This is a genomic window from Enterococcus sp. DIV1682a (genome assembly GCF_051711005.1).
Classification (GTDB): Bacteria; Bacillota; Bacilli; order Lactobacillales; family Enterococcaceae; genus Enterococcus_B; species Enterococcus_B hirae.
The window spans coordinates 693,529-924,214 of the sequence record NZ_JBIOLT010000001.1 but is presented as its reverse complement, the minus strand read 5'-3'; the positions used below and the strand labels follow the sequence as shown (position 1 = coordinate 924,214).

Sequence of the window (230,686 nt, the reverse complement as noted above, 5' to 3'; positions counted from 1 at the left end):
TTCTGTTTTAAACCAACTAAACAATTACTTCACACCTGAATTCTTGAACCGTTTCGATGGAATCATCGAATTTAGCGCGCTATCAAAAGAAAACTTAATGACCATCGTTACCTTGATGCTAGATGAAGTCAATGAAATGTTAGCAGCACAACAACTGCATATCGAAGTGCCGACAAATGTCAAAGAAAAACTTGTTGACTTAGGCTATGACCCAGCAATGGGCGCACGCCCTCTTCGTCGAACGATCCAAGAACAAATCGAAGATGGAATTGCTGAATTTTATTTAGACCATCCTTCAATCCATGAACTAAAAGCAAAATTGGATAAAGAAGAAAAAATTGTGATCACTTCTAAACCAGAACGTTTAGTCAAAGAAACGACAAATGAGCCAACAAACTAAACATCTGACAAAAACTTCGCTTTGCGACTGATAAAAAATGAAGCACCCATGAAAAAGCGACAGCTTTTCTCACGGGTGCTTCATTGCTCAAAGCGGATTTTTGATTGTTTTTTGACAAAAAGCAAAATACTGTTCTTTTCATTAGAAAAAAATTATAATGAAATTAAGTTGTATCTAAAATCTACATAAAAGAGGTGAGCGCCATGAAATTTGTCAATGTAACGAATAGTCATTCACGTTTGGTTTTAAACCAATTGGAAAATACAGATGCTCATATGGTGAAGGTTTACACTGCAGGCAATACAATGATTGTTTACACTGAAGCACCGGAACATAACGAGATTTTACTGATTAATGAAAAACGAAAAATACAACCCAAAGAAATTGAAGAAGTCAAAACGTATTTCCTCAATAAAATCCATGACGCCCTATATCAAGAAAACGAAATCCAAGTAATTGAATTAGATGACTTAGTTGAAATCTCGATTCCGAAACATCATCCCCACACTGAGGTTGCAATGTGATGATTACAAATAAACAAAAAAAGAAACCTTTTTTAGAAGGATCGAAGGATAATGTTTGATTTTATCCTTGATCCAGCTCATTTATAGAGCTGGATCTTCTAAGAATGATTGGTTTCTTTTTTTGGTGTTTTTCCTAGTCGAACGATTGCTCTTACTTCGTTAACGATCGATTCATTATGCTCCCAACCTTCAACATCTAACAGCCTGCATAAACGCTGCATTTCTAACTTTTTTCTTGCTTTACGTTGTTTTCGTTGCTCCAGTGTTTCCATCCAACTCCCCCTTTTTTCTTTTTATATGTACACATCTTTATTTTAATTCATTTTATTTCAAAGAATTTACCAATTTTTTCTTTAAAATAAAAAAAACTTTCCACCAAAATTGTTGGAAAGTTTTTTTTTGCTTTTTTGGTAACCTGTAATCAATGAAATGAGGCTGCGATAGCCTCTAAGATTCGTTGACTTGCGTAACCATCTCCATAAGGATTTTTTGCTTGTGCCATCTTTTCATAAGCCTTTACATCAGTTAACAATTGTTTTGTCTCGTCATAAACTGTCTCTTCGTCTGTACCAACGAGTTTTAAAGTTCCGGCTTTTACACCTTCCGGTCGTTCAGTGGTATCACGTAAGACAAGAACCGGAACACCTAAAGAAGGTGCCTCTTCTTGAACTCCGCCTGAATCAGTTAATATAAGATAACTTTTGGCTGCACAATTGTGAAAATCAATGACATCTAATGGTTCGATCAGCTGAACATTCTCATATTGTCCTAAAATAGTATCAGCTAATTCTCGTACTTTAGGATTTTTATGCATCGGAAAAATAATGGATACATCAGAAAATTCTTCAGCAATCCTTCCTAATGCTTGAAAAACGTTCGCCATTGGCTCGCCTAGGTTCTCACGTCGATGCATTGTTACTAATAATTGTTTAGTGGAGCTGCTCGAAAGATGATCGCTTTTTTGATCCGCCACGATCGTGTACCTCATCGCATCGATCGCCGTATTGCCAGTAACGAAGATGTTTGCTTCATCGTGGTGCTCTCTTCTAAGATTATCAGCACTTTCATTGGTTGGCGCAAAGTAGAGATCCGCTAAAACATCTGTGGCTTGCCGATTGATTTCTTCAGGAAACGGTGACCATTTGTTCCAAGTTCGTAATCCTGCTTCGACATGTCCGACTTTAATTTGTTGATAAAATGCTGCGGTCGCTGCAGCAAATGTTGTGGTCGTATCTCCATGAACTAAGACGATATCAGGCTGTTCTGCTTGTAAGATTGGTTCTAATGATAAAAGAACTTTCGTTGTAATAGCGGTGAGTGTTTGATTGACACTCATCACATCTAGATCGTGATCAGGAGTAATTTCAAACACTTCTAACACTTGGTCTAACATTTCACGGTGCTGGCCTGTAACCGTCACGATTGATTCAAAGCGCTCATCTTTTTCCAGCGCTTTGATCAAAGGTGCCATTTTTATTGCTTCTGGACGTGTTCCAAAGATCGACATTACTTTAATCATCATTATATTCCTCCGGATTATTTAGTTATTCTCTCCCGGCTATTTTCATAGTACTCCCAAAGCACCACCATGTGATGAGCGCTTTACATTAAACTTTTTAATTTGACATTTGGGTACTTGTCAGCAAACCAACGTTCAGCAAATTGGTTTTCGAACAAGAATAATGGCTGATCAAAACGGTCACGTGCCAAGATATTACGACTAGAACTCATCTTCTCATCTAAATCTTCGGGCTCGATCCAACGGGCAATTTTATGACCCATAGGTGACATAATCACTTCTGCATTGTATTCATTTAGCATCCGGTATTGGAATACTTCAAATTGAAGTTGTCCAACTGCGCCAATGATGTATTCTTCCGTCAAATAAGTTTTATAGAGTTGGATCGCACCTTCTTGGACTAACTGATAGATACCTTTATGGAATGATTTTTGTTTCATCACATTTTTAGCAGTGACTTTCATAAATAATTCCGGAGTAAAGGATGGTAACTCTTCATACGCCACCTTCAATTTTCCTTCATAAAGAGTATCGCCAATTTGATAATTTCCTGTATCATAGACCCCGATAATATCCCCTGCTACAGCATTCTCGACATTCTCTCTTGAGTCAGCCATAAACTGCGTCACATTACTTAACTTCAATTTTTTACCTGTTCGTTCTAATTGAACATCCATCCCACGTTCAAAAGTTCCAGAACAGATTCGCACAAAAGCAATCCGATCTCGGTGAGCTGGATTCATATTGGCTTGGATCTTAAAGACAAAACCTGAAAATTCTTCTTCATAAGGACTAACTTCTTGTCCTGATTGTGTTTGATGTCCGTAAGGTGAAGGGGCTAATTCCACGAAGGTTTCTAAAAATGTTTGCACACCAAAATTTGTTAACGCTGAACCAAAGAAGACCGGTGTCTGATCTCCCCGAGCAATTTTTTCTTCATTAAAAGAATCTCCTGCTTCTTTCAACAATTCTACTTCTTCAAGAACTTGTTCATACAATGAATTTTCCGTCAAAGGATGGCCTTCTGGCAACAATCCTTCTTCATCCAAAGCAACAAGGCGCTCATCATTATAATTTTCTGGACGATAAAACTCAATACGATTATGGTGGATATCATAGAGTCCTTCTAAGCCTTTCCCCATACCAATCGGCCAATTCATTGGATAAGACTCGATATCGAGCAACTCTTCCAATTCTTCTAAAAGTTCTAATGGTTCGCGACCATCTCGATCTAATTTATTGATAAAGGTAAAAATAGGGATTCCTCTTTTTTTAACGACTTGGAATAATTTTTTTGTTTGAGCTTCAATCCCTTTGGCACTATCGATGACCATAACCGCACTATCGACAGCCATCAATGTCCGATACGTATCTTCAGAAAAATCTTCATGCCCTGGGGTATCTAAGATATTGACTCTTTTACCATGATAATCAAACTGCATCACAGAACTGGTAACTGAGATTCCACGTTGCTTCTCAATTTCCATCCAGTCAGATTTTGCAAAGTTACCAGTCTTTTTCCCTTTGACAGTTCCTGCCTGACGTATTGCGCCACCAAATAAAAGTAATTGTTCAGTAATCGTTGTTTTACCAGCATCCGGATGGGAAATAATCGCAAACGTGCGTCGGTTATCTACTTGTTGTTTTAAGTTAGGGTTATTCATGTTTTACTCCATTTCTGTTACATCATTATCATCTTATTCGTCATCCTGTTCGAGGAATGATCGAACTAGCTATCTCAACTTACCAAGTATATCATGGAAACTATCAAAAAATAAACACTTGTTATGAGTCTTCTCTCTTTCTCTGTTGAATAACATATAAACGACTTTTTCAATAGGAGAAAATAAAGCTTTTCCTGCTACTATAACAACTGAAAACAGATTAAACGAAAAAAGTTGAACTTAGAACAAGCTTTTGTTCCAAGTTCAACTGTCTATTTCAATTATTTACAGACAAACGATTATTTATTTTACATCGTGTTTTTTCATCAGATTACTTGCCTACTTTATTTTGACTCCTCTTAGGCTCCTTTCGACCTTTCAATAGGAACAAGCTAATGAATACCCCTAATAAAATTGTATATCCTAATTTTTGAAGAACTTGGTTATTCTTTTCACCTGTTTTTGGTAATAGACCTTCCTTACCAGTCCCTTCACTAATAGAAGATTTACCTATTTCATTGTTGTCCACTTGTGTATTTTTACCTTGCTCCTTTTTATTATTGACGTTTTTATCTTCCTCAGAGGATGATGCAGTTTCTTTATTCTCTAATTGTTCAATTGCCTGCACCAAATCGTTCATCACTTGTTCGACTTCGACTTGCGTCGTATTTGGATCAGCTAACACTGCTTGCGCTGCTTCCAGCGCTTTGCGGAACACTTGCCAACTTTCTGCTGTATAACCACTTGCGATTCGGTTTTGGTTTTCTTCGACCAATTTTTTTAATGCTGTTTTGTCTACTTTAATTACTTCTTGTAATTGCTCGATGGCTTTTCTCACTGCTTGAATTGCTTCATCCACTTCGGCTTGCGTTGCTTTTGGATCAGCTAACACTGCTTGCGCTGCTTCTAGCGCTTTACGGAACACTTGCCAACTTTCTGCTGTATAACCACTTGCGATTCGGTTTTGGTTTTCTTCGACCAATTTTTTTAATGCTGTTTTGTCTACTTTAGTTACTTCTTGCAGTTGCTCGATGGCTTTTCTCACTGCTTGAACTGCATCGTCTACTTCGGCTTGCGTTGCTTTTGGATCTGTTAACACCGCTTGGGCTAATTCCATTGCCTTAGTGAAGACTTTCCAACTTTCTTTTGTATAATCGCTTTCGTTTCGGTTTTGATTTTCTTCGACCAATTTTTTTAATGCTGTTTTGTCTACTTTAGTTACTTCTTGCAGTTGCTCGATGGCTTTTCTCACTGCTTGGATTGCTTCATCTACTTCGGCTTGCGTTGCTTTTGGATCTGTTAACACCGCTTGGGCTAATTCCATTGCCTTAGTGAAGACTTTCCAACTTTCTTTTGTATAGTCGCTTTCGTTTCGGTTTTGATTTTCTTCGACTATTTTTTCTAATGCCGTTTTATCTACTTCTGAAGGAACTTTGATAGTAATTGATCTCGAACTTCCTTTTAACCCTTTGCTATCAAATAGAAATGCTCCTGAATCCATGGTAATTTCGGACTCTTTTTCGATAACCTCAATGATCTCTTTCTCAATCGAAAATTCAATCACCTTATTATTTTGAACAGGATTCGAAATTGACAGTCGATAAGTATCATTACTCAATTTTTCTGCAATAATGGATGCAGGTTCAGATACGTGAACAAAAGCTGCCTGTTGATTTCCACTCCAAGCATTCAACATGAGATAGTCTTTTGTCTCAATCGCTTGGATTTCTGGTGTGTTTGCTAACACATTATAGCTTTTATGTTGCGCCATTTCTGCCATTTCTTCTGCTGTCTTTCCAGCAACAGTCAAATACTCATAAGTATCATTTTGAGCGTTACTTCCATGATTTTTGATGATTTTTACAAATTCTTTTGTATATGATTGATCATTGACAAAATATTCGTTGATATCCAAATATTTGCCAGATCGAATTTCTTTTTGAACGTCAACGTTCGACATGGTATTTGGAAAAATGTAACCTAAATTATTGAGTGGATTTGTCGAAGTAAGATTGATCCAAGTAGAATCAGCTGTTTTCTTTTGGATAATTTGCATGTTACTTGAATCCATCATTCGATTATCAAGGATCGTCTCAATTGTCGCATTCGTTGTTCCGCTGATTCCACTGCCTAAATTAATCAATTTATCTTCTAACAAAAACCATGATTTCTTTGCTACCAAATCCATATTTTCATTTTTCTTATCTAAAAACATTCCGACTGCAGCTACTTTTCCATTATTCGATCCTCCCACCCAAGACTGAGGACTCTTTTTACCAGTAGAAGCACCTTCTGCTAACACTTTTGTGTCTATAGTGGTACCTGGTAAGCGATAAGAATCAATAGTGACCCAATAACCTTCATCAAATTGAGCGAGGTCACCGTTATAAAGATAAACCATCCCATCAGCCGTATGCCATCCTTTTTTATTTTCAGTATTTCCATATTCATAATTTCCAATACGACTAGAGTACATACTTATTCCGAGACTATAACTCTCGTTTTTTTGAAACACTCGATCCATTGAACCATAAATATTCACGAGATTTTGCTCTTCTTTACTAGTTATCGAAGGCTCATTCATGATTTTCTTAAGATCAATCAACGCTTCAAAGTCTCTTGGGTTTTCAAAAAAATCATAAAAATAACTACTATGCTCAAGCCATGCTTTAATAGACGAATCAATTTTCTTGCGTAAAATTTCTGGCGAAAATTTCGCTACTAATGTAAGATTGGCGATCGTTTCCTTTCCAGATTCAAATTCAGAGGTAAAGGGATTCGTCCCAGGAGCTCTAGAAATACTTCGTCCTGATACCATTGAGGGCATTTTTCCATTTACCATCAATTGTAAATAACCTTTATCGGTTACTTGAAACAAGTTATTTATATTGTCATCTTTGATTTCCCAATGTGTCCCTTGCAAAATCGTTTGAACCCGTCCAAAGCCTTTCAGCAATTCATTTCCATAACTTCCGTTATATGGGAAATGACTATGTTGGATTAATGAGCCGTCTGAATATAAGCCATCTCCTCCTGTCACCATTTTTAAAACGGATGGAACAGCGCTTTGAACTGCCTCTACTCGGGAATCATTTTCTAATAAAATGGCTGTTCCTAAGACGGTAATAGATATATCTGTTAAGTTCGCTCCTGTAGCCGTATAGCTAGGCCATTGAACTTTAGGATCTTGCGCATAGTGGTTTAAAGGTTCAACAAATTTAGTTAAGATTGCATCATCTTTTTCGATTAAATCATCATGTAATAAAATCAGTGTATCTGTTAATGGCTGTGCTGATCCAATTTGCCAATCCCACCAATTTCCACTCCAGTAAGTTCCATTGTAGTTTTTGGTTTCAATCATAAAATCAATTGCTTTCAAAATTTGCGTAAAAACCTCTTGATTCTTATATAATGAACTCGAAGGATCATAATAACCTAATGTCAATTTTTTGATGTTGGTAAATTGAGTGGTATAGTCTGCTGATAGTGTGTCTGAACTTTTTTTCTCCCACAAATAAGTTCTATTTTCTGACTTATTAAGTGTTTGCCATAATTCTAAACTATCTTTGGCTATTCTCGCTCGATATTTTTTTACGTCCGAATCCTGATCAAATTCTTCATGATCTTCTTTAGATCCTAGCAAGCGTGCTTTCCATCTCTCACGCATTTCACGATACTCTGCTTTTTCTTGAATAACCGTAACTGGAATCGTATCACTTAAATCCGTATTTTTGATTCTCACAGTCACCTTTGCTTCTCCGGTTTTGAGTGCTTTCATTCTTCCTTGACTGTCTACATTGACAATACTAGGATCACTACTGCTCCACTCAATTTGTTTTTCAGGAACTTGGACGCCTGTTGGTGTTAATATGTAAGTTAATTGTTTGGATCTTTTCTCGCTGATTTCGGCTGAATCAATCGAAAACTTTATCCCATCAGGTAAACGTGCTTGACGATAAGCTTCCATTGAAATAATGCTCGAACCATAATATTGACCATTCGTGTGCTTCCACATTTTTAGTTGTTGGTATTTAATATATCGAGCTGTTACATTCGCTACTTCAATATATTTTTTTGCTTCTTTCCCGCCACTTCCACGCTCCTCCTTATAGATGGATTGATAATTTTGATTGTCGTTAGAAACTAATACCTCATATTCTGGACTCTCCGCATGAAAGTGTAAAACCACCTGACCAATTGTTTTTTCTTCTCCAATATCAACAGTCAGCCACTGATTATCTGTTTTATCCGCTGACCATCTCGTCGATATATCCCCATCAACCGCTTTTTCACCTACAAATTGCGGATATTTCCAATTATCTCCTTGTTTCCCACCTTCTACTCCTGAGTAGGTAACATTCTTTTGAAACAAAAAATCTTCAGTATCTTCAGCACAAACGATTGGACTGTAAAAAGATGTAACAACAAGCGCCAATCCTGTTAAAGCAAAAATGATTGCCTTCTTCATTAAAAAATTCCTCCTTTAGTTAAATAGAATAGTCGATAAAAAATTTTAAGTCGTGAGGCAAAATGAATGATCATCAATTTTTTATCCATTCTTTGCAACTTTTGTACATACTACTTTTACTTGAGAGAACTACCTAATATTTGTTCTTAGTTTTTTAGTTTCAATTGAGATAAATCATTGGAAGAATCGCTCATATCTGCTTATTCGTAAAATATTTAAAATCTGTCTTTCTACTAAAAACACTACTTTACATTTTCCCCACCTCCTCACTGATTCACTTAAACATATAAAAAAATAGGCATGAAAAAACGACGGAAGACTCCGTACGTGTTTTCCATGCCTAGTATAACCTAGTCACATGAAACTTGTGTTTGCGTTTTCATAATACTCTAGCAAAAATTTATTGTCAACCAACAAAACATTTAAATATACTGGTTATATTATGTATAAGTTAACTGGGAGCATAGGATCTTATTGTATGTTTTAGTAATCTTTACAAAAGGGTAAAGTTCTGCCTCTCTTGTTTCTGACTACCCCTCAACTTAGGGAACCACACTGATTTACGTATCAACTTTGGAAAAAAGAAAAAAACATCCTTGCACAAAATCTCTTCTGTGCAAGGATGAAACATATCTTATCTTCTCGGCTCATTTTCATCAAAATCTTTATAAAATAAACGACGGTCCTCATCTGGTTCCACAATTTCTTCTTTAGGATCATGGAACACCACGCGAATTTTTAAAATTCTAGAACCTTCCATTTCTTCAGAAGTCAAGGTAATGTTGTCTACATCAAACGATAATTTTTCTCCCTCATCAGGGATCATGCCCAAAGCAGTGATTAAATAGCCTGCCATCGTGTCAACATCGCTCATGTGTAAGTTACTGTCAAATACTTCGTTGAACTCATCGATCAACATTCGTCCTTGGATCACGTATTCATGTTCAGCAACCTTTTCATATAATTTTTCGACTTCATCTGATTCATCATCAATTTCACCGACGATTTCTTCTAGTAAATCTTCTAAAGTCGCTAAACCAACGACTCCACCATATTCATCCAGTAAAATAGCCATCTGGTTTTGAGTTTTTTTCATTTCGTACAAGAGATCATCAATGAATATTGTCTCTGGTACAAATAAAGGTTCTTGCATGATTTTTTGAATATTTAAATTTTCAAAGCCAAATTTATGAGCAGCTTTCAATAAGTTTTTCGTATGAAGAATCCCAACAACTTTGTCTTTGTCTTCATTATAGACCGGAATCCTTGAATAATTTTCTGATAAAACTTCATTGACATTCTCTTCAACGGAGTCATTGATATCGATCATAAAAGCATCTGTTCGAGGAACCATTACTTCCCTAGCTACTTTGGTATCTAAAGAAAAAACACCTTGCAGCATTTCTAACTCTTCATTATCAAGTACACCTTCAGTTTCCAACATATACCGCATTTCATCTCTCGTCATTTTTGAATCTTCATCATCAAAAGTCATTGGTGTGACACGAGCTAGTAAACTAGTCGATGCAGATAATAACCAGACGAAAGGTTTGGCAACCACACCGATCAGACGGATGATCCCTGAAGTAAAGTTGGCTACTTCTTCTGATTTGTTCAAGGCGATTCGTTTAGGATACAATTCACCAAAAACAATCGATACGTAGGTCAAAATAGCTAAAACAATAATATTGGCAATATTTCTTGCTGCTACACTACCACCTAATAATGGTGCTAATTTTTCTGATAATGTATTGGCTAACGAAGCACCGGATAGGATATTGACTAACGTGATTCCTACCTGGATCGTTGACAGAAAGTTATTTGGGTTCTGCAATATTTTTAAAAGCTTTTGAGATTTAACATCTCCTTCTTCCGCTTTTTGCTCGACTCGATTTTTGTTGATCGAAACAACAGCAATCTCGGAAGCAGCTAAAAAAGCATTGATCAAAGTTAAAATGATCAGTAATAAAATTTGCGCTAACAGCGACTGACTCTCAGGGTCAGCATTCATAATCGCATTCTCTCCTTATATTTTTTAATTTTTTTGTTTACGATAGAAAAAAAGCGTGACTATAAAGATAGCCACGCTAAAATGTTATCACAAAGAATTTTTCTTTGCAATAAAAACAACTATGAAGCAATTAGTCGGAATTGCTGATACGTTATTCCAATGTCGTTGCAATTTTTTTCTTTTTTTCATTTTGCTGGTCTTCTTTAACAATTTTGATGACATAAGAAATAATCGTCTTACAAATGGCATAAAACGGTACACCTAAGAAAATACCGATCAAACCAGCAATGTTTCCAGCTACTAATAACACAATAATGATCGTTAGCGGATGGATTTTTAATGATTTTCCGATGACATTTGGATAAATCACATTTCCATCCAATTGTTGAACGATCAAGACAACGACACAACAAAGCAATGCTTTAACAGGATCATTGAATACTGTCACTAAAAATGCTGGAGCTAAGCCTAGGTAAGGACCTAGATAAGGAATCAAATTAGTCAAACCAGCGATGACGCCAAATAAAAAGGCATAATTGACCCCTAGAATCAGATACCCCAAAAAAGTAAATGTTCCGACAAAAAGACATTCAATCGCTTGACCACTAATGTAGTTAGCTAATGTTTTGTTCAATTGACCAAGTAATTCAACAATTTGATCTCTTCTCTTTTCAGGAAAGAATTTCTTGACTGTCGGAACCATTTTTTCTCCATCTTTCAACATATAAAACAAAATAAATGGAGCTGTGATGATCACGATTGTAGCAGAAGCGATCGTACCGACAAGCGATCCTAAGCTGTTTGAAATCCCGCTGAGGAACTGTTGGATAATCTTAGCATAAGAAATATCTAATTGATTCAAATAATGATTGATATCTACTTCTTTGAAGATCGGTAGTTGGGCCATATTATTTAACCAAGTCTCTACACGACTAATAAAGTCAGGAATATTCGATGCGATGGATGAAATTTGTTGGATCAAGCTAGGAATCACGCTGAGCAAAATCCAGATGATCGCTGCGACAAGCAAAAGTAATACGATTGCTACCGCCCAAATGCGTTTGATTTTGATCTTCATCAATAGTTTGACAATAGGATTCAACAAATAATACAAAAATCCAGCAATCAAGACTGGTGCGAATAATGTTGAGAAAAACGTTCCAATTGGTTGAAAGATAAAATTGATTTTTGAAGAAACCAAGATCAACGTGGCGATAATGAGTAATTCGCAAGACCAAAACATCAATTTTGATTGTTTCAATTTTTCAAACAATATACTTCCTCCTTTCGTCTTTTTTACTAGTATATATTATTTGTGTGAAAATTTCTTTTATTCTTACTGCTATTTGTTTTTTTATCCACTTTTCATTTTATTTTCTTTACAGTATACTAAACGAATGAAAGGTGGGTTTCGGATGAAAGTCGTTCAAACAAAAGATACATTAAGTGATATTTACCTTGATGCCGTTCGTATTAGAAACCAAGTTTTTGTCAAAGAACAAGGCGTTCCTATAACTAGAGAAATTGATCAAAATGAAGCACATTGCATCCACTTTGTTCTTTATTCAGACCAAAATCTACCTTGTGGGACCGTTCGGCTATTACCATTAGAAAATGGAAAAATGAAGTTACAACGAATGGCGATTCTTGCAGATTATCGTCATCAAGGATTAGGTCAAATTTTAGTAGCTGAAGCTGAAGCTTTCGCCAAAAGTCAAGGATATAATACGATTTTGCTAGGCGCCCAAGCAACAGCTGAGAATTTCTATAAAAAATTAGGATTCACTGCTTATGGAGAACCATTTGAAGATGCTGGTATTGCTCATATCGCAATGAAAAAAGTCTTTTAATTATTGACAGGCTATCAAAGCAAGGATCATCCCTTGTCCTTTTTCTTCCATCATCAGTGTTTATGTTGAAGAACCCATAGCAAAAAAGCAGTAAGCGCAAAACTTTTGCGCTTACTGCTTTTTTTTGTTTACTTGCGCGACAATTGCTTGTAACGGTTATACCAAATATCAATATAGCCTTCGGAGAAAGGGCCCTCACCATTATTGATCCAGTCAACCAAGATCTTCACGTTTTCTTTTAGGATGAAGTCGATATCATTCGGATAATTCATCATTTGGCTATGCATCTCATATTCATCGACATCTAGTAATCGTTTCTCTCCATCAGGAAAAACTTTGATATCTAAATCATAATCAATATACTTCAATGCCTCATCGTCCAGCAAAAAAGGTGAAGCTAGATTACAATAATAGGAAACCCCCTTTTCTCGAATCATTGCTATTACATTGAACCAGTACTTTTTGTGAAAATACACAATTGCTGGTTCTCGAGTCACCCAACGACGTCCATCAGACTCTGTAACTAGAGTATGATCATTGACACCGATCATCGAATGCTCACTTGTTTTTAATACCATGGTATCACGCCACGTTCGATGCAATTTGCCGTCATGTTTGTAACTTTGGATCGTTACAAACTCACCTTCTTTTGGGACTCCCATAGCAACCCTTCCTTACGCAGCATCTCATGCTTTGTGTTTGGGTGTTCATTACACCGACATCGTAATTATTATATCAATAAAAAAGAGCTTTGCCTAGAAAGGATTACTATTGTTTCGATTTTTCTCTAATTGTTCGTTTAATTTTACCTGTACTTTTGGAAAAGCCACGTTATCGAAGTCTTCTGGTAATAACCATTGTGTTATTTCAGTTTTAGGAAATTTGTCATTTGATTGAGAAGGTATTCGACCGTAAAATAGTAATACGTGCCATTTCAAATGGCTAAAGATATGCGTTACCTCTCCCAAATGCCGCTTTTGCCAAATCAATTGTTCTTTAAAATGAAAGGGTAGCTCCGTTTCTTCTTCTGCAACTTTGTCTTGATCGAATAAGCTTGGTTCATGAGATTGAGCCCATTCAGCCTGCAACCATTCGTATTTCTCTTTTGTGACTTCGACCATCGGGAACGTCCACATGTTTGCTAATAACCTTTGCGTATGTCGTTCCTCAAAATAATAGGCTCCCGCCTCATTTTGAATCGCTGCACACACATAATAGACATCTTTTGGTTTGGCTTTCTTTGTTTTTACTGGAAACGAGGTTTGCTCATTTTTTTTGTAAGCTAAGCAAAATGATTGGATCGGACATGATTCACAATTAGGTGAAGTAGGTGTACAAATGGCCGATCCTAGGTCCATCATTGCTTGGTTAAACTCACCAGGATGCTTCTCATCAATGATCCTACGCATCGCCTCATCAAAAATTTTCCGACTAGAAGCTTTGGCGATGTCAGCTTCAATACAAAATAAGCGACTCACGACTCTCATGACATTCCCATCGACTGCTGGTTCTGGCAAGCCAAAAGCAATACTTGAAATAGCGCCTGTAGTATAAGGACCAATCCCTTTCAATGAACTGATTTCTTCTGGTGTTTGCGGCATACGTCCATCAAATTCTGTCATGATCTGTTGGGCAGCAGCTTGGATATTTCGAACGCGAGAATAATACCCCAATCCTTCCCAAGCCTTTAAAAGTTTTTCTTCTGGTGCCGCAGCTAACGCTTCAATCGTCGGAAACCATTCCATAAAGCGATAAAAATAAGCAATTACCGTATCTACACGGGTTTGTTGAAGCATGATTTCAGAAATCCAGATACGATAAGGATCACGATCATAGCGCCAAGGTAGATTGCGTTTTTCTTTCTCGTACCAGCCAACAAATTGCGTTTGAAACTGTGCGATTTCCTCTTCCGTCCATTTTTCCCATTCTTTATTCACTTGCTTCTTCCTTTTCTACGATAAATCGTTGGATCATTTCTAAATCAAATCCTTTTTGATATAAGCTTTGTTTGATTTTTAAATTACGTTTTTTCGGTTCAAATCTCTCATTTTTACGCCATAACTTGTCCCCTTGTGAAACTAATGCTTCATATTCAGCGTCTTCATCCGTTTCTTGTGGTAAATGGGCGATGGCTTGTTGGATCGCCTCTTGGGTGAATCCCTTTGTCATCAAGTTTTGTTGAATTTTTCTAAAAAGTTCTTTATGACTTTTCCCATGATTTTTATTGAATAATTTTTCTGCCGTTTGCGATGCTATCGCTATTTGTTCTTCTTCTGGATATTGCAACAGTGCTTGCTCGATGATTTCCGGTTTCAAACCTTTTTGTTGTAATTGCTGAGCTATTTTTTTTGGTCCTTTGTCACTTAGTCGTACATTTGTCCGTACGTAGCTTTCACCATAGACGAGGTCATTGATCAAATCTAATTCCTTTAAACGGTCCACGATCTTATTACGGTCAGCTAGTTCAATCTCTTTTTCTTTCAAATAAGTTCTAATTTCTTTTTCTGAACGCAATTGATAACTTAGATAATTGAGCGCTTGTTGGAGACCAAAGTCAAACCCACTACTTTTCTTGATTTCCTCAATTGTTTCTTCTGTTAATTCTTGTCCCTTTAACAAGCGGTAACGCACCAAGATATCTTCTGAAACCTTCAAAGAATCTCCTTCAGATAATTCGACTTGATAAAATGGACCTTTGCCTTTACTGATCCTAGTAACTGTTATCATTGAGTTACCTCCTCGAACGTATATTCTTATCATAACATAGAAAATCCCCATCGCTATTAATAATATGTTAGAATAAAACCACACTATTAGAAAAAAGGAAGATACTTATGACAGAAACCATTGTCAAAAACGGCCAAACCATCCCTTTAAAAATCAAACGACTGGGTATCAACGGTGAAGGGATCGGTTATTTCAAACGTTTGATCATCTTTGTCCCTTATGCACTGCCCAAAGAAGAAGTTCTTGTCAAGATCACGAAAGCAACACCTCGCTATGCGGAAGCTCAGTTAATCAAAGTCAAAAAGCAAAGCAAGGATCGAGTGGTGGCGCCTTGTCCAGTGTATTATGAATGTGGTGGCTGTCAGCTTCAACATTTAGCATATCAGGCGCAACTTGATTTCAAAAAAGATTTGCTTATGCAAGCGCTAGAAAAATTCAAACCGGCTGGCTTTCGTTCTTACGAATTACGTCCAACGATTGGCATGGAAGAACCATGGCATTACCGAAACAAAGCACAATTCCAATTAAGAAAAAATAAGAAAACACAACAAATCGAAGCTGGGCTATATCAAGCAAATTCCCATGAACTTGTGCCATTAATCGATTGCTTAGTTCAAGAACCACAGACACAGAAAGTGATGAATACGGTCGTCGAGTTATTGAATAAGTATGACCTTCCTATCTATGATGAACGGAGCAACAGCGGCATTTTTCGGACGATCATGGTACGTGTTGGAATAAAAACGGGTGAATTACAAGTTGTCTTTATTACTCGCAGTCAAAAATTTCCACAAAAAAATGCAATCATCCGTGACATTAACCAACAATTGCCAGAGGTTGTTTCAATCATGCAAAATGTTCAACCTGCTAAAACTTCTCTCGTAATGGGCGATGAAACAATCCACCTTTGGGGAAAAGATGCTATTGAAGAACATCTCAATGAAGTTACTTTTGATCTCTCACCACGAGCTTTTTTCCAGTTGAATCCGCAACAAACAGAAGTCCTTTATAATGAAGGAATCAAAGCACTCGCGATCCAACCAAATGAAACGATCGTAGATGCTTACTGTGGTGTGGGAACGATTGGTTTAAGTGTAGCAAAACAAGCGAAAGAAATCCGTGGAATGGATGTGATTCCTCAGGCTATTGATGATGCACGTAAAAACGCTCAACGTTTAGGGTATACTAATACCCATTATGAAGTTGGAACTGCTGAAGAATTATTGCCAAAATGGCTCGAAGAAGGATTTGAACCAGATGGGATCATTGTCGATCCCCCTCGTACAGGGCTTGATTCTCAGTTGATTCAATCGATCCTCAACTATCCGCCAACGAAATTAGTGTATATTTCCTGCAACGTCTCAACCTTAGCACGAGATCTGGGACAATTAAGTAAGAAATTCAAAGTAGAGTATTTGCAGTCAGTGGATATGTTTCCCCAAACGGCTCGATGTGAAGTCGTTGTAAAATTGACTAGAAGATCAAGTGTTACCAGCAAAAATTAGTTGAACTTTTTTCGGTACTTTTTCTGCTCGTCTGACTTAACCCAACCTAAGTAAAATAAAAAACATCCAAAACACAGCTCTGTGTTTTGGATGTTTTTGTTATGCAATAGTTCATGATTGTCCACTTTTTTAATTCTTACTAATTCAATTTATCCACTAAATATTTACTTTTTGATACTTTTTAATGCACGAAACAATGTCTGGGATTGTCCTTTGAATGACATGACTTGTTCAAATATATCTTCCCCATCATTCAGCATCTTTACGGTGGTCCACCCTAGTGATTCGGTGATGGCACTTGCAACGGTGGCATTGATCGCTGCCCCTGTAACAGTTCCAACTGCTGGTACAAATTTGACAATATTTCCGACAGTACTTCTTCCTAAACTGACTACTACAAGTTCTTTAGAAACACTTTTCCCTAAACTTTCTGACCAAGGTTGTCCAAAAAGTTTATGTAGCCGAGCCATCATAGTCAATTGAACTGGAACTAATAAAAACGCATCTGAAAAAGGGATCGGAGAGCAACCGATGATTGCAGCTGTTAACGAAGCCGCGTGAATGATCCTATGACTTTTTTTGCGTGTCGTTTCATCGACTCCTTTTAAAAAATCTTTAAATACATGATCAAATTTTGCTTGATTTTTTGCAAGGATTTTTTCTGCTACGATTTTCGATTGGTCATAAGCATTAAGGATCACTCTAGCTGATTTTTGTGGCATTTTTTTTAACACTTCAGCAAAGAAAGTGTCGAACTCTTGCTGGTCAAGTGTTTCTTTAGCAAGTGGTGCAACATGATTAGTTTCATCGCTTGTATCTTGCGTATTCTTCTTAAAAAATCTCATCATACTTTTCCCCCTACTAAAAACTACCAATACTCCATTTAATGAAGCATTGTTGTAGCTCTATCATACATTAAACCTTTCCTTAACCAAAATCATTCACTCATGAACAAAAGAAGGTTGAAACAACAATGTTTAGCATCAATAATTTAGAACGAATTTCCGAAAACTGCTTCTCAAATTTAAAGATGAAAATCTCGAAACAACCCCCCATGTTTTGAGATTTTTTGACTTATCGCCGAAGGTCAGCTCTTTGAACACCGTGAATCAGAGGTCGTGAAAACATCGGGTAGCTCTGATGACAATAAGAAAGAATTTTTTGAAACAGCTTCTCACGTTTTGAAAAATTCAGGCTTATTTCGAGGAGCTGATGGTTGGACACCATTTACACATTTTTAGAAATAAAGAGACTGAAGCAAGTTTTGCTTCAGTCTCCTACACTTGTCTTTGAATAATTGGTATTTCTAGCACAGATTCGCTGAAATTGAACCCAAAAGATTCTTATGCTTTATTATTGAATATTCGCATCAATTACTTGATAAAAAGCATTGGTTGTATCACTAATATTCCATACAGCCAAGATCACGTGATAGCCTTTACGATCTTTTGGAATATTGATTGTTTGTTTGACAGTTTGTGGCGGTCTTGCACCTTTGTCATCAATTTTTGATATCAATTCAAAATCACTGATTTTCAATGGTGCATTAGGATTCCAACCAGTTTTAGTGATATAGTAATCCCAAGTACTTGTACTATGCTGCGCAGTTAAAAACCAAGTAATATTCAAGTTACCAGTATTGATGATATTTTTATGCCATCTAGTTGCTGTTTGCTCATCTAGTGGCTCAAATCCAGTAACCCCAGCACTTGCTATTTTCCCATCGATAAAGGTATTTTTTGGTGCTTCAATACTTTGTGGCTCCCACTCAGCTCGTCCAACATTTTGGTTCAAATTACCAGCTGCTGCAGTTCCGAAATAAGCACGACTTCCAGGTGAGGTAATATAGCCATGAGCATAGCCAGATGCACCAAATCCAAACAAACCTAACATAACAACGCCAACAAACATTAAGATATTAACCTTTTTCATGATGAACCTCCCATTCATTGATAGGTTCATTGTAAGCGCTTTTAATAAAAGAATCAAACATTATGCTTTTATAACTTTTAATAGATTCTTACCCATAAAGCTTCTGTAATATCTGGTTCCCATCCCTCAGTAGCTGGATGTGGTTGAATACAACGATAACGATGTCCCTTATAGGTAACGATATCGCCTATTTTATATGATTTTCCGATAACCCAAGTATCACCTTGCGTACTTTCACTTGTGGTTTTCACTGAGATTGCTTGGCTAAAGTCAGAGGTCCCTACAGCGTTAACTGCTTTAACTTTATAGCTGTAGGTTGTATTTGCTTGTAAATTTTGATCTTTAAATGTATTCGTTGCACTTGTAGCGATGCGGATATTGTTTCGATAAACTTCATAATGAGTGACTTTTTCTTTTGAAGCATTATTAGTCCAGTTTAAAGTCACTGAATTTTGCGTAACATTACTACTAGTTAAATTTACCGGAATGGATGGTTTAGTTAGCGTTTCTACTGGGTCATTTTCTCCACCAGTCGTTCCATCAGTGAATTGTTGGGCAACAGTTAAGAACTCATATTGATTTTTGACTTGACCTTGACCACCATCGACCATGGCATCACGGTTCATTGACCAATAAGAAACCATCCCGAGTTTTCTTGATTTTGCATGTTGGACGATTTTATTGAACATATCAGTTGTAAAGTATGGATGTGTGTCTCCTTCAAATCCAACGGAAGGGGTTGTTCCTAATTTAGCATAAGCTTGAGCATCAGTTAACGTTTTGTTCGCATAACGTTTGTAGTAATCTTGTAATTGTTTTTTCGTATTGTCCACTGCATCTAGTGAACCTTGCGCATAATCGGGAACAACGCTACCGTAACACATCGTCATGATATTAACGGTAGTTAGATCAACACCTGCCTCAAGATAAGCTTGCAAGACAGATAAACCTGTAGATACCAATCCAAAGTCCATCACTGGTAATGTAAGGGTCACACTAACACCTGTTTCATCTTGGACTTTTTTAATCGCTTTAGCATTAGCTAAATTATGCGCATAATTCATTGCCCCAGCTTCTACGTCGAAATCAACACGAGTTAATCCATAACCATCAATAATTTCTTTATAAGCATTTGCTAAAATGGTTGAATCTTGTGTTGTTTCCCAAAATGCGCCAGAATTTAGACCACCAAATGATACAGCAACATCGCCACCAACTTCTCTTAATTCGCGAATGGATTTTTTGATTCCTTCATATTGCCATTGATCGCTATCACTTTCGCTTAAGCCTCCAAATCCACCCCAGGCCCAGTCAATCTTACCATTTTTAATACCTCTTGATTGCATGAATCCTAAATTGAAGAATTTTTGTCCAGTGCTTTTTGCCACTGCAGCTAAATTAAGCGCTCCGTTATTTGATAGATTGCTGCCTGAAACATATGCCGTCATATCGACAAATGGTGCTACTACTTGATCCGCCCATTTGATCCCTTGACCAACGCCAAAACCAGCTTGCTTGTTCGTACTTTGTTCTGTCGCAAACGCCTCTTCCATATTCAATAATAATGGCGCAATCATCAGACTACAAAGAGCTGCTCCCGCTAACATTTTTTTGATTCTTTTATTTCCCATATCTTCTTCTCCTCTCGTGATCAGTGCTATTATCATCTGTTTTGTAATCGATTACATATATTATCTTATCAGATAAATAACATCAAAAATAACAATAAATTTAACAATTAACGTTATTTAATCTAATTGACTATTTTCTTTAATAATGTTCGGAGTTACAACATTACAACGACAATGCTTTTCTTTATTCAATAAGAGATAGGGGTTAATATTTTAATATAATAACTGATTTAAAATAACTAAACCAAAAGCATAACCTTCCAAATCAAATTCAAGTATGTTTAAAACGTTCATGGTAAACTAGAATTATAGAAAGGAGTTAAAACAATATGGCTATACTGAAAGATTATCGTTTTTGGGTTTGTACTGTTGGCATAGTGATTTTAGGTTTCTTATCGGGGATACTAAGTGGTAATCCAGGTAGTTATTATTATTCACTTGAGCTACCTCCTTTTGCACCACCTAGTTGGATCTTTGGTCCTATGTGGACAGTGCTATATATTTTAATGGGAATTTCGTTATATTTACTATTGGTAATGAAAAACAAAAGGGTCAAACAAAAATTAATTACATTATTTGTTATTCAATTTGTATGTAATTTTATCTGGTCTGCTTTGTTTTTCAACTTGCAAAACACCTTAATTGCTGCACTAGATATTACTTTATTAGTGATCCTTCTCTCCATACTGCTTTATCAACTATGGAACCACTATCGCTTAGTGATGTGGTTACTGGTACCATATTATCTCTGGGTATTATTTGCTACGCTTCTCAACTATTCTATTTTATTTTTAAACTAGTAAAAAAAAGCATCCGCACAGTCGGTTATGACTGTTGCGAATGCTTTTTTTACTTAATACCCATTTCCATAATTATATCCTTGTTCATTATTTTCTTGTTGGTAAGTTTGTTCATTGTTTTGGTTGTAGTTCTGATTGCCGTACTGATCATAATTTTGATTGGCGCTTTGATTGTATTCTTGATTATACTCGTTGTACTGATTTGTTGTTTGCGAATTTCCTGAATAAGTTGAATTATTCTCACTTGTCGCAGTCTCGTTCGAATCTTCAGCGGATTGCGAGTCATTGTAGAACATGATAGAAGCATTGTCATTTTTTAAATTAGGTAATGTCTTACTTGGTTTGATGTTTAATTGTTTTTTCAATTCGTTTTGGATACTTAATAAATCATTTTCACCTAAAATTTGATAGTAAATACTATCAATGGTTGCATCTTTACCTTGCAATTGATCTTGTTTGATCGTTTCAAATGCTGGTGTGTAATTGGTTGCTACATCTAGCATATCATCCCAATCTAGGTCAGTTGTGACATTTTTTTCGACCGCTTTTAAAATTTTCCGATAATTGCTGACACCATCTAAACTCAATACTTTATTAACAATTTTGGTAACGACTTCACGCTGTCGTGCTTGACGTCCGATATCCCCCTTAGGATCTTCGTGACGCATCCGTGAATAAGCAAGGCCTTTCTTACCATCTAATACTTGTTTACCTACAGGAACATGAACACCATCTAATGTAAAATCAATTTTATTATTGACTTCCACACCTCCGACAGCATTGATCAAATCTTCCATTCCATCTAAATTAATGGTTACATAATGGTCAATGGGGATATCGAGTAACTGTTCGATTGAGTCCATGGCCATTTCAACGCCTCCAAAAGCATAGGCGTGATTCAACTTATCAACAGTACCATGACCAACGATATTGGTATAGATATCACGGTCTAAGCTGACGATCGTTGATTTTTTTTGTTGCGGATTCACCGTTACCACCATCATTGTATCCGATCTTCCTTGTTCGGTTCTACCTAATCCGCCAGTATCCAGTCCTAACAAAAGGACAGAAAAAGGTTCTTTGTCGTCAATACTCACTTTATCTTTACGCTTTGTTGACTGACGATTCGATCCCTTGGATATTTGATTGACTGTTTGGTTTGCTTCACCCATGAGTTTAATTCCATAAGCTGAGACTCCGCCAATAAAAACAACGAGAATTCCCAGTAAAGCTATTACGACTTTTTGCCACCGCTTCATAACGCACCTCTATCTCACATTTTCTTAAAATATTTTCTCATACAACTAATAAATCAGCAAACTACCTATTTAATCATAATAAAACTTTAAAAAAATAGTCGTGAATAAAAAACTAATTAATATGTAATTTTTTGAATTCTTAATTATCATACCATAGCATCATTACAGAGAAAAGCTTGAATCTCAGTATTTCAAAACGCTTTTATTTTGAAGCACTGAAATGCCTCTTACTCGTTCTCTTTCTTAATTACAATGGTCGTCTTGGATCTGTCGTTTTATTTGCAAAAAAAGAAACGATGCCATTCAGCAGACATTGTCTCTTTTTTACAAATTGATACCACCTATTTTATACAGCTTTTAACTGTTTTTTATTAGCGATTTTGCGGATGTAACGATCTATGTCATGAAAATCACTCCCTGTTACAGACCCCTTCGCTAAAATTAGACTGTCTTCGATTAGTAATTCCTCTAGATAATCACTTAACTCTTGTAAAGTAGCGAACCATTTGAATCGTTGATCTTGTATTTGTTCTTCCTCAAAAATCTTTTTAAAATGCTCACCATAACCTAAGATATGATCTGCTCCACAATGTTCCATCGAATCTTTCAGTGATTCATGGATTACTTGTGCAGTACTTCCTAAGTCAGCAATCTGTCCAAGTACCAAAATACTTTTTCCTTGATAAAAGGTTCGAACTTCATCAAAATAATCGATAGCATTTTTCATCGCAGGCAAAGAAGCATTATGGGTGTCGTCAATAAATGTGAAATTCGTTCCATTCAAGGAAGCATAATTCGTTTTATCGAGAATCTTAGACAATGGCTTAAATGTAGTAAATGCTGGCAGATACGATCGAATGTCGCCTTTTATTTTCCAGACTGTCAATAAAGCAGCAAAAGCATTAGAAATCATACCTGCAGAAGCAACTGACAAGTTCATCGAAAATTCTTGTCCTAAAAAAGAAAATAAAATTTCACAATACTCTCTTTCTTGTCTCGTTTCAATTAAGAATACATCCTTTGTTTGATCATACAAAGAGTACGTGAGAATCTCTGCTGTTCTTTTTTTGGCTGCTGTCATTAGAATCGCTAGTTCTTCCTCACCAATATCTGTATTGATGATTGCAGTGCCATCTTGCTTCAGTCCTTCAAAAATTTTTGCCTTATGTCGTGCCACTCCGATAGTATCTTTTAATGAACTAAGGTGTGCTTCTCCAATTGAGGTTACAATCGCAATCTCTGGTTGCACTAAATTAGACATTGATCCAGTGTCATAAGAGTTCAACGCATTGACAGAGACTTCTAAGTTCAACATATCTGGCTCACTTATTAGCTTGCTTAGATATAGAGGAATCGCAAAACGAACATTGTGGTTCCCACGATTTTCTAACACTTTTTCATTTTGGAATAAATGTGAGATCATCATTCGTGTGGATGTTTTTCCTGCCGAACCAGTGATTGCTACAATTGGTTGTACATAATTGCTTCGGATTTTCTCTGAAATTTGTAGTAAAAATTCCCAACTATTTTTAACAATAAATTGAGGTGTTCTAACAGCTGGGTCGTCAATAGGAATTTCAGTAATGATTAAACCAAACTCATTTTCCCTTCCTTTGATTTGCTCGTTCCCATCTCGCCAAGCCACTGTCTTTCGATTGATGTAACTTCTTCTTTCTGGTGTCAAACAAACAAATGCTGTGGTATTATAATTGGTTCTTTTGTTTAAATGTCCAGAAAAGTACTCAAAGTTGTCAATTATTTGATCAAGATGGTCGTACTTTTGTAAATACGCACCATCGATATCAGCCAATAATTCTTGGATCTTCCACATTCTTTTACACCTACTTTGTTCTAGATTCGCTCTACCATTTTCCTCGTCTTGGTCTTGCTTGATTCACATACCTTGTTGCTGTTTTTTCAATTCTCTGTGGCGAGTCATCTTGGTCTTCTTCCCAAGGATACAACCCCTCTTCATTTTTTTGATACTGACTCCAATCATTTTCTAAAGTTTCTGATTGATGGTCTTTTTTCTTTTTCAGCCGAAACCCTAAATAGGAAAGACCAATCAATGCTAAAGCAGCAAATCGAATATAACCAACCATTATCTTCACTCCTCTTCTCTTTTTAAAGGCATAAGTAATTGATCAAACCAGATAGAAAATGCTCTGCATCATCTATTCTCATACGGAAACGATCATGACGCGCAAAAAAACCATATTTGATCACTTGCGGTTGTTTGAAAAACTGTGCAAACTCTGGAAACATGACTCCTGTTGTGATTTCATGTAACACTCTTTTTTTCATTACCGTATTGATTCGTGCTTTCGTTTCAAAAAATTCTTTTTCTATCGGAAAAAGCTTATCTTTTAAAGGACTTCTTTCTAATTTGCTGATCATTTTTGAGGCTGCTACTAGTAACTCAAGCATGGTTGGATAAGCTGTATCTCGTTGATCGATAAAGTTGATGTTGACCATTGCATTCTTAATACCAAATTCATAGTAAGTATCTTTTTCTTGATATTTAAGCATCTCATTCGTTGCATAACTTAACCAGTGGTCATGGTATTTTTGATAATTATTTGCGACAAATTGTTCCATCAATCCTTCACAAATCTCAAAAATCTCAATTTGTTTTAAAATCGCATGTGCTCTTAAGAGGGAAAACAGAATTTCACCATCATAATAAATAATTCTAAAACGCTCTTTTGTCATTAATTCGGCATTCAACACATGGATCGTCTGATCATCTGGAGTGATAAATTTTTCTGAAACAGTCGTGATTAAACGACTAAGGGAACTATGAAAGATGGTCTCTTTAGTCACTTCTGAATATTTTGCTAAAGCCAAGATTGCTGTCGCCTGGGCTCCTAACTTATACTCTACTTCTTTATTCAAGTAATCTTTAATCAACAGCTGACCATTGACTTCAGAAGTAAGATTTTCCAATCCCCATAGTAATCCTTCTTTGACTCGTTGCATCAATTCCTGGTCGGATAAATATTCTGCCGATTCAGCTAATGCGTACAAAGATGAAAAATGGCGAACCGAATTATAACCTTTTAGTAACTGATCATAGCAAGGATAATAGCCATAAATGAATTTACCAGTAGGAGTCAACTGTTTGGTTAAATAATTCGTTCCTTGTTCAATCACTAGTTCCGTAATATCATCAAGATTTTCTGTAGTCACTTCTCTGACTTGATTGCCATTGCCATAATCTTTCAAAGGGAATACTTCACCATTTTCAAAATAGAAGGAGGCTGTTTCAAAAAAATAACACTTTGAACGCTCTAAGTAGCTCAAATCACTTTCTTCACGTCCATATTTACGCTTAACATAGCCACGGTAATTTTGGGAATCAATGTGTAACTCAGGATGATTTTTTCCAACTATATGTGCTTTACTTGGTTTAATGATTGCATTTGCTACTAATTCTTCTTTTAAAAAACTTCTTTTTCTGATTCCATCTATTCGCAAATTAAAATCGATGTAATTATTCCTTTTTATTTTGTTTAACCGTTCTTTGACTTGTTGAAAATCAACTTGCTCTTCTTTCGTCACTACATCCAACCTCAGATACGTTTCTGTCTCAAAATGATAGGTTCGATAAGCTGTTAGAAAATTATTCCAAATTGTTTTTAGATTGTTTCCGTAAAATTCATAAGTCTTACCACGCTTACTAAAATCTCCTACGGATACGATTAATAATTTTTTCTCCGTATGAATGACTACTTTTTCAAGTACTTCTTGGATGGTTGCTAAATCATTTTTATCTGTTTGAACTGGCATAGACTCACCCCTATCAAGAATAAAGAGGTTATAACTACATCCATTATGATTTTTAAATCTATTTCTATAGTTATAACCTCTCCGTTAATTATTAGTTATTCTTTTTATTTCTTTTCATTTTCCAAATACCCATTCCCGAAATCAACGATACTAAGCCACCTAGCCAAGAAACAGATGAACTTACCGTATCAGAGGTTTTAGGATACATTTTTAGTGTTGAGCCGTCATGGTAATTCAATGGTTTTGTATGACTTGTCCCACCATAGTGCAAAGGTAATTGTGGTGGATTTGAACCTGATCCACCAGAAGTGTTGATCGGCACCATTCCTGGGTCGCCGTTCTGATCCGTATCTGTACCATTTCCTGCACTTCCCACGCCGGCATCCGCATCGGCGTCAGCATCTGCATCAGCGTCGGCATCTGCATCGGCGTCAGCATCCGCATCGGCATCGGCGTCGGCGTCAGCATCCGCATCCGCATCGGCATCGGCATCGGCATCGGCATCGGCATCGGCGTCGGCATCTGCATCCGCATCCGCGTCAGCATCAGCATCCGCATCGGCGTCAGCATCGGCATCCGCATCGGCATCAGCATCGGCATCGGCGTCAGCATCTGCATCGGCATCGGCATCGGCATCCGCATCCGCGTCAGCATCTGCATCAGCATCCGCGTCAGCATCCGCATCGGCGTCAGCATCGGCATCGGCATCAGCATCAGCGTCAGCATCAGCGTCAGCATCCGCATCCGCATCCGCATCTGCGTCGGCATCGGCATCAGCATCGGCATCGGCATCGGCATCGGCGTCGGCATCGGCATCAGCATCCGCGTCAGCATCAGCATCCGCATCGGCGTCAGCATCGGCATCAGCATCAGCATCGGCGTCGGCATCGGCATCGGCGTCAGCATCAGCGTCAGCATCCGCATCCGCATCCGCATCAGCGTCGGCATCGGCATCGGCATCAGCATCCGCATCCGCGTCGGCATCGGCATCGGCATCGGCGTCAGCATCCGCATCAGCGTCGGCATCAGCGTCGGCATCAGCATCGGCATCAGCATCGGCATCAGCATCCGCATCCGCATCCGCATCAGCGTCGGCATCCGCATCGGCGTCAGCATCCGCATCGGCATCCGCATCCGCATCAGCGTCGGCATCGGCATCAGCATCCGCATCAGCATCCGCATCAGCGTCGGCATCGGCATCAGCATCGGCGTCAGCATCAGCGTCGGCATCAGCATCCGCATCAGCATCCGCATCGGCGTCGGCGTCGGCATCGGCGTCAGCATCCGCATCGGCGTCAGCGTCGGCATCGGCATCGGCGTCAGCATCGGCATCGGCGTCGGCATCAGCGTCGGCATCAGCATCAGCGTCGGCATCCGCATCGGCGTCGGCATCAGCGTCGGCATCAGCATCGGCGTCGGCGTCAGCATCGGCGTCGGCATCCGCATCGGCGTCAGCATCAGCATCGGCGTCAGCATCGGCGTCAGCATCCGCATCGGCATCGGCATCCGCATCCGCGTCAGCATCAGCATCAGCATCAGCATCAGCGTCGGCATCAGCGTCGGCGTCGGCATCAGCATCCGCGTCAGCATCCGCGTCGGCGTCGGCGTCGGCGTCGGCGTCGGCATCCGCATCGGCATCAGCATCTGCATCCGCATCCGCATCCGCATCGGCGTCAGCATCCGCATCAGCATCAGCATCGGCGTCAGCATCAGCATCCGCATCGGCGTCGGCTTCTTCATCGTCTGGGATCACAGCAGCAGCTGGTAAACTTGGATTGTCATTTTCATCATACGCGATTAATTGGATGTCTTCTAAAGGTGACACATCTGTGGCTGCAATTGGAATCGTAAAGTTTCCATTTTCATCAGCCTGTCCTTCTGCAATCAAATTATTCTCTTGATCATAAATACGAACTGTTGCATTAGGATCTGCCATCCCAGTTACTTCATAACCATCAGTTGAGTTCCCTGTAACTACAACATTATATGGTGGTGTTACTTCAGCAGCTTGATAAAAAACTGGCGAATAGCCATCAGAGCTAGAGGCGATATCGATAGATAAAACATCTGCTTTTACAATATTTCCAACGAAGCCAGCTTCATAAGGAACAGACATATCTACTCCGGCTGCCGCTAAATCACTATAATTAGGATCCTGAATCAATGTCGGAATCGTAACCGTCGTTTCACCTAATACGCTCGCATCAGCTAATGTTCCAATCAATGATGACCCCACACCAACTAAACCTGTTGCAGTAGCAAAAGTAAGATTAAACGCTGGTTTAATCGTTGCGGACAACGCTGTATTGATCGTACCTGCTGCTATCGTACCAAGAGCACCGCTTCCTGCATTCGGTGTCGCTTGGATTGCTTGGACAGCATCATTGATTCCATCTAAAATTTCAGTCAGCCCTTCTCGAATAATTGTTTCTAATGAGCCATCTAATTCACCATAGATATATTCGTCCCCTTGCATTTGAAGATTCAATGCTACTTCAGCTGACGTCAATGTACTAAGGTTCTCTAATAATGCTAGTTGAGCATACACTTCATCTAAATTGACTGATGCCAACGGGTTAAGGTTAACAATGTTTTCAACAGCAGACACTAGGGTAGTTACCGCCCCATCTACAATCGACAATAGTGGTTGTAGTTCTTCTCCTGGTAACAAAATATCTGTTTGGAAAGTACCCGTCCCATTTGGATTAACTAAACCTTGCATTTCAGTTGGGATTGCTAAAACTGCTCGTCTCGAGCCATTTAGAACACTTAGATCAATCCCATTATTAGCTGAAATAACAAAATCAACATTACGAGTCGTTCCAGCCAATGGAAAAGGTGCACTTGCTGTTGTTCCACTGGTATTAGACGTCGTTAGATTATTGAACAACTGGCCACTAATCAAGTCAGCATATACTTGTTGTGAACCCACAGTAAACAACGGTGTAGCAATTGAAATAGGTGCTGTCCCCAACAGCATCCCTGCAGCAATAGACGTTCCTACTAATAAGTATTTTTTGGATCGACGTTTAGCTCTAGCTTTTTGATCCATACTTTTTTTATAATCCTTTTTCATTTTTTTCCCCCTTAGATGCTTCCATTATTTACTTATGCTTTATCCCCCACTTAATCAATCACTAACAACAATTATTTCCGCTAGGAACTGGCCTCCTTTCTTTTTGTCAAAAAGATATCTTTCTGAAAAAACTTCAGTTAACTTAAGTTACAAAGATTTTAGCAATCGTTAAATTAAAAATCTATTATTAAGTTTTAATCTTTTTAAAATAACTTTATTATTTTAAAAATAAAAAGGAACTGTAGCAAATATGTAAAAATATTGCATAACATTTCGTTTTTATGCTTGGATAAATTATAATGTCATTAAGGAATTTCTCTATATGTCCATTCATGAAAAAAACTAACAGCCCAAATTAAAATAACGTATTTTTCACTTATTTTTTTGGCTATTTTTTATAAAAAATGATTATAATAAATTTTTTTCTCATTTTTCGTAAAAAAAATGACAAAATTTAATAATTTGTCATTCGGAAAATTTCGAGTATAAAAATATAGGAGGGAAAAATAAATGAATTTCTCTGTCATGTTAGAAAGGAATATCCAAGTCCAATTAACGATCTTGGACAACTTATATCGCTCACAAGTTACTTGTACGTTAGAGGAATTATCGAAAACAGCTCATTGTGACAAACGTTCTGTGCTTCATCAATGTGACTATCTTAAGGTTTTATCTGACGATCACATCACAAAAAGTACAAAAGGCTTCACTTTTTCTGGAACGATCAGTGAGTATCAACTATTACTACTAAAAATCTTGGAACATTCCGCCATCTTTCAATTGTTAAAAGACCTTTGTCTTCAACCTAGAGTTGATCTGGTTTCCTTTGCCACAGAGCAAAAGATTAGTATTCCCTCCTTAAGAAGACATCTTACTCGAATCAATCAGTTGCTTACTACCTATCAATTACAATTAAAGACTTCAAAAGGCTTCGTGTATCTCAAAGGTAGTGAACCACAAGTCCGTTATCTTATTTATTTTTGTGGCAATACTATCAAGGGGTCGTTTGGCCCTTTCCAACCGTTGATTTTCATGAAACCTTTGCAGGGATTGAGTATGCTTTTCAGCTGACAAAACAAAAACCAAATAAACTGAAAATGATTGAATGGTGCTTTATTATTGCTATCACTATCGTCCGATCAGCACAAGGAAATCAGATGAATCAGAGAGAACTTCCTGATTTTACAGAAGAGATTTGGGATAGCTTTGAAGAGATTACCCATTTCCTTAAACGAATGAGCGTGAAAGCCAAGCTCGATCTTTTGGAAGTCCAATTTTTATTTCTTTGGTTACAAGCACGCCCAGCTTTTTATTTAAAAGACGATCACTTAGAACGAGCCATGAAATTCCATCTAAAAAAAGCCACAGCGATCAAACAATTTCAAAATAGTTTCTATAGCTATATTTATGAAATTGGGTTTAAATCTACACAAATCAACGTAAAGAAAAAATTACTAAATAGTACGATCTTTGCCAACGGGATGAGCGGGCTGTTGTTCCACCGATTTTCCACCATTAAATATGACTTATCAGTCTTTGTAGAAGAAAATTACCCAGCATTCAATCGAGAAATCAATCAATTAGCTTCCCAATTCCAAAAACAGCAACAAGAGCTGTATTGGGTACAATCCTGTCATTTGATCGAAGCATTTATGATCATTACTTCTCCAACATACTTTGATAAAGAAATAAAGATAAAGTACGAAAGTGACTTGCCATTAAGTATTGAACTGAGTTATATGAGTATGTTACAAGAACAATTACGAGTTTACTTAAATGTGGTTTTTACAAATGATCTTTTGTTTGAGCCAGACTTAATCATTCGAACAACCGATATGCCGTTAAAGATCCTGACCTATGAAGAAACAATCCCGTGTTTAGTCGCTCCGACTGATATGTCTAGTGAGCAGATTTATCTATTAAGCCAAAAAATCAAGAAACTAGTCAACGAATAACTAACTTGGGTTTTTATAAAATAAAAAAAAGATGGCAGACGCCATCTTCTTTTTATTATTTGAATAGACCGCTAAGCGGGCTTTTCTTCAACAAGTTATTATAATTTAGTCACTTCAGCAGCTTGAGGGCCACGTGCGCCTTCAACAATTGCAAATTCAACTTCTTGACCTTCTTCTAAGCTCTTGAAGCCGTCTCCTTGAATTGCTGAAAAATGTACGAACACATCGTCTCCGCCGTCTACTGTAATAAACCCAAATCCTTTTTCATTGTTGAACCATTTAACTGTTCCATGTTCCATAAATGTATAGCCTCCAAAAAAGTTCTTGCAAGAAACCTTGCATAAATATTATACCGAATTTAGAAAACGCTCGCAAGACTTGCTCAATTTATTTTTCATTCTTTTTTTTAGGCTTGAAAATGATTATTTGGCAGTTGATAATTGATTGTTTACTTCTTCCCAGTTCACAACGTTCCAGAAAGCTTCAATGTAATCAGGTCGTACATTCTTATATTTCAAATAATACGCATGTTCCCAAACATCTAAACCTAAAATAGGTGTTTTGCCTTCCATTAATGGTGAATCTTGATTGGCTGTTGAAGTGATCGCTAATTTACCATTTTCCATCACTAACCAAGCCCAACCTGAACCAAAACGGCCAGCTGCAGCTTTTTTAAATTCTTCCTTAAATGTTGCAAAATCACCAAAGGCTTCATCAATCGCTTCTTTAATTGCACCAGTTGGTTCGCCACCAGCATTTGGTGCCATGATTTTCCAGAAGAAAGAATGGTTTGCATGTCCGCCACCATTATTACGTACAACAGTCTTGATATCTGTAGGGACAGCATCCATATCAGAAAGTAGTTCTTCGATTGTTTTTTCACCTAGTTCTGGATGTTTTTCAATCGCTGCATTTAAATTTGTTACATAAGTATTATGGTGTTTGTCATGATGCAAGTGCATCGTTTCTTCATCGATATAAGGTTCTAACGCATCGAATGCATATGGTAAATCTGGTAATGTGTAAGTCATAAAAAAATTCCTCCTCAATGTGTTTGTTCATAGTGTCTACACTACAAAGAGTAACAAAGAGCAAGGAATTCTTCAAAAATTATGCCTACTGTGGATTTTACTTCTCTTTTTCAGGAAGTTCTTCCTCAATAATGGTTGTCCCTTTAAAAATAAACAATTTACTAAAGACATAATTGGCGACTACCACGATGACTTGGGTAATAATCTTAGCCACATAATCATTTGTGTGCATCACCTGAATCAGCAGCAACATGGAACCCATATCCATACCATAAGAAAGAATCCGATAGAACAAAAATTTACTAAATTCAATAACTAAATGAAAAAAATTAGGTGACTTGGAATGAAATACCCATAATTTGTTCGTTACAAAAGCAAATAAAACAGAACAAATCCAAGAAATAGTATTTGCTATCGGCATACTTAGATGGAGCATCTGTAATGCAATTGCAAAAGTAACGATATTCACGACTGTTGCTAAACCACCAAAAAATAGGTAAATAAATATTTCCCAGTAACCTTTTTCTTCTAAAAATTGTCTCACTCGATAATAAAAATTCATCGTTCATCCTACCTTACTAATCAATTCTTATTCATCATACCTTATTTGTCTCTGGTTTTCATCTTTATTCCTTAAATTCATCTTTGTAACTAGCAAATTTTAACATTCTCGTTATTTTTTATAAAAGCAGGTTCTCACATGAACCTTAAAGGAAGATTGCCAATTGGTATTTCCCCTTGTATTTCTTCTAAGACTTCGCTAGAATTGCTAATGATGACATTATGTATAGAAGGAGTAACTATGACAACAAAACAATTAATTATCAGCTCATTCACGCAATTTAAAGAGCTCAAAAATGCTAGAAAAACCCCGTTTGCTAAATCGGTTCTTTATCTTTTGGTCCTTAGCATCATCATGGCTTTGCCTATTTCCTATCAAGTGTTTCAAGTGCTAGAAAACATCAAACAAGATGGTCAGAAAATTGCCACCAAGATTCCAGATTTTTCCATAAAAAACGGGAAAATTGATGCAGCAGATCATGAAGGTTTCATCTATCAAACAAATTCTATCATCTTTACTTTTGATCCGGAAGGCAAACGATCTGAAAAAGATATTACTTCTGACTTAGTCGGAAATTTTCTTAGTGTTGGACTACTAAAAAATAAACTCGTCGTAGCTTTGCCTAATACCGGTACTACTTTTCTAAACAATAACTCACTTGAACTTGACTATAAAAATGATGCCTTAAAAAATCTAACAGGAAAACAATTGCGTACAACCTTAAGTGAAGCAACAATTCCATTTTGGATCAAGATAGTGACTTTCTTAATTTCTATTTATCCAAGCTTTTTGAATTTGATCGTTACTTTACTTTTAGCTAATTTTGCAGCTTATATTTATGCGCGTTTACGTTTGACTGGCGCTTCTTTTCTTGATTGTTTAAAAACGATGATCTATTCAATCACCCTACCAACAGTCTTAGCCACGATCTTAATGATTTTCTTACCGGCTTTTGACACAAGTGCTTTTATCGCAATAGCAGGACTTTTTATTTTTGCACAGGCGGTAAAAGGCTGGCCAAAAAGCCAAATGATGTAGTTCACGAATGTCAAACATAAGAAACGACTTTCTTCGATTAGGCGGCAACGCTAGTCAAAGAAAGTCGTTTTTTAATGTCAACTATTTTTCTAAGTAAGGATCAATATCCTTTTTTTAACGCCACTTCATTTATCTTAAGCTCTTGATTTGTGACATAGCTTTTAAGATTGGCTAGAAAGATTGTCATTAACTTATTTTGAAAATCTGAGGTTAAGCCAGCGATATGCGGCGTAATCAATACTTGATCCATTTCCCACAATGGGCTTTTTTCAGGTAATGGTTCTTCTTCAAAAACATCCAATGCTGCAAAGGCGAGTTGTTCTTCATTTAATGCCTGAACTAAATCAGCTGTTTTTAAAGAAGCCCCACGTCCAACGTTGATGAATAACGCATGGGAAGCGAATTTTTTGAATAATTCATAATTAAAGAAGCCCTTAGTCTGCTCTGTCAGAGGCAAAATATTTACAATGATATCCATATCAGCTACTACTTTTTCCACTTCGTTTAAGGAATACGTTTGACTGAATCCTTCTACTGGATGCCCGGTAGTATTTATCCCATAACTGACCATAGAAAAGCTGTCTGCTTTCTCAGCAACCATCTTGCCGATTTGCCCCGTTCCGATGATCAATAATTTTTGTTTTTCTAATGGCTGATAATGGACATGAGTTCCTAACCATTCTTTCTTTGCTTGTGCTTTTTGTGCTTGGAACAGCCCTCGAGAATAGCCTAAAATCACTCCCATGATGTGTTCAGCTATTGATTCACTATGAATACCACTACCATTTGAAAGTAAGATCCCTTTTTCAGAAAATGCCGTTAGTGGTAAAGTGTCTACCCCTGCCGAGATCGAATGTACCCATTTTAACCCTGGAGATGCTAATAGCTCTTTTTCGTATTGGCGATTCCACCCTAAACTAATTTCAACATTCATCAAATCTGTAGGTTCAAGCTCAGTTTTTATGACATAATTAGGCGCTAATTCAGTCATTTTATCAATAAATTCTTGTCTAAATCCTCGATCTAAATAAATAATTTTTTCTGCCATCTTAGTTACGCATCCCTTCTATTACTAATTGTAATCAAGTGTTTCGTGACTCAGTCTTATGAAAAAAGAGGTAAATATAAAAAAGGAGTTTTCCAAGCTAATGGTAGCTAAAGAAACGCTCCTTTGTTTTATTGTTCTTTGAAATGATAAGTTGGCTCATTTAAAGATGCATCATAATCAACAACAAGATCATACCCCTTGAAAAACCAGTCATCTGCTTCTTCAATAAAAAACAGCATCCCGTCAATGGTTTCTTCTTTGATTGGTCGTTCAGGCTGTTCGACAGACATTCCGATAGAAAAACCATCATGTACTTCTGTCTTGCCGTAGACTTTCCCAAAAAAACGAATCCCATAATTTTCAGGGATGGTTACTTCCTCTTCGAACCATTTACGTGCATTATCTGTTACTGATAATTTCATTCCTGCATCTCCTTATTGATTCATTTTATCGTCTAATATATCTACATCTTCGGTTTCCCCAATTACTAATAAATTATCATTTTCTCTGACATATTCATCTGCTGAAGGTGAAACAACGACCGAACGATCAAAGCGTCGAATTGCTACAACTGTTAGATCATAACGTTGCCTAAAATTCAGCTCCGCTAATGTTTTATTAAAAAATTTGGGATTAGAAACTCGAATTTCTGCAAGAGAAAATTGATCCGATAGTTCTAAGTAATCCAATATATTTTTTGAAACAAGATTATGAGCAATACGAATCCCCATATCTCTTTCCGGGTGAACCACACGATCTGCTCCGATTTTTTCTAACACTCTTGCATGATATTCATTTTGAGCTTTAGCTAAGATGTTGGGAACTCCCATCTCTTTGACCATTAATGTAACGAGGATACTTGCTTGGATATCTTCACCGATTGCAATGATCACATGATCAAAATTTCTGATTCCTAGTGAACGCAATGTCATTTCATCTTGTGCATTTGCTACAACTGCATGAGTAGCGATATTCATATATTCATTGACTCGATCTTCATTGCTATCAATAGCTAATACTTCTTGTCCTGCTTCAACTAAGGTTCGGCAAATACTGCCACCAAATCGTCCAAGCCCGACAATTGCAAAATTTTGTTTCACTTGCTTCCTCCCTTACCTATTTTATTTAAGTATAGCAAAGGCTTTCTAAAAACGAAAGTAAGCTTTCTTTTGTAGAATAAACAATTTATTTAACTAATCCATGTTTGAAAGCATAAATAGCTGCTTGCGTTCGATCTTCTACTTCTAATTTTGCTAATATATTTGAGACATGGGTTTTGACTGTTTTTAAAGTAATAAATAATTCATCTGCGATCTCTTGATTGCTTTTTCCTTCTGCTATCAGCATCAGGATTTCATTTTCACGTTTTGTCAATTCTTCATGAAGAATTGGCTCGTTTCTCTTACTTATTTTTTCCATCATTTTTGTTGTTACTTCAGGTTCTAACACTCGTTCCCCTCTTTGAGTTGCTCTGATCGCATCTGCAATTTCATGAGCGGTAGAAGTTTTTAATAGATATCCCGCTGCACCAGCTTCAATGGCTGGATAAACTTTTTCATCATCGATAAAGCTGGTTACAATAATTATTTTTGCTTCAGGCCAGTCTTTTAAAATAGCTTTAGTTGATTCAATCCCATCCATTTCTTCCATAACAAGATCCATCAAAATCACATCAGGTCGTAATTCCATTGCTTTTTCATAGCCTTCTCGACCATTTTCTGCTTCACCGATCACTTGAATGTCTTCTTGAATCGATAAATAAGAGGAAACTCCTAAGCGAACCATTTCATGATCATCTACGAGTAATACTTGTATCATTTTCAATTATGCCTCCTTTATCAAAGGAACTTTGATCTCAATACTGGTGCCTTGTCCTTTAAAACTAATAATTTTAACTGTTCCACCAATACCTGCTACTCGTTCCCTAATATTATTTAATCCATAACTACCTGTTTTCGTTTCGTTCATATTAAACCCGGTACCATCATCAATCACTCGTAACAATAAGTTATTATTGATTTTGTGTAAATAAACTTCTAATTCATTTGCTTTAGCGTGACGTAAGGTATTGGATAATAATTCTTGCACGATACGAAAAAGATGATCTTCAATCGAATTGGACAATTTTACGTCTTCGATCTCCCATTTCAATGAAATTTGAATTTTATTTTGTAGTTCTTTTAATAATTGCTCAATTCCTTGTTTCAAACTCTTCTCCTCCAGATTCACTGGGCGAAGATGAAGTAGGAGCGCGCGCATTTCAGATTGAGAAGCATTGATGATATCAGCAACCATACGTAATTGTTTGCGAAATATTTCTGAACTATCTGTTTTTTCGGCTTGTTCTGTTAAAGCAGACATCATCATCATCGCTGCAAATAATTGTTGTGAGACAGAATCATGGAGTTCCCGGGCTAAACGATGCCTTTCTAGTTCTAAGATTTCCTCTCTTGTCTGTCCATCCACATACTGGGGTCTGCTAGTGATAATTTGTAGTTCACTAGAAACTTCAATCATTTTTTCTTTTATTTTGGTTATTTCTTTATCAATATCTTGTACATAAATATCATCATTTGCACTGGGAATGGGTTCATTCAAATGACTAGACTCATAATTACCAGAAGATAATGCTCTTAATTTTTCTTCAATTTTACCATACTTTGCTTTTTGGATAAGTGATACTATCAAAAAAACCACTAATCCGACACCTAAGGCAATAGCAAACAAATGAAAAATCAGCGGCACATACAATAGTCTTGCACTTAAAATGGCACGCCACCAATTCGTTTGGTTACTTGCATAAAAATAAGTGAACAACGAAAACAAGATGATTAAAAAAGAAGCCGCTGAGGCATAGATTGCCATCATTAATTTTGATAATCTGCTCATCATACACGTATCACCTCAACGTCACCAAGTAATGTATTCGTGATGATTTTTAACCGTCTTGGGTTTTCATCATAATCGTTACTATAAATTTTGATGGATTCATTTTTTAATGAAAATTGTTCCTCTTCAAATAAAACATTTCCAACAAGTGTCGCATGCTCTAAACTGATGGCAATCCCTAAAGGTACCAAAATTCTCGTTCTGCCAATTCCTTTTCGCACAATAACGATATTATCATCCTTTGGTAACAATGTATTGCCAAGATCAATGATCGTATCCCCTGAAATTAAAGCAATATTGATGTCATCCCATTCATAAACATCATTACCAATACGTTGATTTCCAAATAATTGTTGTTTTTTTCGTTCATTATTATGTGTTTTTAATTGATCGGTTTGTACCATGATCATCTGTTTCTTTCGCCAAAAGGTATTTTTTGTTAGATCAATCCCAGAAATTTCAACCCCTTTTAGTCCGATAAACAAGATCGCAAATACTGCCATCAACCATAGTGCAGGGCTATTGACTAAACTAAAGAAAACGATCAAACTCCCTATAATCAATTGAAAATTTCGAAATCCAGATCGTGGATATTTTCTTAATGCTAAATATATGTTCAATGCACCAAACAATACGAGAAGAAGTAATTCTACGTTGTTCACAATTTGCCAAACTGCAAATAGTAATAATAAAGCCTCGACTACGATAAAAAAACGCCAAGAACTATTCATCTTTATTCTCCTTTCATGCACATTCTCATTCTATCATAGCTATTTTTTTAGAAATATACTATAGGACTTGAGATGTAAAGTTTGTCCTAAGTCAAATGGTTCTGGACACTCATTCCTTAGAAAAATAAATAAGCCGAAGAATCCCAAAAATCGGAGAAACGATTTTCTGATTCTTCGGCTTATTGCTCAAAGTTGTAGATGTCACAACTTCATTTTTGTTCAAGTATTTCTTATGCTTGCTCTACTTTAACGATTTTAACTAACATATCGCCACCAGGGGTAGCAATCGTTACTTCATCATTGACTAATTTACCAATCAAAGCTTGAGCAATTGGTGAATCATTAGAAATTTTACCAGAAAATGGATCAGCTTCTGCACTTCCTACGATTGTGTATTCTTCTTCTTCACCATCCGGTAATTCAATAAATGTCACTGTCTTACCAATTGATACTTCATCTGCATCAACACCGTCATTGTCAATGATTTGAGCAAAACGAATCATATTTTCGATTGTTGTGATTCGTCCTTCAACAAACGCTTGTTCATCTTTAGCAGATTCATACTCTGAGTTTTCAGATAGATCACCAAATCCACGAGCGATTTTAATGCGTTCAATGATTTCTCCGCGTTTAACTGTTTTTAATTGTTCTAATTCTTCTTCTAGTTTGGCTTTGCCTTCTAGAGTCATCGGGTAAACTTTCTCAACCATGTATAACGTCTCCTTCTTGATCTATGGAATACCGCAAAAAGTAATCTTTTGAGGAATATAATCCAAAAAAGATTACCACGCTTTTCCTAAAATGTAAATGTTTTTCTATTTTAAATAAATAGTCGATGATACAAATACTATTCTACGAATTATTGACATATTTATCAACTAATTCCAAATGTTCTTCGTAAGTTTTTGCAAAATAAACATCGCCTTTTTTGATATCTGCCACAAAATAGTAGTAATCATTTTGAGTCGGCTCTAATACGGCTTCGATAGCTGCTTCACTAGGGTTATCAAATGGTCCAGGACCATAACCTGTGTTCGTATATAGATTATATGGAGAGTCGACAGCCGTATCTTTATAAGATACCGTTTCTTTGTGTTCTCCCAAGGCATATAAAACAGAGATATCTGATTGTAAAGGCATATCTGCCTTGATACGGTTGAAAAATACTTGGGCGATGTTTTTACGATCGTTTTCTTTTATCCCTTCTTTTTCAACTAATGAGGCCAACGTCAGGACTTCTTGAACCGTCATATTTTTTTGTTTGATGGTTGTAAAATAAGGCTGTAACACGCTATTTGTCTTGTTTACCATCTGAACGACTAAATCTTTCAACGACATTTTTTTGTAGTAATCATAAGTGGCCGGGAACAAATAACCTTCTAAGCGATATTTGACATTTTGAGCTTTGCTCGCACTGTCCAATAAATCTGGGAATTTTTTATAAAGCTCATTGAAAAACGTTTCATCTTTCATCAAATCTAAAAATTCTTGTTTATCTTTTCCAGTGACTTTCGCTACTCTAGCAGCAATTTGTTCAATGTCGTATCCTTCCGGTATCACGATTTTGCCATCTGCTACTTTAGTTGGCTCTGAGGTGCCACCTTCTTGCAATTGTTTTCCGATCTCATCCAAAGTCATATTTGGTGCCATTTGATAATATCCAGCTTGAAAGCCAGTCATATTTTTAAATTTAGTATAGTAATTGAACACGATGCCGCTTTTAATCACTTGATCTTGTTCGAGTATCTCACCTATTTGTTTATTTGATGAACCGCTAGGTATTTCAATTTGAACAAGTTGATCATTTTTAGGATCCAATGGTTTCAACCCGCTATCCACATAGCGGTAAATGGTGAATCCTAGGACGCCTCCTACGATTAGCAACGTCAAAACGATCACTAAAATGATTTTACCAACGATTTTTTCTTCTTTTTTTCGCAAATTTTTTCTCTGATTAATGACTGCATTCTTTTCAGCAGATTGGTCTGATCTGTTTTTTTTCTCTTCTGGACGTTGTTTGTTTTCTGACAAAACAACTCCTCCTTACTATCAACTTCGTAACTTCATCTATTATACATGATATTTTGATTGACGTGAATTAATTTATTTAAATATTCTATCAAAATTGTAAGTAGTAAATCAAATGAAAACAGATTAAAATTAATATCAATAAATACAATAGTTATTTTAACTATTAGCGAAAATGAAAGGACCTTATGACACAATGATAAAAAAAGGCAAACATGCAAAAAAAGGGTCATTTCCTTTTTTCTCTATCATTCTAGTATTGCTCAGTATCAGCGTACTTTCCACCGGTATGATTATAGGATGGAGTATTTATACGAAAGAACAAGCTAGAAATGATTCCGATTCACTATTACCTAAACAAACATTATCGCTTACACCTGAAGAAAAAAAATTATCAGAAAAAATCAACCACCTGTTAATTAAACATGATTACATTGGCTCAATTTATGTAAAGAAAAATAATCATGTGATTTTTGAGCGTGGCTATGGTTATGCGAACAAAGAAAATGATCAGTTAAACAGCCCTTATCTTTACTATCAAATTGGTTCGATTCAAAAAGCGATGACAGCTCTGTTAATTCTCAAACAAGTAGAATTAGGACACCTTTCTTTGAATACGAAATTGGCTAAGTTTTATCCTCAAATTCCGAATAGTCAAAAGATTTCCATTGAAGATCTACTTTATATGAGATCTGGGTTGAAACCTACAGCTAAACCTACTACCCCATTATCAGATACAGAAGTCGTTCAATTTGCGGTTCAACATCTAAAATTAGTTGACTACCATACTTATCGTTATGAACCATTAAACTTTACAATTTTAGCGGGTATTTTAATCAACTTAACTCACCAACCTTATGAAAAATTAGTAGAGAATGAGATTATCAAACCTTTGGATTTGAAACAGACCGCTTTTTATGATCAAGTCAAAAACTCTCCGCATCATGCCCTTTCCTATCAAATGTCTGCTAGTGATGATTACTGGAAGCCATTAACTGAATCGCAAACAGCGATCCATAATGAATTAGGGACTGGAAATATCAGTATGTCGGTGCTTGATTTAAATACGTTTTTCACTAAAGTTTTATCAGGTAAAATGATCCCACAGAAATTACTTTTTACATTATGGAAACCCAGTCCTACTGGCCACCCATATCGTGGTGGTGTCTATTGTGGTAATGATTATGTTTTGGCACAAGGCAACATCAATCGTTTCCATTCAGTCGCTGTTTTCAAACGTGATTTGAAAGATGCGGTTGTCATGGAAAGTAACGACCAATCAGATAAAAAAATAAAATTAACTGCTCTAGACTTGCGAAATCGAATTTATAATTTAATTGAAGGGTCCAAGATATTAGAAGAAAATTAATCCTGAAAACGAAAAAGATTATCGTCCCGAAAATTAAATACGTCATAGTTCAAAAATTTTTTTATTAAAAAAAGTCGCCATGTAAAAGTTAGAATATTATCTGACTTTTGCATGGCGACTGTATTTAGCCGACTATCATAGTTCTATTTCTCAAAGTTTAAGATTTCGTTCCATCCACTTTTCAAGTGTACGAATAAGAACTGTCGACTCTTATTATTCACTATATTTCAGTTTTTAAATAGCTTTTCATACCACTTAATACATCATATTTTGGTAGATAACCAATAGACTGAATCTTAGAAATATCTGCTAATGAATCGTGAATATCTCCTGAACGTTCTGGCTGATATTCTAAAGCTAATTCCGTCTCTAAAATTTGATCAATCGTCTGGATCAATGTTAATAATGTAGTTGCTTTTCCCGTTCCGACATTAAATTGTTGGCCTAAAGCCGATTCTTTGTTAGCTACCAGAAGTAAAGCTTGGATCACATCATCGATATAGACAAAGTCTCTTGATTGGCTACCGTCTCCATATAAAGTAAATGACGTTTTTTCTCCCGCTAATTGTTTTTTATAACGATCAACTAAGATTGAAATCACACCACTGTAAGGTGAATTTGGGTTTTGGTTTGGTCCGTAAACATTGAAGAAACGAACTGCACTTCCTGGAACATCATATAAATGACAGTAATCCAAAACATATTGTTCAGCTGCAAACTTATCGATTGCATAAGGGGTTAATGGACGAATAATGGATTCCTCTTTTTTTGGTAAAGTTGGTTCATCCCCATAAACTGCTGCTGAAGAACTAAATACGATTCGTTTTAAGTTTGGTTGATATTTCCGGACCAATTCTAACAGCATCAGCACACTTTCAAAATTAACTCGATGTGTTTCTACTGGTCGGGCAACCGAATCTGCCACACTAGCAACTGCCGCTAAATGGAAAATGTAGTCAAATTGATTGGCACGGATGATTTCTTCCATCAATACTGAATCCGCTACATCACCTTCGATGAACGTGATGTTTCTATCCATCTCAAGATTTTCTACTTTTCCCATTGATAAATCATCAACAACAATCACTACATTTTCTTTACCTAAGTGATTGGCTAAGGTAGAACCGATAAAACCAGCCCCACCGGTAATCAATATTTTTTCCACTATTTTCACTCCAATTATTGATTTACATAAAAGATAAGTTTAGTGTAACACGTTTATTCTGAGAATACTATCTTATATATATGCCCTAAATAGAGCGATCATAGACTAATTGTTCCCTTTCCAATAGTTATCTCCTGTCTAACAAGAAAACCATACCATGCATAAAATATTCTAATAGTAGATAATATTTTTCTTATTTAAACGCTGCTTCTTTGTTATTGCCTTGGCAGAAGTTGGTCAAGGATGTATTTCTCTATCACCTTTTGCAAGAATAAGGGACTGTGACAAGTCTTTTGTCACAGTCCCTCACTGTCTTCTTTATATTAATGATCTTTGACTAAGTATCGCAAATCTTTTAAGTCGCTCAAAAAACCACGATGGACAATCACTAAATAAATGATATATATCACAATATAGGCAACCATACTCATATAAGTGCCATCAAACCAAAGATTACTAAAAATGAATAATAAAGTTAGACAGGTTTCTAAAAACATTTTAGCACCAATTTTAATATTCATATCTCTACACAAGAAAAATTCAGCTAAATTACAACGGAATGCTAAACTAGCAAGTATTAATCCGACAGTTAAGTTTAAATTCCCTATGATGAAAATGACGAATAGAGAAAGAAGTAAGGATAAGGTCAACGTCAAGACGTTTACCATTAGAATCGTTTTTTCTTTACGCAATGTCTTCAAATAGGTATTGATTAATAAGGACATTCTTCCTTCATAGATAACGATTGGAAATAAGATCCCCATGAATCTTAAACTAACTTCATATTCAGGTAGCCACATGCCTAAAACGATTTTTGCTGGAATATAAAAAATCAAAATAGCATACGTCAAAGGAACAAATACACCTCTTAGTGTTTGAAATAAAGAAGAAAGACGATCTCGATTTGTTCTTCTTAAAAGCGGGAACATGACGATCCCCACCGCATTGATAAAGGTCAAAAACATATTAGAGATACTTAAAGTAAAAGATAATTTACCAAAAGTCTGGATTGACCATTGTTGTTGAACAAAGAAACGGATCGTACCCATAATTAACATACTGGCAATACTACTCAACATTAATTTGCTACCAATATTAATGTTATCTAAGATTTCAGGTACTAGTTCTTTTAGACCAATCATTTTAACTTGTAGCATATCTTTTATTCGGGTCATTCCCCAAATTGTAATCACTAATTTTGAAATGATATCCATAATGATCAACCAGTAAAATTCCCGCCCACCTGTAGCAAAATATATACCGATTAAGACAACATATAAATAGCGATCATTTCTTGATAACTGTGCATACTCTTTAATCCTATTTGTTGATTGGAAAATATAGAGAATAAATGTTTTAACGATAGTCACTACAGAAACAACAGCTGTCAAAATCAAGATCAGTGCTTGGTATTCTCCAGGCATAAAGAAGTAAGCCCATAAAATAACGAAAATCGAAACAAAAAATTCAAATATCGCTAAATACCAAAACTGCGATCCTAAAGAACGTTTATCAATGTCTTTGTACTCTTCTCCACCGATTTTCAAGTAAATACCATCAATCCAACCAAAATGTAAGAATCCTACATAAGAAGAATAAAAGACATAGAGTTGCCAATAACTATATTCAGTCACTCCTAATAATTTTGGAACAAATAAATTTAAAAGGACAGAAATACCTAATGTAGCAAAGTTAGCTGCTACGGTATAATATAGATTTTTTGCGACAGCTTTTGCTTTATGGTTCATGCTGATACCTCACTTTCCTGACTTATATTTTATAAGATGATAGATATCAGTACCAAAATAAAATTTACGCTTATAGCGGAAGAAAGAAGCAAGAATTGTTGATAACTGTTCCTTTTCTAATATAGCAATACGCATTTCTAGTTCATCAATCATTGACAAGAGCATTTTTTGTTTCTTCTCAAAATCATCTATATCAGTTAAATTAGCTAAATAGTTATTGGCTGCATGTACACGTTGCAATCTTCGTCGTAACGTATTTAGTCTTTTTTGGTAGGCTGTTACTTTGTTTGCTTGGTCAATTTCTTTTTTAAAAGAGCTTTGACCATGTTTACGCCATTCAATCAACGGTTTTCTTAAGAGAAATAACCCATTGCTTAAAACAGCACTTCCCCACATGGACATATCATGGACTGCATTCTCCATTCTTGAAGCATAAAGCATCACATTCGCAATAAAGCTTTGGCGAATAGCATAGACACAGCCTGGACGTCTTAGGAATAAGTTGTTTTCATTAAAAACCACTCGTTCTTCTGATTGTCCCTCTATTTTTTCTGTATCAACCCGTTTTAACTCTTCGGCTAAACCACCTGGCTCTACTAATTCATGATAATCTGATACTAAAACTTGAACTTGTTGATTCGCAAAAGTACGACTCATTTCTTCAATCTTTTTTTCATGCCAAATATCATCTTGGTCACAAGTAAACACAACATCTTTACTTGCTAAATCCAGCAGTTTAAAAAAGTTTTTTCGCCATCCAACGTTTTCTTCATTAACAATCAATTGCCAGGTAGCCTGTAACTGATTTTCTTCAATGAATTTTCGTACAATATTGACTGTCTGATCAGTTGAGCAATCATCTTTTATGATAACTTCATCAATTTTTTGAGATTGATTTTTCAAAGAATTGAGCTGTTCTATAATATTTTTTTCGCCATTATATGTAGCCATTACAACAGTTGTTTGCAGTTTTTCACGCATTTACTTCACTCCTTCTAAGATATAGTATTAAAGATGCTACTTTGTTGTTTCGTCTTACTTTTTGTAACCATTTCGAGAGGCTATTTTTCGTAAAAGTTATACGGATGGTGTGTCACGCGTTCATTTTCCGGTGGCATTGTCATGTAATCTCCGTAACGCAATGTAAGAAAATCTCCTCTATTTTTGATAGCCATTACTTTGTGTCCTTCAAATTCGACGTCTTCATATTCAGTAAACCATTGCGTTGGAAAAACACCCCAATCAATATGAATCCATTCTAAATAACCACATGTGTCCGTATCTCCAAATCGGATTTTTTTAGCAGCTTCTTGGTATTTTTTTTGCCAATAGACATTATCTCCGATTTTCAATAATTTTTTATGATGAGGATAACGCACTACTAATTTTACGACTGCTTTCAAAAAATCAAAGCTTCGAGCATAAGCTAATCCCAAAGTGTCCATTAAGTTTAGACGATAATTCTCTGTTGTCTCTCTTAGAGCTTGACGTTCTGTAGCAGAATCTGGAATGCCGTCAATAGGAAAAATATCAACAAAAACGCCTAAATCAGGTTCTTCCCCACTAAAAAACTGCTTTGTTTTAGCTACAGTTTTTGGGTCAATCACTTTTGCAAATGGATATCTAAAATTTTCTCTTGTTTCAAAGGACAACAACTTGTAATTTGTATCATTTTTTAAGATCAAAAGCAATTCTTCATAATCTGGTCGGGGCATCACGATATCAATATCATCATCCCAAGGGATAAAACCTTGATGGCGTTCAACACCAATCAGACTTCCATAAAATATGGTATATTTTAGGTTGTTTTCACGACAGATTTTATCAATATAAACTAAAATATCAACTGCTTTTTTTTGTACCTCTGCCATTGTTAATTCTCTCATAAGAAGTCTCCTATATCCAATTAAATTTTTTACTAACGAACGGGAATATTTATTTGCCTTTGATCATCAAATTGACCAATAATAGAAAATATCCTTGCATCCTTTGTTTCTCTGCAAGGATTTTTCCTATTACCTTAATTATTTTTCCAGTCTGTTCAATTGTTTTTGTTGATCGAAATCATATTGCAGTTTTCCTAAATACAACCAGAAAATAAATGTTGCAGAACGTCTAGTTAGTATAATTTCAGTAATCAATAAACTAGAGACTAAGATGATCAACACAATTTGATTATCTATCAGAAATTCTAGATAATTTTTTTGCTTTGTAGCAAATAGAATCCGCAAAGACTGCCACATTTTTGATAGTAAAAACAGGACAAAAACAATTGTTCCAGAGATACCAGTTGCTGCTAATAGATAGAAAAAGGCACTGTGAGGTGTTTGCCCAGTTTTAGCAATATGAGTCTCTGGGATTTTAGCTTTGGCAATTGCCACAAAACCTTTTGGTGTTGTTCCGAAAATGGGTTCAAGTCGCATCAATTCAGTTGCACTTTTCCATAAAGCAAAACGACTGTTAGAAATATCTTTATTTTCAACAACATCCGGTCTTTCGGTAGTGACCAATTTTTCGTCAGGAATTTTTTTCTCTGAATCTTTTTCAAAAAAGTCAACGACCTTAGGACTTGTGATTTCCACACGGTTTGCTACATTGACGTAACCTGTTTTCATCAATGATACGCCACCAAAAACAACGGCTGAACTAATCGCAGCTAGGACTGTTGCTCCTACTACTTTCAATACTAACGATTGATTTTTTTTCGACTGATAAAATAAGTAAAAGAAGAAAACACCAAAAAAGGCCGCAACTACCAATTGGATCATACCAGATCTTGAACCTGAGAGAGAAATATAGCTAAATTGAACAAACATAACAAAAATAGAAAGAACTTTCACCCATAGCTTTTGATTAAAAATAGCTTTTCTAAGGGCAAAAATAATACAAACCAATGAAATAGTTGTCGCATAGTTTGGATCAACAAAAATCCCATAAAGACGATTTTCAAAAAAACCGATTCGCATGCCATAATACAATGATTTAACTGGCGTAGAAAAACTTACACGAGCAAAAAACAAATAAAGAGAAAATAGGACAAGTGCAGACCAAACAACTAAAAGAATCGTTTCAAACACAGTAAATAGTTTTTTGTTATTTTCTCTTCCCACTTCAAATACACAAAAGAAAAAGATACATTGCCAAATAATCAGTTTGATGTTTTCCGTGAAAGCATATTCTCGATTCAACAATGTACTGATTGCTAAAATCACTATAAAAACAATTAACCAATATTCAATTTTTATTTTCTTTTTTTCGAGAATCATTGGTAAAAAGTGGCTAAGGAAAATGACTCCTGATAATAACATGATAATCATCGAAAAGATGGAATCGATTTTTGGTGGTAGTGTGGAATAAACACTAACCATCCGACAGATTAAGACAAGCTCAAAAAAAACAATATAGGGCAATGCTATTTTTTGTCCTATACTATGGAATTGCTTTGAAAATTTAGTAAACATTTTATCCTCCATTAGTATAAAAGATCAATCACCGTAACGGTTAATCTTTAGTTTTAGTTATATGTTTCCTTCTAAATTCTACTGGAAACTTATATAAATGTAAGCTAATCATTAAGAGTAATGTAGAAAACTTACGACTCTTGGTAAAAATCTCATTCTCCATAATGAATCGAAAGTTATGTCTTAAATAACTTACGATTTCTTTTGTTTCCGGACGATCCGTTACGTTTGCTACTATAATCTTATCGAGAACTAAAAAGTTAGCAAAACAAACACGTTGATGTGCTGCTTTTTTGATTTCTTGACTTCGGTCTTTGAGCTTTATTTCATTGTTTTCCCAAGCTTCAATAAATTCAAATTGTTTTTCTGAAAAACTTTCTGTATTGATACTTCCAAGACGATGATAATAATAGTACTTTTGTTCAGAATCAATGGCTACTTTGTGGCATTGATTCAATAAATCTACAATAATAAAAGAATCTTCATGATATTTCCCCTCTGGATAGCGGATAGTTGAAAACAGTTCTCGCTTATAGAGTTTGTTCACTGCATGAACAGAGATGATATTTCCTTGTAAAATTAATAATAACGCTTCTTCAGCGGTTACTGTTTTTTTGATTGTGGGTTTGATTATCGGATCTTTTCCCTCGTAGACATCATAAATACCACAGATCGATAAGTCTGCCTCTTCTTTGATGATTGCTTTATATAAAAGTTCATACATATCTTCTGCGATATAGTCGTCACTGTCAACAAAGCCCAAATATCTTCCTTTGGCTACCTCGATTCCCGCGTTTCTTGCGCTACTCAATCCACCATTTTGTTTGTGGACGACCCGTACACGAGCATCCTTCTTTGCATAGTCATCACAAATACGTCCACTATTATCAGGTGAACCGTCATCCACTAAAATCAGTTCAAAATCGGAAAAAGTCTGAGCGAGAATGGAATCTACACATTTTTTTAAATATTTTTCAACTTTATAAACAGGTACGATGATACTAATTTCACACATGTATTTCATCCTTAACTAACTGTACTGTATGCTTCAGTGATTCTTCTAGACTAAAGATCGGGAACCAGCCAGTATCTTTAATTTTTTCATTATTTAAAATAGCCGTATTTGCTTTAGAAAAGCCTTGTTGTTCAATTGCATCAGGTAATTCAAAAATGACCTGTTTCCCACTAATTTCAGCAAGTTTTTGAGCAAGATCTTTTAGATGCAAATCAAAACTGTCATTAGAGATGTTATAAGCTTCTCCATTCTGACCGTGAATAAGGAGATGAAGCATCGCTGAAACAGCATCACCTACATAAATATAGGAAAAATACTGGTTTCCTTCACTCTTTAATACAATATCTTCTTCATGCACTGCATTCAAGATAAATTGAGAAGAAGCCTTAGAGTCAGATAACAACATCGTTGGGCCAAATGTACGGCATAATCTTGGAATCACAATATCTAATTGATGCTTCGCAATATATGCCTGACAAAGGGACTCACTGACTCTCTTACCTTCCGGATAGCCGGCACGTAAAGTATTGCAATCAATATAACCACAATAATCTTCCGAAAACTTTTCAACGTCTCCACGATTTTCGCCATAGATCTCTACAGTTGAAAGGAAAAGCACTCTTTTCGGTTCTGTTGCTACAGCATGTTTCAATACTTGTTCTGTACCTGCAAGATTCGTCATAATCGTGCCAATTGGATCGGTTGCATAAGCTTTTGGATGGGTATTGCTTGCACCGTGGATGATATAGTCAGCCTTAATAGAAAAAGGCAACGGATCTGTCACGTCTCCTTCGATGATCTCAAAATTTTGATCAGAGATATACGGAGAGAATCGTTCTTCCAATCTTTGACGATTTCTTCCCATTGCATATACTTTAATATTAACCCCTAAATACTGGTTTGCTAACATTAACGTATCGACTAAAAAAGAACCAATCATACCTGAGGCACCAATCATGAGTAAAGATTGACCATCCAAACTTTTTAAATCAGGAGTATGTTCGACTACCTTCAGCAAATCATCTTTATATAGTGGATTATTTATTAAAGACATCCTCTTCACCTAATCTTTCATTTTTAAATATGCTTTGAAAAGCTCTAAATCATCGGTTGTGGTCAATTTGATATTTTTATCAGAACCAGCCGCAAAATACAAGGTTTCACCTAAGTCCACCATCATCGTATTGGTATAAGATGAGTCTGTCATCCCAATATTTTCTTTGACCGCCCGATTATAAGCAGATAGTAATTTACCATATTGATATGCTTGTGGTGTTGAAACACGTCGTAACGTATTACGATCCACATATTGTTGTGTCGTTTCTTCGGTTTTCTTAATAAAAATCTGTTCATTATACGGTAATGAAGTCACACCATTTCCATATTCCTTACATTTCACAATCACATCTGATAGGACGAGTTCATCCACCAATGGACGGATACCGTCATGAATGATAATTGTGTCATCATCCTCTGAATAATCTTTTAAAAATTGTACACCGTTATTGATTGATTCTTGTCCTTTAGATCCGCCAGTAATCACCCATTGGACTTTACTGATATTGAACTCTTTGATATAAGCCCACATGGTTTCTTCCCAACCTGATTTACATACAACAAGAATTCGATCAATCTGTGGATGGTGTTGGAATGACTCCAATGTATAAATAATGATGGGCTTCCCCTCGATATTAATAAATTGTTTTGGTATATCCTGCCCCATTCGTTTGCCAACGCCACCGGCAATAATTATAGCTGTAATCATATGAGATAAATTCCTTTCTTTTATGTGTATTTATACTAAATAGGTATTGAAAACTTGCCTATTATTTCACTATCCGTTCAATAAAAACCATATTTAACCTTTTACATTTTCTCACAACTGCCAATAACTTTCAATGTTTTCCACTGAGCCTCGGTGAAATATAAGTATTATACAAAAAAACAACACATCAAAAGAATGATAGAACATTCGATTGATGTGTTGATTTATTTATTTTTAGTTTACTTTTTGAACATACTTTTTATTTGCAGTCACATAACCATCAGCTGTTTTTAATCGTGGAAGTCCTGATGGGGTATATTCGATTGATTGGATCTCTACGATCGTTCCTTTGCTAATTGCTGCTCCTTTTTGCGTAAAACTGAGATCTTTATAGTAGTAATCATTCATCAACAGTTGAACTCTTTTAGGATTCGTCACAAAATAATTATCATTTGCATTCGCAGCAGCTGTAACATACCCTTTATTAGCTGTAACATATCCCTTATTGGTTTTTAATCGTGGGATTCCACCAGCTGTATACTCGATACCTAAGACATCGATCACCGTACCTTTCGAAATCGGGGTACTTGGTTGTTTAAAGTCTATGTCAGAATAATAGCGATCATCCCTCAACATAACAATTTTTCTTGGATTTTCGATAAAGTAATTATCACTGTCACTCACTAATTGTGTTACATAACCTCTATTAGCTGTCAAATAGCCTTTTGCCGTTTTTAACCGTGGGATTCCACCACTTGTAAATACCACATTTTGCACTTCAATCAATTCATTTTTAGAGACTGCCTCCCCTTTTTGACTGAAATTGACATCATGATAATACGTATCATTTGTCTTCATGACCACATATCCTGGATTACTATAATAATAGTTTGAGATATTATCTGGCACTTCTTGCACATACTCTTTATTAGCCGTCAAATAGCCATCGGGCGTAAGCAATCGTGGTACTTGACCTTCACGGTATACGACACCTGTAACAGATACAAGCGACCCTTTCGTCACTGCTTTTCCTTTATGGAGAAAGTCTGTGTCTCGATAGTAAGTATCATTGGCTTTCATGACGATTCGAACAGGGTTTTTCGTATAGTAATTATCAATTGATGCTACAGTTGCGATCACGTAGTCTCTATTTGCTGTATAAAAGCCTTTATTTGTTTTTAATCGAGGTATCCCACTCTTTGTTTTTTCAATTCCCGTTACTTTGATGACCGTACCAGCTGAGACTGATTCTCCTGGTTTTGTAAACTCGACATCTTGGTAAAAACGATCATTTGTCTGAGCAATGACTTGTCCTGGATTTGTCATATAGTACATATCAGAGATATCACGATACTGTTCGACCAAATTTTTATTTGCAGTCAAATAGCCATTTTTTGTTTTTAATCGGAAAATACCAGAGTCCGTGTAAGCCAAGCTTTCTACTTCCACCACTGTACCTTTCGTGACTTTATTCAAACGCTGGGTAAAAGCTGTATCTGCATAAAAATAATCATCGGTCTTCAAACGGACTTTTTTAGGATTCGTTGTAAAATAAGAATCAATATTGCTTTGAGCCGCTACAACATATGATTTATTTGCTGTTAAATAGCCGTGATCTGTAAATAAGCGCGGAATCCCACTAGCAGTTGTTTGAATACTCTTCACAGTAACTAAAGTATTTTCCTTAACAGTCATTCCAGGACTGGTAAAATTCACATCATTGTAAAAACAATCATCCTTCTTGACGATGACTCTTCCAGGATTGGTCGTATAGTAATTATTTAGATCAGGTCCGGTTCCTGTATTTGGTCTTCCAAAAAAGGAACTGTAAATCATCGACATGTCAAAAGGACGAGATTGATAATTTGCCAAACCTGGGAAAAACATTTGAGACGACCACTGCCAAGCACCATAATCATTGTTCCACTGCATCGATTGTGTTGGTGTATAAGGATATTGTGCGACCCATATACGTTCTTTATTAAAGGGAGCAGGATTGATGTACCCACTATCTAGCCAACCTCTACTAAGATATAGTGCAGCATTAGAATACCCAAGATTTTTTAGTTGTTGATTGAAAGCCAAAGCATTTTTTTGTGTATCACGTCCTTCGGAAATCAAGTGCGGATCTTCTGCATCATCAAACATGATCGTATTTTTGGGCAAACCTAATTTTGACGCTGCTTGTACAAAATATTTTGCCTCTGCCTGAGCTGTTTGAACAGATGTATACACGCTGTAATGATAAGCAGACACACTGAGCCCCGCAGCTTTAGCATTGTTGATTTGGCTTTGCGCATACGGGTTAGTATATGATGTTCCTTCGGTGAGCTTGACGGTTACTCCCGTTACCCCGTAACTTTTGATTTTTTGATACTCAGCAACAGAGATTGTCCCATTCCAACTAGCGACATCAATGAAGTCTTTTCTTGGTAAATTGGGATTATCTGCATATACATTATCAGGATGCAGCGTTCTCGACATAATCCCATACTGATTTCCAGACGGTTGCATGGCATAAGTACCTTTTTTATGATTTGTCCCTCTTTTCCCGAGTTCAGCATCTTCTCTTGGATCAACTTGATTGGCATCTGTCTGGTCCTGGGTAGAATCACTCGTAGAATTGGCGGTCTCGGAACCCGAAGTGCTGGTACTTTCTTGAGTGGGGATTGTCGAGCTGCTGGTCATACTGGATTCTGTCGAAGAAGTCTCAGCCGTAGATGTTTCCGTAGTTGTCGAACTATCCGATTGTTTTGTATCGTTAGTTGTGGTAAGTGTTGCTGAATCAGACGAGTCGTTCATTTGCTTTTCTTCAGTTCCCACTTCATTCATAGCCTTCTGTTCTTGACTAGATTGAGAAGTTTTAGCTATATTTTCAATTGCATAAGTATTGGAAATAGAGCTATTTAATAATAATGTACATAAAAGTACACCAGAAAAAATCCGTTTCATCTCTTTTCTCCTTCATACTGTATCGTTTACTTTGTAAGCTTTTTTAGTATCAACAAGAACAGCTTCATGATGAGGCTGTTGTTCTTCTTCAGGGGGCAATTGCATGTAGTTACCAAAGACATGTTTCAAATAGCGGTCATACCCAACAGGAATTGGCATTTTTGTCTCTTCAAAGGGAACAACAATCGCTGATTTAAAATCTTCCAAATGGTAAATATTTCCCATATATTTAGGTCCGACACATAATTCTGTGACATAAGGTGTCGATCCGAATGAGTACTTACTCATTTGTTTTTCTGCAAAACGCCAAATCTTATAGCGGATTTTGGGCGAAGAGAACGTACTTAAAAGCACCTTGCTACCTGTTGCCATCATTCCCCCATGTTTTTCGGGCACAACCTGAGAACAAAACAATGCATAAACGAGCGCCCACATTTTTTGGATTTTCCGTTGCGCACTTTTTTCAGGCGCACCGTCCAAAGGAAAAATATCAATCGGTATACCATGAGGAATAGCCATTCCTTCTTGATACGTTTTGACAAATGTGGTATTTGCATCTCGAATGGTCATAAATGAATTATGATCATTGTAATTCTCAGAAGCAACCAATAGCGGATAGCGTTCAACATCAGCATATTTTGGCCATAGTTCTTTTATTTTTTCATAATCTTGTCTAGGCATAAAAAAATCCAAGTCATCATCCCAAGGAATAAAACCTTGATGACGGATAGAGCCAATACAGCCACCGCCACAAAAATAACAAAGTAGGTCGTGTTTATTACAAAAATCGACAAAATATTGAGCGATTTCTAACACTACCTGCTGGACATTTCTTAATTCAGGATCATTACTATACATACTTACAGCTCCCTCTGTTTTTATTTTATCATAACTATTTTTTTATCCGAAATAGAATCTGTCTAAATTTGCAAAAAAAGAGTGTGGGTCAAAAGGAAAACCTAAAGACCCAAACTCGAATAAATAGTGTGTTAGAAGAAACTTTTATCCTAACACTTTTATAAATGTGAGAATAAAGCCATGACAGCTGTCACTGCTTTTTTATTTCGATTGAAAAGCAAATGATATCACCCTGCTATTCCGGTCGCTTATTTAATACACTCGTTTTAGTGTTGCCATCAATCCTGGCATCTTTATTTCAACAAAACTTCCGATGCGTACAGCAGTTAAAAAGAATGAACAAGGCAGGTTATACAATTGTTTCGTTACTTTTTTTACTGTAGAGTCGGTGCAAGCAATTTTTTTCGCCTCAACAATAGTTGGATCCGTTAATATTTGCTTTGCTTCAGCTTTTTTTTCTTTTGCTGTCCGTGTCGAAGTGCCATAGATAGAAAAGATGACCGACGTCGTTCCTTTTAAATGGAGAGCTGCCATTCCTGGCTTATCGACTTCATTCGTCACTTCATTTGCTAATTGGTAGAACTCTTTGAAGGTACTAAATTTATTGGGACGGTACTGATTCGTGATTCCTTTGCCACCTTCAAATTCATAGATATAAGAAATTTTCGGGTTCATCAGGACATTTTGACAATATTTATAATAATGCAAATTAAAAATACGGTCTTCACAGCTATTGTATCCTTTAAAAAGAAGCTGATTCTGTTTTAAAATATCCCTTCGATAACATTTATTCCAAACTACATACATCAACTGATCGTTCATTAATCGATACATGTCTTTTATAAAACAATCATGACTTTGATAATGATGCTCCGTCACTAAATTTTCTTTTTCTGAAATAATCTGTTCTCCGTCCATCGTTCGAAAGATAAACGAACTAACGATCAAATCGGTGTCTGGATGTTTAGCTAAAAGCTTGTCATAATCAGATAAAACTTCTTTTTTCGGCGTATCATCCGCATCAAAAAATAAGATGTAAGTTCCTTGGGCTTGCATAATCCCTTCATTTCTTGCTAAACCAGGCCCTTGATTAGCCGTTGTGATCAGTCGAAATTTAGGGTCGTTCTCAATAAGTCTCGTAATGATTGCTTCCGTTTGATCTGTCGAACCATCATCGATTAACAAAACTTCATAATCAGTAAAATCAAATTCTTTTAAAGATGCGATCGTACGAGCAATCGTGCTTTCAGCATTATAAATGGGTATGACGATACTAAATTTTGGGTTACTCATTTTTCACTACCTCTCAACTAGCGAAAGATTTTCTCTTTTGGAAAAGCAATCTCTGCCAATGAATGAACATTCTCATCTTCTTCCAAGCCTTGAGAAGACATCTTATCAAAAAGAATTTTAATGGTTTGTAATAATATTTTTAAATCGAGCAATAAAGAATATTTCTTGATGTAAAGTAAATCAAACCGTAATTTACTGTTGTAATCTGATACGTATTTCCCATAAACTTGCGCATAACCCGTTATCCCAGCACGTACATTGTGTCTCAAATAGTAATAAGGATTTTCCGCATTGAATTGATCAACAAAGAAAGGACGTTCTGGTCGAGGACCAACGATCGACATGTCTCCCTTTAATACATTAAAGATTTGTGGTAATTCATCAAAACGAACTGCTCGGATAAATTTACCCACTGGAGTGACACGAGCATCGTTGCTCTTAGCCAAAACAGGTCCTGATTTGGCTTCTGCAGTCGCAGTCATCGAGCGAAATTTATAGATTGAAAATTCTTTTTGATTTTTAGTGATCCGAATTTGTTTATAAATAACCGGACCCGGTGAAGTAACTTTTACTAAAATAGCAGTTAATAACATGAAAGGTGAGGCTATGATCAGTAAAATCAACGAAACGATAATATCAAACAACCGCTTGAATAATTCATATTCTGGTGGAATCCTGAAGCCTGAAGCTTCAATAATACTTTCATCTTCAAAGTTCATGATGTTTGGATTGATCATCGTTAAGTTTTCAAATGTCGTATTGAGAAATAATTTCTTCTCATTTTTTGTCACTAGTTGATAGATTTTTACTTTTTCTGCTTCTTCAATATGTGAAGCCAGATAGACGATATCCATTTGATCAATCATTTTTTTCACATTTTCATAGTAGTGATCGATGACAACCGCTTCTACTTTATGCTTATTATTTTTTTTAGAACTGAAATTTTGTATGGCCGGTGCCACATCTTTTTCTGATCCAACGATCACGACTTTCTTATCACGACTGACTTTCAAGTACAACTTATAGATTAATATTCTGTAAAGACTCAATAAAATGGTCGCTAGCACAAATGACAGTAAAATTACGCCTCGTGGGAAAGCAAACCAGCGTCCAGCAAAGGTGACGACCATGATCCCCAATGTCATTAAGACTTGACCAATAACCGTGACAAAAACGATATCGCTGACCGTTCGATTATAAAAAACATATACGCCCAATAAGATATTCAAGGCAATAAATATAACAGAAATAAAGATTGCTGAATGTTGAAAAGTTTCAAAATTCCGCATGGGTATTTCCCCATGAAATTTCAGTAAGAAACTGCTATATATGGCTACATTGTACATCAAAACATCCATTAAAATAATGAATATTCGTCTTGCAGCACTCCATTCCCCATTTTTATTCATATATACACTCCTAATCACAAAATAATGCACCTATTATCTTACCATAGCAGGGTTTAAAAGCCTAGTGAATAAACAAATTGTAACAGAATTACAAAAAACTACTGCTCTACAATTATAACGCTTGCTTTTAATATCTCATTTTACGAAAAAAAAACTACCATGCTTTCTTAACTGATTGCATGATAGTTTCTATTTTCATTTCTTAATTAATCTGGTCTTAATGAAAAATCTCCAATTCCTTCTTTTGTCAGATTATCGTTATAAAAAGGATCATGGTTGATATATCCTGGCCATTTCACTTGCATTTTCTTTATCTCACCTGCAAAACGTTTTTGCTTCTCAGGAGTATCTTCATAGCCTCTTGATTTTGATTCAAAATGATAAAGTTCAACTTGATGGGCATAAACATTATATCGACCTAGCTCATAAATTTTCAGGCATAAATCCACATCATTGAAAGCGACTGCTAATGTTTCATCAAAGCCATGGACCGCATGAAAATCACTGGCTTTGACCATCATACAGGCAGCTGTTACCGCTAAGTAATTGACATCGATGACTAACCGACCAAAGTAACCACAGTGTGTTTGGTCATAGTTGTTCAACGCATGACCAGCAACGCCACCAATACCAACTAACACACCAGCATGTTGTGTCGTATCATCTGGGTAGTAAAGTTTGGCACCGACACAGCCAATTCGATCAAATTGCGCATAGGCAACCATATTGGTCATCCACTCAGGCTCAATAACTTCCGTATCATTGTTTAAGAACAATAAATATTTGCCACTTGCTTTTTCTGCCGCTAGATTGTTGATCCTAGAATAATTGAAAGGTATATCGATCAATTCCACTATAAAACGTTCGTTTAGTCGTTGCTGGTATTCCTTAAATAGTTCCTGCATCTTAGGATCGGTACTACCGTTATCAGCAACAATGATCTCATAGTTGGAATAGGTTGTTTTGTCAATAATTGAGTCGATACATAGTTTTAAGTCATCATATCCGTTTTTAGTGGGAATAATGACACTAACTAAGTCTTCTTGCAGCACTTCATAATTGACCTCGTAGAAACCAGAGATTCGTCCAGGACGAACTTTTCCTTTAATTCCTCTACGATCGAGTGCATCAGTCAATGCCTTGACTCCAGAATCATAAATATAGCTCTTCGCTTCACCATTGCTGGCAGTAGATCCCGGAATCGTGCGCCAGTGATACAGTACTTTATCAATGTGATAAATGTGATCAGCTGGGATCTGCTCAGTTATTCGTAGTACCAAGTCATAATCTTGAGAACCTTCATATCCTTTTCTAAATCCACCGATTTCTTTAACTAAGCTGGTACGATAAACCCCTAAATGTGAAATATAATTATTGCCCATTAAAGTGTCTGGTGACCAATCCGCTTTAAAATGAGGATCAAAACGCTGACCTTCTGCATCGATCTTATCTTCATCGCTATAAATGACATCAAGTTCAGGACGCTGATTCAAGACGCTTGCGACTTCAAACAACGCATAAGGCGGTAGTTCATCATCATTATCTAACAACGCCATGAACTCCCCTGTTGCCATTTCCAAAGCAGAATTGGTCGCTAGACTGATATGCCCATTTTTTTCTCTAAAAACGACTTTGATTCGTTGATCTTTAGCTTGATACTTTTCTAAACATTTTCTGATTTTAGGATCAGTTGATGCATCATCACTGATACATAGTTCCCAGTGATCATACGTTTGTTTTAAAACAGAATCAATACATTTTTCCAGCCATTTGATTTCGACATTGTAGACTGGCATAAGTACTGAGATTAAGGGACGATATTCAAATCCTTTAGCATCTTGACGTTGCTTTTGGAGATCAAACTGTTCATGACGTTTGATCCATTCGGTATAATCAACAGAAGCTGGTTTCATTTCAAATTTGACACGTCGGATCGCTTTTTTCACTCCGTGTGTCCGTGCATAATTGAATCCTTTTTGAAGCAATCTTTTTTTCTTTTCCCAGTTTGTTTCAAGGCCATCGTCATATGGATAACGACCATTCAATTTCACCGCGATCCCATTTTGATGGGATTTTGTTTGGAAATCTAAAATCGCTTTACCTTTCATTCTTCCAGATAATCGGATGTTGAAACCACTTGGTGTTTTCACATCCAGATTGTATAAATGATTGATATCCAAACGAACAACATTGGTGACTTCGGCAGATACTTTGTCCTTATCGACTTTGATGATCGGAATTTCTTTCGTCACCTCATCGACCGCCCAGCCAACAATCAATAAATCCCCAGTTGCTCTTTCACGAGTAATTCGGTCTATAAATACAGCAATCTCTTTTTTTTGCACGAGCTTTTGTTCTCCTTTATTAAAAATAAGTTCGTTCTTATATCTCGATAAACCAGGATTCGCCATTTTCAGCAACAGCTTCAATTAAAAAAGATTTTTCTCGTTCACATCTTATTTGCAATTCAAAACCAGCTTTTGTTCCCACTGGCAATTGTTCCGCCTCATTTACTTCTGGCCGTTCAAACTGCAAGGCTTGAAAAAATGGTGCTTGGTTCACAGATAACTTATAGGATAACGGCTGACGTTGTGCGTTAGAAATTCCCCAACCATTGATTGTCAAAATTTTCGTTTCTGGATCCCAATGCTTGCTATCCACGCATAGAGAAATCGCCTTTGCTTGAATTTTCTTTGCTGTTTCTTTCGATCGAAGCTTGCGGTTTCTTGGTTTAATTGCGAATTCTTCCTCAGTTATCAGTTTACAATAACGGTCAGTCGTCATCTGTAATTCGTTATCTAATTTTTCATTTGTCAATCGCACTTGTTCATTTTCTTTTTTCAGCGAAGTGATTTGTGCCATTAGACGTTGCTCGATCTGCGCTAAAGGTTTGACTGCCTCAAGTAGTTCTTTCATGGTTTGTGTCAATTCCCCGATAAACCGATAATGACAATGGATCGTCAATTCTTGACCTGCGACATCAAATAGAGTAAATTGTGGCGTTACTTCACCATCAAATAAATAGCAATCATTTTGTGTTTTGATTACTGCATTAGATTGGATGAAATCAATTTTGTTCCCCGCCAACTCCCCGCTAAATTCGATAAAACTTGGTTGATCAGCAAATTTAAAAATGACCGATTCGACATCCCCGGCAATTGGAAAAGTCAATGTTTGGTTTTCTCCCGTATAATTGTTGAAAGGATATTTTTGGGAGACTTCTTTGTTTGCAGTCTTTTGGATCACTTCCACCATTCGAACATAATTCGAATTTTGTGGTTGTGAGATGTGACTATTCTCAGTGTGTTTTTTCAAAGAAAAGAAGTATTGATAAACTTCTCCGAAAGGTCGCATTTTGAACTCATAGCGAACTGCTTCGGGTAATTCTTCATAAGTTGAATTTAATTCTGTGTCTCCGACAGCTAAGTAAAGGTAATCCTCAATATTAATAGATAAACCAGCTTTTTCAAACACTTTTTTAAAACCTTCATGTGTGTAAAAAGAATTATGTGTTTCATCTAATAAGCCATAAGAAGCCCATGGCAACTCATTGTTGAATAAATGGATCAGCACAGAATTATGGACTAAATTCGGAAATGTGATTAAAATTTCTCCATCTTCATTGAGAAATTCTCTCACTTTTTTTAATGTTTCAGCTGGGTTCACTAAATGTTCTAAAACATCGGCAAAAAGGATATAATCAAAGGTTTGCCCTGCATAATAGTTTGCCCACTCAAAACTTTCAATATCTCCATAAAAACCATCTTGTGAAAATTCACTGACAAAATCGAATAATTCTTTATCTAATTCGACGATACTTACTTGACAATTTTTGGCTCCGATTAAATGTTTGGTCAATCGGCCGTTTCCCGGTCCAAATTCCAAGACTTTGCTGCCTGGTTTAATTTGGGCAGCAATTTTCCCTACACTACTTTGTTCATCTAAGTCCATTTCAAAATCATACTTCATCGGCTAGATAACCTTCTTCCCATTTATGGTCTAAGACCACGATTCCTTCCCCAATATATGAACCATTAACAAATAAGTTCATATATTTTGTTTTGTAAACTAAAGGTACGGTGGCATTTTCTTCAAAAATTGCCACATCAAAATAATATTCACCAGCTAGCAGGCCTAGTTTTTCATATTCTAAATAGAAAACATTTTTGCCTTTTTTCCAAGGGATTTTGATGCCGTCCAACAGTGTATTTAAACCACATACGTAAAAATTATCGACAGTTCGTAAGGCGATCCCTAAAACAGGATTCTTGATCGAATCATCTTTTACTTCATAGGTTACTTTGACATACAGTGTTTCGCCTTGATCAAGCACGTCAACAGGATTTTTTTCTTTATCCAATAATTCCGCACTCAGTACATCAACGATGTCAGGCGCTGCAAAACGTTCCATTTGATTTTTATTTCGATCAACTGTTTTGACTGATTTTTTCTTTAAAAAGTTTTCATAGTTCGTTGTGACATCCATGGTATCCCCATATTCAACCACTTCACCATTTTTTAGCCAATAGGATCGATCACAAAAACGGCGGATCGAACTGATGTCATGGGAAACGAATAAGATCGTTTTACCTGAGTTCTTGATTTCAGTAAATTTCTCCATACATTTCAACTGGAACTCAAGGTCCCCTACAGCTAAAGCCTCATCGACAATCAAGATATCTGGATTGACATTGATAGCTACCGCAAAGGCTAAACGAACAAACATCCCACTGGAATATGTTTTTACTGGTTGGTAAATATGTTCGCCGATATCAGCAAATTCAATGATGTCTCCGACCATTCCATCGATTTCTTCACGAGAAAAACCTAACACCATGCCATTCAAATAAATATTATCATAGCCAGAATATTCGGGGTTGAACCCAGAACCTAGTTCTAATAGTGCAGATATTTTCCCTTCAATCTCCATTGTTCCAGATGTGGGCGTCAAAACGCCAGTAATGATTTTGAGCATGGTGGATTTTCCTGAACCATTTTCTCCGACAAAGCCGATCATTTCCCCTTTTTTAATTTCCACATTGATATTTTTCAATGCATAAAAAACGTCATGGTAAGATTTTTTGAAGGGATTCAAAGCTTCACGAAAACGGTCAGATGGTTTTGCGTACATATTATAAGATTTTGTAATGTTTTTTAATTTAATCGCATATTCAGTCATATTCATACTCCTTACAGCACATCTGAAAAATGTGGTTTCAATCTACGGAACACAGCAGATCCAATAACGAAGATAGCTAGCGTAAATACCCAGAAATAGAGAGTATACATTCCGTGTTCCCAGAACCAAGCTTGTCCTAAGAAAGACTCACGATATCCTTGTACAACATAATAAAGTGGGTTTAGTTTTAAGATTTGGACGATCACTGGATTGAACTGACTTGGACTCCACAGGATCGGCAATGTCCACATAATCAATTGTAGAGAAATCGTAATCAATTGCACGATATCTGGTAGAAATGGTTGAATCGATGCTGTCAACCATGTTAAGCCGGTTAAAAAAGCACACATACAGAATAAATAATAAATCAGTTGGAGCGTCATCCAAGTTGGATAGATTCCATGTCCAATAACCACCACTAAACCAACGAAAATAAAGAAAAGATGTGCATATAGATTCGATAAAATTTTCGTAGTTGGTAAAATGCGGATATTAAATACAACTTTTTTTACTAAATAAGTGTATTCTCTGAAAACTAACGTCGTTGATGTAAACGCGTCAGAAAAAAAGAACCATGGGATCATTCCCGTAATCAAATAAACAATAAAAGGATATTTTCCATCCGTCATCGCTGCCTTTAATCCAAAACCAAAGACCAGCCAATAAATCAATACGGTAAAGACAGGATTAATGAATGCCCATAAAATTCCCAAAAAAGAGCCCGCATAGCGAGACTTAAAGTCATTCACTGAAAACTGAAGCAAGAGCTTTCTATTCTGGTAGATATCCTTCATAAATAAAAACAGATCTTTAAACATTTGTGTTCCTCCAAGCAAATTCTGTTAATTACAGTCATGTGCCATTTTACCACACTTTTACTCACGGACTGTGATATTCTTAGTTTCTTAATTTTCTATTAAGCAACTTTACGCTAACATTTTTATTTTACATAAGAAATAATTTAATTGCAATGAAGCAAAAAGCTAGCTGACCCAAGAATAACTTGTTTCAACTAGCTCTTATCTAAGTGTTTAATATCGACGTGCTACTCTTGATAAAGAGCCGTCTGTCGTTCCCCTCGTTTGTTGATTTGCTATTTTCCGCTTGTTTGCAACGTTTTTTAAATCATCATAGCGATGACTTGCCATTCCCAATAACAGATAGATGATAGGTACCCACGGAAAAGAAGTTAAAGTGTCTTCCATAAAGGATTGGATCATCACTGCAAAGAATGCCCATAAAAAGGTTACTTGTCCATTCGATAAATCTGCTTTTAAGGTCAATCGACCTACATAGATTAAGACTAGTACCCCTGCGATGATGACACCCAGCAATCCATATAGATTTAAAAATGAATTATAACTATTGTGATTTCCTAAAAATTGATTTCCACGTTGAAAAATGAACGGTTTCATTCCAACCCAGACTTGTTCGCTTTTTTCTGAAATAGTCTCATAGAATTTCAACCAAATTTCTTCACGACCAGTAAAGAGATTTAGATGCTCGGAATGAGCTGCTAAGTAAGAAACTGGCAACGCAAAAATCGTGACAATCATGTAGGCTAAAAATGGCGCTCGTATTATTTTGAACAATTGTTTTGGCCAAATATCCAGTAAAACAAATACGATCATCGCAACTAAAGCACCTTTTGATTGACAGACCCAGATACCAATAATCCCAGCAATCACACTCGGAAATCCAACGAATACCCGAACATACCAGCGCTCAAATGAACTGGCAAACCCACTGATCAGTAAGGAGAGGGTCATTAAAGTACTACCAATCGTATTCGTGTTGATCCAAATATCGGAAACTTTATTATCAGGCAACCAAATACTTTCACCATCAGGAATTTTTATTTCAGTAAAAATGCGGTATAACGTAATGCCAAGAAAGACATAACATACTAAAATAAAAATCGAACGATCTAACTTATCAAACTGAATCCATTTAACCGTCAAACAAAAGACTATGATTAGCGGGATCAAAAGATCTACATTCATAGAACTTGCTCTTACTTCACGGAAATGATCAAACAGAAAATAAATAAGCATTGCCGCTGCTAAAAAAATAAAGTCAGCTCTTCGTCCTTTATATACGTTTAAAATAAATAAAATGACAATGCCAAACGTAACAAATTGCGCACTGTTGTCATATAAAAAAAGCGCTTGAGCATTGCCTAGGCCTGCTGTCCATACAAAATAAATAGCAGAAAGAAATAGAATCAGTAATCCAACACTCATTTTATTTATTAATTTTCCAATAACCGTCTGAATAATCTCCATCCTCCTTTCATACTGTTTTATTATACTGTTTTTTAAAAACAAACGGCAATGCTATTTTTAGATTAATTGATAAAAAACTCACTTTTAGTGCTTCATCCAGTCTTTTTAAAAGAAAAAACATGGAACCTAAAAATAGGTACTGAGCAATTTCAGAAGAAGCAGTAAAGAAATTTACTTCCTTACACTCCCATATCAATTACTCAATACCTAATAATTACTTTCTCAACCGCCTGTATACGACCATTCATCTACTTGGTTATCCGTATTATTCACAGCATTATTGGCTGTAGATGGATCGTTTTCAGGATAGGTTACTTCAAAAATCATATAACCATCTTTATCAGGACCGTATAGTTGAGTGAATTGTGCTTGGTACAATTGATTATAATCAGTTAACGGGCGTTTGCTGACCACGTATTTGATTCCAAGCTTTTCAGCATCTTTAAAGTTGAGGGTCACAGAAAACATATCTGGACGATCTAAAACAAATGAAGTTTTTTCTTTAGCAATAAAGGCACGTGTGTGGGCATATCGATTATAATATTTTTCATATTTTTTATCTGGATCAATTTTAGCCCATGCCTTCATGTCTGGATAAAAGCGTACCGAATTAAAAGCTTTTACGCCTAATGTTGGTGTAAAGTTATACAGCTCATCTTCTGTTAACCATACTTGTTGTGGATCTGCCTGATCAATTGCTTTTATCTCTTTTGCCAGAGTCTTTTCAAAGATCGCACCAGTTCCTTCTACAACTGGGTTCACAAAGAAACCTGAAGCTACAATCAAAGCGATAAACGAAAGATAGAACAATCGACAACGTCGGAACAGAATAAATGCCAGGATTAACGTACCAACAATCACAATCATGGTGATCTCTAATTCGGTAAAGTATTTTGTCATTTTGGAATTGACCAAAGCATACGCAAAGATTCCCGCGTTCGCCAACAATAGGAAAAATTTATACCATGTTGGGATCACATCTTCTTGCCAAATATAGGCAATAAACCATATGGTTAAGAGGCAAGCTGCAAAGCTAAAGGTTAATATTGCTCTAAAAGGTGGCACGTAAGATAATAAAGTGAGTTCAGCGAGCCATTTTGGTAATCCTAAAGTAATCCAATAAATTGAAAACAGACAAAAGAGCATTAAAATCCGTCCAAACAGTTTTTGTTCACTATTTTTTTTACCAAATAAAACAAATGGGCTTGCTAAAAAGACGGTCGGGAAGAAATGATAAAACAGAGCAACTTCAGAATTATTAGAAAAATTGATATCTTTAAACGAAATTTTCCAGTTTGTCAGAAAATAAAAGAACTCTCCTAAATGCCATTTTCCTCCTGTACTTACTCGTTTTCCTGGATATAAGGTATTTAAAGAAGCCAGTAACGCATCTTTAGAGGTTAACCAAAAGTGGATCAGTACGCCACCTATAAATAATATTGCCCCAATGATCAGTACTGCATCAAACCAATCCCAAGTGATTCGCTTCCCATAATAGAGCAATAACCCAACAAAATAAAAGACAAGAAAATAAGCAAGCATAACTTGATGGGCTGGATAAATCACCAGGATAAAACCTAGACCAAATATGACGATCAAACTCATCATCATTGCTCGTACCCATTTTTTTTGATGTTGGTAAAAATAATGATAAAAAACAACCATTAGTCCTAATGTGAAGAAAATCAAATCTCCCACGTGTTGCATGAACCACCACTGGACTGCTGGTGAGAAAGTTAAGGCAAAGGCGCCTACGAGTGATAAAGTTTTTTTTCTTTTTGTCAAAATCATTAAAACTTCATATCCCAATAAAACCATGACCACTAATTTCATTGCCCAATAAAACGAAAGCCCACGATCTCTTCCCAAGAAAAAGAATCCCCAATTGAATGGTTTACCAATAACTGTGATATCTTTAACAGGAGAATTATAAGCAATGATCATATTTTGTCCATTTAAGGAATAATCGGGATTTACTAAAGGATAGTCATTTTCAGCTTGTGAAAGATAAAAAGGTGTTTGCACGAGCCATTCATCTGAACGAACTTCCCTATTTTGCCCGAAGATGACATCAGTTTTCTTTCCGTCATCTCGTTGCGATACATATTTATCCCATACACCCAATGAACTACCATTCAAATTAAACGTCACAATAACTACAATGACTAGCAATCCGATGAGGTAACGAAGTTTTAGAAAGACATCAAGAACAGAATGATCTGTGCGCTCAGGCTTAACGGCTGTTCGTTGCGCGCGTCTTGTTTGTTTTTCCATGCGATTCTCCAATTTCTAGTTTGTTCTTTTTTTTACGGAAAAACAAGTTTGCTATTTCAAACTTTCAGCTGCTTCCAACATTTTTGCTAATGCTTCTTGCCATGTCGGAATGACAAAGCCTAGATCTTCTGCTTTCTTTAGACTCATCACAGAATATTGTGGGCGAACTGCTTTTTGTGGATACTCTGCTGAAGTGACTGGTGCTACTTCGACATCCGTATCTTTTAAGATTTCTTTGGCAAATTCATACCATGAACAGCTATTATCATTGGATAACTGATATACGCCATAAGGTGCTTGTTTTTCAATCACATATACCATAAATTCAGCAAGTGTTCGAGTCCAAGTTGGGCGACCATATTGATCATTGACAATAGTTAAACGATCATGCGTTTCGGCTAAACGTTGCATTGTAAAGACAAAATTATGTCCATAAACACCAAATACCCATGAAGTACGGATAATATAATAGTCTTCTAAGATTTCTTGAACTGCTTGTTCCCCTAATAATTTTGTGCGACCATACTCATTCAATGGGTTAGTTGGATCGTCTTCGCGGTATTCTTGGTCTTTCTTTTTGCCATCAAAGACATAATCCGTACTGATATATACTAATTTAGCATTCACTGCTTTTGCAGCCAATGCCACATTTTTAGTTCCATCAACGTTAATCTTCTCATCTAATTCTTTGCCTTCTTCTTCTGCTTTATCAACGGCTGTATACGCTGCACAATGAAAAATAATTTCTGGCTTTAAGTTTGTAATATACTCCATTGTTTTTTCTGCATCAGTAATATCCAGCTCAGCAGCATCAGTTGACACATAAGCCATTCCTTTTTCATCTAATAAATGGCGTAATTCCGTTCCAAGTTGACCATTTCCTCCAGTTAATAAGAACATTCTGATCTCTCCTCTTTTTTGTTTTAAAAAGGGGTCTGCAACATCTGTCACAGCTCCCCTTACAATTGCCAATAAACAATTCCTATTTTTATACTAATTTTTTTCTGCACGTTTTACAACTTCATGCGTGTCTTTTTTACCCGAATTTTTTGAGAGTTCATTAAATCCGGCTTATCATCATTTATTGACCATTTTTGGCATAGGCTGCTTCCACAGCTTCTTTTTCTTTCTTCCACCAATCTTGGTGTTCTTCATACCATTTGATTGTATCAGCTAAACCATCACGGAAGTTGGTAAATTCAGGTTGCCAACCTAGCTCCTCACGTAACCTTGTCGAATCAATTGCATAACGTAAATCATGTCCTGCACGATCGTTGACATGGTCGTAAGCATCTTTGGGTTGTCCCATAAGTTCCAAAATCAATTCCATGACTGTTTTGTTATCTTCTTCCCCATCGGCACCGATCAAATAAGTTTCACCGATTTTTCCTTTAGTCAAAATCAACCAAACCGCAGATGAATGGTCATTCGTATGGATCCAATCACGAACGTTTTTTCCTTCACCATATAGTTTTGGACGTATACCACTTAAAATATTAGTAACTTGACGAGGAATAAATTTCTCAATATGTTGATACGGTCCATAGTTGTTTGAACAATTTGAGATCGTTGCTTGCAACCCAAATGAACGAACCCAAGCTTTCACTAATAGATCAGAGCCCGCTTTAGTTGAAGAATATGGACTTGATGGATTATAAGGTGTTTCAGCTGTAAATTTTTCCCCTTCGCCTTCTCCATGACCTGGTAAATCTTCACGTAAAGGTAAATCCCCATACACTTCATCGGTGGATACATGATGGTAACGAACATTGTATTTACGACAAGCTTCTAACAGGGTGTACGTACCAATAATATTGGTTTGGACAAAAGGAAATGGATCTTTTAGCGAATTATCGTTATGCGATTCTGCTGCATAGTGGACTACGGCGTCTGCTTCTTTGACTAAACGATCCACTAATTCTGCATCCGCAACATCACCAACGACCAATTCTACACGGTCACTAGGTAGCCCTGCTAAGTTCTCTTTATTCCCAGCATAAGTCAATTTATCTAACACCGTAACATGAACCTCTGGATGATGATTGACCACATAGTGGACGAAATTTGAGCCGATAAATCCGGCACCACCAGTAACAATGATATTTTTCATATAAAAATTCTCCTTGCAATCCTAAATTTCACCATAAACAAATGGATTTTCTGCTTCAAACTCTTTTAAAGTTGGATGATGCTGATCCTTTTCAGACATAATCGCTTTGGAAAGATCGATAGGCCAATCAATCGCTAAGTCTGGATCATCAAAGGCAATCCCACCATCAGCTTGTGCATTGTAGTAATTATCACATTTGTAAAGAAAATTGACATTTGGTGTCAATGTCACAAATCCATGAGCATAACCTTTAGGCACCAAAAGTTGTCGATGGTTGTGTTCAGATAAGATAAAGCCTTCCCATTTACCATAGGTTGGACTTCCTTTACGAATATCGACAATCACATCTAAAACAGCACCAGAAGTTACCCGAATCAATTTCGTTTGTGCTGCTTCTCCTTTTTGGAAATGCAGTCCGCGGATAACACCAGCTTCTGCCGATAATGAATGATTATCTTGAACAAAATCAAAATCTAAACCATGTTCAACAAATTTTGCTTTGGAATAACTTTCGGTAAAAAAGCCACGATGATCACCAAAAACATCCATTTCAATGATCTTCACATCTGTTAAATTAGTATCAGTTACTTTCATTACTTCAGACTCCCTTAATTGTTGGCCAACTGTAAAAGATATTGACCATATTGATTTTTTTTCAACGGTTGAGCTAATGCAAGTAATTGCTCTTTAGTGATATATCCCATTCGGTAGGCGATTTCTTCTAAGCAAGCTACCTTGAGATTTTGACGTTTTTCAATCGTTTCAATAAATGTGGATGCCTCTAGAAGAGATTCATGCGTGCCAGTGTCTAACCAAGCAAAACCTCTACCCATCAATTCAACAGATAGTTTTCCTTTTTCTAGATAGACTTTGTTTACATCAGTGATCTCTAATTCACCACGTTCAGAAGGTTTGATGTTTTTCGCAATCGAAATAACATCATTATCATAAAAATATAACCCTGTTACTGCATAATTTGATTTTGGTAGCGCAGGTTTTTCTTCGATTGACAGAGCCCGCATCTTTTCATCAAATTCTACAACACCAAAACGTTCTGGATCATTAACGTGGTAACCAAACACTGTTGCTCCAGTATCTTTAGAAGCAGCGCGTTGAAGCATTTTAGATAAGCCACCACCGTAATAGATGTTATCTCCTAAAACTAAGCACACACTATCATCACCGATAAATTCTTCACCGATAATAAAAGCCTGTGCTAGCCCATCTGGACTTTCTTGCACTGCATACTCAATTTGTAATCCTAACTCTGCCCCATTACCAAACAGTTCTTTAAATCTTGGTGTATCTTGAGGAGTAGAGATAATCAGGATTTCTTTGATACCCGCTAGCATTAGTGTAGACATTGGATAGTAGATCATTGGTTTATCGTAGACTGGCATCAACTGTTTTGAAGTTGCCTTAGTTAGAGGGTATAAGCGTGTACCACTTCCCCCAGCAAGAATGATTCCCTTCATGAGTATAAATTCTCCTTTTCAATTTAAAATTCACCTTGTTATTATCTCATCAAACTTGTTATTTGTCATGGAATTATTAACGATTTAACTATCTTTTATTAATTCCAAACCATTTTCTCTTCACAAGCGCCTTGATCAGATTCAACCGCCAGGTAATTTTTTGGGTTAGTTTAGTGTTTGTTTTGATTTCACTCACATTAAAATCATGTCTACGATAAAGTGTCAATGTTTCTCTAATAAACCCAACACGAGTTCCACCTAACATTCCAATCCACATATCATGCATTGGTACTTCAGAAGGAATCGGTACTATTTTTTTCTTTAATGAAGATCGAAAAGCCATGCCGGCACCGATATAATTACTCCGAATCAAATTATTGAGCCAGCCTGTTCGGGAATGCCGATAGGAAAAATACGACGCGTGTATCTCATTGAGTTGACCATCCACAATCACTAGATCACTCACTACTACTAATTGTTGCGGATTTTCTTCAAAATATGCGGTGATCTTAGCCACCTTATTAGGTAGCCAAACATCATCTTGGTCTGCTAAAAAAATGATGTCACCTTTAGATTGTTGAATGGCATGGTTGAAGTTGGCAATGACACCTTTCCTTGGTCCTTCAACAAATTTGATTCGATTGTCTAGTTGCGTGTATTCCTTTATAATTTGACAAGTTTCATCTGTCGATCCATCATCTGAAATAATCAATTCATCCTCAAGTGTCAGTTGGTTTAAAATACTATCCAATTGTTCTCTTAAATATCTGCCACCATTAAAGGTAGCCATACAAACTGATCGCACAAATTCACACCCTTCAGTTTTCAGTAAATGATTGTAATGTCAAACGCCATATTTTACGATTTCTGACTGTTAAAAATTGTTTTACTGTACGTAACAATAATTGTTTTCGATGACGCGGTAACATTTCTTTATCATAATTTTGATAAAAAGTTTTTTCAGCTTTCAGTATCGACTGATACCTTGTAACAGAAACTTTCTGATAATCAAGAACTGAAAGATCATGTTCCATTTTTTCAGGTAAGATAAAAACCGTCTTTTTGAACTGATAGATCGTCCAAAAAAGCCAATGATCCAAGAAATCAAGGGGAAAATCTAAATTAAAACCGCCAATTTCCTTTAAAAATTTGATAGAAAAAACAGCGCCCGAATTAATCGCCATGATTCGTCTTTGACTGAGCTGTGATCGATCAACCTTTTCAACTTGACGATTGATATAGCGATCCGCAAAAACAGGCGATATTTGGTTGCTTCCAGCATAAACCAACGGAACTGCTGCAACCAATTCATCTGTCCAATCAATCGTTAATAGCGTATCAAAATACGTTGCAGTCAATTGACTATCATGATCGAGTGTAACGAAATAGCGAATATTCTGCTGTGCATGATTCAACGCATAATTATAAGCCGTAGCCAGACCAGGATTTGATGGATCATGATAGTAGCTTATATCTTCGTTTTGTTCTAATAATGGCTCCAATTGCATAACGGGACTATTATCATAAACAACCAGTTGGATCTTCTTCTCTTTGACAGCTTTCATGAGCAGATCAAAAGAAGGCGATTGACTAAAACGCTGCTGGTATAATACGATAACGACTACTATTTTGGGTATGGTCAAAAGAAAGTCCACCCCCACTTATTGAAAAATTTCACCATTGACTGTAAAAAGATACGAAAAAGTTTAAAATTGCGATGAGCGCCTTTTCCATATAAATGAACAATCGTATATAACGGCGTATAAAGGAGTTTTTCTCCTGCTTTTTCAAAAGTTAAGCAAAGATCATTATCTTCAAAATACATAAAATAGCGATTGTCAAACCCGTTGACTTTTTTAAATTTATTGACATCAACGACCATAAAACTACCAGAAATCATACGCACGTAGCTATTGGTTGTTTCTGACAAATCATGGCATTCGAATTTTGCTAAACGTTGAGCAAACAACTGCTTGACAAAACGAGCCGGAATAAACCGCAATACATAATCGAATACATCTAATTTTTGGCGAATCAAATGTTGTGTCGTACCATCTTCATTCAATATTTTAGGTGCTAACATGGCACATTCTGGATGTTCCTGCAAAAGTTTGACCAAATCAACGACTGTCTGCTGATCCACCAGAATATCTGGGTTAAAGATCACAGCATAAGAAAAGTCACTCGTTAATAAATTATGGTTATGTCCATAACCAAATCCTTTATTTTCCTGATTAAAATAGATTTTGACAAACGGATACTTTAGATATTCTTTCAATCGTTCTTGGTAGTCAATCGACGAAGCATTATCGAAAATCAAGATCTCAACCATGGCTTGGTCATTTATGCTGGCTAGAAGCGTATCTAACGTTTGAAAAATCTTTTGACTATTAGCCGTTACGATGCTAATTAAAATCGGTTGTTTTTGATTTATTTTCATTAGTGTCTAGTCCATTTCCTTTTATATTTCTGTATGACTTGTGTTCGATATTCTTTATTGCCTAAAAAACGTAAAGTTTTAAGAATGTACTGATGCTTCTCGTTGATCAATCCAATCAACTCAAACAATAAAATAGCCGCAAATAGCATCGAAACGATCAAAACAATCGAACCGAGACGCCCAGTATAGTTCATGATCATGGCAGTAAATGAAAACATCAATGCCATAGCATAAATGGTCAAAACTGCTCCTTTATGCGTAAAACCTAGACTCAATAATCGATGATGTAGGTGTTTTTTATCTGCTGTAGAAAAAGAGACACGGTTCGCTTTTCTGCGAATAATCGCAAAAAATGTATCTGTTACTGGAACGCCCATCACAATCAATAATGAGATAGAAGAAACAAATGTTACATTCTTCAGACCTTGTAGAGAAAGAACAGCCATCATAAATCCTAAGAACAATGCCCCAGTGTCTCCTAAGTAAATTTTGGCAGGATAAAAATTATAAGGAAAAAAGCCAATAATGCTTGCCACTAAACAGAATATGACGATTGGTATGTATACTGTAGAAGCATGTAGGAAAAAATATCCGATAATACCAATTGTAATCAACCCGATCAACGAGATTCCGGTTGCCAAGCCGTCTAATCCATCAATCAAATTAATTGCATTAGTGATACCGAAAATCCAAAAAATGGTCACAGGAAAACTCAGCCAACCCAATTCGATATAACCAAAAAAGGGCAAAGTTACTGAATCAATGTGAATATCTGCCACAAAATAGACGATCAACGCTGCTAATAAGATCCCGACGGACTTTTGTTTAGGCGTCAACTCGTATTTATCATCCAGTACTCCCGTTAGAATGATCACTAAGGAAGCTAGTAAAATAGGAATGATATAAAATTTGGGAATGATGTCACGAAAAAACAATAAGGTGGATACGACAAATGAAATAAAAATGGGTAGTCCCCCAGCTGAAGGCATAGGTATTTCATTAATACGTCGCGCATTCGGTTTATCCACCATTCCGGTTTGGACAGAAATAATTTTAAATATGGGCGTTAGTACTAAAGATAACAAGATTGTTAAAAAAAATTTGACAACCATACTAAATGAAACAAGCATATTGGCACCTACTTTAATTAAGAGTCTAGAATTATTATAAAACACTCAAGCAATAAAAACTCGCAGTTCTATTTTTTTTTATGAGAAAATTTATTTTTGAAACGAATCCACCATTTATTTGTAGAAACTCGTCTTTTCTTGATTTCGTTACCTGTTATGTATTCTTGCACAACAGCATTGATGATTCCGCCAAATATAATGATTGTAGCAGCAAAATTGAGCCATAGCATCAAGACGATGAAACTCCCGATGATTTGGTATCCACTGACTCTTGTTGCAAAGTATTTTGCGTAGATTCCAAACACCTGAGATAGCAACATCCAGCCGACAGTAGCAAAAATCGTTCCCGGAATCACTGCTTTTAGTTTTAATTGCGCATTCGGTACTATCACATAAATCAAAAACATAATGATAAATAAGACAACTAAGGTAATCGGCCATTTCAAAGTTTGGAACTGGATAATCACATTGCCAGAAAAATTAAAAATCGGTTGGAGCGCTTCAAGTATCATTTGACCCAGTCCTAAAAAAATCGTTACTCCACTAATCGCAATCATGAAAAGTAAAATCACTACTAATGAAAAGAAACGGACGATCAAAAAATTCTTTCTATTTTCTACACCATAAGCCTTATTCATGGCAATTTGTAAAGCGTTGATACTTTGACTGGCAGACCACAAAGCAGCTAAAGCAGATAACGACAACAAGCCACCGGAACTTTGCGTTAACAAATTTCGAATTGCAGGACCGATAAACTGATAGACCGTCTCAGGGATGATTTGCCGCACATAAGTCAATACTGTCTCTTGATCGATTTTTAGAAATGGCAAAATATTACCAAACGCAATAATTAGGGGAAATAAAGACAATAATAAATAATACGCCACAACAACTGACGTGGTACCCATTTCTGAATCAGTGATCCGTTTTTTTGTTGTTGCAATAAAACGCATTAAATTTTCGTTTTGCTTTATTTTCCCTAATAATTTCATCAAATTCTCCTTATTGATCTAGCTTCTCAATACGTACCTTCTTCACCTTGAGAAGTTAAGATTCTTGGTCCATCTTTCGTAATTGCCAGTGTATGTTCATATTGGCAAGACAAGCCACCATCTCTTGTATAAGCAGTCCAGCCATTTGGATCCATTTTCATTTTCCAAGTTCCAGTATTAACCATTGGCTCAATGGTAATAACCATCCCTTCTTTTAACCGTAGACCTTTTCCTGCTTCACCATAATGAGGGACAGCAGGTTCTTCATGGATCGTTGGACCCACACCATGCCCAATAAAGTCACGGACAACCGCTAAGTTTTCACTTTCAACATAAGTTTGGATAGCATGACCAATGTCGCCAATTCGGTTCCCAACTTGCGCTTGTTCGATTCCCAGATACAAAGCTTTTTTTGTCACTTCCATCAAGCGGGCAATTTCCGGTGTTGACTCTCCCACTACATAAGCCCAACAAGAATCAGATATGCCGCCTTTTAAATCGATACACATATCCACTTTCACTAAATCGCCATTTTTCAGCGGTTTTTTACGTGGAAATCCATGACAAATTTCGTCATTGATGCTAATACAAGTCGCATACTCATAGCCTTCAAATCCAATTTGAGCCGCAATCCCACCATGGCTTTCAATATAGTTACGAACAAAAACTTCAATATCCCAACTCGTCACGCCTGGTTTGATAAAATCTCGCAGATTTTTATGTACATCCGCTAACAACGCGCCAGACTCAGCCATTGTTTCAATTTCTCGTGCTGATTTCAATGTAATCATATTTTCGTCTCCTTTTTACAAATCTTCCTCATTTTACCATAGTGTCCGGTCGTTCGCCAAATCAGATTCTCTTCACATGACTTGTTTTCTTTTAGTAAAGGTTTTGGTATAATCTGTAAATGTTAGAGGATCATATATCAATAAGTAGGAGGCAACCCATGGCTTTAGCAAAAATCGTTTACGCAAGTATGACTGGCAATACAGAAGAAATTGCTGATATCGTAGCAGAAGCTTTTGAAAATTTAGATATTGATGTTGAAATCAATGAGTGTACTCAAGTGGATGCAGATGAATTTGAGGATGCAGATATTTGTGTCGTCGCAACTTATACATACGATGATGGTGACTTACCAGATGAGATCGTAGACTTATATGAAGATTTACAAGAACTTGACTTGTCTGGAAAAATCTATGGCGTTTGTGGTTCTGGAGACACTTTTTATGATGAATTTTGTAAGTCCGTAGATGACTTCGATGCTGCCTTTGCGAAAACAGGAGCAGTCAAAGGAACAGAAAATGTTAAAGTTGATTTAAACGCTGAAGAAGAAGACATCGAAAAACTCGAAGCATTTGCTAAGGCGCTTGTTTCAAAATTATAGGCCAAAGCAGTCAGCTCACAGCTGAGAACTTTTGGCAAAACTTCAATTATTTGATAAAAAGAACGTGTGATGCTGGAGAGAGTTAGCATCACACGTTCTTTTTATCATGTTTTTAGAAGCTTTTTTAATTTCAAAAAATCAATGTGTATGTTTGAGAAAGACTTTCGAGAAATACTTCAAGTAGTTTTTTTAATTCACTTGGATCGTTTCTTTCGTATTTAGCGTCGCATTGATGCTATCTTGGATCATTTTTTCAATTTGTTCCTTGGTCGGATGAATGATACTTGAAGACATCAGTGCCGCTAATCCTGTAGCGATGATCCAAATTGTGTTATGCAAAGACTCAATTTGTTCCGCAGATAGATCAGCATACTCTGGATCTTTCTTGACCGTCTCGACAAAATAATTATAAGAGAAGTTTTGCATCTCCCTTCCCCCACCATATTCTTCTAAGTACAGAGAACTGTATAATTTTTTCTCTCGATTGGCAAAATCAATATAGTTTACAGCTAAATCGATAATGGTATTTCCTGTATGTACAACTGGGAACACTTCATGCTTCAAGTACTCGTAAATCTGAGCAAATAAGGCTTGCTTCAGATCATCCATGTTTTTGAACTCAAGATAAATCGGTTGAGTCGAACAATTCATTTTATTTGCAATATTCCTTGCCGTAAATTTTGAAAATCCTTCTGTGGTAGCCACTTCAAAAGCGGCTGCCAAAATCTGATCTTTTGTGATCGTCTTTTTTCTTGCCATAATTTTTTAATCTCCTTGAAATTATTTATAACGCTTCCACCATTGATTAATTTAATTGTAACATGATTATTTTGTTATGCACAACTTGTTTTTTTATTTTTAAAAAATTACTTTAAAAACAATCAATTTTATAAATTTTAGACATCATTTAGAAGAACACCCATTTTTTTATTTTACGATTCTGGCAGATTGTCTCTAAAAGAATTAAATGTTATCATACAAATAGCTATTGGATGAAACATTAGGAGGAAATGGATTATGTTAGAAAATTTTAATGAGAACCTCGAAAAATATGCACGATTAATTGTTGAAACCGGCGTAAACGTCGAAAAAGACCATACAGTTGTTTTACAAATCAACGTCGATCAAGCCCCATTAGCTCGCTTGATCACCAAAGAAGCCTATCGTTTAGGTGCAGCTGAAGTGATCGTACAATGGACGGACGACGTGATCCAAAAAGAATTTCTTTCTTACGCTGCACAAGACCGTCTTGAAACTGTTCCACAATATAAAATTGATCAGACTGATGATTGGATCGCTAAAGGTGCTAGCCGAATCAGTGTTGTATCTGCCGATCCAGATGCTTTTGGTGGCGTAGATGGAAAACGAATCGCTACGTATCAAACTGCCGCTGGCAAAGCAATGATGAATCTAAGAAAAGCGACCCAAGCAAATAAAGTAAGCTGGACTGTAGTCGCTGCGGCTGGTAAACAATGGGCAGCTAAAGTTTTCCCAGATTTACCAGAAGAAGAACAACTGGATGCGTTATGGGATCAAATTTTTAAAACAACTCGTATTTACGAAGAAGATCCTGTACAGGCTTGGAAAGAACATGATGAAAAATTAGCAAAAAAAGCCGATGAATTAAATCAAGAACAGTTTACTGCCCTGCACTATACTGCCCCTGGCACAGATATCGTCATTGGCCTACCAAAAAATCATCTTTGGGAAGGCGCAGGAAGTTACAACTCCCGTGGAGAAAAATTCATGGCAAATATGCCTACTGAAGAAGTGTTTACTGCACCTGATTACCGACGGATTGATGGTTATATCTCTAGTACAAAACCATTGAGCTATGCAGGTACGATCATCTCAGGGATGAAGTTTACTTTTGAAGCTGGAAAAGTCATTGATTTTTCTGCTGAACAAGGTCAAGAAGTATTGGAAACCTTGCTCAACACTGATGAAGGCGCACGCTCATTAGGAGAAGTAGCACTCGTTCCCGATCCTTCGCCAATTTCTCAATCGGGTATTATCTTTTACAATACTCTATTTGACGAAAACGCGTCGAATCACTTAGCTCTAGGATCTGCGTATGCCTTTAGTGTCGAAGGTGGTACTGAAATGACCGATGAAGAACTTGCGCAAGCTGGTCTTAACCGCAGCCAAACCCATGTTGATTTTATGGTTGGTTCTGACCAAATGAATATTGACGGTATCCGTGAAGACGGATCTACTGTTCCAGTATTTAGAAATGGTGACTGGGCTTAGTCTGATAAAACGATATAAAAAAAGAGGAGAAATCTTAAACGACCTCCAAAAGTTAGATTTTTGGTCTAACTTTTTGGGGTACTACAGACTTCTTCTCTTTTTTGTGATGATTATTTCTATTACAGACAACACTTTTCCCTGCTACTCACTGAAAGATGGTCGAATAAGCGATTTTTTGATCCTGTTGTTCAAGTTTTTTATAAAAATTATTTATACTATTTATCACGAAATTCTATTAATACATTTTCTATTTTTTGATAAGATTGACAAAAACAACATTTATTATTAAAAATTAGAAAAAATGATGGAGAGATAGTATGCCTTTTATTGTTTATTTTTTTGTCTTACTATTAACGCTTTATATCCCTCTGCCAACTGCGTTATTGTTTTTTCATCGTTTAGCTAATCAACATGACCTGCTCACAACAATCCACAAATTCATTTTGCTATTTTTGGTTTGTTTAGATTATCGGTTCAGTTTCTACTGTATTTATCAATGTAAAATAAAGAAACAATACTACTTGTACCTTATCTTGATTAATATTATCGAATTAGGCATCCATTTTTATTTACTGGTCAAATACCAAACAGTTTGCTTAACTATCATCACTTTGAGCCAGTTATTATTGCTTATTTGTATGTTTACCTTTCCTTTATCAAAAAAATTTAGAAAAGCTGTCTTTCACTCACCAGAAAAATCGAATGTAGCGTAGAAAACTATCTTGGTCCCACATAAACAAAAAAAACCTGAACCACAACGGTTACAGGTTTTTAACGTTCCTGACTGGAATTGAACCAGCGACCTATCGCTTAGGAGGCGATTGCTCTATCCTACTGAGCTACAGGAACAAGTTCTCAATAATATTATTTTAGCTTGTTTAAGAAGCACATGCAAGCTTCTCTTAGAAAAATCATTTTTCTTCCTAAGCAAAACGTTTCCACTAGCTTTTGACGAGTGATAAAATAGAATTATCCAACAAGTGATGAGGGAGGTTTTATTTATGAAAGACAAACCAAAAGAAGAAGTATATGCTGAACGCTTTGATGCTTCTAAACAAGAACGAGAACAACTATCAAAAGAAGCCATTAAACAGCATGAAGATGAAAAACCTCAGAAAAAAGAAAGTCGCAAATTCAAGTTTACTAAAAAAGAAGATTTGCTGTAGAGAAATGAGATAAATCAGTGGCAAAAAAGCAATCTGATTTTCAGAATGATATCGAAAAAATTTCAAAATAGCTTTTTATACGATAACGCCCTCCAAGAATTCGTCGAAAACCTTGGAGGGCGTTATATGCGTTGAGCAACAAACATTTTACGTTCATTTTAAAAATAATCATTTAGAATAGGTTGCTGACTTGGAAAGCATGGCGCCATTTCTAATAGAGCTTCAGTTGACAATTGGATGTGATTGTAAAAAACAAGTTCTTCCATCTGACGATACCCCATTAATAATTGAGTCATGCGTTGAATAGTTCCACTGATGGTTGGTAATTTTGTTTCTGTTACTTTTTCAATTTTCACCTCTGCATTTGATACAGTGATCTCAAAGATCCCTTCATTCCACTGTGCGTAAGGATCATCTGTTACTTCTAAAGCAAAAGTGAGCGCTTGTTTTTTGAAAGGATAGTCTTTCAAAAACAACTCAAGATCAACAATTCTGCCCATCATATATGGCGTGATCGTCATTTGTGCAAAAGGATTTTTAAGCAAATAATTTTGATCACTACCTGAATAACCACAAGCATAGTCAAAAGAAGCAAACGCCCCACTATGGGAACTAACAAACCTCACTAATCCTTGAAAGGCTTCATGACTCAAATAGCCCCATTCCACTACTACAAATGTTGGTGCCGTTAACTGGTAAACCACATATCCCGCTGCTTGACCAGATTCATCGTAATACAGCGCATAATGATTATCTGTCTTTTGCTTAAACTTATAAGTATACCACCAGTCTTCTCTACTTAATCCACCACGTTGATTTGCTGGCATTTGTTTATAAATCATTTCTATGACTTCTTTTGCTTGTTCAAAAGTCACTCGTTTCATTTTGCCAGCCGTCTTTTTCACGTTCGGTACATCTCGACTATCCAATTGATAATTGATTTTATCAAACAATTGCTCATAACCGTAGCGACGATAAAATGGGTAAGAAAATGGAGCAAGATAAGAAAGACTTACTTTTCTTTCACGGCAATCTTTTAAGATTTTTTCCATGATTTGATTGATCCCGCCTTGTCCCCTAGCTTCAGGATAAGATGCTACATAACCGATTCCTGCCATTAAATACTGTTGTCCATAAAATTCAACAGAAAAAGGCGTCGCCATTACTTGGCTAGTGAGTTGCTCTTCCTCGTCAAAAAAACCATAATTCCATGAATTTTCAACGATCAGTTTGAATCGTTCACGTCTTGCAGGTGTATCCTGCGCATTAAATGCATAGGTTGCTAGTTCAAACATCGCTTCTTGATAAGCAACACCAAGTTCTTTTACTTCATTTGCCATTTTTGTTACCCCTTCCATCAAAAACAATAAAAAATTGTGTCAAGTTCAGTGATCCAACCATAGTCACTTTATCAAAATAAAAATGTTATTTCAATAAATCACTATTTAGCTGAATCAACTGCTTCTTGTCACAATTAGTTTTTTACTAGTAAGTTTCTTCGATCATTACTAACATTTTTTTGAAGCGACGTTTTTTAAAATACATCAACATCGTTCCTAAAATCATATCATTCAATTTTTGTAGCATCCCATATGATTGCATTTGTTCCGTATAACGTACTTCGCAGGTTTTATCATCTAACGCTTTGATTTGATAATGGACGACATAATCATTTTTTGTGGTAGATGTTCGAAATTTATACGACTGATTTTCAATAACTTCCTCGATCTTGATGCGAGCGCGGCTATTTTGTGAGAATTGTTTGACGTATTCAAGGTTTTTAAGTTGTTTACGAGTAACCGATTTTCCAGTCGCTTTACGTACATCAAAAAGGACAGAGTCCATCACTTTATCATAGAAAAAGGATGCTGGAATATTTAAAGTTTTAACGATTTCCATTAGCTATTTTTCCCCTTTGCTTCTTCTCTTTTTTTCCCTTTTAAAAAGAAATGTATACCTAAACCTGCCAGAAATAGTCCTGTAGCCATACTATACAAATCATAGTTTTGCGAACTAGGATTTAAACAATACAATACGATCAGTGAACCAATACTACATAAAAATAAGCCGTTTTTCATCATTTTGAACCCTTCCTATCTTACAACCAGTTAAACTGCTGTTGCTTGAAAATATAAAACAGTGCCCCATGGTTGTGCTTTGATTAATGCTTTTGCTTTTTGTGCTGCTGCTTCTTTATCTTGTGCGCTCGTCTCAAAAAACAATTTGATCCCTTGTTTTTCTTTAAATGTATATGAAAAGCCATCTTCATTGTAACCTTCTAATAACTCTTTGATAGCATCTTGTTGCATGGCACTTGCGATTGAAATCATTTTAGTTCCTCCTAGATTATTGTTTAGAGAGCAGAAGCAAAAAATGCTTCTGCTCATTGATTTTTATTGTTCGCCTGCTGCTGGATCCATCTTATTCGCTGAGATAACGAACGGTGCCCAGATCAAGAAAGTCACGATCATACATACTAATGTCACGATTGGCGCACGCCAGTCTGCTCCGGTAGCTAGGAACGAGAGTAAGAATGGTGGAACAACCCACACGACTGACTGCGATACTGGGGCGACCAAACCAAAGTAAGTTGCTCCCCAACCTATAGCTGTTGCAACAACAGGTGCTAATAAGAATGGGATGAACATGATAGCGTTCAATACAATCGGTAAACCAAACATAACTGGTTCATTGATGTTGAAAATACCAGGTCCGATCGACAATTTAGCAACTGTTAAATAATCAGCACGTTTAGAAAGGAGTAAAATAGCAATCAATAGAACGATCGTACCACCAGAACCCCCGAACCAAGCGAAGGCATCAAAGGATCCACGAACCCACATATAAGCCTTACCATCTTCAATTGCATCTAAGACTGCAGGTGTTCCTGTTTTTCCATTGTAACCTTTTTGGAAAATATCGATATTGATCAATTGTGCTTGACCCCAAATTCCTTCTAAAACTGGAGCTAATACGTTTGGTCCATGAATACCAAAGAACCAGAAGATCTGAACAAAGACCGTAACGATCAATACAGCACCGATCCCTTGAGATAATCCCAAGAAAGGTTCAGCGATATATTTTTGAACTAAATCAATGATCAATTGTCCGTCAGCGATACGACCAACGATATAATTAATAATAGCAATGACATATAAAGCGATCGTTGCTGGCAGAATTGCGGCAAAAGCCTTCGATACTGCTGGTGGTACAGAATCTGGCATTTTGATCGTAATGTTGGCTAACATTAATTTACAGAAAATAATGACAGAAATAGCACCCATGATCATGACTGTGAAATAAGAGTTTCCATTTAAATGATCAAGTTTTAGCCAACCCCAAAGACCAACAGATAAATTTCCATCCGCAATCGTTGCCCCTAATTCCGTTCCATTGATGGCATCAACGATATTTTGAGGAACATTCACGTTCAAAGCGGCTGACAATGAAGGTCCAAAAGAAATTCCTTGGATCAAAGTTGCCAGACCAACGATCCCTCCGGCTAGGTCATTGACCCCATAAGCTCTCGCAAGATTGTATCCCCAAGAAAAGGCAAAAATCAAGCCGGCAATTGCTAAAGTTCCATTCCATACAAATCCATTAATTCCAATAATAACATTTAATACTGCAAAAATTCCTTTGTCCGCTGCTAAACTATCTGCATACGTACTATTAAATTGCTGTGGTAAATCTCGAATAATTGCATTGATCATTACAGCGACTGATCCCGCCATTGTTGCAGGTAAAGTACCGATAAAAGCGTCACGCAAAGCAACTAAATGTTTCTGCGCGCCAATTTTTGCGGCAACCGGAAGGATGTATTTCTCCATCCAACTTGTTAATCCGTTCATTTTTATATCCTCCTATAAGTTGTTTATATAAAGAATTGCTTCCTCATACCAAATTAAAAAATCCGTTCAAAATTTTTTCTTCTTCCGTTCAAAAAAGAAGGTTCTATTTTCGTTCATCTGTCTTTATTCGACATTGATTCTTCGGTAAAGTTCAATAAGTTCTTCTGCTAAATCAGTAAAAGCAATCGACGTCATTAAATGGTCTTGACTGTGTACGGTCAATAACGTGACCTGAACATGGTTTCCTTGTGCTTCTTGTGTCAACATTTGCGTCTGTGAATGATGGGCTTGGACTAATGATTCCTTTGCATCCATTATTTTTTGATCCGCTAACTCGAAATTACCTTTTTTAGCCGCAGAAATCGCTTCCATTGCATCGCTCTTGGCATTACCACCAAACATGATGAGTCCCATGATGGCTTCGAGATTTTGTTGATCTTCCACATTTTTTCCTCCATTTCCTATAGATTTATTGCATCAAATTTTCGGCTTGTTCTAGTACTTTTGCACCATTCATCATGCCGTAATCTTGCATATTGATTACATCTAGCGGAATCCCTTTCGGTGCTAATTTTTGCTCAAATTGAGCTTTCATAAACCGGACTTGAGGTCCTAAAAGTAAGACATCGACATTTTTTGCTTCAAGATTATTATCAGCGTCTGAAGCTGAAACAGCAAAAATATCTGCCTCCATTCCTTTTTCTTCTGCAGCTTTTTGCATTTTCGTAACTAGCAAACTTGTACTCATCCCCGCAGAGCATACTAACATAATCGTTTTTTTCGCCATTTTCTCCACTCCTTTTAATTTGTTTTACACATTTTTATAATGCAAGAAGCATGCCAAACAAAAAAAGAACCAAAATAGCGTTTTCATAGCCTTTGGTCCTTCTTTTCTGTGCGCACACTGGTGTTATCTGTGTAAAAAAATAGATTAGTGTGTTTTATTTTTTAATTTTATTTTCAATAAACATTTGCGTTAAGAAGGCAATCTCATTTTCTGGGATATTCACCTGATATTTCCGTTCCAATCCAATAAGATTCGTTCGAACGATGTCCATTTCTAAACGATAAATTTTTGAGAAAGTAGACAGATTCTCAAATTCTCGGGTCTTCTCATGCTTGATCAGTCCATCCAGTAAAAAGGCTAAATGAATCACGATCCCAATGTCTACTCCTGGCTCTACTATAATTGAGAGATCCGTTTGGATTTGCTGGATGTTTTTTTGTAAAGAATGGATCAAAAGCTCTACCGAAGAAATCGAATTTAAAGAATCTTTTAATGAATCAACGATTTTGGCAGTTGGAACTTCATCATCAGCGATCCGCTTGAGCATATTCAATTTCTCATCGTTGAAGACATCATACGCTGAGAAAAACGGAATATTTTGGTAATCCACATCTACCGTGCCCGCAATGGCTTTGATCTCATATTCTTCTAATAATGCATCAATGTGTCGCTTAAATGATTCTCGTTCTAAAAACTGCATTTGGATCACTTCGACCTTTTTTTGGTCGATTACAGGAACAATCCGCTGGTATAATTTAGCTGCTACACCTTCCCCAGTAAAACAAGTAACGATCACCGCTTTTTTACGTTCATAGGTTTCAGTTTGTTCTTCTTTGAATTGGTCCTTGACGATCGTTTCAAAGGAAATCTGGATACTTTGATAGATATCTTCCAAGCTCCGCCCAACATTCGCCATCCGTAATGCCTCAATCACGATCATCGTACTACTCATTGTAATTGCTTTCGTTTTGATTCCAGTCTCTTCAAAAATCAAGTCACCAAAGGTATTTAAAGAACCCATATCCGTCAGTAAGATCAATCCATTCGTCAGACTTGCCTGACGATTTTGAACATAAGCCAGCACTTCTTCATACATCGTTTGGACTTCCATGGCTAACGGCATATTAAATGCTGTACCTAATTTCGTTCCTAATAATTCTTGCGCCATTTCCAACATACTTGAGGCGGTTTGTCTGCCGTGCATCAAAACTAAGACCTCAACTTTATTTTCTTTTACTGGTTCACTTTCGCCAAGATTAATGGAAAGAAACATACTGATAAAACCAATTTCGTCAAACGGAATTTCAATTTGTTGTTCTTCTTCAATGATCGTAGATAAATCAATGGCTACTTGAAATTCCTTTTTAAAATTTTTGCGTACGTTGTTGAGATCAGGATGAACAATCATGTGTCCTTCTTTGACCCGATCCAATGTACTTTGCAAATGAAGGGCAAAGGCAAATCGAGCTTTTTCATTGTAGATTCGATCCAACCTAGCTTCTGCAACATCGTATAACTCGTTGGTTAACCGCCAAATGTCATCTGGCAACAGATCTTTTGGAATCGTACTCTTTGTCAACTCTTTGACATAAGTTTGGAAATAAGCATCCACATCTTTCGAGATCAAAGTTTCTAAATCAATACTTTCGACACCCGTTTCTGATAAAGAAAGCATTTTTTCTTCGATATCATTATAGACCTGCATGTTTCGTTCTGGATCTTGTGACCAAACAACATCAGCAAAACCAGGCTCAAAAGTCAGGTATTGACTCTTACTATCCATAAAGCGATCCAAACGTTCAGGTACTTCTTTGATTTTCAACAACCCTTTTTGTACTTGGAGAGACAGTTCTTCTTTACGAATAATCAGTTTTTCTTCATTATGTGTCCGATAATGTAAAAATGACTTCGCACACACTAATTTCAAATCACGCTTGACTTGTCCGATATTTCCTTCTGCATCATAAAGCATAAATGCCAAAATGGCTTCTTTTTCGATATCAATACGTTGATTCAAACGATTGGCTTCTTGTTTGATAAATAAAGAAATGATTTCATAACGTTCATCTAATGAACGAGAAGCCAGATTTGGTAATGTGATTGCCATAGGAATTCGGCGATTAAAGGTTGTCAAAAAACTTTCGGATGACTCGGTGGTTGCTCCAATGATCTGAACAGATGCTTCATGGACGTGGGCGCTTTCTCCCAACGGACGATAGACCCCTTTATCAATAAAAGTAAACAACATTTCTTGTCCTTCTGGTGGTAAACGATGAATTTCATCAAGAAACAAGATCCCACCATTCGCTTTCGCAATCAACCCTTGACTATCTTGCGATGCCCCAGTATAAGCTCCTTTTTTGATTCCAAAAATATGTCCAAACAGTAACTGTGGATTCTGCGCATAATCCGCACAGTTAAATGAAACAAAAGGTGCATCTTCTGAGAGCATTTCAGAATCAATCGCAAAATGATACATACATTCTGCAAACATCGATTTACCCGTTCCTGTCTCACCAAAAATGATTGTATGCAATCCTCGAGGAGGATATAATATGGCTGCCTTAGCTTGTTGGATGCTTACTTTCAAAGAATCATTTTCACCAACTAGTGTATCAAACGTCACTTGGGTCGATGCATCAACGTGAACTTTGTCAGAGGCTGTTTTTTGCGGAGGCAATGAATAGACGACTGGTCTGCCGGAACTTTTGATAATATAGCGGTCTTTATAGAGATCGCTGAGATATCGACTTGCATTACTTCGATCGATTTTTAGATGTTTTGCCACATCACTTGCCGTCAATCCTTGCTGTTTCTCATGCAATAGATCCAATATTTCTTCTTGTCTTTCGTTCATACAATCCCCCACTATCCTCAAATAACGCTGATTGCGTTTTCAATATAATAACACAAAAAGGCGCTTATTTGCGCCTTGCTCCTTTATTTTTCTGCTTTTTTTGTTTGTTTTTAAGCTTTTTCTTTGGCGTACTATTTTTTTCAACTTGTTCTTTTTTCGAAGGACCAAATGGAGCAGTTTTTTTTGTGTTTTTGTCATTGACTTCTTCTTTTTGTGAGAGTTCTTTTTGTGGCAATTCTTTGACTAATTGTCCACCATGAAGAAAAATCTCTTCCATATCAATCGCCATATGACGTGTTAATTTTTTCAACTCTTTAACTGTATGATCTTGCACAAACGTGATCACGGTTCCGTCTTTCCCCATCCGTCCGGTTCGCCCTGAACGATGCAGATAAGCTTCTTCCGTTAAGGGAATTTCGGCATTCACAACATAAGGTAATTGTTCGATATCTAATCCTCTGGCTGCTACGTCAGTCGTGAACAACATCGTGATTTTTTTATTCTTGAATTGATCAAGTGCTGCTTTACGTAACAATTTATTTTGATCGGAAGCTAAGCTGCCAACTGAAACACCACGAAATTGTAATTTTTCTTCCATTGTCCCTAATTCATTGAGTTGGTTGAAAAAGACTAGTCCATGAAAATCTGTGACATAAGCAAGCCGTCTCAAATACTCTTCTTTTTTACGAGGTGGTATCCTTAAATAGTAATGTTGCTGACCTTTTCTAGAGTCATCGTCTTTTGTGACATCAACAACTGGGATGGAAGACTTTGTGATTTCTTCAATTTTACTGATTGAGCGATCAGCTGTTGCTGAGAAGAATACTAATTGATAGTCCACAGGGGCTTGTCGCAAAATTTGTTCCACTAATGAACGATTCCCCTCATCAAACAATTGATCTGCTTCATCAAAAACAATCGTTTGCAACTGATGAGCTTTTAATTTTTTGGTCTTCATCAATTCCAGCACCCGTCCAGGAGTCCCTACTAAGACTTCAGGTCGTTTTTTCAAACCTTCGATCTGCCTTTTGACGTTAGCTCCGCCCACAAGTGATTGGACTTTTAATGCCAATCCTTTTGACCACTCACGAGCCACTTCTGCGACTTGAATTGCTAATTCTTGCGAAGAAACAAGGATTAGTAAAGTACTTCCCCCCTCTTTAGGGACATTCAGCAGCAAAGGTAAAAGATAAGCTAATGTTTTGCCTGAGCCGGTTGGTGAAATACCAATAATTGATTCTTTTTCTTTAAGCGGTTGAAAAACAGCCTGCTGGATCAGAGAGGGTGTTTGAAATCCCTTTTCCTGCCATTTTTCTTGCCAAGCTTGTGGAAAGTTTTTTACAAATTCATTCATTTTAAAAATCGCCCTCATTATCGGCATCAAATTTGATGCCACCATTTATTCTAAGATCGTAAACTACTTGGTTCACATTGCGAGCAAGTTCGATCCATTCTTCATATCGTAATCCCCAAGCTGGATCGTTTGGATGATTGATCACATTGGCAAAATCAGCTGCCTCTTCTGCCATGGGATTTTCAGCTGCGGTAATTGCTAATGCATCAATTTCCTGATGTTCTCGATCATGGAACTCTGCTTTTTCAATCGCATTGACCCCGTTCATGACTAATGTTCCTGAATTAAAGTAGATTTCTGAAGGTAAGTAAGAATCACCGATTTTACCAGGTTGAATCGTGACATCAAATGTCTCATAACGCAAGATCCCCCAACCCAGTCCATCAACACCAGTTGAGATTTTCCGTGGAAAATAATGAACTTCTGAAGGCATCCCAAACCATCCTATCGTAGCATAAACGAGATAAACGCCCAGATCCATCAGCGCACCACCAGAAAAACGGGTAGAGAAAATATTTGGTACTTCTCCTGCTAGTACTTGATCGTAACGAGAAGAATATTTCATATAACTAAAGTTGGCACCGAGGATCTCATCTTTCAATGGAAGATAGTCAGCAATTTTTTTGAATCCTGCTTCATGGATGTTTCGTGCAGCTTCAAAAAAATAAACATTTTTCTCATTCGCTAGATGAATGATCTCATCCATTTCTTTAGGCGTACTAAATGCCGGTTTTTCAACAATGACATTTTTTCCTGCTAAAATGCCTTGTTTTGCTTGTTGAAAATGTAGGCTGTTAGGCGAAGCAATGTATACCGTATCAAGATGTTCCAGACCAAAAAAAGTTTCTAAATCTGTCGCATAGGCAATATCTCCCTCATACTTGGCGCCAAATTCTTGTGCTTTTTCTAAATGTCTCGAATAAACTGCTGTTAATTCATATTGTTTCGTGCTTAATGCTGCTTGCACAAATTGATGGGTGATCCAGTTGGTACCAATAATTCCTAAATTGATCATTTCATTTACCTTCTTTCTATTTATTCGGGTCTTCAAACGATGCCTCTACATCAAATGGTATGGCTTGTTTCAAATTGACACAATCCGCTGTTACCTGACAATTATAGGCTAAAACATTCACGCCGTTTAACTGTCCGTAGCGTATGATATTGGCTAACTCCGGTTGCATTGCTTCGTTGATTGTTGCCAGATGAAGGTGTTCAAACTGTGCGATAAACAACACGTAAGTTTCATAGCCTTCCTGTCGCGCTTCCACTAATTCTTTCACATGTTTTAAACCTCGTAACGTTGGCGCATCAGGAAACGCCCCAATTCCTTTATTTTCTAAAGTCATTCCCTTTACTTCGACGAACACTTTTTGTCCTGAATCTGTTTCTAAATAAATATCAAATATGGACTGTCGATAGCGGACTTCACGCTTGTACTTAACGATTTTTCCGATCAACGATGGCAACTGGATTGTTCCAGATAAAATTCCTTCTAATGCCAAACGGTTGGGAAGTTGACTATCGATATTGAACCAGTTATCCCCTTTTTTCACAGCAATTAAATCATAATCTGTTTTCCGTTTTAAACTAGGTGTATATGCAACCGCTACTTTCGCTCCTGGTAGAAGGACTTCTTTACCTCTTCCAGTGTTTTTCACATGGGCTACGATCACTTCTCCTTGTTGGTTCAAGCAATGAGCGATGAAACGATTCGGTCGTTCAATAAAAAAAGCGATTTCTACTTGCTGGTACTTCAAAAACGGTCACCTTTCTTCCTACTATGTATCCTACCATAATTTCACAAAAAACTCTTGAAAAACCAGTCGAAAGTCCTAGAGAAATCTTTATTTTTTTTAGGTACAATGAAACTGACAGAAAATGATCGTTGGAATTAAAAGAGGTTAGGAGTGACAATCGTATGATACGTAAAAAAACACTTTATGGAATCCTTGCATTTTTTGCTATTTTATTTGGAAAATTCTTTCTGAAAAAGAAACAGCCAACCACCAAAGACTTTGATCCAACGCAATATCATGGAACCTGGACCTTTATAGATAAAAATCAACAAAAACAACAACTACTGGTCACAGAAACGTTTGATTTATCTATCAACGGTCACTCCTTAGTAACGGAATTGGTCGAACTAACTCCACAGCAACTCGTCTTGCGAGATCAATATGGTTTTTATTTGATCCTATCATACAGTGATACGACCTTTTATGATGAATCATCCGATACTTCTTATACGTTGACAAAACAAAATAGTTCCTCAAAAGAGGGTGTGACAAGAGCGGCTAACTCTGAGAAATAAGTCGAAGAATTTCCAAAAATCTCCTCCTGTTTTTGGAATTCTTCGACTTATTTTTGATAGAGCCACTTCTTGAACGACTTTTAGAGCAAGTCCTATATCCCAAACTCTTTTCATTCCCTTCATCATTGATTTACCTTTCTGTATTTCTTCGTTTATTTTACGTTTTTTGTCTAGAAAAATAGTCATTTGATGTTTTTTTTGATAAACTTACTAATGATGGTTTCATACCATGAAAGGATGATTAAACATGACACCAAATCGAGAAGATTACTTGAAAATCATTTTGGAATTAGGCGGAGACACGACAAAAGTAAATAATAAACAAATCGTTTCCAGTCTTGCTGTGTCCCCAGCTTCTGTTAGCGAAATGATTTCCAAACTTGTGAAAGAACAACTCGTTGAGCATTCTCCTTATCAAGGAGTTCAACTTACGGAGACTGGCTTACAAAAGGCAAGTAGTTTGATTCGCAAACATCGTTTATGGGAAGTTTTTTTAGTCGAACATTTAGATTATAGCTGGAACGAAGTCCATGATGATGCTGAGGTGTTGGAACATGTGACTTCAGAACAACTTGCTGACCATTTAGAAGACTATTTGAATCATCCTATGCACTGTCCACATGGTGGAATTATTCCTAAAAAAGAACAAGTGGTTCATGAAGAACGTAGACAAACATTAGAGTCTTATCCAGTTGGTTCTAAAGTTCGCATCGCTCGAGTGTTGGATGAAAAAGAACTATTGGACTATCTTGTGACGATTGACTTAAACATTGATGAAGAATATGAGATTGTAGATGTTGCCGCTTATGAAGGACCGATCACAATCCAAAATCAACAAAAGAAAATCCCTGTCAGCTTTAAAGCAGCCAGTACGATTTTTGTCGACAAATTATAAAGGAGTACACCCATATGGCTAATGAAAAAAATGTCTTATTTACAATCTTTGGTGGTACAGGTGATTTAGCACAACGCAAATTGTATCCTTCCTTGTTCCGCCTTTATAAAAAAGGAAATCTAGGAAAACATTTTGCAGTAATCGGTACTGCTCGTAGACCTTGGAGCGATGAACATTATCGTGAAGTGGTCGCTTCGACGATCCAGTCCTTGAATCCGACTGAAGAAGAAGCAAAAGAATTTGCTAGTCATTTCTACTATCAATCACATGATGTAAATGATTCTACCCACTACAATACTTTAAAAGACCTAGCTGACCGCTTAGATGAAACCTACCAATTAGCTGGTAACCGCATCTATTATTTAGCCATGTCTCCAGAATTTTTCGGTACGATCGTTTCTCATCTTAAATCGCAACATATCGTTACTGAAAATGGTTATAATCGCTTGATCATCGAAAAACCATTTGGTTCAGATTATCAATCTGCATTCGAGCTGAATGAAAAGATCCGTCAAGTCTTCCCTGAACAAGATATTTTTAGGATTGATCATTATTTAGGTAAAGAAATGATCCAAAATATCTCAGCAATTCGTTTTGCTAATAACATTTTTGAATCACAATGGAACAATCGCTATATCGATAATATTCAGATTACATTCGGTGAAGCTTTAGGTGTTGAAGATCGTGGTGGCTACTATGATCACAGTGGTGCTTTAAAAGATATGGTCCAAAACCACATTCTACAAGTACTAGCACTTTTAGCGATGGAACCTCCTGTCGCCTTTTCTGAAAAAGAAATTCGTGCAGAAAAAATCAAGGCACTGAAAGCTGTGCGAATCTATGAAAAATCTGAAGCATTAAAAAACTTTATCCGTGGGCAATATGCACCTGGTGAGTTAGATGGTAATACATTTAAAGGCTATCGTGAAGAAGATAAAGTAGATCCTGAATCTACTACCGAAACTTTTGTAGCTGGGAAGTTTGTCATTGACAATTTCCGCTGGTCAGGTGTTCCCTTTTATGTGCGCACTGGGAAACGTTTGACAGAAAAAGGAACTCGGATCAATATCGTCTTTAAACAAGTCCCAGTCAATGTTTTTAAAACTTCGGTCGAAGATGAACCTTGTGAAGATAGGACATTACCACCAAATGTTTTAACGATTTATATCCAACCAACGGAAGGTTTCTCTTTAACATTAAATGGAAAAGAGGTTGGACAAGGGTTTAACACTGAATTTAGAAGATTAGAGTACCGCAATAGCGCTGAAATGGTTGAAAACAGTCCTGAAGCTTATGAGAAGCTGCTTTTAGATGCTTTAAAAGGTGATGGTACAAACTTTTCACATTGGGAAGAAGTTGCTCAATCTTGGCATATCGTCGATGTCATTCGTAAAGCTTGGGATCAAGTGGAACCTGACTTCCCTAATTATAAAGCTGGAACAATGGGACCAGAAGCTGCATTTGAATTGCTGGAAAAAGATGGGTTTGAATGGATCTGGCAACCAGATGGCTGGTACCGTGATCGTGGGAAGCTAGAAGACTAGCTGTGTGTAACGTTTAAAAGTAAAAATTTACTAATATTAGAGGGGGAAATCAATAATCATTGATTTCCCCCTCTTTCCTATATGTATTCGTTTAAATTTTTATTTTTACGTAGGAATAACTTACGGTGCAGCAAACGCTAAACACTTCCGATGTATTTCTTGAAAACTGTTATATCTTTTAAAAGAACGTTTGAACCTGAGCACTTCCAACTTTTTTATAGGAACATTCACAATAAAATTTCAAGGAAGCTCTCTATGTTTGAAACAATTATTACTTATTACCTTGGATTTCGTGCTTTGAATATAGAGTTTGATTAAGTCAAACTATAGCTAATATGAAAAATTAAATAAGGAAAGATTCTGAGTCAAAATAGATTATCTATATTTTAAGGATAATAAATAAACAATTAATCAGGCGTTTAGAATCGTTTTTTCATTTAAATAGTATGCATTTTTCTAGTCTTCTAGCACATACTTGGGCAATAAAAATTATTAAAAAATTTCGAACAGAACATGTTCCGTTCGAATTATGTATACGGTCAATGAAGTTACTGATTATACCAATATTGATATCGATAATTTTGGTAAACAAACACTCTGCCATGTTTAAAGTTACTATCAGCAGAAATAATAGTGAATAATCCCGATAATAACCAACCTGCTCCTCCAGGTATTATTTTTCCTAATGCACCAATACCAAATGTTTTGATAGCATTTAATGTATTTTTAGTAAGATATACTTTAAAATTTCCTGAACTTATTTTACCTTCTATCTTATTTACGCCATTAGATCTAGGTACTTTCAATACTGGAATAGCTTGAGATTCTTTTACAGAGTTGTAAACATCAGCATCAGTAAATGTAATTGAGAAATCGTCACCAATCACTTCTACATCAACATTAGGATTTTGTTGGGCTTGTTTTAATAGTTCTGCTATTTTGTTTGAGTTTTTTCCATCTTTTATCTCCAATACATTCTCTGAAGCATCTACATTGAGTAGAGTTATAAAACAAGGAATTAATAATACTATCGAACAAAAATATACCCAGATTTTTCTTACTGCCTTTTTCATAAAAATTCCTCCTAAGTTAAATAAAGATAAGTAATGATAATAAACAAAAGCAAAAAGAAAATTACAATAAGTGGTTCCATCCAAACTTTATCTGATTTTATAAATATATTTTTTTTACTTTTCTTTATTCCCCAACCATATTCATTTGGAATAAATAGTTCTAAAGAAAAGCCAATTGCTAATAACACTATTGATAAATAAGTATGATTTTTAATTAATGAGTAAATAAATGTAAAATAAAGTAATAGCTGTATTACCTTAACAACCCTAACAGAATTAATTGTTCTCAACCTCAATATATTGGCACCTTTCTCAAGCTTAATAGCTATATTTATTTAATTATACTTATTTTTGTTGCTACTATGCTCTAAACAATAAACCAGTATATTGATAGTATGCACCAATGTGAGTACCATTTTTATACCGACCTGTCCAGTTTACATATCCTTGATATTTTTTCCCATTTTTGTATTTCACTTGCCAAATCTTTGTCATACTTGGAATCCAGCGACTTGTACCATGTGGCTTATTTTGCATATAGACATAATCGTTAAAATTCATCGTATCAACACCACGTTGTAGACTAATCTCTGTAATATTACTATGTAAATCAGTACTAGAATTATCGAAATAATTATTGCCAGTAAAGTAATTATTGTTTTCACTAGCAAAAATAGTTTCACCTAAAATACCCATTGAACAAGAAGCAAATACTAACAATGACACGAGTAAGTATTTTACTAAATTTTTTGACATAATTTTCACCTCCTTCTATAAATTTGTGAAATAGTCTACTAATCTAGTTTAACATTTAATTTTTTGTTAATTGCTTTTTTTCATAAAATGTTGTTTTGAACTCAAAACTGTTTAAAATTTAATTAGCTCCTTTTTCAATAGAATAAATGTTATTAGAGAATAAAAAAACATCAAAGCTAGTAACTCTTACTAACTTTGATGTTTTTTAGATAACTTTCCTTTAGTCACCAAACATGACCAAATTTTTATTCAAATCCTTCTGCCACTGCTTCTGGATAGTTTTCTTCAACGATGTGCGCACAGCGTCCACATAAGTGTGGTAATTTTTCATCAACGCCCACGTCTTTGCGGATTTGACGACAACGATCGCATGTTTGTCCGTCAGCTTTTTCTACTAAAATGGCTACGTCATCAAATTTCACCGCAGCTTCTGGTACTTCTGCGTTAGCTGACATCACTTCATAGTAATCTGGTGACACGATCAACAATTGTGGAATATCCGCATCCACAGCTGTCAGCAATCCACGAACTTGTTCATTTGGATAGATCGTCAACTTCGCTTCCAAAGATTTACCGATCAATTTATTGTTTCGTGCTTCTTCTAAAGCTTTTAACACTTTATCACGGAAGTCCATAAATGCTGCCCAAGTATCCATCAATTCTTCTTGATTTGGATACTCTTGGTAACCTGGAAGTTCACTTAATTGAACAAACTCTTCTTCTTCTTTTAAGAAAGACCAAATTTCTTCTGCAGTATGTGGAATAATCGGTGTTAATAATTTTGTTAAAGCTACTGCTGTTTGATAAAACACAGTTTGCATGCAACGGCGTTGGTAATCATTTTCTGATTCGATATAAACAACATCTTTAGCAAAATCCAGATAGAACGCAGATAGATCTACTGTTAAAAAGTTCATTACGGTACGATAGATGTGCATGAAGTTATATTTCTCATATCCTTCTTCACGAATTTCTTTAATCACTTCGTTCAATCGGATAGTCATATATTTATCTACAGAACGTAATTCTTCAAATGAAATCGTATCTTTTTGTGGATCGAAGTCTTCAGTATTTGCAATCAAGAAGCGCATCGTATTTCTGATTTTGCGGTAAACTTCTGCTACTTGACTTAAAATGTCCATGGATACACGTACATCTGCTTCATAATCCACACTAGCTACCCACAAACGTAAGATATCCGCACCAAATTGTTTGATCACTTTATCTGGCAAGATCGTGTTACCTAACGACTTACTCATCTTACGCCCTTCGCCATCCAGAGTGAACCCTTGAGAAAGGACAGATTTATACGGTGCAACCCCATTGATTGCCACACTTGTAGTAATACTTGAATTGAACCAGCCACGGTATTGATCAGAACCTTCTAGATACATATCAGCTGGAAATGATAGTTCTGGACGTTGACGCAAGACTGCTTCGTGAGAAGAACCTGAATCAAACCAAACATCCATGATATCTGTCTCTTTCGTAAACTGTCCATTCGGTGATCCTGGATGCGTAAAGCCTTCTGGAAGAAGATCTTTCGCTTCTTTCTCAAACCAAATGATTGAACCATGTTCAGCAAATAGTTGTGCTACGTGTTCAATCGTTTCAGGCGTAATGATTGCTTCTCCATTTTCAGCATAAAAGATTGGTAATGGCACACCCCATGCTCGTTGACGTGAAATAACCCAGTCGCCACGATCACGGATCATATTGTAAAGACGTGTTTTACCCCAAGGAATGATCCAATCTACTTTCTCTACTTCCTCTAAAATATTTTGTCGGAAATCGTCGATTGAGGCAAACCATTGTGGTGTAGCACGATAAATCACAGGTTTTTTCGTACGCCAGTCATGAGGATAACTATGTGTAAAGAAGTCAAGTTTTAATAAAGCACCTTTTTCTTCTAACAAATCAGTAATCATTGGATTTGCTTTATCGTAAAAGACACCTTCGAACCCTGGTGCTTCTTCTGTATAAACCCCTTTTGAATCTACTGGAGAAACTACTGGCAATTTATATCTGTTTCCTGCAATATAGTCATCCTCCCCGTGACCTGGTGCTGTATGGACTAATCCAGTACCAGCGTCTAAAGTTACATGGTCGCCTAAGATGACTAATGATTCCCGCTCATAAAACGGATGCCAAGCAGTCATGTATTCCATTTCCTGACCAGCAATCTCTTTCAACACCTGAACATCAGACCAACCGATTTCAGTTTGAACTTTTTCTAATAAATCTTTTGCAACGACAAATTTACGTCCATCTGCTTCGATTAAAACGTACGTATAAGTTGGATTTACTGCAATCCCTTGGTTTGCTGGTAATGTCCATGGCGTAGTTGTCCAAATAACGAAAGCTGTATCTTCATCTAACAACCCTTTGCCATCTTTCACATTGAAAGCCACAAAGATAGAAGGAGACTTCACATCTTTATATTCGATTTCTGCTTCAGCAAGTGAAGATTCACTTGACGGAGACCAATAGATTGGTTTCAATCCTTTATAGATATAGCCTTTTTCAGCCATTTTACCGAAAACACGGATTTGTGCCGCTTCGTAAGAAGGATCCAATGTGACATATGGATGCTCCCAATCGCCTGCCACTCCTAGTCGTTTGAAATCTTCTCGTTGTTTGTCGACTTGTGAAAGGGCATATTCACGACATTTTTCTAAGTACTCTGACATTGTCATTTCTTTTCGTTTGATCCCTTTATTGGCTAATACTTGTTCAATCGGTAAACCGTGAGTATCCCAACCTGGAACATAAGGTGCACGAAATCCTGACATTGATTTTGAACGGATAATGATATCTTTACTGATTTTATTTAATGAATGTCCTAAATGGATATTTCCATTTGCATAAGGAGGTCCATCATGTAAGATGAAACTTGGCTTTCCTTCATTTAATTCTTGTCTTTTTTGATAAATTTTATTTTCTTCCCATTCTTTTTGCCAATCCGCTTCACGATTAGGCAAATTACCACGCATTGGGAATTTTGTTTTACCTAGTTGTAAGGTTTCTTTCATTTTCATAAACCAGTTACGCTCCTTCTTTCATCATTTTAAAGAACACAAAAAAGCATGTTCATCCAAAGGGACGAACATGCCGTGGTACCACCCAAATTCAGTTACATGATCATGTAACTCTTAAAAACCAATAACGAGGTCAACCGTTGTTTCTTACTCCTATTTCAGAAACAATTTTCGTAGAGGATCTTTCACTTTGCAGGGTCTTGCCGAACTTCCACTATCATCGGCTCGCTGAAAAGAATGACAAAATGCTTTTCTGTTCTACTCTTCGTCATCACCAGGAATGATCGAAATATCGATCGCCTGTGTATCAAATGCAGTCATTGGTGCTTCCATGATGCCTGTGTCTGAGTTTACATCAGTTTGATTTTCATTGTCAAGTTGTTTTGCTAAAACTTCTTTGATCACTTCATGACTATCTGACACATAGCTTGAGAAAGGTTGTAAAATTTCATCCCATTCTGGACTTTTTACTTGTTCTAATTGAGATTCTAACATCAAGCTGATTCGTTGGTGGAAAACTCGTGTTTTTTTCTTTAAGTCTTCTGTTTCAACTGCTAGCTGTTTTGCTTTTTCAGTTGCATCTGTTAGGATTTGTCTTGCTTTTTCTTCCGCATCTGTCGTTAATTGGTGCGCACGTTTTTCAGCCGTAGCCACTAATTCATCCGCTTTGTTTTGAGCAGATGTCACGATTACTTCGGACTCTTTACTTGCACTTGTTTTAACTTTATCCGCTGTGTCTTGAGCAACGATGATTGACTGATTCAATGCATCTTTTAGTTCATTGAAATATTCTAATTTTTCTTCTGAATGTTTCACTGCTTTTTCAAGTTCACGGTTTCGTTGCGTGATTTCTTCATAGTCACGAACAACTAAATCTAAGAAATCATCTACTTCGTCTTGATTGTATCCCCGCATTTTTGTGGGGAATGTTTTGTTTTGGATATCTAATGGAGTTAAAGCCATGTGTAAACCACCTTTTTGTTTTATTTACGTAATACACCAAATAATACCCTGTATTTTTCTTTTTTGGTTTTTCCTTCAAGTTCTTGAATTTGGATTCGACCAAATCCTCTGATCGAAACGATATCTAATAACTCAAGTAAAAAATCAGGGCGTGTATTTTCTGTCCAATTTACTTTTACTTTTCCAGACTCAATCAGCTGCTTCGAACGCTGTCTGGAAATATTATAAATCTCCGAGATCACGCTGTCTAGTCTCAATGAAGTCACTGTACCTCTTTCTTGTGTCCAACCATCTTTTGGCACAAGTAATTCCGTATACTTGATTGGCTCCATCCGAACAGAGACTTTGCCGATTTTTGTTACTTGCGTTGCTACAAACTGTTCAACTTCTCTTGCAATGAACACTTGCCAGCGATCACCATCAGAAATGATATCACCAAAGTAAGCTCGTTTGATACCTGTACCAACCAATGTACCTAATACTTTTCCATGAGTCAAACTAGCAAACTTACTCGGATAATGGATTTCATAAAGTGACACCTCAAAATCTTCGTCAGTAGGCTCATAATAGTCAGGAAAAATCAAACATCGCTTCCGTTCTGCTTGCTCATAACCGCCATAAAATGAAAAGTGTAATTCACTATCTTGACGGATCAGCGTCTCTAGTATATAGGATTGTCTTGGATCAAGAAAGTCAGTAAGATAAGGTGCATATTGCCCTTGTACCTGTTCGATCCAATCACCTACTGAATCGATGAAAGAACGTTCATCTGCACGGAAATGCTGATAAACATTAGCGTCCATATTTTCCCCTCCTATCAGCTACTCCTTTGATCGTTTTAATAAATTGCCATGACTATCCATAAAACGATATGTTGAAGACCTTGTACTGCTAAATTTAAAATCAAGATCGCAGCTAGAATCGTAAAATCAATTCCACCAAATCGAAGTGGAAGCCGATCAAATAACTGGATATACGGTTCACAGATTTTTGCTAAAAAGCGACCAATCCCTGATTGATATCCTCCTGGAAACCAGGATAAAAGTGCATAAACCATTAACAAAAGACTGTAAAAGTAGGCTGCTCGTCCCAGCAGATTAAGTAATATAAAAATAATATAAATTGTCGTTCCTCCTCTTATAGGTCAAATAGGTTCACGTCTGCAAAAGATTGTGCTGTTGAACTATCGATTTCCATTCCAGTTGGCGTGCATAGAAAAATCTCGTCACCTACTCGCTTAATGTCACCATCTAATGCATAGACAGTGCCAGTTAAAAAATCAACGATTCTTCTCGCTTGTTTTTCTTCTACTAAATGGAAATTTACTAATGTTGCTTCACCAGCAATGATTCGTTTAGCAATAGCCATTGCTTCAGAATAAGCTCGTGGTTCCATGACCGTAATTTTTCCAGCTAAATTTGTTTTAGGTGCAAAAGAAGTTTTTGCTGTTTCTTCTTTACGTGTTTTTTTAGCTGGTGTTTGATGTAATTCAATCACTTTTTTTGTTTCATTTGCCGCTACACTTTCACGAGCAACTGGACGTGTTGTTTGTTGCGCACGTGGCTTTGAGACAGCTCTTGGCTGGCTCATTTGAGATTGTGTTGGCTGTATTGGTTTCTTTTTTGTTGTAGGCTGTGCTACAGCCGGCTTAGATGTTTCAGGATACTCCTCGTACTCTTCCTCATCAGCTAATCCGAAAAAATTAGCAATCGCACCTCTATTTAAAAGTGGCATTATTGTTCCTCCTCGTCTTTGAATAGCGCTGTTCCTACACGGATGAATGTGGCACCTTCTTCGATTGCTAGTTGAAAGTCCTGACTCATTCCCATGCTTAATTCCGTACATGGTGCATGCGAAAAACCTTTCGAATGAACAAGATCACGCAATTCTTTCAGCGTTCCAAATACTTTGCGAATTTGTTTAGCAGAAGCCTCTTTAGGTGCCATCGTCATTAAACCAACAACTTTTATTTTAGACAAAGCAACTAAAGATTCGATAAAAGGAACCAGCTCTTCTGGCGAAAAACCATGTTTGGATGCTTCACCAGATACATTCACTTCCACAAAACAATCGAGGGGTTTTGTTGCCCTTTTTTGTATTTCTTCTGCTAATTTCAAACTGTCTAATGCGTGAAAGCAATCAATTTCATTTATAATCAATTTTACCTTTCTACGCTGCAAATTACCAATTAAATGCCACTTTACATCAGGATAATTAACTAAATCTTGTTTTTTTTGTAACAATTTATCTACGCGGTTTTCTGCGCAGTTTTTTACACCCTGTTCAATCAATTTTTCTGCCGTAGCAGAATCCACTGATTTGGTGACAGCGACTAGTGTGACTTCTTTCGGATCACGATGAACAAGAGCACACGAGTCCTGAATCTCTTGCTCGATTTTTAGCAAGTTGTCAGCAATCATGTGCTCTTCCTCCTTTATTTTTTACGACGGAAAAATGGTGGTGTACTTAATTCATCGTCACCTTTTGCTTTTGTTTCTTCACGATTGAATGTATCAAATTCTTTTTTTTCGATAGGTTCAAAATTCGTTTCTTCAACTCTAGGACGGACATTTTGTTCACGTCTGATGTCCCAATCACCAAAACTGCTATTTTCTTCTTCAGCAGAGATTGGTTTTGCTTGATCCATATCTAAAACTGTTTTTTGAGTAGATGATTGCATTTGTGCTTGTCTAGCCGGACGACTAGACTTGCGTTCCTTTTTTGATTCGTCGATACCCGTTGCAATAACCGTTACACGGATTTCATCGCCCATTTCTTCATTGATTGATGTACCTAGAATGATGTTAACATCGCCTGTAGCAGCATTTGCTACGATATCTGAAGCATCTTGAGCTTCAAATAAAGTCATGTCTAATCCACCAGTGATGTTAAGCAAGACTTGCTCAGCTCCATCGATTGATGTTTCAAGAAGTGGAGAAGAAATAGCTTTCTTCGTCGCTTCGATCACACGTTCTTCACCGCTTGCTACACCGATACCCATTAACGCTGTTCCTTGGTTTTCCATAACAGTTTTCACATCAGCAAAGTCAAGGTTAACGTAACCTGGGGCTGTAATCAAATCTGAGATCCCTTGAACCCCTTGACGTAATACATTATCAGCTTCACGGAAAGCTTCTAACATTGGTGTTTTCTTGTCAACTACTTCAAGAAGACGGTTGTTTGAGATAATCAATAATGTATCGACGTTTTCTTTCAAACGTGCGATACCTTCAGCAGCAAATCTGCCACGTTTTGGTCCTTCAAAAGTGAATGGTCGAGTTACGACACCGACAGTTAAAGCACCAAGTTCTTTAGCAATTCCTGCTACGATTGGAGCAGCACCTGTACCAGTTCCGCCTCCCATACCTGCAGTAATGAAAATCATGTCAGCGCCATCTAAGGCTTCGCGTAAAGCTTGTTCACTTTCTTCGGCAGCTTTTTGACCAACTTCTGGTTGAGAGCCTGCACCTAGTCCGCGTGTATATTTAGGTCCTAATTGGATAACTGTTTCAGCTTTTGAATTTTTCAATGCTTGGACATCTGTGTTGGCAGTGATGAACTCAACACCTTTTACATTTTCTTCAATCATACGGTTAACAGCATTTCCACCGCCGCCACCGACACCGATGACTTTGATTACTGCGCCGTCATTGATATTATTATCAATTGAGAATTCCATATTTTATTCCTCCCAGGATGAATTAATCAAAAATTTTTGAAAAGAAACCTTTAATTTTAGTTGTTACATCTTCGTCTGATTTCTTTTGTTCAGGTTCGTCGTAGACCGTTTCTTCTGGAACATCATAGCTATCATTATCATATGATGTCACTTCTTGTTCTACAGTTGTGTGATGCGCGACCACTGTTTCACCTGTCACAGCAATTTTAGCCAATTGATAGACTTCACTCAAGTTAGCTGAGTAATCCACGATGCTGATCACATTAGTAAAGACTGGATTACGAAGTCCCATTTGGTTAGGTACATATAGCTTAACATTCACACCAAAAATCTCTTGTGCCAGATCAACAACACCTGGAAGGCTTGCAGCACCACCAGTTAGTACGATACCACCAGGTAACTCTAGTGCTTCGATTTGGTCTAACGCTTCTTTGGCTTTATTGAAAATCTGTTCCATACGGGCTGAAATCACTTCTGATAAATAGCGTTCATCCACTTTGACAGGTTCAGATTGACCGATCACATCTACTGGAAACTCTTCATTTGCAGAAGTACGTTCTGGATAAGCATCCCCATAATTGATTTTTAACGCTTCAGCATTATTGAATGACGTATTCAACACAATTGAGATATCTTTTGTGACGAACTCGCCACCTTCTTGATCTAGACTAGTGAACTTCAATTGTTTGTCATGCATAACAGCTGTTGTCGTTTGTCCACCGCCCATATCAATCACGATCGTTCCAAAATCTTTTTCTCCATCTGAAAGGATTGTTTCTGTTAAAGCTAATGGTGTAATGACTAATTCACTGACAACCAATCCTGCATTTTCTACACATTTACGGATATTATGAACAATCGTCTTTGGCCCAGTAAATAACAAGCCATACATTTCTAATCTGACACCGATCATTCCACGAGGATCTTTGATTCCTTCGAATCCATCAACGGTAAAGTCTTGTGGCAAAATTGATACGATTTGACGTTCAGGAGGAATTGAACGAACAAGGGCAGCTGAAGCCACGTTTCTGACATCTTCATCGGTGATTTCTTTCGAATCCCCGTTTACTGCAATCATTCCTTGGCAATTTTCCACTTCAAGCAAGTTTGCTGGTAGACCAACGCTAACCCCTTTGATCTGTATCCCTGCTTTTTCTTCTGCTTGTCTTACTGCTCGTTGTATCGCTTGGACCGTTTTATCGATATCAACGATAATGCCGCGGTTAATCCCTTCTGATTTTGCGTTTCCTACTCCAATAATATTCATTTGGCTGTCGATATATTCAGCCACGACAACTTTGACAGATGTCGTTCCAATATCAAGGCCTACATACATTCCTGTTTTTGCCATGAACGGGATTCCCTCCTACTTACTATTCCATATACAAGCGAACAACTAACGTCCGTTTTTAAATATACTTTAATAGATATATTCACTGCCTTCAATTCTACCATAAATTACCGGTTTTTAGAAAGTAGATTATCACTTTTTAAAGCTGTTTTATTAATTTTCGGTTAAATCTGGAGACGATGAACTTGAATTGTCATCGATTTGGCTAGATTCACTTGTATTCTCTGACTGACCTGCTTGATTTGACTCAACTGATTCCGAAGATTGGTCTGACTGATCACTTGATGCTCCCGATTGTCCTGTGAGATTTTCGGTAGAACTTGTCTGCACAGATGGATCTGTTGCTTCGCCATTCTCCTTCTTGCTTTCACTGTAAGGATAAGAGAAAATCCCTACTTCCATATCAATGACGCCCTTTTCCTTCATCTCTTTAGCGACTTGTGGATAATATTTCATTTGACTGGCTAGATTTTGAATATTGACGATCACTTGGTTCCCATCATTCATATTTAGTTGGATCAAATTTTTATTGCTCTCTTTTGGTGTATATTTGATTTCTGAAATTGCTTTTTGTAATTCTGAAGTTAATTGATTATATTCTTTAACCAATTGACTAATTTTGGCGTTATCTGTGAAATTCTCTAGAATTGGTAAATTCTTAGTCGGATTTGCTACTTTTTCCTTTAAGACTTTCCCATTTTCGATTACAGGAAAATATTCGCCGTCCTTCATCACTAAAGCAATCTCTTTGTATTCTTTGATAGCCAACTCAAAAGTATTGATTGACTTAAAATGCAATTGTGCGCTCTCTACTCTTGGTTGTTCTTTTTTCAATGTATCAAGATATTGGTTTTTATGGAAATACTGACTCCAAACATTTCCATCAATTGCCAAATGAGAGTCGGCAATGGCTGTTTGACTCGTAATCATTTGGTTCCCTGAAACTGTTATTCCTTGCAGTCGACTATAAGGGGAAACATAATAAATCAAAAAAATCAGTGGGATCGTTAGGATTGAAATAATAAAAGTCAGTCTTCGATAAAGAACTTTATTTCGTTGATTTTTCAGATTCGGTAGCCGATTTAAAAAAGAGCCATTATAAGGACTACCAATTTTTGGTTGTTCAATTTTTTCAAATGGCTCAGAGTCTCCTTTTTTCATTGGATCAGAAGCGGTTGCTTCTTGCTTCTCACCTTCCGCTGAGTCTGCTTCTTTAGTAGCGGAAGCGGATGCTGCCGGCTCATTTGTATTTTCATTTTTTTCTTCTTTTTGCTCTTCCTTTTGTTCTTCCTTTTTTTCGTGTTCTGCCAAATATTTCCGGTTGGCCTTTTGCCAAGGAGTTAGATTTTGTTCACCCTCAGATTCATTTGGCAGCTTGTCTGGCTTTTTTTTCTTACTCACTAAGACCACACCACCTTTATTTTTGAATTAATGATTTTACTAGCTCGTACATTCTTTCTGATGCGTCTGGGATTCCTTGCTGTTTAGAAGCTAAAGACATTTGTTTTTGTAATTGATCATTGGTCATGATCTCTTCAATCGCTTGTTTTAGGGAACGTCCATCTAATTCGTCATCTTTGATCATCTTCGCTGCATTGTTTTTGACTAAGCTCATTGCATTTTTTGTCTGATGGTCATTCGTCACATAAGGACTTGGAATTAGAATAGCTGGCAAACCTAAAGCTGTTAATTCAGCAATCGAAGTCGCACCTGCTCTACCAACCAATAGATCGCTTGATGCCATTACTTCTGCCATTTTATTGATATAAGGCTGTATGCTGACATTGGCACAAGCAGGAACTTTCGTTTGGATATCTTTATAATAGCGTTCGCCTGTGGCATACAGAACCTGGTATTCCTGATCGAACGACATTAAAAATTCTGTCACTGCCTGATTGATTTTTAAAGCCCCTTGACTACCACCAAAAATCAAGACTGTTTTTTTCTCTGGATCAAGTCCATAAGTGGCTAAAATTTTCGATTTATCCATATCCGCCACTTCTTGCGCCCGAGGATTACCGATCAAAGACGATTTTTCTGCAGGAAAAAATGGAGCAGCATCTTCAAAAGAAAGTGCGATTCGATCCACATAGCGACTTAAAAATTTATTGGTGATGCCAGGCACACTATTTTGTTCATGGATGATCGTAGGAATCGCTAACTTAGATGCCGCATAGACTACTGCACCCGACACGTAGCCTCCAGTCCCAATCACCACATCTGGTTTAAATTCTTTTAAAATTTTTTTTGCTTCTCGAATACTTTTTAAAAAAAGTTGGATAGTCTTCAGATTATATAGCGAAAGTTTTCGCTGAAATCCTTGTATTTCTAGCGTACGAAAAGGCATCCCAGTCTCAGGAACAATCTTATTTTCTAAGCCTCTTTGCGCTCCAACGTACATAAACTCAGTATTCGGCTCTTTTGTTTTTACATAATTGACGAAGGCTAGTGCTGGATAAATATGCCCGCCAGTTCCGCCACCAGTAACCAAAATTTTCATTCATTCTCGCTCGTTTCTACTTTTGTATAGTTAGTTTATTGACAGCTTCCATAAACCGTTCGCCTCTAATTTCAAAATTAGGGTATTGATCCCAACTTGCATTTGCTGGTGACAATAAGATCGAATCACCCTCTTCACTCAATTCAAGGGCGATCGGTACAGCGGCTTCTGCGTTTTCAGCTGTCTTGATCACAGGGATACCTGCTTTCTTGCCCGCATCTGCTAATCTATTTTGAGTTTCCCCAAAAGTGATCAACGCTTTGATGCCTTTTAAAGCTGGTATCAACTCATCAAATGAATTTCCCCGATCCAGACCTCCAGCGATTAATACTAATTGATCTAACTGAAAACCACTTAATGCCATTTTAGTAGCTAAAATATTAGTTGCTTTTGAATCGTTATAAAACTTCCTTCCTTGGAATTCCCCCACATACTGTGTACGATGCGGTACTCCATGGAAATGGTGTAAAGCATTTTTGATCGCTTCATTTGAGATACCATATAATTTAGCAACTGAGATGGCAGCTAGTGCGTTCTCAACATTGTGTGAACCAGGAACACCCAATTCTGTAATATCCATGATTTTTTCTTGGTTATAGTAGATACTACCATCTAAAGAATAGGCACCTTTAGGGAGTTTTTGTTCTGTCGCAAAAGGTAACACCGTTGCTTTAGTCTTTTTACTGAGTTCTCTTAGCTCTTCTTGATTCCAATTCAAGATCAAATAATCTTTCTCTGTCATATTCTGTTGTAAATGCCATTTTGCTTTTACATATTCTTTTCTCGTTTTGTGGTAATCGATATGAGCCTCATAAATATTGGTTACTACTGCTACATGGGGACGAAAATCAGTGATTCCCATCAATTGGAAACTAGATAGTTCCATAACGATTTTATCATCAGCTGTTGCTTCTTGCGCCACACTACTAGCTGGATAACCGATATTCCCGGCTAGGCGAGCTGTTCCTGGCAAATCACCAGCGTTCAATAACAAGCCTGTCATAGTTGTTGTTGTTGTTTTACCATTTGTTCCTGTAATCCCAATAATCGGACATTCCGCTACCTCGTAAGCTAATTCCACTTCCGTAATTACCGGAATACCCAGTTCTTGTGCTTTTTGAACAAATGGATGACTATACGGAATCCCCGGATTTTTCACCATCAAAGAAAATTCTTCATCCAATAATTCAATCGGATGGCTTCCAGCAATCACTTTGACTCCCAGTGATAGCAACTCTTGTGCTTCTGGATTTTCATCAAACGGCTTTCCATCATTAACAGTGACAAGTGCGCCCAACTCATGTAACAGTTTGGCCGCACTAAATCCACTTTTCGCTAATCCAAGAACAAGGACTTTTTTGTTTTCATATGTTGAAATTTTTTTCATTTCCTGTCATCTCCTACCAAATGAACCATAGTGTTATTAAAGAAGTTACAATACTTACTAACCAAAAAATGATGTCGATCTTCCATTCCGACCAACCACACATTTCAAAATGATGATGGATAGGAGACATTTTGAAGATACGTTTTCCTGTTAATTTGAAAGAAGTAACTTGAAGCATCACACTTGCTGTCTCCATAACATAAATCAAACCAACTAATAACAATGTCCACTCTTGGTTTAGCATAATAGAAATTGCTGCCAATAATCCACCTAATGCCAGAGAACCAACATCGCCCATGAATATTTTGGCTGGTTTACGATTATAAGCAAAAAAGCCAAGTAACCCACCAAGCACACTTAAACAAATAACTAAGACATCATATTGTTGTTGATGCCAAGCAATGATCCCGTACGTTGCAAAAGAGATCGTTCCTAGTCCAGCAACTAATCCGTCAATCCCATCTGTCAGATTAACCGCGTTTGAAAAACCAACAAGCCAGAAAATAGCAAATACCCCATAGAATAGTCCAAGTGGCAACTCTATTCCAAAGAAATTTAACGTACCAGGATAGCCTTCTGAACGATAGACAAGATAAAAAATGATCCCGCCAATGATCTGCCCTAGCAGTTTTTGTTTAGAGTTTAGCCCCATGTTTCGTTTTTTAAAGATTTTAATGAAATCATCTAAAAATCCGATCACACCATATAAAGCTAAAACAAATAGTAGGATGAAAAGAGTAGGCGTCAACTGATTTTGCCAAGCGCCAACCCAAATTCCGGTTAATATTGCTGCAACTAAAAACACCAATCCACCCATCGTTGGAGTTCCGGCTTTTACATTATGCCATTTTGGTCCTTCTTCACGAATCGCCTGCCCTTGTTTTTTCATTTGAAAATACCCAATAAATAGTGGCATTGCTGCAATAGTCATTGCACAACTACTAACGATAGGAATCAATGCTTGTGTCCACTCCATACTCTTTTTCTCTCCCAATTCTATTCTTATTCTTCTAATGTAAAACTTAATTTTTTATCAGTGATTTTTTCATAGGGTGCTAAACTTTGCTCCTTACAGTAACCATCGCCATGGAAGGTGACTTCAACCCCTAAGATTTTCCCTAACTTCATAATATCTGCTTTGGACCAATCGGTGACATCAGGCATTAGTTTTTCTCCGCCTGTATACAAGATCAGTTTTTCGCCAGAAATCAATTGATCACCATTTGCAGTAGATTGTTTCTTCACTTTTTTCCCATCGCCAACAACGATAGGTTGCAATCCACTTTTCTGTGCATCTGCTGCGGCAACGTCAGCACTTAGATTACGGTAATCTGCTACAGTGATTTTTTCTGTTTTTGCTTCTGGTGAATTTTCTTCTTCACTTTCTTGGAAGTCCATCGCACGTTTCATCAATGGATTAGCGATTTTAGCTAAAGCCATTCGATCGTAAGTCTTAGGATGTTTCATCGTAATGTATAAAACATACTCTGGATCTTCAGATGGAACCATTTCGACGATGGAATATAAGTATGCTGTATCGCCAGTTTGGTACCCACCTTTATCAGAAGCAATCTGTGCCGTACCAGTTTTAGCTGAAACATTATAACCCGGCACACTATATACCCCATATGCACTACCATAATTTTCGCTTTCAACTACGTCACGCATATATTCTCGTACTTTTTCGGTCGTTTCTTTTGAAAATGGTTGCCCCAATACTTCCGTTTGCGTTGTACGCTCTTCATTCGTTGCAGGATCTACAACTTTACTGATGTAGCGTGGTTGGATCATCGTTCCATTATTTGCGACGGAAGTGAAAGCTTTCATCATTTGGAAATTTGTAACACCAATCGCTTGCCCATAAGAACTCATTGCGCGGTCAACGATATTTTCTGTTGGCAAAGCACCATTTACTTCATCATCTAGACCTGAATGAGTACTTTGACCAAAACCTAATTTTTGTAGGTAATTGTACCAAGTACCGCCCATTCGTTGCTCCAGCATTACCATCCCAACATTACTTGACCAAGATAACGCTTGTCGCATCGTAAGAACTCCTTTTGCTCCAAAATCGTGGTCGTTGATCGTCGCGTCAGCAACTTTTATTTTCCCAGATTGGTACGTTTCATTCTCATTGAATTTTCCTTCTTGGATCGCTGCTGCAGTCGTGAAGACTTTCATAGTTGAACCAGGCTCATAGCTATCTTGCACTAAGAAATTACGCCAAACAGCATCCTTGCCGGTTAAGCCTTCCATCGTTTCAGGATTAAAAGTAGGTCGTTGACCCATTGCTAGAATTTCTCCAGTTTTCGCTTTCATCAACATGGCTGTTAATTCTTCTGGCTGGTATTCTTCATTCACTTGATCCATAAGCGTTTCAAGATAACTTTGTAAACGACTATCCAACGTCGTATAGATATCTTGTCCGTCAACTGCTTTCACTTCTTCTGCCACTGTTCCTGGTAGAGGATTTTGGTAGTTGTCTTTTTGGTAAACGATCTTCCCATTTTTACCACTTAAAATATCATTATAAGCAGCTTCTAGTCCGAGCTTTCCAACTAAGCCATTTTCATTTTTATCTGGAACAGCATAGCCGATAAAGTGGGAAGCAAATTCGCCGTTAGGATACATCCGTGCGGGATGATCTTCAAAATACAGACCGACTACTCCTGCTTTCTTCATATCGTCTTCTATATTCTGTTTGGTCTCTTGACTGATATTTTTTCCATAAGAACCAAATTCAACTTGATATAGATTATTTTTGGCGCCATCTTTTAAGATTTGTAAGGCATCGTTCTTTTCTATAGAGAGATTTTTATTTAGTATCTCGGCGATTTTGTCAAAGTTCTTTTCTTCGGCATACAATTTTTTGTCACCAGAAGTATAAGTTTTTGAAAGGATTGCTTTGATTGAGTAAGAAGTGGCATCTTCTGCCAAAGCGACCCCATTCCGATCATAGATCGTTCCACGTTTTGCTTTTACGACCTCGCTCCCTTTGTAAAGTTGTTCGGTCTTTTCTGCCAAAGAGGTTCCTGCCACGTGACCACCGATCACGATATAAGAAAAACGAACGGCAAATAAAAAGAACAATCCAATACTCGTAGCAAATAAAATGATACCTACTTTTTTGCGATTGTTCGTCGGATTTAGATTTTTCTTTTCCATAAACCGCCGGAATTTATTTTTAAGACTCATTTACTTCACTTTCCTTAAATTGTCGTCATTGATTGACAACCCTTTTTCTTCTGCGATTTTTTTGATTCGTTCAGTACGTGATAATTCATTTTTTTCCTGTACTAAACTAGTTTTTTCTTGGTTTTTTTGAGTGATCTCTGTTTGAATCGTTGTGATTGCTTTTTCGACACCACTGATATTTGTTCGTAACATGACTGTTAAGACACATAGTGCGATTACTGAGAAAATAATACTTACTACTGCTAATTTTTCTAAAACAGAAATATGTTTTAGGCGTTTAGCCGGTGATTGAGGGCGTACGATTTCTTGATTTGAATCTGGCAATTGTTGTTCTGGTTGATCAACCACTTCTGGTAAATCATATGGATATTCTTGGACTTTTTTTAATTCTGCCATTACGCTACTCCTCTTTCACTCGTATTTTTTCAGCAATCCGTAATTTTGCACTACGTGATCGATTATTTTCACTTAGTTCTTCTTCTGATGGAAGAATCGGTTTTCGATTAATCAACTTCAGCTCTGGCTGAAATTCTTCAGGAACAACCGGTAATCCGGGTGGTAAATCTTGAACGGTACTGTATTCTTTGAACATACTTTTGACAATTCGATCTTCTAATGAATGGAAGGTGATCACACTGATTCTTCCATTGATTTTTAATAGCCGAATCGCCTGTTCTAATGAAGCTTCTTCTGCACCTAATTCATCATTTACTGCAATTCTTATTGCTTGGAAAATTCGTTTAGCTGGGTGTCCACCTTTTCTTCTTGCTGGTGCAGGAATCACATCTTTAATGATTTCTACTAATTCACCAGTTGTTTGGATCGGATGGATTTTTCTTACTCGTTCAATTTCTCGAGCAATTTGTTTAGAAAATTTTTCTTCGCCATAACGAAAGAAGATTTTTACTAATTCATTATAGGAATACTCATTAACAACGTCATACGCTGACAGAGGTGCTGATTGATCCATACGCATATCCAAAGGAGCATCCTGATGATAACTAAAACCTCTTTCAGCTTCATCTAATTGTGGAGAAGATACGCCTAAATCATACAAAATACCATCGACTTGAGGAACATGCTCTTTTATCTTTGCTTCTAATTCACGAAAATTCGCTTTGATAAAAGTAACCATACCTTTTTCAATGTATGGGGCTAACCGTACTTTTGCATGATCAATGGCTTTTTGATCCTGATCGAATGCATAAAGGTGCCCGTTTGTATTTAATTGGCTCAAAAGATATTCACTATGTCCGGCACCGCCTAGTGTACAGTCTACATAAATGCCATCTGGTTTGATGTTCAAGCCATCTACCGTTTCTTTCAACATGACTGTATAGTGTTGAAATGTCTCAGTCATTAGTCAGCCTCTTCCTATTCTTATAGTCCAAAATCAATCATATTTTCAGCAATTTCATCAAAGTTTTCTGCTGCCACTTCAGAAAATTCTTGCCATCGTGCCTCATCCCAAATCTCGATTCGATTGGATACACCAATGACAACACATTCTTTCGTTAAAGCAGCGTAGTTTCTTAATGTACTGGGAATGTTGATCCGTCCTTGTTTATCTAATTCACATTCAGTGGCCGCCGAGTAAAAAAAACGCACAAAAGTTCGAGCATCTTTTTTCGCTAAAGGCATGTCGTTCAGTTTTGTTTCTAAATTCGCCCACTCTTTCATTGGATAGCCAAAAAGACAGCCATCTAATCCACGCGTGAGAACGAATTGTTCACCTAACTCTTCACGAAGTTTTGAAGGTACGATCATACGACCTTTTGTATCAATATTATGCCGAAATTCGCCCATGAACATTGAAACTACCCCCATCTCTCCACTAACTAAAATTAGTCTACCACAATCCCCCACTTTCTACCACCTTTTATGGGAAATCAGAGAATAACTTTTTTATTAGTAAAAAAAATTTTAAGAATCAAGCTGTAAAAAGTCTTTTTAAAGACTTTTTACAGCTTGATTGGCTTTTTATCAAAGATACGAGAGAAGATTTAAGACGATTAAAACGACATAAAAACCACTTGTTAACAAGAAAGCTAAACGCCAAGTCATTTTAAGATAACGTGAATAGATAATTTCATCATAGTAATACGCCTGGAATACAGCGATACAAATCGCCATCAACAAAAGTGAAATCATAAAGAAAGGCAAGAAGGAAACTGTCGCAGAATTGCGTGACAATGCATGCATCCCTCCCCATAAAAAAGGAACGGCAAGATCAGGCGCTTTGATTTTAAAACGACGATCTAATGAAAAAATTTTCACTAAAAAATTACAGCCAAACAACACGATGGCTGGAAAGATATACCAAAATAAAACAAGTGGCGTAAAAGTGCCCATCTAACAAAACTCCCTTTCATAGTTGGTTCAAGTATACCTGATGTATTTTACACAACTATTTCATTTATTTTAAATTTATAAAGTTTTCTACTATTTTTACTTCTTAGATAAAAATCTAATCCAAATTGTATGAGTCCACTCCTTTAATACTACCTTTTTCCTGTTCCTAGCCAATCCCATTTTCCAAGCTCTTTCACTGTGTTCTATTCTGATATTCGTTATAATAGATGAAAGAGCGTATTAGGAGGTTCAAAAATGATCAAGTATTTTTCTATCGAGGATCGACAATTGGTCAATACTCAAAAAGAAACAGCAGAGACGATTTGGTATTGCGTCGAACGTCCAAGTGAAGATGAAATCCAGCAAATCACACACCAATTTCAAATTCCGTCTGATTACATTACTTCTATTTTAGACGATGCTGAAAATTCACGAGAAGAAGAATTTAATCAGACCAAATTAACAAAACCAGCGTTATTATTATTGCAATACCCGTTTCCAAAAACAAGCCCAAGCGGCTATTTTCAAGTAGATACTTACCCTTTTTCTATTATTGTGACACCTAAAAAAAAGCTTATCACAATTACGAATCATGAACCACTCTTTTTGAAAAAAGTATTTAGTCAAGCTTTTACTGAAAATGATTTACCAGCCAACTTAAATATCTTCATGCAATTATTGTGGCAAATTACTTTTTCCTACAATACTTATCTCAGCACCTTACAATCACAATGCGATGTCTTGGAAAAACAATTGCGTGTCTCAACAGAAAATAGTCAACTGTATCAAATCATGGATATCCAAAAAAGCTTGGTTTATTTCAAAGAAGCAACCACGGCTAACTTGACCACTTTAAAAACCTTAGTAAAAAACAAAACGATTCAAGAAAACCACGCTTTAAAAAATCATCTCCATGATGTGATTATTGAAACCGAACAATCACGCACTACCGCTCGAATTCAATTAAAACTAGTTGAACAAATGAATCAAACCTTTTCAGCGATTGTTTCTAATAATCTAAACAATATTATGAAAATTTTAACTTCTTTAACGATCATCTTAACGATCCCGACCATCATTGGTAGTCTATATGGAATGAATATCAAGCTTCCTATTGCAGGAAGGGACGATGCGTTTTTATGGATTATTCTACTGATGATTTTTATCAGTATTGCTACTGCTTATTATTTAAAAAAGGGAAAGTTTTTGTAACCGTCCCCTTGTGAAGAAAAGTAAAAGGAGTTAAACTAAAGACAACTAAAAAATTTCGAGGTAAAAATTATGCGCGAGAATAAACAAACAAGTACTTTTTCAAAAATCACTAAATTCGTTGTTTGGACCATGTTGATCTTAACGATTGGTTCAGTTGTCTTGACTGCAGTTATGAGTGTCATGTAAGAATGGCTTAAAAACCAACAAGTCCCGCACTTCCCAAAAAGAAGTGCGGGACTTGTTTTTTACCTTGCTAGGAAAGAATGTTCGCTTGCTAATGGTTCGTTTTTTATAAGAAAGCCAAGTGTCGTTTTAGTTGCTGCCATACAAGTAGCATCTCTGAGTCAAATAACTGTTCATTCTAAGATATCCTCTTCTCTTAGACTGCTCAGGCTTCTACCTATTTTTCTATTTACTTGCTAAGCGTAATAATTCTTTGGCATGCTCGACTGTTAGTGGGGTAATTTCACTTCCAGCTAACATTCGGGCAATTTCGGTTTCTCGTTGTGTGGGTTGTAGTTCGGTAACCGATGTTTGGGTACGCCCATCAATGACTTCTTTTTGAATATAGTATTGAAAATCGGCAACTGCAGCGACTTGCGGTAGATGGGTAATACACAAAACTTGTGAGTGACATGAGATCTGTGAGATCTTATCTGCAATCGCTTGGGCAACTCGACCGCTTACTCCTGTATCCACTTCATCAAAAATGATACTAGTCACACCTTGTTCTGAAGAAAAAATAGTTTTTAACGCCAACAACATACGTGATAGTTCCCCACCCGAGGCGACTTTTACTAATGGCTTCAATGGTTCTCCAGGATTTGTGGTTATGTAAAATTCCACTTGGTCCAATCCATTAGCATCTAATTGTCCATTTTTTTCAGATGAAAAACGGACTTCAAACTCCGTGTTTTCCATATATAAACTTTTTAATTCTGTTAAGATTGATTTTTCTAGTTCTTTAGCGATTTTTTTTCTTGTTTTATGCAGTGCTAATGCTTGTTCTTGCAAGAACGTTTCTTTTTTAGTTAATTCCAGTTGCATCTTTTCTAGTTGACCTTCTGAGAAATCAGAAGAATCCAGTTCTTTAGTGATTTCTTCGTAATAATCAAGGATTGCTTCCACTGACTCCCCATATTTGCGTTTCAACTGACGAATCAATTCAAGCCGTTGATTGACTTCTTCTAATCGGTTTTCATCCAATTCCAGCAGATCGATTTGGCGACTCATGTCACCAATGGCATCTTGAAGTAAATAATAAGCACTTTGAACATTCTCAACGATTGCTTCATATTCATTATCTAGATGAGCAATGCTTTGTAGTTCAGAAACAGCTAAACCAACGTTATCCACACTACTGGGTTCTCCCGCACTCAATGCACTATAACCACTAGCAAAACTATCCACGATCTTTTGATAATTGCTTAATTTTTCTCTTTCCTCGCTTAACTGTTCCTCTTCGCCAACTTGTAAATCAGCTGCTGCGATTTCTTCTTGTTGAAAATGAAGCATGTCAATCCGTTGAACAAATGATTTTTCATTTTGTTGGACTTTCCGCATTTTTCGTTCGAGCTCACGATAGATAGCATACTCTTTTTGATATTTTTTCTTTTGTTGTTGAAAAATACGATCACCAAAACGATCCAATAAATTCAAATGAGCTTCTGGTTGTAATAGCTCTTGGTGTTCATTTTGTCCTTGAATATCAACTAGATAACTTCCGATCCTTCTAAGGTTTGCCAGCGTAACAATATGTCCATTGACTCGGCAGACATTTTTACCCGTTAATGCCATATCACGACGAACAATCAAGTTATCACCATCTGATTCGATGCCAAGTTCTTCCATCAATTCAGTAAATCCTTCTTGACTTGGCCATTCAAACAACCCTTCTAAGATACACTTATCGGCTCCTTGGCGAATATAATCACTGGAGCCTCTACCACCAGCCAGTAATCCAAGGGCATCAATGATAATCGATTTACCTGCCCCGGTCTCGCCAGTTAGAGCTGTCATTCCTTTATGGAAAGACAAATGCAATTCCGGAATAATCGCAAAATTAGTAATACTGATCTCTTGTAACAAGGCAACCACTCCTCAACTCAAAGGTAATGTAAAAAATCCATTTTCAATGCAACTGCATCTTCTTCTGTTCGTGTGATCATCAACACATTATCGTCATCATTAATGATGGAAAACAATTCTTTTTTATATCGTTTATCAATTAAATTAGCCGCAGCAGAAGCGTTGCCTGGTAAAGTTTTTAAAATGACAAATTTTTCCATTTGATCAACAGCCACAAATGCATCTTTCAATAACTTTTCTAATTTCGTACTAACGTCTTCAGTAGTTTCTGCAGGAAGACTATAGCGATAACCTCCATCAGCTGCAGGAACTTTGATGAGTTTGAGTTCTTTGATATCTCTGGAAATCGTTGCCTGCGTCACTGAAATCCCTTTGTTTTTCAGGATCTCCACAAATTCTTCTTGTTTTCTGATATCATTTTCATTTAGTAGCCGGGTAATCAAACGATGCCGATCTTTTTTTCGCATACGTTCTTCGCTCCTTTACGTATTCTTCCTTACTATGATAGCTTATTTCAAACGCTTAATAAAGAAGAATCCGCTGTCTTCTTTATTGCTTGCCCGTCATTATTTGTGGTTAAACTGGTTGTGGGCTTCTTGGACGATCTTTTCGGGTGCCACATCTGGAGATAACGTTCCTTGATCAGAAACTTTTTTCAAATGGGCTAAAAATTCAATGTTCCCCTCTCCACCGGTTATTGGCGAATAACTTAAATCTAATACATCATACCCATGCATCGCAGCAAAGTGTAAAATATCCTCAATCACTTGTACATGTGTTTGAGGGTCACGAACGATCCCATTCTTACCAACTGCTTCTTTCCCCGCTTCAAATTGTGGTTTGATCAAAGCAATCACTTCGCCACCGTCAACTAAAATTTCGTGTAATGGCACTAACATCAAACGTAAAGAAATGAATGATACATCGATGACGGCAATCTCTGGGGTTCCTTCTTGAAAATCTTCTGGTTTGGCATAACGAAAATTCGCTCTTTCCATTACTACAACTCGTTCATCTTGTCTGATTTTCCAAGCTAATTGATTATACCCAACATCCAGAGCATAACTCATTTTTGCACCATTTTGTAAAGCCGCATCGGTAAAACCACCCGTTGATGCTCCAATATCCAATAATATTTTACCTTCTACAGATAAATCAAATACCTTTAGCGCCTTTTCTAATTTCAATCCTCCACGAGAAACATAAGGTAATTTTTTGCCTTTAATCTGTAATTCACTACTTACAGGGATTTTTTCCCCTGGCTTATCGAAACGTTCATTTTTTTCGTTATAGATCAAACCAGCCATAACTGAACGTTTGGCTTGCTCTCTCGTTTCAAACAAGCCTTGTTTGACTGCTAAAACGTCTACGCGTTCTTTTTCCATTTTTTTCTCCATTTCTATACACTGAATTGCTGAACTAATTGACGTAAAAGTTGTCCATCGAATGAACATACCGTTTGTTCTAACTGATCAATCATTCGATTCGCCGCATCAATCTCATTTTCAAGTGCGCTTTTTGTTTCTTCGATACCTAATAAACCTGGATAAGTCGTTTTTTCCATTTTAGCATCTTTACCAGCTGTTTTACCTAATACTTCAGTCGTGCTAACCACATCGAGCAGATCATCACGAATTTGAAAAGCAAGGCCTAGATGACTGGCTAATTTTTGTAGGCTAGCTAAAACTTCCTCCGGTTGGTTTGCTAATACTCCTCCCGCTAATAAAGCGTAGTGCATCAAGCGACCAGTTTTTCTTTCGTGGATAAACATTAATTCCTCTAATGTTAATTGTTTTGTTTCTCCCTCGATATCCGCTGCTTGACCAGCAACCATCCCTTGGGTTCCCGCATTGATTGCTAATTGTTGCAGCAGTAAAAGTTTTGGTGAGTTTGCTAAATGAGCCATACTGATTAGTTGAAAGGCACCTGTCAATAACCCATCTCCTGCTAAAATAGCCAGTGCTTCTCCGTAGACTTTATGGTTTGTTGGTTTCCCGCGGCGTAGATCATCATTGTCCATTGCCGGAAGATCATCGTGAATCAACGAATACGTGTGGATCATTTCCAAAGCAGCTGCTACTTGATAAGTTGTTGTATTGATCGATTCGCCAAACGCAGCTACTGTACTAAGTAAAAGCAAAGGACGAATCCGTTTGCCTCCAGCGCGAACGGAATAAAGCATACTTTCTTTCAACTGTTCATCAGAAGTGTAGTCATTTAGAAAAGAAACAATTTCTTCTTCTACAGAAGATAGATGGATCGTTGAAAAATCAGCCAACTTCATTATGCTTCCTCATTTCCTTCAAAAGTAACTTCTTCATTTGCCTCTGACATCATTTTCGTCAAGGTTTTTTCAGCTTTAGTTAAAGTATCTTGGCAATGCTTACTTAATTCCATTCCTCGTTTAAAAGCATCTAAAGCAGATTCTAAAGGTACATCACCTTGTTCTAATTCCATGACAATTTTTTCTAATTCTTGTAATGATTCCTCAAATGTCGGATTTTCCATATTGATCATTCTCCTTCTTCTACTTCTTGTACCGTAGCATTCACTTGTCCGTCTTGGTAATGGATCGTGATCGTATCCTCAGGCTTCATCTCTGTCACACTTTTCACGACACGCCCTTCGATTGTGGTGTAATTGTATCCTCGCCCCATGATTTTCAACGGACTAAGCAAATCTAATGATTGAATCGCTTGTTGGAAACGTTGCTGCTGGCTCTGCATATATTGTTCCATTTTTTCAGCTAACCGCTTCTCTAAGTAGTCTGTTTCTTGCTTGGCAGATTTCACTCGATAAGTCGGTGCAACTTGTGCCAACTGATGGTTCAAACGAACCGTTTGTTTTTCTTTCAAATGATAAATTTGTTGTGTCGCTTGGAACAAGCGCTGTTTGAACTGATCAAGCTTAATTGTTTGTCCTTCATACAGACGTTCCGGTTGACGGAAAACATATGATTGTTTTGCTCGTTCAAAACGTTCTTGTTTGCGTTGAATTTGACGCAAAAAGGCCTGTTCAAGCCTTGCTTGCCGTTCTTTCAGCTTCAACAATACTTCAGATAAAACAGGAACAGCTAATTCAGCTGCCGCCGTCGGTGTGGCTGCTCGTACATCTGCTGCTAAATCAGCAATAGTAGTATCCGTCTCATGCCCAACTGAAGAAATCACAGGTGTTCGTGCCTCAAAAATGGCACGTGCTACTCTTTCTTCATTAAATGGCCACAAGTCTTCAATCGATCCGCCGCCACGTCCAATGATCATCGTGTCGAAATCTCCCAGTTCTTCAACACGACGGATATTTTCAACGATATTGTCAGCTGCTTGATTTCCTTGCACCACCGTTGGGAATAGGACGAGTTGGGCGATGGGGTAACGTCTTTTGACAGTTGTGATGATATCTCGGATAACTGCACCACTTGGACTGGTCAAAACTGCAATTCTTTTTGGAAAACGTGGAAGAGCTTGCTTATGTTCCGGCTTAAAAAGACCTTCTTTTCGCAATTTTTCTTTTCGTTCTTCTAATTCTTGATATAGCGCTCCTACACCATCAGGTTCCATGTGTTCAACGTAAATCTGATAAGAACCAGAAGCTTCATAAAGAGAGATCCGTCCGACAACTAATACTTTCATCCCTTCTTTAGGTTGAAAACGTAATTTTTGAAATGCACCTTTGAACATGATTGCTGAGATTTTCGCATGGTCATCTTTTAAACTAAAATATTGATGTGCATTTGCTCTCAAACGAAAATTCGAGATTTCACCTGTTAAATAGACCCTTTCAAGATAAGGGTCTACATCAAATTTCCTTTTTAAATACTTGGTTAATGTGGTTACTGTTAAATATTCTTGTGTCATCTACTCACCTGCTTCAGCAGCCAGCACGGTTTGATACATCAGCATCGTAATCGTCATAGGTCCTACTCCTTTAGGGACTGGAGTGATATAGCTTGCTAAAGGTTCTACTTCATCAAATTTTACATCACCGATCAATTTCCCATGCTCATCACGATTCATACCAACATCGATCACCACTGCGCCTGGTTTGATAAATTCCTTAGTAACAAAATGGCCTCGCCCAATCGCTACGACTAAAATATCAGCTTCTTTTGCAAGTTCAGCAAGGTTAGCCGTTTTTGAATGAGCAATCGTTACTGTAGCATCTGCCATCAATAATAATTGTGCCATTGGTTTCCCTACAATATTGCTACGTCCGATCACCAGCGCCCGTTTCCCTGCCAAATCGATATCATAAGCTGCGAACATTTTCATGATGCCATATGGCGTACAAGGAATCTTATCCGGGTTACCAGCTAATAATCGTCCTAAATTCATTGGATGAAAACCATCTACATCTTTTTTAGGATCAATTGCTAATAAGACTTTTTCTTCATCAATGTGTTTCGGCAATGGCAACTGAACAAGAATCCCGTGAAAATTTGGGTCTTGATTATATTTTTCGATTTCAGCTAACAACGTTTCTTCAGAGATCGTGCTTGGGTAACGTTCAACTTTTGAATGGATCCCAATTGATTTTGCGGAACGTTCTTTATTACGTACATAAACCTGACTGGCTGGATTTTCTCCTACTAATAAAACGACCAATCCGGGGGAGATCGATTTTGTTTTTAATTCGCTCACTTTTATCGCAATCTCTGCTTGCATTTTTTCAGCTAGTTCTTTTCCATTAATCAATTCTGCCATACGATCACTCCCAGATTTTTTTGTGCTTTCATTCTACCATAGATAAACAAGCTTTTAGAACCCGTTTCCTTGTTTTCATAGAAAAAAGCTGGGACTATGCCCCAGCTTCAATCTCTTTTAAAACATTAGATAATACACCGTTGACAAACTTACGTGATTGATCATCACTAAAAGTTTTGGCTAGTTCAATGGCTTCATTCAATGCGACTGCGGATGGTACATCTTCAATGTACTTCATTTCAAAGATGGCGATACGCAAGATGATCAAATCCATCTTAGAGATACGATTGATGCGCCAGTTTCCTTTGAGGTGCTTCTCAATGGTTTGGTCTAATTCGCCTTTTTTCGCACACACACCGCCAACCAATGTATCTAAATAAACAGGAACAAACTCTGACTCCTCTTCATTGATCATTTCTTTGTGATCCAATTCAATTGCATGAAAAATTGCGTCTTCTTTGGTCAAATCAGCATTAAAATCTAATGGAAATAATGCTTGTAAAGCCATTTCACGAATTTCGTGTCTTGATAATTCTTTATTCATTTTCTTCCTCTTCGTCTTCAAAAAGTTCTTCAATTGCTGGTTGTTCTAGTTTTTCCGGTACGACTGCTACCACATGAACATTGACTTCTGCTAAAGCAATGTCTGTCATGAAAAGAACTTGCTGATTCACGCGTTCTTGCATTTCCATCGCTACTCTGGGAACAGAAACCCCATATTCTAAATAGCAATAAAGATCTACTTTTAACCCATCTTCATCATTTACTAAATAGACACCTTTACCATGCGCTGCACGCCCTAATAATTCCGTTACGTTGCTGGCAAATGTTCCACGCATCCCATAAACGCCTTCTACTTTTGAAGCAGCGATACCAATAATCACTTCAATGACTTCTGGCGCAATGACAATTTCACCAAGCTCTTGAGTCGCATTCAAAACTAAATTTTTGTCCTCTGCCATTTTATCTATTCCTCCTTTTGCCTCTACACAGATTGTTGCCTACGAATGAACCGTTCTTTCACTTATTCTTCATTCGAAACGTATAAAGGTAAACTGTTCACTTGCCTATTTGAGAGTCTTTTTCTCAAACAAATTACGCTTTGTTTTCAAAGCTTGCTGTCTTCTATAGTGTATCATTAAATCAAGTGATTTTCTATAACAAAGTCTGAGTGAATGATGCTTTAGGCTACGCTCATCATAAAATAATCAACTCTTTTGGTGAATGCGTCAACACGCGATTTCCATCAGAAGTAATCAATAAATCATCTTCGATTCTAACGCCACCGATACCTGGTAAGTAAATGCCTGGTTCGTCGGTAATAATATTTCCTGGAACAAATTGTTTCTCAGCTCGAACTGAAACATTGGGTCCTTCATGGATCTCTAAGCCAATTCCATGTCCTGTTGAGTGTCCAAAAGCTTCGCCATAACCATGTTTCGTAATGTAATCTCTAGCTACAGCATCTAGTTGCTTACCGGTAACTCCTGGTTTAGCTACTTCCAGAACTGCTAGTTGGGCTTCAAGAACGATTTGATAAATTTCTTTTAATTGTTCTCCTGGGTCACCAATCGCAAATGTTCGTGTCATATCAGAAACATAACCTTCATAGTAGCATCCAAAATCTATTGTGATTAAATCGCCTTGTTCAATGATTTTTTTGCTAGCAACTCCATGTGGCATAGCTGAGCGTAAACCACTAGCAACGATTGTTTCAAAAGAAACACCTGACGCTCCTAGTGAACGCATATAAAAATCTAATTGGTTGGCAACTTCGATCTCTGTCATTCCCGGTTGAATCATCTTGAGAATATGGTCATATGCCAAATCTGCAATACTACAAGCTTTTTCAATAATCGCAATTTCTTCTTCGTCTTTGATTTCTCGAAGTTCTTCAATCATGCCCGAAATAGGAATCAGTTGCGCATCAATGATCTCTTCTAATACCGAATATTCTAAGAAGGAAACAGTTGTTTCTTCAAAACCAAGTTCACGTAGTCCTTCTTTTTGAACTAAGTCAGCTACTTCTTCAAAAATCGGTCCTACATTTTTGATGATCTCAAATCCTTGAGCTTGAGCTGCTGCTTGCTCGGTATAACGAAAGTCAGTAATAAAAAAGGCTTTTTCCAATGTGATGACCGCTAAGCCTGTCGTACCAGTAAAATTAGTCAAATAACGAAGATTATATGGACTAGTGATCAAAAATGAATCTAAATTTTCTTCTTGCATCTTTTTACGCAATTTTTCTACTCGTAGCATCATAAATGAAATTCCTTCTTTCTTTGCTCTCTTTTTTCTATTATAGCAAATTTTCTTTCTGACACAGCAGATAAAACAAATTTTCTTAATAAACTTAGTAAAACAAAAATAGTTAAGACAAATCAGTTTCAGATCTGCCTTAACTATTTACTTCTATCTGCAAAACTATTGGCTAAGCGTTAATCTATTTGATTATGATCGTTTCCCAAAAAAGAATGAAACAACTGCCACTAAAATAACTGCGCCTAAAATTGATGGAATAAGTGCCATACCAGCTGCATGTGGTCCCCAGTTACCAAAAATTGCTTGACCGATACTTGAACCAATCAATCCAGCAATGATATTTGTGATACAACCCATAGAATTTCCTTTACTGGTAATTGCTCCAGCAATGGCTCCGATGACTGTACCAACGATTAAAGTCCATATCCAACCCATACTAATAACCTCCTTCTTTACAGTTTCATTCTAGCATAGGAAAATTATTAGGAGCAAATGATTGAACCAGCGTTGAAGCTGACCTAGATAATGACACCGCACACAAAAGAAAAAGCGAAACACAAAACAAAACACGAATGATATGCTGCGAAGAGCATCCATTCGTGTTTTTCTACTTGCGTTTGAAGATACTTTTGACACCACGTTTCACTACATCAAAAAAGCTCAAGGATTGAACCATACGACTAGGATCTACGTATTTTCTGATAGCGCGAAGTACTTTTTTGGGTTCTTTAGAAGAAAATGTATATGTACCATTTTTCTTTGTTTGAATGGCATAGCGCGGAATCCATTTTCCTTTGAACATAACGGATGCGATGACGTAATCAATCTCTTCCCAAGGGATTTGAACAAATTTCCGAGTGTCTCTTGCATGATAAAATTCGAATCCTCGGTCTCCAATCATGATTTTCCCATAATCAGTCAAACCAGTAAACGCAGTGGCATCAATTACCAAATCAACTTTTGTATTGATTGATTGAACCATTTAATCACTCCTATTATTTTATCTATCTAGTATACTATCGTTTCAATGTTGAAATCTCAAGCAGCATCTACTTTTTGATAAAAAAAGCTCGGGGCTACGCCCGAGCTAGATTCTTATTATAAAAGACCAACAACATGGCCAACTACACCGACAACGAATAGACCTAAGATAATGACAATTGGAGAAACTTTTTTCTTCAATAACCACATGCATAGTAATGTCAATGCTAAAGCAGCTAACCCTGGGATCAATTGATCTAAGTTATCTTGTAAAGTTGTTACTTTTTCAGGACTAAGTGCTAGACCACTGTTTACTTGTTCAAAAGCACTCTTGATTCCTTCGCCACCAGCAGGTAATTTATCCCACTCAATGTAAGCACCTTTATCTAACTTAACAGTTGATACAACTGGCAAGAATTTAATCGATACCCACCGCTGTACTAAGGCGGCTAATACGAACATCCCTAAGATAGATGCACCTTTTGTTACGTCTTGCAATAATCCACCAGATAAATCATCTGTGATTTTAGAACCAGCTTTGTAACCAAATTCTTGTGTATACCACATGAATGACCAACGAATAATGTTCCAACCTAAGAAGAAGATGATTGGTCCAAGAATATTACCACCCATTGCTAGAGAAGCACCAAGAGCTCCTAACATCGGACGAACAGTAAACCAGAATACTGGGTCACCAACACCAGCAAGAGGTCCCATCATACCAACTTTAACCCCTTGGATCGCTACATCGTCAACAGGAGCGCCATTTGCGCGTTCTTCTTCTAATGCTAGCGTAACACCCAAGATAGGTGAAGCAATATATGGATGTGTGTTGAAAAATTCTAAGTGACGTTTAAGAGCTGCTGTGCGCTCTTCTTTCGTTTTGTATAATTTTTTGATTGCTGGGATCATTGAGAAAGCCCAACCACCATTTTGCATACGTTCATAGTTCCATGAACCTTGAATGAAGGTAGAACGCCATGCAACAGCTAAACGGTCTCTTTTAGATAAAGTAATTTTTTCTTCTGCCATTTTTATTTTCCTCCTTCAAGATTAATAGTCATTCAAAATGTCGCCTAGAGGGTCACCTGAGTTGCTTCCTCCGCCACCATTTGAAGAGCCTCCCATTTTAGAAAGGTTCAAGTAGATAAGAGCTAAAGCAACACCTAAAGCACCTAGGGCAATCAATGTTAATTGAGTAATTGCAGCTACAACAAAACCGATAACGAAGAATGGCCATACTTCTTTAGTTGCCATCATGTTGATTACTAATGCGTAACCTACAGCAACAACCATTCCCCCACCAATAGCCATACCGTCTGTTAACCATGCAGGCATTGATTCTAAGAAAGATTGAACAGTTTGAGCTGGGATGAATAATAATGCTCCAGCAGGAATTGCAATACGGATACCTTGTAAACATACTGCAATGATGTGCCACATTTCAACTTTGCGGATGTTACCTTCTTCAGCAGCAGCATCCATCAAGTGAACGATAGGAACAGCGATTGTACGTACGATCATTGTTAAGAACAAACCAGCAACAGCAAGTGGTACTGCGATAGCAATAGCTGATGGAACGCCTCGAACACCTTGACCACCTAATACTAAAATAATTGCAGATGCAACTGATGCCAATGCAGCATCTGGTGCTACAGCAGCTCCGATATTTGCCCAGCCAAGAGCGATCATTTGAAGAGTACCACCTAATACGATACCTGCTTCAAGGTTACCTGTTACTAAACCTATTAATGTACATGCCACTAGAGGTTGATGAAATTGGAATTCATCCAGAATCCCTTCCATCCCTGCTAGAAAGGCAACGAATACGACTAAAATCATTGAAATAATAGACATGATAAGCCTCCTATAAATATTAGTTTTTTGAATTATGCTTTAGATAATTCAGACTTAGCTTTTTTAAGAATTTCGTCCATATTGTCGCGAGAGTCATTTGGTACTTTACGTACATCAAATTTAACTCCTTTGCTTTCTAGTTTTTCAAATGCCTCTACGTCTTCAGGGCCCATTGATAAAACTTTACTTACGACAACTTTCCCAACTGAGTGGGCCATTGAACCTACGTTTAATTCTTGGATGTCAACGCCGCCTTCAACAGCTGTCAACACGTCTTCAGGATTTTCAAACAATAGCAAAGCTTTTGTATTCCCAAATCTTGGATCTTTAGCAACTTCGATCATTTTAGAAATTGGGATAACGTTTGCTTTAACCCCTGGAGGAGCAGCTTGTTCGATCAATTTCTTACGTAAATCATCTTTTGATACAGCATCTGAAACAACGATGATCCGATTTGGTTGAACAGCTTTTGTCCATGCAGTAGCAACTTGACCATGTAATAAACGTGAGTCAACACGTGCTAAAACATATTTAATCTTACCGTCGCCAACTACTGTTCCTTCAGGTAATGCACCTTTAGGTTGTCCATCAGAAACTTCTGCTTTTGGTGCTTCTTGTGGTTCAAGCTCTTCTGGCTTCACTTTCACACCATCTTTTGCTGTTTCAATGATATGTGCTGCAATTTCTTGAGCAGATTCCATTGAAAAACGTGACGCATAAGCTTCGATCAACATAGGCAAGTTCAAACCACTAACAATTGCCCATTTGTCTTTGTGTTCTTCAAACAATGTGTTTGATTGATTGAACGGTGTTCCGCCCCATAAATCAACTAAGAACAATACTTCGTCTTGATTATCAAAAGAAGCAACAGCCTCTTCTAATTTGGCTCTCAAGTCATCTGGACCTTCGCTTGGTTTTAAAATGACTGCTTTGACGTTTTCTTGTTCGCCAAAAATCATTGAACCTGATTGCAAGATACCTTCAGCAAATTGTCCATGACTTGCAAGGATAATCCCTACCATATTTATACCTCCTACTTCTTTTTGTTGTAACAAATCAAATATTAAAATAATTGCTAACCATTACAACAGATGAATTTGACCATTTTCCAACAACAATATTATGCCTTTTTGGCTTTTGCTAGTAATTCCATCAAAAGGATCTTTCTATCTGCGGGTACTTTGCGAATTTCTAATTCTACACCTTGCTGATTCAAGAATTGGAACGATGCAATATCTTTATGGTCGACTGACACAAAATTTGTAATCATCGTCTTCCCCTCAGAAAAACTCATCCCACCGATATTCAATGAATCCAGCTGTACACCACTTAAGACAATTTTCTCAACGTCTTGAGGATTAGTGAATAAAAGCATCACTTTCGTCGTTGCTAGTAAACCGCTTTGATAAACTTGAATCATTTTTTTCACCGTGATCACATTTGCGATGATTCCCGGTGGAGCAGCTTCTTTTAAAAGAAACTTTCTCAATTTATCTTGGGCTACTAAATCACTAATAACAATGATGCGTTCCACGCCGGTCAATTTTGACCAGACCGTTGCAACTTGTCCATGGATCAAACGATCATCTATACGCGCTAACCGAATATCCATCAGCAAATCTCCTTTTGTTAAACTACTTCACAGAAACCCCTCTCATTTTCTGTGTGTATAACCATCTATTGGCACATTTATATAAAAGCAAGAACCGTGCCAACTTTTTATCAATACACTAAAGGGTTTTAAGGCGTTTCGAAGCAATACACAAAAAAGATACACTAATAACAGTGTATCTTTTTTGTGTATTTTTCATTTAGTGTATTCATTTTTTGCCAATTCATTACGAATCAGCTTGAATGAATAATAAACTTCAGATGAAGGTGTTTCAAATCTGATGGTCTTTTCCAACGGGGATAACAATTGTTGGATAGACGAAAACAATGGATCTTCCATCGCTTTTTCCAGTTCGTCTGATTCAACATTCAATGGCTCGTTTAATAAAATCCGTTCAATCATCCCCACTGTGTGTAAAACTAAATTGATTTTAAAACTATATCCATGATTCTCAATCGATAGCTTCTCAGACACTTGATCACTAAAATTCCATAAAGGATCAATCAATTTGGTTCCATTGATAAATGTAAAATTTTGTTCAATAAATTTCACACAAGTCTGTTTTGCAGTTTCTTCACTCAATGGCACTTCTTCTGTTTCATCTAATTCTGCCTCAAGTAATAATTGATCTAAAATCAACTCGATATTTTGATCGATAAACCGCTCCAATGGAATAAATGGCGCAGCAATCTGCGGATCTGTAATTCCAGTAGTCGCAATGACTTGGTAATTTTCGATTAATTTAGGCAATTCTTTTTCCAATTCTAAAACAGAGAGTGCCAAAACAGTCAACTCGACATCTTGCCGTTTACTTACAGAACGTTCGATTAATTCTTTGATTCGTTGTGCGGTTCCTTCACCAGATGCACAAATAGCTAAGATGGCTTTTTTTCTGAGTACGGTCGGTTCAGGTGTTTTTTCCATCGAAATTTCTGCATAACCTCGGAAATTTTTCAAGGAATCGTATAACATATCTAAATCCGTACCTAACACAGAAACTTTGCGAACCGTCTCTAATACCAAAGAGGTCGTCACCATGTCAACTGTCCGCACAGGAATTCCTGTATCTCGCTGAATCTGAGAATTAAATGAAGCAAGCGAACCCATATCCACTAATAAGATCGTTCCACTGCCTTCATCCACCTCTTGCACCATTCGTTCGATCCGACTAAGCGCCGTTTTAGGATCCATATCCAATGGCATATCGACCGCTCGTACATTGTCTGCATCTAATAATTGTTGGACCACTTGAACCATGCTGCTTGCTGTACTATTACCATGTGCTGCCACGACTACCCCAATACGACCGCTTGCTTGATTTGCCCTTAGCGACACAAGCAAGACAGTGAGATAGTAATCTTCGCTATCTGGAATCGTTACTTGGAAATACTCCTCAATATACTTTCTAACTTCTTTCGCTACTTCATATTCCACTGGAAAATCAATTGCCATTTCACGTATATTATCATTCGTATGGCGCTCTTCACCGATATTGATTCTTTTTAAAAAAGAACTGATATGCAGACTCATTGCGTAGATAAAATTTTGCTGAAACTCATATGGCAAGGCATTTTTTACCATTATATATATTTGATTGGTGACTTCGATGATTTTAGGATCAACAAACTCAGCTAGTTTATTATCAGCATTGAACGAGAATCCATGATCCTTGTAAAAAGATTTCAAATGGATGTTGATATCCGTTGAAATAAAATGATTGATGGCTTCTTGATCTAATCCGTCAGACTTTAATAGTGCTGCTTTGTCCCCAATAATGTCATAAAGGTTATAGGGTAGTTCATAAGAATCAGATTGAATCTTCATGATTGTGTCGTTAGGATACACCGTAATTTTGGGCTCCAATAGCTTCGATAGTTCGGACATCGCTACTCGATTACTTGCTAATTGGATCAATCCACTTCTAATCCCTTCCGTCAAATCATCGATCGTAATCGAGATTTCTGGAGAATTGATATGATTTAAAAAACCACGAGCGCAAATCAATTGGATATTCGATTTCAACTGACCGATGTTCCCATAGGTTACACTACCGATCAACGCTTTAACAACATCTTCAGTTAGCGAAATTTGCCGCTGGATACGGTTGGCTTCATGGGCGATCATAATTTTAACCAGGTCGATTTTTTCATTTGCAGGGCGTTTTTCAAAAGATGGCAACTTGATATTGATCGGTATTCTTCGAACAAAGGTCTCTAATAGAGAAGAACCAGGATCCTCAGTTGTTGCACCCACGATCCGAACATTTGCTTCATGAGATTTTGTTGTTTCTCCTAATCGACTATAGGTACCATGATCCATGAAGTAAAAGATCATTTCTTGCCCTTCAGGTGGTAACCGGTGAATTTCATCTAGGAACAACATTCCTCCATCTGCTTGGTCAATGATTCCGGTTTTTTCCTCTTCTGCTCCAGTAAAAGCACCTTTGACATATCCAAACAAGTGACTCATCAATAATTCCGGGTTATTAGCGTAGTCGGCACAGTTAAAGACGATCAACTCGTTGTCTTCACTAATGACGTGATTGGCTTTGGCAAAATGAAACATCGCATGTGCAAAGTAGGTTTTCCCCGATCCAGTTGGTCCAGTGATCAAACAATTCAGACCTCTCGGCGGATATAAAATGGCGGCTTTCGCTTGCTCAACCGAGTTTTTCATACTCCCATTTGCGCCAATGATCTTAGCAAAAATATCTTTCGTATCAATCTGAATCCTTGCTTTTTCTACTGGTACTCTTTCTTCTTTATAGCTTATGACATGTTTGGCGGTCGGTTGTTCATAGGCAACATTTTTTTGATATATGTAACGTACAGGTCGTCCATCGGTTTTCAACAATTTTCCTTCACGTACCAACTGATTCAAATCTTTACTACTATTGGTCCGTTGAATTCCTAAAACCTCAGCTATCTCTTTCGTTGTGACCCCTTGATCATATTCAATCGGTTTTAGATGAGCCGTTTTTTCTTTGACATACGTATAAATTCGATCAATGCGCTTCGCCATTTGGTTTCGCCCCTTTTTCATTAACTGGCTTCAAAACATAATACTATAAATTTAATTCCATTTCGTCAACTATTTACAGTAAATATCTCTTATTAAAAGAAGTATTGACTGGATCAGCTACTCTTTGTCTCATTAGAATTATCCAAAAACGTCCCCTTCAACTTAAAGCTTTTCTTTAAAATGATCGGATCGAAGTGCTTGCGCCGATAAACCATTTTATCTATTGTAATGAAACACAGACAAAAAAAGCTCTCCTCTTAATTAACAAGAGAGAACTTTTTTCATTGAGTTTAGTTCATTGTTTATTCAATTTATTCTGTTTATTGAGTGCTCGGATAAACAATCACTTCCAATTCAATATTTTCTAGTGAACTTTTATTAACTCCGATCGTATAACCTAAACACTTGTCTTCTATAATAATACGCTCATCATACCATCTAATTATTCTTCATTTTTACTATCAAGTATGGTCAAAGTACGGTCATAAAAAAAGCTTTTAAAATACCCATTTCCTTTTACCAAATTATCTGTTTTTTCAGGAACATTAAAATAGAGAATTTTGTTTAACGGCTTATGAACCCACTCCATTCTGCACAAAAAGAAAATACATATAGTTACTATTAGAATCGTAATACTCTGCGGTACACCAAAACTTTTAATAAACAAATCCAAATGAAGTTTATCATTAACTATTCTGACGATAGGTATATGCAACATATATATGATCAAGGATAATTCTCCAAAACTCGTAATAAACAGTCGTTTATTACTTATCAAAGCAACCAAACTACTGATTATAAGGAAGACTGCAATATAGTAAATAAATCGGAAAAAACCACCATAAAGACCTACTAATTCGCTTACATTCGCATAAGCATTTCTACCGGTCAAAAATCCCATCGTCAGTGAGGTGCCATATAACTTAAAATAAACGACAAAAAAACTTCCTGACAAAAGGAACAACGCGCACAACTTGATCTTAAAATTGTTTAGATAATTTGACATTTTTTGATAATCAATTAAGTATCCAGCATAAAAAAATGGAAAGAAAGTTAAGATTCTTGAAGAACATAGAAAATCTCCCAAATTTGCATCATATCCTGCCAAACAACCAATTACAACAGCTATGCCTAGCACCCAGTATTTGTCATATCCATCAATAACCATGCTGATTAATTGAAAAGCAAAAATAGCAAAACAGTACCATGGCAGTCCGCTTTCTGTTAAAAAGGAAAAGCTTAAAGAACCTGAAGAGAGAAAAGTGCTAATCAAAAATATAATTTTTAAAATGAAAAACCATTTGAGATATCTAAAACTTTTTCGGAAATCTTTGTTGCGAATTGTATTCTTGCTGAATAGACCAGAAACAAAGATGAATGCTGGCATATGAAACATATATATCCAATAGTTAATTTTCATTAACAAGTCGCTCTTTTGATTCGCCCGATCAATTAAATGACCTACTACAACCAGGAAAATTAATAAAGCCTTTAAATTGTCCCATTTGTACAAACGCTTTGAAACGTTATTTAAATTCATTTTTTCATTCATCACTCCTTTTTAAATCCCAGTATACAATACAACATTCACAAATAGTAGTGATTTTTTCCACTCATATATTGTTATACTTCAAACGAGAAACTTTTTTTATTTTTTTCAAACCGATCATTTAGAATGACGTTTGTTTTTTTAATATGTAATTTCCATTTTAACTAATGATAAGCACAGGATTTTGAATAAAAAAGTAAAGAATGGTATTGATTTTTATGTTTAAGCACCTTTTTTGTCAATCGTTTTCATTAAAAGTCATAAAAAAAGCTCTATCCTTTACGTAATAAGGGATAGAGCAAACTGTTCATTAAGCTTCTTGAGCTACTGGATAAACAGACACTTCTAGTTTTGCATTTCTTGACTAATTCTAGTTAACTCTAATTGCTTTAATATCAACGTTTATATAGTTTTTCAGTTACTAATGTTTTCTATATTTTGTTAAATAGTATGGTCAAAGTATGGTCATTTTTCATCTCATTATATAGCATGACGTGTTAAAAAATACGTCATGCTTTTTTATAAAAAAAGACTACTCTTTCGAGTAGCCTCAGAAGTAAAGAAACGAGATAAAATTAGAGATCTTGTGAAATTGTGAATAATTTTACCTCGAATTTATTTTGTGCTACACAGTTTGAAGATTATAGGATGAACACACCATACAGTTATATATTTTAGTAGCACACTATAATTATAAGCTATGAAATCAACTTTTTTTATTCGTTTTGATTATAGCTGATATAAAAAATACCACCCGAAAGTGGCTAGGAACGGCTTGATTATAGATTATAGCTAAAGAATACTACAAGCGATATTCCTATTTTACAGGAACCCCTATTCTATTAAATAAAATAAGTGTTCTATTTTCTTATAAATGAGGAGTCCTTTGTAGAAATACTATTTATATCTGTTATATATCTTTCGACTTTCATATGCAAATCATATTTTTCTCTAAGTTTAGTAATATGAGCCATCATCGGAGATTCATGATGTTTGTCTAGTGCATCTTGATCTGTCCAACTATCAATTAGAAGAATTGTGTCCTCATCATTCATTGGAAAAAAGTATTCGTATTTAATATTACCTTTTTCTGCACGTATATCTTCTACAATTCCAGTTGAAACCATCTCTTTTGCAAATTTTTTTGCATTTCCATTTATACCACTATAATAAATGTTCACAGTAATAGCCATTTTTTTCCCTCCTTGAATATGTATCTATCTTTATGTAATCCTGTAGGACTCGAACCTACGACCGTTCGGTTATGAGCCATTATATAAAAAACCACCTCGATTGAGGTGGTTAAAGTTCAACATTATTTTACGATATTTACTGCTTGAGGACCACGTTGTCCTTCTTCAATATCATAAGAAACAGCTTGACCTTCATCTAATGTTTTGAATCCATCACCTTGAATAGCTGAGAAGTGTGCAAATACGTCATTTCCATCTTCACCAGTGATAAATCCAAAACCTTTATCTGAGTTAAACCATTTTACTGTACCGTTATTCATATATATTTCCTCCTAATACGTATATAATACGTGTTTTGTTGCAATTAATATTACTTGGTAAAAGGAGTTTTTATAGTGTGAATATATCGCTCAGATTACGTTTCAAATTAGATTACTTATTTAGTATAACATGGACGTATTACTAACACAAGGATAAATAATCGATATATATTTTCATACAAAAAGTAGGATTAAATGTTTAGAATAAATTGAAGAACAAAAAAACTCAATCAAATTTAAGTGGCTGTTTTTTAGATAAGAGCAAAAAATATTTATTTAAATTCAGCTGGATGTTTAGATAAATAATTTGCATAGTCAATGTCATGAATAATATCATAGTATTTATTATTAATTAGCTCAATAATAGACATTTTAGTTAGTTTTTCTAAATCATTAAAGTTAATATCAATAACATACTTATTCTCTTTTAAGGCAATTTTTCTTGCTAACCCTTTACCTGCATCCCACTTTCTCCCAGTAAATCCATATCTGGAGAATAATAGACAAACATCAAATTTATGCAGACACAATAAAGAGTGAACTTTCCCTATCCATGTTACATCTATTTTCTTTTGATAGTTTTTACACTCACCAATAAATTCTAAATTAGCCAAGTTAGGATAAAAAGTCTTAATTATGAGATTTGTTCCAGGTTTTATTTTTAACAATAAATCCACTTCATTTGTCGAGGTATGTAAATTTGTATCAACATGAAAAATATTTTTTAATGATAATATAGATTTAGCTAAAGATTCCAGCGCATGCCCTTTTTCCGTCGGTGTCTCAAAATCATCTGCCTCAATACGATTAATATCTTCCTTGAGTTTTTGAATATCATTTTCATTAAGGCAATAAGCAGCTAATAATCTTTGTTTCTCATCATAATTATTTAATTCTTCAAGATATTTAACAGTACGATCTAACTCATTTAACACTATTAATCACCTCAAAACATGTAAATATATGATCCTCTGTTACTTCTAAATCAATACCAGCTTCTTCATCATATATCTTTAGTGGTATATCTGCTATGCTATAATACTCACCTAACCATTTGCCAGAAAACGAAACAATAAAAATTTCTCTCAATATATTTTTTTTCAAAAATATATTGAGAATTTTAATTGTCTCATTATATGTCAAATCATGCTTATTTTTGAAAGAGGAAATATAAATATATTCTTTTACTTTATAACTAGAAAGATCTTCAAAAATTGTTTCTACCTTATACGGCTTGTCCAACTTCTTCAACTCTTCCCTGAGACTGGCTGCTAACAAACTCTTTGAGTAATTTTTTGGTAGCATCACGCATCCCCTCTCTTCCTAAAGAATGACTGTAGTAACTTAGAATAGTAACTTTTTGATAATAAAACAAATATTTTACTTCTAGTGTTCTCACCTTGGGACCTTTTGTGTCTCCCCAAGTTAGATTAATCCAGGGATAATCTGAATTTATTTTTATTTCTTCAATAAATTCTAACAACGATTTTTTTATTTCTAAAGTATCAGCATTTTTTGTAAACAGATTACTTTTTTCTTCTATAAACACTTCTAAATCACCCAAAATAGGTAAGACTAAATCTGTAGAATTCCCACTATTTAGAGTTGCTTGAGCACGTTTCTTAGTATTCATCGATTTACCCGTACATTTGACAGACGGCAAGTCCGTTTTGTTAGATAAAGCTAAAACCGTTTCACAGAAGTTAACCGGGTTTAATGCTTCACCTAAAATAAAAGATAACTTATTTTTAATTAAATAAATCATATTTTTAAAATAGTCTGGATCGTTTTGTCGATAAAATAACCTAATATCAGAAACAGAAACCTCTAAAAAAATTTGTTCATTAATCTTGTGAAAAGCTATCAGAACATTATTTGCTCTCTCTATAGTAACAAACTTTCCTCTCTCATCGATATGTTTAAAACTAATTAGATAATTCAATTTAAATTCGTTGTTTGATCTTCTAAATTTTAAATTTTGACTATCTAAATTATAAACTTCTATTTTTTTGTTTTCTATGGGTAACTTAGTCATTAATTCTTCAATTGTTACTTCGTCATTAGTAATTTCGAAAATAGCACTATACTTATATCTATTTTCGAACTCAAAAATGTCTATAGCTTCTAATACTTTTTGTAATTCCAATTTGTTATTCAAAGCGTCCTCTAAAGAATCATAATAAGCTCTATCAAGGTTAGTTAAATTTTTATATATAGCTTCAACTTCTTCTTTTTGAGGAATAGTAAGCTCGCTAAGATATCTACGCAACATATCATTAGTAAAATTCATAATAAAAATACCTCTTCTCATATATCTGCTAATATTATTAAAGCAAAAGAAAACCCTAAAGACAATAGCTTTTGGGTTTCTTAACAGATATAATCTTTGAAGATTATGAAATCACTTTAACATACAGGGAACATAAGTTCAAATTAAACGTTTATGATACAAAAACATTATTTTATGAATCTGCTTTGATAATATTGTAATAATTTTATTAATAAATTGTATAATAAGTTATATAATTTTTGATTTAAAAATTAGTTATTAAAAGCACAGATAAATAAGCTCAAAGCTCCCATAAATAAACTCCGGTGAGCTTTGAGCTATAAATATTATTATCTTATGTACCCTGTAGGACTCGAACCTACGACCGGACGGTTATGAGCCATTATATAAAAACCACCTCGATTGAGGTGGTTAAAGTTCAACATTATTTTACAATATTTACTGCTTGAGGGCCACGTTGTCCTTCTTCAATATCATAAGAAACAGCTTGACCTTCATCTAATGTTTTGAATCCATCGCCTTGGATAGCTGAGAAGTGTGCAAATACGTCATTTCCATCTTCACCAGTGATAAATCCAAAACCTTTATCTGAGTTAAACCATTTTACTGTACCGTTATTCATATATATTTCCTCCTAATACGTATATAATACGTGTTTTGTTGCAATTAATATTAATTAGTAAAAGGAGTTTTTATAGTGTGAATATATCGCTCAGATTACGTTTCAAATTAGATTACTTATTTACTATAACACGGAAGTAATGGTAACACAAAGATAATTGTTTGATACGTTTTTTATTACAAAAATTTAGACTAAGCATTTAAAATGATTAATTAAAAGACGAAAAAATTGAAATTGAAAATAAATGACTAACGCTACTAATATAATATTACATCGTTTACTTAAAACTTTAATAAATTTTACTTTTCTACAATATTGTCAATTGCTTTTCCACAAATTAGTTCTTATTCTAAAACTGATTTTATTTGCAATGCACATTCTTTTGAAAATGGTTCAGCCTCTTTCCATGATCCTAATAGTGGATAATTATTGATTACACTTTTGACATATTGCCTGTTTTTTACTCCTCGTGTTTGTACTTCTACATAATACATAGTGATACCTTCTTTATTATTTTTTATGTAAAGACTACTCTTATGAGTAGTCTTATAGATAATAAATCGCAGTAAAACACAGGAGATCTTTGTGAAGTTGATCGTAGTTTACTACGAATTTTATTTTGTGCTACGTAGTTTAAACTGAATAATGCGAATACAACATGGAATATCTTGTAGCACATTATAATTATAATATATGAAATCAAGTTTTTTTATTTGTTTTTGTTATATCTAATATAAAAAATACCGCCTAATAAGAAAAACATTATATTTAATCAAAAACGTCAGAATAGAAATACAATCTATTTTTTATAAAATAGATTAATCTAAAGAAACTAGAAAGAGCTACTCTTTCAAGTAGCTCTGAATAGATGTCACCATAAATGGAAACGGGGTTAAGATTGTGTAATATGATGACGTTATTATTTTACCACGATTGAAATTATTATTTTCTTTTTTTAACGTACGTGGAAAAATAAATAAAGATATTACAACTTTGCTTGAAGATATGAGTACTTTATCAGACAACCTTCTATCAATTGACGTGTATATAGTTAGGAAACCCTTTTTTATATCTTTCTCCTATTAATAAAATCAAGCAAAAAATTTTTATATCTTTTTGAAAAAAATTCTTATTATTTTTCTAATTTCTACCAAATTTTCTTCATTATGTTGTTGGTTTTTAAAAATTAATTAGTGACTTTAACACTTAAAACTGTTCGTGTATTTCCTGAACTATCGTAACCTATAACTTCCACTTTATCTTTTTTCTTTAGAACTTTATCTTTTGCAAAAAGAGAATATGATTCTTCTCCATTTTCTCCAAGTACAGTTGTTACTTTTCTTACTACTTTATTATTGATTCTTAATGCAACAGTGTCAATTCCGGCTTCATTCGTTCCATAAATTCTATCTTCTCCTAATTTATAAGAAGAGACTGTCATTTTGTAATCTTTGTTAAGTTTAGGATAAACTTTATAATTTACTCTTTCACCAAACTGCCCATCTTCATCAATTCCAACAATTTCGAAATTCTTCTCAGAAGAGCTTAAGCCTAATCCTCTAGTTGAAAATTTGAATATTCCATCTTTATTTACTGCCACTTTACTTTGTAACATATCGTTTATAAGCAATCCGACAGTGCTATATTTAGCATTAAAGACTTTTCCTTCGATTGATGAGTCCGTCCAAAAATATTTCTTTGCTTTTATAGATCCGACTGCAATAGATAACTCATTTTCATTTTCCAATGTTGTTTGAGCATTTACAAATGTTGAACCTCCAATAGTAATGCTCAGTAATGCTGCACTTAATATAATCTTGCTTTTTTTTATCATCTACTTTTCTCCTTTCATAAAGAACTATTTTTAGTATATATATTAACTTTTTAGATATTTTTTTTATTATTGAAAAAATATCTAAAAAAAAAATAATACAATACTACTTCTCTTTATTATGAATATGTACTGCTCCTCAACGAGGAGCTTTTTTAATATGAAAGTGTCTGACCCGGATAAATCAAATTAGGATTGGATAATCCATTGCGCTGTGCCAGCACTTGATACGTTATACCTAACCTAGATGCGATTGATGATAAATTATCGCCTGATCGAACAGTGTATGTTCTAGTAGTACTTACTTTTTCGTTTACTTTTAGAACTTGTCCAGCATAAATCATGTTAGGATTGCTCAATCCATTTAGTGATGCTAAAGCTTGATATGTGGTTCTATATTTTGTAGCGATTGAAGATAAATTTTCGCCATATTGAACGACATGAGTTTGAACAACTGATGGTTGTTCTACAACTGTCGTAGAATCTGGTAAAAGTTCTACATTAGATTTGTCGATCCAAGATAAAATATTCGCAAGTAAAATTTTATTGCCATCAATTTGTTGAACCTTGTAGCTTTCACCTTTCACCCATTGTGGAATAGCCTCACCAGTCGCCCATTGATTAGCTGAGAAATTCACCTTAACTGTATCACCAACTTTGATCTCTGATTTTGGCGTTTCACTTGTTTCTTCTCCTGCATTGATTGCTGGCGTTTCTGTTTGTGGCTTATCTGAGTTAGTATAGCCATTATCAGTGATCCCTGTTAAATCGACATTTCCATCCAATCCCCCTGCAATATAAGTAGATGTAAACTGCCAAATAGCAACCCCATCCATACTTGGAAAATAGTTATACAACGGTTCTGGAGTTACATTATAGCTAGGATACCCGGCAATCCATAAAGAGTTAGGAAATTCTTTAATAATTCTCTTATAATCAACATATTTTAATGTGAAAGGTTTATAGCTATAATACATTGGTGTATACCCAGCTTGTCTAATACGTCGCATACCGTACAAAATTGTTTCTGTATTTGCATTTCTATCAGAACTAGCGCCGTGTTCAAAATCTAAAGCTACAATCGAACCTTTCGGTGTTTGAATCTTAGGCAAGAAATAATCCATTGTCTGTTTAGCAATATCCATGTTTCCATAGGTGTCATACCAGATATAGGTATGCGCTCGTTTTCCTTGTGCAATAGCACTTGCTACTTGTGTTTTGTATGTGCGCTGCTCGTAAATGCCATTAGCGTTATACCCGCCAATTTGAGCAATAGCAAATTTATCATGAGCATAACCAAAACGCCCTTGATCTCCTTGATAAATCGCCCAATCGACGCCTCGATCGCCTTTAGCGGCAAAAACATTTATAGGCAATAAAAAAAGAGCTACGAGAGCTCCTACTAAAATTTTCTTTTTCATTCGTTTACTCCTTATCTTTTAAATTGTAAGCTGATACCCCTGTAATTACTCCTAAAAATGTCGCTATGGCATTGATAGTTAATACTGTCATATCAGTTTCATTCCATCCATATGCTTTGCCTAATGTGGCTACTAATGCAGATAAAGCTGGCAGTACTATAAGTACTGTCCATTTAATAATTTGATAATATTTATCGGGTAAAATCATCACTTCTCACCTCCTTTTATTTCCTGAATATCATGTTCTGCTTCATTCATCCGTCCTTCTAATAGAAAAGTCCGTTCAACAATATGGTTATGCTTTTCAACTTTTTTCTCCAATTGTTCAATTCGATAAATGGTTAGTTTGTTTGAAAAAACAATACCTGCAAACGTACCAATTAACGTTCCTGCAATACTTAAAGTAGAAATAATCGCATCAATACTCATAGTTCACCAACTTTCCAACAAAAAAGCATACTCCAGAGAGCATGCCTTAACTTTCTTTATTAATAATTTTGTCTGCTTCTTCCTCTGTAATGCACAACGGAACAAATTGCCGAACTTGATCTGCAGTAAAGCAATTCCAGTCATACATCATTTTGATATCTTCATAGGAATACATATTATTCTCACCCTTCATTTTTCGATGATTGAAGTTGATCTTTCAATAAATCAATTTCTTTACTGTTTTGAATAGTCGTAAGCATCGTTTTTGAATTGATTTGCGTTAATGAATCAGCTCTTTTAGTTAGTTCTTCATTCGCCTGTTTCAATATTTTATTATCATCTTGTAACCCTTCAGATAATTTCTCTAACAGAACTAATTTTTTAGAAACATCTTGAGTCACAACTTCTTCCCATTTTCGCTCCCTTGGATTCCAAAATTGGCGATCTAATGGAATATTCGGTAATGGTGGTACAGAAGTATACGGCACTCCTTCTGGGAAATCATCTGGCATATTTTCCCATACCTTGCAACCTACTGGATACATATATTCATACATTGTTTTCATTAGTTATTCCCCCTATTAATTTGGCCACGCATCATTTGTAAAATAGCTGATGGTTCCAGAACACTCTTGATTTTCTGGTAAATTTGTAGTAGAAACCATCACAACAATTCCCGAAGCATTTGCGTAAACAGATAATGCAGGATTTCGATTGGTTTTATTTGCCAAAGTTCCACCCCAATCCTTTAGCGAAATCGGATTATATCCTCTTGGAAAAGGCATTAAAACTTTCCATCCAGCAAAATTTGCTGATTTATTTGTAATCGCAAAATTAGCCACTACACTTCGTCCACATCGTTCAAATCTGACTGAACTTTCATTGGTAAAATCTGTTGTATTCGTTGTTTTTACTGTTTTTGAAACAAAACGATCTAAAGCTACTGGTGTATCATTCACTGTTGGTGTTTGTAAAAAGTTTTTAAAACCATCAACTGACTGATTACCAGATGTTTGTACTAATGCTTCAGCTCCATCAATTGCTCTAAAATGAGTTTTTAAATATTTAGGAACACCATTTTCTTTTAATTGCACAATATCAGACATTAAACTTCGCCTACTTTCTCAAATGTAATTTTTGCTACTCCATCTAATTTTGCTTTATCTTCTTTGGACATCAACCCATTAGCGTTCGTCGTAGCTACAGATGTCGTTGTTGCATTAACTCCAGGATCTCCCTTTTCTCCTTTTGGTAATACAAAATTGAATCTAGCCACAGATGAGGTTCCTACATTTGTAACAGAAGCAGTAGATCCACTAGTAACTGTACCTACAGCAATAGTTGCGGACTGTCCGGGATCCCCTTTATCGCCTTTAATTGTTGTGGGTTTGCCTTCTACAGCATTCCAATGAGTTTGAGGGTAAACCTGAACATTATTCTGTTTTACTTTTACAATATCTGTCATTAGTTTATACCTCCCCTATTTTGTCAAAAGTAAAGTTTAAGCTTTTTTCATTTAATTCTTGGAGCTGTTTATTTATATATTCAATAGTCATGTTCCAAATATATTTATTTGGATCTTGAAAGTCTTCCAGTCCTATCCCTACATATTTATATTCTGTCGTTAAGCCAGCTCCCTCATCTTTTGTTAGATAATAAGGTGATTCAAATAAATTAGGCTGATATGGCGTAGCTATTGAAGCTTCTTCTAACTTGATATATTCTATGTTGATTGATCCATCTACTATTTGGGAATTACTATCTAAACGTAGATAAGTACGCTCTACTTGTTTCATTTCTACCACGCTACCAGTAACAGAAATAATTTTTGTTTCTCCCGCTAACATAGCAGATAAGTTCGTTCCCAGTAGAATATTGCCCCCGGGAAATTTTCTATAAGTTAGTCGAATTTTTGATAAGTCTCCTACAAAATCCTCATTCACTGTTACCTTAGCAGAAAGCGTATAGGTTGTTTTGGGTTTAATTTGCACAACATTACCTGTTTCAGCACCAAAACCAGAATTTCTGAATGTCAATTTTACACCTCTATTTTCGTTGACAATTGTTACATTATCTTTTGTTGTAAAATAATCACTAGTTATAGTACTTAATAGATTTGGGTTTCCACTATAATCATAGTCTCCAAAGTCGATGCTGTTTGAATAAACTTTCTTAATTTGAGAACAAGAAGTTATTTCATTATCGTTTGTTGTACTAATAGTGCCATCTTCTGTAATCGAAATATTGGCTCCTGCTTTCAAAATTTTCAAAGACTCTAGCTTCTGTTTCAACTCTTTAGTAAAATTAAAATCTGTTTGCTTAGTTGCAGACAGAATACCTTCTTCAGTGACTTCTAAAAGTTCACCAACTTTTATACCTCCTAATTTTTCAGCAGTAGCAATTGGTAAAAGATATGTTCCACTTTCACCATTTACAATCTTTTGAAACATTTCGGCAGTTAAAATACCATCAGTATCTTCGCTTGCGTAAGGTAGTTTGGTAATCGCATTTTCTAATCCTAAATCAGCCTTCGTTAGAATGACTGCTCCAGATTTACCGTTAACCGAAAGAACTTTTGACTGTCCCGAGGTAATGTTTTCTAATCCTAAGACTGCAGAAACATGAGTAATTGGCATAAATTGACGTTGAACTCCTGTGTCGTCTGTTTCCATCATACGTTTAACCTTCACCAATTGATTCACCTTCTTCCTGAACAACAACTGATTTTCTTGTTAATTCTATAGTCATATTGTCATACAGTACGACTTGTACTTGATCACCTAATTGAATTGTTTTTCCAGTGTAGTATTTAAATGTGCCATTTTTTAATTCATTGGAAGGGACGATATCTTTTTTCTTACCATTTATTTCAATACCAATTTTTGTTGCATCAAATACTTTGCATGTACCAGTAATCCAATCTGTTTTTCCAGCAATATATGGATTAATAGTCAAAATCTTATCTATTACTACTTCCTCCAGAGTAAATACACGCTGTTCTTTATCATCAATTGTGGCTACAATTAACGCTCCTTCGGATATATTATTTTCAATACTTTCTACTTTTTCTATCTCATGATTCCTAGAAAATAAATCATCTTGTAGAATATCCACTACTTCAATTTCAGCATACTCGATAGTAAATAAGCTTGTTCGTAGTTTTTGATACAAATAATTCATATCGGCAAGCAAACGTTCTGAAATTGAATTGTGTCGTTTTCCTTGAATATCTACTCTCGCATCCACTAATTCCGCAAGCATTGTTCCACCAGGATCAATCGTCTTTAAAATATCCTTGATTGATTCAAACCATGCCAAATAGTCTGATTCTTGTCCTTCTCTCCAATCTTGGAAACTGTGTTCCTGTTCTTGTCTCCAACGTTCAAATTCTTCTTTCCTTTCATTCATCCAGTCCGTAAAATCGCCTTTATTTTCATTAATAAAGTCCGTCATATCCGCAATTAAATCTTCGATTGATTGCCAATAAGAACCCATTTCTCCTTCTGTTTTTGAAACAGCATTAATGACAAAATAAGAGAAGTCTTGAGTTGTTCCAATCAAGTCTTCTCCTTTAAATATAATGAAATTGGCTGTTTGTCGATGTAAACACTGCATGGAATATTTATCAAAAATATAGTTAATTTTCCCTTTTTTAGCATCCACAATTTTTGTTTCTAATTGGACTGGATATTTCCCACCTACAACTGATTCAAAATATACCTTACATTCTGATAAATCGTAGGGAAGACCATTTTCAACTATAGTCGCTTCCATAACCTCTGTATTCTTATTGCCTTGTCGAACTTGAATCATCCCCACATAATTATATGGTTCTGTTGTACTTAAAACGACATTCCATTTACTCATAGAATCACCACCTTAAAATTGGATATAATTTCTTGGATTCTCAAAATCAACAACTGGCTGTGGCCAATAATTTTTCATAATTTGAAAATGTAGATGTTCTCCTGTAGATGGACCAGTTGTTCCCATCAAGCCAATTTGAGCGCCTTTCTGGACTTTTTGTCCAACAGAAACATCAATACGAGACAAATGAGCATAACCTGTCCACTTCCCATTATTATGTTTAATAACCACGTAATTACCATACCAGTCATAATAATTAGCACCAGCCTGAACAACTTCCCCATCTAATGCTGCAAAAATAGGTGTATTAGGATTTCCATTTACAAGATCAATTCCATTATGAAATTCTTGACCGCCATTTATTGGACTTGTTCTCCATCCACATTCTGAAGTAACTGTCACTGGTTTTTGAATTGGACAAATGAAATTCCCTCCAGGTTCTGAACTAGTTAATCCATGTAATTTGTTATACCAAGATTGGGCATAATTTTGGCGTTCTGGATGTGCAGAAGCTGGGCGTTCGAAGTTCATTTCAAAAGCATACGCTGCACTTTTGGCATCATTGATCGATTTAAATCCTGATACTGTGGTTGGATTTACTTTTCCGAGCCATTGACCGTTGAACATACACCAATCTAATAATTTTACTTGGGCTTCAATACTTCGATAATCTTCTTGAATCCCTGCGGTGTTCATCAAACGCTGAACATACTCTCGTCCGTTCCAAGTTGGTGATCCGACTAACGGATAAGCAGAACCATCCCATTGAACAATCCCATAAGCTGGACCACCAAGTTGTTCTGTATCAGGGTTCATACTTGCTCCAACCTCCCCCTGAATATTTCCTAGAATACCTGCAGCTGCATATTCAGAATAACCACGAGCTTTCAACATTGTCCAAATTTTCCATGCTCTTTTTTCAGCTTCCGTCGTCAATTGAGGAGGGATGGTTCCAGGATCACTTCCTCCACTGTTGTTCCCTGTGATTTCTTTTCCGTTAACGGTGAGTTTGCCTTGTACATCTAAGTCTCCAAAATAAATTGCTTTACCATTTCCTAATAAAACTAATCCTTTACCAACTTTAGGAGAAATCAAAATATATTTGCCGTCTCCATTTGTACGAATAACTAAAGAATTATCTTCAATAGGTGTGGGAGTAGAAGCTCCAGGAAAAGGATTACCAGCAGAATCAGTTGTTCCAATCGTTCCAATTGAACTATTAGAATTCCAAAATTCCATTCCTTTTTTAGTTAACTCCATTATTTTCTTTTTGTTATTCCAAATTTGAAGTAGTCCATTAACTAATTTCAATACATCTCCAGTTTTGTTAAAAGAATTTTGAAAGATATCTGCTTTGATTAATCCAGTTTGTATAAAATTGGCATTAAACTTACCATCTAAAGTCCATGCGGTATCAAATGGTCCTTGCCACCCTTTTGATGAGAAGCCTATTCCGCTTTTATTTATTCGTAAAACAAGTTTTGCTTCTTCTAATTTAGGATGATCACAAAAGAATAAATCAGTCGGTCGATTCTTAGGCCACCATATAACATGACCACCATCATTACCAGAAATAATATTGGTGACTATATCAATAAAATCACTTGCATATTTTTTACCTGTATACCCTTTTAACGTATTTGATATTTCTTGTTTCTGTTTCTCAAAGAAGGTATATTGTGTATCGCCGGCTTCTAAAGATTCAACTCGCTCGTTTAAAGAATCATAAATTACTTTAGTTATTTGAGCAGTAATATTAATCTTAAAACGTTCATGAAAAATATCAAATGTATCAAATAATCCAACTTCACGAAATTTTTTAAATCGTTTTGCTAAAGCTGTATCTTCCATTTTTCGAATGTTCAATTCAATAGATATATTTGGTTGATCACAATTAGGATTCATGGAACTAAAATATTTCTTTGATACTTCATTTAAACTTTTTTGATCTGTAACACCTTGATCTTCTGTAAATTGAACATATTCTGAATAAATCTCGCCATCATACTTATTGATATTAAGTGAATCTACTGGATTTCCAAATATCCGTTCTGTTTCCCCTTCATTATTTTGTACATCTGCATAAGGAAAAATTCGAGTTAGTAACCCATCAAAATTAGTTTCAACTTTCAAACCAGTTAAATTTTTTCTGTATCTAAAAGTTGTCACATGATCTCTACCTCTTCGGTTTAATAAAGATAATTTGAATGGCTCATGTTTCATCTCGCCACCAAATATTTGGTTTAAAGAACCCTCTATTCCCTTAATACATTTTAAAGGATTGGATACTTCGATACTTGTTGATCCTACACGAGTAATATCACTAAACAAACGAATATCACTAGATTGATCCATTGATTTTTCTAAACACTTCATTGCTTCTTGACAAGTAGCTCGCTCAAATTCTAATTTCTTCACCGCACGATTTCCAAGTTTCATAGTTCTAGATTTTCCGTAAACATATAATAATCCTGTAGCCATATCTTTATAATGATTGTAAATATAAAAAATATGAAAATCATCCGTTGCGTTAGGTTTACATTTGATCTGATAATTATGATCTTCTAATTGACTTGAAAATTTAGCATTGATTGGAAAACTTAATTCGACAGTATAACTGCCATTTGCTTCCTCTGTCACTAGACATTTTTTACAATCAGATAATATGCCAATACCTCCAGCGGTAAAATCTGTGTCTGTAGGACTATATAATACTGGTTTCATATCTTAGTTTGCCACCTCGGTTCAATAACAATCTTTTTTACATTACTATTCCAAATAATCCGATTCTCACCAGAATCTAAATAAGGATAAACTTGGTTACTTAACAACTTCTTATGTTCATTTACTAAAACACCATCTACCTCACGATAAGTTTCCATCACATCTGGATCAGAATCGATTGTAATATCTGAAGTTACATTGGAACATTTTGTCTCTCTTCCATTAATAGAAATTGTCACATTGCCTGATCCATATATTGTAATTTTGGGATAAGATGGATATCTTTCTGGATTATAAATTGAACCCTGTTTTTCTAAGATAACAGGGTTCATTCCTAGAACATTTTTTTTGAAAGGAGCAATACTTAAATCAAACGAAAAAGGAACTCCTCTTAATGTATGAAAAGTTCCTTCGAAATTTGGTTCATTTATTACAATCGCTTGATAAATATATATCGGATCCCAATAAGGTACAAAATCTACATATTCTCCTTTTGTATCCAGTGCTTCTGTAATCAAATCTTCATAATATTGAATGTGTTCCAGTGTAGGTGATAAATAAAAACAATTTAAAGTTTGTTCAACATTTGTATAGTAACCACCATCGTTAACTGTTAACTTATTTAATCCAGAAACTTCTTCTAAATTAAATACCCTTTTAGCTTTTTTCTTTTCTGGTCTCTCACAAATAAATGCATTAAATTCTTTACTCCAATGATTTCCGAGTTTAAACCAACCATCAATCATGATTATCACCCACTAAATTCATTTTTATTTTTTAAATCAACAAACTTATACATCAAATATTCAGCAATTTGATCTAATATTTCTTTTGGTAAATTACCATAAGCTGTTAGATGTAAATGGATTTCATCTTTTGCTTGTTGTTTAGACAAACCTACATCTACAGCTTTTTGAATATAAGCCATTAGCTTATCTAGAGGCGCAATAGCTTCTTTACCAGCTTCACCGCCACCTAACAATTTATTTCCAGAAGCGCCAAAAATTGTCGGTTTAGTTAAAATCCCACCATCAGCAAACCATTTTACGTCAATCCCTGATGGATAAGAAAATTTTTTACCAAATATTTTATTAGAACTCCATTTCAAACTAAAATGGGGCATTGGTGGAAGTTCAATTTTAGGAATTTTTAATTTTAAAAATTTAAACAATTTTTTTATTGCGTTTAATTTATCATCAAAAGATCCGAACATAAAACTAGTAAGTGTTTTTACAGAGTTAGATAGTATCTTAAATGTTGCATCTGCAGGATCAGAAAATTGTGCCCAAAATTTTGACCACCATCCTTTTAGTTTGTTCCATTTATCAGAAAACCAATCAGTAATGGAACCCCAATTTTTTATTACTGTTATAGCTCCTGCTACAGCAGCTACAAAAATTCCTAATGCTACAACAACTGGACCGCCAACTATCCCTGCTAAAGCTCCCATAGCAACTACAACCCCAGTAATAACGCCTATTAGTGTACCTATTCCTAAAAAAGCTACAATAAAGGTTTTTACTGGACCTGGCAAATTTTGAAATATCTTTAAAATTTTTGTTAATGAATCTAACAGAGGTACTAAAGCTATTGCTAGTTCTTCACCTAATGGAGCTAAAGCTAACTTCAGCTCATTCCATGCTCCTTGCATTTTTTGACTAGTTGTAGTGGTATCATTATTTAATTTATCTGCTGCTCCTTGAACATCCTCATAGCCACCTTTAACACTCATTAGAGAAGTTAATACTTTTAAACTGTTATCCTCTCCTAAAGCGCTCCAAACAGTAGATGCTAGAGATAACGCTTCGGTTTTATTTTCCATCTCTCCTAAATCAGTAAGGAGCGACTGGATAACTTCTGCTTGAGAAGCTCCACCACTCTTATATGATTCAAATAACTCTTTAGATTTTTGAGAAAATGAATCAATATTTTCTTCTATACGTCCATCAGTTAAAGAAATTCCTATTTCTTTAACAACATCATTCACTTTGTCTAAATTATATGCTCCATTACGAGTACCATTCTCTAAAATTTGGAAAGTTTCTGAGGCGCTAAAGCCCATTTGAGACCATAACTGTGAGTATTCAGCCATATTATCTCCAACTTCATCTGCCCATGTACTGCCATTCCTTTGGAGAGCAACTGTGATCATATCCAATGCTTGTTTACCAGTAATTCCGTAATTTTGTTGCATAGCTGCAACTCCACGAATAGTTTCTTTTAAATCAACTCCAAAAGTATTTTCTAAAACTTTCGCATCTTGAACCAATTGACTCAAATCTTGGTTACTCATATCGCCAAGGTTTTTAGATACTAAAGCTACCGCATCTGCAGCATCATTCATGTCGTCGAAAAGTCCACTACTAAAAATATCTTTTAAAGCTTGTTCGTATTTTTTTGAGGATTCTGTTCCTGCGACTCCCATAGAAGCGTTTAATTTCTTTTGAGCATCTTCTACTTCTGTAAAAGCTTCAATAGTTTTTCCAGCCATATCTTTGGCTTTATCAGACATTTCACTTAGAGACTCACCAGCATCCAACAGATTGCCTTTGTCGATTTTATCGTCAATTTCTTCTAAAGTGTCACCTATTTTATCTAAAGCATCATCTGCTTTATTAGCATCACTTTTTAAACTATTTAAATCAGAAGAAACCTTTTGAACAGAATTTCCATCATCAATTGAATCGAGTGCTTGTTTCATTTTGTTGATGTCTGCTGTTTGTCCCAATGCAGCTCTACCAATTTTATTTAATGCATCTTCAAGTTGAGAGGAATTGGCTTTTCCTTCTTTGATTGCTGCCGTTAGACGTGTTCCTAAAACGTCTGAAAAATCATTGATATCTGTTCCTGTAGCTTCAAAAAAAGTGGATAATCGCTGTGTATTTTGAGCAAGTTTTTCTTGTTCTACTCTCATACTCGATAATTGCCCTTTAAAACCATTTAGAGCACCTTCAGTGGCTTCAATTTCTCGCTTAAACTTCCGATATTGTTCCTCACCAATTTCTCCTGATTTAAATTGCCTTTCTACATCCGCTTGAGCACCTTTCAGTGCTTCCAATTTATTGGTAGTTAATTCAACTTGTCGAGAAAGCAATTCTTGCTTCTGTGAGAGTAATTCAACGTTATTAGGATTTAGTTTTAACAAACGTTCTACATCTTTCAATTCTTTCGATACATTTGTCGATTGATTAACAATATCTTTCAATCCAGATGTTACGCCTTTAGTATCTGCATCAAGTGCAATTGTAATTCCTGAAATTTTCTTTTTAGCCATCCATCCTCCTCCTCTCTAAAATGCATCAAAGTCTGCTTGAGTCGCTTTTCTAGTTTTAGATTTTGTAGATGATTGTTCTTGATGATTATCTATCCATTCTTGAACGAAATCTAAGCAGTCACCTATTTCCATTAACTGCATTTCTTCATTTGATAAACCTACTTGTTTGCAAATAAAAAGAAATGACTCCGTAGTAAGTGTTTCGTCACTAGAAGCCATTTCATCGTTTACTTTTTTTTAGTTTGTATACTATGGGAAATCAACTCTTGTAATTCTCCAGCAAAGTCTGCTAATGGTAAAGAATCCAAACTTTCTAACCAAGTGATTGGATCAGGAATAGTTGAATCTGCCGCTTTAGCATAAGTCCATACAAAATTATATAAAAGGGTTAATTCTACCCTTTTCAAATCATCATATGAAATATCATTTAAGTTAAAACTACCATCTTCATTTTGATTGTCTAAAGCTTTCGCTAAAGTTAAGAGGTCTGCAAAAAAATCACTTCCAAATTGCATCTTATACCGCAAAGGTGTTGCAGCATTAGAAGCTAATCGAATTTCAGTAGCACCAATCTTAATTGTTTTTTCCATAATTAAGCAACTGCTCCTTTTTCATAAACTTTTGTAAACCATTTGTCATAAACACCAGACGGAGTATCTGGTCTTGTTTTAGTTTTTACAGCTTTATCAGAAGGCCGTGGTCCGGCACTAAATGTTAATTCTGACGTATTTGGATCTCCTGAATCCTTAGTTGTCGATCCTACCGTTGGACGATTTGCTGTACAATAATACAACACATGTCGAGTTGCTGTTTTATCTCCTTCAAATTGGAACATTAGAGCAAAAGGAGAAGTCTCAGCATTCGCATACTCTGTTTGAACTTTATCAGTATCATCTACTTTTTCTCCCAAAATATCTACAGCAAAATCTTCGGGAATTCGAGCGCAGGTATAGGTTCCGTCGTATCCTTGATTGTTTGGAGAAGTATAATAATCAACATTATCTGCTTTAAACTTAATCAGATCTCCAGAAGGTTCAATGGATAATTCAACTGCACCAGGAAAATGAACCGGCGTTCCATAAGTAATTTCTCCCGTTTCTGGATTTAAAGTCGCTTTAGCATAATAAACATTTTCCAATCCAAACTCTACACGATTCTTTTCAGCACTTACTGCTCTTTCTTTTTGTGCCATTTCTTTCACCTCTATTTTAAATATTGATTTCGTAAGCTTTTAAATACATTTGTTCGGATGACAAATGAGTTTCATAAGTATCAAAAGGAATTTTGTTTGTACTAAGTAATTCCTCTAATTTATTTTCTTCACGAATATTCTTGGTATTTGTATATAATTCAATGATAACGTCCGTCTTTTTGAGAAACACCTCATTATCAGCATAAAAATTATCACTTGAATTTTCATAGTAAAGTAAATAGGGTAATTCTGGTACTTGTCCTGGTTTCCATTCACGATAAGAAATAGGTAAATTCATTTGATCCAGCAATTGTTTCAATTCAGTTAACAACATACTCATTTCAACCTCCTAATCAACTCTTTTTCTAACGAAGAAACGGCCTTTTCTTCTGCGATAGCTATATGAGGTTGTCCTTTTACTTTCCCTATGGTTCGTCCGCCTCGTTTTAGAGCGTGACCATTTTCTAACAAGTGTGTTAATCGATAAGTAGGATCTTTTTGAAAAACAATTTGTCCAGTAGGACCTTGCTTTCTTTTGGTCCAATTACGTGCATATTTTCCAGAACGTTTTGGACTACTACGCTTTAATTCCTGAACAGTTTCTTTCGCCACAAGCTCTGTTGCTTCCCCTGCTTCTAATTCAACTTCTTTACTATATGACTTAACTACATTAGAAATTTCTTTTGATAATTCGCTAATGTGGATTGAATTACTCATTCCTATCACCTAAATTCAAACGGCAAATAACTTCTAACTCTTCATAATTTCTTTGATATGTTCGAATAATTTTGTATTTATTTCCTTCGAATTTAAGGTAGTTTTCTCCAGAATACTCATAAGGATGAATTATAAACAAATGAAGGTTCTCTATACCATTTTGTCCAGCCTGATAAAATTCGCCTCTACTTACATTATCCTCGTAAGCCATTACTGGATTTTCTTTGTATTTAGCTATCTGATTTCCTATTTCATCACTAGTAAATCCATCGTTTTCAAGAAGAAAAATATCTAAATCCCATGTCTTATCCATATTTATCCCTTCTTCATCGAAAGTACTAAATTATGCAATCTAAATTGTAAATTTCTTGGCATAACACCTTCACCTCTCGATCGATATCGCCAAGCTGAATAATCAACAATAAACATGATATGAAGATCATCATTATTATCAATTATAATTCCTTGTTCGGATTCTAATTCACTAATCACACTGTCAATAATTGATAACAAATACTCATTTCGCTTATCTGTCATGATACCTAAATTCACTTTTAATAACTCTAAAACTTGAGTATTCATAGTCATCTCCTAATAAGAAAAGAGGAAACTAGTCTGTTTCCTCTAATAATGTTAATAACTCTTTTTTGCTCGCATTTGATTTATAACTAATATTTTGTTCGTCAAGAATATTTTTTAAATCAGGAATCGTCAAAGACTCGTAACTATTTTTTGCCAGTCTTGACTCTGGCATCGTTACTCCCCCACTGTATCTAATGTTACTTCTACAAACGCTTCAGGCACTACTGGTTTTCCATCATAACGCCCTAAACCACGAACAGCTGTTTGATCTTCTCTGAATTTATAATGACCTGACATATCTACACGAACCGATTCACGTTCTACCAAAGTGTATTTATCAAACACTCCAAATAAGAGTTTATCTTGTGGTAAGTAGTTATTGAAAACTACTTTTAATCCTAAGAAGTTAGGTTGTGCTAAATTAGGTAATTGAACGACATCTACTCCATTAGAATTTACGTGAAGCGTTATCGTAGCAATTCGATTATAGTAAGTTTGACGATGCATAACAGCTACAATCTCACCAGTAGCATCTTCACCAGTATCAATCAATCCTAACACTGGAATTAGTTCTTCATAAGTTGGTTTTTTTGTTACTTTATTTTTGCCAGGAATTTTAGGAAGGATTCCATCAGGTTGTTTATCATCCTTTCCTGTACCAGTAACAATGGCTTTATCTAACCCTTTTGCAATAGATCGTGCAATTCGTTTCGTTAAATAATCATCTAAATTAATAACAGAATCCTCTAATAGAGAATTATCAATATAGACAATTCGACCAATTTTGAAACCGTCAAACTCAACTGCAGTTAGTTTAGAATCATCATTTTCTGGTAATGCTCCTCGCATTTCTAACCAAGTTGCTTCACTAGTATCTACATCTAAAATTAATTTCACACGACCTTTAGCAATCACTTTGTCAACTAATGGATATAGCGTAGTAAAATCACCAATACGCTCACGAATACGGTTGACAATGACATCTGGAATGATTAATTCTGCGCCACTTGGTCCATCTGGCAAAACTTGACCATTTGCACGCATTTGAAGTCTTTCGCGTAGTTCATTATAAAATTCTTTCACATCTGAACGTTCATGATAATCTGTATTAGTTTTTGCTCTGGTATTTTGTTTTACTGCCATATCTCTTTCCTCTCCTTTATTTGAAGGTTTCTTTTCATTCAACTGTGTTAATTCTTCTTCCAAAGAATTGATTTCTTCTTCTAGTTCTTGGGTTTGTTGATCATGAGGCTCTTTTTCTTCATTAAATTTATTGACCTCATCTTCCACTACTTGTTGTTCTTCCTCTGTTTTAGCTTCTTCAATGGCGGTTTCTAAATCTTTTTCTCGCTTTTGAAATTCAGCATCTTTTTCTCTTAATGAATTAAGCATTTCTTTTTTATTAGTAATTTTTCTTTGTAGCATGATTTGTTTTAGTGCCATGATTATTTCCCCCTATTTTTTAATTGATCTAATAAATTTTTACGCCACTGTTTCGTCTGTTTTTCACGATATTGCTCTAGTTGATTATGCCTAGCTTGTACTCCTGTGTCTTCATAAGCAGGGAATGTTACTACAGAAACTTCATGAAGATCAATTTCTTTTAACAACCACTTAACCGTGCCATCTTCTCTCCAATCAGTTTCTTCATTCAAAATATTAAAACCAAATGAACATTGATCTACGTCACCACGTTTTACACGTTCATATAGATTTAAAGCATCTGAATCATTTTCGTTTATGGTAATTTGTCCCCATAAACCTCTAGAATCAACGCTTAATTTCAATGTCCCTGACTTGTTCCTACCTAAAACTAGAGTAGTTTCATGGTTTGTTAACGCTCGTATATCATTGCTCAAGGAGCCGTTGAAAGCTTCTGGTGAGATTTCTTCAAAAGCGCCTGACCAAAGCTCTGTTTCTTGATTAAAAACAGCAAAATAACCTTCAATAATTTTTTCTCCTGTTGTTTCTTCTCTGGTAGAAAAATTAGTGGCCATGGAACGTGTTTGATCTTCTTTTACACTCACTCAGAATCACCACCCTTTAATTTATTTTGTTCTCCAATCATTCCTTGAGGAATAAAGTTTTCTAAGATAATCAGATCATCTAATCCTTTTTTAGGAGAATCACCTATCATATTCAAAACATCATTTCCTGTATAGATTCCTCGAATATATAAATTCATCCCAATTTCTGCTAATTCTTTAATATCGTAAGCCATTAAACTCTTAGAATTACATTTGAAATACCAATTTGGATTTTCAAGAAGCCCTTTAGTCAGTGTTTGTTGAAAAACATCTGCAATAGCTTTAATTCTTGTACGAACAAAATTGTTATACTCATCTTTATCAAAAGTACCTACACCTAAAATAAACGCAGGTACATCTAGCAATGCTGCGACAGTTTTCTTATCGATTTCTACAGATTCATTGATTGCAATATCTTTTAACGATAATGGTTTTACTTGTTGTACATCCAATAGCTCTGCAGGAATAATCCATGGCTCTCCTGGTCGAGATTCACCTAAATATTTGTCCTTGATTTGCTGTCTCCCAGCTTCACTTGCAATACTTTCATTCATTGCATCAACCTTTACAATGACATTGGGCATATATTGACCACTCATGAATGATTTTTTAGTCGTATTTGCTTGACGTAAATTATGAGTAACATCTCGTAGTTGAATCCTATAACCCGTTCCTCTCCATGGTTGTTCTGGATCAGGATTGATTGCAAAATGTAAAACTTCATCTGGATTATAAGTTGATGCTCCATATTTAATTTGATATCCTTCATCCAGTTCTATAAAGCTTACTTTGGAAGGCTTTAGTGGTTTCAATTCACGAATAAATCCATCTCTCATTTCTGGAAATACAATCGCATTTCCATCTCCTGGAAGTAACATCGAATACACAATGTTATAGACCCAATTCTTTCTAGTCATATAAGAATAAGGTTCAATATCGATTTTTCTAGATAATTCATTTTTAATACGAATATCTCCACTATCTGAATTTTCCATTAAGTGAATCGTCATTCCTGATACTAAATCAGCAATTTTTTGACAAGCTGTTTTTACTTCTGGATTATCAGACAGTCGAGTATAACCTGGAACTAATACTTCTCTTGCAACATCTGACATAAAAAAACCAACCGTAGGATCACTTGATCCTGATGGTTGGGGTTCTGACCGTATTTTATTGGCTTTTCTTCTTTTTTTAGACAAAGGAAATCACTCTTTCTTCTTTTAATATTTACGATTTAACCATTCTGTGCCAACATTACCAAATGCCATATCTTCTAGCATCTGGCAACAGCTAAATACACTTGCATCAAATAAATCAACACGCTGAACTCCGCCGTCACCATCTAGTTTATCGTACTGAATCATATCATCTGTTTTTTCAATTGCTCGCACATTCTGAACACAATATTCATAGGCATCGGAATGTAAGTAATAGAACTGTTTATTTTTGACTTTTACCTCGATATGACGGAAGCCTTCTGATTTCTTATAAAAGTATTGTGGTTGATCTTTAATTTTAAATCCTGCTTTTTTCATTTTAAAAAAGAACTCTCTACCAAACTTTTTATCAAAACCAACAAGTTTAATTTTGAAGCCTTTTTGTTTCATAGAAATAAACCAATTAACAATATCATCATGTAAAACGGTAGGAGTATTACTCATTGTGAGCCAGCCATCTTCTTTCCAACCAAACAATGGTATTCCATCTTCTTCTGCTTTCTTTACAGCAGCTAATTTAGGGAAGAAAGCATGAGTAATACAGATATCTACTCCTTTATACGAACCATACAAAGCACCTGCAGTTAAATCATGTAATTTAGATAAATCAGCTCCTCCATACCAAACAATTGGTAATTTTGCTAAATCTTCTAATGTCCAATCATACTGCATATCAGAGCTTCTAAATTCATTAATATCGAAATATGCATCCATTGCATTGGTAAATACATTCAACGTTTTATTTAGAAATTCTGTTTTTAATTGTGGTTCATTCATTGCTTGTGAGGCATCATCTAATAGTTCATCCAAAGTCACTGTCACATTGATAGAAGGAGTACACATTTCTAATACTTCTGGATCATCAATAGTGGTAATTTCTCCTTTACTATTTATAATATTACCTTCTTCGTCTTGATCTGCTTTACAAATGAAAATGAAATAAGAATCATATGCTGAATCAGTAATTGAACCATTTAATACCTTTTGTAAGGTTTTTAAACGATTAGCTAAGAAACCATCAGGAATATCTCCTGCGGTTGAAATCCCTATTAATAATTTATTCCGATATGCCTTCATCGCATTTTTCATTAAAGTGTATTTTTTTGCTCCTGCTCGTTTCCAAGAATGTAGTTCGTCTAATACTAGACAGTTACAGTTTAATGAATCGAGTTTATCTTCTTGGTTCGCAATTGCAAATATGTCACTTGTACCATCACCGAAATCTATTGAAATGGAATGTTCTTGATTGTTATCACGTATTCTTAGTTTTTCAACGTCTTCTTTTAATTCGTTGACGTTATCAACTAAAAAATTAAAGCATTCTAGAGTTTGTTTAACTGAATTTGCAACAATGTAAGCTTTAGAACCCGATCGTCTATCTAAAATGCTTTTTGCTTCGGTTAGCGCAGCACTAAATGCTGTTTTCCCCTGTTTTCGTGGTAAAAAAATAAGCGCTTCTTTAAAACGCCTAATATCTGAACCTTTTTCAAAAAATCCAAATAAATTCACACAAACAAATTTTTGCCAATCAGTCAGCAATAATGGTTGCCCTTTATAACTCACACCATTTTTATCTTCTCCTTGAACATGATGAATTGTACCTTCAATTAAATTAATGACAAAATCAAATTGTTCTTGTCTAAAATCAATATCTGTTCGTTCCAGATCTTTTAAAAAACGTTCACATGCTAGTCTCCTATCTAAATTAGCTAGTATTTTAAAATTAACAATTGATTTTGCATAATTTAAAGCTATTTCAAAATGCTTAGATGTAATATTCGATAAATCCATCTGATCACATCTGTTGTTGTTCTAAAAGTTTAGCAAAAGCGGATTTCTCTTTTTTAGGCATTTCTACTTCAGCTTGATAGGTTCTAGCATTCAACATTAATCGATCAGAATAAGTACCTATATCTTTTCGAAGGTTTTCTAAACTTGCTAAAATTGGCGATTTCTTCCCACCGCTTTTTTCTGTTTCCAAAATAATTTCATAGCCTTGTCTTTCAAACTCACGACTTAGATAATTGTATTGATAAACCATATCAGAATAAACTTCTATAATTTGATTGTATTGTGGCTTATATGTTCCTAATTCCTTCATATATTTAATTGTGCGTTTTTTTATACTTTCACGTTTTGGGATATTTTTAGACAAGTTATCACCTCCTCAAATCAAGATATATTACTGCGAAAAAAAGGGCTTTTTTCTGCACGGTTTTAAACGATAAAAACAGCTCTATTAATTGCTATTATCGTATTTCATCTCAAGGAAAAAATTTTTTCAAAAAGTTCTCGCTATTGGAAAAAGTTCCCATATCCGTTTCCCAAAAAGTAATTTTTAGATTTCAAAAGGAGGGGGGGATTCTCTCTCCTTTTTCCAACGCTCAAACTCTTTCTGCCTTTTTCTTTGCCAATGTAAACCTTCACCAATAATTTCATCATTCTCTCGATCGTGAAACGTATTATGTTTTTTGTGTGTTAATGGTAATAAGTTCCAATCAGCAAAAGCTAACTCAGGATATTCTTTTCTTGGATAAATATGATGGACCATTTCTGCTTTCACTCGAATACCATATCTCTTGCTTTCTTGACATTCATATTGATATCTTCTTAATATTGCATTCTTCTTTTTGATCCATCGTTTACTTTTATAAAACGAATCAATTGTCATTGTTACTCTTCCCTTGATTCTCTTTATAGTTTGTTCTAATTATTTCAGCCCCCATCTTCTCATACCATTCAACTGTTTCTTTTAAATTTGGCAATGTATGAGATAACAATTGAATCGTTAAATCAACAGTATCTTTCGAAAAAATGTTGTCAAAATATCGATCTACCTTATTACCAATAACCACATAGGCGTAATTACCATTCCAATGATCTCTCAAACCATTAGGATTATTTTCAGATTCAATAGCTATCTTATAAACTTCTGCCATATTTACATTTACATTGATTGTTAGCACTGCTTCATGAAAATCATTCATTTAATTATCTCCTTTCAAAATAAAAAGACCACTCAGCGAGTGATCTAATATGTAAAAACTATACCTCAAAAATAAGATGCAGTTATAGCTCTTTACGGTTTTGCTAACTGGTAGCTTGGGATCACCGTAAACCCAAAGTCGCTGGCAAGGATTTGCACCTTGCATGATACCTACCCTAATTTGAGCTAAGCTCCGCCCTTTACTGGTATCCTTTGGAAGGACTAGTGCGTCTACCTGTTCCGCCACAGCGATAGATTAAATTTACGAAAACAGTTACATTGTGTATAATTTTATTTATCAGCGAGTAGTCCGCTGAAATAATGACATGGAGGTAATCCTAATGGACAGCTTTATCATAAGTTATGATTTAAATAATTCAGGCAAGAATTACGATGATTTAATCGAAAAAATCAAAACTTACTCGAAATGGGCTAAGATTAATGAATCTGTTTGGTTTTTTAAAAGTAATAAAAAATGCCCCGAAATTAGAGACGATCTAAAATCCGTAATGGATAAAGATGACAGCCTTTTTGTAGCAAAACTTACCGGTGCTGCCGCATGGTATAATACGATTTGTAGTAGCCAACATTTAAAAGAACATCTGTAAAATTCACTCCTCGTTGCTTTTCTGCAACGGGGTTTTTGATATTTCAACCTGAATTATTCGATCATTCAACACTTTCAATATTTCATTTCGCATTTCATCTGTTGTTAAATCAACATATTTTTCTCCTTGAATTCCTTCGTCTATGATTAAAATAGCCATTTCTTTTCCCACCAATACATAATTTAATAGACAGCAGCATACAAAGAATTTAGAAGGAGTTGATTTCACATCCTTTTCTTCGTATTTGCTACTGTCTATCGAAGCTTAATTACAACGATGAGGGAGATTTCCTCCCTTCAAATTATTTTTGTCGAAGTCCTGTTTCCTAATCTTTCGACACTATCATAATAAATCATTTTCTAGGTAGTTGATTGGTATAAAAAAGGTATAAAAAGGAAAGCTTTTGGGTAGTAAATGGGTATAAAAAGTGTAAAAACTGGCTACTTAAAAGCAACCAGTTCTAAGGAAGAAGCAAATTGAATGATGATTTTGTTTGATTCTGCTTTAACAGATTCCTCGCTCGTATTATTTCTTTGGGCAGTTACATAAATTGACATACCGTTGATATAGCGATCGTAGAATATCTTTTTCCGTCTTTCTGTTATATCAGGTTTATGTGGATGCTGAATTGCTGAATAGCCACGAATAAATAATTTGTGCAAGTACTCAAATTCCTCTTGTGCTTCCTCTTTCTCAATCATCATTCGTTCTGCTTCAAATGTATTATTTGCTGTAGAAGGTGGAACCAAGGAGTAAGATGCTGTTACCTTAGGTTCACGAGGTTGACCTACCCTACATCTAGCTGACAGATATGCGGAAAGGAATACAGCGACATTGTGTTTCGTGCGTTCCATATCCACATCTTTTGCCTCTGGTGTCTCATACTTCTTTACATCGAAAAGTACCATCCATTGATTCCTCCAATTATGATATAATAATTGTGTCAGAATTATTAACCAAAGTCGGAGGAATCCGGCTTTTTTATTTTCTATTTTTCCATACAATTGTTTTTCCACAACAACATTTCGTTCGATTTTGACTATTTAATAAAAATTGGCCAGAATTTATTGTTCGTCTTTCCTATTATTTCTTGTTCCCCTCTTGGATGATTACTAGCATATAAACAAAAAGTACAATAAAGATAATAGAATAAATCATTCTTTTTCCTCCAAGTCTAATCCAATATATTCATCTTCAGTAAACCAATCATCACATTATGGATTAATCGCCCACACAGGTGATGTCTTATTTTTCATTACCGTAATACCAGCATTTAAACCGTTATTGAAACAATCCGCTCTCATGTCTTCACTTTTCATTTTAATGCTTTCTAATTCTTTGATTCCTTCTTGTATGTTCATCGCTGTTCCTCCAATAACTCGCTATTTTCCCAAATATTCCCGATAACTTCGTATTCCACAGGAATAACTGATGAATACCCCATTTTTGTATAAACATTGAATCCGATATAGTAAATCAAATCACCAAAATCTTCTTCATGCTCTTGTTCTCCAAATGTCACTATTTTTTTAACACCATCCGCAAGTACTATATCCCCCTCAAATATTTCTACGCCATTCTTATCTTTCAGTCCTGTGGACTGCATTAATTCAATATTTCTCACATAATACGATTTCAATTCAGAAGGAGTTTTCCAATATTCAATAGAGTTGACCTTTCCACTTTTAGTAAAATGTAAGACTGCTACATCTCTCATTACATTCTGTCGTTTATCCCACGCTCGAAACTTCGGTATCATTCGCTGTCCTCCTACTTCTTCTCAGTCACCGTAAACGGCACAATACTTTCTGGCATGTAATTTACTTCGTATTTGTATTCATTGACCTTCGCGCCTTCTAAATCTTCAACCACATACATGTTCCAACTAGTCATGTTTACAAGATGTTTTTTGTACTCATTCTTTCCTGTTTCAACTAGAATAACGAGTTTATTTTTATCTTCCGTATCCACAGATATTCGACCGATCGCTTCAAACTCCACTTTGTCCGTTCGAGTATTGATTACTTCTACTCGACGAATCACATTAAAATTATCTGCTTCTTGGCTTACATTGTAGGAAACTTTATCACTTTCTCTACAAGCCCCTAATGTGATGCCTATTCCTAATAAACTGATAAATACAATTAATTTTTTCATTTGTCTTCCTCCTCAATTTCACATGCTTTTTCAAACTCGTTAGTGATACGCTCAAGCGCTTTTTTGTACTCGATAATACTTTTTATCACGTGACCTTCTCTCATCACGTAGTCACGCTGTATTGCTTTTAAACACATACTCAACGTTTGATAGTATCCAATAAACGAAACCCCTTCTACTTTTTCACCTTTGCTATTTACGGTATATTGAATATTCCCTTTTTCATCAAGAATCACTCGTGATAAAACAATATTTCTGCAATCACTCGTCTCAGTGATTCGATAGTTTTCAATTTTCATATCTAGCATTCCACAGCCCTCATTTCTGTAAATGGAACAATCGTTCTTCCACCACGCTCCACTACTAAGTGATCATCTTTTGGATGAGTACTTCCGATTGTTACTAAGGCTGATTTTTCGTAGACTGTCTTTACATATCCTTCGAACGGATATAGCCATGGTGTCTCACGCTTTGAATCGCAACAAAAGCATTCAACCTCTTGGTTAACTTCTGGAATGAATTTCTTTTTTCTGCTCATGATTACTCACCTCTTGTTTCAACCATGCCTGATTAGACTTAGATTGTTTTTCTTTTCTCAAATTTTTCCTTTTAGGCGGATTGATTTTATTAGTTTTTTGAGAATAATCTTTTACTTCCACTACTTCGCCATTACTCACATAAGCAGCTAATTCTGCCATTTCCTTTGATTCATAACGTTTAGCTCCTTTTAAGTTAGGAACTCCATATCCTTCTGAATCGACATAACACATTGCTTTTACAACGTATGCCACGCTTAAACCTCCAATAGCTAATTTCTAAATGCTCTGCGTACTGTGTACGCTTCGTTAATGATTTTCTTCAACGTATCCGATGGATAGATTCGATGACTTGTATTCTTGGTATCTTGTTCATATAACCAAGCAAGCTGTGCTAGAGTATCATCATCAAGAGAAAATCTCGGTCTTTTCTTAGGTGTCCCACCTGTTTGCTTTGGCTGTCCCACCTACACGACTACTCCTTTTGGTTGATCTTCTAAATATTTCTGTAATCCTTGATAACACTCTTCGAATGACAAAAGAGAACATTTCATATTTCGTACATGAAGCTCTTCCTTTTTCTTTTTTTCCTTTACCAAAATATGTTCCAGCTTTGTTCGGTCTACGTATAGCGCATAATAAACACGCAACTTACTCCAGCTTGAACGATCATTTTTGATTTGGTCTTCGGTTAAATCTTTTAGCTGGCTATAAACTGCTTGCAAACATTGACGTTCATCACCTTGTTTACATTCTCCCAGTTTTTTTACCAGTTTGAGATAGTTATATTCTTTCAAAATATCACCTCACGTTTAGAAAGGGACATCGTCATATTGATGCGCTTCTCTTTCTTTTCTGAGCCTTTCTTGTTCTTCATAGTCTGCCAGCCATTTGGGGATAGGCTCTTTCCTAACAGGACTCTTTTTGAACGATTTAGGAGAATTTTCAGCCTTCCACGCTTTATCTGCTAGCTTCGCATCCTCTACCGTTTTGACACCACGTCTCTGCCAATCATTCAGCTTTTTAACCACATACCCAGCCGTATGTCCGCCGTCTCTTGCTGAAATCTCAATGGCGTATAGAATGACCTCAAGGGCGACACCGTCTTCTAAAAAGCTCTGTACTCGATCGATGTTTTGAGGTGTATCCATTGGTTTAATTTTTTGTTGGTAAAGTTCAGAAATCCGCGTGCGCTCTGCATGCATATTATTTGTATTATTAAATGTATTATTAAATGTATTATTATCTCTCAATTTTTTTTGGGTAGGCTTCTCAAAATCTTTTGGGTAGGGTCTCAAATTTTCTTGGGTAGGGTATGGAATTATTTTTATATACCTATACAAAATTTCTTTAGTACCTTCTCTATAAATAATTTCTTTCGAAATATAGCCATGGTCTAATAATGATTTCAACCAATTTTGAATAGTTGTTTTAGTAACCTGATATAAATCTGCAAAATATTTATCGCTCGCCCAGCAATATCCTTTTTCATTACTTAATGCTGTAATTTCACCGTATAAAAGTTTGGCATTTGCAGTCAGATTCCGATCATAACGGACATTCGCTGGGATTACTGCAAAATAACTTTTGTTGACCTCATTTTCCATCTTTAACTCTCACCGACTTCCATTTGAAAATATCCTTCAATGATTTCATTTTGTTTGAACTCGTCTAAAACTCGTTTTGTGGTCAACTTTAGTTTTAAAATATCCGTTTCTTCCAAACGAACAGGAATAACTCGATACTTTTTCACAAAATAATGAACTCCTTGTTGGTGTTGTAATTGGTGATGTTCACGACACAACGCCATTAAAAGTAATAAGCGATGATCTGTATGTTTTCGATTCTTACCTGCACCTACTGCCTGAAAATGTGCGATATCAGCATATTGTCCACAAATACAACATTTCCTATGTTTCAAACAGGAATAAAACCAATAATTATCTTCGAGTAAATAAATATAGTCACCAGGAAGTTCCACATTCGCTTCTAATACAAAATCAATTAAGAAATGAATCCATTCATTCGCTTCTGTTCGTGTAGCCAAGCGATGAGAAAATGTTTCTCCAGTTTTCCCCTTGTAGTAATACTTCATCAATAGCTCAATTCTCTCTGGACTATCATAGCTATACCTTGCAATGTCTCGAATAAGGGAATGCGAAAGTGCATTTTGTTTTGAGGTAATCCCTCGGTTATCATGCACTTTCACTTCAACATATAGCTCTTGACCATCTGCCAATAAATCTAAGAATTCCCGATTAATCAGCTTTGTTGATTGTATCCGAAACCAATTATTTTTTACTTCAAATACTTTGGCTAAAAATCTCATTCTTCTGTTTCGACCTTATACTCTACATTCAATTTTTCAATCGTATTTTTAATAATTGATAATTGTTTGGCTGTTCCTGTAATATGCAAGGTAAAGGAAAAAGTCTGTTCCTCAGTTAAAAGCTCTTGTAAACTTTCAACATTCGTTTCTTCATTTACTGTCTGTTTGATTTCCTGTTCCGTTATTTCTAGTTCTTGCGCTTCTTTTTCTCTTAGTTCTTTAACAGCTTGATCAATTTTTGGAAATATTTGAGCTGCTGTTAATCCCTCGTCAACTAATGAAATCCATGAAAAAGGATCAAGACCATATGCTTTCACATAACTTTCGACTAGAATTTTTTGCTGTTCGATATTCTCTTTTTGCTGTTTTACTGCAATACATTCGGCAATAATTTCTTCTTCAATTTTTTTCGTTAATTTGTTTTTGGCTGTAAAACTCGTAGAGTTCAACCAATTACTTCTTAAAGTAATTTGATTGGTATCAACTCCATGCTTTTGAGCTTGTTTCTCAAGATATGCTAAAACGATTGTCTTATATTCTTCTTTCTTTTTAGCTTCGAATTCCCTGATTTGATCATTGATATTTTTTGACATCCGTTTTATTTCATCGCTGTATCCCTTAATTTGACTTTCAAAAGCAACAAGTGGTTCACTAAACTGTTTTTTTACTTCTTTTCGTTTGGAATCAATCAAATCAAAAATACGGTTTAGCTCAGTTCTTGCCTTCTTTGCATCTGCAATATCATCTTCTTTAAAAATCAAACCTTCAAAACGTTGCACAGTTGCATTAATTAAGGTTGCCAATTGATCTTCATTTACAATTTCAATAACGCTCGGTTGATAATTGACATCGAAAATGACCTCGGTTGATAATTCATTTTCCATTTATAAATCCTCCCAAGATGGCTTACTATCTTTTTTCGCCCTATTAGATAATTCTTTAGAAAACTTTTGTTCTGCTTTTTCTGCTGAAACTTTCAAATAACCAATCAACTCTGAATAAAATTCGTTTGTCACTTGTTCTAAACTTTCAAACCCATGTTTTCCAAGAGAATTTGCCGCAATCACTTCTTTTTTAGATCCAGTGACATTTGCAATCTTTTCAACATATTTATCAAATGTTTTTAAGAATTCCTCATGTAAATCCACGATTTCTTTATTCTCCTGTGGCAATGCATCGGCATCTTTTGCATCATCAATTAGGTATAATCCATTAAGAGCATATTTCCGAGCATAGGATGAAGCTGAACCCGTTACTTGACTATCATCCATCTTCGTACGTGAATCAGCTTCTCTCGCATAAGCAGTTATTTCTAATTTCTCTTTTCCGTCAGTGAGGACGGCTGTCGCTTTGATATAGAAACGATTACCAATAACAACTGGTTCATCTGTTAAAGTTAAAAGTAATTTCATTTCTTGATTTAATGGTTTAACAGCCTTTAATATGTCTTCACAATTCCGATAATTGTAGTTCCCATACTCGCTATATTGGCTCTTAGGTGCTTTTAATTTGTTTTGAATAGAAATCACTTTCTCGTTAAATGTCATTTTAATATCTTCTGTCATAGATCCATCGGCTCCCCAATATTTTGTTCAATAAAATTTTGTAAATCGTCTTCTCGAACATATTCACCTTCAATTGAATAGACAGAATCTCCTAAATACAATGGGTTTCCTTGCCAATCAGTAGCAATTGCCTTTTTTTCTTTTGGTAATTGTCTAGCACCTAATGAATCAAATTCATTCATGCTTAGCACCTGATTTCTTTGTAAAATCTTCTAATAAACTTAACAAAGTAATCATTCCTGCAAATAAACAGCCTACAAATAAATTAGCGTTTGAGATTACTACAAGCATAAAGACAAATAGTGTAATCCAAAGCGTATTGATTTTAATCATTCGAATTCCCCCTTGAGAATCCGAGTCATCACGTCAGCGAGATCCTCCTCGTTGTCAATAACAAAGGTATGATTTTGTTTATTTGGCGCACCTTCTAGTGTTGCACTTCCGACCGCTCTTAAAATTTTGGATGGCAATGGTAGATTTTCATTAAGTTCTTTCTCTTGTACTGCCAAACAAAAAGCTACATCTGTTGCATCACCGACTAGCATGTTGATAACATGACCTTTTCTTTGAAGAGTACAAATAGCGGCAACTCCTTCTTTTCGGCATTCCTGTTGCAATTCTTTAACCAATGTTTTAATTTTTTCGTTCATATGATAAAATCTCCTTAGGTATAATTTGTTTGTTGCCGATTAGCGATTGCCCTCGCTGGTCGGTCTTTTTATTTCTAGCCACTTCTTCTGGCGTTCACGCCATTGTTCCCCTAACAATCTAGGTTTCATTTCTTCGTGGTATTCCTGATTTAGTTTTCGCATCAAGTGTTGATGCTCTTGTAAGGTCATTCGCTCCCTCCTTCGTCTCTCACCATCACCACCTCCGGAAAGAGGAGTTGCTCATGCCAACGTGTATGTGCGAACTTGATTTTTTAAGGAGAAAACTCGCAACTCCTCTTTTCGGAAGTGGTGAGTGTAGAACAAGTTTAAATATTTAAATTTCAAAAGTTTCTTTTAAAAATCGTTGTAATTCAGTTCGTTCAATTCGAATATCTTGTTCACTCCATTGTTGAATCTTTAAACCTTTTGAAATCCAACCGCTTAATTTGTCATCACCAATTCTCAATATTTCTTTTACTTGAGACTTATTCGGGTAAGGTGGTAATTCAACAGTTTTAGTCAACAAGCTGGATCGCTTTTCGATTTCTTTCAAAACAATAAAAGTAATATTACTTGCTAATTCGTTTTGAACTACTTCATCTGGAATGTTTAGTTGCATAGATTACACCTCCTACAATTATTGTTTTGATTTCCACCTCTTGATAAAATATCAATGAAGAAAGGTGGTGAAAAAAATGAACTTAAATGAGGTCCAAGCAGTTTACTATTTACTTCATGCTCTTCAATTTGACATCATTAACAAACAACAATTCAATTTAGTTGTAAGTTATAAAAACAAAATTTTGACTGCAGAATATTTACCTCTAACTGAGTCAAAAACGAGTATTATTTTAAAAAACTTTGATTCTGATTATGATATCCAAGAAAAACGAATTGATAATTGTTTACCAAAAGAAATGTTTAGTCTTTGGAAAAAGAATAAAGAAACTGTCTATTTTAGTACAAAAAAAGCTTTTTCTCATCCTGAATTATTGTTAGAAGAAATTGTTAATTTTGTTTCTAAAAACATCAAAAAATCTCAATATATTGAACCTTTAACTAGAACGGTTAGAAATGTTCATTTTCTTGAAACCAATTTAAAATTAAAATCAATGTTAATTAATGATGATAATTTTGAAATTCTAGAAATCAAAGTTGATGATGATTCTTGCTTTATCGAATTTTAATAAAGTTGGATTCATATTGAAGCTTGTTATAAGCCCATTGGAGACTTGCATACGCATCATCGTATGTTAAGTCTCTATTTTTTAATTCAGCTAAAATTGCTTCTCCTGATTCTTCAACTTCTTTTGAAAAACCAAATTTATCAATGTCGTTATTACGCTTAAATTTTGTTAAATAATGTTCTTTTTTATTTATCTGTTTTTCCATACTCTCACCTCACGCTGGTTGTTTTCACCCTTAACTTCATATCTAAAGCCATATCTAGTAATAGTTAAAATCCCGATATCTGATTCCATAACTATTTGGTTTGATGCTTTATCAAACCAAATTTTGCTCTCTTCCATTCTTTCTCACCTCCTACGCTGGTTGTTTGCTTTTCGTGTACTCAGTTGGTAAAAAAATTTCTTCAATGGTTTTACCGTAGTGTTTAGCAATTATGAACATCTCATCACTTTTAAATTGATTATTTCCTTTTTCTTTTAAACGGTAACTTTCTTCACTAACGCCAATTAACGTTGCTAATTCTTTTTGTGTTTCACCTTTCTCTTTTCTTATTCTATACAAATTCCATTGCATATTTTCACCTCCTGTTCTTATTTATAAACCGATAGTACACGAAAAGCATACACAAGTCAATAAAAAGTTTGCTTTACGTGTATTTTTTTGTTGATTACAAAAAATATTTGGGATAATATAGAGATAGAAAAAGGTGGTGAAAAAATGGAAGTTGAAAATTTATCAAAATATATTGGTGGAAAAATCAAGTTTTATAGAAATGAAAAGAAACTAACTCAAGAAGAATTAGCAAAAAAATTAGGTACTAAAAAAGCCACTATTTCTAATTATGAAACTGGTTATCGCTCACCTCAACAAGATATGCTATTCGAACTTGCGAAAGTATTAGAAATCTCTATAAACGACTTATTCCCCCAAACATCGGTTGTTGAGAATAATTCTATAGAAAAAATATATAACCAACTATCTCCTCCACGTCAGGAAAAAGTTTATAACTTTGCTAATAAGGAACTAGAAGAGCAAAAACAAGAACAAGCTAAAGATGATAAAAAATCAGTTATTCCTATCGAAAATAATAAAAAAGATAGCGATGAAATATATACTTTTGCTGCTCATTCTGATGATCCTGATAAAACGTATACTGATAAAGAAATATCTGAAATTGAAGTGTTTTTAGATCAAGTAAAAGCTGATTATGATAAAAAACATAATAAGTAGGAGAGTTTAGTTGATATGAATGAATACGAAATTCTTTTAGATGAGGTAGTTAACGAGATTCCTGTAATTGAAACAGAACTAAAAATAAATACCGGATTAAAAGGAAGTTATAGAAATAAAACTATCTTTTTAGACAAATATTTGAATACTGTTGAAAAAAGGGTTCTCTTATCAGAAGAATATTCACATCACAGAACTAGTATAGGAAACATTATTGATTATACAAAACCGAACAATAGAAAACAGGAATGGAAGGCAAGAAGAGATTCTGTCGAGCGCCTCGTCACACTTGATCAATTAATTGATTGTTCTTACTTTCGTTGCCATACTAAATTTGAATGCGCAGAATTTTTAGGAATAACAGAACAATTTTTTGAAGAAGTTCTCGCTCATTATCATGCTAAATACGGTGCAATCCATCTCTATAAAAATCATATTTTTATTTTTGGTAATTATTCAATCTATTGTTTACATGCTAAAGAGATAGAACTGGATATTATTAAAACATCAAAAAAGCCCATGCTTTCGCATGGACCCTTTCCTCATTTCTGAGAACCTTTACAGTAAAATTATATAAAAATAAACTCAGAAGAACAAGGAGGAATTTATGGGAGATTTTTTATTCGCGGTTGGATTAATAGGATGGTTTTTGGGTATAGGGATTTTTATTTATTCCTTTTTCTCAAAGAAAAAAATATCTAGAAAGAAAGTTATTGTTGGAATAATATCTGCATTTGCAGCTATGGTTTGTGGAGTTACTATCTCCCCACCAGACACAGAACAAGCTACAACACATAGCACTATCCAATCAACAACGACTAGTTCTACCACTGAAGATACCTCTTCTGAAAGTAGAGAAAAAGAAGAACAAAAAGTTAAAGAAATAGCTAAAAAGAAAAAACAAGCTCAACTAGAAGCTAAGAAAAAGGCTGAAGAGCAAAAAGCTAGGGAGGAAGCTGAGAAAAAGGTTAAGGAGCAAAAAGCTAAGGAAGAAGCTGAGAAAAAGCAACAAGAAGACAAACGTAAAGCTGAAGAACAAAAACAAGCTGAAATAGCTCAAAAAACTTCATCTGCTGAAACTATTCTTGCTCAAGCTGAATCCAATCCTACTAGAGATAACTATAATTCAGCTCTTTCTGCTATTCAGGCAATACCAGGTGGAAATCAATCATTATCAAATCGGTTAGCTAGTGTTGATTCAACAATCAAAGCAAATGAAGCCGCACAAGCTGAAACTGCTAGAGTAGTTGAACAACAAAAACAACAAGAAGTTGCTCAAGAGCAAGCTAGACAAGCTACTGCTCAAGCTCAACAACAAAATAATTCATACGCTGTTGCCGGACAATGGTTTATCGCTGCAAACGGCATGGTTTTTGTTCGCTCAGATAGTGGAAAATATTACTCTCGTGTTACAAATCCAAATAACTATCAATACATGTCTCAAATAGATGCTGATAAAGCTGGTTATAGCCGTGCCTCACGAGGAAATCAATATGCTCGACCATAATTAGATAAATTATAAAAATTTAAGACTAGCCTTCGGGCTTTTCTTTTACAACCAACAAGAACATACATTCGAAAGGAGAAAAATATGCAATATCAAGAATTCAGCGAGTGGTTAGAAAATAACTCTAATTCAAAACATATCTTTTTAACAAAATGGAAAGACTATCAAATATCAAAAAATAGTAAACGAACTGGAAAAACAAAAAAATGGGACGATGATAAAATCATTCGCATTGGTGAAGAAGAGTGGAAAAAAATTGTAATGAATACCTATCAAAAACTTAAATCTCATTTAGGAATCCCAAAATACAACGGATACCAAGAATGGATTGATTTCATCGAAACAAATGAAATTTTAGAATCATTTGATAATAGTATTTTAGAAATAGAATTAGAATAGGAGTTGAATTTTATGGCAATGATTAAACAATACCAAAAGAAAAATGGTGAAAAAGCCTGGTACTTCAAGACATATCTTGGTATCGATCCATTAACTGGAAAGAAGAGATATACAACTAAAAGAGGATTCAAAACACAAAAAGAAGCGAAAATCGCACTTTCTAGATTGGAATTAGAACGACAAAAAGCAGGAATGCCAATAAGTACAAATACTACTTTCAAAAAAGCAGCAGAATTATGGCTAGAAAACTATAAAAAAACCGTGAAAGAAAGTTCATATTCAAGGACTAAAATCATCTTTAACAAACACATATATCCAAAATTTGGAAATATTAAACTTTCTAAAATTAATACAGCATATTGTCAAAAAATAGTAAATGATTGGAGTGAAAAAGGCACTTCAAAACAGTACTCTCTTTTCGTTAACTATATGAACAAAGTTTTTAAATATGCTATAAATATTGGTTTAACATCTGATAACCCAACATTAAATTTAATTATTCCAAAACCACAAATTAAAACAGAAAAGAAATTAAAATTATATACAAAAGAACAGTTGGAATTATTTCTAAGTGAAGTATCTAAAGAACAGAATCCATATTTTAAAAACAGAGACTATACGCTCTTTAGACTATTAGCATTCAGCGGATGTAGAATCGGTGAAATATTAGCACTTACTTGGGACAATATTAATTTTAAAACACATGAAATGACCATTAAAAAAACTGTAGCCCGATCAGACAAATATTATATATCTGAAACTCCTAAAACAAAAAAATCAAATCGAATAATTTATTTAGATGAAAAAACTATAAAACAATTAAAATTTTGGAAGCTTGAACAAAGAAAGTACTTGTTTCAATTGGGATTTACCAAAGCTAATTATTTGTTTACCAATGACGAAAATAGTTTCACAATTAATCAGGCAGTAACAGAAAGATACAATGTATATCGTGAGCGTGCCGCCTTACCCTATATCGGTCTGCATGGTTTTAGACATACTCATGCATCAATGCTATATGAGGCTGGTGCAGATCACAAAGAAGTACAAGAAAGAATGGGGCACGCAAATATAAAAACTACTATGGACACATATACACACATTACTAATAGTAAAAAAGAAGAAACAACACAAAAACTAACAAATTATATTAACTTCTAAGAAAGTATGGTCAAAAGTATGGTCAAAAAAATTCTCTTAATTAACAAAAAAGCTCCACCCCTTGCTACACAAGAGATAGAGCAGTTTGTTTATTAAGCTTCTTGAGCTACTGGATAAACAGACACTTGTTTTTTGTCGCGGCCTTTACGTTCGAAACGTACTACTCCGTCAACTTTAGCAAATAAAGTGTCGTCTCCACCAATACCCACGTTCACACCTGGATAAATTTTTGTACCGCGTTGACGGTAAAGAATTGATCCACCTGTAACTGTTTGTCCGTCAGCGCGTTTAGCACCTAGACGTTTTGATTCTGAGTCGCGTCCGTTAGATGTAGAACCGCCACCTTTTTTGTGGGCAAAGAATTGTAGATTCATTGATAACAACATGGTCTGCACCTCCTATTTATCATTAATTGTTTTAATTTGGATATATTCTGAATTTTCAGCTTCTATCGATTGTAATCCCAACAAGAGATTTTCTAATAGAATCTCGGCAATATTGTTTTGCTCTTGTGTCAATCCTGAAGTGACTTCGGTATATAAATAACCGCCCTCTTCTTCATTCATTTCGACAATTGGTTCAAAACCAGCTAATGAGGCAATCCCATTGACAGTACTGATCGCTAATGCAGAAACTCCTGCACAGACGATATCACTCCCATAAGGACCAGCATCAGCATGCCCTGTCAAAGTAAATGAAACGATTTGACCAGCGTCATTACGTTTAAATGTTCCTTTGATCATTATTCAGGCCTTCTTTCTCAAGCGCTAATTAAGCGTTGATCGCGTCGATAACCACTTTTGTGTATGGTTGACGGTGACCTTGTTTACGGTGTGAATGTTTTTTAGGTTTGTATTTGAAAGTAACGACTTTCTTTTGTTTGCCGTGTTTTTCAACAGTACCTTCAACAGTTGCACCAGAAATAATTGGAGCGCCTACTTTTGTAGTTTCGCCACCTACTAAGATAACTTCGTCAAAAACAACTTTTTCACCTGCTTCAACGTCAAGTTTTTCAACGTAGATTGCTTGTCCAACTTCAACTTTTACTTGTTTACCACCAGTTTTAATAATTGCGTACATGCTATAAAGCACCTCCTTATAATAGACTTAGACTCGCCATCCAGAGTGACAGTTACCTGTACTTACAAACTCGTTCTGTGCGGTTGTAGCTGTGGAGTCCACAATTACAACAGTACTAGATTACCAGAAACTAGCTCATTCGTCAACTCTAGATTCTAGAACTTTTCTTAAGTCAATCAATCGCAATTTTCACTTTTGCTCATTATAATGTTAGTGAAGACGAAGGAGGTAAACGAATGATCTATCCTGATGAATTGGTTCAAGAAGCAACGATTCGTATGCAAGGTCGTGCGGTAGAAGGTTTCGTTGCTGGTCAAGGCCCACTCCACCCAAAACTCATGCTGGTAGGTGAAGCTCCTGGCAAAACAGAAATCGATAATCATATTCCTTTTAGCGGACAAGCAGGCAAAGAACTAATGCAAACTCTTGCTCTAGCTGGTTTGACAAGAGAAGATGTTTATATTACTAGTGCAGTCAGAAGTCGACCTTATCGGACAGTCCAACGACTCAATAAACGAACTCAGCAAGCAGAAACTGTTTATCCGAATCGGACACCAACGAAAGCGGAAGTATTCGCTCATGCGCCGATCCTAGATTATGAAATCGAACATGTCGAGCCCCATTTGATTGCTACATTAGGCAATATCGGTTTGCAACGGTTATTAGGTTCTGCTTATACGATCTCTAAAAATCATGGTCAGCTTTATACTGGGCCTATTTTAAAACTGAATCAACAAAAAGATGCTTACGAGTGGAGTGATAAAAGCTACCAGATCCTCCCGCTTTTCCATCCTGCAGCTATTTTTTACAATCGAACATTAGCTGACGTGATCCGCAAAGACTGGCTTACCTTAGCAAACTATCTCGAGAAAGATCCTAGCAATCAATAGCCACAGCTTCCATAGGTAAAAAATCCCGAAACAGAAAAAAGCTGTTTCGGGATTTTTGAATTTTTATAGCTTATTTTAATTAAACACTGCAAAAAACACTTTGTTTGCCCTGCTTCTCAAAAACATTTCTCCTGCTCATGACTGATTACGTATATTGTTCATGCAGCGCTGAGAGTGCATGCGCTACTGTTTGGTGTTGTTCAAAGCCAGCTTTTTGCCATAAATGTTGTAGTTGTTTTTCTACTTCTGGTTGTAGCGAGGTGTAAATAATCGTTTGTTCTCGCATTTTAGCTTTTTCTTGAAACTCATCAAAAACAGCTCGGGCAGTTAAATCAATACTTGGAACACCACGCATAGAAAAAATGATCCCCTCTTTTTGATTTAGATCAGCTAATGTATTTTTTAATTTTTCAGCAGACATAAAAAAGAGTGGTCCGTTAATATAGACAACTGTCCAATTATCTAATTTTTTCGTTTCTGGCAAATCCATTCGTTCCCAATCGATTGTTTCAACCGAGATCGTGATTGCCGCACTTTTGATCACAAAGAAAATACAGCCACCGATAATACCGATGACGATCGCAATACTTAAGTCAAAAATCACAGTACATCCCATAGTAATCAAAAATAATAAGATGCCAGACCAATATCTCTTAGTGAACAAGACGTTGATCGTTTCCCATTCATTCATGCGCCAAGCAGTAACAATCAACACTCCTGCCAAAGCTGGCATAGGAATGTTTGACATAATTGGTGCAAAAATAATCATAGATAAAAACAAAACCAAAGCATGAATGATACCAGCTAAACGAGTCTGTGCCCCTGATTTAATTGCCACACTTGTTCGGGCAATCGCAGCTGTCGCTGGAATGCCTCCAAAAAATGGTAAAACTAGATTTCCGATTCCTTGCGCAACAAGTTCTTGGTTGCTGTCCAATGGTTTGTTTGCCATTCGTCCCGCAGAAGCACCACAGAGCAAACTTTCCACCATGCCAAGCAAGGCAATGCTAATCGCTGGCACCATCACTTCTTTTAAAGAATCAAGATGAAAGGCTGCAAACGTTAAGCGATCGCTACTGATCAACGTCTGTGGAATTTTTCCCACGGTTGCTATCGGCAAGTGAAACAAGAACATCGCAACCGTTGCAAGAATAATTGCCATCAAAGAACTTGGTATAGTTTGAGCCCATTTTTTGGGGTAGATAATCATTCCGATGATCACTAATAATCCCATAATAAAGGAGGAAAAATTTATCGAAAAGCCAAAGGTCTGATAGCTGAGAAACTTCTCAATCACATTTGCACCTTCTGAATGGACACCAAACAAGTTATCCACTTGACCCAAGGCAATGATAATAGCAATTCCCGAAGTAAATCCAGTAATCACTGGAGCTGGAATAAAAGAGGTCAATGTTCCTAATCTAAAAATGCCTGCCACTAGCAATAATAGTCCTGCTAAAAATGTCGCCAGTAACACCCCAGACATCCCTTGAGTAGCTGCAATCGACATCAAGATCGCAGCCATTGCGCCTGTTGGTCCTGAAATTTGATAAAAACCACCTGACAAGCCACCAATAATAAGTCCAGCAATAACCGCTGTAATTAATCCTGCCGCAGCATTTGCACCACTGGACACGCCAAACGCCAACGCTAAAGGTAAAGCTACTGCAGCTACAGTAATACCAGCTAATAAATCTTTTTGGAATTTTTGACGATCATATCCGTCAAATTCTTCATTTAGTAAAAAAATATACTTTTTGAACAACCTAGAGACTCCTTTTTTATAAAAATTTTACGAAACACGCAACTACTAGAATAGCATATTTTTCTAACTCATGTCAGCTTTTTCACAAAGTTATAGGCGTTTTCATGAAAATTTTTATAAAATAAGATTAACTCAAATCAAAAGAGTCAGTAATCCAATGATTGCCAGACCACCTTGTTTCAAAATAATTAGTTTGTCACTAGTGATACTACCGTAAGCTGCGACCAATACAATATAAATCAATAACAAACTTGCCATTTCTTTTGGTGCAGACGAAATATAAGTGGCATACAATAAACCAATACCTAACAATCCATTATAAACACCTTGATTTTTAAATAACGTTTGTACCGACGAATTACTTAATTCTTTTTGACTCATCTTAAATACTCTGCCAGTTGCTTTAGAAGTTGTAGCAAAGGTTTCTAAATACATGATATAAAAAAATTCAATTGCGACTAATGTAATGATAATTTGTGAAATAATCGACATATTTTCTCCCCCTATTCATTTCTGCCTATCGGCTTAGAATAAGTATAGCCGAACCGTTCAAAAATAAAAAAACAAACACACTTGTAGCGATAAAAAAAGCCTTGGATTCCCTGATACCAAACATCATCCCCCTATAGAGGATGGACTGATTTCTGCTTAAACGAAGTTAAAATACACGAATGTATGAATTTGTAGAGTAAAAATTTTACCTACTCCTTTTACTTAGAAAAACATCCAATATATTCTTTTTTAACACATACCTAGGTCCTACCTGATTAGACTGCGTATCATAAGAATACTTGCTACGTACCCATTTGGTCCAACTACCAGAACAAAGAAAAACCGGTAGAAACTTTCGTTTCTACCGGTTTTGGTTTTTTTTACGTCACAGGAGGGATTCGAACCCCCGACCGTCCGCTTAGAAGGCGGATGCTCTATCCAGCTGAGCTACTATGACAGCTTTTTCGGAACAAAAATAATTATATAGAATCATTTTGGTTCTGTCAATATGAAATAGTTATTTTATCAATAAAAAAGATTGCTCAATAGAAAGCGTTCCTCTTTTACCTAGTGTCCGACAAAAAGCAAGCTTTTTGTCGTAACAAGGTAAATACTCTTAAGGTAGATGAATTTGCTCTTTTTCTTTAGTTATCAAGATCACACCATCACCTAGCGGCACTAATGTGGAAGTCAAATCTGGATGGGTCATGACGACCTGTAAAAATTCATTTAATTTACGATGAATGGCACGTTTGCCTCTAGGAATCTCTTCATCAGGCAATAAAATCGTTCCGCCTTGAAAAATATCATCAACCATCAATACGCCACCTTTTTTTAGCAGACGTAAACATTCTGGTAAAAACTCAATATATTTCGATTTGGCACTGTCCATAAAAATAAAATCATAAGGCCCAGTTAGTTCTGGTAAAATATCAGCCGCTTGTCCTTCTAGTAAAGTAACTTTTTCGGTTAAGCCAAGTCTTTCATAAGTTGCCTTGGCCTTTTTGATCATAACATCAAAACGATCGATCGTCGTGACGTGACCTTTTTCACTGATTAATTGAGCCATCAAACTAGAAGAAAAACCAATAGCTGCACCAATTTCTAAAACATTCTTTGGTTTTAATTGCCCTAATAAAAACTGCATGAATACGACTGTTTCATGGGGAATGATCGGTACTTCCGCTAAATGGGCTTCTTCTTCAATCAAACCAAGTTCTCCAGACAGTTTTTTCTGTTTTGTCCGCATAAAATCAACTAACTCTTCTTTTACTACCGGACGATGCATCATTTCATTACGCATAATCTGCCTCCTCTTCCAAATTATTATACGAAGAACCTGACAAATCCACAAGTTGCAAACAAATTTACACTCACTTTCCTTTTCGTTGGCTATGAGTAAAAAACCGATTGAAACTTTTCTTTTTTTCAAATTCATCTAACATGTTCCAAGCTGTAATACCGGTCAAACAAAAGGCGATGGTAAAAAATAGCCAGCGCATCCAAGTAAATGCTGACTTTGATAAAAGAATGCCAATATAGGGAATCTGAAAAATGGGCGTTCCAATGATGTATCTTCTCCCCACTACACCGGATTCGGTCTGCGTGGAACTATCTGCTTTAGTATAAAAGTCTTGATGGTCTTTTTCCACTGCGATCACTCGTCGGGTGGTTATTTGCTCTCCTGAGTTTTCATAGTACGTAATCACGTCACCAACCAACAATTCTTCTGGTTTCTTCGGACGTACATAGATCAAACTTCCTTGGCTATAGTAAGGACTCATACCACGATCTTCAATAATATGGGTTGATAGACCAGCTATTTTAGGAAGTAAAATAATGCTCAAAATGATCGCTAAAATAACAATCAGTGTAATTGAACTAATATAGGTTATTTTTTTATAAAATGGCACTAGTTTCCACTCCCTTTACTCATTTCTTATTTCCCATCATATAATAACGAATTAATTTTATCAATTTTAACTCTATTTCTTCTAAAACAAATTGAAAGAATTTTAAAAAAAATCTAAAAAATAACTCTGGTTATCTAACTTTATGCAGGTTTATGATTGACTAGAAAACAAAAAACGTTTACCCTAAAAAAAATGTTACTTTTAGAAAGGACACATTATGAACTTTTTTAATAACATTGAATATTTTAAAAAAGCGAACTCATTAAAGATAAAATGGTTTTTCACTATTCTATTATCAACGTTATTTTTAATGATAACAGTATATTTCTTTTATTATATTTTTACTCCTTCTGATAGTGGAAAGGTCAAAGAAATAAAAAATTCATGGGAATTTTACTTAAAAAATGAACCTGATTTTCGTTTTGATAGTCATTATATTAGTTACCTTCCAACAGTTGAAAGAAATGAAACTTTTGTGATGGAAACTATATTAAAAGAAGAGATGGACGATTCGAACTTAGTGATTCGGGGAAACAACCAATGGATAAAAGTTTATTTAAATGATCAACTTTTATATGATCGAACAAATGAACAAGACCAACTTCATCCTGGTTTATCTTTGGCAGTTATTGATCTGCCTACACACTATGCTGGTGAACACTTAAAAATCGAGGTTACTTCACCATATGAAAACTATTCGGGTATTCCACCAAAAGTTTATGTTGGAAATACGGGACCAATCATCAGCTTTATTTTTTCCCAATCTGTTCCTCAAGTAGTTACCATGATCATTGCCATCTTTTTAGGAATTGGGATATTGGTGTACGCCATTTTTAAGCTTTACAAAAAAAAGACACTAGATATTTCACTGATCATTCTCAGTTGTTTTGCGTTAGTCTTAGGGTTTGAATCAATCTCTGAAGATATATTAAGCGGCATCCTTTTTGAACCAATCGTTCATTCGATTTTATCTGATACATTTACTATTTTAACTTCAGTATTTCTGGTATTGTATTATTTATCCCGAATGAAACATTATCAAAAAATATATGGCCTCTTTTGTTTTCTGCAAGTCTCCATCCAAATAGGTGTCCTTATTTATTCATTGATGACAGTAGGAGAATTAACTGAACTAATGCCCATTGTTAATGCGGTTAGTGTAATCAGTACATTAGTTACTTCCCTTGTCTGTGTTGGGGAAGCCTATCGGAATAATCGTTTTTTCATTGCTTGTACACCGTGGATTGTGCTGATTGCCATTTTCCATTGTATGCTTTATATCCAACCATCATTAGGTATTTATAATGCAAATATTAATTGGTCTACTATTCTATTTATGATTATTCTGATTATTATCATTTGTTATAATATTATCGAGTACATCATCAGCTTTGATAAGCATCAGCGAACTGTTAATTTCTTGAAAACAAAATCGGATTTACTTGAACAGCATTATGATCAGCTACGTGATCACATTCAAGAAATCAGTACATTAAGAACTGAGTTTATCCAAACTATGGAAAACTTAGAACACTTGGTCAAGGAAGAAGAAACCGATGAAGTACAAAATTATGTGCAAACTATCTTAACTAATGCTCGAAATTTTGAATTTATTTTCTCTTACTCCTCTCACCAACTCACTAATCTTATTTTAGCTCGTTATCAAGAGATTGCATCAAAGCGAAATATCAAAGTGAAGTTTCAAGCCGAACTACCAGAAGTATTGACCGTCAATGATGATGACTTGACCCAAATACTGATTCATGTCTTAGAACATTCTTTTAGAGAAACACATGCCATTGAAGATCCAATGCATCGAAAAATTTATTTATCGATGCAGGAAAAAGAAAATCAACTATTGATTCGTTGTGAACATAGCGCAAACTATGAAACAAATCTCTTTTCACAAGGAATTACCGAAAACTTTGCTGAACAAGAACAGTTTGATTTAAAAATAATCCAAGATGTGGCGGAACGTTATGCAGGAACGTTGACTCAGGAAAAAGATAGTCAGGTAGATCGTTTAATCATCCAATTGACTAAAACAAATCCCAAGAAAAGCATATAATGTCTTTGGCAGATTGGAAAATTGATTCATTGAATGAAGGTTTGAGCGGACAAAATAATATTCGTTCTCTTTCTCAAAAAAAGATAAAAAACAGGGAACACCAATCATTGGTGTTCCCTGTTTTTGACTAATGACTAACATTCGATCAATATAAAAGAGCAAGAAAATCTTCAGCTTCGATCGCACCAAAATACTTTTTGATATCAATCGTTTTTACTACATCACTTAAAACTGATTTATCATATCTTTGTCCAATCAGTTTTTCTTCGACGTCCTTTATCTCTCCTAACCCAAAGAAGTCACCAAATATTTTCACATCATCAATCAAACCATGTGACACATTCAGATGGACTTCGATCGAACCAATCGGATACCGCTTTTGTCTCGAAAAGTTAAAATCAGGTGATTTCCCATAATTCCAATCCCAATTACGATAATAGCGATCAGAGATTTCGTTGATTTTGATCCAGTCTTTGTCTGTTAGCTGATACGTATTAACCTCTGCCAGCGTTGCTACTCCGAATATTTTTAATAGAATTTCATCACGAAATTCTTCTGTTAACATTTCTTGTTTTTCTTTAGGTAAAAATGGTTTGATATTGGTCACACGAGAACGAATCGATTTGATCCCTTTGGACTCGATTTTATCTTTTTTTACTTTTAACGCATTGACCACTTCATTGATGTCAGAATCAAACATGATAGTTCCATGGGCAAACATTCGACCATTCGTTGCATACATTGCATTACCAGAGAATTTCATACCATCAATCACTAAATCATTTCGGCCTTTTAATTCTGCTCCAGATACCCCTAATTCGTGAAGAGCTTGAATAATTGGCTTAGTAACTTTAGCAAAATCACGGAAAGAATCGCCATCATCAGGCATGATAAAACTAAAGTTTAAATTTCCAAAGTCGTGATAGACGGCTCCACCGCCACTTAAACGACGAACGACATGGATGCCCTGTTGTTCAACGTAATCTCGATTGATTTCTTCGATCGTGTTTTGATTACGCCCAATAATGATAGATGGTTCATTGATATAAAACAATAAAATCGGTTCATCAACAGGCATTTCTTGGAGTAAAAATTGTTCAATTGCTAGATTGATACGTGGATCATGCTTGTCATTCGGTACAAAAATCATTGTCTTCCTCCTAGATATCAAATACTTTATCGACTTTTGCTAGTGCTACTTCTACTGTATCACCCGCAGCTTGTTGCGCTTCGTTCTGTAATTGTGTAAGATCCCCAAATTGAGGTAAATGGGTCAATACTAGCTTTTTGACTTTTGCTGCTTTCGCAAGTTCCCCCGCTTCTTTTGACGTAAAGTGCGCTTTGTGTCGTTCATTACCAGCAAACAGATAAGTATCTGCTAGAAATAAGTCTGCATTTTCAGCAAATTCTACAAAACTTTCCAAATAGCCGGAATCACCTGTAAAAACAAAGACTTTGCCAGTCGCTTCTTCGACGATTCGCATGGCATAGCACACCACTGGATGGATGGTTTCCATAAACGTGATTAAAAAAGGACCTACTTTCAATTCTTCTGCCTCAAAATAGCCACGTCCTTCTGACACGTTCGGCATTGTTAACTCATCAAAATGAAAAGTATCCTTAGTATGACCATAGATTGGCAAGATAGCTCCTGGTTCTTTTTCAGGATGTAGTTGCCAATAATATTGCAATACACCTAGATCAGCGATGTGATCATGATGGTAATGGCTCAAGATAACCGCATCAAGTTCTAACGGTTCAAGATGCTCTTGTAATTTTATCAAGGTGGCACTACCAGCATCGATCAGTAGGTTAAAGCCAGCTGACTGCAATAAATAGCTAGTCGTTCCTTGATTTTTATATGGATAGGCGCCTAAGCAACCTAATACAGTTAATTTCATGATCGTTCTCCTTTCAGAATCAATGTAATAGAATCCTGTTTTTTCTGTGAAACCTCTCTCATGTTTTATGAAAAATAAGTAGCTGGGGGTTCTTTTTCAAGTCTTGCTTGCTCGTAAAAACCTGCAATAGTCACATTGACATAGGCGATAACCCACAATAAACCAAAGAACAAGGCTAGGGCTCCAACAAGGTACCACCCGATAAATGAAAGTTGTAATAGGATATAAGTACCTAAACGATCTTTTAATAAATACCACGCGTATTGCAAACACTGGATGATTGAAAGTTCTGGGTAATCAAATTTAGTCCAAGCCGCAAATTGAAACAATCCGCCCACAATACTCATCAACAAAAGAGAAACAAAGGTCATGAGCAAGGTGGTCAAAACGTAACTAATGTCCAAAGCATTCCCTGATAACACATCTGTTGAAATTGTGTTTGAATTAAATAGTAATTGTGTATAAGTATTGACACCACCAATCAAAAAACCTGGTAATAAAACAAGGGCATTAATGATCCAATTGATCACAACATTGATCAAATTAATCACTAAAATAGGTCCAAAATATTTTTTTTGAAAGACGGCAAACAATAAATTACTTTTTGCTCTGCCACCACGAACGACTACCAGCGCAATGTAATATAAGGCATATGAAAAAGCAAATAAAAGGAAATTCTCTAGTAAAAAGCTAACTATTTGTTGTTGCGTGCTATCTACGAAAAAAAATCCCTCAAAAAACATTTGGATCAAACCCGCAACAAACATCGAAAGAAAGACTAGCCAAGCATTGATTCCCCATTGTTGCGCAAGGCTAGCTCGAGCTTTTTTGCGATAATCTGAAAGTGATAACTTTGTTTCCATTAATCATAACTCCTAATCTTTTCAACTGTTTTGTGATCTAATCGCTTCACTAATTCCGTCACTAATTTCACAGTATTCAAATAATCATCTTCATGGATCACTGAAGTATGTGAATGCAAATACCGTACCGGAACAGTAATCGCCACAGACGGTACCCCATCTCTTGTCAAATGCATCTGTCCTGCGTCTGTCCCACCACCAGTAATGACGGTGTATTGGAATGGTATATCCATTTCTTCCGCCACATCAATCACAAAATTCAACAGTTTTTTATGTGGAATCATTGAAGCATCAAAAATCAAGATTTGTGGACCTTTACCCAAAATCGAATCCGCTTCTTTTGGCGTCATCCCCGGTGTATCTCCAGCTGTTCCTGTATCTAAAGCAAAGGCGATATCTGGATTCACTAAGTGCGTACTTGTGCGTGCCCCTCTAAGGCCAACTTCTTCTTGCACATCGCTCCCTGCGAATAAAACATTGGGATGTCCTTCTTTTGCTAAATTCTCAAAAACTCGTAATGAAACAGCTGTACCGATGCGATTGTCCCAAGCCTTAGCTAGTAAAAATTTACCGCCATTCAACCGTTTATACTCAATATATGGGGTTACCATATCGCCAGGGCGAATACCCCATTCTTTTGCTTCTTTATCGCTTGTCGCTCCAATATCAATAAACATATCCTTGATATCATACGGTTTATTTCTTACTTGTGGGGTTAAAACATGTGGCGGTTTCGAACCAATCACGCCATGGATCACTTTCCCAGCTTGCGTTTTGATTTCCACTTGTTGGGCTAACATCACTTGTCCCCACCAACCACCTAATGTTTGAAATTCCAAAAAACCTTTATCAGTGATCTTAGTCACCATAAATCCCACTTCATCCATATGACCGGAAATAAAAATCTTAGGTCCACCACCAGAACCATGTTTGGCGATAATACTACCTAAACCATCATAAAAAATATCTTCCGCAAAGTCTTTTGCATACTTTTTATAGACTTGTCTCACTTCTTCTTCATTGCCTGGTACTCCTTTGGCTGAAGTCAGATCAATCAATAACTGTTCTTCTTTTTTATCCAAAACGTCTCCCTCATTTCTCGTATTGATAGCTAGATTATACCATTTATTAGGTGTGCTTTTCAGCAGAACGATTTTTTCAGTTAGAAAAAAGCCAGGATTCCTCGAAAGTTTACCGAATAACTTTCAATAATCCTGGCTTTTTTGCATAATGCATACGATAGCAATCGCTATTTTCTCTTAAATGGACTGACAGCAGTAAACGAGCGTTTCTTTTATGCACTTCGTGTTCGAAACTCCATTACTGTTGGTTTTCTTTTAAATCATTTGGTGAATGTTCTTGCCAGTCTTTACTATAAAATGATGGATCCAATTGATAGTGACTTGGTTGTTGTTGGTTTTCTAAAAACGGTCTAATCCGTTGATCTGCTGCTAGCCACCCTTTCCAACCTAAATGAATGGTGTCTTCCATAAAATAAGGTTGATCAGCCATTTTTGTAAAATCTGCGATCCGATCAAAGCCTTGACTCTGCAATTGAAATTTGATTTTCTTTGCAAATCCTTGAAGCATTTCTTGAGATAACCCAGTATAATCACTCCATTTTTGATTCACAGGTGGAATGATGAATAATGCTTCTGCCTGTTCTTGGGCTAATTGCTGTAGGACTAATTGAAAATCTGAAAATTCAGGTGAAAAACGATAATCCCAATTTTTTTGAGAATTTTTCAGCTCTTTTAAGTGGTGACGAATGCGCTCTTTATAAAAATCATTTTTTAACTCAAAAGAATTGTCGCTTGTACTTTTTCTCCCAATATTTTCCGCTAGGTTTTCCAGAACTTTTTCTTGATAATTAGCAGGCAACGGCTTCATTGCCTGATCAATTTTGTCTTGTTTACTTTTCAGACCAATATTGCTGAACATTTCATCTTCTCTTTTTAAAATATTCCAGTTCAAGCGCAATTGATTTCGTTTTTCAACAGAAGGAAGTTGACCTTTTTTGATCATTTGTAACATTTCCGTCAATTTTTCATCTTTTTTAACGATAGAAAAATGTAAAAGTCTTCTAGCTAAATAACGGTCAGCAGGAGTGATTTTTTTCAATGAGAACAGCCAGTCAAGGGTTTGTAACTGTGAATAATACGTATCAAAATAATCTTTTTTTACGCCATCTTTGACAAACCATTGTGGAGAAATGATAAAAACGATTTTCTTATTTTTCAAATCATCTCCTGCAGAGCGCATCATCATATACTGACTTAATGATTGTGTCCCAGGTGCCCCTAATAAGAAGGGACGATAATCACGATGGTATTTCTCCGCCAAGACGGATGGGTGAAACGGACTGATCCGACTGAGTTCACTTGAACCAAAAAAAGGAACATATTTTTTTTCAGCTAAGGCTTCGTTTTTGATGGCATCTCCTTTTAACACATTTTCGGACATGGATGTAGAAGCTTTTTTTATGATTGTTGGGTCGGTTAGATCCACACGATACGAAGAAGTGAAAAAAACTGCTATCAATCCAAAGGCTAAAAGGATTGGACCGAAAATAGCAAATAATTTCTTTTTCATTCTCATCCCTTCAATTCTTGTACTTGTGCAATGATTTTATTCGGTGTGCCCCACTGTTCACGATCAAATTCAGAAACAGGGACTTGAACATCTAATTGTCCATCTAATTCGACTAATAATTGAACAGAAGCAAGTGAATCCAGCAATCCTTCACCAAACAAATCAAGCTCTCGATTTTCTCTTATTTCATCTGTTCCTGTAATGTCTTCTAAAATAGTTAAAATTTGTTCTTCCATAATATAATCTCTCCTTAAATAATCATAATGTAAAATAAATCATTTTTAAGTCTTAGATAATCATCTGCTTTACTTAAACAAAAGTTGGTCTAAAAAGCCCGAAAATATCAATAAACTAAAACAAACTGCTTGGAAAGTCATAAAGACAGCAAAAGCGTGAGTAAACCAATTGGATGGTAGTTGTTTTTTATGTTTTTTCTTGAATCGTAGCCAAACGTCGGTTAAGCAAATCAAAGTAGCATGATACAACCCATACACGATGTAATACCAAGTTAGACCATGCCAGATTCCCATCAATAGGAATAATGCATAATAACCAATATTCGAGGTTACAATTTTACTTTTGAACCATTTTTTCTTCATCAAGAAAAACATCAAGCGCATATAAACATAATCTCGAAACCAAAATGATAACGTCATGTGCCAACGATTCCAAAATTCTTTGATATTCCAAGACAAGAATGGTTTGTTAAAGTTGATTGGTGTTTGGTACCCCATCAAGTAACTCGTTCCCACCGCAAACAAACTATAGCCTGCAAAGTCAAAAAACAGATATAAACTATACACATAGGTATATCCTACTAATGACCAAGAAAAACCACCATGTTGCAAGGCAGCTTTGGAAACGATTGGTAACAACACTTGACCCAAATAATAGCCAATAATAAATTTGTATAAAAAACCTAGAAAAATATTTTGGATACCTTTTTCTAATAATGTCAGATATTTCTCAGTTGCAGGCGGCTGACATTGATCCTTTTCAAATCTTCTATAGCGATCGATTGGTCCAGATGAAATCGTTGGGAAAAAGAGTAAAAATTGAATATAACGAAAAGGCTGATAGTTCTTGATCAATCCATCCCTAATTTCCATGATCATCTGAACAGATTTAAAGGTTAGATAGGAGATCCCTAGAAAAGCTAGAAAAGATTCTTTCCCATGGGCAAAAAACGGTGTGACTTTTGTTAAAAATAATGGGAAAATCGCTAGGATCACCGCTAAGTAAAACCAAATACCTTGATTTTTCTTTTGACGGTAAACGAAGTAAGCCCAAACTAATAATGTCTGCCAAACAACATATGCAATCAAGGCTACACCTTGTTGCCAATAGACACCACCAAAACTGATGAATAAGAAAAGCAAGGTGATGAGTGTTTGATAAATTGGCAATCTTTTCCCTCGAATCAACAATGATAGCACGATCGGTACTAAACCGATGATTAACAGCAGAAAATAATAAGGTTCTGCGTACGGGATCATATGTGGAAAGGTCATTGAGGATTCACCTCAGCTATTAATTTTTTCCGATCGATTTTCCCGTTCACCGTTTGTGGTAAAAGATCAATGTAATTGATTTTTTGAGGGACCATGTAATCCATGACCGAATGTGCCAATTTTTCCTTAATTGATTTAGAGAGTTTAAAACTTGGTTCTGGCGAATTTTCTTCTAATACAATAAAAGCAACTAGTTGTTGAACTTTAGTTCCTTGGTATTTTGGAACAACTATCGCTTGTTTAATCCGTTCATCTAACAAAAGCCCGTGTTCGATATCTCCTAATTCGATACGATACCCATGAAGTTTTATCTGTTGATCCATTCGTCCCTCATAGAACAAAAGACCTTCCTCATTAAGAAACCCAGCATCGCCAGTATGATAACTTTGTTGATCCTGTTTCTTGAAAAAAGCAGCTTTGGTTTTTTCTGGATTATTCAGATACCCCTTGGAGACACTAGGACCCAAGATAATAATTTCACCTGTTTGATTGACCGGTTGCACTTTTTGATCATTCACAATCTGAACCTCGGTATCTTCTTTGATATAACCAATCGGTAAACGTTCATAGCGATCTAAAATACCTTGAGTGATTTGGATACTTGAAATAGCAACCGTGGCTTCCGTTGGTCCATACGTATTATAAATACGGGCTTCAGGGAATCGTTTTAATAATTCTTGCGCTGTTTTTTTGGTTAATTCTTCCCCACAGAACAAGAAAGTGGCTAGATCTGGTACATGTTCCGCATCAAAAGTGGGTTCCATCAAACAGATATCGATAAATGAAGGAGTTGACACCCAGACATCTAATTTCAACTTTGCTAAAGTAGAAAATAATTGTCTAAAGTCTTGAATAACCGCTTTTTCTAAGGGTTTTAACATTCCTCCTGTCACAAGTGCTGGATAAATCGAAAAAACCGATAAGTCAAACGAAAATGGTGCTTGTGCTAAGAAACGTAGACCCTGTTCAAGATGAAATTCCTGGATCGTCCAACGAACAAAGCTCAATAAGTTATCATGACTGATTTGCACACCCTTGGGCTCACCTGTAGTACCAGAGGTAAAAATAATGTAATAATTTTCGTCACCTTTAACTGGATGTGTTGTTTCGTATTGACTCTCTTTTTTCGTGATCGTTGCTAATTCTTCCCGAGAAATCACTGGGATACCATCTGTTTCCATCTGCCAGTCACCGACACTAATGATCAAAACTGGTTTTGCTACTCGAAGAATTGATTCAATTCGCTCATTCGGCGTATGTTCTTCAATCGGAAGATAGGCATGACCAGCTTTGGTGGCACCCAGAAAAGAAACGATCATTTCAAACTCTAGATTTCCAAAAACCACGATTGGTCCCTGTTTCTGTAGATTTCTGTCTAAATAAGCTGCTAAAGCATCGGACTTTCTTTTTAGCTCCCCATAGGTATGCTCTGTGGTTTCTGTCTGATAAACGACCCGATCTGGTTCCGTTTGACCAAAAAAATCAATTGATTCAACGATTGTTTGAATATCCATCGTCTTCCTCCTAAAATTCATTATAGATAAAAGATCCGCCTTGGACATTTTTATAATGGTACAAATAAATCAACATAAAAATAATTGCACTATACAATAATGTTCGTACCACAACCGTGCCCCAGTACCTAAATTGAGGATTATTCCACCAATTTTTCAATTTATATTTCCCTCCTAATCGAATCTCAAAACAATTTTACCCATTCTTTTTAAAAAACAACATTTGTTTTCCTAACAGTAATCGCTTTTCTGCTAACAATTTTGTCACAATTTAGATTAACTACAAAAAGACGGTTATTATAATATAAGCATCACCTCAAATAAATAAAGATTTTTTTTAAAAAAGCTAAAAAGACTTAAACGATCTATGTAACCAATCGTTTAAGTCTTTCTTCATTCAAATAAAAAAAACAGAGTACTAACCTTTTGCTCATTTAAATATAGCTTGATTTACTCCTCAATAATCCTGCAATATAAGACACTTGTGATGTAATAAAACAAGATATAGATCAAGACAAGTGAGCCACAAATCAGATATGCTAACCCATAATTTGCTGTATCGACATATTGAGTAAATACTTCAATGGCAAAAAAGGTATGCATACTCCCCAAAATAATTGGTGGGAAAAACATGATCGCATTTTGCCCAAAGATGACTCGCTTCACTTTTTTTCGAGAAATCCCTAATTTCGTTAATAATTGATAATTCTCTCGTTCTTCTTCTGCTTCTGCTAATTGACGAACCATCAGCATGCTTCCAGTCGTGACAATAACAATTATTCCAATAAAGATCGAAACATACGACATTAAACCAATTCCTTGTTCAACTGTCCGTTTAAATGGGAAACGTGCAGAAAAGTTAAGACGTGAATCTTCATTATTGTATTCATCAGAAGATTGATCTGAAGCTGCTTTTTCTTGGTGCGATTCATTTTTATGAATCGTTCCAGTTATAGACTCTCCTTTGATCTCATAATCATAATAAATGATGTTCTCATAACTTGTAGGAATCTCTTTAGAAATACGTTCAATGATTTTTTCCTGATCTCCCCCTTGCACATTCCAATTGACCACTTGATAGTTTAGTCCAGATGCTTTAGCAAAATAATCATCACTGACAACGAGTGTCGGACCGAAATACCTCAACGAACCATCTCCTAAAAAATTAGGTAAGGTTGCTTGAATATCTAAAGTTTGATCAGGCAAGTAGAATGTTGAATCATACATTGAAAAATTTCTAAAGATATTTTTCATACTATCTAATACCACAGTGCTGTTATCCGATGTTAAATCAATTTTAGGCATTTTAGGATTGAATTGTCGAAAGGCATGATATTCTTTTTCTGGAATCAAATTTACCAATTGAAATACTTTTTCCTCAGAAATCCCGTCTAACTTATCATTATAGTAACTTCCAATTACTTTGTAATTGATCGTCATTTCTTTTGTGATCGTTTGCCCTTCACTTGCAAGAAGCGGTCGCAGCTTGTCGGCTGTTGCCTTATCCATTTGATAAGATACCGGTGAGACCATCTCCACATTTCGAGACATGATGACAGTCGCACTCATCATTGCGCCAATCATCGTTAAAGCTAGAGCCATGATCAGTGTGATCAACGAATTGATCCGCCAGCTTTTCAGCAGATGGATCTGCGTATTGCCGATCAGCAAGAAGTTGATCCCTCGATACTTAATTCGAGAACGACTCACCAAATCGATTAACACACGTAGGGAAAAACAAAAGAACAGATATGTCCCGATCACACAAAACAGCAGGATCAGAACAAATAATAAGAAAGGAAAGCGAAGATCTTGCGTAAAAATAAAAAGTTTAGCAGCAAATTCCCGATAGTGGACCGCAAAGAAATAACCACTAGAGATCAGCAATAAACCCAGTGTTCCTAAAAAACGATGGCGTGTCCGAACTCTTAACTTGCTACTTTCCAAATGATCGTATTCGCCAAAATTTCGAATCGTCGGATAGCGCCAGATTTTCCATAACGAATACAAAGAAACAACAGATAAAATCAAAAAAAACAACAGAAATGTTTCAAAAATCGATGGCACGGAAATGAAGAAAAGACTCGTGATTTGCAAGTTCATCATGCGAATCAAGATCATAGAAAATAATTTTGAGAAAATGATTCCTAAAATAATCCCTGCTGTACAGGCGAATAATCCAATAGCCATTGTTTCCAATACATAGATCAGTGAGATTTGGGTTTTCTTCACACCAAACAACTGATAGATCCCAATCTCTCTTTGTCTGCGGTTAAAGAAAAAACGATTTGCACTAATAACAAAAAAAAGTAATACGATTAAGATAATCCAACTACCAATACCAAAAAAAACATTGAATAAAGAATCTTGCTGTGTCCTTCGGTTCAATAATTGATCATAAGAAATCGTACTAAAAGAATAGTAGATCATCGTTGATAACGTTAGACTAAAAAAGTAAACGAGATACCCTCTTGACTGTCGCAGAAAACTTTTCGCAGCCAACTTATAAAGCATTGAGTTTTCCACCTCCCCCAATGGTCGCCTGCATATCAATCACCCGTTCAAAAAATTCGTTTCTTGAACCTCTGCGAACTACTTCAGAGAAAATCACCCCATCTTTGATAAATAAAATCCGATCACAATAACTGGCTGTATACGGATCATGTGTTACTAATAAGATAGTTGATTTTTCTACTCGGTTCATCGTTGTTAAATAATTTAGTAACTCGGTGGCTGATTTCGAGTCCAGAGACCCAGTTGGCTCATCAGCAAAAATGACTTGTGGTTGAATAACTAATGCTCTAGCAGCCGCAATCCGTTGTCTCTGACCAACTGATAATTCATCTGGATAACGTTTTAAGATTTCTTCGATCCCTAATAATTGAGCAACATGCAACACACTTTTTTCCATCTCTTCTTTCGAGATTCGTTCCACCGCTAATGGTAGTAAGATATTGTCCTTCGCATTCAATGTATCGATCAAATTAAATTCTTGAAAAATAAATCCTAATTTTTTGCGACGGAAGTCACTCAATTCATTATTTTTCATTTTAGTGATCTCATTTCCTTGGATCAACACACTTCCCATCGTTGGTAGATTGATCGTCGAAAGAATATTCATCAAAGTCGTCTTTCCAGCACCACTCGGTCCCATGATGCCAACAAATTCTCCTTTTTCTACTGTAAAAGAGATATTATCAAGTACTTTTACCGGCGAAAGCTTATTTCCATAGCTTTTACTTACATGTTTTACCTCAATCATTTTATCCATGGCTTTCCTCCTTGGGTTTTGCTTACTCGCCACACTGACACACTTACCAGCATATTAGCATATTCTTTGGTTTTTTTCTCTGATCTTTACAGCATTTGAGCATTTCTTTTTAGATTTTTATCATTTCACAGACATAACCTTTTTTTAAAAAAATTTTTATTCATCTATTTTATTCACGAAAGCGGTATATTCAAAATAAAAATCCTATAAACTTACGTTTTCACTTTTTTTTACAAAGAAATATATACAACATATAGTATAGTTGTTCGTTTATACACCTGTTTGCATACTATATATAGCTAGTATTTAGTTGCTCCTTCGTGGATTTTGTTTTATGATAGACAAGAAGAATTTAGCAGGAGTTGAATAAAATGAGTGTACAAATTGAAGAAAAAGTAACAGATCCCCTTCATTCAGAAGTATCAAACATAACAATCATTAAACGAGATGGTCGACGTGTCGAATTTGATGAAACAAAAATCAATGAGGCTTTAGTCAAAGCTGAAAAGAAAATTCATGGCTCATTGTCTCCACTTACTTATGAAAAAATTCAAACGATCGTGGATTTAGTCGTTCAAGAAATCAAACGACGCTTTACCGACAACGTTAAAATATATGAGATCCAAAATATCGTTGAACACATTCTTTTAGAAAAAAACGAATATGAATTAGCAGAAGAATATATCAATTACCGCACAAAACGTGATTTTGCCAGAAGCAAAGCGACAGATATCAATTTTTCGATCAAAAAATTGATCAATAAAGACCAAACAGTTGTCAATGAGAATGCAAATAAAGATAGTAATGTCTTCAATACTCAAAGAGATTTAACCGCTGGTATCGTTGGAAAATCCATCGGTTTGAAAATGTTGCCCCCACATATCGCAAATGCGCATCAAAAAGGCGACATCCATTACCATGATTTAGATTATCATCCATACACACCAATGACAAACTGTTGTTTGATCGATTTCAAAGGAATGTTGAACAACGGATTCAAAATTGGAAATGCTGAAGTGGAATCACCAAAATCAATTCAAACTGCTACTGCTCAAATTTCACAGATTATTGCAAATGTAGCTTCCAGTCAATATGGTGGTTGTTCTGCTGACCGAACAGATGAATTACTTGCTCCTTTCGCTGAACTGAATTATCAAAAACATTTAGCGGATGCAGAAGAATGGATCGAAACACCTGAACGTCGAGTAGAGTATGCGAAATCAAAAACCAAAAAAGATATTTTTGATGCGATGCAAAGTCTAGAATATGAGATCAATACTCTTTTTACTTCAAATGGTCAAACACCATTTACTTCTCTTGGCTTTGGTTTAGGAAAAAACTGGTTTGAGCGAGAAATTCAAAAAGCAATCTTACAAAATCGGATCAATGGCTTAGGTAGCGAAAAGCGGACAGCTATCTTCCCTAAATTGATTTTCACATTAAAAGATGGCATAAACTTGAACCCAACTGATCCTAATTATGACATTAAACAATTAGCTTTGGAATGTGCAACTAAGCGGATGTATCCTGATATTTTAAACTACGACAAAATCGTTGAATTAACCGGTAGTTTCAAAGTACCTATGGGTTGTCGTTCATTTTTACAAGGTTGGAAAGATGAAAATGGCCAAGAAGTGAACGTTGGACGAATGAATCTTGGTGTGGTCACACTAAACTTACCTCGTATTGCCATCGAAGCGAAAGGCGATCAGGAAAAATTCTGGCAAATCCTCTCTGAGCGCTTAGCCATCATGAAAGATGCTTTAGTTTATCGTGTCGATCGTTGTAAAGAAGCGATCCCTGCTAACGCACCAATCTTATATATGTATGGTGCATTCGGTAAACGTCTCTCAAAAACAGATGCTGTCGATGAATTATTCAAAAATCGTCGTGCAACGGTTTCTTTAGGTTATATCGGTCTTTACGAAGTGGCTTCTGCTTTTTATGGTGGGGAATGGGAAAACAATCCCGAAGCAAAAGATTTTACCCTTGATATCGTGAAGGAATTAAAAGCCAAAGCAGATGCTTGGGGTGACGAATATGGATATCATTTCAGCGTTTACTCTACACCTAGTGAGAGCTTAACTGATCGTTTCTGCCGTTTAGATACAGAAAAATTTGGCGAAGTCGAAAATATCACCGATAAAGAATATTACACGAATAGTTTCCATTATGACGTTCGTAAAAACCCAACTCCGTTTGAAAAACTAGATTTTGAAAAAGATTATCCGAAGTATTGTTCTGGTGGTTTTATCCATTACTGTGAGTACCCAATGCTTCAACAAAACCCGAAAGCATTAGAAGCCGTTTGGGATTATGCTTACGATAAAGTTGGCTATTTAGGAACGAATACACCAATTGATCATTGCTACAAATGTGGCTTTGAAGGTGACTTCAAACCAACCGAACGTGGCTTTGAATGTCCCGAATGCGGCAATCATGATCCAAAAACTTGTGACGTCGTTAAAAGAACCTGTGGCTATTTAGGTAACCCACAAGCACGTCCAATGGTTCACGGTCGTCACAAGGAGATCTCTTCACGTGTCAAACATATGAAGTAATCTTTCTCTACTATTTCGTTCTAATTCACTCTAAAAAAAAAGATAGAGCGATCAGTTATTCCTTAGAAAACAATCCCCTTTCACAGCGTGACTACGATAAATCGAACGGTGTGTGAACCGTGACCGTTCGATTTATTCGTATTTTTTTGAGGCTAGTCCATTATCTTTTCTGAGACTGCTTGCTGTGAAACTGGTTTGAGTTTTAAGTAAATTTTTCATACTTTGATGTTAGAAAGAAGTTTTTTTATGCGAAATCCTAAACCTAAAGAATGGCTGGCACAAGATTACAGCCAAAATTACATTGCTGATTACAAACCATTTAACTTTGTGGATGGCGAAGGCGTAAGAAATAGTCTTTATGTGAGTGGCTGCTTATTTGCTTGTGAAGGATGTTTCAATAAAGCAGCGCAAAACTTCCGCTATGGTAAACCTTTCACACCAGAGCTGGAAGAACAAATCATTACCGATCTCCGCCATGATTACGTTCAAGGACTGACCCTTTTAGGCGGGGAACCTTTTCTAAACACGGACGTCTGTCTCCAAGTCGTTGAACGTATCCGACAAGAATTTGGACAGACCAAAGATATCTGGTCGTGGACCGGTTATACTTTTGACGAACTACTTCAAGACTCCGAAGACAAGTTAGCTCTTTTAGCAAAAATCGATATCTTAGTTGATGGACGTTTTGAACTAAGTAAAAAGGATTTAAAACTACAGTTTCGCGGTAGTAGTAATCAACGCATCATCGATGTCAAAAAATCGCTAGCCGAAAATAGAGTAGTGATTTGGGAAAAATGCAGCGATGCTACAGAATCGTATGAACAAATCAAAAAACAGGAGTTCATTTAGGTCCTCCCACTCCTTATTGAATAAAAAACAGTAGAAACGTATGTTGATTTCCAACACGTTTTCTACTGTTTTTTCATTCCCACAAAGGTAACACAATATTCTCATAAGTCATGGGATCTAAATTCGTTAACGTGATCCCCAAGAGACGTATGCCTTGTTCAATCCCTAAAATTTCTTCCCAAATCAAACTTGCTTGATAAAAGAGCGCTTCTTTCTTATAGATATACTCAGGTAAAGTGACTCTTTTCGTGACTGTCGTATAATCCGTATATCTCACTTTTAACACTACGGTTTTTCCATGTTTTTGGACTCTTTTCAACGACTCTTCGACTTTCTCAGCTAATTGTCGTAATTGTGCTAATACCGCTTCTTCCGTTTGTAGTGGCTGACCATAAGTATGCTCTTTTCCTACAGATTTTCTTTCTCTTGTCACATTGACTGGTGCATCATGGACACCTCTTACTTTTCGATAAAGCGAATAGCCCATCTTTCCAAATTGTTGGATCAACATCATCTCTGTACAATTATAAAGATCTTCTCCAGTGAAAATACCAAGTTCATGCATCTTAGGGACGGTTTTTTTTCCTACCCCATGAAATTTATCAATAGGTAGTGCCTTTAGGAACGTCAATGCGTCTTGAGGTGCAACGATAGTAATGCCTTGAGGTTTTTGAAAATCTGAGGCTAATTTCGCTAAAAACTTATTATAGCTCACACCTGCCGAGCAGGTCAGTCTTACCTCTTCCCAAATGTCTCTTTGGATCAAACGAGCAATTTTGATTGCTGATTTACAATTGCGTTTATTGTTCGTCACATCAAGATAGGCTTCATCAATACTGACAGGCTCAACGATATCCGTATATCGGTAAAAAATCTCACGAACAATTTGTGAGATCTCACTATATTTTTGATGATCGCCTGGTTTAAAAATGGCTTGCGGACATAATTCATATGCTTTTTGCGCACTCATCGCTGAATGGATGCCATACTTTCTTGCTTCATAATTCGCTGTAGTAACCACTCCTCGACCACCAGTGTCACTCGGATGTCTGGCAATAACTAAGGGTTTCCCTCTAAATTCTGGATGATCCCGTTCTTCGACAGAGGCAAAAAAAGCATCCATATCGATATGAATGATTTTTCTAGATGTATCATTATGTAAAGGAAACTGTAATTCCATCTCACTCACCCCTACCATGATTATATAGGAACTTTTGTTCGGTGACAAGAAGATGGTTACCACCGAACGGACCACAAAAAAGAGCCGAAATTTCACAAAAACTGAGACATCAATTTCGGAAATCACGACTTCTAAAATGATCATTCATCACTTGAGACTGTTTAGTAAACCAACCAGGTCATCTGAATCATTCGTTACTCAGTTTCTTCAGTCGCTTGCAAGGATGCATCGGAATGAAGAAAATAAATCAACGTTTGTAATTCATTCGTTAAGTCAACATTTTGAATCAACACATCTGCTGGCGCATTTAATCGAGCAGAAGTAAAATTCAAGATACCTTTAATGCCCGCTTCAGTCAACCGATTAACTACTTCTTGTGCTCGCTCAGCTGGTATCGTCAATATTGCTACTTCGATTTGTTGGATCTTGATTTGCTCAAACATATCTTCCATAGGGTAAACGGGAATCCCATCCACGATCCGTCCAACGATTGCTTCGTTGACATCAAATGCACAACTTACACGGATACTGTTACTTTGATGGAATTTATATTTTAAAAGGGCACTTCCCAAATTACCGACACCGATCAACGCCACATTAGTCAATTGATCATCATTCAATGTTTTTGCGAAAAAATGCATGAGGTCTTCAACATCGTAGCCATAGCCTCGTTTTCCTAATTCTCCAAAATATGAAAAATCACGGCGAATCGTTGCACTGTCAACTTGAACAGCCTCACTTAATTCAGTTGATGATACTTTTTTCTTACCAGCATTATTTAAGATTCGTAAATAACGGTAATACAAAGGTAGCCGTTTGGCTGTTGCCTTTGGAATAACATGATCTTTCACTTAATTACCTCCACTTTTACTTTAAGTTTACTTTGATTTATCCATCATATCAGTATATATAGGAAAAAATCAATTTGATTGCTTGGATATTGTGAAATTTTATTCTTTATTCATTTTTTTATCATTTCTTTGAACCTCGCAGTATCAAGGAATTTATGGTAGACTACTAGTTGAAAAAGAGATTTATTCTTAGAGAATTCACAAAGTAGAAAAGAGGATTCCATGATATTATTACAAGCCAATCAAATTGCTCGTCACTTCGGTGCGGAGATCTTATTTGAGAATATCCATTTAGAAATCAGCACAGGGGCTCGGATCGCATTAGTCGGCCGTAACGGAGCAGGAAAATCAACACTTTTGAAAATCCTTGCTGGAATCGAACGCCCCGATGAAGGAACAATCGCTAAAAATAAAGCTGCTACTTTAGGCTATCTGGCACAAGATACTGGGTTAGATTCAGCAGAAACAGTCTGGAATGAAATGCTTAAATCATTCGAAACAATCCGTCAAATGGAAAATCGAATGCGCGAACTTGAAATCTTGATCAGTGAAGGAACACCTGATACACCTTCCTATGATTCACTTTTGAAAGAATACGATAAATTACAACACGATTTTTCAGATAGAAACGGTTATGGCTACGAAAATGAAATACGCTCTGTTTTGCATGGCTTTAAATTTGATCCGTCTTTTTATGATCAAAAAATCAATGAATTGTCTGGCGGACAACGCACTCGCTTAGCGTTAGCAAGAATGTTGCTCCAACATCCAGATATCTTGATCTTAGACGAACCAACCAACCATTTAGATATTGAGACTCTCTCTTGGTTAGAAGGCTACCTGCAAAGTTATACTGGTGCCTTACTGATCGTCTCCCATGACCGATATTTCTTAGATAAAGTCGCAACAGAAGTTTACGAATTAAGTCGAAAAAAAATGCGCCACTATAAAGGGAATTATTCGAAGTACCTTGATATGAAAGCTGAACAATTAGCAACTGAATGGAAAGCTTATGAAAAACAACAAACTGAGATCCATAAATTGGAAGATTTTGTCGCACGCAACTTGGTACGCGCTTCTACGACGAAAAGAGCCCAAAGTCGCAGAAAAGTCCTTGAGAAAATGGATCGGATTGACCGTCCTCAAGGAGACGAAAAACAAGCTCACTTTCTTTTCAATGTAGCAAAGCCATCAGGAAATGTTGTATTACAAATTGAAGATGCTGCGATTGGTTATCATAATGAAGTTTTGTCTGAACCGATCAATCTTGATATTCGGCGTCAAGAAGCCATTGCACTGGTCGGCCCCAATGGTATTGGTAAATCCACGCTTTTAAAATCGATCATCCATCAGTTGCCGTTTATCCGTGGAAAAGAACATTTAGGAACCAATGTGACGATCGGCTACTACGATCAAGGTCAAGCAGACTTACACACCAACAAAACAATTTTAGCTGAATTATGGGATGAACATCCAACGACTCCCGAAAAAGAAATTCGTAGCGTTTTGGGTGCCTTTCTATTTTCTGGTGAAGATGTAGAAAAGACCATCCCCTTGCTAAGCGGTGGTGAAAAAGCCCGAGTCGCCCTTGCAAAACTCGCAATGAATCAAGAAAACTTTTTGATTTTAGACGAACCAACCAACCACCTGGACATTGATAATAAAGAAGTATTAGAAAATGCCTTGATTGATTATGATGGTACTTTGTTGTTTGTCTCTCATGACCGTTATTTCATCAATCGGATTGCCACAAAAGTCATCGAATTATCGGAAAACGGTAGTAAAGTTTATTTAGGTGACTATGATTATTATTTGGAAAAGAAACAAGAAGAAGCGGAAATAGCAGAGCTGTTAGCTGAAAAAACACCAGAAGAAGAGCATATTTCTACGAACAAGAAAACCTATTTCCAAAGTAAAGAGCAACAAAAGCTGATACGTAGTTTACAACGTAAAATCACTCAAATTGAAGAAGAATTAGCTATTTTAGATGAACAGATCGAGGCACTAGAACAACAAATGGTGTCCCCAGAGAATTTGGATGACCATCTCAAATTAAATGAATTGAATCAAACACTCGAAGCAACTCGCCAATCTCAAGAAACAAAACTTTCTGAATGGGAAGATTTGAGTATTGAGCTTGAAGAATATGAAAATGAATAAAAACAGATAAATAAATATTCATTTCTGCACTAGAAACGCTCTCAAAACAGTACCCGCTGTTTCGAGGGCGTTTCATTTATCACAACGCACACTATCAAAGCAATCTCAAAGTGCTTGTTTATTCTCTACCTAAATTTTCTTGAACTTTTGTCTCACTAGATTGTGCCTTTGTTTCGATTAAACCGGGGTCCTTTATTTTATCGGTTATACTTTCCATCGTTTGGCATCCATTCGTTTGAGTTTTTTGGTTTGTCTGACTCTCCATCTGATCCCTCCCCTTATTCAATGAGAAATCAGTGATCTTCTTTGTTACTTGAAAATCAATTACCACTTTGTTTCTTTGACAGCCTTTAGGATTTATTCGCCCGAACATTTCTTGATAAGCTTGTTGATTTAACCGATAATTAGTAATTTCCCCTCCCAAACACCGCGATAAAATTTCACTTTTTATCTTTATATCCTTCGCTAGTTCTTCTTTGATTTCCTTTAAATTTCCTTTCTCGAACATTGTATCCAACTTATATTCCTGTAATTTTGCTTCATTTATTTGTAGCCAGATATTTAAATAATCTGTTAGATAAATCTTTTCTTGACTATGGACTTGTATTTCTTTATGAAAGGCTTCAGTATGAGATTCATAACTGGTTTCACCTTTATTTATTTCTTTTGCATTTTTTTCTCGGTCATACAAGCGGATTAATGCTGTAGTCGCCGGACAAAAGTCTTTCGGTTCATGAATTTTTTTATTTAGCTTAAGTAGCATTTCATTGACTTCTTTATCTTGATTATTTGAAAATTTTTTTCTAAGCCATTGAAACAATCCCATTCTAAACACTCCTATCTATCGCTCTTTTACAAGAATTATATCTGTTATTCTTTTTATTAATAGGTCACTTTATTCCTTTCAACCTAAAAAAAACGACTATTACTAAAAGAGAGACTGAGCAAAAATTTCCTCAGTCTCCTCTATTCATTTCCTACTCATTCATACTAGCTGAACCGAAATTCTGTTTGTTTAAGATACTTGATTGAATTCTTGATTTTTCAGTTCATACACCACATCGCAGCCTTTAGCAACATCCTGTTCGTGGGTGACTAAAATAATACATTTCTTTTGCTCATGTGCAATCTCTTGGAAAAGTTTAACGATCTCGCTGGAAGTTGCTTCATCCAAGTTTCCAGTCGGTTCATCCGCAACGATTAGATCGTGTTCACAGCATAGGGCTCTAGTGATTGCTACTCGTTGCTGCTGACCACCAGATAGCATCGTAACTTTTTTATCTGCTAAATCCTTAGTGATTCCGACTTTTTCCAAGTTCGCTAAGGCGTAGGCTTTTTTATCTGTCTGTTGGCTTTGAGCAATCTCCATCGCTGTTACCACATTGTCTACTGCCGATAAATACGGCAGTAGATTATAGGCTTGGAACACAATTGATACATCTTTACGACGATATTCCCGCAATCCAATTTTTTTCAACGATTTGTCGTCATAGAGAATTTCTCCGCTTTTTGGTGTATCTAATCCTGCGATCAGGGATAAAAAAGTCGTTTTCCCTGAACCGCTCGTACCTAAAATTGCATACATTTTGCCTTTTTCAAAAGTTAAATTAACATTTTCGAATAATCGTCGGTTGTCTTCATACCAGTAGCCTAAATCTTTTGTTGATAGTGTCATTAAAAATTCCTCCTTTAATTAGGAAATCAATATTTTCTTCGGATTCAGTCGTAGAATTCCAGCTGATGAAAGGACAATTGAGAATAAACTAATCCCCAGCCCAATTCCTGCAAGACTTAAAATCTCGGTTGGCTGCATTGAAATATTTAGTTCTTGAATTTCTTTTGATTGTGTAAATGGATTGCTTCCCATTTGACCACCACTAGGACCACCGTTTCCGCCACCAGGTGCTTGTCCTTGGTTACCTTGATTTGGACCGCCGTTTCCTGCCGTATTCGCTTCTTGTCCATCTGCATTTTGCGAAGTTGTTTGCTGACTCAACAACTGGTTGCCGACTGCATTGCCAACAACATTTCCGCTAGCTGCAGCGATCCCTAAAGCGAAGATCATGCAGACAAAAATCTCAACGAAAAATTGTGAAATAACTTTGACCCGTGATTCACCTAATGAAAGTAATACACCGATCTCATATTTACGTTCACGAATCGACAGCATAATAATCAATGTCAAAATAATGACTCCGGCTACGGCTACTAAAATCACGATATTCTTCGCAAAGCTTGATACATTATTCAATGGTTGAAGCATTTGCTGATACATTTGATCATTGGTTTCTAAGCTGAATGTATCCGTATCGATCAATTTATTCGCTGCTTCTACAAAGCTGTCCATGTCTTTGGGATCATCTAAGTTATAAACTGCCGAATCGATCGTTTTTCCTTCCGATCCAGTTAAGGTGTTAACCAGTGTATAAGAAGAAAAAATCGTGTTCGCTGGATTCATAAAGTTGAAGCGAGCACTCATACTGTTGCCAGAATCACTTGTTTTGTAAATACCTTTAATAGTAACTTCAACATCTTTATCATCGGTATCTTTAATCTTAAATTTGTCCCCGACACTTAGATCGTTTGCTTCCGCTAAACTTTGCTCGATCAGTACATTATTCGTCCCTTCATCATCCGAAGTGATTGCCTTGCCTTCAACTAGGCTAGCTGTTCCTGATGAAAAATCACTGTAAGAATTACTTTCGGAAACACCTTTAATTTGGAAATCCCCTTGACTCATCCCACCAGGTGCTTTCTGTCCACCAAATCCAACAGCTTGTTCATCCGAAGATTCCTCTTCACTGTCACTATCACTCGAGATCGGTGTAATCCCTGTGCCTTTATCCGCTGAAGTACTTGCTTCAAATGAATACGATTTAACATTCGCTAATTCTGCGATTTTTTTTGCATCACTCAAGTTGACGGGTGTCTGTTCAAAGCTACCTGGATCTGGGCGACTGCTTTCATCATCTGAATCTGAATTTGATTGCTGTTTGAACATTGCCTCTCGGTTCGTTGATAAGGTGACGGTCGCCCCGACACTTTTTTTCGCATTCGTGGTCGCCAGTTCAGCGCCGCTGCGGATCGTTAACCCCGCTAATACAAAAATTAATATGGCGGAAAAGACGGTGATCATAATGATGCTGCGTCCTTTTTTGGCCCAAAGGCTTTGAATCGCCCGTTTGATATAATTCATTTTGGTTCCTCCTTCATTTGTCTGTTTATAGAATAGGCAAATTGGCTTAACCGAAGCTTAAACGTGACAAAAAAGTTTTTAAGGTTGTTTTAGGAAAGCGTGGTAAACTGAGTAAGTAATAGATGAAAAAGGAGAAAATCAATGATAAACCTTTTAATAGTAGAAGATGAAGCGACACTTTCAGATAATATAAAAGAAATCTTGTCGGATTTAGGTGAGATCACACAGATCTATGATGGGGAAGAAGGCTTATTTGAAGCAGAAACTGGTGTTTATGATCTAATATTGCTGGACCTGATGCTGCCAGGGAAAAACGGCTACGAAATCTTAGCAGAATTACGAAAAAAAAATATCCAAACCCCTGTGCTGATTCTAACTGCCAAAGATGGCCTAGAAGACAAAATCAATGGATTTCAAAAAGGTGCAGACGATTATTTGACGAAACCTTTTTATCGTGAAGAACTGATTATGCGGGTAAAAGCGTTATTGAAGCGTTCGTTAGGATTGTTTTCTGAGAATCAAATCGTCTATAAAAATATTACCTGCAACCTTGCGACGAAAGAAGTAACCATCGACGATGAGATCCTATCAATTCAAGGAAAAGAATTTGATCTCTTGGTTTATTTCATCCAAAATAAGGGCGTGATTTTAACAAAGGAGCAAATCTTCGATCGGATTTGGGGATTTGATTCCGATACGACCATTACAGTTGTAGAAGTATATATGAGTCACTTAAGAAAACATTTGAAGCCGTCAGGTGCAGATCAGTTCTTTAAAACACTGAGAAATGTCGGCTACATCTTACAAAAGGATTAATGCTATGAATACCGAAATATCAAGAAAACAACGACTAAAATTTTTCTTCTTAAATGTAGCCGCTTTTGCAGGTATCTTCCTATTATTAGGATTTATAACTCTACAGTTGCTGCAAAGCTCGGCCTACCGCCAAACAGACCTGTCACTAACTCAAATGGCGGAAAATGAACATCTTATTCAGATGGAAATCAACCGGTACCAACAAAGCAATCCCTTTCTGGCACAAATGCCGGGCGATCAGCTGAGAGAGAATGGACCAGAAGGCAATAATCAGTTCAATACTCAGATCATTTTATGGTCAAAAGAAGGAACGATTCTCAACAAAGACACGATTGGTGGACGGTTCACTGAACTGGAAAATTTAACCTTAGATAAGAAAAATCTCGATTCTGTTCAAGCATTAAGTTTAAAAAATGCAGGCTATTCTAGCCAAAAACTTTCCTTTCATTCGTATACAATCAAAGCAGATAAAGGAGGAGACATCGCCTATATTCAATTTTTAGCCAATACCAATCAAATCGCAGACTCCATGAAAACCTTCAAGACAACACTGATTATCTGTATGGTCGTTTTTTGGCTGATTTCGATTGGAATAAGCTTTTACATTTCAAAAATGAATATGCAACCCATCATGCTCTCATGGCGCAAACAACAGGAATTTGTTGAAAATGCCTCTCACGAATTACGCACGCCACTAGCAATCATTCAAAACAGCCTGCAGCAATTGTTCACCCGACCCAATCACACCATCTTGGAAGAGTCTGAACCAATTGCCCAAGCCCTGAATGAAACACGGCGAATGAAAAGCCTGACTGAAGACCTGCTAACCTTGGCACGCAGTGATTCCAATCAGTTGCTTCTGCAGAAAGAATCAGTTAATCCCAAAGAATTTATTCGTCAATTAGCCCAGCCCTTCCAGGAAATCGCAGAAATAAACGATCAATATTTTGTCTTGGAAAACTTTGCCGATCAACCAGTGATAGTCGACGAAAAACGTATCCACCAAGTTCTAGTTATTCTGCTGGACAATGCGCTAAAATACACAGAAGCTAAAGAAAAAATCGTCCTGCAATCTGAAATCTCCAACGATAATTGGCTGATTGAAGTCAAAAACAACGGGCCATCTATTAGCGATGAAGACAAAAGACGAATTTTTGAACGCTTCTACCGCGAAGACCGCTCTCGTTCTAAAGAAACTGGTGGCTATGGTCTTGGTCTCGCAATTGCCAAACAGATCATCACTCAGCATAAAGGCAAACTGTCCGTAAGAGACTGGGAACCTAGAGGAGTCGTTTTTCAAATACAATTGCCAATGAAATAGATGACAAAACGAATAAATTGTGATCAGATGATAGATTTTTATACCTGTATATAATTCCTTCTCTTTTGTTTCTATACTTTGTGTGACTGAGCCAAAACTTGTCTCAGTCTCTCCTAGTATCTCTAAAAACGAATAAACGGTGAAAAAAAGACACCTTGAAATCCTTTAGAATTAGTTTAACGAACCAATTCATAGGAGGATTCAAGATGTCTGATACTCAGTTTACCAAACATATCCTAAACATTCTAAACCTGATTATCTATTTCGCGGAAAATTGTTTAACCAAATAAAAAGAACAGAAAAAAGTATTTCTTCTTTCTCTTAGATTCTTCGCATTCTTTCAGTAAGATAAAAGGATTCAGCTTTTTAACACTTAGGCAATTTGCAATGTATCAACTTTAAATTGTTCGTCTACGTATTTGGCATAGGTTTTGTGTTTTTGAACAAGCTCAGCGTGTTTTCCTGAACCGGTTACTTTTCCTTTTTCGATAAAGTAGATTTTATCAGCATCCACGATCGTTGATAGACGATGTGCGATCACTAATGTTGTCCGACCTTTCATCAGATTTGTCAAGGCTTGTTGGACTTTTGCTTCTGATTCAGAATCAAGACTTGCTGTTGCTTCATCCAACATCAAGACCTTTGGATCTCTTAAGAACGCTCGAGCGATTGCCAGTCGTTGCCGTTGGCCTCCAGAAATTTTCGTACCACGTTCGCCCACTTCTGTATCTAAACCATTGGGCATCTCTTCCACAAATTGACGTGCATAGGCTAATTCTAACACTTCCCAAAGCTGCTCATCTGTGTAAGTATCCGCTAATCCATAAGTTAAATTATAACGGATCGTTCCTGCCATAATAGCAGAATCTTGGGAAACATAGCCAATTTGACTACGATAATTGGACAACTTGATCTTTTGGATCTCCGTTGTGCCAAATTTGATCGTACCTGCTGTTGGCTCATAAAAACGTTCTAATAAACTGAATGTAGTCGATTTCCCTCCACCAGAAGGACCCGCAAAAGCAATGATCTCGTTAGGTTTAGCTTCAAAAGACACATTCGTTAAAATCGGTTCCTCAGGTGCATCACTATAAGCAAAGTCCACGTTAGAAACACACAATGTTTTGTTCGATAAATCCACTTCTTCACCAGATTCAAAGTCTTCAGGTACTTCATTCAATAATTCTTGTACACGGCGTGTCGAACCAGCAGCTTTTGCCATTTCAGAAAACAATGTGGCAATCGTTGGCATCGCGCCGATCAGATTGAAGAGATACATGAGAAAACTCATCAATACCCCGATCGTCATCGCTCCAATCGCAATACGATGCATTCCATAAGCTAACAAACCAAAGACCATGCTCATAAAAACCATCATCATGATCGGTTGCATTGCAGCATCAAAGACTGCTTCTTTTTTACCAACGCGAAACAAACGATCGACTTCATTTGCTGCCCGTTCTTGTGCTTGTTGTTCAGCATTCGACGTTTTTACTAAACGAATTTCTGACAACGTTTCTGTTGCGATTCCATTGAAATGACTCATAGCATCCTGACGGATATGACTGATCTTTGAACCAAAGGTCATCACAGGAATCATCAATAGGATAACGACGGGAACAGCAATAACCATGGCTAGCGACATATGCCAATCCATTCTGATCATCATATAAACCGTTCCGATCACGGTAATGATGCTCGCAATCGTTTGTGGAAATGTCACAGCCAACAGCTGTTTTACCTGGGACGTATCATTCGTTACTCGGCTGGACATCTCACCCGCCTTCACCGAATCAAAATAGGTGACTTTCAGTATCGTTAATTTATTCCATAAACGTTTTCGCATATTTTGAATGACGTTTTCGCCAAAAATTCCTAAAACCGTCCCACCAATCGCTGAAATTACAGCTGAAAAAACGAACATCCCCACGACTCTTCCTAATAAAGCATAATCGATCCCCTCTTGAAAATGATTAACTAAATTAGCAGCCAATTTAGGAACATAAACTTGCACAGCTGATGAACCTGCTAATAAGATCATCCCAATCGCCAGTAAGGGATAGCGCGGTTTTGTTTGTTTGATTAAACTAAGAAATTCTTTCAAAGAAAATCTTGTATTCGTTTGTTTCATCGAGATACTAACGGGGCTTCCGCCTCCACCTTGTGCCATTATTTTCTACGCCCTTTCTTCCATCCTTCAAAGCCACCGTAATGTCTATCAAATCGTCCATCGAAGGCATCTCGATCAAAGCCACCTCGACCAAAACCACCGAACCCACTGCGATCCATCATCTGTTCACGTGCTCTGCCAAAATGCGCACTCATCTTATTGAATCGTTCCCAACGTTGATCATCGCCGAAAACTTCAGCTAATTTTTCTTGAAATTCAGGACGATTGATATTTTCATTCATTCGTTCAAGATAGGTATTCAATTGTGCTAACTCTTCTTCTGCAAAGCCTTTAAATAAGACATCTTTTAATGTTGTACTGATTGAACCACGCTCTTGCAGACTTTCTCGACCTTTATCAGTAATCTTGACCAAAGTCACTCGGGAATCCGTTGCTGATTTTTCCCGCATGACCGTCCCAGCCTCTTCTAATTTTTTGATGATTTGTGTCACACTAGACGGTTTAATATCTAGCACTTCAGCTAACCGTCCTGCCGTCACATCGTCCTCAGCCACTAATATTTTTAATGTTTCAAAAGCATTGTCTGTCTTTTCTTCCACTTGATAGGCAAAAATCAAAAACGGTTGGTGCGCAATTTCTAACAGATTTTCTAAGATTTCATGATGATTCATAAGATGACCTCCAAAATATTTACTTAGTTTATATCGATATCAACAAAGTAAATGATAAACTATTTATTTTGTTTGTCAACAAATAAACTAATTAAATAGTTAAAAAAATAGTTAGCCAAAAAAATCTAAAATTGACTAACACTAGATAAGTGAGTTGGTTTGTTTTTTTCAATACACATTATCCCTTCTATTTTTTTATTTTCAAACAAAAAAATAGACTCAGTTCTACTTGAATTTTCAAGAAAATAACTAAGTCTATATGCTATAATCATTTGTGACAGTAAAGTTTAATGACGGTGGCTTTCCATTCTGAAAGCGAGGTGGTGCTTATGCACATAATCTCACACTTTAGAGAAAGGAGATGCCTTTTTGTCCGCATACGAGACAATTCAAACCATTCTTGGGTTTGGTATGTTTACCATTTCTTTGATTGGCTTGGTTGTATCTATGCTTAAACATGACAAAAAGAAATAGCCGTCACTTTAGCGAGAAGACTGGCTATTTCTTTTTGAAATACCATTGAATTCGCCACCGTCTTTAGCGGTGCTGTCAAAAGGGAACTGTTGACGCAGTTCCTTTTTTCGTATTTATTATAGCATACCTCTATTCTTCTATTCAATAAAAAACAAAAGAACGATTGTTTTTTTAAAGCAATGATCCCTAAGTCTATATGCTACGATCCTTTATGACAGTAAAGTTTAATGACGGTGGCTTTCCATTCTGAAAGCGAGGTGGTGCTTATGCACATAATCTCACACTTTAGAGAAAGGAGATGCCTTTTTGTCCGCATACGAGACAATTCAAACCATTCTTGGATTTGGTATGTTTACCATTTCTTTGATTGGCTTGGTTGTATCTATGCTTAAACATGACAAAAAGAAATAGCCGTCACTTTAGCGAGAAGACTGGCTATTTCTTTTTGAAATATTTAGTTTAATTGCCACCGTCTTTAGCGGTGCTGTCAAAAGGGAACTGTTGACGCAGTTCCTTTTTGCACGATTATTATAGCATGACTCTATTCTTCTGTTCAATGTTAATTTCTAGCATCTTGATTAAAGATTAAAATTGACTTCTATCAATTCATATAAACACCAAAAATTCTGATATCAAGGCATTTTTGAGTAAATAGATTACTAGCAAACCCTAACTGATCACAGTAGTACGATAGTCAAAGAGGATATTTTTAACTAAATTGATTTATCGTATAGTGTGATAGAGGGAACTAGTTCTACTTACTTATGCAATAAAACATATATAAAGAGTTTTATTTGAAAAAAATATATTGACATTTTATACTTGAATTATCAAATAAAAAGGACGTGAAGATAAATGTCAAATTTAGAACATAAAGAAGAAAAAACTTTAGACAAAATTATTGCTACGGTTAATAAACTGGATAAAGAATTAGACGAACTTGATACGTTATCTGAAAATCCAGAAAAAAAACATAACCTAAAAAAATGGTTAGTTGAACGAAAAGCGATTCATGAAATTAAAAAAATCCTTCATGAAGCTGGTAAATATGAGAAATATGATGAAAAAGAACTTGATAAAGAATTTAAAGAAATTAATGATTTATTACAATAATTGATTTATACGACTCATTTTGAGTCGTTTTTTATTTATAATAAAGCATTCCTTTCAAGAAGATAAAACAAATGAGAGTCATTGTTTAAGTTTAGTTTGTATATAAAGTCTATAGCTATTTTTAAATTCAATATCTGCTATTTTCATTACTTTTTTCATTGCTTCATCTGAAGAGTCAAACTGGTACCTATTCTTTTCAAATCCATCTTCAACTATCGTGTATTGATCTTGGTCATAACAAATAAATACATAGCGATCTTTTTTGAATGTAAGAATTTTTAAAGCGAAACAGTTCTTTGACTTAAATGTTTTTTTCAAAAATTGTTTTAATTGCTTTTTATAAATCATGTTCATTTTATGGCACTTCTACTTTCTTCATCGACTAGCCATTGATTTTTGTTGAGTCGATTAACCAACTTATTTACTTCCTTATCAAATAAAAATTTTTTCAACGTTCGACTAATATAAAAAACTTGCACCTTTTTGCCATCTATTCTAAAAGCAATTCGAAAATCTTCCTTTCCTAAATGGATTTTCATTTCATAAATAGAGTATTTTGCAGATGAATGGACAGGTTTGATGCGATAAAAATTATGTGTCAAATACTCATTCACTTTATATACGATTATTTCTTGGTATTTTTTTGATTGATTCTCAGAAAATACATCGGAAAATTCCTTGCTGAACTCTACAGAGTACATAACTATACCTTCTTTGTTAGATGATTTATGTAAAGGATAGAATACAAATACAATAGAATGTCTCATACATCACAATATAATTATAGTTGATAAAACAACCTATTTCTATTCATATTCATTATATCAACTATAAAAAATAGCCACCAAAAGGCGACTGAAAAATAGGCTTTTATTTGTAAGTTACCTTACAGGCATTAGATTAACCCAACCAATGCCTATCAAAAACATATCATACTTGTTGCATCACTATTTCATCTATTTTTTCTGGTAGAAAAGATAAAATAACACAAAAAAAGCGCCTAAAAAGACGCTTTTGGTAGAAAATTGGAAAACTGAGTATCAGAAAGTACGTGAAATAGACTATTTTAAGCTTGATTTTTCCCCAATTTTATTGAGTCTTACCAGCTTTTCCGATACATCTTGAACTCTAAGAACAAGTCGTTATAGATTCCTAAGAATTTAGGTCCAAGGTCTTCATAAACTTCTAGATGAGAGATGGTTTCATCAGAGGGATAGAATTGTTCATCTTGGGAAATTTCTTTTGGTAAAAGAGCTTTCGCTTTTTTGTTAGGTGTTGAGTAGCCAATGTATTCAGCATTTTGGGCAGCATTTTCTGGTTTCAACATAAAGTTGATGAAATCATATGCGCCTTCTTTGTTTTTTGCTGTTTTCGGCATCACGATATTATCAAACCATAAATTCGAACCTTCTGAAGGGATCACATAATGAAGATGTTCATTTTCAGACATCATATCTGCTGCTTCTCCAGAAAAAGTTACAGCGACGGATGCTTCTTCATTGATCATATACATTTTGATTTCATCAGCTACGATTGCTTTGACATTAGGGGTTAGTTTGTTCAGTTTATCTGCAGCTGCATTCAATTGATCCATCTCTTTGCTGTTCAACGAATAGCCCAAACTGTTCAACGATAGCCCCATCACTTCTCTGGCACCATCGATCAACATCAAACTATCTCTTAATTTCGGTTTCCAAAGATCATTCCAGTGCTGGATTTCCTCTTTATTGAAAACTTTATCATTATATACGATCCCCAAGGTTCCCCAAAAGTATGGAATCGAATAGGTATTTTGGGGATCAAAGTCTAAATCCAAAAAGCGCTCATCAATGTTCGCTAATCCTTTGATCTTGGAATGGTCTAAAGGAAGCACTAATTTTTCTTTGATCATCTTTTGGATCATGTATTCACTAGGAATGGCTATATCATAATTTGTGCCACCTTGTTGGATCTTAGTAAACATGGCTTCATTGGAATCAAACGTTTCATAATTGACCTTATACCCATATTCTTTTTCAAATTTTGTGATCAAGCTAGGATCAACGTAATCGCCCCAATTATAGATCGTAACGATTTTTGCTCCACTCATTCCGCTTGCTTGTTCTAATTGCCGTACACCAAAGAGCAAGACCAAGATGATCACAACGATACCCACAAACAGTGATTGTAATTTTTTCATCGTAAGCGTGCGACCTCCTCACGTCCTCGGCGATTTTTTCTCAGTTTTTTGGAACGATTTTCTTTACTAATAAAATAATAACCGATCACTAAAACCATCGAAAATAGGAACACTAATGCACTTAACGCATTGATTTCTAAACTGATTCCTTGACGAGCACGAGAATAGATTTCTACTGACAACGTAGTGAATCCATTACCTGTCACGAAAAAGGTCACCGCAAAATCGTCTAATGAATAAGTAAATGCCATAAAGTAGCCTGCAATGATGCCAGGAGACAAGAATGGTAAAATAATATTTTTTACGACTTGAAAATTATTTGCACCTAGATCTCTAGCGGCATCAACCATCGAATCATTCATTTCTTGTAATTTAGGTAATACCATCAATACAACGATTGGGATACTAAAGGCAATATGAGAAAGCAAAACACTTTGGAAACCTAATCCAAAGCCTAAAAAAGTAAAGAAAATCAAGAAACTGGCACCAATAATTACATCTGGTGAAACTAATAAAATATTATTCATACTTAGTAATGTCGTTCTTGCTTGACGTTTTTTAGTATAGTAAATCCCCATTGCCCCAAACGTTCCGATAATCGTTGCGATCAGTGCCGATAAAAAAGCTAACATAAAGGTGTTCAATACAATAATGATCAATCGTGTATCTTCAAAAACTGCCTGATAATGGTCCCAAGTAAAACCGGTAAATTTGTTCATGGTACCACCGTCATTAAAGGAGTAGAAAATCAAATAAAAGATAGGCAAATATAATAGTAGAAAAACAATAAAGAGGTAAAGGTAAGACCACTTAAATTTTTTCATCATGCGCGGCCTCCCTTCTTCTTCTCACCTGTCAACAACATCACAATAAACATTGCAATAATCAAAATAACTCCGATCGTCGAACCCATCCCCCAATTTTGAGTCACGAGAAAATGTTGTTCAATTGCTGTTCCTAAAGTGATCACACGATTTCCACCAATCAGTCGTGTCAACATGAACAATGACAGTGAAGGAATAAACACTGCTTGAATCCCACTTTTTACACCATTCAATGACAATGGGAATACTACTCGGCGAAATGTTTCAAAATTATTTGCTCCTAGATCACGGCTAGCACTGATCAATGACGGATTCATTTCTTCCAATGCATTGAATATCGGCATAATCATAAATGGAATCTCGATATAAGTTGCCACAAATAAAAAACTAAAATCGGTAAACAAAATTTGTCTTGGAGCGATCCCTAAAAATTCAAAAAATTGATTCACACTTCCATGGATACTAAAAATACCAATAAACGCATAAGCTTTTAGTAATAAATTCACCCATGTTGGTAAGATGATCAGCATCAACCACAACTGTTTATGTTTTAATTTAGTTAAAAAATAAGCAGTCGGATAGCTGATGATTAATGTAAAAAAGGTGATCAAAAAGGCATACCAAACAGAATTTAACGCCATGAAAAGATTCGTTCTAGACGTCAAAAAAGTAGCATAATTATTTAAAGTAAAGTGTCCATTCATATCAAAAAAAGATTGGTAAATGATCATCAAAACTGGTGCAATCACGAATAGACCAAGCCAGAGTACATAAGGAACAGAGTAGATTCTACGCATTGTTTTCATTGACTATTCCTCCTTACTCTTCATAACTATCAAGTCGTGCATCAAATTCTTCTTCTGATTCATTAAAACGCATGACATGGATATCTTCTGGATCAAAGGCTAGACCAACTTTGCTACCCTCTTTTGCTTTTTTCGTTGAATGAACCGTCCATTCATTTTGTTGCTCATCGTAACAGACAATTTCATAGTGGACCCCACGAAACAGTTGCGTATCAACAGTCACAACCAGTTTTCCCTTATCAGGGGTAGTAATCGTTAAATCTTCAGGGCGCAAGACGACTTCAACTGGTTCATTGGGACGCATTCCACCATCAACACATTCAAATCGTTTGCCAACAAACTCTACAAGATTATCGTCGATCATCACACCATCAACGATATTGCTTTCACCCACAAAATCAGCCACAAAATGATTGATCGGTTCATCGTAGATATCGACAGGTGTTCCACTCTGCACGATTTTCCCCTTATTCATCACAAAGATTTCATCGCTCATTGCTAAAGCTTCTTCTTGGTCATGTGTCACAAAAATAAATGTAATTCCCAAACGTTGTTGCAACTCTCTTAATTCATACTGCATATCCGTTCGCAACTTTAGATCCAGCGCAGATAGAGGTTCGTCTAACAACAATACTTTAGGTTCATTAACGATAGCTCGCGCGATAGCCACACGTTGTCTTTGTCCACCAGACATTTCGCTAATTTCTCGATTTTCGTACCCAGGAAGTTGCACCATGCGAAGTGCATCTTTGACTTTTTTCTCAATATCGACTTTATTCATTTTTTTGATTTTCAATCCAAAAGCGACATTGTCGAATACATTCATATGAGGAAATAAGGCGTAATCTTGGAAAACCGTATTTACTTGCCGTTTATTAGCTGGCACATCATTTAATCGTTTTCCCTCAAAATACATTTCGCCTTCAGTAGCATCTGTGAAACCAGCAATAATTCGTAAAATCGTTGTTTTTCCACAACCCGAAGGACCTAGTAAGGTATAAAATTTCCCTTGTTCGATCTCAAAACTCACTTTCTTCAAAATCGTTTCATCATCATAGCGTTTGACCACCTGATCAAATGAAATAATTGGTTTTCCCACTTTTTAACCCCCTAAAATTACAAGTACGATTCAGTAGCGACAATCAATGCCCTCGTACGTTTTGATTGATGATTCTTCAATTGGTGGTGCTTTGTTGCTTGGTAATAGATCGATTGACCTGCTTTGGCAATATATCGTTCTTCACCTAAGCTTAACTCTAATTCCCCCTCTAACACAAAAATAAACGTTTCTGATAAAGAAGGTTCAAATAATTTATACTCTCCTGCTTCATTGAATGTCAGTAAAACAGGTTCCATTTCTTTTTCATTCGAATCAGAGACCAACCATTCAAGTTGATAACCATTTTCTTCATCTAAATAAACGGTATGATCTTCTTTAGAATAAACAACTTGTAGATTCACTGTTTCTTGATGAAAAAATTCTTCAGGAGAAACACCTAATACTTCAAGAATCGAAAAAAATGTTTCCATGGATGGCGAACTCAAGTCACGTTCTAATTGAGAGATATAGCCTTTTGATAAATCCGTACGTTCACCTAATTCTTCTTGTGTCAAATTTTTCTGGATACGTAAATTTCTTAACTTCTCACCTATTTCCATCTCATTCCTCCTCCATGAAGTTTTCTAATAGTAAACATCAAGTTTACTCTCACTCGTACTAGTATACAAATTTTGATCAAAAACACAACCCTTTTTATTTTAAATTTCAAGAAAAACATCTTTTTTATTTGAAAGAATAAGTTTCACTTTTTTTAGTCACTAATCATCAGCGAATCACCATAAAATAGATTGATTTATGGTATGATAAAAGAAAAATTTTGAGAGGAGTTCTGTTTTTACATGAATAAATTTAAAGCGTTTCAAGTAAATAATGTTCCGCATTTTCATACTTCGATCATTGACCAGGAAATGCCTCTTTTATCAGCGAACGAAGTGTTGGTCAAAGTTGCTTATTCTGATGTTAACTATAAAGATGCACTAGCTAGTAGTGAATCTGGTGGTGTCATCCGTTCTTATCCTATGACACCTGGGATTGATCTTTCAGGAACCGTTGTCGAAAGTCGAGATGAACGTTTCAAAACAGATGATTCTGTTCTCCTAACTGGTTATGGCTTGGGCGTCACTCAACCTGGAGGCTATAGCCAGTACCAGAAAGTTTCTGGTGATTGGTTGATCCCACTTCCGAAAACCTTGTCACTTCGTCAGGCAATGGTATTAGGAACTGCTGGCTTTACTGCACTTTTATGCGTGAACGCCCTCATATCAAAAGGGATGAAATCGAGTGACCGTATTGTTGTAACTGGAGCATCTGGAGGAGTAGGCAGTACTGCTGTAGCAATTTTAAAAAAAATGGGATTTACTTCGATCATCGCTCTTTCACGCAAAAAAGAATCGGTGGAATGGCTGAAAAAATTAGGGGCAAATGAAGTCCTATCCCCAAATGAATTTCTTCCTGAAAAGACAAAACCTTTAGGAAAGCAACAAATCGATTATGTCATTGATACGGTTGGTGGTGACTTATTGACCCAACTCCTTCCTTTGATCGCCTATGATGGTGCTGCGGCATTATGTGGAAATGCTGGAGGAATCAAATTGACCACTACTGTATTACCGTTTATTTTGCGCAATATCCAGTTGATCGGTATCGATTCAGTCAATGTTCCGCATGAAAAACGTTTCTCCTTATGGCAACAATTAGCTGATCTTGCTATTGCTGATGATCTTTTCGTTAAAGAAATCGCCTTGGAGGAATTGCCCAAAGTGATTCAAGGATTGTTAGCTGGGCAACATCAGGGAAGAACACTAGTTAATGTAGGTGAAATGAAATGAAGATATTGATTACGGCTGGTGGCACAAGCGAAAAAATTGATCAAGTCCGTTCAATCACAAATCATTCGACTGGGCAGTTAGGTAAAAAGATTGCTGAAACATTGGTAACTGATTCAACAGTAACGATCGACTATGTCACGACAAACAGTGCTGTCAAGCCAACGTCACAGGACAATATTCGCTTTCATCTAATCGAGTCCACTCAAGATTTATTTGAAACTTTGGAAAGATTACTGACAAGTGACTCTTATGATGCCATCATCCATAGTATGGCAGTGAGCGATTTCACTCCTGCTTTTAGCCTATCTGAAGAACAATTGTCACAGAGCATTGACCAAACACCGCTAACGCCAGAACACCTTTCTTCATGGTTCCGAGACCATGAAATAAATCCTAATAAAGCTGAAAAAATCTCTTCTGACACAGAACACTTGTTAATTGCCTTGAAAAAAACGCCTAAGATCATCGGCTATCTAAGAAAATGGCAACCAGAAGCAACCATCATCGGCTTTAAGTTATTAGTCGATGTTTCAAAAACAGAACTTTTAGCAGTCGCCAAAAAAAGCATCATGAAGAATCAGGTAGACTACATCCTCGCGAATGATCTGACACAAATCGACGGAACAAACCATCACGGCTATCTATTAGGGGCAGACGGAACAATCAAAGAAGCACAATCCAAGGAAGAAATTGCTAAATTATTAGCATCGGTTATAATAGAACCAGTTTCCTTTAACCAATGAAACGCTGAAAAGAATTCTCTGATTTATTTCTTAAAACACAAAAGTTAAGCTTGATTTTAGCAGGGAATGAAAGGAGTAAACAATTATGAAAAAAATTCTATTGGGGGTTACTGGCAGTATCTCTGCTTATAAAAGTGCGGATATTACCAACCAACTCGTGAAACTTGGCTACCAAGTAGACGTAATCATGACAGAAAGCAGCACTCACTTCATCACGCCACTTACGTTACAATCCTTATCAAAACGTGCCGTTCATACCGATGTCATGCAAGAAAAAGAACCTTCAGTGATTAATCACATCGAACTGGCAAAACAAGCAGACTTGTTCTTGATTGCTCCTGCTACGGCTAATATTATCGGTAAATTAGCAAATGGATTAGCAGATGATCTGCTCTCAACAGTTGCAATGGCACTCCCTGCAGATACTCCGAAGTTGATTGCTCCTGCAATGAATACAAATATGTATCAACATCCACTCAATCAAAGGAATTTAAATACGTTAAAATCAATCGGCTATCAAGAAATCGAGCCAAGAGAGTCGTTGTTGGCTTGTGGTGATTTTGGCAAAGGTGCTTTAGCTGATACCCAAATAATCATTGATCAAACGGTACAATTGATTAATGAAAGAAACGCTTAATATAAAAGGAGTCATTATGAAAAACACACGTACTTTTGCTTTGACTGCTATGTTTTTAGCAATCATGATTTTATTAGCGGTCACACCGCTTGGGTTTATTCCTATTGGTCCAATCAACGCTACGACCATGCATATCCCAGTGATCATTGCATCAATCGTTTTGGGCCCACGTTTAGGTGGCTTTCTAGGAGGGACATTCGGCTTGATTAGTATGATTCGTAGTACGGTCATTCAAACGCCTTTATCATTCGTCTTCTCCCCATTCATCCCAGTGATTGGCACAGACCACGGAAGTTTGAAAGCATTATTGATTGCTTTTATTCCAAGGATATTGATTGGTGTTGTTCCCTACTTTGTCTATAAAGGAATACTACGGCTAAGTAAAAACAAGTTTCAAGGTGTTTCTTTGTTTCTAGCAGGCTTAGCTGGTTCTTTCGTGAATACGATCCTAGTGATGAATATGATCTATTTCTTATTCCAACAAGATTATGCTCAAGTGGTCGGAAAAAGTATCCATGCGTTATATACTGCTATTTTAGCTGTTATCTTTACGAGTGGTGTTCCAGAAGGAATCATCGCTGGAATTGCTACAGTCGCTGTTGGTAGTGTCTTGCTTCGTTTGATGCATGCGACACCCCAACCTAAATAAGACAATTAGCTGATAGCGAACATGATCTTCTTTGAATCAAAACATCCATCCCAATTTTTGTTGAAATTGGTAGATGGATGTTTTTTACTTAAAAATCATCAATAGTATGAAAGCTTCTACTCCTTGGAGCAAGCCTGAATTTGTCCCATCTAAGTTCCCCATGCTGTTTATTATCCTATCCACGGCGTTCTCAGAGCTGACCTTCGGCAATAAGCCTGAATTTTTCAAAATATGTGAAGCTATTTTAAAAAATTCTTTCTTATTGTCTTCGGAGCTATCGATGCTTTCATAACCTCTTTCTCGCATTTTTTTTGTTTAGTGTTATGATTGATAGTGATTATTATAAGAAAGGATGATTAAAATGAAAATTTTTGTTGTAGGTGCTAATGGCCAAATTGGTCGGCATTTAATCAAAGACCTTGCAACTACTAGACATCAAGTGACAGCAGGTGTACGCGAGGTTGCAACACAATCTTTAGTAAAAAAAGATAATGTCACTTATGTTTCTTTCGATCTGACTTGGACAATTGAAGAAATGGCAGATGCTTTTAAAGGTTGTGATCTCGTTATTTTTGTTGCGGGTTCGCAAGGGAAAAACTTATTGCAGATCGACTTAGACGGTGCGATCAAGACAATGATAGCGGCCGAATCAGCACATGTTTCTCGCTACTTTATGATTAGTGCTGTTTTTGCCGAGGATCGCAGCAAATGGCCAGATTCTATGATTGATTACTACATTACGAAACATTATGCTGATGAGTGGCTGAAACAACAAACAACTTTAGATTATGTAATCATCCAGCCAGTGTCATTAACAAATGAAGAAGTTACTACAGTCCAACTGGCAAAACCAACAGAAGCCACTGCTAAAACCGTCTCTCGTCAAACGGTAGCTGCTGTTTTGACAGCTTTAGTGGAACAACCAACTATAACTAAAACAACGCTAGTACTATCTGAAGGAACGCAGGAAATTTCAACTGCGTTGCAACAAATAGTCGAGGAGGAATAAAAAATGCGAGCCATCACGATCAAACATCCCGGTTCTGCCGAAGTACTACAAGAGATCGATGCACCAAAACCAATAGCGGAAAAAGGACAATTACTCATAAAAGTTCACACAGCGGCAATCAATCGAACGGACATCATGCGTCGAGAAACAACGAATCAACAAACTCCTTACCCGATTCTTGGCGTAGAAGTAGCTGGAGAAGTGGTTGAAAACCGAAGTGATAACCCAACTTTTGTACCAGGTACAAGAGTATGTGGGTTAGTCAATTTAGGCGGTTATGCCGAGTACGCAGTGATGCCAGCTGACCGTGCAATTTTACTGCCCGATACATTGGATAATATTGCAGCGGCTGGTATTGCAGAAGTTTTTTTAACAGCTTACCAAACACTCTATTGGCTAGGAAATTTACAAGAAGGTGAAACTGTTTTGATCCACGCTGGAGCGAGCGGTGTGGGAACGGCAGCCATCCAACTAGCAAAACAACTTACTAAGGCAACCGTCATCGTCACTGCTGGTTCATCAGAAAAACTAGCTTTTTGTCAAAAACTTGGTGCAGATGAACAGATCAATTACAAAACACAGGATTTTTCAACCGAAGTAGCAAGAATTACCAATGGAAAAGGTGTCGACGTCATCTTAGATTTCATCGGGGCTTCTTATTGGGAGAAAAATTTAGCTTCTATTGCTATTGATGGACGTTGGGTATTGATCGGAATGTTAGGTGGAACAATTGTACCAGAGATTGATTTAGCTACCTTGATCACCAAACGAATCCAATTGATCGGCACTTTGTTGACTCCTCGAAGTGATCAGTACAAAGCTCAATTGACTCAAGAATTTATGCAAGTAGTTGGACCTTATCTAGCTGACCAACGAGTCAAACCAATTATTGATCGTACCTTTACATTGGCGCAAGTCCAAGAAGCTCATGAATATATGGAAGCGAATAAGAATATCGGAAAGATTATTTTGACGATAACAAAATAACCAACTTTTAAATGCAAATAGCAATCAAAAAATAAGCCGTAGAATCTCAAAAATAGGAGCAACTATTTTTGGATTCTACGGCTTTTTTTATTTAGCTAGTTTATTATGACTGCTTTATTTCTTTTTGTTTAATAGATGCAACTAATTGATTTTCCTTTTTTATTCGTAGATAGAGACAGAGACTATAAGGAAGAATAAAAATAATGAGTGTCACATAGGCGTGAAAAAGAAGCACGACTCCAATCAATTCAGGTAAAATATTTAAAAAATAATTGGGGTGCTTGACCCGTTGGAACAACCAATGTTCAATCAATTGATGATCTGGTTCAAAGATCAATTTCACTGACCAATATTTTCCTAATAATTTCATGACCCAAAAGAGCATGATAAACGAAAATAGGATGAGACAAAATCCAATCCAGCTGACCCAATTAATTTGTGTTTTTTGAATGCTTCCCTCAAAGAAAGCAGAAAAATAAAACAGCGTATGTAAGATAGCTAACCATTTTGTAGTTGTTTTTCCATACTCAATCGCTCCTTCATGTAATAATTGGTTCGCATGCTTACTTGAAATTTTTAATACATACAATCGTACGAATGCGATTATCAAAAAGAAATAATATAATTGTTGACTCATTCGTTTCACTCGTTTCTATTTTTATTTATTATCATCTGGAATGACCTGCAAAAGTCACTTATTTTCTATCAAATAATCATTTATTCAAAGTAAAGGAGTAGAACCATGATCGCATGTTCTTCACAGTTTGATAAAAAATATAGGAGAAAACTAACTTTTGACATGCTAGTTTTCTCCTAATTGACCGTCCATTTACTTTATATTTACGTTCTTAATTTTCACTGACGAATTTTGCTGCCTGTTGTCCAGCTTGTCGGCCAAAGATAATAATTTCAGCAACCGAATTACCACCAATCCGATTGTTCCCGTGTAGCCCCCCAGTTACTTCACCAGCAGCATACAACCCAGTGATCGGTTGATTTTCTTTATTCAACACTTCTGTCTTCGTATTGATTTTCACGCCACCCATTGTGTAGTGGATACCTGGGGCAATTTTGATCGCATAGTATTTAGGTTCTGTCAGCCCATTATCCATCGCTGTCGTCCGATTAAAAGCGTCATCCTTTTGAGCATCGACTGCTTTATTCCAGGATTCAAGTGTTTGAGCCAAATTGTCTGCAGGCACATTTACTTTTTCAGCTAATTCTGCCAGATCATCTCCTGAAGTCACGTAACCCTTTTGCTCATAGAAATCAATTGCTTTTGCTCGATCTCTTACTCCTTGATCAAAAATCAAATAAGCAGATTTTTCCGGTAAAGCTGTAATAGCTGCGGAAACTTTGTCTCTTGTATCTAATTCATTCACAAATCGTTGTCCTTCTTGGTTGACTAAAATAGCCCCCTCACCTCGAACAGCTTCACCAATCAAGACGCCTTCATCTTGTTGGACTGTTGGATGTATCTGGATTTTATCCATGTCAACCGTTTGACCACCTAATTTTTCAATCATCGTGATTCCATCACCAGTTGAGCCTACTTGGTTAGTAGTGACATAGCCTGCTAAATCAGGACGGTATTTTTCAATCACTTCTTGATTGGCACCATACCCGCCAGTTGTCACTACAATTGCGTTTCCTTTGATTTCCTTTGGCTCTTCGCCTTGGACTTGTACAGTCACCTCATTGACTTTACCACTATTTTCTTTGATATCAGTTACATCTGTATTCACAAAAATAGGAATTTTACGTTCATGTACATTTTTTAACAATCCGTCAACTAAGTAACCACCAATAGCTGAGCCATCTGAAGGACGGTGGGTTCTTTTTTCACTCATTCCCCCAGTAATTGTTAAATTATCCAATTTGATTCCATTTTGATCCAACCAATCAATCGCAGCGGCTGAATGATCAACGAAGTAGTGGAGTAATTCTTGATCATTGGTGCCACCTCCGCCTTTTAATGTTTCTTCGTAGAACGCTTCATTGGAGTCATTGATTCCGTCAGCTTGTTGGAATTTAGTGGCTGATGCATTCATTCCACTTGAGGATTTTAAGGTATTCCCACCTGCTACTGGCATTTTTTCAAAGATGACTGGGTTCAATCCAGCATCTTTTGCTTCAATCGCTGCTGTCATCCCTGCTCCACCTGCACCAACAATGATAATATCATAAGAATCTTTCATTTCAGCTGGGTTGGTATACGTTTGTTCCGATGCACCTGAAGATACCTCTGTTTTTTCAGATGATTTCGTGCTTGTCGTCGTTTTTTCTTTTGAATCTGCACTACAAGCTCCCATTGTTAAAACTGATGTAAAAACCACCAAACTTTTTAGCACTTTTTTCATTCTTTTCCTCCTAAATTTTAGTACTCCTTTATTTTAAGTGAAAAAATTCACAATTCCAACTATTTTTTTATTCTTTTTATCAATAAACAATGACTTTTTCATCTAGCATCTCTAGATAACTACTTTTGCTAATTTTTGTTGGCTGTTTTCTTATTCATTTAGGCGTTTTGGTACAAATAATTTTGGTTTGCGCTTTTACCCTAGTATAATCTTTACTATAGATAAAGGAGTTATTTTATGAACTATCTGAAAATGTTTTTTATGAATGGTACCAAAACCGCTGGAAGAATTACCCATGCGTTTTATATTCTTCTACGGGTCATCGTTACAGTAATGTTAGTCGATCAAATTTTTCAGCAAAACATGGGAAATACTTTTCTCTTATTGCTAACTCTAGTTTTATTTGAAATTCCTTATCTTCTAGAAAAAATGTTAAAGATCGAAATCCCGAATATGTTAGAAATCATTATTATTTCATTTATTTTTAGTTCAACTGTTTTAGGAGAATTAAGTGACTTCTACGGGTATTTCTCAATGTGGGATACTATCTTACATGCTTTAACTGGTTTTTTAGCTGGTGGGGTTGGTTTTTCACTTGTCTACTTACTGAACAAAAACACGAAAACAATGAATCTAACACCATTATTGTTAGCTATCGTTTCATTTTGTTTTTCAATGACAGTCGGTGTGATGTGGGAATTTGTTGAATTTTCAGCTGATCATTTATTTCAACTGGACATGCAAAAAGATAGCCTTGTCCAACAAATCAATAGTGTGGAGTTAAGTAAAGATGGCAATACTGTCCACTCGATCCCTAATATCGAGCAAACCATCGTGGAATATAAAGATTCAGCTGGAAATACAGAAAAATATGTGATTTCTGGTGGTTATCTTGACATAGGAATTATTGACACAATGAAAGACCTATTCGTCAATTTCATTGGAGCCTTGACGTTTAGTATCTTTGGATATCTTTATAGTCAGAATGATTATCGGAAGTTTACTTTTATCCGTAACTTCATCCCCAGAAAAAAGAGAGAATCACGAACTGAAAGAAGAAAAGCATCTTCGAAATAAACAAAATTTTATCGTCAATTATTCTTTATGTGATCCTATCGATAACTTTAGAAACCAGTATAAGAAAAATAGTCTACTATTAAAAGCCTGGGACAAGAACGTCCTAGGCTTTTTTGATGAGTATAAAAACAAATAAAGTGTGTTCAGGAATTGCACTACTTACACTTATTAAAGAGATCAGATAAACCAGCTAGCAGTGGTTCCACGCTTCAGGGGATATTTATTGAAAAAATGGTCCAAAAGCGATAGGCGTCGAAGCTAATCCTCGACCTAATTCTTGTTCAAATCGCCCTATCGTAGAAATTTTTAAATAAAAAGCTGCGACTGGTGGTGTCAATTGACTCTTGATCGCTAAAGGGCGTAGTTGATATTCCAGATCTTTCATTACTCTTGGAAAATATTCTTGTTTTTCTAGTTTGTTTTTAGCCTCGATTAATGATACTCTTTCCCTTTCTTTGACTTCTTTATTAAGAATCAAGTCGTATAATTCTACTATAATTTGATTGATTTCTTCTGTTTTCTTCATGATATCGCTCCCTTTAATATCATTTGGCACATCTTTCTCAAAGCTTTAATAAATATTAAATGTATTATAGTCTAGATTTACCTCTTCAGGTCATTCATTTCCTAAATAACTGTTTTCCATTCATAATTGTATCCTATAGTTATATATACATTCTTACATTTCAGCCTAAACCTATTTGAAATGAAACCAGTAGGTCGGAAAAAAGAAAGCCGAAATAACCATGATCACAGAAAATAGCTGATTCTACTTTCCATTATCACGGTTATTCCACAAAAAGAATGTTAGTCTTTTTTAGCTTTTATATTCAATTTTTCCAAAGTGTTCATTGCTAAGGAATACTCGCTATTCGGACGTCCATCAAAATTCTCAGCGATAATCGTAAACCCTAGCTTTTGGTATAGTTGAATGGCAGGATGACTCCAAGTTTGCGTATGCAGATACACTGGTCCATGAGATGCCAGCTTTTGGAAAATACGCAATACTTCGATCGTTAATGCTTTGGCAATCCCTTTTCCTTGATGCCTCGGATCTACTGCCAGCCAATGAAAAAGCGGATAGCTTCCATCCTTCCGTTTTTTGAACCAAGCGGTACAAGTCGCGATTTTTTCACCTGTATCAGTTACAACGAAAAGCATTCGTTGCTGAAGTTCTTCTTGATAAGGTAAAAAAGCTCTCTGAAAGTAAGCAAGTGCTTCTGTTTCTGTTGCGAACTCTCCGACTGATTGTTCGATTCTTGCCCATTCGGTTTCATCGCCTAGACGGTAGTACTCAAAATGATACCCAGTCGCTAAAGATTGCGTAGGGAGACTGTCACTTAATGGACGAGTCATCCAAATCTCGGCATAAGGAACATGTTTATCTAGCATAAGCTAACTTCCTTTCTAAACAGAATAGCTCTTTCTATCTGTTTTATCACAAAAGTTTGAACATCTCACTGTAGTCATTGATGGCTAGTTCATTCAACTAGCAATGGTTACATGCTTGCATCCACTGTTTTTGCTTCGCCAATGATCCGTACTTCTGTTTCCAAAGACACATCAAATTTTTCTTTGATCACTTCTTGGATATGCGCGATCAATTCTGTATAATCCGTAGCGGTCGCATGATCAATATTGACAATAAAGCCAGCATGTTTTTCAGAGATTTGAGCGCCACCCCATTTTAAGCCTTGTAATCCAGCTTCTTGGATCAATTGACCAGTAAAATGCCCCACAGGACGTTTGAATACACTCCCACAAGAAGGATATTCCAATGGTTGTTTCGATTGACGTAATTCAGTCAGCTCGTCCATCCGCCCTTTGATTACTTCATGCTCTCCTGCAGTTAGTTGGAAACGTGCTTCTAAAACGACTGCATCCATTTCTTGGATTTTACTATGTCGATAAGAAAACGCCATTTCTTCGTTGGTTAGAGTTTTCAACCTACCATCAGCTAATAAAACATCCACTTCTGCTAATACGTCTTTGATTTCACCGCCATAGGCACCTGCATTCATATAAACAGCGCCTCCGATACTTCCAGGAATGCCACAAGCAAACTCAAACCCGGTTAAAGAAGTATCTAACGCCGCATAGGTCGTATCGATCAATTTTGCTCCAGCTTCAGCTGTAACCATCGTCCCAGAAACTCGGATTTGTTTCATCTCAGTCAACATGATCACCATGCCACGAATCCCACCATCTTGAACAATCAAATTACTGGCATTACCTAAAACCATCCAAGGTACATCATGGGTTCGGCAATAATCCACTACTTCTTTTACTTCATTTTGTGTTTTTGGGAAAACGAGAACATCCGCTGGACCGCCCGTTTTGGTAAACGTGTAATTCATCAATGGTTCATCAAACAATAGATTGAGTGCTGGTAAATTTTTAACTAAGTCTTCTTTATTCACTGAGGATTTTCCTTTCTATATCAAACATCCCCATTATTCTATCACGCTTAAAACAAACTTGCCAGTTTCCCTCACATTTGTTGTCTTGTATGTTTGCGTAGCATTTCTTCACAAAGTGCATGACTTTGCATGATCCCTTGTTGCTTCAATCCTTCCATTGAAGGTTTTTCTTTGCTAATCTCTGCGAAAAATGTTTGAACCATTGGCTCAAAACCGCGTTTGACTAACGTACTTTCCCAATCGCCAAATTTTTCTATTTCGATACCAGATGCTCGTTGGATCATCATATCCGTTAATTCCGCCACTTCATAAGTACCACTTTTACTAGTGATCTGATAGTTCTCGCTATTTGCTCCACTTAAAAGATCCATTGTTAAAATTGCTGTTTGATGGGCTGTTTCCAATTGTAAAACCGCAAATTCCAAAAATTCTTTTGTTTCACGGATCTGATATTTCGTACGCAAGATCGGTTCGTCTAAAAGATATACCGCCGTATCAACAAGATGTAAAAACAAATCATAGATCACAAATTCCGTTGTTTCCTGAGCGGCAATTCGATTTTTTTGTAACTGGATGAGCCGCTTCTCGGGAACTTGTTTCAAACGTTCGACCATTGGAGCAAAACGTCGATTGAATCCAACCATTAAGACAACTTGATTTTTATCTGCCAGTTCTTGTAATTCGTTGATTTCATTAAGGTCAACACTGAGTGGTTTATCGATATACACATGCACCTGATTTTCAAGACATTTTTTGGCTAATTCATAATGTACCTTTGTGGCTGCATGAATCATACAAGCCTTGATATCCTGAGACAGTAGTTCATCAATTGATTCATATAGATGGTCAAATCCATACATTTCATGGATTCGTTTTTTCGTTTCTTTGTTTCTAGTCGCAAAGTAGAAATCAATCTTTCCTTGATTTTTTGCATAAGTAGGTAAATACGCTTTTTCTGCAATATTACCCACACCAATCACACCAATTCGCATGTTCGTTCCTCCAATCCATTCATTACTCTTATCTTACACTATTTTTTAGTAAAATAAGGTACAATAGAACCACAAATGCTAATCTAAGATCCAAAAGAAAGGATGCGTATTTAATTGAAATTTATCTCCTGGAATGTGAATGGCCTACGTGCAATCGTCAATAAAAATTTTTTAGACGTCTTTAATGAATTAGATGCCGACTTTTTCTGTCTTCAAGAAACCAAACTACAAGCCGGTCAAATCGAATTAGACTTACCTGGCTATCATCAATATTGGAATTATGCAGAAAGAAAAGGCTATTCAGGCACAGCGATCTTTGCCAAAGAACCCGCACTAAATGTCTCTTATGGAATGGGCATTGATTTACATGATCAAGAAGGACGTTTGATCACACTTGAATACCCTGAATTCTTTCTAGTTACTTGTTATACACCTAATTCCCAAAATGAATTAAAACGCTTGGACTACCGTTTACAATGGGAAGAAGCCTTTTACCATTACTTAGAAGAACTAAAAAAACAAAAACCAGTCATTGTGTGTGGCGACTTAAACGTTGCCCACCAGGAAATTGATTTGAAAAATTGGAAAACCAATCAAAAAAATGCTGGCTTTACGATGGAAGAACGAACTGCCTTCTCACACTTGTTAGCAAATGGCTTTATTGATACCTTCCGCTATTTCTATCCTGAACAAACTGGTATTTATTCTTGGTGGAGTTATCGTTTCAATGCTAGAAAAAACAACGCAGGTTGGCGTATCGACTATTTCTTAACTAGTGACGAGTTGAAGCCACGCTTGGTGGATGCAAAAATCCATACCTCGATTATGGGAAGCGATCATTGTCCCGTAGAACTAGACTTGAAATAATCTCATTGTTAGCCATCATCATCCTAGGCAGGGCTGAATATTTTTATTAAAAAGAATGAAGAAAGATCAGCAAAGATGCTTCTTTTTTGAGCGTGGTCTTTCTTCATTTGATTGATTTTTTTTACATATCCATCACTTTCTTTTCTTCACTTTTTATGTTAGTGTTTATTTTTTAAGGAGGTTTTATGCACATGAATTTTGTTGCAATGGACTTTGAAACAGCCAACCATCAATCCCACAGTGCTTGTTCATTAGCATTGGTTATGGTCCAAAATAGCCAAATTGTTGATGAATATTACACACTCATCCAGCCAGAAACACCTTTTTTCTGGAGAAATGTTCAAATTCACGGTATTCATCAAGAAGATGTTCGTACCGCACCCAAATTTCCTGAAGTTTGGCAAACGATTCAACATTATTTCCAAAAAAACCGCTTAGTCGTCGCTCATAACGCAGCTTTTGATACGAAAGTTCTAGCTGGTTGTTTAGATTATTACAATTTGCTCCAACCTCATTATTTATCTTTATGTACGGTAAAAACCAGTCGTCGTTTATTTCCAGAGATGCCAAATCATCGATTGAATACTGTCTGTGAAAATTTAAATATCACTTTAGCGAATCACCATGATGCATTAGAAGACAGTCGTGCCTGTGCAGAGATTTTACTTTATCAAGAAAAACACTTTGGAACAGATCCTTTGAAAAAATTAGTTACCCTAAAATGAGCTACTAAAAAACAGGTAGACAAAAAATCCATGGTTGCTTTTTACAGGTAACCATGGATTTTTTGATCGCCTTTTTTAACCTTTTCAAGAACCTTTATCCCCTTCATTCCAACCATTCACCAATTTTTTCTGATTATTTGAAAAGATGTCCTCGATACAACGGTAAGATATGAGACACTATACTCAATAAAAGTGAAAGGAGTATCATATGCCATACGTTAATGAGTTACACCGTCTCTGTGACATCTGGGCACTTACCTTAGGCTTGAAAGATAATGTTAATTGGATATCAAGTGATGATAAAACCAATTATCCTTTATTACTTTCGATTTATATTGAAACATTGAAACAAGATCACGATAATTTTTTTATTGAAGCAACAAAAAAAGAGAAGTTCATCCAGTCCCTTGAACGAAGTAAGCAATTTTACACATTTGAACATGGTGAAGAACTATCAAATGTCCTTCAAACTATGAGGGATGATGACCCTACAGATTTCATGCTTCTCCCAATTCACTATCTTTTAAAAAAACCGAAGATCGATCTCAACATGGGAGTAATAGATGGATTTCGCGCTTCTGGATTATTGATTTATAAAGCCCCTACTGGTTATAAAGCAGTAATAGTTGATAAAATGAGACCTATTGATGGACTTCCTGTCTCCTACGTCTTGATTCCGCCAGAAAATTTATCCTCTCTTTGCGAAAAACTACTTCTAAACAATCAAGTTAAAAAGTACACAAAAGCAGAATTACCAACTATAAAAAAAAGAGAAATATTAGAGACAATCATTGATCACTCTATATCTAAAAAACTACTTCCTCTTAATGTATATACTGGCTATCAAAAAGTAGCTAATGATACTACCCTTGCAATAAAAGCACCTATCAAAACAGCATTATTTCACTGTCAATACGATATATTTAAATTGAGGGATCCATACTATGAAAAAATCACTTGGAAAAATGTTAGTTCT

The 230,686-nt window shown here is 36.1% G+C and carries 244 protein-coding genes, 2 tRNA genes, 2 pseudogenes and 2 other annotated features (2 of these 250 running past the window's edge); of the genes and pseudogenes, 45 read left to right on the top strand and 203 right to left on the bottom strand.

What is annotated here, in order from left to right:
* Positions 1-400, top strand: partial view of an ATP-dependent Clp protease ATP-binding subunit gene (locus tag IGJ23_RS04315; RefSeq protein ID WP_034867873.1) — the end only. The gene continues 1,838 nt to the left of window position 1, outside the view; the window shows 400 of its 2,238 coding nt (coding positions 1,839-2,238); its start codon lies beyond the left edge, outside the window; the stop codon is at positions 398-400.
* Positions 401-603: 203 nt separating this feature from the next.
* Positions 604-924, top strand: a complete 321-nt coding sequence (locus IGJ23_RS04310; protein ID WP_010719687.1) for a DUF1827 family protein — start codon at positions 604-606, stop codon at positions 922-924.
* A 98-nt stretch (positions 925-1,022) separates the two neighbouring features.
* Here IGJ23_RS04310 and IGJ23_RS04305 read toward each other — a convergent pair whose 3' ends face one another.
* From IGJ23_RS04305 to IGJ23_RS04280, 6 genes are all read right to left on the bottom strand, one after another.
* Positions 1,023-1,196, bottom strand: a complete 174-nt coding sequence (locus tag IGJ23_RS04305) for a hypothetical protein (protein WP_207433193.1) — start codon at positions 1,194-1,196, stop codon at positions 1,023-1,025.
* 149 nt (positions 1,197-1,345) lie between these two features.
* Complete coding sequence (gene wecB / locus IGJ23_RS04300) at positions 1,346-2,446, bottom strand: non-hydrolyzing UDP-N-acetylglucosamine 2-epimerase (protein ID WP_010738142.1); 1,101 nt, start codon at positions 2,444-2,446, stop codon at positions 1,346-1,348.
* An 80-nt stretch (positions 2,447-2,526) separates the two neighbouring features.
* Positions 2,527-4,107, bottom strand: coding sequence for a peptide chain release factor 3 (locus tag IGJ23_RS04295; protein ID WP_010738143.1), 1,581 nt, complete (start codon positions 4,105-4,107; stop codon positions 2,527-2,529).
* A 331-nt stretch (positions 4,108-4,438) separates the two neighbouring features.
* Complete coding sequence (locus tag IGJ23_RS04290) at positions 4,439-8,575, bottom strand: polysaccharide lyase family 8 super-sandwich domain-containing protein (RefSeq protein WP_438774649.1); 4,137 nt, start codon at positions 8,573-8,575, stop codon at positions 4,439-4,441.
* A gap of 634 nt (positions 8,576-9,209) precedes the next feature.
* Positions 9,210-10,586: a hemolysin family protein gene (locus IGJ23_RS04285; protein ID WP_063626815.1), complete on the bottom strand. Its 1,377-nt coding sequence runs from the start codon at positions 10,584-10,586 to the stop codon at positions 9,210-9,212.
* A 151-nt stretch (positions 10,587-10,737) separates the two neighbouring features.
* Complete coding sequence (locus IGJ23_RS04280) at positions 10,738-11,859, bottom strand: AI-2E family transporter (RefSeq protein WP_010719694.1); 1,122 nt, start codon at positions 11,857-11,859, stop codon at positions 10,738-10,740.
* A gap of 142 nt (positions 11,860-12,001) precedes the next feature.
* Between IGJ23_RS04280 and IGJ23_RS04275 the strand changes: the two genes are divergently transcribed.
* Entirely contained in the window at positions 12,002-12,436 is a 435-nt protein-coding gene (locus IGJ23_RS04275; RefSeq protein WP_010719695.1) for a GNAT family N-acetyltransferase, read from the top strand.
* 128 nt (positions 12,437-12,564) lie between these two features.
* Here IGJ23_RS04275 and ntdP read toward each other — a convergent pair whose 3' ends face one another.
* The 3 genes from ntdP to recX all read right to left on the bottom strand — a co-directional run bounded on the left by ntdP (position 12,565) and on the right by recX (position 15,163).
* Positions 12,565-13,098, bottom strand: a complete 534-nt coding sequence (ntdP, locus tag IGJ23_RS04270) for a nucleoside tri-diphosphate phosphatase (RefSeq protein ID WP_010719696.1) — start codon at positions 13,096-13,098, stop codon at positions 12,565-12,567.
* Between the two features lie 93 nt (positions 13,099-13,191).
* Positions 13,192-14,373, bottom strand: a complete 1,182-nt coding sequence (gene mutY / locus IGJ23_RS04265) for an A/G-specific adenine glycosylase (protein ID WP_438774648.1) — start codon at positions 14,371-14,373, stop codon at positions 13,192-13,194.
* Positions 14,366-15,163, bottom strand: a complete 798-nt coding sequence (gene recX, locus IGJ23_RS04260) for a recombination regulator RecX (protein ID WP_010738148.1) — start codon at positions 15,161-15,163, stop codon at positions 14,366-14,368. Before recX ends, mutY begins: the two co-directional genes overlap by 8 nt.
* Positions 15,164-15,270: 107 nt before the next feature.
* Between recX and rlmD the strand changes: the two genes are divergently transcribed.
* Positions 15,271-16,668 (top strand): 23S rRNA (uracil(1939)-C(5))-methyltransferase RlmD, encoded by a 1,398-nt coding sequence (gene rlmD, locus IGJ23_RS04255; RefSeq protein WP_438774647.1) that lies wholly within the window; start codon positions 15,271-15,273, stop codon positions 16,666-16,668.
* Positions 16,669-16,832: 164 nt separating this feature from the next.
* Here the strand turns inward: rlmD and IGJ23_RS04250 are convergent, their stop codons facing one another.
* The 3 genes from IGJ23_RS04250 to IGJ23_RS04240 all read right to left on the bottom strand — a co-directional run bounded on the left by IGJ23_RS04250 (position 16,833) and on the right by IGJ23_RS04240 (position 20,231).
* Positions 16,833-17,513, bottom strand: coding sequence for a YcjF family protein (locus IGJ23_RS04250; protein ID WP_438775067.1), 681 nt, complete (start codon positions 17,511-17,513; stop codon positions 16,833-16,835).
* Between the two features lie 508 nt (positions 17,514-18,021).
* Positions 18,022-18,600 (bottom strand): lytic polysaccharide monooxygenase auxiliary activity family 9 protein, encoded by a 579-nt coding sequence (locus IGJ23_RS04245; RefSeq protein ID WP_010719701.1) that lies wholly within the window; start codon positions 18,598-18,600, stop codon positions 18,022-18,024.
* A 77-nt stretch (positions 18,601-18,677) separates the two neighbouring features.
* Positions 18,678-20,231: a carbohydrate-binding protein gene (locus IGJ23_RS04240; protein ID WP_438774646.1), complete on the bottom strand. Its 1,554-nt coding sequence runs from the start codon at positions 20,229-20,231 to the stop codon at positions 18,678-18,680.
* A gap of 329 nt (positions 20,232-20,560) precedes the next feature.
* Between IGJ23_RS04240 and IGJ23_RS04235 the strand changes: the two genes are divergently transcribed.
* Positions 20,561-21,031 carry a TspO/MBR family protein gene (locus IGJ23_RS04235; RefSeq protein ID WP_010719703.1) on the top strand — a complete coding sequence of 157 codons (471 nt, stop codon included), beginning with the start codon at positions 20,561-20,563 and terminating at the stop codon, positions 21,029-21,031.
* A gap of 53 nt (positions 21,032-21,084) precedes the next feature.
* Here IGJ23_RS04235 and IGJ23_RS04230 read toward each other — a convergent pair whose 3' ends face one another.
* The 5 genes from IGJ23_RS04230 to IGJ23_RS04210 all read right to left on the bottom strand — a co-directional run bounded on the left by IGJ23_RS04230 (position 21,085) and on the right by IGJ23_RS04210 (position 29,155).
* Positions 21,085-22,290 (bottom strand): LCP family glycopolymer transferase, encoded by a 1,206-nt coding sequence (locus IGJ23_RS04230; RefSeq protein ID WP_438774645.1) that lies wholly within the window; start codon positions 22,288-22,290, stop codon positions 21,085-21,087.
* Between the two features lie 346 nt (positions 22,291-22,636).
* A complete protein-coding gene (locus tag IGJ23_RS04225; protein WP_126344410.1) occupies positions 22,637-24,121 on the bottom strand; it encodes a Mur ligase family protein in 1,485 nt (494 codons plus the stop codon).
* 31 nt (positions 24,122-24,152) lie between these two features.
* Positions 24,153-24,392, bottom strand: coding sequence for a hypothetical protein (locus IGJ23_RS04220; protein WP_034698894.1), 240 nt, complete (start codon positions 24,390-24,392; stop codon positions 24,153-24,155).
* A 22-nt stretch (positions 24,393-24,414) separates the two neighbouring features.
* Positions 24,415-26,079: a hypothetical protein gene (locus IGJ23_RS04215; RefSeq protein WP_081204215.1), complete on the bottom strand. Its 1,665-nt coding sequence runs from the start codon at positions 26,077-26,079 to the stop codon at positions 24,415-24,417.
* A 91-nt stretch (positions 26,080-26,170) separates the two neighbouring features.
* Positions 26,171-29,155: an adhesive domain-containing protein gene (locus IGJ23_RS04210; protein WP_438774644.1), complete on the bottom strand. Its 2,985-nt coding sequence runs from the start codon at positions 29,153-29,155 to the stop codon at positions 26,171-26,173.
* 510 nt (positions 29,156-29,665) lie between these two features.
* Here IGJ23_RS04210 and IGJ23_RS04205 point away from each other — a divergent pair.
* Positions 29,666-30,226: a helix-turn-helix domain-containing protein gene (locus IGJ23_RS04205; protein WP_223609963.1), complete on the top strand. Its 561-nt coding sequence runs from the start codon at positions 29,666-29,668 to the stop codon at positions 30,224-30,226.
* An 86-nt stretch (positions 30,227-30,312) separates the two neighbouring features.
* Positions 30,313-31,110, top strand: coding sequence for a hypothetical protein (locus tag IGJ23_RS04200; protein ID WP_010738160.1), 798 nt, complete (start codon positions 30,313-30,315; stop codon positions 31,108-31,110).
* 98 nt (positions 31,111-31,208) lie between these two features.
* On the opposite strand, the gene IGJ23_RS04195 is transcribed toward IGJ23_RS04200, so the two are convergent.
* The 3 genes from IGJ23_RS04195 to IGJ23_RS04185 all read right to left on the bottom strand — a co-directional run bounded on the left by IGJ23_RS04195 (position 31,209) and on the right by IGJ23_RS04185 (position 32,703).
* The gene (locus IGJ23_RS04195; RefSeq protein WP_010719711.1) at positions 31,209-31,409 is read right to left on the bottom strand and encodes a cold-shock protein; all 201 of its coding nucleotides are present in this window, start codon (positions 31,407-31,409) and stop codon (positions 31,209-31,211) included.
* A gap of 123 nt (positions 31,410-31,532) precedes the next feature.
* Positions 31,533-32,141, bottom strand: a complete 609-nt coding sequence (locus IGJ23_RS04190) for a superoxide dismutase (protein WP_438774643.1) — start codon at positions 32,139-32,141, stop codon at positions 31,533-31,535.
* Between the two features lie 97 nt (positions 32,142-32,238).
* Complete coding sequence (locus tag IGJ23_RS04185; protein ID WP_010719713.1) at positions 32,239-32,703, bottom strand: GtrA family protein; 465 nt, start codon at positions 32,701-32,703, stop codon at positions 32,239-32,241.
* A gap of 240 nt (positions 32,704-32,943) precedes the next feature.
* On the opposite strand from IGJ23_RS04185, the gene IGJ23_RS04180 reads away from it, so the two are divergent.
* On the top strand, positions 32,944-33,741 hold the full coding sequence (locus tag IGJ23_RS04180; protein WP_025480226.1) for a DUF1189 domain-containing protein: 798 nt from the start codon (positions 32,944-32,946) through the stop codon (positions 33,739-33,741).
* Between the two features lie 100 nt (positions 33,742-33,841).
* On the opposite strand, the gene IGJ23_RS04175 is transcribed toward IGJ23_RS04180, so the two are convergent.
* The 8 genes from IGJ23_RS04175 to mltG form a co-directional block, all read right to left on the bottom strand.
* Positions 33,842-34,789 carry a phosphoglycerate dehydrogenase gene (locus IGJ23_RS04175; protein ID WP_053766087.1) on the bottom strand — a complete coding sequence of 316 codons (948 nt, stop codon included), beginning with the start codon at positions 34,787-34,789 and terminating at the stop codon, positions 33,842-33,844.
* Between the two features lie 128 nt (positions 34,790-34,917).
* On the bottom strand, positions 34,918-35,211 hold the full coding sequence (locus tag IGJ23_RS04170; RefSeq protein WP_010719716.1) for a HesB/YadR/YfhF family protein: 294 nt from the start codon (positions 35,209-35,211) through the stop codon (positions 34,918-34,920).
* 12 nt (positions 35,212-35,223) lie between these two features.
* Complete coding sequence (locus IGJ23_RS04165) at positions 35,224-35,889, bottom strand: potassium channel family protein (protein WP_010719717.1); 666 nt, start codon at positions 35,887-35,889, stop codon at positions 35,224-35,226.
* Between the two features lie 85 nt (positions 35,890-35,974).
* Positions 35,975-36,607 carry a response regulator transcription factor gene (locus IGJ23_RS04160; protein ID WP_010719718.1) on the bottom strand — a complete coding sequence of 211 codons (633 nt, stop codon included), beginning with the start codon at positions 36,605-36,607 and terminating at the stop codon, positions 35,975-35,977.
* A gap of 6 nt (positions 36,608-36,613) precedes the next feature.
* On the bottom strand, positions 36,614-37,681 hold the full coding sequence (gene liaS / locus IGJ23_RS04155; protein ID WP_010719719.1) for a two-component system sensor histidine kinase LiaS: 1,068 nt from the start codon (positions 37,679-37,681) through the stop codon (positions 36,614-36,616).
* Positions 37,678-38,409, bottom strand: a complete 732-nt coding sequence (gene liaF / locus IGJ23_RS04150; RefSeq protein ID WP_010719720.1) for a cell wall-active antibiotics response protein LiaF — start codon at positions 38,407-38,409, stop codon at positions 37,678-37,680. The genes liaS and liaF overlap by 4 nt, the downstream gene beginning before the upstream one ends.
* A gap of 230 nt (positions 38,410-38,639) precedes the next feature.
* Entirely contained in the window at positions 38,640-39,119 is a 480-nt protein-coding gene (greA, locus tag IGJ23_RS04145; protein WP_010719721.1) for a transcription elongation factor GreA, read from the bottom strand.
* Between the two features lie 142 nt (positions 39,120-39,261).
* Positions 39,262-40,440: an endolytic transglycosylase MltG gene (gene mltG / locus IGJ23_RS04140; protein WP_010719722.1), complete on the bottom strand. Its 1,179-nt coding sequence runs from the start codon at positions 40,438-40,440 to the stop codon at positions 39,262-39,264.
* 196 nt (positions 40,441-40,636) lie between these two features.
* On the opposite strand from mltG, the gene IGJ23_RS04135 reads away from it, so the two are divergent.
* On the top strand, positions 40,637-41,806 hold the full coding sequence (locus IGJ23_RS04135; RefSeq protein WP_436628711.1) for a serine hydrolase domain-containing protein: 1,170 nt from the start codon (positions 40,637-40,639) through the stop codon (positions 41,804-41,806).
* Positions 41,807-42,026: 220 nt separating this feature from the next.
* On the opposite strand, the gene IGJ23_RS04130 is transcribed toward IGJ23_RS04135, so the two are convergent.
* From IGJ23_RS04130 to map, 28 genes are all read right to left on the bottom strand, one after another.
* Positions 42,027-42,971 (bottom strand): NAD-dependent epimerase/dehydratase family protein, encoded by a 945-nt coding sequence (locus tag IGJ23_RS04130; RefSeq protein WP_053766090.1) that lies wholly within the window; start codon positions 42,969-42,971, stop codon positions 42,027-42,029.
* A 323-nt stretch (positions 42,972-43,294) separates the two neighbouring features.
* Complete coding sequence (locus IGJ23_RS04125; RefSeq protein WP_010738167.1) at positions 43,295-44,719, bottom strand: lipopolysaccharide biosynthesis protein; 1,425 nt, start codon at positions 44,717-44,719, stop codon at positions 43,295-43,297.
* Between the two features lie 9 nt (positions 44,720-44,728).
* Complete coding sequence (locus IGJ23_RS04120; RefSeq protein WP_010719726.1) at positions 44,729-45,700, bottom strand: glycosyltransferase; 972 nt, start codon at positions 45,698-45,700, stop codon at positions 44,729-44,731.
* 80 nt (positions 45,701-45,780) lie between these two features.
* Positions 45,781-46,605 (bottom strand): LicD family protein, encoded by an 825-nt coding sequence (locus IGJ23_RS04115; protein WP_034698873.1) that lies wholly within the window; start codon positions 46,603-46,605, stop codon positions 45,781-45,783.
* Positions 46,606-46,743: 138 nt separating this feature from the next.
* The gene (locus IGJ23_RS04110) at positions 46,744-48,180 is read right to left on the bottom strand and encodes an O-antigen ligase family protein (RefSeq protein ID WP_010738170.1); all 1,437 of its coding nucleotides are present in this window, start codon (positions 48,178-48,180) and stop codon (positions 46,744-46,746) included.
* A gap of 40 nt (positions 48,181-48,220) precedes the next feature.
* Positions 48,221-49,195, bottom strand: coding sequence for a glycosyltransferase family 2 protein (locus IGJ23_RS04105; protein WP_438774642.1), 975 nt, complete (start codon positions 49,193-49,195; stop codon positions 48,221-48,223).
* Positions 49,188-50,249 carry an NAD-dependent epimerase/dehydratase family protein gene (locus tag IGJ23_RS04100; protein WP_438774641.1) on the bottom strand — a complete coding sequence of 354 codons (1,062 nt, stop codon included), beginning with the start codon at positions 50,247-50,249 and terminating at the stop codon, positions 49,188-49,190. The genes IGJ23_RS04105 and IGJ23_RS04100 overlap by 8 nt, the downstream gene beginning before the upstream one ends.
* Positions 50,250-50,258: 9 nt before the next feature.
* Positions 50,259-50,960 carry an IspD/TarI family cytidylyltransferase gene (locus IGJ23_RS04095; protein ID WP_010719731.1) on the bottom strand — a complete coding sequence of 234 codons (702 nt, stop codon included), beginning with the start codon at positions 50,958-50,960 and terminating at the stop codon, positions 50,259-50,261.
* A gap of 234 nt (positions 50,961-51,194) precedes the next feature.
* Positions 51,195-53,912 carry a DUF5776 domain-containing protein gene (locus tag IGJ23_RS04090; protein ID WP_438774640.1) on the bottom strand — a complete coding sequence of 906 codons (2,718 nt, stop codon included), beginning with the start codon at positions 53,910-53,912 and terminating at the stop codon, positions 51,195-51,197.
* Positions 53,913-53,924: 12 nt separating this feature from the next.
* Entirely contained in the window at positions 53,925-54,770 is an 846-nt protein-coding gene (locus tag IGJ23_RS04085; RefSeq protein WP_438774639.1) for a LicD family protein, read from the bottom strand.
* Positions 54,771-55,022: 252 nt separating this feature from the next.
* The gene (locus IGJ23_RS04080; RefSeq protein ID WP_438774638.1) at positions 55,023-56,063 is read right to left on the bottom strand and encodes a glycosyltransferase family 2 protein; all 1,041 of its coding nucleotides are present in this window, start codon (positions 56,061-56,063) and stop codon (positions 55,023-55,025) included.
* A 17-nt stretch (positions 56,064-56,080) separates the two neighbouring features.
* Positions 56,081-57,472, bottom strand: a complete 1,392-nt coding sequence (locus IGJ23_RS04075; protein WP_010738174.1) for a sugar transferase — start codon at positions 57,470-57,472, stop codon at positions 56,081-56,083.
* A 206-nt stretch (positions 57,473-57,678) separates the two neighbouring features.
* Complete coding sequence (locus IGJ23_RS04070) at positions 57,679-59,817, bottom strand: glycosyltransferase family 2 protein (RefSeq protein WP_063626791.1); 2,139 nt, start codon at positions 59,815-59,817, stop codon at positions 57,679-57,681.
* Positions 59,818-59,854: 37 nt separating this feature from the next.
* Entirely contained in the window at positions 59,855-61,441 is a 1,587-nt protein-coding gene (locus IGJ23_RS04065) for a class I SAM-dependent methyltransferase (RefSeq protein ID WP_438774637.1), read from the bottom strand.
* Positions 61,431-62,651, bottom strand: coding sequence for an ABC transporter ATP-binding protein (locus IGJ23_RS04060; protein ID WP_010719738.1), 1,221 nt, complete (start codon positions 62,649-62,651; stop codon positions 61,431-61,433). The genes IGJ23_RS04065 and IGJ23_RS04060 overlap by 11 nt, the downstream gene beginning before the upstream one ends.
* A gap of 11 nt (positions 62,652-62,662) precedes the next feature.
* Positions 62,663-63,469, bottom strand: a complete 807-nt coding sequence (locus tag IGJ23_RS04055) for an ABC transporter permease (RefSeq protein WP_063626787.1) — start codon at positions 63,467-63,469, stop codon at positions 62,663-62,665.
* 213 nt (positions 63,470-63,682) lie between these two features.
* Positions 63,683-64,936 carry an EpaQ family protein gene (locus IGJ23_RS04050; protein WP_438774636.1) on the bottom strand — a complete coding sequence of 418 codons (1,254 nt, stop codon included), beginning with the start codon at positions 64,934-64,936 and terminating at the stop codon, positions 63,683-63,685.
* A 222-nt stretch (positions 64,937-65,158) separates the two neighbouring features.
* Positions 65,159-67,210 (bottom strand): DUF7657 domain-containing protein, encoded by a 2,052-nt coding sequence (locus IGJ23_RS04045; RefSeq protein ID WP_438774635.1) that lies wholly within the window; start codon positions 67,208-67,210, stop codon positions 65,159-65,161.
* Between the two features lie 51 nt (positions 67,211-67,261).
* Positions 67,262-68,110 (bottom strand): dTDP-4-dehydrorhamnose reductase, encoded by an 849-nt coding sequence (rfbD, locus tag IGJ23_RS04040; RefSeq protein WP_053766096.1) that lies wholly within the window; start codon positions 68,108-68,110, stop codon positions 67,262-67,264.
* A gap of 181 nt (positions 68,111-68,291) precedes the next feature.
* On the bottom strand, positions 68,292-69,320 hold the full coding sequence (rfbB, locus tag IGJ23_RS04035) for a dTDP-glucose 4,6-dehydratase (protein WP_010719743.1): 1,029 nt from the start codon (positions 69,318-69,320) through the stop codon (positions 68,292-68,294).
* Positions 69,321-69,341: 21 nt separating this feature from the next.
* A complete protein-coding gene (rfbC, locus tag IGJ23_RS04030; RefSeq protein ID WP_010719744.1) occupies positions 69,342-69,914 on the bottom strand; it encodes a dTDP-4-dehydrorhamnose 3,5-epimerase in 573 nt (190 codons plus the stop codon).
* 14 nt (positions 69,915-69,928) lie between these two features.
* A complete protein-coding gene (rfbA, locus tag IGJ23_RS04025) occupies positions 69,929-70,795 on the bottom strand; it encodes a glucose-1-phosphate thymidylyltransferase RfbA (RefSeq protein ID WP_053766099.1) in 867 nt (288 codons plus the stop codon).
* Between the two features lie 88 nt (positions 70,796-70,883).
* The gene (locus IGJ23_RS04020; protein WP_081128594.1) at positions 70,884-71,600 is read right to left on the bottom strand and encodes a glycosyltransferase family 2 protein; all 717 of its coding nucleotides are present in this window, start codon (positions 71,598-71,600) and stop codon (positions 70,884-70,886) included.
* Positions 71,601-71,613: 13 nt separating this feature from the next.
* Complete coding sequence (locus IGJ23_RS04015) at positions 71,614-72,438, bottom strand: glycosyltransferase (protein WP_088745112.1); 825 nt, start codon at positions 72,436-72,438, stop codon at positions 71,614-71,616.
* Positions 72,435-73,235: a glycosyltransferase gene (locus IGJ23_RS04010; protein ID WP_010719748.1), complete on the bottom strand. Its 801-nt coding sequence runs from the start codon at positions 73,233-73,235 to the stop codon at positions 72,435-72,437. The genes IGJ23_RS04015 and IGJ23_RS04010 overlap by 4 nt, the downstream gene beginning before the upstream one ends.
* Positions 73,235-74,365, bottom strand: a complete 1,131-nt coding sequence (locus tag IGJ23_RS04005) for a glycosyltransferase family 4 protein (protein WP_010719749.1) — start codon at positions 74,363-74,365, stop codon at positions 73,235-73,237. Before IGJ23_RS04005 ends, IGJ23_RS04010 begins: the two co-directional genes overlap by 1 nt.
* 68 nt (positions 74,366-74,433) lie before the next feature.
* Positions 74,434-75,357: a YihY/virulence factor BrkB family protein gene (locus IGJ23_RS04000; protein ID WP_010719750.1), complete on the bottom strand. Its 924-nt coding sequence runs from the start codon at positions 75,355-75,357 to the stop codon at positions 74,434-74,436.
* Positions 75,358-75,383: 26 nt separating this feature from the next.
* On the bottom strand, positions 75,384-76,148 hold the full coding sequence (gene map, locus IGJ23_RS03995) for a type I methionyl aminopeptidase (RefSeq protein WP_438774634.1): 765 nt from the start codon (positions 76,146-76,148) through the stop codon (positions 75,384-75,386).
* A 158-nt stretch (positions 76,149-76,306) separates the two neighbouring features.
* Between map and IGJ23_RS03990 the strand changes: the two genes are divergently transcribed.
* Positions 76,307-76,747: a flavodoxin gene (locus tag IGJ23_RS03990; protein WP_010719752.1), complete on the top strand. Its 441-nt coding sequence runs from the start codon at positions 76,307-76,309 to the stop codon at positions 76,745-76,747.
* A 189-nt stretch (positions 76,748-76,936) separates the two neighbouring features.
* Here the strand turns inward: IGJ23_RS03990 and IGJ23_RS03985 are convergent, their stop codons facing one another.
* Positions 76,937-77,506, bottom strand: coding sequence for a TetR/AcrR family transcriptional regulator (locus IGJ23_RS03985; protein ID WP_010738183.1), 570 nt, complete (start codon positions 77,504-77,506; stop codon positions 76,937-76,939).
* A 258-nt stretch (positions 77,507-77,764) separates the two neighbouring features.
* Between IGJ23_RS03985 and IGJ23_RS03980 the strand changes: the two genes are divergently transcribed.
* The gene (locus tag IGJ23_RS03980) at positions 77,765-78,997 is read left to right on the top strand and encodes an aminopeptidase (protein WP_010719754.1); all 1,233 of its coding nucleotides are present in this window, start codon (positions 77,765-77,767) and stop codon (positions 78,995-78,997) included.
* A gap of 317 nt (positions 78,998-79,314) precedes the next feature.
* A complete protein-coding gene (locus IGJ23_RS03975; RefSeq protein ID WP_034867835.1) occupies positions 79,315-79,710 on the top strand; it encodes a hypothetical protein in 396 nt (131 codons plus the stop codon).
* Positions 79,711-79,772: 62 nt separating this feature from the next.
* Here IGJ23_RS03975 and IGJ23_RS03970 read toward each other — a convergent pair.
* Positions 79,773-79,846: transfer RNA gene (locus IGJ23_RS03970), tRNA-Arg, on the bottom strand.
* A 152-nt stretch (positions 79,847-79,998) separates the two neighbouring features.
* On the opposite strand from IGJ23_RS03970, the gene IGJ23_RS03965 reads away from it, so the two are divergent.
* Positions 79,999-80,163: a hypothetical protein gene (locus IGJ23_RS03965; protein WP_010719756.1), complete on the top strand. Its 165-nt coding sequence runs from the start codon at positions 79,999-80,001 to the stop codon at positions 80,161-80,163.
* A gap of 158 nt (positions 80,164-80,321) precedes the next feature.
* Here the strand turns inward: IGJ23_RS03965 and IGJ23_RS03960 are convergent, their stop codons facing one another.
* From IGJ23_RS03960 to sfsA, 11 genes are all read right to left on the bottom strand, one after another.
* Entirely contained in the window at positions 80,322-81,503 is a 1,182-nt protein-coding gene (locus IGJ23_RS03960; protein ID WP_010719757.1) for a GNAT family N-acetyltransferase, read from the bottom strand.
* 145 nt (positions 81,504-81,648) lie between these two features.
* On the bottom strand, positions 81,649-82,062 hold the full coding sequence (locus tag IGJ23_RS03955) for a DUF3284 domain-containing protein (protein ID WP_010719758.1): 414 nt from the start codon (positions 82,060-82,062) through the stop codon (positions 81,649-81,651).
* A complete protein-coding gene (locus IGJ23_RS03950; RefSeq protein WP_010719759.1) occupies positions 82,062-82,244 on the bottom strand; it encodes a DUF3188 domain-containing protein in 183 nt (60 codons plus the stop codon). Before IGJ23_RS03950 ends, IGJ23_RS03955 begins: the two co-directional genes overlap by 1 nt.
* A gap of 27 nt (positions 82,245-82,271) precedes the next feature.
* Positions 82,272-82,493, bottom strand: a complete 222-nt coding sequence (locus IGJ23_RS03945; protein WP_010719760.1) for a hypothetical protein — start codon at positions 82,491-82,493, stop codon at positions 82,272-82,274.
* Between the two features lie 63 nt (positions 82,494-82,556).
* Complete coding sequence (locus IGJ23_RS03940; protein WP_034698839.1) at positions 82,557-84,014, bottom strand: PTS sugar transporter subunit IIC; 1,458 nt, start codon at positions 84,012-84,014, stop codon at positions 82,557-82,559.
* 123 nt (positions 84,015-84,137) lie between these two features.
* Complete coding sequence (locus IGJ23_RS03935) at positions 84,138-84,458, bottom strand: PTS lactose/cellobiose transporter subunit IIA (RefSeq protein ID WP_010719762.1); 321 nt, start codon at positions 84,456-84,458, stop codon at positions 84,138-84,140.
* 25 nt (positions 84,459-84,483) lie between these two features.
* Positions 84,484-84,801: a PTS sugar transporter subunit IIB gene (locus IGJ23_RS03930; RefSeq protein ID WP_010719763.1), complete on the bottom strand. Its 318-nt coding sequence runs from the start codon at positions 84,799-84,801 to the stop codon at positions 84,484-84,486.
* 154 nt (positions 84,802-84,955) lie between these two features.
* Positions 84,956-87,658 carry a sigma 54-interacting transcriptional regulator gene (locus IGJ23_RS03925; protein ID WP_034867831.1) on the bottom strand — a complete coding sequence of 901 codons (2,703 nt, stop codon included), beginning with the start codon at positions 87,656-87,658 and terminating at the stop codon, positions 84,956-84,958.
* Between the two features lie 64 nt (positions 87,659-87,722).
* A complete protein-coding gene (locus IGJ23_RS03920; protein WP_438774633.1) occupies positions 87,723-89,012 on the bottom strand; it encodes a DEAD/DEAH box helicase in 1,290 nt (429 codons plus the stop codon).
* Between the two features lies 1 nt (position 89,013).
* Complete coding sequence (locus IGJ23_RS03915) at positions 89,014-90,027, bottom strand: Gfo/Idh/MocA family protein (protein ID WP_063626770.1); 1,014 nt, start codon at positions 90,025-90,027, stop codon at positions 89,014-89,016.
* Between the two features lie 16 nt (positions 90,028-90,043).
* Positions 90,044-90,772, bottom strand: coding sequence for a DNA/RNA nuclease SfsA (gene sfsA, locus IGJ23_RS03910; RefSeq protein WP_438774632.1), 729 nt, complete (start codon positions 90,770-90,772; stop codon positions 90,044-90,046).
* 161 nt (positions 90,773-90,933) lie between these two features.
* Between sfsA and IGJ23_RS03905 the strand changes: the two genes are divergently transcribed.
* The 3 genes from IGJ23_RS03905 to zwf all read left to right on the top strand — a co-directional run bounded on the left by IGJ23_RS03905 (position 90,934) and on the right by zwf (position 93,765).
* Positions 90,934-91,326 (top strand): DUF4828 domain-containing protein, encoded by a 393-nt coding sequence (locus IGJ23_RS03905; protein ID WP_010738194.1) that lies wholly within the window; start codon positions 90,934-90,936, stop codon positions 91,324-91,326.
* A gap of 247 nt (positions 91,327-91,573) precedes the next feature.
* Complete coding sequence (locus IGJ23_RS03900; protein ID WP_010719768.1) at positions 91,574-92,221, top strand: metal-dependent transcriptional regulator; 648 nt, start codon at positions 91,574-91,576, stop codon at positions 92,219-92,221.
* Between the two features lie 14 nt (positions 92,222-92,235).
* Positions 92,236-93,765 (top strand): glucose-6-phosphate dehydrogenase, encoded by a 1,530-nt coding sequence (zwf, locus tag IGJ23_RS03895; protein WP_010719769.1) that lies wholly within the window; start codon positions 92,236-92,238, stop codon positions 93,763-93,765.
* Between the two features lie 548 nt (positions 93,766-94,313).
* On the opposite strand, the gene IGJ23_RS03890 is transcribed toward zwf, so the two are convergent.
* The 19 genes from IGJ23_RS03890 to IGJ23_RS03800 form a co-directional block, all read right to left on the bottom strand.
* A complete protein-coding gene (locus IGJ23_RS03890; protein ID WP_053766109.1) occupies positions 94,314-94,838 on the bottom strand; it encodes a hypothetical protein in 525 nt (174 codons plus the stop codon).
* Between the two features lie 360 nt (positions 94,839-95,198).
* Positions 95,199-95,594 carry a hypothetical protein gene (locus IGJ23_RS03885; RefSeq protein WP_053766110.1) on the bottom strand — a complete coding sequence of 132 codons (396 nt, stop codon included), beginning with the start codon at positions 95,592-95,594 and terminating at the stop codon, positions 95,199-95,201.
* A 245-nt stretch (positions 95,595-95,839) separates the two neighbouring features.
* On the bottom strand, positions 95,840-98,632 hold the full coding sequence (gene ileS, locus IGJ23_RS03880; protein ID WP_063626760.1) for an isoleucine--tRNA ligase: 2,793 nt from the start codon (positions 98,630-98,632) through the stop codon (positions 95,840-95,842).
* A 57-nt stretch (positions 98,633-98,689) separates the two neighbouring features.
* Positions 98,690-98,907 (bottom strand) — a binding site (T-box leader).
* Positions 98,891-99,595: a DivIVA domain-containing protein gene (locus IGJ23_RS03875; protein ID WP_010719771.1), complete on the bottom strand. Its 705-nt coding sequence runs from the start codon at positions 99,593-99,595 to the stop codon at positions 98,891-98,893. (Overlaps the previous feature by 17 nt.)
* Before the next feature lie 20 nt (positions 99,596-99,615).
* A complete protein-coding gene (locus IGJ23_RS03870) occupies positions 99,616-100,398 on the bottom strand; it encodes an RNA-binding protein (protein WP_010738197.1) in 783 nt (260 codons plus the stop codon).
* A 35-nt stretch (positions 100,399-100,433) separates the two neighbouring features.
* Positions 100,434-100,703, bottom strand: coding sequence for a YggT family protein (locus IGJ23_RS03865; protein ID WP_034686156.1), 270 nt, complete (start codon positions 100,701-100,703; stop codon positions 100,434-100,436).
* A gap of 29 nt (positions 100,704-100,732) precedes the next feature.
* Positions 100,733-101,329: a cell division protein SepF gene (locus tag IGJ23_RS03860; protein WP_063626758.1), complete on the bottom strand. Its 597-nt coding sequence runs from the start codon at positions 101,327-101,329 to the stop codon at positions 100,733-100,735.
* A complete protein-coding gene (locus IGJ23_RS03855) occupies positions 101,329-102,015 on the bottom strand; it encodes a YggS family pyridoxal phosphate-dependent enzyme (protein ID WP_010719774.1) in 687 nt (228 codons plus the stop codon). Before IGJ23_RS03855 ends, IGJ23_RS03860 begins: the two co-directional genes overlap by 1 nt.
* A 14-nt stretch (positions 102,016-102,029) precedes the next feature.
* Positions 102,030-103,274 (bottom strand): cell division protein FtsZ, encoded by a 1,245-nt coding sequence (gene ftsZ, locus IGJ23_RS03850; protein WP_088745122.1) that lies wholly within the window; start codon positions 103,272-103,274, stop codon positions 102,030-102,032.
* A gap of 22 nt (positions 103,275-103,296) precedes the next feature.
* A complete protein-coding gene (ftsA, locus tag IGJ23_RS03845) occupies positions 103,297-104,625 on the bottom strand; it encodes a cell division protein FtsA (protein WP_438774631.1) in 1,329 nt (442 codons plus the stop codon).
* A gap of 153 nt (positions 104,626-104,778) precedes the next feature.
* Positions 104,779-106,026: a cell division protein FtsQ/DivIB gene (locus tag IGJ23_RS03840; RefSeq protein ID WP_178286556.1), complete on the bottom strand. Its 1,248-nt coding sequence runs from the start codon at positions 106,024-106,026 to the stop codon at positions 104,779-104,781.
* Positions 106,027-106,042: 16 nt separating this feature from the next.
* On the bottom strand, positions 106,043-107,125 hold the full coding sequence (murG, locus tag IGJ23_RS03835) for an undecaprenyldiphospho-muramoylpentapeptide beta-N-acetylglucosaminyltransferase (protein WP_178286558.1): 1,083 nt from the start codon (positions 107,123-107,125) through the stop codon (positions 106,043-106,045).
* Between the two features lie 16 nt (positions 107,126-107,141).
* Positions 107,142-108,512, bottom strand: coding sequence for a UDP-N-acetylmuramoyl-L-alanine--D-glutamate ligase (gene murD / locus IGJ23_RS03830; RefSeq protein ID WP_063626753.1), 1,371 nt, complete (start codon positions 108,510-108,512; stop codon positions 107,142-107,144).
* A gap of 13 nt (positions 108,513-108,525) precedes the next feature.
* A complete protein-coding gene (mraY, locus tag IGJ23_RS03825) occupies positions 108,526-109,488 on the bottom strand; it encodes a phospho-N-acetylmuramoyl-pentapeptide-transferase (RefSeq protein WP_010719780.1) in 963 nt (320 codons plus the stop codon).
* A 26-nt stretch (positions 109,489-109,514) separates the two neighbouring features.
* Positions 109,515-111,707, bottom strand: a complete 2,193-nt coding sequence (locus IGJ23_RS03820) for a penicillin-binding transpeptidase domain-containing protein (protein ID WP_010719781.1) — start codon at positions 111,705-111,707, stop codon at positions 109,515-109,517.
* Positions 111,708-112,103: a cell division protein FtsL gene (ftsL, locus tag IGJ23_RS03815; RefSeq protein ID WP_010719782.1), complete on the bottom strand. Its 396-nt coding sequence runs from the start codon at positions 112,101-112,103 to the stop codon at positions 111,708-111,710.
* 4 nt (positions 112,104-112,107) lie between these two features.
* Positions 112,108-113,067, bottom strand: a complete 960-nt coding sequence (rsmH, locus tag IGJ23_RS03810) for a 16S rRNA (cytosine(1402)-N(4))-methyltransferase RsmH (RefSeq protein ID WP_053766114.1) — start codon at positions 113,065-113,067, stop codon at positions 112,108-112,110.
* A 20-nt stretch (positions 113,068-113,087) separates the two neighbouring features.
* Positions 113,088-113,519 carry a division/cell wall cluster transcriptional repressor MraZ gene (gene mraZ, locus IGJ23_RS03805; protein WP_014834189.1) on the bottom strand — a complete coding sequence of 144 codons (432 nt, stop codon included), beginning with the start codon at positions 113,517-113,519 and terminating at the stop codon, positions 113,088-113,090.
* A 171-nt stretch (positions 113,520-113,690) separates the two neighbouring features.
* A complete protein-coding gene (locus IGJ23_RS03800) occupies positions 113,691-114,059 on the bottom strand; it encodes a DUF3397 domain-containing protein (protein ID WP_010719785.1) in 369 nt (122 codons plus the stop codon).
* Between the two features lie 255 nt (positions 114,060-114,314).
* Between IGJ23_RS03800 and IGJ23_RS03795 the strand changes: the two genes are divergently transcribed.
* Positions 114,315-115,271 carry a magnesium transporter CorA family protein gene (locus IGJ23_RS03795; protein WP_096709308.1) on the top strand — a complete coding sequence of 319 codons (957 nt, stop codon included), beginning with the start codon at positions 114,315-114,317 and terminating at the stop codon, positions 115,269-115,271.
* 69 nt (positions 115,272-115,340) lie between these two features.
* Positions 115,341-115,457, top strand: a complete 117-nt coding sequence (locus tag IGJ23_RS03790; RefSeq protein WP_010719787.1) for a DUF4044 domain-containing protein — start codon at positions 115,341-115,343, stop codon at positions 115,455-115,457.
* Between the two features lie 222 nt (positions 115,458-115,679).
* On the opposite strand, the gene recN is transcribed toward IGJ23_RS03790, so the two are convergent.
* The 54 genes and pseudogenes from recN to IGJ23_RS03520 all read right to left on the bottom strand — a co-directional run bounded on the left by recN (position 115,680) and on the right by IGJ23_RS03520 (position 160,034).
* Positions 115,680-117,359, bottom strand: coding sequence for a DNA repair protein RecN (gene recN, locus IGJ23_RS03785; protein WP_178286560.1), 1,680 nt, complete (start codon positions 117,357-117,359; stop codon positions 115,680-115,682).
* A 17-nt stretch (positions 117,360-117,376) separates the two neighbouring features.
* The gene (gene argR, locus IGJ23_RS03780; protein ID WP_010719789.1) at positions 117,377-117,826 is read right to left on the bottom strand and encodes an arginine repressor; all 450 of its coding nucleotides are present in this window, start codon (positions 117,824-117,826) and stop codon (positions 117,377-117,379) included.
* 99 nt (positions 117,827-117,925) lie between these two features.
* Entirely contained in the window at positions 117,926-118,744 is an 819-nt protein-coding gene (locus tag IGJ23_RS03775; protein WP_010738204.1) for a TlyA family RNA methyltransferase, read from the bottom strand.
* Positions 118,745-118,758: 14 nt separating this feature from the next.
* On the bottom strand, positions 118,759-119,643 hold the full coding sequence (locus tag IGJ23_RS03770; RefSeq protein WP_010719791.1) for a polyprenyl synthetase family protein: 885 nt from the start codon (positions 119,641-119,643) through the stop codon (positions 118,759-118,761).
* On the bottom strand, positions 119,643-119,867 hold the full coding sequence (locus IGJ23_RS03765) for an exodeoxyribonuclease VII small subunit (RefSeq protein ID WP_010719792.1): 225 nt from the start codon (positions 119,865-119,867) through the stop codon (positions 119,643-119,645). The genes IGJ23_RS03770 and IGJ23_RS03765 overlap by 1 nt, the downstream gene beginning before the upstream one ends.
* Positions 119,868-119,872: 5 nt before the next feature.
* On the bottom strand, positions 119,873-121,213 hold the full coding sequence (gene xseA / locus IGJ23_RS03760; protein WP_034698802.1) for an exodeoxyribonuclease VII large subunit: 1,341 nt from the start codon (positions 121,211-121,213) through the stop codon (positions 119,873-119,875).
* Entirely contained in the window at positions 121,214-122,059 is an 846-nt protein-coding gene (locus IGJ23_RS03755) for a bifunctional methylenetetrahydrofolate dehydrogenase/methenyltetrahydrofolate cyclohydrolase (RefSeq protein ID WP_063626747.1), read from the bottom strand.
* 94 nt (positions 122,060-122,153) lie between these two features.
* A complete protein-coding gene (gene nusB, locus IGJ23_RS03750) occupies positions 122,154-122,603 on the bottom strand; it encodes a transcription antitermination factor NusB (protein WP_010719795.1) in 450 nt (149 codons plus the stop codon).
* Positions 122,596-123,021, bottom strand: coding sequence for an Asp23/Gls24 family envelope stress response protein (locus tag IGJ23_RS03745; RefSeq protein ID WP_010719796.1), 426 nt, complete (start codon positions 123,019-123,021; stop codon positions 122,596-122,598). The genes nusB and IGJ23_RS03745 overlap by 8 nt, the downstream gene beginning before the upstream one ends.
* A 235-nt stretch (positions 123,022-123,256) precedes the next feature.
* Positions 123,257-124,321, bottom strand: a complete 1,065-nt coding sequence (locus tag IGJ23_RS03740; RefSeq protein WP_010719797.1) for a M24 family metallopeptidase — start codon at positions 124,319-124,321, stop codon at positions 123,257-123,259.
* A 189-nt stretch (positions 124,322-124,510) separates the two neighbouring features.
* Complete coding sequence (locus IGJ23_RS03735; RefSeq protein WP_438774630.1) at positions 124,511-124,756, bottom strand: GlsB/YeaQ/YmgE family stress response membrane protein; 246 nt, start codon at positions 124,754-124,756, stop codon at positions 124,511-124,513.
* A gap of 172 nt (positions 124,757-124,928) precedes the next feature.
* A complete protein-coding gene (locus IGJ23_RS03730; protein ID WP_010719799.1) occupies positions 124,929-125,303 on the bottom strand; it encodes a DUF956 family protein in 375 nt (124 codons plus the stop codon).
* A gap of 116 nt (positions 125,304-125,419) precedes the next feature.
* Positions 125,420-126,334, bottom strand: a complete 915-nt coding sequence (locus IGJ23_RS03725; RefSeq protein ID WP_010738207.1) for a PTS system mannose/fructose/sorbose family transporter subunit IID — start codon at positions 126,332-126,334, stop codon at positions 125,420-125,422.
* Between the two features lie 21 nt (positions 126,335-126,355).
* Positions 126,356-127,159, bottom strand: coding sequence for a PTS mannose/fructose/sorbose transporter subunit IIC (locus IGJ23_RS03720; protein ID WP_010719801.1), 804 nt, complete (start codon positions 127,157-127,159; stop codon positions 126,356-126,358).
* A 32-nt stretch (positions 127,160-127,191) separates the two neighbouring features.
* A complete protein-coding gene (locus IGJ23_RS03715; protein WP_010719802.1) occupies positions 127,192-128,181 on the bottom strand; it encodes a mannose/fructose/sorbose PTS transporter subunit IIA in 990 nt (329 codons plus the stop codon).
* 98 nt (positions 128,182-128,279) lie between these two features.
* Entirely contained in the window at positions 128,280-128,771 is a 492-nt protein-coding gene (locus IGJ23_RS03710; protein ID WP_010719803.1) for a mannose/fructose/sorbose PTS transporter subunit IIB, read from the bottom strand.
* A 195-nt stretch (positions 128,772-128,966) separates the two neighbouring features.
* Complete coding sequence (locus IGJ23_RS03705; RefSeq protein WP_207433097.1) at positions 128,967-131,792, bottom strand: sigma 54-interacting transcriptional regulator; 2,826 nt, start codon at positions 131,790-131,792, stop codon at positions 128,967-128,969.
* A gap of 442 nt (positions 131,793-132,234) precedes the next feature.
* A complete protein-coding gene (locus IGJ23_RS03700) occupies positions 132,235-133,344 on the bottom strand; it encodes an acyltransferase family protein (RefSeq protein ID WP_063626741.1) in 1,110 nt (369 codons plus the stop codon).
* Positions 133,345-134,201: 857 nt separating this feature from the next.
* The gene (locus IGJ23_RS03695) at positions 134,202-134,534 is read right to left on the bottom strand and encodes a putative quinol monooxygenase (RefSeq protein WP_034867818.1); all 333 of its coding nucleotides are present in this window, start codon (positions 134,532-134,534) and stop codon (positions 134,202-134,204) included.
* Between the two features lie 122 nt (positions 134,535-134,656).
* Complete coding sequence (locus IGJ23_RS03690) at positions 134,657-134,854, bottom strand: cold-shock protein (protein ID WP_010718754.1); 198 nt, start codon at positions 134,852-134,854, stop codon at positions 134,657-134,659.
* Between the two features lie 272 nt (positions 134,855-135,126).
* Positions 135,127-135,789 carry a hypothetical protein gene (locus tag IGJ23_RS03685; RefSeq protein ID WP_317751200.1) on the bottom strand — a complete coding sequence of 221 codons (663 nt, stop codon included), beginning with the start codon at positions 135,787-135,789 and terminating at the stop codon, positions 135,127-135,129.
* Positions 135,779-136,096: a hypothetical protein gene (locus IGJ23_RS03680; protein WP_317751201.1), complete on the bottom strand. Its 318-nt coding sequence runs from the start codon at positions 136,094-136,096 to the stop codon at positions 135,779-135,781. Before IGJ23_RS03680 ends, IGJ23_RS03685 begins: the two co-directional genes overlap by 11 nt.
* Positions 136,080-137,144 carry a hypothetical protein gene (locus tag IGJ23_RS03675; protein WP_317751202.1) on the bottom strand — a complete coding sequence of 355 codons (1,065 nt, stop codon included), beginning with the start codon at positions 137,142-137,144 and terminating at the stop codon, positions 136,080-136,082. Before IGJ23_RS03675 ends, IGJ23_RS03680 begins: the two co-directional genes overlap by 17 nt.
* Before the next feature lie 424 nt (positions 137,145-137,568).
* A complete protein-coding gene (locus IGJ23_RS03670) occupies positions 137,569-137,766 on the bottom strand; it encodes a cold-shock protein (protein ID WP_010718754.1) in 198 nt (65 codons plus the stop codon).
* 344 nt (positions 137,767-138,110) lie between these two features.
* A complete protein-coding gene (locus tag IGJ23_RS03665) occupies positions 138,111-138,260 on the bottom strand; it encodes a hypothetical protein (protein ID WP_010718753.1) in 150 nt (49 codons plus the stop codon).
* Between the two features lie 692 nt (positions 138,261-138,952).
* Positions 138,953-139,600 (bottom strand): immunoglobulin-like domain-containing protein, encoded by a 648-nt coding sequence (locus tag IGJ23_RS03660; protein WP_034867297.1) that lies wholly within the window; start codon positions 139,598-139,600, stop codon positions 138,953-138,955.
* Between the two features lie 152 nt (positions 139,601-139,752).
* Positions 139,753-141,018, bottom strand: coding sequence for a LysM peptidoglycan-binding domain-containing protein (locus tag IGJ23_RS03655; protein WP_088764553.1), 1,266 nt, complete (start codon positions 141,016-141,018; stop codon positions 139,753-139,755).
* 4 nt (positions 141,019-141,022) lie between these two features.
* Complete coding sequence (locus IGJ23_RS03650; RefSeq protein ID WP_081128554.1) at positions 141,023-141,226, bottom strand: phage holin; 204 nt, start codon at positions 141,224-141,226, stop codon at positions 141,023-141,025.
* Complete coding sequence (locus IGJ23_RS03645) at positions 141,226-141,447, bottom strand: hypothetical protein (RefSeq protein ID WP_034867714.1); 222 nt, start codon at positions 141,445-141,447, stop codon at positions 141,226-141,228. The genes IGJ23_RS03650 and IGJ23_RS03645 overlap by 1 nt, the downstream gene beginning before the upstream one ends.
* Positions 141,448-141,493: 46 nt before the next feature.
* The gene (locus IGJ23_RS03640) at positions 141,494-141,622 is read right to left on the bottom strand and encodes an XkdX family protein (RefSeq protein WP_080292486.1); all 129 of its coding nucleotides are present in this window, start codon (positions 141,620-141,622) and stop codon (positions 141,494-141,496) included.
* Positions 141,623-141,629: 7 nt separating this feature from the next.
* Positions 141,630-142,013 carry a hypothetical protein gene (locus IGJ23_RS03635; RefSeq protein ID WP_286335841.1) on the bottom strand — a complete coding sequence of 128 codons (384 nt, stop codon included), beginning with the start codon at positions 142,011-142,013 and terminating at the stop codon, positions 141,630-141,632.
* Positions 142,014-142,028: 15 nt separating this feature from the next.
* On the bottom strand, positions 142,029-142,553 hold the full coding sequence (locus IGJ23_RS03630; RefSeq protein WP_286335840.1) for a hypothetical protein: 525 nt from the start codon (positions 142,551-142,553) through the stop codon (positions 142,029-142,031).
* Entirely contained in the window at positions 142,553-142,912 is a 360-nt protein-coding gene (locus tag IGJ23_RS03625) for a hypothetical protein (RefSeq protein ID WP_010718823.1), read from the bottom strand. Before IGJ23_RS03625 ends, IGJ23_RS03630 begins: the two co-directional genes overlap by 1 nt.
* A 742-nt stretch (positions 142,913-143,654) precedes the next feature.
* Positions 143,655-144,140: pseudogene (locus IGJ23_RS03620) on the bottom strand (hypothetical protein); the annotation flags it as partial.
* The gene (locus tag IGJ23_RS03615; protein ID WP_306453878.1) at positions 144,127-144,402 is read right to left on the bottom strand and encodes an immunoglobulin-like domain-containing protein; all 276 of its coding nucleotides are present in this window, start codon (positions 144,400-144,402) and stop codon (positions 144,127-144,129) included. The pseudogene IGJ23_RS03620 and the gene IGJ23_RS03615, both read right to left, overlap by 14 nt.
* 15 nt (positions 144,403-144,417) lie before the next feature.
* A pseudogene (locus IGJ23_RS03610) lies at positions 144,418-145,314 on the bottom strand (phage baseplate upper protein); the annotation flags it as partial.
* Positions 145,315-145,326: 12 nt separating this feature from the next.
* Positions 145,327-148,038, bottom strand: coding sequence for a phage tail spike protein (locus IGJ23_RS03605; protein WP_317751303.1), 2,712 nt, complete (start codon positions 148,036-148,038; stop codon positions 145,327-145,329).
* Entirely contained in the window at positions 148,035-148,784 is a 750-nt protein-coding gene (locus tag IGJ23_RS03600; RefSeq protein ID WP_220380911.1) for a phage tail protein, read from the bottom strand. The genes IGJ23_RS03605 and IGJ23_RS03600 overlap by 4 nt, the downstream gene beginning before the upstream one ends.
* Positions 148,785-148,789: 5 nt before the next feature.
* Positions 148,790-151,312 (bottom strand): phage tail tape measure protein, encoded by a 2,523-nt coding sequence (locus IGJ23_RS03595; RefSeq protein ID WP_181934958.1) that lies wholly within the window; start codon positions 151,310-151,312, stop codon positions 148,790-148,792.
* Positions 151,313-151,327: 15 nt separating this feature from the next.
* Positions 151,328-151,531, bottom strand: a complete 204-nt coding sequence (locus IGJ23_RS03590; RefSeq protein ID WP_010720110.1) for a hypothetical protein — start codon at positions 151,529-151,531, stop codon at positions 151,328-151,330.
* An 8-nt stretch (positions 151,532-151,539) separates the two neighbouring features.
* The gene (locus IGJ23_RS03585; RefSeq protein ID WP_010720111.1) at positions 151,540-151,902 is read right to left on the bottom strand and encodes a hypothetical protein; all 363 of its coding nucleotides are present in this window, start codon (positions 151,900-151,902) and stop codon (positions 151,540-151,542) included.
* 2 nt (positions 151,903-151,904) lie between these two features.
* Positions 151,905-152,504 (bottom strand): major tail protein, encoded by a 600-nt coding sequence (locus IGJ23_RS03580; RefSeq protein ID WP_010720112.1) that lies wholly within the window; start codon positions 152,502-152,504, stop codon positions 151,905-151,907.
* A gap of 16 nt (positions 152,505-152,520) precedes the next feature.
* On the bottom strand, positions 152,521-152,844 hold the full coding sequence (locus tag IGJ23_RS03575) for a hypothetical protein (protein WP_034866409.1): 324 nt from the start codon (positions 152,842-152,844) through the stop codon (positions 152,521-152,523).
* The gene (locus tag IGJ23_RS03570) at positions 152,841-153,221 is read right to left on the bottom strand and encodes an HK97 gp10 family phage protein (RefSeq protein WP_010720113.1); all 381 of its coding nucleotides are present in this window, start codon (positions 153,219-153,221) and stop codon (positions 152,841-152,843) included. Before IGJ23_RS03570 ends, IGJ23_RS03575 begins: the two co-directional genes overlap by 4 nt.
* Positions 153,214-153,534, bottom strand: coding sequence for a phage head closure protein (locus tag IGJ23_RS03565; RefSeq protein WP_010720114.1), 321 nt, complete (start codon positions 153,532-153,534; stop codon positions 153,214-153,216). The genes IGJ23_RS03570 and IGJ23_RS03565 overlap by 8 nt, the downstream gene beginning before the upstream one ends.
* A gap of 2 nt (positions 153,535-153,536) precedes the next feature.
* Positions 153,537-153,803, bottom strand: coding sequence for a hypothetical protein (locus IGJ23_RS03560; protein WP_317751300.1), 267 nt, complete (start codon positions 153,801-153,803; stop codon positions 153,537-153,539).
* A gap of 28 nt (positions 153,804-153,831) precedes the next feature.
* Positions 153,832-153,975 (bottom strand): HeH/LEM domain-containing protein, encoded by a 144-nt coding sequence (locus IGJ23_RS03555; RefSeq protein WP_010720115.1) that lies wholly within the window; start codon positions 153,973-153,975, stop codon positions 153,832-153,834.
* Positions 153,976-153,977: 2 nt separating this feature from the next.
* The gene (locus IGJ23_RS03550) at positions 153,978-155,246 is read right to left on the bottom strand and encodes a phage major capsid protein (RefSeq protein ID WP_438774629.1); all 1,269 of its coding nucleotides are present in this window, start codon (positions 155,244-155,246) and stop codon (positions 153,978-153,980) included.
* Positions 155,247-155,248: 2 nt separating this feature from the next.
* Positions 155,249-155,830: an HK97 family phage prohead protease gene (locus IGJ23_RS03545; protein WP_317751298.1), complete on the bottom strand. Its 582-nt coding sequence runs from the start codon at positions 155,828-155,830 to the stop codon at positions 155,249-155,251.
* A complete protein-coding gene (locus tag IGJ23_RS03540; protein WP_081186462.1) occupies positions 155,827-157,029 on the bottom strand; it encodes a phage portal protein in 1,203 nt (400 codons plus the stop codon). Before IGJ23_RS03540 ends, IGJ23_RS03545 begins: the two co-directional genes overlap by 4 nt.
* Positions 157,030-157,050: 21 nt before the next feature.
* Entirely contained in the window at positions 157,051-158,838 is a 1,788-nt protein-coding gene (locus tag IGJ23_RS03535) for a terminase large subunit (RefSeq protein WP_185184899.1), read from the bottom strand.
* Positions 158,839-158,842: 4 nt separating this feature from the next.
* Entirely contained in the window at positions 158,843-159,202 is a 360-nt protein-coding gene (locus IGJ23_RS03530) for a P27 family phage terminase small subunit (RefSeq protein ID WP_002341976.1), read from the bottom strand.
* Between the two features lie 183 nt (positions 159,203-159,385).
* Positions 159,386-159,718, bottom strand: coding sequence for an HNH endonuclease (locus IGJ23_RS03525; RefSeq protein WP_161440240.1), 333 nt, complete (start codon positions 159,716-159,718; stop codon positions 159,386-159,388).
* Positions 159,708-160,034 (bottom strand): hypothetical protein, encoded by a 327-nt coding sequence (locus IGJ23_RS03520; protein ID WP_181934961.1) that lies wholly within the window; start codon positions 160,032-160,034, stop codon positions 159,708-159,710. Before IGJ23_RS03520 ends, IGJ23_RS03525 begins: the two co-directional genes overlap by 11 nt.
* Before the next feature lie 340 nt (positions 160,035-160,374).
* Here IGJ23_RS03520 and IGJ23_RS03515 point away from each other — a divergent pair, with 340 nt between their 5' ends.
* Positions 160,375-160,641 carry a CRISPR-associated protein Cas2 gene (locus tag IGJ23_RS03515; protein WP_034698465.1) on the top strand — a complete coding sequence of 89 codons (267 nt, stop codon included), beginning with the start codon at positions 160,375-160,377 and terminating at the stop codon, positions 160,639-160,641.
* Between the two features lie 3 nt (positions 160,642-160,644).
* Here IGJ23_RS03515 and IGJ23_RS03510 read toward each other — a convergent pair whose 3' ends face one another.
* The 19 genes from IGJ23_RS03510 to IGJ23_RS03420 all read right to left on the bottom strand — a co-directional run bounded on the left by IGJ23_RS03510 (position 160,645) and on the right by IGJ23_RS03420 (position 168,497).
* Entirely contained in the window at positions 160,645-160,800 is a 156-nt protein-coding gene (locus tag IGJ23_RS03510; protein WP_181934962.1) for a hypothetical protein, read from the bottom strand.
* Between the two features lie 281 nt (positions 160,801-161,081).
* Positions 161,082-161,549 (bottom strand): ArpU family phage packaging/lysis transcriptional regulator, encoded by a 468-nt coding sequence (locus IGJ23_RS03505; RefSeq protein ID WP_010720123.1) that lies wholly within the window; start codon positions 161,547-161,549, stop codon positions 161,082-161,084.
* A 306-nt stretch (positions 161,550-161,855) separates the two neighbouring features.
* The gene (locus IGJ23_RS03500; RefSeq protein ID WP_226062951.1) at positions 161,856-162,002 is read right to left on the bottom strand and encodes a hypothetical protein; all 147 of its coding nucleotides are present in this window, start codon (positions 162,000-162,002) and stop codon (positions 161,856-161,858) included.
* The gene (locus IGJ23_RS03495; protein ID WP_181934963.1) at positions 161,999-162,400 is read right to left on the bottom strand and encodes a YopX family protein; all 402 of its coding nucleotides are present in this window, start codon (positions 162,398-162,400) and stop codon (positions 161,999-162,001) included. Before IGJ23_RS03495 ends, IGJ23_RS03500 begins: the two co-directional genes overlap by 4 nt.
* Positions 162,401-162,411: 11 nt before the next feature.
* The gene (locus tag IGJ23_RS03490; protein WP_438774628.1) at positions 162,412-162,798 is read right to left on the bottom strand and encodes a hypothetical protein; all 387 of its coding nucleotides are present in this window, start codon (positions 162,796-162,798) and stop codon (positions 162,412-162,414) included.
* Positions 162,795-163,106: a hypothetical protein gene (locus tag IGJ23_RS03485; protein WP_181934964.1), complete on the bottom strand. Its 312-nt coding sequence runs from the start codon at positions 163,104-163,106 to the stop codon at positions 162,795-162,797. The genes IGJ23_RS03490 and IGJ23_RS03485 overlap by 4 nt, the downstream gene beginning before the upstream one ends.
* Positions 163,100-163,336 carry a hypothetical protein gene (locus IGJ23_RS03480; RefSeq protein ID WP_010719515.1) on the bottom strand — a complete coding sequence of 79 codons (237 nt, stop codon included), beginning with the start codon at positions 163,334-163,336 and terminating at the stop codon, positions 163,100-163,102. The genes IGJ23_RS03485 and IGJ23_RS03480 overlap by 7 nt, the downstream gene beginning before the upstream one ends.
* Positions 163,302-163,589 (bottom strand): hypothetical protein, encoded by a 288-nt coding sequence (locus IGJ23_RS03475; protein WP_010719516.1) that lies wholly within the window; start codon positions 163,587-163,589, stop codon positions 163,302-163,304. The genes IGJ23_RS03480 and IGJ23_RS03475 overlap by 35 nt, the downstream gene beginning before the upstream one ends.
* A gap of 17 nt (positions 163,590-163,606) precedes the next feature.
* Positions 163,607-163,801 carry a hypothetical protein gene (locus IGJ23_RS03470; RefSeq protein ID WP_053766647.1) on the bottom strand — a complete coding sequence of 65 codons (195 nt, stop codon included), beginning with the start codon at positions 163,799-163,801 and terminating at the stop codon, positions 163,607-163,609.
* Entirely contained in the window at positions 163,802-164,131 is a 330-nt protein-coding gene (locus IGJ23_RS03465; protein ID WP_181934965.1) for a hypothetical protein, read from the bottom strand.
* 15 nt (positions 164,132-164,146) lie between these two features.
* Complete coding sequence (locus IGJ23_RS03460) at positions 164,147-164,941, bottom strand: helix-turn-helix domain-containing protein (protein WP_438774627.1); 795 nt, start codon at positions 164,939-164,941, stop codon at positions 164,147-164,149.
* Positions 164,942-164,943: 2 nt separating this feature from the next.
* Positions 164,944-165,663 carry a putative HNHc nuclease gene (locus IGJ23_RS03455; RefSeq protein ID WP_204640197.1) on the bottom strand — a complete coding sequence of 240 codons (720 nt, stop codon included), beginning with the start codon at positions 165,661-165,663 and terminating at the stop codon, positions 164,944-164,946.
* A complete protein-coding gene (locus IGJ23_RS03450; RefSeq protein WP_438774626.1) occupies positions 165,660-166,547 on the bottom strand; it encodes a DUF1351 domain-containing protein in 888 nt (295 codons plus the stop codon). The genes IGJ23_RS03455 and IGJ23_RS03450 overlap by 4 nt, the downstream gene beginning before the upstream one ends.
* Entirely contained in the window at positions 166,548-167,228 is a 681-nt protein-coding gene (locus IGJ23_RS03445; RefSeq protein WP_053765582.1) for an ERF family protein, read from the bottom strand.
* On the bottom strand, positions 167,225-167,410 hold the full coding sequence (locus IGJ23_RS03440) for a hypothetical protein (protein ID WP_317751307.1): 186 nt from the start codon (positions 167,408-167,410) through the stop codon (positions 167,225-167,227). Before IGJ23_RS03440 ends, IGJ23_RS03445 begins: the two co-directional genes overlap by 4 nt.
* Complete coding sequence (locus IGJ23_RS03435; protein ID WP_317751306.1) at positions 167,403-167,561, bottom strand: hypothetical protein; 159 nt, start codon at positions 167,559-167,561, stop codon at positions 167,403-167,405. Before IGJ23_RS03435 ends, IGJ23_RS03440 begins: the two co-directional genes overlap by 8 nt.
* Complete coding sequence (locus IGJ23_RS03430) at positions 167,558-167,878, bottom strand: hypothetical protein (protein WP_113792637.1); 321 nt, start codon at positions 167,876-167,878, stop codon at positions 167,558-167,560. Before IGJ23_RS03430 ends, IGJ23_RS03435 begins: the two co-directional genes overlap by 4 nt.
* Positions 167,879-167,917: 39 nt before the next feature.
* Positions 167,918-168,067 carry a hypothetical protein gene (locus tag IGJ23_RS03425; protein WP_317751305.1) on the bottom strand — a complete coding sequence of 50 codons (150 nt, stop codon included), beginning with the start codon at positions 168,065-168,067 and terminating at the stop codon, positions 167,918-167,920.
* Positions 168,068-168,212: 145 nt separating this feature from the next.
* On the bottom strand, positions 168,213-168,497 hold the full coding sequence (locus IGJ23_RS03420) for a hypothetical protein (RefSeq protein ID WP_034866014.1): 285 nt from the start codon (positions 168,495-168,497) through the stop codon (positions 168,213-168,215).
* Positions 168,498-168,573: 76 nt separating this feature from the next.
* On the opposite strand from IGJ23_RS03420, the gene IGJ23_RS03415 reads away from it, so the two are divergent.
* Positions 168,574-169,065, top strand: coding sequence for a hypothetical protein (locus IGJ23_RS03415; protein WP_438774625.1), 492 nt, complete (start codon positions 168,574-168,576; stop codon positions 169,063-169,065).
* On the opposite strand, the gene IGJ23_RS03410 is transcribed toward IGJ23_RS03415, so the two are convergent.
* The 3 genes from IGJ23_RS03410 to IGJ23_RS03400 are packed head-to-tail and all read right to left on the bottom strand — an operon-like array spanning position 169,052 to position 169,639.
* The gene (locus IGJ23_RS03410) at positions 169,052-169,270 is read right to left on the bottom strand and encodes a hypothetical protein (RefSeq protein ID WP_181934909.1); all 219 of its coding nucleotides are present in this window, start codon (positions 169,268-169,270) and stop codon (positions 169,052-169,054) included. The genes IGJ23_RS03415 and IGJ23_RS03410 overlap by 14 nt on opposite strands.
* Positions 169,255-169,407: a hypothetical protein gene (locus tag IGJ23_RS03405; protein WP_181934908.1), complete on the bottom strand. Its 153-nt coding sequence runs from the start codon at positions 169,405-169,407 to the stop codon at positions 169,255-169,257. Before IGJ23_RS03405 ends, IGJ23_RS03410 begins: the two co-directional genes overlap by 16 nt.
* A 13-nt stretch (positions 169,408-169,420) precedes the next feature.
* Entirely contained in the window at positions 169,421-169,639 is a 219-nt protein-coding gene (locus IGJ23_RS03400; RefSeq protein WP_034866010.1) for a helix-turn-helix transcriptional regulator, read from the bottom strand.
* A 144-nt stretch (positions 169,640-169,783) separates the two neighbouring features.
* Between IGJ23_RS03400 and IGJ23_RS03395 the strand changes: the two genes are divergently transcribed.
* The 5 genes from IGJ23_RS03395 (at position 169,784) to IGJ23_RS03375 (ending at position 173,363) form a co-directional block, all read left to right on the top strand.
* Positions 169,784-170,296 carry a helix-turn-helix domain-containing protein gene (locus IGJ23_RS03395; protein ID WP_052096302.1) on the top strand — a complete coding sequence of 171 codons (513 nt, stop codon included), beginning with the start codon at positions 169,784-169,786 and terminating at the stop codon, positions 170,294-170,296.
* Positions 170,297-170,311: 15 nt separating this feature from the next.
* The gene (locus IGJ23_RS03390) at positions 170,312-170,848 is read left to right on the top strand and encodes a hypothetical protein (protein WP_053765820.1); all 537 of its coding nucleotides are present in this window, start codon (positions 170,312-170,314) and stop codon (positions 170,846-170,848) included.
* Between the two features lie 55 nt (positions 170,849-170,903).
* Positions 170,904-171,803: a hypothetical protein gene (locus IGJ23_RS03385; protein ID WP_034866006.1), complete on the top strand. Its 900-nt coding sequence runs from the start codon at positions 170,904-170,906 to the stop codon at positions 171,801-171,803.
* 84 nt (positions 171,804-171,887) lie between these two features.
* A complete protein-coding gene (locus IGJ23_RS03380; RefSeq protein ID WP_113843210.1) occupies positions 171,888-172,202 on the top strand; it encodes a hypothetical protein in 315 nt (104 codons plus the stop codon).
* 12 nt (positions 172,203-172,214) lie between these two features.
* Positions 172,215-173,363 carry a site-specific integrase gene (locus IGJ23_RS03375; RefSeq protein WP_034866000.1) on the top strand — a complete coding sequence of 383 codons (1,149 nt, stop codon included), beginning with the start codon at positions 172,215-172,217 and terminating at the stop codon, positions 173,361-173,363.
* 92 nt (positions 173,364-173,455) lie between these two features.
* Here the strand turns inward: IGJ23_RS03375 and rpmA are convergent, their stop codons facing one another.
* From rpmA to rplU, 3 genes are read right to left on the bottom strand one after another with little or no spacing between them, the layout of a single operon-like run.
* Positions 173,456-173,749 (bottom strand): 50S ribosomal protein L27, encoded by a 294-nt coding sequence (gene rpmA, locus IGJ23_RS03370; RefSeq protein WP_010719806.1) that lies wholly within the window; start codon positions 173,747-173,749, stop codon positions 173,456-173,458.
* A gap of 12 nt (positions 173,750-173,761) precedes the next feature.
* The gene (locus IGJ23_RS03365; protein WP_010719807.1) at positions 173,762-174,106 is read right to left on the bottom strand and encodes a ribosomal-processing cysteine protease Prp; all 345 of its coding nucleotides are present in this window, start codon (positions 174,104-174,106) and stop codon (positions 173,762-173,764) included.
* 28 nt (positions 174,107-174,134) lie between these two features.
* Entirely contained in the window at positions 174,135-174,443 is a 309-nt protein-coding gene (rplU, locus tag IGJ23_RS03360) for a 50S ribosomal protein L21 (RefSeq protein ID WP_010719808.1), read from the bottom strand.
* A gap of 19 nt (positions 174,444-174,462) precedes the next feature.
* Positions 174,463-174,538, bottom strand: a sequence feature (ribosomal protein L21 leader region).
* 141 nt (positions 174,539-174,679) lie between these two features.
* Between rplU and IGJ23_RS03355 the strand changes: the two genes are divergently transcribed.
* Positions 174,680-175,333: a uracil-DNA glycosylase gene (locus IGJ23_RS03355; protein WP_010719809.1), complete on the top strand. Its 654-nt coding sequence runs from the start codon at positions 174,680-174,682 to the stop codon at positions 175,331-175,333.
* 145 nt (positions 175,334-175,478) lie between these two features.
* On the opposite strand, the gene IGJ23_RS03350 is transcribed toward IGJ23_RS03355, so the two are convergent.
* From IGJ23_RS03350 to IGJ23_RS03330, 5 genes are all read right to left on the bottom strand, one after another.
* Positions 175,479-177,098, bottom strand: a complete 1,620-nt coding sequence (locus tag IGJ23_RS03350; RefSeq protein WP_438774624.1) for a SulP family inorganic anion transporter — start codon at positions 177,096-177,098, stop codon at positions 175,479-175,481.
* A gap of 132 nt (positions 177,099-177,230) precedes the next feature.
* The gene (locus IGJ23_RS03345; protein WP_063626739.1) at positions 177,231-177,590 is read right to left on the bottom strand and encodes a DUF1304 domain-containing protein; all 360 of its coding nucleotides are present in this window, start codon (positions 177,588-177,590) and stop codon (positions 177,231-177,233) included.
* A gap of 383 nt (positions 177,591-177,973) precedes the next feature.
* A tRNA-Arg gene (locus tag IGJ23_RS03340) sits at positions 177,974-178,047 on the bottom strand.
* A gap of 159 nt (positions 178,048-178,206) precedes the next feature.
* Positions 178,207-178,893 carry an O-methyltransferase gene (locus IGJ23_RS03335; protein WP_034698785.1) on the bottom strand — a complete coding sequence of 229 codons (687 nt, stop codon included), beginning with the start codon at positions 178,891-178,893 and terminating at the stop codon, positions 178,207-178,209.
* Positions 178,894-178,963: 70 nt separating this feature from the next.
* Entirely contained in the window at positions 178,964-179,503 is a 540-nt protein-coding gene (locus tag IGJ23_RS03330; RefSeq protein WP_010719813.1) for a signal peptidase I, read from the bottom strand.
* A 217-nt stretch (positions 179,504-179,720) separates the two neighbouring features.
* On the opposite strand from IGJ23_RS03330, the gene IGJ23_RS03325 reads away from it, so the two are divergent.
* A complete protein-coding gene (locus IGJ23_RS03325) occupies positions 179,721-181,571 on the top strand; it encodes a GHKL domain-containing protein (RefSeq protein WP_034698783.1) in 1,851 nt (616 codons plus the stop codon).
* A 145-nt stretch (positions 181,572-181,716) separates the two neighbouring features.
* On the opposite strand, the gene IGJ23_RS03320 is transcribed toward IGJ23_RS03325, so the two are convergent.
* The 11 genes from IGJ23_RS03320 to IGJ23_RS03270 all read right to left on the bottom strand — a co-directional run bounded on the left by IGJ23_RS03320 (position 181,717) and on the right by IGJ23_RS03270 (position 193,223).
* Positions 181,717-182,721 (bottom strand): lipoate--protein ligase, encoded by a 1,005-nt coding sequence (locus tag IGJ23_RS03320; protein ID WP_010719815.1) that lies wholly within the window; start codon positions 182,719-182,721, stop codon positions 181,717-181,719.
* A 10-nt stretch (positions 182,722-182,731) separates the two neighbouring features.
* On the bottom strand, positions 182,732-183,472 hold the full coding sequence (locus tag IGJ23_RS03315) for an MBL fold metallo-hydrolase (RefSeq protein ID WP_010719816.1): 741 nt from the start codon (positions 183,470-183,472) through the stop codon (positions 182,732-182,734).
* Between the two features lie 65 nt (positions 183,473-183,537).
* Entirely contained in the window at positions 183,538-184,335 is a 798-nt protein-coding gene (locus tag IGJ23_RS03310; RefSeq protein WP_010719817.1) for a DUF975 family protein, read from the bottom strand.
* Positions 184,335-185,417, bottom strand: coding sequence for a M42 family metallopeptidase (locus IGJ23_RS03305; protein ID WP_438774623.1), 1,083 nt, complete (start codon positions 185,415-185,417; stop codon positions 184,335-184,337). The genes IGJ23_RS03310 and IGJ23_RS03305 overlap by 1 nt, the downstream gene beginning before the upstream one ends.
* 238 nt (positions 185,418-185,655) lie before the next feature.
* Positions 185,656-186,927: a D-alanyl-lipoteichoic acid biosynthesis protein DltD gene (gene dltD / locus IGJ23_RS03300; protein WP_367011053.1), complete on the bottom strand. Its 1,272-nt coding sequence runs from the start codon at positions 186,925-186,927 to the stop codon at positions 185,656-185,658.
* 2 nt (positions 186,928-186,929) lie between these two features.
* Positions 186,930-187,163, bottom strand: a complete 234-nt coding sequence (gene dltC / locus IGJ23_RS03295; RefSeq protein ID WP_010719820.1) for a D-alanine--poly(phosphoribitol) ligase subunit DltC — start codon at positions 187,161-187,163, stop codon at positions 186,930-186,932.
* A gap of 69 nt (positions 187,164-187,232) precedes the next feature.
* Complete coding sequence (gene dltB, locus IGJ23_RS03290) at positions 187,233-188,438, bottom strand: D-alanyl-lipoteichoic acid biosynthesis protein DltB (RefSeq protein WP_010719821.1); 1,206 nt, start codon at positions 188,436-188,438, stop codon at positions 187,233-187,235.
* Positions 188,435-189,952, bottom strand: coding sequence for a D-alanine--poly(phosphoribitol) ligase subunit DltA (gene dltA / locus IGJ23_RS03285; RefSeq protein ID WP_178286623.1), 1,518 nt, complete (start codon positions 189,950-189,952; stop codon positions 188,435-188,437). The genes dltB and dltA overlap by 4 nt, the downstream gene beginning before the upstream one ends.
* A gap of 10 nt (positions 189,953-189,962) precedes the next feature.
* Complete coding sequence (locus IGJ23_RS03280; protein WP_178286624.1) at positions 189,963-190,112, bottom strand: teichoic acid D-Ala incorporation-associated protein DltX; 150 nt, start codon at positions 190,110-190,112, stop codon at positions 189,963-189,965.
* Positions 190,113-190,402: 290 nt separating this feature from the next.
* Positions 190,403-192,466 carry an ABC transporter permease gene (locus IGJ23_RS03275; protein WP_367011051.1) on the bottom strand — a complete coding sequence of 688 codons (2,064 nt, stop codon included), beginning with the start codon at positions 192,464-192,466 and terminating at the stop codon, positions 190,403-190,405.
* The gene (locus tag IGJ23_RS03270; protein ID WP_034698771.1) at positions 192,456-193,223 is read right to left on the bottom strand and encodes an ABC transporter ATP-binding protein; all 768 of its coding nucleotides are present in this window, start codon (positions 193,221-193,223) and stop codon (positions 192,456-192,458) included. The genes IGJ23_RS03275 and IGJ23_RS03270 overlap by 11 nt, the downstream gene beginning before the upstream one ends.
* A 371-nt stretch (positions 193,224-193,594) precedes the next feature.
* Between IGJ23_RS03270 and nrdD the strand changes: the two genes are divergently transcribed.
* A complete protein-coding gene (gene nrdD, locus IGJ23_RS03265; protein ID WP_010719825.1) occupies positions 193,595-195,784 on the top strand; it encodes an anaerobic ribonucleoside-triphosphate reductase in 2,190 nt (729 codons plus the stop codon).
* Positions 195,785-196,030: 246 nt separating this feature from the next.
* On the top strand, positions 196,031-196,633 hold the full coding sequence (gene nrdG, locus IGJ23_RS03260; protein ID WP_010719826.1) for an anaerobic ribonucleoside-triphosphate reductase activating protein: 603 nt from the start codon (positions 196,031-196,033) through the stop codon (positions 196,631-196,633).
* A 73-nt stretch (positions 196,634-196,706) separates the two neighbouring features.
* Here the strand turns inward: nrdG and dinB are convergent, their stop codons facing one another.
* The gene (gene dinB, locus IGJ23_RS03255; RefSeq protein WP_438774622.1) at positions 196,707-197,813 is read right to left on the bottom strand and encodes a DNA polymerase IV; all 1,107 of its coding nucleotides are present in this window, start codon (positions 197,811-197,813) and stop codon (positions 196,707-196,709) included.
* A gap of 194 nt (positions 197,814-198,007) precedes the next feature.
* Positions 198,008-198,664: a redox-sensing transcriptional repressor Rex gene (locus IGJ23_RS03250; RefSeq protein ID WP_010719828.1), complete on the bottom strand. Its 657-nt coding sequence runs from the start codon at positions 198,662-198,664 to the stop codon at positions 198,008-198,010.
* A gap of 222 nt (positions 198,665-198,886) precedes the next feature.
* On the opposite strand from IGJ23_RS03250, the gene IGJ23_RS03245 reads away from it, so the two are divergent.
* The gene (locus tag IGJ23_RS03245) at positions 198,887-200,824 is read left to right on the top strand and encodes an ABC-F family ATP-binding cassette domain-containing protein (RefSeq protein ID WP_438774621.1); all 1,938 of its coding nucleotides are present in this window, start codon (positions 198,887-198,889) and stop codon (positions 200,822-200,824) included.
* Between the two features lie 118 nt (positions 200,825-200,942).
* Here IGJ23_RS03245 and IGJ23_RS03240 read toward each other — a convergent pair whose 3' ends face one another.
* From IGJ23_RS03240 to IGJ23_RS03230, 3 genes are all read right to left on the bottom strand, one after another.
* The gene (locus tag IGJ23_RS03240; RefSeq protein ID WP_438774620.1) at positions 200,943-201,650 is read right to left on the bottom strand and encodes a hypothetical protein; all 708 of its coding nucleotides are present in this window, start codon (positions 201,648-201,650) and stop codon (positions 200,943-200,945) included.
* 189 nt (positions 201,651-201,839) lie between these two features.
* The gene (locus IGJ23_RS03235; RefSeq protein WP_010738281.1) at positions 201,840-202,499 is read right to left on the bottom strand and encodes an ABC transporter ATP-binding protein; all 660 of its coding nucleotides are present in this window, start codon (positions 202,497-202,499) and stop codon (positions 201,840-201,842) included.
* An 18-nt stretch (positions 202,500-202,517) separates the two neighbouring features.
* Positions 202,518-204,020: an ABC transporter permease gene (locus IGJ23_RS03230; RefSeq protein WP_010738282.1), complete on the bottom strand. Its 1,503-nt coding sequence runs from the start codon at positions 204,018-204,020 to the stop codon at positions 202,518-202,520.
* 141 nt (positions 204,021-204,161) lie between these two features.
* Between IGJ23_RS03230 and IGJ23_RS03225 the strand changes: the two genes are divergently transcribed.
* On the top strand, positions 204,162-204,836 hold the full coding sequence (locus tag IGJ23_RS03225; RefSeq protein WP_034699806.1) for a response regulator transcription factor: 675 nt from the start codon (positions 204,162-204,164) through the stop codon (positions 204,834-204,836).
* 4 nt (positions 204,837-204,840) lie between these two features.
* On the top strand, positions 204,841-206,157 hold the full coding sequence (locus tag IGJ23_RS03220) for a sensor histidine kinase (RefSeq protein ID WP_034699804.1): 1,317 nt from the start codon (positions 204,841-204,843) through the stop codon (positions 206,155-206,157).
* A 373-nt stretch (positions 206,158-206,530) separates the two neighbouring features.
* On the opposite strand, the gene IGJ23_RS03215 is transcribed toward IGJ23_RS03220, so the two are convergent.
* Together IGJ23_RS03215 and IGJ23_RS03210 are read right to left on the bottom strand one after the other, a co-directional pair.
* Positions 206,531-208,327, bottom strand: a complete 1,797-nt coding sequence (locus IGJ23_RS03215) for an ABC transporter ATP-binding protein (RefSeq protein ID WP_207433066.1) — start codon at positions 208,325-208,327, stop codon at positions 206,531-206,533.
* A complete protein-coding gene (locus IGJ23_RS03210; protein ID WP_207433064.1) occupies positions 208,327-208,959 on the bottom strand; it encodes a MarR family winged helix-turn-helix transcriptional regulator in 633 nt (210 codons plus the stop codon). Before IGJ23_RS03210 ends, IGJ23_RS03215 begins: the two co-directional genes overlap by 1 nt.
* 369 nt (positions 208,960-209,328) lie before the next feature.
* On the opposite strand from IGJ23_RS03210, the gene IGJ23_RS03205 reads away from it, so the two are divergent.
* The 3 genes from IGJ23_RS03205 (at position 209,329) to IGJ23_RS03195 (ending at position 210,546) form a co-directional block, all read left to right on the top strand.
* On the top strand, positions 209,329-209,433 hold the full coding sequence (locus IGJ23_RS03205) for a putative holin-like toxin (RefSeq protein ID WP_014834224.1): 105 nt from the start codon (positions 209,329-209,331) through the stop codon (positions 209,431-209,433).
* Positions 209,434-209,739: 306 nt separating this feature from the next.
* Positions 209,740-209,844: a putative holin-like toxin gene (locus tag IGJ23_RS03200; protein ID WP_014834224.1), complete on the top strand. Its 105-nt coding sequence runs from the start codon at positions 209,740-209,742 to the stop codon at positions 209,842-209,844.
* Between the two features lie 444 nt (positions 209,845-210,288).
* Positions 210,289-210,546 carry a hypothetical protein gene (locus tag IGJ23_RS03195; RefSeq protein WP_010738287.1) on the top strand — a complete coding sequence of 86 codons (258 nt, stop codon included), beginning with the start codon at positions 210,289-210,291 and terminating at the stop codon, positions 210,544-210,546.
* Positions 210,547-210,624: 78 nt separating this feature from the next.
* Here the strand turns inward: IGJ23_RS03195 and IGJ23_RS03190 are convergent, their stop codons facing one another.
* From IGJ23_RS03190 to IGJ23_RS03160, 7 genes are all read right to left on the bottom strand, one after another.
* Positions 210,625-210,900, bottom strand: a complete 276-nt coding sequence (locus IGJ23_RS03190; RefSeq protein ID WP_010719838.1) for a hypothetical protein — start codon at positions 210,898-210,900, stop codon at positions 210,625-210,627.
* Entirely contained in the window at positions 210,897-211,247 is a 351-nt protein-coding gene (locus IGJ23_RS03185) for a type II toxin-antitoxin system RelE family toxin (protein WP_207433062.1), read from the bottom strand. The genes IGJ23_RS03190 and IGJ23_RS03185 overlap by 4 nt, the downstream gene beginning before the upstream one ends.
* Before the next feature lie 398 nt (positions 211,248-211,645).
* On the bottom strand, positions 211,646-212,725 hold the full coding sequence (locus tag IGJ23_RS03180) for an ABC transporter substrate-binding protein (RefSeq protein WP_053766139.1): 1,080 nt from the start codon (positions 212,723-212,725) through the stop codon (positions 211,646-211,648).
* Positions 212,722-213,549, bottom strand: a complete 828-nt coding sequence (locus IGJ23_RS03175) for an ABC transporter permease (protein ID WP_034699851.1) — start codon at positions 213,547-213,549, stop codon at positions 212,722-212,724. The genes IGJ23_RS03180 and IGJ23_RS03175 overlap by 4 nt, the downstream gene beginning before the upstream one ends.
* Complete coding sequence (locus IGJ23_RS03170; protein ID WP_207433061.1) at positions 213,549-214,355, bottom strand: ABC transporter permease; 807 nt, start codon at positions 214,353-214,355, stop codon at positions 213,549-213,551. The genes IGJ23_RS03175 and IGJ23_RS03170 overlap by 1 nt, the downstream gene beginning before the upstream one ends.
* A 13-nt stretch (positions 214,356-214,368) precedes the next feature.
* Positions 214,369-215,454, bottom strand: coding sequence for an ABC transporter ATP-binding protein (locus IGJ23_RS03165; protein ID WP_010719843.1), 1,086 nt, complete (start codon positions 215,452-215,454; stop codon positions 214,369-214,371).
* Positions 215,455-215,471: 17 nt separating this feature from the next.
* Positions 215,472-216,014, bottom strand: coding sequence for a helix-turn-helix domain-containing protein (locus IGJ23_RS03160; RefSeq protein ID WP_010719844.1), 543 nt, complete (start codon positions 216,012-216,014; stop codon positions 215,472-215,474).
* A 240-nt stretch (positions 216,015-216,254) separates the two neighbouring features.
* Between IGJ23_RS03160 and IGJ23_RS03155 the strand changes: the two genes are divergently transcribed.
* The 6 genes from IGJ23_RS03155 (at position 216,255) to IGJ23_RS03130 (ending at position 221,269) form a co-directional block, all read left to right on the top strand.
* Positions 216,255-217,244, top strand: a complete 990-nt coding sequence (locus IGJ23_RS03155) for an acrylyl-CoA reductase family protein (RefSeq protein WP_251849245.1) — start codon at positions 216,255-216,257, stop codon at positions 217,242-217,244.
* The gene (locus IGJ23_RS03150) at positions 217,241-217,987 is read left to right on the top strand and encodes a phosphopantothenate--cysteine ligase (RefSeq protein ID WP_178286648.1); all 747 of its coding nucleotides are present in this window, start codon (positions 217,241-217,243) and stop codon (positions 217,985-217,987) included. The genes IGJ23_RS03155 and IGJ23_RS03150 overlap by 4 nt, the downstream gene beginning before the upstream one ends.
* A gap of 85 nt (positions 217,988-218,072) precedes the next feature.
* Positions 218,073-218,624, top strand: a complete 552-nt coding sequence (gene coaC, locus IGJ23_RS03145) for a phosphopantothenoylcysteine decarboxylase (protein ID WP_010719847.1) — start codon at positions 218,073-218,075, stop codon at positions 218,622-218,624.
* A gap of 16 nt (positions 218,625-218,640) precedes the next feature.
* Complete coding sequence (locus IGJ23_RS03140; protein WP_010719848.1) at positions 218,641-219,273, top strand: ECF transporter S component; 633 nt, start codon at positions 218,641-218,643, stop codon at positions 219,271-219,273.
* A gap of 361 nt (positions 219,274-219,634) precedes the next feature.
* Positions 219,635-220,282 (top strand): SDR family oxidoreductase, encoded by a 648-nt coding sequence (locus IGJ23_RS03135; protein WP_010719849.1) that lies wholly within the window; start codon positions 219,635-219,637, stop codon positions 220,280-220,282.
* Between the two features lie 3 nt (positions 220,283-220,285).
* Positions 220,286-221,269: an NAD(P)H-quinone oxidoreductase gene (locus IGJ23_RS03130; RefSeq protein ID WP_207433055.1), complete on the top strand. Its 984-nt coding sequence runs from the start codon at positions 220,286-220,288 to the stop codon at positions 221,267-221,269.
* Positions 221,270-221,372: 103 nt separating this feature from the next.
* On the opposite strand, the gene IGJ23_RS03125 is transcribed toward IGJ23_RS03130, so the two are convergent.
* Positions 221,373-221,906, bottom strand: coding sequence for an isoprenylcysteine carboxyl methyltransferase family protein (locus tag IGJ23_RS03125; RefSeq protein WP_034699792.1), 534 nt, complete (start codon positions 221,904-221,906; stop codon positions 221,373-221,375).
* A 211-nt stretch (positions 221,907-222,117) separates the two neighbouring features.
* A complete protein-coding gene (locus IGJ23_RS03120) occupies positions 222,118-223,629 on the bottom strand; it encodes a flavocytochrome c (RefSeq protein ID WP_010719853.1) in 1,512 nt (503 codons plus the stop codon).
* Positions 223,630-223,866: 237 nt separating this feature from the next.
* Here IGJ23_RS03120 and IGJ23_RS03115 point away from each other — a divergent pair, with 237 nt between their 5' ends.
* Positions 223,867-224,706, top strand: a complete 840-nt coding sequence (locus tag IGJ23_RS03115; protein WP_126344523.1) for a hypothetical protein — start codon at positions 223,867-223,869, stop codon at positions 224,704-224,706.
* Between the two features lie 220 nt (positions 224,707-224,926).
* Here the strand turns inward: IGJ23_RS03115 and IGJ23_RS03110 are convergent, their stop codons facing one another.
* The 4 genes from IGJ23_RS03110 to IGJ23_RS03095 all read right to left on the bottom strand — a co-directional run bounded on the left by IGJ23_RS03110 (position 224,927) and on the right by IGJ23_RS03095 (position 228,118).
* The gene (locus IGJ23_RS03110; protein WP_010738298.1) at positions 224,927-225,232 is read right to left on the bottom strand and encodes a bacteriocin immunity protein; all 306 of its coding nucleotides are present in this window, start codon (positions 225,230-225,232) and stop codon (positions 224,927-224,929) included.
* 281 nt (positions 225,233-225,513) lie between these two features.
* Positions 225,514-226,098, bottom strand: a complete 585-nt coding sequence (locus IGJ23_RS03105; RefSeq protein WP_438774619.1) for a GNAT family N-acetyltransferase — start codon at positions 226,096-226,098, stop codon at positions 225,514-225,516.
* A gap of 107 nt (positions 226,099-226,205) precedes the next feature.
* On the bottom strand, positions 226,206-227,126 hold the full coding sequence (murB, locus tag IGJ23_RS03100) for a UDP-N-acetylmuramate dehydrogenase (protein ID WP_438774618.1): 921 nt from the start codon (positions 227,124-227,126) through the stop codon (positions 226,206-226,208).
* A 71-nt stretch (positions 227,127-227,197) separates the two neighbouring features.
* Positions 227,198-228,118 (bottom strand): Gfo/Idh/MocA family protein, encoded by a 921-nt coding sequence (locus IGJ23_RS03095; RefSeq protein ID WP_438774617.1) that lies wholly within the window; start codon positions 228,116-228,118, stop codon positions 227,198-227,200.
* Positions 228,119-228,232: 114 nt separating this feature from the next.
* Here IGJ23_RS03095 and IGJ23_RS03090 point away from each other — a divergent pair, with 114 nt between their 5' ends.
* The 3 genes from IGJ23_RS03090 to IGJ23_RS03080 all read left to right on the top strand — a co-directional run.
* Positions 228,233-228,985 (top strand): exodeoxyribonuclease III, encoded by a 753-nt coding sequence (locus IGJ23_RS03090; RefSeq protein WP_368024232.1) that lies wholly within the window; start codon positions 228,233-228,235, stop codon positions 228,983-228,985.
* Positions 228,986-229,176: 191 nt separating this feature from the next.
* Positions 229,177-229,710 carry a 3'-5' exonuclease gene (locus IGJ23_RS03085; protein WP_010719861.1) on the top strand — a complete coding sequence of 178 codons (534 nt, stop codon included), beginning with the start codon at positions 229,177-229,179 and terminating at the stop codon, positions 229,708-229,710.
* Between the two features lie 208 nt (positions 229,711-229,918).
* Positions 229,919-230,686 carry the 5' portion of a hypothetical protein gene (locus IGJ23_RS03080; RefSeq protein WP_063626701.1) on the top strand. Its footprint extends 312 nt past the window's final position, so only the first 768 of its 1,080 coding nucleotides appear in the window; it begins with the start codon at positions 229,919-229,921; its stop codon lies beyond the right edge, outside the window.

Coding starts and splice junctions, on each gene's coding strand:
- ntdP (WP_010719696.1), bottom strand. CDS start 13,098: ATGGGAGTCCCAAAAGAAGGTGAGTTTGTAACGATCCAAAGTTACAAA.
- IGJ23_RS04090 (WP_438774640.1), bottom strand. CDS start 53,912: ATGAAACGGATTTTTTCTGGTGTACTTTTATGTACATTATTATTAAAT.
- zwf (WP_010719769.1), top strand. CDS start 92,236: ATGGCTAATGAAAAAAATGTCTTATTTACAATCTTTGGTGGTACAGGT.
- IGJ23_RS04180 (WP_025480226.1), top strand. CDS start 32,944: ATGACAACAAAACAATTAATTATCAGCTCATTCACGCAATTTAAAGAG.
- IGJ23_RS04080 (WP_438774638.1), bottom strand. CDS start 56,063: ATGAGTAACCCAAAATTTAGTATCGTCATACCCATTTATAATGCTGAA.
- IGJ23_RS03430 (WP_113792637.1), bottom strand. CDS start 167,878: ATGAACGAAAAAATTAAAACATTGGTTAAAGAATTGCAACAGGAATGC.
- IGJ23_RS03365 (WP_010719807.1), bottom strand. CDS start 174,106: ATGATCAAAGGAACATTTAAACGTAATGACGCTGGTCAAATCGTTTCA.
- IGJ23_RS03495 (WP_181934963.1), bottom strand. CDS start 162,400: ATGATACCGAAGTTTCGAGCGTGGGATAAACGACAGAATGTAATGAGA.
- IGJ23_RS03110 (WP_010738298.1), bottom strand. CDS start 225,232: ATGAAGAAAACAGAAGAAATCAATCAAATTATAGTAGAATTATACGAC.
- IGJ23_RS03655 (WP_088764553.1), bottom strand. CDS start 141,018: ATGAAAAAGAAAATTTTAGTAGGAGCTCTCGTAGCTCTTTTTTTATTG.
- rsmH (WP_053766114.1), bottom strand. CDS start 113,067: ATGACTGAGACATTTCAACACTATACAGTCATGTTGAAAGAAACGGTA.
- IGJ23_RS04060 (WP_010719738.1), bottom strand. CDS start 62,651: ATGACTGAATATGCGATTAAATTAAAAAACATTACAAAATCTTATAAT.
- IGJ23_RS03345 (WP_063626739.1), bottom strand. CDS start 177,590: ATGTCGATTATTTCACAAATTATCATTACATTAGTCGCAATTGAATTT.
- xseA (WP_034698802.1), bottom strand. CDS start 121,213: ATGACACAAGAATATTTAACAGTAACCACATTAACCAAGTATTTAAAA.
- IGJ23_RS03480 (WP_010719515.1), bottom strand. CDS start 163,336: ATGAGCAGAAAAAAGAAATTCATTCCAGAAGTTAACCAAGAGGTTGAA.
- IGJ23_RS03730 (WP_010719799.1), bottom strand. CDS start 125,303: ATGGTTCAATCAATCAATACAAAAGTTGATTTGGTAATTGATGCCACT.
- IGJ23_RS03905 (WP_010738194.1), top strand. CDS start 90,934: ATGATACGTAAAAAAACACTTTATGGAATCCTTGCATTTTTTGCTATT.
- IGJ23_RS04000 (WP_010719750.1), bottom strand. CDS start 75,357: ATGAAATTATTAGGGAAAATAAAGCAAAACGAAAATTTAATGCGTTTT.
- IGJ23_RS04105 (WP_438774642.1), bottom strand. CDS start 49,195: ATGTGTGAAATTAGTATCATCGTACCTGTTTATAAAGTTGAAAAATAT.
- liaF (WP_010719720.1), bottom strand. CDS start 38,409: ATGAATAGTTCTTGGCGTTTTTTTATCGTAGTCGAGGCTTTATTATTA.
- IGJ23_RS03625 (WP_010718823.1), bottom strand. CDS start 142,912: ATGACAGATATTGTAAAAGTAAAACAGAATAATGTTCAGGTTTACCCT.
- IGJ23_RS03135 (WP_010719849.1), top strand. CDS start 219,635: ATGAAAATTTTTGTTGTAGGTGCTAATGGCCAAATTGGTCGGCATTTA.
- IGJ23_RS03720 (WP_010719801.1), bottom strand. CDS start 127,159: ATGTCTATTATTTCAATGATTTTAGTCGTATTCGTTGCCTTTCTAGCA.
- map (WP_438774634.1), bottom strand. CDS start 76,148: ATGATTACATTGAAATCAGCACGAGAAATTGAAACAATGGCTGAGTCT.
- IGJ23_RS03240 (WP_438774620.1), bottom strand. CDS start 201,650: ATGGGATTGTTTCAATGGCTTAGAAAAAAATTTTCAAATAATCAAGAT.
- IGJ23_RS03715 (WP_010719802.1), bottom strand. CDS start 128,181: ATGGTAGGGATTATCCTTGCAAGTCATGGACAATTTGCTGAAGGTATC.
- IGJ23_RS03385 (WP_034866006.1), top strand. CDS start 170,904: ATGGGAGATTTTTTATTCGCGGTTGGATTAATAGGATGGTTTTTGGGT.
- IGJ23_RS03180 (WP_053766139.1), bottom strand. CDS start 212,725: ATGAAAAAATTACAATCACTGTTTGTGGGTATCGTTGTGATCATCTTG.
- IGJ23_RS03595 (WP_181934958.1), bottom strand. CDS start 151,312: ATGGCTAAAAAGAAAATTTCAGGAATTACAATTGCACTTGATGCAGAT.
- IGJ23_RS04205 (WP_223609963.1), top strand. CDS start 29,666: ATGAATTTCTCTGTCATGTTAGAAAGGAATATCCAAGTCCAATTAACG.
- nusB (WP_010719795.1), bottom strand. CDS start 122,603: ATGAATAAAGAATTATCAAGACACGAAATTCGTGAAATGGCTTTACAA.
- IGJ23_RS04250 (WP_438775067.1), bottom strand. CDS start 17,513: ATGAGATTTTTTAAGAAGAATACGCAAGATACAAGCGATGAAACTAAT.
- IGJ23_RS03190 (WP_010719838.1), bottom strand. CDS start 210,900: ATGAACATGATTTATAAAAAGCAATTAAAACAATTTTTGAAAAAAACA.
- IGJ23_RS04295 (WP_010738143.1), bottom strand. CDS start 4,107: ATGAATAACCCTAACTTAAAACAACAAGTAGATAACCGACGCACGTTT.
- wecB (WP_010738142.1), bottom strand. CDS start 2,446: ATGATGATTAAAGTAATGTCGATCTTTGGAACACGTCCAGAAGCAATA.
- IGJ23_RS03335 (WP_034698785.1), bottom strand. CDS start 178,893: ATGCGTAATGAAATGATGCATCGTCCGGTAGTAAAAGAAGAGTTAGTT.
- dltC (WP_010719820.1), bottom strand. CDS start 187,163: ATGGAAGAACAAATTTTAACTATTTTAGAAGACATTACAGGAACAGAT.
- IGJ23_RS04215 (WP_081204215.1), bottom strand. CDS start 26,079: ATGCCAGTTCAAACAGATAAAAATGATTTAGCAACCATCCAAGAAGTA.
- rpmA (WP_010719806.1), bottom strand. CDS start 173,749: ATGTTGTTATCAATGAATCTACAATTCTTTGCCCACAAAAAAGGTGGC.
- IGJ23_RS04240 (WP_438774646.1), bottom strand. CDS start 20,231: ATGGGAAATAAAAGAATCAAAAAAATGTTAGCGGGAGCAGCTCTTTGT.
- IGJ23_RS03150 (WP_178286648.1), top strand. CDS start 217,241: ATGAAGATATTGATTACGGCTGGTGGCACAAGCGAAAAAATTGATCAA.
- IGJ23_RS03975 (WP_034867835.1), top strand. CDS start 79,315: ATGCCTTTTATTGTTTATTTTTTTGTCTTACTATTAACGCTTTATATC.
- IGJ23_RS04085 (WP_438774639.1), bottom strand. CDS start 54,770: ATGTATAGTAATGATCCTGAATTAAGAAATGTCCAGCAGGTAGTGTTA.
- IGJ23_RS03675 (WP_317751202.1), bottom strand. CDS start 137,144: ATGAATTTTACTAATGATATGTTGCGTAGATATCTTAGCGAGCTTACT.
- IGJ23_RS04075 (WP_010738174.1), bottom strand. CDS start 57,472: ATGAATAAAAATGGGGAATGGAGTGCTGCAAGACGAATATTCATTATT.
- dinB (WP_438774622.1), bottom strand. CDS start 197,813: ATGGAATTACAGTTTCCTTTACATAATGATACATCTAGAAAAATCATT.
- IGJ23_RS03930 (WP_010719763.1), bottom strand. CDS start 84,801: ATGGCGAAAAAAACGATTATGTTAGTATGCTCTGCGGGGATGAGTACA.
- IGJ23_RS03600 (WP_220380911.1), bottom strand. CDS start 148,784: ATGATTGATGGTTGGTTTAAACTCGGAAATCATTGGAGTAAAGAATTT.
- IGJ23_RS03890 (WP_053766109.1), bottom strand. CDS start 94,838: ATGAAAAAGGCAGTAAGAAAAATCTGGGTATATTTTTGTTCGATAGTA.
- IGJ23_RS03650 (WP_081128554.1), bottom strand. CDS start 141,226: ATGATTTTACCCGATAAATATTATCAAATTATTAAATGGACAGTACTT.
- IGJ23_RS03435 (WP_317751306.1), bottom strand. CDS start 167,561: ATGATTAAAATCAATACGCTTTGGATTACACTATTTGTCTTTATGCTT.
- IGJ23_RS03700 (WP_063626741.1), bottom strand. CDS start 133,344: ATGAATGAAAAAATGAATTTAAATAACGTTTCAAAGCGTTTGTACAAA.
- IGJ23_RS03875 (WP_010719771.1), bottom strand. CDS start 99,595: ATGGCTTTAACTCCATTAGATATCCAAAACAAAACATTCCCCACAAAA.
- IGJ23_RS03585 (WP_010720111.1), bottom strand. CDS start 151,902: ATGGAAAAAACAATTAAGATTGGTGCTACTGAAATTCGATTAGCTTCT.
- IGJ23_RS03230 (WP_010738282.1), bottom strand. CDS start 204,020: ATGAATTATATCAAACGGGCGATTCAAAGCCTTTGGGCCAAAAAAGGA.
- IGJ23_RS03380 (WP_113843210.1), top strand. CDS start 171,888: ATGCAATATCAAGAATTCAGCGAGTGGTTAGAAAATAACTCTAATTCA.
- mraZ (WP_014834189.1), bottom strand. CDS start 113,519: ATGTTCATGGGCGAATTTCGGCATAATATTGATACAAAAGGTCGTATG.
- IGJ23_RS03990 (WP_010719752.1), top strand. CDS start 76,307: ATGGCTTTAGCAAAAATCGTTTACGCAAGTATGACTGGCAATACAGAA.
- IGJ23_RS03665 (WP_010718753.1), bottom strand. CDS start 138,260: ATGTATTATGTAGAAGTACAAACACGAGGAGTAAAAAACAGGCAATAT.
- IGJ23_RS03710 (WP_010719803.1), bottom strand. CDS start 128,771: ATGGATATTCGGTTAGCGCGTATAGATGATCGTTTGATCCATGGACAA.
- IGJ23_RS03525 (WP_161440240.1), bottom strand. CDS start 159,718: ATGACAATTGATTCGTTTTATAAAAGTAAACGATGGATCAAAAAGAAG.
- murD (WP_063626753.1), bottom strand. CDS start 108,512: ATGAAAAAAATTTCAACATATGAAAACAAAAAAGTCCTTGTTCTTGGA.
- rfbD (WP_053766096.1), bottom strand. CDS start 68,110: ATGTTCTTATTAACTGGAGGAAATGGTCAACTTGGAACGGAATTACGC.
- IGJ23_RS03510 (WP_181934962.1), bottom strand. CDS start 160,800: ATGGCTATTTTAATCATAGACGAAGGAATTCAAGGAGAAAAATATGTT.
- IGJ23_RS03140 (WP_010719848.1), top strand. CDS start 218,641: ATGAAAAACACACGTACTTTTGCTTTGACTGCTATGTTTTTAGCAATC.
- IGJ23_RS03560 (WP_317751300.1), bottom strand. CDS start 153,803: ATGAATACTCAAGTTTTAGAGTTATTAAAAGTGAATTTAGGTATCATG.
- IGJ23_RS03955 (WP_010719758.1), bottom strand. CDS start 82,062: ATGGAAATCGTTAAAACTTTAAATATTCCAGCATCCTTTTTCTATGAT.
- IGJ23_RS04290 (WP_438774649.1), bottom strand. CDS start 8,575: ATGAAGAAGGCAATCATTTTTGCTTTAACAGGATTGGCGCTTGTTGTT.
- IGJ23_RS03590 (WP_010720110.1), bottom strand. CDS start 151,531: ATGGCTTCTAGTGACGAAACACTTACTACGGAGTCATTTCTTTTTATT.
- IGJ23_RS03670 (WP_010718754.1), bottom strand. CDS start 137,766: ATGAATAACGGTACAGTAAAATGGTTTAACTCAGATAAAGGTTTTGGA.
- coaC (WP_010719847.1), top strand. CDS start 218,073: ATGAAAAAAATTCTATTGGGGGTTACTGGCAGTATCTCTGCTTATAAA.
- IGJ23_RS03460 (WP_438774627.1), bottom strand. CDS start 164,941: ATGGAAAATGAGGTCAACAAAAGTTATTTTGCAGTAATCCCAGCGAAT.
- IGJ23_RS03690 (WP_010718754.1), bottom strand. CDS start 134,854: ATGAATAACGGTACAGTAAAATGGTTTAACTCAGATAAAGGTTTTGGA.
- IGJ23_RS03315 (WP_010719816.1), bottom strand. CDS start 183,472: ATGAAATTAACTGTATTAGGTTGCTTAGGCGCCTATCCATATAAAAAT.
- IGJ23_RS04170 (WP_010719716.1), bottom strand. CDS start 35,211: ATGAAATTATCAGTAACAGATAATGCACGTAAATGGTTCGAAGAGGAA.
- IGJ23_RS04065 (WP_438774637.1), bottom strand. CDS start 61,441: ATGAAGTATGATTTTGAAATGGACTTAGATGAACAAAGTAGTGTAGGG.
- IGJ23_RS04175 (WP_053766087.1), bottom strand. CDS start 34,789: ATGGCAGAAAAAATTATTTATTTAGATCGAGGATTTAGACAAGAATTT.
- IGJ23_RS03390 (WP_053765820.1), top strand. CDS start 170,312: ATGAATGAATACGAAATTCTTTTAGATGAGGTAGTTAACGAGATTCCT.
- IGJ23_RS03375 (WP_034866000.1), top strand. CDS start 172,215: ATGGCAATGATTAAACAATACCAAAAGAAAAATGGTGAAAAAGCCTGG.
- IGJ23_RS03490 (WP_438774628.1), bottom strand. CDS start 162,798: ATGAAAAAATTAATTGTATTTATCAGTTTATTAGGAATAGGCATCACA.
- IGJ23_RS03320 (WP_010719815.1), bottom strand. CDS start 182,721: ATGATTTTTGTACCGAATGACAAGCATGATCCACGTATCAATCTAGCA.
- IGJ23_RS03580 (WP_010720112.1), bottom strand. CDS start 152,504: ATGGCACAAAAAGAAAGAGCAGTAAGTGCTGAAAAGAATCGTGTAGAG.
- IGJ23_RS03705 (WP_207433097.1), bottom strand. CDS start 131,792: ATGGCGAAGCGCATTGATCGAATTTATACGTATGTCAAAGAAAAAACG.
- IGJ23_RS04115 (WP_034698873.1), bottom strand. CDS start 46,605: ATGAGAGAATTAACAATGGCAGAGGTACAAAAAAAAGCAGTTGATATT.
- IGJ23_RS03185 (WP_207433062.1), bottom strand. CDS start 211,247: ATGTACTCTGTAGAGTTCAGCAAGGAATTTTCCGATGTATTTTCTGAG.
- IGJ23_RS03945 (WP_010719760.1), bottom strand. CDS start 82,493: ATGATTTCAATCGCAAGTGCCATGCAACAAGATGCTATCAAAGAGTTA.
- IGJ23_RS03570 (WP_010720113.1), bottom strand. CDS start 153,221: ATGAGTAATTCAATCCACATTAGCGAATTATCAAAAGAAATTTCTAAT.
- murG (WP_178286558.1), bottom strand. CDS start 107,125: ATGAAAATTTTGGTTACTGGTGGCGGAACTGGCGGGCATATTTATCCA.
- IGJ23_RS03640 (WP_080292486.1), bottom strand. CDS start 141,622: ATGTATTCCTATGAAGATATCAAAATGATGTATGACTGGAATTGCTTT.
- IGJ23_RS03800 (WP_010719785.1), bottom strand. CDS start 114,059: ATGGGCACTTTTACGCCACTTGTTTTATTTTGGTATATCTTTCCAGCC.
- nrdD (WP_010719825.1), top strand. CDS start 193,595: ATGAGTGTACAAATTGAAGAAAAAGTAACAGATCCCCTTCATTCAGAA.
- dltB (WP_010719821.1), bottom strand. CDS start 188,438: ATGACCTTTCCACATATGATCCCGTACGCAGAACCTTATTATTTTCTG.
- IGJ23_RS03535 (WP_185184899.1), bottom strand. CDS start 158,838: ATGGATTTATCGAATATTACATCTAAGCATTTTGAAATAGCTTTAAAT.
- IGJ23_RS03405 (WP_181934908.1), bottom strand. CDS start 169,407: ATGGAAGAGAGCAAAATTTGGTTTGATAAAGCATCAAACCAAATAGTT.
- IGJ23_RS03450 (WP_438774626.1), bottom strand. CDS start 166,547: ATGGAAAATGAATTATCAACCGAGGTCATTTTCGATGTCAATTATCAA.
- IGJ23_RS03160 (WP_010719844.1), bottom strand. CDS start 216,014: ATGGAAATAGGTGAGAAGTTAAGAAATTTACGTATCCAGAAAAATTTG.
- IGJ23_RS03985 (WP_010738183.1), bottom strand. CDS start 77,506: ATGGCAAGAAAAAAGACGATCACAAAAGATCAGATTTTGGCAGCCGCT.
- IGJ23_RS03765 (WP_010719792.1), bottom strand. CDS start 119,867: ATGGAAAATCCGACATTTGAGGAATCATTACAAGAATTAGAAAAAATT.
- IGJ23_RS04275 (WP_010719695.1), top strand. CDS start 12,002: ATGAAAGTCGTTCAAACAAAAGATACATTAAGTGATATTTACCTTGAT.
- IGJ23_RS03740 (WP_010719797.1), bottom strand. CDS start 124,321: ATGATGCTACGAGTAGAAAAATTGCGTAAAAAGATGCAAGAAGAAAAT.
- IGJ23_RS03965 (WP_010719756.1), top strand. CDS start 79,999: ATGAAAGACAAACCAAAAGAAGAAGTATATGCTGAACGCTTTGATGCT.
- IGJ23_RS03095 (WP_438774617.1), bottom strand. CDS start 228,118: ATGCGAATTGGTGTGATTGGTGTGGGTAATATTGCAGAAAAAGCGTAT.
- IGJ23_RS03275 (WP_367011051.1), bottom strand. CDS start 192,466: ATGCTTTATAAGTTGGCTGCGAAAAGTTTTCTGCGACAGTCAAGAGGG.
- IGJ23_RS03355 (WP_010719809.1), top strand. CDS start 174,680: ATGATCTATCCTGATGAATTGGTTCAAGAAGCAACGATTCGTATGCAA.
- IGJ23_RS04200 (WP_010738160.1), top strand. CDS start 30,313: ATGAATCAGAGAGAACTTCCTGATTTTACAGAAGAGATTTGGGATAGC.
- IGJ23_RS03245 (WP_438774621.1), top strand. CDS start 198,887: ATGATATTATTACAAGCCAATCAAATTGCTCGTCACTTCGGTGCGGAG.
- IGJ23_RS04010 (WP_010719748.1), bottom strand. CDS start 73,235: ATGAAAATAAATCAAAAACAACCGATTTTAATTAGCATCGTAACGGCT.
- IGJ23_RS03310 (WP_010719817.1), bottom strand. CDS start 184,335: ATGGAAACAAAGTTATCACTTTCAGATTATCGCAAAAAAGCTCGAGCT.
- recX (WP_010738148.1), bottom strand. CDS start 15,163: ATGATAACAGTTACTAGGATCAGTAAAGGCAAAGGTCCATTTTATCAA.
- nrdG (WP_010719826.1), top strand. CDS start 196,031: ATGCGAAATCCTAAACCTAAAGAATGGCTGGCACAAGATTACAGCCAA.
- IGJ23_RS03085 (WP_010719861.1), top strand. CDS start 229,177: ATGAATTTTGTTGCAATGGACTTTGAAACAGCCAACCATCAATCCCAC.
- IGJ23_RS04100 (WP_438774641.1), bottom strand. CDS start 50,249: ATGTCTTTAATAAATAATCCACTATATAAAGATGATTTGCTGAAGGTA.
- IGJ23_RS03170 (WP_207433061.1), bottom strand. CDS start 214,355: ATGAAAACAATGCGTAGAATCTACTCTGTTCCTTATGTACTCTGGCTT.
- IGJ23_RS04055 (WP_063626787.1), bottom strand. CDS start 63,469: ATGTTTAAAGATCTGTTTTTATTTATGAAGGATATCTACCAGAATAGA.
- IGJ23_RS03860 (WP_063626758.1), bottom strand. CDS start 101,329: ATGCCACTTTTAAATAGAGGTGCGATTGCTAATTTTTTCGGATTAGCT.
- liaS (WP_010719719.1), bottom strand. CDS start 37,681: ATGATGAGCAGATTATCAAAATTAATGATGGCAATCTATGCCTCAGCG.
- IGJ23_RS03425 (WP_317751305.1), bottom strand. CDS start 168,067: ATGACCTTACAAGAGCATCAACACTTGATGCGAAAACTAAATCAGGAA.
- IGJ23_RS03915 (WP_063626770.1), bottom strand. CDS start 90,027: ATGATCAATTTAGGAATTATTGGTACCAACTGGATCACCCATCAATTT.
- ileS (WP_063626760.1), bottom strand. CDS start 98,632: ATGAAAATGAAAGAAACCTTACAACTAGGTAAAACAAAATTCCCAATG.
- IGJ23_RS03155 (WP_251849245.1), top strand. CDS start 216,255: ATGAATAAATTTAAAGCGTTTCAAGTAAATAATGTTCCGCATTTTCAT.
- IGJ23_RS03755 (WP_063626747.1), bottom strand. CDS start 122,059: ATGGCAGAATTGATTAATGGAAAAGAACTAGCTGAAAAAATGCAAGCA.
- IGJ23_RS04160 (WP_010719718.1), bottom strand. CDS start 36,607: ATGATACAAGTATTACTCGTAGATGATCATGAAATGGTTCGCTTAGGA.
- IGJ23_RS04230 (WP_438774645.1), bottom strand. CDS start 22,290: ATGAAGCGGTGGCAAAAAGTCGTAATAGCTTTACTGGGAATTCTCGTT.
- IGJ23_RS03400 (WP_034866010.1), bottom strand. CDS start 169,639: ATGCAATGGAATTTGTATAGAATAAGAAAAGAGAAAGGTGAAACACAA.
- IGJ23_RS03195 (WP_010738287.1), top strand. CDS start 210,289: ATGTCAAATTTAGAACATAAAGAAGAAAAAACTTTAGACAAAATTATT.
- IGJ23_RS04225 (WP_126344410.1), bottom strand. CDS start 24,121: ATGTGGAAGATCCAAGAATTATTGGCTGATATCGATGGTGCGTATTTA.
- IGJ23_RS04285 (WP_063626815.1), bottom strand. CDS start 10,586: ATGAATGCTGACCCTGAGAGTCAGTCGCTGTTAGCGCAAATTTTATTA.
- IGJ23_RS03775 (WP_010738204.1), bottom strand. CDS start 118,744: ATGGAAAAAGAACGCGTAGACGTTTTAGCAGTCAAACAAGGCTTGTTT.
- IGJ23_RS03520 (WP_181934961.1), bottom strand. CDS start 160,034: ATGAATGATTTTCATGAAGCAGTGCTAACAATCAATGTAAATGTAAAT.
- IGJ23_RS03455 (WP_204640197.1), bottom strand. CDS start 165,663: ATGAGATTTTTAGCCAAAGTATTTGAAGTAAAAAATAATTGGTTTCGG.
- IGJ23_RS04110 (WP_010738170.1), bottom strand. CDS start 48,180: ATGTTTACTAAATTTTCAAAGCAATTCCATAGTATAGGACAAAAAATA.
- IGJ23_RS03555 (WP_010720115.1), bottom strand. CDS start 153,975: ATGCCAGAGTCAAGACTGGCAAAAAATAGTTACGAGTCTTTGACGATT.
- IGJ23_RS04220 (WP_034698894.1), bottom strand. CDS start 24,392: ATGGTTGGTTATATTCGATTTGCTGCTTTAGCATTGATTGGTCTTTCC.
- IGJ23_RS03900 (WP_010719768.1), top strand. CDS start 91,574: ATGACACCAAATCGAGAAGATTACTTGAAAATCATTTTGGAATTAGGC.
- IGJ23_RS03125 (WP_034699792.1), bottom strand. CDS start 221,906: ATGAGTCAACAATTATATTATTTCTTTTTGATAATCGCATTCGTACGA.
- IGJ23_RS03660 (WP_034867297.1), bottom strand. CDS start 139,600: ATGATAAAAAAAAGCAAGATTATATTAAGTGCAGCATTACTGAGCATT.
- dltA (WP_178286623.1), bottom strand. CDS start 189,952: ATGGATATTCAAACAATCGTTGAATCAATTGATTTTTTTGGTCAAACG.
- IGJ23_RS04190 (WP_438774643.1), bottom strand. CDS start 32,141: ATGACTTACACATTACCAGATTTACCATATGCATTCGATGCGTTAGAA.
- IGJ23_RS03870 (WP_010738197.1), bottom strand. CDS start 100,398: ATGGACGCTAATGTTTATCAGCATTTCCGTGCAGATGAACGTTCTTTC.
- IGJ23_RS03795 (WP_096709308.1), top strand. CDS start 114,315: ATGATCAAGTATTTTTCTATCGAGGATCGACAATTGGTCAATACTCAA.
- IGJ23_RS03395 (WP_052096302.1), top strand. CDS start 169,784: ATGGAAGTTGAAAATTTATCAAAATATATTGGTGGAAAAATCAAGTTT.
- IGJ23_RS03960 (WP_010719757.1), bottom strand. CDS start 81,503: ATGGCAAATGAAGTAAAAGAACTTGGTGTTGCTTATCAAGAAGCGATG.
- IGJ23_RS04235 (WP_010719703.1), top strand. CDS start 20,561: ATGGCTATACTGAAAGATTATCGTTTTTGGGTTTGTACTGTTGGCATA.
- ftsL (WP_010719782.1), bottom strand. CDS start 112,103: ATGGCAGAATTAAAAAAAGTCCAAGAATATCCATATGATTTACCAGAA.
- IGJ23_RS03515 (WP_034698465.1), top strand. CDS start 160,375: ATGGACAGCTTTATCATAAGTTATGATTTAAATAATTCAGGCAAGAAT.
- IGJ23_RS03485 (WP_181934964.1), bottom strand. CDS start 163,106: ATGCTAGATATGAAAATTGAAAACTATCGAATCACTGAGACGAGTGAT.
- IGJ23_RS04210 (WP_438774644.1), bottom strand. CDS start 29,155: ATGAAAAAGGATTATAAAAAAAGTATGGATCAAAAAGCTAGAGCTAAA.
- IGJ23_RS03735 (WP_438774630.1), bottom strand. CDS start 124,756: ATGGGTTGGATATGGACTTTAATCGTTGGTACAGTCATCGGAGCCATT.
- IGJ23_RS03175 (WP_034699851.1), bottom strand. CDS start 213,549: ATGAAAAAATTTAAGTGGTCTTACCTTTACCTCTTTATTGTTTTTCTA.
- IGJ23_RS03235 (WP_010738281.1), bottom strand. CDS start 202,499: ATGACACTATCAACAAAAGATTTAGGCTACTGGTATGAAGACAACCGA.
- rfbC (WP_010719744.1), bottom strand. CDS start 69,914: ATGAAAGTAACTGATACTAATTTAACAGATGTGAAGATCATTGAAATG.
- IGJ23_RS03725 (WP_010738207.1), bottom strand. CDS start 126,334: ATGGCAGAAGAAAAAATTACTTTATCTAAAAGAGACCGTTTAGCTGTT.
- IGJ23_RS03225 (WP_034699806.1), top strand. CDS start 204,162: ATGATAAACCTTTTAATAGTAGAAGATGAAGCGACACTTTCAGATAAT.
- IGJ23_RS04195 (WP_010719711.1), bottom strand. CDS start 31,409: ATGGAACATGGAACAGTTAAATGGTTCAACAATGAAAAAGGATTTGGG.
- mraY (WP_010719780.1), bottom strand. CDS start 109,488: ATGGAGTGGACACAAGCATTGATTCCTATCGTTAGTAGTTGTGCAATG.
- IGJ23_RS04095 (WP_010719731.1), bottom strand. CDS start 50,960: ATGATTACAGCTATAATTATTGCCGGTGGCGTTGGCAAACGAATGGGG.
- IGJ23_RS03420 (WP_034866014.1), bottom strand. CDS start 168,497: ATGCAACTAAACATTCCAGATGAAGTAGTTCAAAACGAATTAGCAAGT.
- IGJ23_RS03645 (WP_034867714.1), bottom strand. CDS start 141,447: ATGAGTATTGATGCGATTATTTCTACTTTAAGTATTGCAGGAACGTTA.
- IGJ23_RS04310 (WP_010719687.1), top strand. CDS start 604: ATGAAATTTGTCAATGTAACGAATAGTCATTCACGTTTGGTTTTAAAC.
- greA (WP_010719721.1), bottom strand. CDS start 39,119: ATGGTTGAGAAAGTTTACCCGATGACTCTAGAAGGCAAAGCCAAACTA.
- ftsZ (WP_088745122.1), bottom strand. CDS start 103,274: ATGGAATTCTCAATTGATAATAATATCAATGACGGCGCAGTAATCAAA.
- IGJ23_RS04045 (WP_438774635.1), bottom strand. CDS start 67,210: ATGGAAAAACAAACAAGACGCGCGCAACGAACAGCCGTTAAGCCTGAG.
- rfbB (WP_010719743.1), bottom strand. CDS start 69,320: ATGAAAAATATCATTGTTACTGGTGGTGCCGGATTTATCGGCTCAAAT.
- IGJ23_RS03980 (WP_010719754.1), top strand. CDS start 77,765: ATGTTAGAAAATTTTAATGAGAACCTCGAAAAATATGCACGATTAATT.
- IGJ23_RS03415 (WP_438774625.1), top strand. CDS start 168,574: ATGAACTTAAATGAGGTCCAAGCAGTTTACTATTTACTTCATGCTCTT.
- IGJ23_RS03220 (WP_034699804.1), top strand. CDS start 204,841: ATGAATACCGAAATATCAAGAAAACAACGACTAAAATTTTTCTTCTTA.
- IGJ23_RS03410 (WP_181934909.1), bottom strand. CDS start 169,270: ATGGAAAAACAGATAAATAAAAAAGAACATTATTTAACAAAATTTAAG.
- IGJ23_RS03770 (WP_010719791.1), bottom strand. CDS start 119,643: ATGAAGTTGGCTGATTTTTCAACGATCCATCTATCTTCTGTAGAAGAA.
- IGJ23_RS04125 (WP_010738167.1), bottom strand. CDS start 44,719: ATGAACCATAAAGCAAAAGCTGTCGCAAAAAATCTATATTATACCGTA.
- IGJ23_RS04305 (WP_207433193.1), bottom strand. CDS start 1,196: ATGGAAACACTGGAGCAACGAAAACAACGTAAAGCAAGAAAAAAGTTA.
- IGJ23_RS03635 (WP_286335841.1), bottom strand. CDS start 142,013: ATGAAAACAATGTATGAATATATGTATCCAGTAGGTTGCAAGGTATGG.
- IGJ23_RS03855 (WP_010719774.1), bottom strand. CDS start 102,015: ATGATTGCTGACAACTTGCTAAAAATCGAGCAAGAGATTCAGGACTCG.
- IGJ23_RS03130 (WP_207433055.1), top strand. CDS start 220,286: ATGCGAGCCATCACGATCAAACATCCCGGTTCTGCCGAAGTACTACAA.
- IGJ23_RS04050 (WP_438774636.1), bottom strand. CDS start 64,936: ATGGAGATTATTCAGACGGTTATTGGAAAATTAATAAATAAAATGAGT.
- IGJ23_RS04185 (WP_010719713.1), bottom strand. CDS start 32,703: ATGAATTTTTATTATCGAGTGAGACAATTTTTAGAAGAAAAAGGTTAC.
- IGJ23_RS03215 (WP_207433066.1), bottom strand. CDS start 208,327: ATGGCACAAGGTGGAGGCGGAAGCCCCGTTAGTATCTCGATGAAACAA.
- IGJ23_RS03790 (WP_010719787.1), top strand. CDS start 115,341: ATGCGCGAGAATAAACAAACAAGTACTTTTTCAAAAATCACTAAATTC.
- rplU (WP_010719808.1), bottom strand. CDS start 174,443: ATGTACGCAATTATTAAAACTGGTGGTAAACAAGTAAAAGTTGAAGTT.
- IGJ23_RS03550 (WP_438774629.1), bottom strand. CDS start 155,246: ATGGCACTAAAACAAATCATGCTACAAAGAAAAATTACTAATAAAAAA.
- IGJ23_RS04245 (WP_010719701.1), bottom strand. CDS start 18,600: ATGAAAAAGGTTAATATCTTAATGTTTGTTGGCGTTGTTATGTTAGGT.
- IGJ23_RS03325 (WP_034698783.1), top strand. CDS start 179,721: ATGAACTTTTTTAATAACATTGAATATTTTAAAAAAGCGAACTCATTA.
- IGJ23_RS03120 (WP_010719853.1), bottom strand. CDS start 223,629: ATGAAAAAAGTGCTAAAAAGTTTGGTGGTTTTTACATCAGTTTTAACA.
- IGJ23_RS03105 (WP_438774619.1), bottom strand. CDS start 226,098: ATGCTAGATAAACATGTTCCTTATGCCGAGATTTGGATGACTCGTCCA.
- IGJ23_RS03565 (WP_010720114.1), bottom strand. CDS start 153,534: ATGGATAAGACATGGGATTTAGATATTTTTCTTCTTGAAAACGATGGA.
- IGJ23_RS03820 (WP_010719781.1), bottom strand. CDS start 111,707: ATGAGTCTTAAAAATAAATTCCGGCGGTTTATGGAAAAGAAAAATCTA.
- IGJ23_RS03925 (WP_034867831.1), bottom strand. CDS start 87,658: ATGAACGAAAGACAAGAAGAAATATTGGATCTATTGCATGAGAAACAG.
- IGJ23_RS03445 (WP_053765582.1), bottom strand. CDS start 167,228: ATGACAGAAGATATTAAAATGACATTTAACGAGAAAGTGATTTCTATT.
- IGJ23_RS03500 (WP_226062951.1), bottom strand. CDS start 162,002: ATGAACATACAAGAAGGAATCAAAGAATTAGAAAGCATTAAAATGAAA.
- IGJ23_RS03695 (WP_034867818.1), bottom strand. CDS start 134,534: ATGGCTATTACTGTGAACATTTATTATAGTGGTATAAATGGAAATGCA.
- IGJ23_RS03115 (WP_126344523.1), top strand. CDS start 223,867: ATGAACTATCTGAAAATGTTTTTTATGAATGGTACCAAAACCGCTGGA.
- IGJ23_RS03575 (WP_034866409.1), bottom strand. CDS start 152,844: ATGAGTATGTTGTTAACTGAATTGAAACAATTGCTGGATCAAATGAAT.
- IGJ23_RS03210 (WP_207433064.1), bottom strand. CDS start 208,959: ATGAATCATCATGAAATCTTAGAAAATCTGTTAGAAATTGCGCACCAA.
- IGJ23_RS03270 (WP_034698771.1), bottom strand. CDS start 193,223: ATGGATAAAATGATTGAGGTAAAACATGTAAGTAAAAGCTATGGAAAT.
- dltD (WP_367011053.1), bottom strand. CDS start 186,927: ATGAAAAAGAAATTATTTGCTATTTTCGGTCCAATCCTTTTAGCCTTT.
- IGJ23_RS03950 (WP_010719759.1), bottom strand. CDS start 82,244: ATGATGAAAAACGGCTTATTTTTATGTAGTATTGGTTCACTGATCGTA.
- IGJ23_RS03505 (WP_010720123.1), bottom strand. CDS start 161,549: ATGGTACTTTTCGATGTAAAGAAGTATGAGACACCAGAGGCAAAAGAT.
- IGJ23_RS03630 (WP_286335840.1), bottom strand. CDS start 142,553: ATGTCTGATATTGTGCAATTAAAAGAAAATGGTGTTCCTAAATATTTA.
- IGJ23_RS04120 (WP_010719726.1), bottom strand. CDS start 45,700: ATGCGTGAAAAACTGCAAACAACTGTTGTAATGGCTACATATAATGGC.
- argR (WP_010719789.1), bottom strand. CDS start 117,826: ATGCGAAAAAAAGATCGGCATCGTTTGATTACCCGGCTACTAAATGAA.
- rfbA (WP_053766099.1), bottom strand. CDS start 70,795: ATGAAGGGAATCATTCTTGCTGGGGGAAGTGGTACACGCTTATACCCT.
- IGJ23_RS03605 (WP_317751303.1), bottom strand. CDS start 148,038: ATGAAACCAGTATTATATAGTCCTACAGACACAGATTTTACCGCTGGA.
- IGJ23_RS03920 (WP_438774633.1), bottom strand. CDS start 89,012: ATGAATGAATTTGTAAAAAACTTTCCACAAGCTTGGCAAGAAAAATGG.
- IGJ23_RS03745 (WP_010719796.1), bottom strand. CDS start 123,021: ATGGCAGAGGACAAAAATTTAGTTTTGAATGCGACTCAAGAGCTTGGT.
- IGJ23_RS03940 (WP_034698839.1), bottom strand. CDS start 84,014: ATGAACGGATTAACAAGTTGGATGGAGAAATACATCCTTCCGGTTGCC.
- ftsA (WP_438774631.1), bottom strand. CDS start 104,625: ATGGCAAAAACAGGAATGTATGTAGGCCTTGATATTGGAACGACATCT.
- IGJ23_RS03440 (WP_317751307.1), bottom strand. CDS start 167,410: ATGAATGAATTTGATTCATTAGGTGCTAGACAATTACCAAAAGAAAAA.
- IGJ23_RS03885 (WP_053766110.1), bottom strand. CDS start 95,594: ATGTCAAAAAATTTAGTAAAATACTTACTCGTGTCATTGTTAGTATTT.
- IGJ23_RS04005 (WP_010719749.1), bottom strand. CDS start 74,365: ATGCTTGTTTCATTTAGTATGGTTGTCAAATTTTTTTTAACAATCTTG.
- rlmD (WP_438774647.1), top strand. CDS start 15,271: ATGACAGAAACCATTGTCAAAAACGGCCAAACCATCCCTTTAAAAATC.